Here is a 230,686-nt window from a genome sequence, read left to right as displayed (position 1 = left end):
GTCGGATAAAGCGCCAGCTGCGAGCGGGGTTGAGGTGGGCAAGCTGAATGATGCGGCGCTGCGCCGTTGGCTGCGTGGTGGAGTGACGCGGGACTTTAGGGACCCGCAGTATCCTGAATTGCGTTTACGGGCGACGGCTGATCGTAAAAAGGCCTCGGTGTTTTTGGTGCTGAATGAGGGCGGCAAGACGGTTTGGCAAAAGCAAGGCGTGTGGCCAAGCATGTGCATTAGGACGTTTGTGGCCGATTTGCCAGTGATGTTGGCTAAACGCAGTGCGGGGGCGGAGGTGTTGCGCGGTGAGTTTGCGACTGTGGTTGATCTGCTTAAGTGGTTTTTGGGCCATATCGAGGGTAATCGCTCGTTTAGCCCGAGTTGGCGGGCGAACTGTAAGTCGATTGTGAGTAAGCATTTGCTGGGGATGTTTGTTGATTTGCCGCTTGCAGAGCTTACTTTTGTGGCGGTTGATTCGCGCTTGGTTAAGCCGATGTTGGCCGAGGGCTATTCGACTAACTATATCAAGTGCGCGGTGAAGGTGTTTAAGCGGGCGATGAGTGCGGCGGCTGATTTGCGGTTGGTTGAGGGTAATGCGTTGGCGGGGTATCGGGTGGAAATGAGTTTGAAGATGGCGCCAACGGTTGGTACGCAGTTGATGGAGTCGGACTTAGGGCCGTTGTTTACTGCGCTGCGTGATGCGATTTGGCCTGTGGCGATGTTGTTTATGTTGATGCTGATGTTTGGTACCCGCATTAACGAGACTCGCTTGGCACGTTGGGAACACTTTGCGGGGGATTGGTGGTTAATTCCTGCATCGAATGCGAAGAACCGTCAAGAGCATAGGTTGCCATTAACGCCGACGGCTAAGGCGTTGTTGACGCATTACTTGCAGTGGCAGGTTAAGCATGTGGGTAAGCGGGCGTTTTTGTTCCCGGGTGATGAGGGGGCGATTAGCATTCGTACTGCGCAGTATTGGAGTGAACAAATTCGCTTTAAGGCGTTTACTTCTCACGCGCTTAGAAAGCTTTGCCGCACCATTATTGCGGATATGGGTGTTGATACGATGGTCGGCGAGCGGCTGCTTAATCATGCCTTGCCTGTGCTTTTGCGTACCTATGTTCACTCGACCTTGGATAAGGGCATGTTGAGTGCACTTGATGCTTATCATGCTCATTTAATTTTGCGCGGTTTTAACGAGGTTGCGCCCGAGATAATCCCTAGATCGTCGGTAAAGAGTCAGAACACGCAAACCCAGATGGCTAGCGGGTGGCTGTGATGATCGTTGCATCAACCCCTAAGGAGTATGCAATGGCACAAATTGAGGTGATTTTATGAGCAATCGCGCAGCAATAATTCTAAAAACGGGCAGGGCGATTAGGGGGATGAGTCAGGACGAGGTGGCCGAGATTTACGGAATTAGCCGGCGCACTTATCAACGTTGGGAGTGTGGCAGTAGCAATGTGCCGAGCAATCACTTGCTGAGTATTTTGGATGATGTTTTTCATTTATCGATTGAGCAGATCACGGAGGTAGCGAATGAAGCAGTCTAATGTAAGGGTGACTTTGCCAGGTGATATCCGTGATGACTTAATCAACTTAAAGGCTTTGCGGGCAGGCCTGAGTACCTGGGGGCGCTATTGGGCATTCCAAGAACTCGGCCGCAACTTTGGTGGCCGCAGTGCTTGCGATAAGTTGGGCGAGCCGTTAACTCGAGGTGGCTCGGTGGTGCAGGAGTTGAATGTGCCTAAGCATGTGGCCCAGTTCGACCGGATGATTGAGCGCCTCTCTCCAAACTGCAGACGCGCTATTCGTACCCATTACGTGTGCAAAGGCCAATGGGCCTTGATGGGGTTCGATAGTAAGAAGTCGTATGTGTACTGGCTTAGAAGGGCAGAGATGGGGTTGGTAGGTAAAGTATAATTTGCTCGTGAGTTTCCCTAATTAATTTCTACATTTTTACTAAGGTATTGCTATATTTACAATTGGTTATACATATTTTTAACTTTTGTGAGATTTTGGGTAGCAATCTTTAGGGGAATAAATTTATGAAATGGATTTTGATACTAACAACAGGATTTTTTCTGTCACTTACTCATGAAGTCTCTGCTGGAGACGTCTTTCATTGGGTAGATGAAAAGGGGGTCAAACACTTTACAGAAACACCCCCTCCTGACTCTTGTAAGACTACGTCATGTATTGAAATTCGACAGTTGTATTTTAGTGAAAATCAGATTGTTATTGATGAGCACCATGACCGCCTAAGAAAAGAAAGAGAGGAAGAAGAAAAGGTAAAAACTGAAAGAGAGAAGCTGAAGAAAATTGATGAAGAAATTATGGCAAAATATAATTCACCAGAAAATGTCGCTAGGAGAGAACTTAATTGGACTCATCTACTTGAAGGAACGTATGCCTGTTTTAGACTTCAAGATAGAGAAACGCTTGGACCTAGCGTGCTTTTGGGCTTGGGATATGATGCTTTTCAGCAAAATTTAATGTTAACAGAAAAATGTGTAAAGCTTGGGCATAATATTCGATATAAAGTTTTAAATCTAATTGATGTATATGTAAAAGTTCAGGTGATTGAAAAAGGAGAAATTATTGAACTATGGGTAACCACGAGTGATGTCCCTTCTGGGCAACTAGATTTTTTAAGGTGATTTTTGATACGGAATGTTAATTGTTGTCAGGGTCCTTCCGGCCGCCTTCACTGCGGGGGCGGTGACTCGCAGTGCTTCACTACATACGAAAATTTTCGGGGGTTGAGTTGTTGTTTTATCGACTCCTTAGAACACCATTCCAATATCCGCTATCAGATATAAACTAACTTGTTGATATTTTGGCTTAAATTGATTTTAATACGGAGTCTGTTATTAACAGATTTACAGGGATCTTATAGATCAACTTTGATCTTATGAGTGTAGTAGCACTAACAATTTGAGCTTTGGGTATGGACAAAAACTTATTAAGCGGAGCATTTACGTATCAAACAATAGGTGCCATCATTGCTTTAATGACTGTTTTAATTACTTTTTTTAGGTATTTGTCAGATTTTCATTTTGAAAAAAATAAATTTCGGCATAAGAACCTTGAGATAGTTCAAGCTACGTTGAGCTCTAATTCAAATAAAGCAAGTTTAAAACAGCGGTACTTAACTGAGCAGGTTTTTAGCTTAATCTATCGATTTAATTTTTCGTATGATGAGATCAGCGTCCTACTTCGATATACGAATCCCAGCAAAGCTTTTGATTTATTTGTCAAAGGGGCTCCGTATCTCAAGTTGTCTAATAATATGAAATCTATTGTATTTAATGGAAGTTATTGGCAGTTTAAATTGTGGAGATTTAAGTTTTACCCAAGAGACCTCTTGCATATTAGCAGTTACTTTATTTTTGGATTTATTGGTACCTATACCTTTGCTCCTGCAATGTTAGTTTTTGATAGTGGTAAGTGGTTTGTTGTACCTGAAATTTTTGCTTTTTTAGGGATACATGGAATTTTTATTTTTACCATCAGTGTGGTGTTTGGGGGAGCCCTTTGGGCTTTGGCGTTTAAAGCTATCCGATCTGTTGGAAAAATAAGCGATGCATTCGAACTTATAGAAATTGGTAAGTAGTTGATAAACATGCAGCAAATCATTTTTAACATTTATGACTCATGTCAAAAAATGAAACCTAAAGTTCGGTCAGACTAATCCATTGAAATATTTATTTTTTAGAGCTTTAACATAAAAGTGAGGAACCATGCTGAAAATTACAAAGTTGATTCTTAGCTCTATCTGGGTGCTTGTAATGGTATTTTCTTTGAGCAACTGTGCTACGCCAGAAGTACATACTGATGTTGCTCTCGTTAGTTACGATAGTGATACCAAATATGGTGTTGAAGACCGTTCAGACGGATTCCAGATTACTGTGTACTATTCCCGTTATCAGTTTATCCCTGAAAGTGATGCCGTTGCTACCGCTTGTAAAAGCCAACTAACCGCAATTGCTTGGGAGTATTCAGATAAGCAAGGCAAAGAAATAGAACCGATTAACGAACAAAGAATTCGTATATCGATGGGACGTAATGGCTTTAGTGGCATTACATCCTGTAGAGCAGATGTCATTACAAAGTGGAAATCACTTAAGTGATAAGTAAATCGAAAAAATCCCTGTGATTAATTTTTCACATATCACACCTTTACAAAATTGTCAGCGCCACTTATGACGCTTTTTGCGTCAACTTTGACGCTTTCAAGCCCCTTAAAATCGAGTAGATTTATATACGCTTGCTAAAGCTTCGTTTACTAAGTCGCACTCTCTCTAGCTCAAAGGCTCCCTTGTGGAGCCTTTTTTTATGGTTCCCGTAGGAGTATTGCCCATGTCATTAAAGCAAAAGCTCATGGCACTTGGGCTGTCCTCCGCTGTTGCATTGGCAGGGGCGAATTTAATTGCCCCAGCCGAATCGCCAAACGGTGAGCCGATTCTGCACACCTACCTTGATCCGGTGAAAATCCTCACCGCTTGCTTTGGGCACACAGGCCCCGAGCTTGAACTCAACCAGTTTTTTAGCGAACAACAATGCATTGAAATGTTCGCCGAGGACTTAGGCAAAGCCGATCACCAGCTGCGCCGCCTCACGTATCCGGTGCAGTTAACCGAAGGTGAGCACGCGGCTTATCTCAGCCTCATTTACAACTTCGGTGCGGGTAACTTTCAATCATCCACCTTGCTAAAGCTGTTAAAGCGTGGCGAACGGGTGGCGGCTTGTCGCCAACTCACCGAGGCCTGCGGCAAGCATGGCTGCAATGGTTTCGTTTATGCCAATAACGTCAAATTGCCTGGTTTAGAAGTACGGCGCCGAAAAGAACAGGCGATATGCCTTAAGGATCTCTATGTTCCAAAAACTCATTAACGCCACCGGCACCTTGCACTTGTACATTATCGGCGCGTTGATAATGGTGATTGCATTACTCGGTATCAGTCTCACCGCCACCAAAACCGACCTAGCCCTAAAAAATGCACAGCTAGAGTCTGCCGCTATCAACCAGCGAATGCTGCAGGATGACCTAACGACCGTCACCGATGAGCTGCAAGCGCAGGCCAAAGAACGTGACCGACTCGCTAAGGATTACGCCTTTGCCTTAGCACTCAACCAACAAGCCGCCAAAGCCAAGGCCGAGATTGAAAGCCAGCTTGCAGATCAGCGCGACGCCATTAAAAAACTAAGGACCTCAGCCAATGAACAAACTCGTAGTTGGGCTAATACTCCTGTGCCTGATGATGTTCAGCGGCTGCTCAAACACGCCGCCTATTGTGCGCACCGTAATCACCAAACAGACCCTGTATGTACTGCCCCCGAAATCGTTAATCAGCCAGTGCTTACCCGCCGAATGTGACCTTTTACACAACAATGTCGCAAACGCCGACCTAGCAGATTGCCTAACGCAACAGCTAGCAGTGATCAAAAAATGCGATACCGATTGGCAAATCTTCGAAAAATGGCGAACGGAAAAAGAGCATGAGCAATCCCTACATCAATGATGTGACCACGCAAAAATCGCTGACATTTAGCGCTTATGTGTCGTCGCTCATGAGCACACTTGGAGGTGCGTTGACGTTGAATGATATCGCCATTTTGCTCGGGATCTTCTTCGCGCTCATCACCTTGCTCGCCAACATGTTTTATCAGGAGTTGCGCCGCCGCCGTGAACAACGTCAAGCCGACAAAGACGAGCAACGCGCCCAAGAATTACACAGTGCTGAAATGCAACTTAAAGCAGCACAGTTAAAACAGGTAGAACAACGCAATGACCCGCATTCAACCCCAAGAGACAACGCCTGTACTACTGAATAAAACCGACCTGTGCAAAAGCCTCGGTATCAGTACCCAAGCGTTTGATAAATGGGATGTGCCAGTTCACAGCAAAAAGGGCCGTGAGTGTTTGTACACCATGGCCGATGTCGTCGCCAATCGCGTTGCCAACGAGCGTAAAAAACACCTCAGTAAACCTGATGAGGACGATCCAGAAAAGCCAGATCTCGACTATGAGCGCTGGCGCTTAACCAAGGCGCAAGCCGACGGCCAAGAAATAAAAAACGAAAAAGAGCGCAAAGAGGTGGTCGAGGTCGGCTTTTGTGTCTTTGTGCTTAATCGTATCGCCGCGCAAATCGCCCCAGTGCTGGATCAAACCCACATTCGGATGAAGCGCAAATATCCCGACATTCCAGAACGCTATATCGATGCATTTAGAGCGGAGATGATTAAAAGCCAAAACACCGTTGCCGAGCTCGCAGCGGGTATCGAGGACCTACTAGATGAGTATATCGGCAGCCCAGATTAAAAATCTGAAAGCTGCCGTTGCCGCTGGGCTACGCGGATTTTATCGCCCGCCCATGCTCACTTGCTCAGAGTACGCCGACGAGCATTTTTATATGTCGTCGGAGTCCTCTTATACCGAGGGCAAGTGGGAGAGCTTACCGTTTCAAATCGGCATTCTTAATGCCATGGGTAACGACCAAATCAGCGTGCTCAACTTAATGAAGTCGGCGCGGGTCGGTTACACCAAAATGCTGATGGCCAATGCCGCCTATAAGGTCGAGCATAAAAAGCGCAACGTGCTCATCTACCAGCCGCGTGATGCGCAAGCCAAAACCTTTATGAAAAAGCACGTTGAAACAGCGATCCGTGATATCCCCGTTTGGCGAGCGCTTGCCCCGTGGATGGGCCGCAAACATAAAGACAGCACGCTTGAAGATAAAATCTTCACCAACGGTAAAACGCTGATGGTGCGCGGTGGTACCGCCGCGGCGAACTACCGCGAAATCTCCACCGACGATGTGATCTACGACGAGCTAGCGGGCTTTGATGAATCCATCGAGCACGAAGGTAACGCCACCTCATTAGGTGATACCCGTATCGAGCTGTCGATGTTCCCCAAATCAATCAGGGGATCAACGCCTAAGGTGCTCGGCACATGCCAAATGGAAAAGGCCTGCAGCGAATCACCTCACTTTTTTAAATTCAATTTGCCTTGCCCGCACTGCGGCGAGCTGCAATCGCTTAAATGGGGCGGGCCAGAAGAAGCATTCGGCATTAAGTGGCGCAAGAATGAGAAGGGCGAGCACGACCCAAGCACCGCTTACTATCTGTGTGAGCACTGCGGTTGCTGCATTGAAAACAACCAGCTCGATGATATGGAGTTGCACTCTCGCGCAATCTGGATTTGCGAAAACACCGGCATTCGCACCCCAGACTTTATTGATTTTTACGATGCCGAAGGCAACGACATCACCACGCCGCCCAATATCTCAATCCATATCTGGTCGGCGTATAACTCGCTTAACAGCTGGGCCAAACTGGTCACTGAGTTTTTAAAGGCCAAAGGCGATAAAGAAAAGCTGCAAACCTTCGTCAACACCAAGCTGGGCTTACCGTGGGATAACGACACAGGCGAGCGCGTTGAATGGGAAGATTTAAAACGCCGCCGCGAAATGTACCCCAAAGGCTGTGTGCCTGATTGGGTGGTGTATCTCACCTGCGGTATCGACACCCAAGACAACCGTTATGAGGGCCGTGTGTGGGGCTGGGGTGCAGGTAAAGAGGCTGCGCTTATCGACCGCTTTATTCTGCACGGCGATCCCGCTGACCAAGTGCTAAAAGACAAAGTCGCCGAGCGTATCGCCAAAAGCTACAGCCGCGCCGATGGGGTGATCCTCAATATCGGCGTCACCTGTTGGGACTCAGGCGGTCACTACACCGACGATGTTTACAGCATGAGTAAAAAGCTTGGCGTCATGCGGGTAATCCCCGTTAAAGGCGCCAACGTTTACGGTAAGCCGATCGCTAACTTCCCGCGTAAGCGCACGGCCAAGGGCGTGTACTTAACCGAAGTCGGTACCGACAACGCCAAAGAGTTAATCATGGCCATGCTGCGCATCGACCCCGATGTGGATGTGCGTAAGCCTGGTGCAATTCACTTCCCGTTGAATGAATCCGTGTGTGACGACATTGAGCTGCAACAGCTCACTGCCGAACGCAAACTGCCTAAGCGGGTGGATGGTCGCATTGTATACCGCTGGGATGCGGGTAATCGCCGTAACGAGGCGCTGGACTGTTTTGTCTACGCCTTGGCCGCGTTGTATATCGCGCTCGAAAAATTCGGCATCAATCTCGACAAGTTGTCGCACGTTAAACCCATCACAACCACAAATAGCGAGCAAACCGCCGCAGAACCTAAACCCGTAGCCAAGCCAAAGGCAAGCGCCAATAGCTGGCTAAACGGTGGCGGCGGAGGTGCAAGTGGCGGCTGGCTTTAACCAACAGGAACACACAGGTAACGCCATGAGCAAACAACAATGCCAACAGATGATCGATGCGTATCTCGCAGCCGAGCTTGATGTACTTGAGGGTAAATCAACAACCATCAACGGCAAATTAATGACCACCGAAGATCTTGGCGAAATCCGCAAAGGCCGCATGGAGTGGGAACGCCGCTTAGCTTCCTACAGCCGCCCACAAGGCGGGGTTAAATTCGCAAGCTTTAACTAACGTCAGCCATAAGGATTTTCCATGAGCATTATCAACGATGCGCTGGCGATATTTTCCCCTGCGTGGGCGCTAAAGCGTGAAGCGGCGGCCATGAGCTATCGTGGCCTTAAAGGTTATGACGCTGCAAACCCAAGCCGCACTCACCGCGCCAAAAAAGAAAGCCGTGGCGCCAACCAAGCGGTATTTGCTGCGGGTAAAAGCCTGCGCGAGCAAGCACGCTGGCTGGATGAAAACCACGACTTAAGCATTGGTATCTTAGACCGCTTTGAAGAACGGGTGATCGGTGCTCAAGGGATTGTGGTTGAGCCGCAGCCGCGCAGCATGAGCGGCGAGATCTTGGACGAACTCGCCAATGATATTCAGCGCCGTTTTGCCACTTGGTCGCTTAAGTGTGATGTAACAGGCCGCTTTAGCCGCCCAGAGCTTGAGCGCTTAGTGCTCCGTAGCGCGCTGCGGGATGGTGATGTATTTGGGCAACATGTCATGGGGCGCGTTAGTAAGTTTGGTCACCCAAACGAGCAGGGCACCCAATACAGCATCGAAGCGCTTGAGGCCGACTTTATCCCCTACGAGTTAAACGAACCCGCAAAGCGAGTACGCCAAGGGTTTGAGGTCAATGCGTGGGGGCAGGTGATTAATTATCACGTATTGCTTGATCACCCAGCCGATCAAATTGGCTTTCGACACAAAACCAAAGCGGTACCTGCATCGAGCATGATGCACCTCGGTTTATTTAAACGCCTGCACCAGCTGCGCGGCGTATCGATATTCCACGGCATTTTAACCCGCTTAGCCGACATTAAAGACTATGAAGAATCCGAGCGTGTAGCCGCACGGATTGCCGCTGCGCTGGCGTTTTATATCAAGCGTGGTGATGGTCAGAGTTATGTTCCTGATCAAAGTAATGAATCAAGTAATCGCGAAATCCCCATCGCACCAGGCATGACCTTCGATGATCTCAAGCCCGGTGAAGATGTCGGGATGATTGAGAGCAATCGCCCCAACGTTCACATGGTGGAGTTTCGCAACGGCCAAATGAAAGCCGTTGCATCGGGGAGCCGCAGTAGTTACTCGAGTATTGCCCGCGATTACAACGGCAGTTACTCAAGCCAGCGCCAAGAGTTAGTTGAGCAAGACGAACCAAACCGCATTATGCAGCAATGGTTTTGTGCCGGTTGGTCGCGGCCAGTGTTTCGCAACTTCTTAAAAATGGAAATGCTCAACAAGCAAGACCCATTAGTGCTACCGCCCGATCTCGACCCGCGCACCTTGTTCGATGCAGTGTACTACGGCCCCACCATGCCGTGGATTGACCCCCGCAAAGAGGCCGAAGGTTGGGAAATGATGATAGCCGCCAACGTGGCCACCGAGGCCGATTGGACCCGTGCCCGAGGCCGCAACCCAACCGAAGTGAAGCGCCAGCGTAAACGTGAGGTGGAATACAACCGTGAAAACCACATGGTGACCGCCAACGACCCCGACCCATCGCTAGGAGATCCAAATAGTGAAAAAGACCCCAATAGCAGTAGTGGTAGCAACGCTAAGCGCAATGCTGCCAAACGGAACGCTGATCGCGCCCGCCGCAACGCTGAGCCAGATCAGTAACAGTTCACAACCAAGCCAAAGCTGGTACAGCCTCAAGGCACAAAACGGCAACGCCGAGCTAATGATTTATGACGAGATTGGCGGCTGGGGCATTAGTGCTCAACAGTTCGCCCGTGATCTAAAAGCCCTTGGCAAAGTCGGTACCATCACCGCCCGTATTCATTCGCCTGGTGGTGATGTGTTCGAAGGCATGGCGATTTATAACATGATCAAAGGCCACCCAGCGCACAAGGTCTGTTACATCGACGGCCTAGCCGCGTCAATGGCCAGTGTGATCGCCATGGCGTTTGATGAAATCATCATGCCTGAAAACGCCATGATGATGGTGCATAAGCCTTGGGGGGGCACCTTGGGCGATGCCGATGATATGCGCAAATACGCCGATTTACTCGACAAAGTCGAAGGTAACTTAGTCGGTGCTTATCAACAAAAAACAGGCTTACCCGAAGATGAGCTTCACGCCCTATTAGCTGCTGAAACATGGCTAACAGGGCGTGAAGCCGTTGAAAAAGGTTTTGCCAACACCCTAACCGATGCGCTGCAAATGGCGGCATCACTTAGTTCTAAACGACTTAAGGATTTCACGAAAATGCCTGAGAACTTAAAAAAGCTGTTTGCACCTCGTGGCAACACCACTGTGCCAGCACCACAACCTGCACCTGCGCCAAATGCTCAGGTTCCCGCACCAGTAAACCAACCCGCGCCCACGCCATTGAATCAATTCGTGCAGCCTGATCCTGCAGCGATTCAAGCGGCTGCGATTGCGTTTAATACCGCGCGTATTAATGGCATTAACACTGCGTTTGCGGCATTCCCGCAACTGGCCGAGTTAAAAAATCAGTGTATTGCTGACGCGTCCATTGATGCCGATAAAGCCAAAGATATGATCTTGGCTAAGCTGGGTGAAAACACCACGCCAGCGGCGACCCAGCCAAATAGGGTGATTATTCACTCAGGCAACGGCAATATCGTCGGTGACTCGATTCGCGCCCAGTTAATGGCGCGTTCAGGCCATGCTAAAGCCGAAGCAGACAACGGCTATGCAAGCTATAACTTGCGCGAATTGGCGCGAGCCTCACTTGCTGATCGCGGCATTGGCACTGCTGGTATGAACGTGATGCAAATGGTTGGTCTAGCATTTACACATTCAAGCTCTGACTTTGGCAACATCCTTTTAGATGTAGCTAACAAATCGGTATTAAAAGGCTGGATGGGGCAGGTTGAATCCTTTGAGCGCATTGCCAAGAAGGGCCAGTTAAGCGACTTCAAAATTTCCCATCGCGTTGGCCTGAATGATTTCAGCGCGTTAGAAAAGGTTGAAGAAGGTGCTGAATACAAATACGGCACCATTGGCGACCGTGGTGAAAAAATCATGCTGGCAACTTACGGTAAGATTTTCACCTTAACCCGTCAGGCGATCATCAACGACGACATGAGTATGTTGATGGGTATCCCTGAGGCAATGGGTAAAGCGGCAAAACGCACCGTTGGCAACCTGTTCTGGGCGGTCATCACTGGCAACGTCAAGATGAGTGATAACAAAGCGTTATTCCATGCTGACCACAACAACTTAGGTGCGGGTGCGCCATCGGTAGCCGCCATTAGCGCTCTATCCGAGTTAATGGAATCACAAACGTTAGGCGAAGAAGCGCTGAATATTCAGTCTGCATTTTTATTATGCCCGCCTAACCTGCGCCGTGAGTTTATCCAAATCATCAAATCTAGCTCAGTAAAAGGTTCTGATGTTAATGCCGGTGTTGCTAACCCAATTCAAGATATGGTGGAAGTGATCTCCGAACCACGCTTGAAGGCCAATAGCGATAAGGCTTGGTACTTATCAGCTGCTCAGGGTGAGGACACTATCGAGGTGGCTTACCTCGATGGTATAGACACGCCTTACATCGAGCAAATGGACGGTTTCACCTCTGACGGCGTAGCTACTAAAGTCCGTATCGATGCGGGTGTTGCACCGTTAGATTACCGTGGTTTGGCGAAATCAACCGGCGTGTAATTGCGCGAGTTAACTCACACTCGCCGCCAGCTAACCACTGGCGGCTTTTTGTTATCTGCATGATTTCTTTAATCAGCTTAGGAACTCCATATGAAAAATCGTATGCAAGATGGCACGACCATCAGCTTTACACCTGCCGCGGCCGTTGCCAGTGGTGAAGCCGTGTTACTCGGTACTTTGCTAGTTGTCGCACTTGTTGCGATCGCCGCAAATACCTCTGGTACTGGCCTGACTGAAGGCGTTTTTGAACTACCTAAAAAGTCCACCGATGTGGTCGCGTTGGGCGTTGATCTGTATTGGGATGATACAGCTAAAGAACTGACCACCACGGCCACCGACAATACCAAAGTCGGTAAGGCTTGGGCTGCGGCGGCAAGCAATACTGAAACGGTTTGGGTAAAGATCAATGCCTAACGTGGGCAAAAACTTTGCCGACCGTGTGAACGGTAAAATGGCACGGGTGTTTAAGCGTTTGGCTGACCCGTGCCAATTTACCCCAGTGGATGGAACTGAGCCATTTACTCGTTTGGTGAGCTTAGATGATAACGGCGCCGAAATTGCTGCCTCAGCCAATGAGTATGTCCCCGAGCTCATCAGCCGCGCCGAGTTCTTACTAAGCGAAGGTGCGGTAAATGCCGGTGATATATTTACCTTAGGCACTGTTGACGAAAATGGGGGATTTATCCCTAACGGCCAACAAGGCCGACTCACTCAGCGGGTAAGCATGGATAGCGTTTGCGTGGCGTTTATCTATATCAGCTTGGATAGCGATTAGGTGGCCTATGTCCAAGGCAAATTTCCAGCGCATCCGTATTGAAGGCATGGAGGCGGTAACAAAGGAACTGAACCGCATCCGTGCCACCCAAGCACCAGCCATTAACCGTGCCATTGATGACACGGTTAAGTTTGGACAAAAGGCGGCGGTAGATGCCATCTTTAACCGCTATGGCTTTAAATCCCGCAGTTACATTGAGCAACACCTCTCAGTAAGTGTGGATCCGCGCAACTTAAAAGGGGTGATCACCGCCCGTTATCGCGCCAGCACCTTAACCCGCTTTGCCAGACCATTAACCCGCACAGGCAAGAACGGCCGTTCAAGAACCGACGGCCATATGATTAGTGCGCTGCGTAATCAGCCAACCTGGTTTAAAGGCACTTTTACCGTGATTGGTAAAAACGGCAATCAAATCATGTTTGAGCGCCAAAAAGGCGATAACAGTTGGCGCAAGCTTAAGGGGCAAAAATCCATGTACGGCCCATCAGTGGCAGGCAGTTTCCGCAAAATCCGCGACGATATTGAGCCGCCGATTATTGCGTATCTGCGAAATAAATACGGCCAGTATAGCGGCACTTAGCCTCGAAATCGTAAGGACTCCCCATGATCCAAACAATTATCGACCGTTTAAAAACGGTTGAAGGCGCGACCGTGCGCGAAGGCTTTTACGCCCAAGGTGTGGCTAAGGATAAACAATTTATCTTTTTGCAGCCGTTTTCCGACGATTTTAAAGCAATAAACGGGATCAATTCATATCGTGATGATCTGATGCTGCAAGTAGTCGCTGGTATTACTGTTGATAAAGCCACCACGCCAACAGCTGATCTGGTTAACCTCGTTCGTGCCATTCGCACTGTGTTTTACAAAAATGAACGCACAGTTGAAAAGCTCAGCTGGTTGCCCTCGGTGATCAGCTTTAAAGAGTTTGAACCTTGCAAGTACATCATGCCAGAAGCCCATGAAAAACACGCCTTAGCGGTACTCACCTTATCCCTTGTTACTACTGTTAAATTTGGAGACTCACTATGAGTGAAATCGTAACCGAAAGTTATATCGGGTCAGCGATCGTTTATATCGATGGCCGTGATAGTGGAAACGTCAGCGGCGTAAAGCTTGCGATTGAGCAAGAAACCAAGTCCTTACCCAACTACCGTGGCGGTGGTGGTTATGCCGACGAAGTCACGCTGATTAAAGCGGTAAAATTAAGCGCCACTTTTTACGACTTTAACAACGAAAACTTAGCCTTAGCTCTGCGTGGTAAAATTGATGTGCTAACCTCAGCCGTGGTTGCCGATGAGGTGATTGTCGCAGTGCTCGACGGCCTCGCGCAAACCGCAAAAATGATCGATACCACCACACCGCCAATAGTAAAAAATCAGGCAGGTGATACTACCTATGTGCTTGATGAAGATTACGTAGTTAGCGCCGCAGGTATCCGCGCCTTATCGACAGGTGACATTACCGCAGGCCAACAACTCACCGTGAGTTATACCAGCCAAGCGGGCAATGCATTACAGGCATTAACCGAGTCAGGCAAAACAGTTAGCGTAGTGATTGACGGTATTAACGACTCTACAGGTAAACGTTGGATGTTGAAGTTTTATAAATGGAAGCCTACGCCAACATCAGGTTTAGATCTGGTCGGCACTGACTACGGCAGCTTCGATATTGAAGGTGCGGTATTGGCTGATAGCTCTATTGTTGCGACGGGTAAGTCTAAGTTCTTCGTCCGTAGCGCCGCTTAAGTTAGCTAATAAAAAGCCACCCTCGCTTAACAAGGGTGGCTCATTGTAAATTTATTAACCTTTTATCGACTTTAGAGCTTCTAAACTGCTGAAGATAGCTTTCAAATCACTACCTAGGAAGAATGTAGCCATCGCAGCCGCAACGAGGATGGCCGTGGTAGCAATTAAAATTTTGTTATTAATTTTTTTTACTTCATTCTTTATTTCAGTAACATCATTGTTACTGGTATTGATTTTTTCAGTCAATGCAGCATTAGATGCAATTAGCTTGGTTAGCTCCTGCAAAACCCATTGGTTATGAGTATGCGAGTTCGCACCACCTTGTATACTACTGTGGCCATCAGGTTGATGTGGTGGAAGTTGTGGACCTGAGGGTCTATTTTTCCCCATAAATTATAGGCCTCTTAACTTTAACCATTGCCACACATCACTTTCTTGGAACCCCCAATAGCCAGTAAATGCCGAAACGAGGTATCCATAGTAAGGTGCCACGTTATTAGGTTCGTTTAGATCTAAAACTGAACATGCCTGCTGTGGCGTGACAGAATCTTTGTCTTCAAATAGCCAAGCTGTATCTGACAGTTGGATGTAATTTCCTTGGCCATATTTAGACGCTAATAACCGGTTCATCTTCTCGGATGCTTCAGATTCAGCAGAATTTATCGTGAGCAGGAAAACAGACATTTATGACTCCGCATTACACAAGAAAGAACGAAAATAACGAAAAAATGTGAAGTAGTATTATAAATATAATAATGACTACATTCTGGCACGAAGTACCACTTACAAACAAGATAAACTTGTTTATCTCAAGTAGTTAGCCCACAGAATATGTGGGCTAATGGACACAAATACAACACTCAACTTTGCTAAATTTTAAGTTAACTTAGCGATTTGGCGACCAATCAGCGCGATTTGGGCGATTTGCCCACCTGCGGCTTGTTGGATTTCGATTAACTGCTCAAGTGATAAAAACCGCGGTTCGCGAATATAGTTAACCAACTTTTCGCGCTTGGTGACAAAGTGGTCATCATCCAGTTCCATTGCTGATATCACTTTTCCGCCTTCCCATGTGTAGAGAATACGACTGCGATGAAACGGATCTTTAGTGCGGCTTAATCTGGCTTGGGCTTCGTTAAAGGCATTAATAAAGTTGATCTTCAATTGTGCGGCTTTTGCACCTGTAAAACCCATCACCAAAAACATAAAACCGTCTTTGGTCATTTGGTAAGTGCGTAAATCGCGTGAACTTGTTCCAACCTGTTGATTTTGCACGTTAGCCGAAAAGTTGGCTGACGTGAAATCAGTAGGCGCATCTAGTTTTATAGATTCAATTTTTTCCAGTACATGAGAATGACGTTTGCCAAAGTAATCGGCAACGATTTGTGAATTAGTAATAGTTTGTTGGCCGTTGATAAAGACCAGTTGTGCAGGGTGGTGGGCAGTCGCTTGCATATTCATGGTGACACTCCTGTTATCGTGAGTAATCATCACCAGTCGGTTCCAATCTAGTGGTGATGAGCTGAGCAAGGTTGGAACTACCGCTAACAGGAAGCGGCCCGCCAAATGGCGGCCTCACCCAGCTCACCATAGAAGTGGTGCGCCGAGTCACGCAATAAAAAACCAGCACTAGGCTGGCGACATAATTGCGCCTGTTAAATAGCGGGGTTCCAATCCCGGCATTGGATTTTGCCAATGCCCGAATAGTATCGCCCCGCCTAGGCGCATTTGTCAATTTACTTATCAGTTAACTGATTAAGGACATGAGCGCAAAAATGCGCTCATGTCCTTAATCTGGCATATAAACAAGATAACTTATTGATTTTGCATGTTACACCAAAAATGGTTTGACGCAATCAATCCAATCCCCATGAGTTTACAACCTATTTTGCGGTGGTCGAGTGTTTTCGATCACAGCCGTTTTGCTGCACTTAAATGAGGCTAACTAATGAGCTTTAATGATCAAGAAGTCAATCTAACCATCCAAGGTAAAGATCTGTTTTCGGCTGAGGCCAAAAAATCTGAGCAAGCATTGCAAGAGTTGGGGCGTGAGAGCGAAAGGCTCAATGAGCAACTGGATGATTTAAAGCAACAACAAGAAGCCATCCGTGCCATTGACGAGCTAACCACTGCGATTAGCCGCAACGAACAGGCATTTAGTGACAACAGTGTTGCCCTTGATCAATTAAAGCGTGAGCAAAAACAAGCGGCGACTGAGGTGAAAAACCTTGAAACCGCCCAGCGTGAAGCGGCGGCTTCTACCGCTAAGGTCGAAGCAGAGTATCAACAAACGGCTGCTCAGTTAGCGCAATATGATAGCCAAGTGGCGGCTACCCGTGCGGAAGTTGAGCGCTTAAGTGCTACCCAAGGTAAAGGTGCGCAGGCCACCCAAGCCCAAGCGCAGGCACTGTCAAAGGCAAAGGCCGATTTACAACAGCTTGAAACCACTCAACGGAGTACTGCTGCCAGTGCTGAAAAGCTTAGCAACGAACTCGAACAGGAGCGCCGCGGCCTTAATCAATTAAATACCGCCGTCGATGAGGCTAGCCGTAAAAAGGCGGACTATGCGCTTAAAGTAAAAACTGCCAGTAGTGATCTGACACAACTTGGTACGTCCATCAGCCGCAATAAGCAAGAACTCGGTAAGCAGCAAGCCGTGTTGCAAAAAGCTGGCGTGGATATGAGTAAGCTGGCTTATGCCAGCAAAGAGCTCAAAGAGAAACAAACGCAGGCAGAAACCGCCCTGAAAGGCGTAAACGATAAACTTGTTTTACATAATTCATTATTAGGTAAAAACAAGGCTGCTGCGGCTGCCGCTAATTTGCAAACCGCGCTGACTACTCAAGCGGTACAAACCTTAGCTAAGGCCTATGCTGCGTTGCTATCCGCTCAACAAGCAGTTGCTGCGGTAAAAACGGGTGTTGAAAACTACGGTGAGTTAGAAGCAGCGATTACCAAGGTGGAAAAAACCACAGGTAACGCCCGAGAGGAAGTGGTCAAAATGGCCGCTGAGCTTAAGGAACTGGGCGAAAAGGTTACCCCAACTAGCACCAGTGAATTACTACGCATGGCAGAAGTGGCGGGGCAATTGGGGACTAAATCTACTGAGGATATCCTTAATTTAGTTGCGGCTGCCGATGCGTTGGGGTTATCGACTAACTTAGCTGGTGACGAAGCGGCCACCATGTTGGCGCGTATTTTGGGGATGACTCGCGAAGGCATTCCGCAAATTCAAAATCTATCATCTTCAGTCGTGGCGCTCGGAAACGATTTTGCTGTGACTGAGGCAGATATTGTACAAATGACCAAAGAGTTAGTCTCTGGCACCCGCGAGATTAACTTAGGTAGTGCGGCTGCGGCTGCCTTGGGGGCGACCTTAGCCGAATTAGGCCAGCCTGCCGAGCGTTCGCGCACGGCAATCCAACAACTTGGCGCGGAGATCAATAACGCCAGCAAGAAAGGCGGAGACTCGCTTGAGAGCTTAAGCAAGATCACGGGTTTAACTGCTAAGCAGATTGAACAAGATCTTGGTGAAGCTCCTGAAAAGGTATTAGTTAAATTCCTTGAAGGGTTGCAGCGCGTTAAAGCTGAGGGTGGCTTAGTCTCTGATGCACTCAAAGCGATGGGGATCACTGGCACCGAGGCAACAGGTGTATTAACCGTGTTAGCCGATGGTACTGACCGCTTAAAAGTGGCTTTGAATTTAGCAAATCAGGCCTATGAAGCTGGCGATTACCATATGAAAGAAGCGGCCAAAGCCTATGCTGACCAAGAGTCAGCTATTGGCCGTTTAGAAAACAAGTTCCACAATCTAAGTAGTGAGATCGGCCAAGCGTTCTCTGATGAAACCGATGCAGCGATTCGTGCCGCTGGCGCCGCGCTAGATGCGGTGGATCAAGATGCGGTTGCATTAATGGAGCATTTGCCTGAAATCGGCCAAGGCTTTATAGATTTACTGGGAGATGTCGATAATTTTGCAACGGGTACTAGCAATGCCTTTGAAACACTTGATTTAAGTCTTGGGTTATTTGCAAGTGGCTTAAACGCTGTTCAAGTGATCGTGAACTCCATGACGCTTAAGTTAAGCGAACTAGATGTTAAGCAAAAGACCTTGTTAGCCATCGCCAGTAAATTGGCTGGTATTGAATATGTCACTGCAAAACAGGTTAATGACGCTAAACAACGTAGTGAAGAAATTAGAAATTCAATCACTCGTGATTTAAATGATATTACCACTCAAACAAAAAGGATGAATGGTGAATCCTCTATTGCTTATGAGGGTTTAGTCAAAACCGCTGCCAAATATCGTGGTTCAATTGAGCAATTATCCATTGCCCAACGTAACCAGCTAAACGATATTTTGTTATCGGGTAAATATAATGCTGATTTAAATAAAACCTACCGAGAATTAACCGCTGCTTTAGTTCGTGCTAATCGTGAATCTGAAATAGAAGCCGAATTAAAAAACAAGGTGTCTGAGGCCAGCAAGAAAAAGGCTGAGGCTGATGCAAAAGCGGCAGAAGGCTCGGCAGCGCTTGTTGCACTTCAAAAATCCATTAATGCGGAAAATGCTGACTATGCCACGATTCTTGCTAGAGTAACGGATCAACAATCCACACTTAATGAGATGTATAGCCAAGGCAAGCTGAGTGCCGATGAGTTTAAAATTGCCACCGCCGCTATAGCAAATAGCATTAAGGCTTATGCTGATGAAGTTGATAGCAGCAATAAAGCGCAAAAGTCTCAAACTGAGTTAACCGCCGAGTTCCTTGCTAAGCGTAAAGAACTGCAAGCTCAGTATGAGAAAGGTTTGATCACCGAGAAAGAACTGAGCTATGCCCAACAAGATTTGGCACGGGCTTATGATAAGTCGGTGGCGAGCGCTAATGCCTCTGTTGGTACGGCTGAGGTATTGTCCGATGCTCAATTAGCCCTACAAGAAAAAATCCTCACCACTGAAAAAGCTATCCGTGAACTGCAAAAAGCGGTTGAAGATGAAAACAAATCCAGTAGTGAACTGGCGATCACCAAAGCCAAGCTTGCCAAAGAGGAAGCCAATCTTGCCGACTTAAAACGCCAAGCCGCTGAACTGGCAAAGATTGAAAACGCCAACTATAGCGAACTGCTAATTATGCAGGCGCAATACCAAGTGCAGCTAGAAGCCTTGGAACGCAGCTTTAAAGCGGGTTTAGTAACTAAGCAAGAGTACGATAGTCAGTCTGAGGTACTTAAAGGCACCTTAGATGAACTCAACAGAGTGCTTGGTGACAACAGCAAAAAGACCGATGAAAACACCGAAGCGACTAAAGAAAATACCAAGGCAACCAAGGATAACACCGCCGCAGGGATTGAAAACGCTAAGGCCATTGTTGAGCAGTTAAGTTCGATTGATGAATTTCGTGGAAGTGCGGTTGCCACCCGAGAGGTGATGATCTCGCTTAACAAAGAGTACGATTATTCAAGCGCCAGCGTTGAGCAAATGACCGAAAGGTTGGCGCAGCTCGATAATCAAATTCAGGGTGCAGATCAAAAGCGTGAGCGCCGCGAAATTAATAACGCTATTCGTATGCGTGATTGGATTTCGCAAGTTGAAAGCGGCTCGCTCAGCTTGCAGGAACTTGGCCGCATTGCTGATTTAGCTAATAACTCTGTTGTCAGGTTATCCGATAATCAACTTGTACCGCTTAACAAAGCCATTGACGAAGCTCGGGCAAAGTTTCAAGCGTTAACAGATGAGATCAATCAAACCACGCTAGATATCCAAGATCGGCTCGATGCTGCTTTAGGTAACGGAACAGCCATTGCTGAACGTAAGTTTGCCAGCGAGTTAAAAGAAGTTGAAAGCTTGATTGAAACTGCTAAATCTTACGGGGATAGTCAGTTAATTGCCAAGTTGCAAAAGAGTCTTAGCGACTTAAAGCAAGCGCAAGATCTTGAACGCAAAACCAAACAAACCCAGCAAGAAGCCGATAAAGCCGCCAAGGCCAAAAGCGAAGCCGAGGCCAAGCAGCAAACCGTTGCCGCCGCTGCCAGTACCAAAGCGGTTACTCAAACCACGACAACCACCACAACTTCTAGTGCTAATGCCCCAGTGGGCAATAGCGCGGATACCATTGTGCTTAAGTTGCAAGTGGGTGGCACTACCTTTGATGCCCAAATGAAACGCAGCCTGGTGACTGAGTTGGTAGCGGAGATCAAGCGTTTGCAATCTATCGGCGGTTAGCCTGTAAGGGCGCCGCCTTCGTTATTTACCCCATATGCCAAGGTGACACATGACAACCGTTGATAGCATCGTCATCAGCGCCGATCTGCTGTGGCTGAATCGCAACAATCAAGTGCGCGTAGCAGCCAATATCAAGCGCGCTTTAAACGGTGCGCCACAGGTGCAACAAACCATTATTCCCGCTGGTCATGCCATGGAGCTAGGTACCAAATCCGGTTGGATTGCCCGCAGCGAGTTTGAGCAATTGCAGGCCCATGCTGCCAGCACCTTAACCGCATTCACCCTCGCTTATGAGGGTACCGATTACAACGTAGTTTGGGATAACACCCAAGGTGCGCCGATCACCGGCGAAGATGTTTTCGACGAAGTTGCCGGCTATCCGCAGCTGACTAATGTCACCCTCAAGTTTTTAACAGTGTAGGTACTTATGGCAACTTCTCCGACTCCAATTTCCCGCAATAGCTTAAAAATCTTCAAGCCTGAACTGTTAGGTTCAAGCAATGAAGCAGGCGGCCAGCGCACCAATAACGCTGTGCAATCCGGGCAGATTAACGAACTGTTTGATGCTATTTCAGATATCGACCATGCCCAATCGAGTATCGAAATTGCTAAGGCGTATCCTACGCTCTACACCGACGACACAGGCAAACTTAAACAGGCCCATTTGTTTTTCAGTGAGCCACCAGTCGATCCACTGGTAAACGTGTTTATGATTGAATCCCCCGCGCTGGATGACGAATCGCGCATGAGCGATATGAAGGAAATTATTGAATCCTCGGTTAATGCTGGGGAGTTAATCCGCGAAGGTGGCCCCGGTTTCCTCGTTAACCAAAACTCGTTTTCCTCAGATTATTTGCAGTCAATGTATCGCTTTAATGACCGTGACTATTGGAAAACCACTTATCTGCAGGTTGGCCAAGTGATCTGTATTACCGTGGAATACACCGGGGTAGAAAACGCCGATTGGCCACGCAAAACCCATTTTGCCAAAGTCACTAAAACCAGCATCGTTAATGGTTATGTGGGTACCGTGTCATTTGAGCCGCCGATCCCGTTCGCCACGCCATGGCCATCATTAAACATTAACGGCCAAACTAACTGCACTAAGCTACGTTTATCGAACACCGCCTCACCGCTTAAGTTTCACGGTGTCACTAAGTTAACGGCCGTGGCCAATGGCGTTAACTTAGCCGTGGGTACCACTCAGCTTTCATTGCTGCCAGCCATTACCACTATCCTGCCAAAACCCGGCAATACCATTGTGGGTGGTAGCGAAAACGGCGATGCCACGGTAAGCCAAGTTATCCGCAAAGTGATCAACCAGCCTGCGAGCGAAGGTACTTATAGTTATACCTTTACCACCCCTGACTTACTGACCGATGATAATGGCTTAGTGGCTGTTTCAACGGTACCAACAGCGAATATGGGCGGTTATACCAGCTATATTCAATCGGTGACGATTGGCACGGGCAATATCACGGTAACGCTATCCTCATCCGCAAGATTTGCCTATTCACCCCAAGTTAGCCTGTTTTATGTTTCTTCCTATAAGTACAGCATCTATTCAAATGCTGATCCTTTTCCGGCCAATAAGCAGCTTACCGTGGGTAGCCTTAAGGGCCGAGTGGTGTTTGATGATGCCAACTATGCGCCGCAAGATGTTTATGAGCACGTGAGCGCTGATGGTAATAGCGGCAAGTTGTATGACGGCACAGAACACCTGGCGACAATCGATTACTTAACGGGTGTGGTCACTCCACAAGTCGTCAGCCGTGGTACCTTCACCTTAACCTATTCGGGCTTGGTCGAATCCAGCGCGGCCGCAGCGGCGGGTGATACGGTTGCCAAGTTCACCTTGGCGGTACCCAATCCATTACTCGAGAGCTTTTATGTGCAGGTTGAGCGTGTATCAGACCGAGCGCTGATTAGCGCCTCAGCCGATGCTCAAGGTGTGGTAACAGGGGCAGGGGTGGAAGGCACTATCACCAATGGCATTGTCGAACTGACCTTTAGTGCGGCGGTGGATTTAATCACTCTGCGCTATGACATTAGCGACCAAGTACGGCAACTGCCACCGGCTGAGATTTACGGCCTTAATCCGCTGCGCATCCCTAACGATGGCATTGTTGATATGTTCCGCCAGTGGGGCACGATAGCGCTATCACACTCACAAGTGCAGCAAGTCACAGGCAATATTGGTACCGTCTATAATATTCGTGAAAACGCCACCTTTAGCGATATCACCGATGCCAATGGCGCCAGCCTATGGACAAGCGAAAACACCCATTACACAGTCAATAAGGCTGCTGGCACAGTCACCATTAACAGTGACTTTGCTGGGTTCGCTGCGCCATTTGTGCTAACCGATGTGATTAGCGAACTGGCGTTAGTCTCAAGCTTTACCTCAAGCAGCATAGTGCTGGCTAAGCAGTTATCCCGTGAATATCCCATTGGGGCCACCGTAGCGAGCGTGCAGATATTAGGGGATTTGCAGGCCCGTGTTGGCCAAGTGCGCGATATGACCGCATGGGCCAATAATTGGGACGTAGACGGCGCCACCGCCACGGGTAATTACAACTCTGTTGATTATCCAATCGAGGTAAAAAATAACACCGCCGTTAACGAAGATTGGGCGTTTATTATGACCAGCCCAACCGCGTTCCGCTGTGTTGGTCGCCGCCTAGGCCAAATTGGTTCAGGCGATATCCTTAACGACTTTGCCCCAATCAACCCCGTGACTAACACCCCGTACTTTATCCTCAGAAAAGGCGGTTGGGGTGGTGGCTGGCAAACGGGTGAGGTGCTGCGCTTTCCAACTTTTGCCGCCTCAAAACCTGTCATGCTGCTGCGTAATGTGCAGGTTGGCCATAGCCAAATCACCACAGATAAAGCCGTGTTGTCCTTCTTTGGTAACGAATCGTAATTAAGCTGATTTTAGGAGAGAGAAATGGGATTACCAGTAACCGATTATCGCTACACCGACCCCGGTGCGCCACAGCTAGTTAATGGCACCCCGTCAGAGTGGATTGCCATATTAAAAGCTTGCTTAATGAATGGTTATGGAACCAAGGCCCCACTTGGTTGGACGCTTGAGTTTGAAGATGCTGGCTCGCAAAAAGTTGCATTTAGAAATTCACTCGCTAATGGTGGTTCAGGTGGCTACTTTCAGTTTTGGTCTAGTACAGGCGCTAATGCGGCTAATACAACGTGCTTAATTCAGTGCGCTAAGGATATGAGTGCGCTAGACACATTTATAAAGCCAGTCAATTACCGAGGTTTATACCAAAATAGTACTTATCGCGGGTGGGAAATTATAGGAACAAGTAGGGGGTTTTATCTCATTCTACATAGAACTAATAATATGTTAATGAGCGATGGTACAAACACCTCAAGCTATCAATACTTTCAAGTCTATTTTATCGGAGATATTGAGTCATTTTATGCAAATGACCAGAGCATGTTTACGTTAGTCAGTGGTACTACAGGCGGAAATACTGCAAATAGCCTCGGTGTTTCACATAATGCTAAATATGCCTATTTTTATGACACTGATGCGGGAAGTGGTACTGTTAGAGAATATTCTACTATAGACCCTTTCACGGGTAATAATAACTCTACCATTTATACTGATAACGCCGAGTTGTCTGGTATACAACATATATTATCACCATTTTTACTTACGATTACTTACTCCACAACAGATAGAGATGGGGTTGTCTCTGCGTCGAGTTTAATATCCCCAATGGTGCGCGGAAAGATTCCGGGTATGTATTCTTCACAATTTATGGGGTATAGAAACGACTCTTGGCCTATTGATGTGTCAATGAATGGTGTTATGCATACACTGCTTAGAAGTAACTATGCCCCCCATATTTGGATAAATATGGAGCAATGGTATGACTAGGATCATTCAAATCATTGCCGCGAAAGATAGACCACTTAACCAAGCGTGTGTTGACGTTGTGGCTGCTAATGACGCAGAGCGAATTATCATCATGGATAGAGTCAGCGCAGAAGTTTTTCATAACTTTAGATTTCAAAGTAACAAAACAATGAAGTTTATTGTGCCATTACGCTTTGCTACTTCAAGTGACCTGCTGGTCGGCATACTCGATGATGACCGTTCTTTTAATGCTAAGTTTTTAGATGGTCGGCAAGCCGATTTGATTAACGGTAATCAGGTGAATATCCGCTCATGACCGCCATAGTTATCAACTTTGATACCCCGTGGATTGCCGCTGCTTCACCTATTGTTCTTAGCTTTACCGATGATCCCACGCCTGAAGTGCCAGAGGTACCCATTAGCGCGGGTACCATTGGCATAATGTGCGGCATTGGTATAGCTATTGGGCAGAGTGTCGCCCAGCAGTTAACCATAGCGAGTGCTACTGAAAGCCACGGCATAAGGTTGGTGCCACAATGGCAAGTTGATTATGTGAAACAACAGCTAACAGCCAAGTGGCAAGCAAAAGCATTACTCGGGGTGATAGTCTCTATAGGCTGGCGCTGGAATAACTTGGTGCTATGTAAAGCAGATCTGCTTTGGTTGGTACCAGATTCACATTCCGTGCAAGCTGCTAGCCTCTGGTTATCACCAGAGGCTGCGCAAACTATGGTTGAAATGCCATGGCGCCAACCTAAGGCCACTACGCAGTTTATTGCATTGGGAGATATGCAAGCTGGGTTAGCCGCAACAGAGATTAGGCTTCATCATTCAGATATTCGTGCCTCAGGCGATATGCGGGGCATTGCATGGGGGCCACACGCTGCGCGCTGGGTATGTTCGAGCAAGTACAACCCGCCAAAAGGCAAGATCACCTTTAACTTTAGTGAGCCTTGGGTAAATGCTTCAAGCCCTATTGTGCTCAACTTTACCCCTTCACCGAATGTTTGTTACTGGGACGATGGCGGCGGCCTGATAGGTACCAATCCAAGCTTGCCAAACATCGACTTTAAAATCCCTATTGAACCTCAGATCCGCAGGTATTACTTAATGCAGCCAACCCTTACATGCGTGCGCGTGTCAGACAATTTACCCATTGTGGTAAGTAACGTGAGCATTAGCCAAAGCCGTGGCCAGTGGGCTCGCGCGGTGAGCTTGGAGTTTTCAAGCCGTATCGATGCCGAGCGTGCTCACAATGAGCTATTGCTGATCACCATCAATGGCTATGAGTTTTACGCGATTGCAGAACAACCAAGTGCAAACAAAGTGTTTGGTACGGCGACCTATAACAGCACTGGCCGCTCTCGCGTGGCCGAGCTGGCCGCGCCTTATAAGTTGCCACTCAGTCACACCAACGCCACCGCCCGCAGCTTTGCGGGTTTACTGGGTGACTTGCTGCAAAATACGGGCTGGACTATCGAGCTTAACGGCATCCCAGATTTTACCATTCCAGCGGGTGCCTTTAGCGTGGGCAATAAATCGCCGATCGAAGCAGTAGCCGAGGCGGTGGGGCAATTGGGCTGCATGATCTTAACCGATGATGCGACCAACAAGCTGACAATCGTGCCGCGCTGGCCAACGGCGCCGTGGGCAATGGCCGCTGCAGTGCCTGATCTAGCATTGCACGATGCGGTGATCACTAGCTATAGCGATTCAGTTAGCCGCAATCCATTGTGTAACGTGGTGTGGCTGCGTGGCGAACAGCAGGGCATTGATGCAAAAGTGAAGCGCGCAGGCAGCGCGGGTAATATCCCCACCGCAGATATCATTGCCCAGCTGATTGTCGATAACCAAGCTGCTCGTGTAGCCGGCACTAATGCATTGGCAGAAACTGGCGATAAGTTGAGTGTGAATCTCTCGATGCCCGTGATGGCCGATTTACCACCTGCAACACCTGGTATGTTGTTGGGGGTCACCATTAACGGCGAGGTGTTTAAAGGCGTGTGCGATAGCTGGTCAATCCGCGCGACCGTAAGCGAACGCGGCGATATCGATATCGAGCAAAGCGTTACATTGGTTTGCCCACTCGAGTAAGGATTGCTCTTAAGGAGAGTTATGCTTAAACAACTTCAATCAGCATTCGTGTTGCCACGGCAGATCATGCTGGTGTCTGCCGTCAATGCCGATGGTACCGTTACCGCCAGCAGCTCGAGCGGCCACACTATCCGCGCCATTGGTAGCGCCAGTGTTGGCGAGCATATCTATGTGCAAGATGGCAGGGTGCTAGGGACTGCACCCGATTTGCCATTTGTGGAGATAGAGATTTAAGGCACTCTACCTATCTGATCCTTAAAATGACAATACAGAAGTATAAATACCTCTGTATTGTCATTGTGTTGCTTACGTCACTACAGTTTTTTAGTAGTCAGGCTGATGACCACTTCCCCAATTCCATGTACATTTTTGGGTAGTATCACGTTTGATTCTCAAGAAATGTTTTCCTGAAAGATGAACTTCAGCAATGTTGTTAGACCAAGTAACGTTGCCGGGTTCAAAGCAGCGATATGGCATTGGATCAGGTGTTAATGATTGTTGATATAGGGTCACTTCAATATACTGTTTATCCAGCAATCCTGAGAGTGATTCTTTGATAAATTGTCCTACGTCAATGTTGTTAACGATATATTTATTAGGCTGGACAATCTGATCCAGTCCTAAAATTTTAGTATCACTATTTTGAACAGATAATAATGTCTGCGTGATGAATTGAGTTATACTAACTGAGATCATATATTCTGCAATTTCATCAATAGTCAACATTTCTAATGGGCCAAGGAATGGACCAAAGTTGCTATCAACATCAACAGATTTAGCGGCAGAGAACTGTGGGTTATCAATTACGCCAGTAATTAAGTTATAATCACCAGACACAACGATATTACTCATGTTAAGTTTTGCTTTTACATCTAGATACCAACTCTTTTCTGCTTTGGCGACGATATTAAGATTTGGGATGGTTACTTTGACTTCTATACCACCATTACTTTTACCTGTCAGCTTGAATTTGATTGGGGCAGAATAAGTAGCCTGAACACTTCTTAAATGAATACCCAACCTTTCAACTAACTTGCTTATTTCTGGTATTAACTTAGCTGTGGTTTCTTGCTGAAGTTTGAGATAAATATTGTTTATGTCGGAGTGCGTAATGTTTAATTTGTTACTCACGACACTGCCATTGATAACGATGGGAGATGTATAGTTTGCATTTCCTGCAATACTCAGATCATAATTTTTTGAAATTATCTCAGCATCCCATTTGTACTCTTCAGAGTTAGCAGAAAAAGTACTTAGACATAGTGACGCTATTAAAACAGAAAAACTTTTTTTCATATTTACACCTTCTAATATCCATATTATTGACGTAAGCGTGATGAGGCTACTATATTGAATGTTGTTATACAATGGTGTTGATTATGTTTTGTAGTTGTAACTCGGCCTATTACTTTTCATTTGAAGTTTTATGGTGCGCAATATGGTTTGTATGTTATTGATGAGTAAGGTGGTTAATTAAATTTTTGGTGAGGAGTTATCCTTGATTTTGAATAACGTAAAGAATGTAATAATTTATATGGTGAGCTGTCCTGTTTATTATTTTTGAATTTTATCATTCAAAAGTTGTAATGAATTTAACACTCATATTTACAGATAGATACTTTATGTATATGCCTTATTTGCTTTTCTTGGCAGTTTTCAATTATTGATTATCGTCAATTCCTATTCAAAATTCGCTTTTACATGTATTGGTTAAACTGTTCTACACTTCAACTGTACCCATTAGACACGGAGGTCCTATGTTGATAGTGCAGAGATACGAATACCAATCAATCATGTTGCAAAACATCTATGATGAGAACGGCAATCACCTACCAGATATCAAAATCACCACACTTCCTGGCTCTCGGTTAGGAGTGCTCGCAGCCAGTAGCGTCAAGATCTTACGTGAAGAGCTATATGATGAAGAGCTAATGCGAGCACGTTTTTCTGAATGAGTCGCTTGCCAGCCGTATGATTGCTGCTAAAATCACTGTATGTTTAAACAGTGGTTTTAGTTATGCGTATTATACCAATCTATGCAAGTGCGGGACTTACGGGGTTCGAGAGTCCCGCCGAAGAATATCGCCAGCTGGGTTTGAGTCTAGACCAGCTCCTGATTTTGCATCCCAATGCGACCTTTATGGGGTTTGCTCGAGGGGATTCAATGCAAGGGGTTGGCATTCATTTTGGTGATTTGTTGATAGTCGATCGCCATGAAACGGCCCGTGATGGTGATGTTATTGTTGCCAATTATAACGGTGAGTTTGTGTGTAAAATTATCGATAAAACTCGCCGCTTACTGCTATCAGCAAACGAGCAGTTTCAACCTAAACCCATTCATGATTATGACTCATTCAACATTGAGGGTGTTGTTGTAAGTTCGATTCGTTTTCACCGCCAAAATCCAACACTCACGAATTTAAAATGTATGCTCTAGTTGATGCCAATAGTTTTTATTGCAGCGCTGAGCAGGTGTTTCGACCTGACTGGCGCGGCAAGCCGATCATAGTCCTGAGCAATAATGACGGCTGTATTGTGGCGGCTAATCGTCAGGCCAAGGAGTTGGGGATCCCCAAGTTTGCACCTTACTTTGAATTTAAGGACCAGTGCCAAAAGTTGGGGGTGATTGCTTGCTCAAGTAATTATGAGCTCTATGCCGATCTCTCCACTAAGATGATGGGGATTATCGGCCGCTATGCGCCTGAGCAGCATGTGTATTCCATTGATGAGAGCTTTTTATCTTTTAAAAATTGCCCTGCAATTAAGTCGCTACATGACCAAGGGCAGTTAATCCGCCGTGCGGTATGGAAAGAAGCCCGCTTACCCGTCTGTGTGGGCATTGGTGCTACCTTAACGCTGGCAAAACTGGCTAACCACGCGGCCAAAAAATTACCCGGTTATAAAGGCGTTTGCGTGATAGACAATGAGCCAGACCGACTTGCTATTTTAAAGTCGGTAGAAGTGGGCGAGGTGTGGGGGATTGGCCGCCGCATCAGCAAAAAACTCGCGCTAATGGACATTAATACCGCTTATGATCTGGCAAGTATGCCGGCAGGACTCGCCCGCAAACAATTTAGTATCGAGATTGAGCGCACCGTAAGAGAACTGAATGGCCAAGCCTGTAAGCAATGGGACGAGGCAAGGGCAGATAAAAAGCAGATATTCTCGACTCGCAGTGTTGGTGAGCGCATCACCGATTATGAACAGCTTCATCAGGCCTTAAGCAAGCATATTGGCATTGCTGCCGCTAAAGCCAGAAAGCAAGGCTCGTTATGTAAAACCATGCTGCTGTTCGCCAATAATTCCCCTTATGATGAGGAACCTACAGGGGCCAAGACATTAGTAAATTTCCCCTGTGCTACTAATTGCAGCGCTGAGCTCACTCGCGCGATGAGCACCGCTGCCCCTAAATTGTTTCGGCAAGGGGTACGCTATTATAAAATCGGTGTGGGCTTGTTAGATTTAGTCAGCGAAAAACACCATCAGTTTGATTTATTCAATGCACCGACCGCCAACCCTCAGTTGATGCAGGCCCTCGATAGCATCAACCATCGCTTTGGCACCGATACATTATTTCTCGCTGCCCAAGGTATCAACCAAAAGTGGGCCATGCGCCGCGAACTGCTCACTCCGCAATACACCACCAATTGGGCATGTTTACCGCATTTTAAGTGCTAAATCTTTCGAGAATGGGCATGTACAAAATTGGTATTTCAAAAGCAGGATCAAATTAGAATTACTAAGAATATGTAGATGTAGAAAACAGGGGACAAACCATTTGTAAGCCTTTGAAAACAAAGAGTGCAGAAAACGCAAACTAGGTTGACATCAGGTATTTTTCTAGGTTGATTTTTACAAGATATTTTGATTTAAATACTTTAATATCAGATATATAGGTAGTTTTTAAAATCAATCATGGGGTGTCAGGGGTCGGAGGTTCGAATCCTCTCATACCGACCAAATTCATAAACAATAAAGCCTGCAATCTTAATTAGTTGCGGGCTTTTTTGTGTCTGTGATTTAGCATTAAAGTGATGTCTTTACGTTTTGTAATGGGGAATACAACCGAGTTATTAATAACTTAGGGAGTTTTCATTGGTATGGCTTATGGCAATCAATGGTATGTCAAATAGCGAACGGTTGCCTCGCTAATCACCACGGCTCACCTTTTTAGAACGGCGTAATCTGTAGATTTTAAAGAGGATATGTCTCTTGCTTTGGTTTATAGGTGTGCCATGGCATTTGTTCGACGACACGCTGCAAGTCCTTCTTTGGATGCAGGGTCGCCCCGTCTGATGTAAATGGATTCACAAATGCCGCGATGACATGGATGCCAAAGAGCGGCCATGGGGCAGACGGTCGTCTTACTAATCACCACAGCTTACCTGTTTAGCATCGGTATAGCCTGTAGGTCTAAAGAAATGCTAAGCAGTTTTTGGACAAAAGCGTGTTAGAACTTCAACTGAATCAGGTGAATTTCGGATAAAAATTTCTATGGGTTAACACTTTGCTAATGGACTGCCACAGTGAAGCGTAGGCAGTCCCGTGGAAGTCGCGCTTTTGGTGGTGGAGCGAAATTAAGCAACTTGTTATATTAGCCCTTTACTGTTTAACACAACGACTTGCTCAAATGTGGCAAACATTTTTAGCAAGACTTGTTCATCAGGGAAATCTGAGCATCCCAAATTATGGGCTACTGTTAACTCCATCTCTTGAAGTTGAACACCGATAGATACTGTCGGATGGTCTGTTTCATATGAACCACACTTGAATGTTGCACTCTCAGAGTTGGATTTTCCGAAATATCCAATTCGAGACAATTTGAGAAAGTTATTGTTATCAACCAAGTTGATTAAACTTTGGAATGTTCCGGCCTCAAGAGCGCCCCTATATGCCCCCATTTTGTTTACGTGTGCCCGGCCAATAAACACAAAGTTATCATCAGGAAAAATATAAAAATCATAGACTGGACAAGTGCCGTAACAAGCTCCACGGCTAAAGGATACAACTTGTGCTTTGGTCGGAGAGTCTGCCACCATCCTCTCTATTTGGGGCTGCCATTGTTCTGCATCAAAACACCCAAACAATAGAGTCAAAACTACTAAATAGATTACTTTTTTGATGATAGGTCTCCGATGGTGATTGGTTAATATAACTCCCTGCTCACGCGCGGCTTTGTAGAGAATGCGAAGCCGCAACTGAAAAGTCGTTGCAATGCCTGCGATTATTAAGAGCTGAAGTACGCACGAGCCTTCTTATTAATAAAGAGGTAGCTGATGATTGCACATGATAGTACAACCTCAAACAGCGCTAGTACTAGCTGCTGCCATACAAGGTAGGGCGCAACCAGCACAGAGACTAGAATTAGAGTATAAAGTTGCCGTGAATATTGCCAGCGCTTAAGAATTAGCAAACCGACAGCTGGCATAGCTAGGCCTACAGCTGCTGTAGGCAAACCTAACCCTCTTGACCAGAGTTCGGCTGATTCCATTACCTCACCATTAACAATTATCGGCATATCAGGGATTACAACAGCCAAAAAGAAAATGAAGCAGACCAAGGCATGCGCAGTTATGAATTTTAGCAACGTCGGCATTTCTAGGAATGTTTGGAACATGATTGGCCTCTTAATGCTTTAAACAGCGGAAAACACGAGTTCAGCGAATGGTTTTCCGCTGATGTAACTTATTAGTCTTAAAGTCAATACCCGTTAACAACAACCTTCAATACCATAGCCCCCAAAGTCTTATCTTCTGAGAGATCAACTACCACTTCACTGCCACGCTCATCTGTACCATGTGAAAAATAAAGTGAGACGTTCTCTAACTGGATTCCCGAAGCAAATTGCGTTTCCGGTGATAGGCATGAAACAACTCGCATCGCGTTTTTCCCCGCAAACTCAACAGAAGCAGAATCCATCAACACCTTGCAAGCAAATGAGGCTGGTTCGTAGCCTTGGTATTCACAGCGCTTTGCTGATAAGACAGGTTCAGAATAACCTTTAAAGTTGCTTCCCCAAGCAGTGAGGAACTTAATTTCATGTATTTCACCAGGTTTGATTGATTCAACAAAAGTATTGATAGGCTTGCAAAATGGATCATTGTTGCCCGATGCCTTTGCTGGACACATGAAAGCAGCTAATAAAATAATGAATGATGTACGAGATATATCCATACGGTGCCTAACGCTCGCCTAAACGGCGAGAAACCTGTTGCGAATCCAGCGGCAGCAGGCCTCGATGTTTAAGGCGCTTGTTATGCGTAACTTAATCACACTTATCAAGGTTGTTCCCACTTATCCAATCCTGAACCAAACCAGTTGTTTTAGACCAGTTACTGGACATACCATAAGCTTCAACAAAAGCTGGACATTTATCCTGAGAACTTACATCAACTATAATTTGGTAAAATCTATTCCAATTTACATGGGCAACTGAAGCTAATGTAATTGAATTACTATCAGCTTCAATTTTTTCGATAAACGTATCGCTTGTACCACCATAAATATCTTGCTTACCATGCGCGAAGCATTTTTTTACTTGCCTCTCAATTAACTCAACAGTTTCATTAAATGGCTTATTTGAGCAAAAACTGCTTTTAGCTTTACCTGCGGCCCTCAGTTCATCCACTGACTTAGGGACAGATGCACAACCTGAAAGAAACATTAATGATATTAAGACAAAACTAGATTTCATTTCCAATCCTTGAATTACGGATAACGCCCAAATATAGGGCTGTTAAAGCTTGGCTAAAATTGTGTAGCGAAGCGGACCCGAGCCAAGCTTTAACAGTCCTGCATTATTTGTTTGTTAGGTACTCATTTCACCCAGCATATATTCAAACGTTTTTTCCGCTTCGCAACTGTATATTGCAATGAATTCTTGAGCAGCTTTTTTATAGTTGTAAGTCGGGAAAAAGCTCCCCTTAACAAACCTGAACCAATAATCTTGATTTTGTTTGTTCTTTAAGTGCCTAGATAAAGAACCCAAACGACGAGAAGCTAGTATTTTCTGTTTAGACATGGGAAGTTTTAAAAACTGGTTATTAGGTTCCAACAAACTTAAGTTTACGGCGAAAGAGCCACCGTATTTATTAAACTGAAAGTCAAGTGTTTGATACAAGCCTTTTGTTTCTCTACTAAAAATTGGAATGCTTCCTTTAAAACCTTGCCCCCTTAGATAATCAGTGACAGCAAGTTTTAGTTCTTCTTTCATTACTTGATTCGTTTCTGCTATTTTGAGGGAATAAAACAAACTCATCCTGAGTACCTAACGTCTTAGTATTGCTGCCTTGTGCTGTTTGTTGGGCACACTCAATGTTGGACTTGGCCGCTGCTAAATCCGTCTAATTTGAAATCAAGAATGATTTTTCATCCATTAGTGCTAGGTACTCTGTATCATTACTAAAATTTAGTCAACTGGACTTCTTAAATTGGACAGGTTCTGACGTCCGTAACTCCGAATGGGGCAGTCAATAGGTATTTAGCTGCACGAATAGTTATACAGTAAGTTAGGATTGGCATTGTTGCTATCTCATCACAAGTCTTACACCAATCATAAATGGACTAACTTTCTTTGTATTGTTAGGTCGCATCACAGACTTGATTTCTACCTGCGCGCTTGGCTTGCATCATGGCCTGATCGGCATTATTGAACAGGGTTTCCAAGAGGGATTGTGCCTCATCGGGATGATTGATTTGGGGCAAGATTAAGGATGATATACCAAAGCTTGCGGTGCAGTGGATGATGTGGCCGTTAAGCTGTAGTGGCTGCGTATCAAACCCGTGGCGAATCGACTCTGCGACTTGCCATGCTTGTTCATGGTGAGTGTTGGGTAAAATCAGCCCAAATTCTTCACCGCCGAGACGGGCGAGGATATCGTGCGGTCTAAGCTTTGCTTGCGTTAATCTTGCGATATGGATAAGCGCCGCATCTCCCATAGCATGGCCCCAGCGGTCGTTAATCCGCTTAAAGTGATCAATATCGAACATGATAAAGGCCAGTGGTTGTGCTGTTTGCTGCGCACTTTGGCGACCGAGATTGAAAAAAGCACGACGATTATAGAGTTGGGTCAGTTCATCAGTGTCGGCAAGACGTTCGGCCGTGGATTTTGCCTCTATTAGCGCTTGCTCCATTTGTTTGCGTTCGGTGATATCGGTGGCGATTTCGATTCTAACTAATCGGCCATCGGTCCAATGAATGGCTTGATCGCGACATTGGTACCAACGGCCATTTTGGGTATTTTGAAACTCCCATACATGGACGCCTGCAGGATTTCCCTTTTCATCCAATAGTTTAGGGTTAGTACAAAATTGACAAGGCGAGTGTTGTGCCGATTGCAGCACTTGATAGCACTTTTTACCTTTTGCCTCACCCCAAACCGATACACCGTAGTCATTGAGATAGAGTAAATCATAGGTATCTAAATCAGAGACATATACCAGCGCATCGAGACTATTTAAAATAGTATCAATGGCTTGACTATGGTTGGTATCGGAACCCGTTTCGGCGTGTTGTGGGGCAATTTTTGTCATTGTTCGCAGCCGTGCAATTAAAGGGAGTACTAACAACATGGAGTACTATTTATAGATGCTAATATAACCTATAAATATAAATCTGTCCGATATTCAATTAATTATGTTGTTCTAAAATCGCTAGATTTCTATTACTAGGCATTCACTTTGCCGTTTAACGCCTTTCGCCGCAGCATTTTTACCTGTCGGTTTAGGTTAAATTTGACTTTTTAAGTAATCGATGGCCGTTTGTGCTCGGCGGGACAAAGGCCACTCGGCTCTGTGGATCAGCCAAATGGTATCCACGACTTGGCTGCCACACTCAACCACATAGATTTCCTCTTGTCGTTCAAAGGCTTTGCGGGCGTAGCGTGGGATCACGGTAAAGCCGAGTCCCTTGGCGACGGGTTCGAGGATTAAGCTGATCTGATTGATAAAACCTTTACAGGGGATCTCTTGAATGCCAGGACTCCCCGGATATTTGCGACTCAATAAACGGGTGGCCATGGCTTCGCCATCGGGGTGGGAGATAAATCCGAGGCGCTGCAAATCTTGCCAACTGGTAATTTTCTGCCCCGCAGGCACAACCAACTCGAGGGGTTCTTCGGTAAAATGGCTGCTGCAAATACTGGGATCCGACGGCTTAAACGTCACCATCCCCAGCTCATGTTGATTGGCGAGAATGGCGGAGAGGATTTCATTATCGGGGGCAAAACGATGATGAATTTTTAGCTGCGAAAACGCCGTTTGTAGCTGCAAAAGCAACGGGTAGAGCGTTAAGCCAATACTGCCAGGCGTGATAAGACTAATTTCGCCAATATGGGCATCGTCTTGAATGAGTTTTTGCTGTAATCGTTTCTCGGCGCAGTCTATATCGTTGACGTAACTCAATAAATGCACACCAATGGGAGTGATTTCGAGTTGGCGGCTACGGCGCAAAAAGAGAGTGCCGTATTGTTCTTCTAAGCGACTGATATGCTGGCTGACTGCGGCTTGGGTGATACCTATGGCTTCGGCCGTGCGGGTAAAGTTTCCCTTTTCCACTAACACTGCAAAGGTATTGAGCCATTGTGGATTTATCATAACGAAATCTTATAGAACCTATAATATGGTGATACTTTTAATTATGGCACGTTCGTTTTAGTCTGTCCTCATCTAGTTAACCCATGGTTAGGACTGTCAGATGACCCAGCTATTTTCTCCTTTCAGATTAAAAGATATCACGCTTAAAAACCGCATTGCCGTGGCACCTATGTGTCAGTATCAGGCTCACGACGGGCTGAGTAACGATTGGCATCAAGTGCATTATACTAGCCTAGCTCGCGGCGGCGCAGGCTTAGTGGTGGTTGAGGCGACCGCCGTATCGCCAGAGGGGCGGATCACTCCGCGCTGCTTAGGATTGTGGAACGAAGAACAAGCGGCAGGCTTAGCCAACATCGCCTCGGCGATTAAAGGGGCTGGCGCGGTGGCGGGGATCCAAATCGCCCATGCTGGCCGCAAAGCCAGTGCCAACATTCCTTGGGAAGGGGATGACCATATTGAAGGGGAGCAAGGCTGGCAAACGCTGTCGCCATCGGCCGTGGCATTTGGCGCTAACCTTGGCAAAGTACCGACAGCCATGACAATTGATGATATTCAACGTGTGAAAGCCGATTTCGTGGCGGCGGCCAAGCGGGCGCTTGAGGCTGGGTTTGAATGGTTAGAGCTGCACTTTGCCCACGGCTATTTAGCGCAAAGCTTCTTCTCTACCTATGCCAACCAACGTACCGATGAATACGGTGGTGATGCACAAGGGCGAGGCCGTTTTCTTATCGAGACGGTTGAGGCGGTGAGGGCGGTTTGGCCTGAACATTTGCCGTTAACGGCGCGCTTTGGTGTGATTGAATTTGATGATAAAGACGAGCAAACCCTGAGTGAATCCATCGCCTTGGTGAAGCAATTTAAGCGCGCAGGCCTCGATATGCTTAACGTCAGTATTTGTTTTTCAACACCCACGGCCAACATTCCTTGGCGCCCGGCCTTTTTGGCGCCTATTGCCGAGCGAGTGCGTCGTGAAGTGGGTTTCCCGGTGGCAACGTCATGGGGCATGGATAATCCTCACCACGCAGAGCAAGCGATTCAAGATCAGCAAATGGATTTAGTCATGATAGGTAAAGCATTTTTGGCTAACCCTCACTGGCCTTATCAAGCGGCACAAACCTTAAAGGTCTCGCGTCCATCTTGGGTGTTACCTTCCTCTTACGCCCATTGGTTAGAGCGTTATTCCACCGTGAAAGCGGAATCATCCATAGATTGAGCTAGTTCTTAGCCAAATAAAAAGCCCCACGATAAAGTGGGGCTTTTTGTTTATTGTTTATTTTTTCTCGTTTTAATCCAAGCTTTACTGGGAGCAAAAACGACCTGTAACAATTGGCTAGCTTATTGACTCTCTGCTTAGTGATTGTAGAGGCGACGGCCTTCTCGCATCACTTGGATAAGCTCGGGCGCACTCATCTTCTTATGCAGTCTATGCTCAAAGTTTTCATCGTAAATGCGGTATTTACCATGGCGGTCGATGACGGTGATTTCCGACTGTTGGTAAATGGCAAATATGCGACTGTCACCGATGTAAATCCAGGTCTCTTGGCTCGGTTGCAGTAGGCTACGGCCCGCGCTGTAGTCTGTGGTGTTATTGGTGCAACCTAAGATATGGGTCATCAAGGTAGGCACTACGCCATAGTGACTCGTGCGATATTTAACCTTACTGGCACCGACATTCGGCCAATGAATGACCATAGGCACTCTGACACTCTCGGGTGACAAATTGCGCTGGGCTTCATCGCTGTTGCTGGTAAATATCTTGCCGTTGACACCAGTGATCACCACTAAGGTGTCGCTCGGCAACTCACTCACTATCGCTTGGATTTGTTTATCAATAAAATTCAACGATTGGCGATATTGGTTAAACAGCACCTTTTGGGCCGGTTTCAAATTCGCATCGGCCTTGACGGTTTCGATACCGAGGAAGCCGACTGGGGTATCAAAATTCTCTGGCGCCTTCAGGTTAACGAGGGCGAACCATGGGCTCTGTTGCTCGCTTTGCCATTGCTTAAAGTGGCCTACGCTGCGTAAATCCGCATCGGCACTGCCATTGGTTTCTTTGGCGATGACGGGGGTAAAGTCATTAAACATGGCCTGCGCCGAGCGTAAATTCAGATTAGTTTCGGGGATAAATAAGCCAAGTTGATAACCCGCCTGTCTAAAGCTTTGGGTCATGATGGGGCTAGTGCTATTGAAGATGCGCGCATCGCCATAGCTGCCTTGCAAGCCATAGAGCAGGGAGAACATGCCGGTTCTAAATTGATTGCCGCCACTGTAATGCTGGGTAAAGCTCTGATTCTGCTCAGTGTATTGATGCAAAAACGGCATGGTCTTAGCGTCCACCATGTCGGCACGTAAGCTGTCGATGGTCAGCATTAACACATTGGGTTTGCTGTCGGCCTGGCATTGTAGTGGCTGTGTGGGGTAGCTGAGCGTGCTGGTCGCATGATTGGCTTCATCATCCGATTGTGAAGAACCATCAATCCCATGGCTTTCCATAAAGGAGCGCGCAGTGGCAGGGTACGACAGTGGATAAGTATCATCGAAACGGGTAATTTCGGTGATATCGGCCGCGTCGGCCCAAATGTGGATCAAATGGCTGCTGACAAAACACACCCCAATTAGGGTAATAACCTTATTGCCAAGATTCAGCTTTTGGATTTTCTCAATCCGTTTCCACAGGAAGTTGGCCGCCGTTAGCTCAATCACCAAAATGGCGATTGGCGTGACAATATAAGAGGTACCGTGGAGCAGGGCATTTAAATCGGCCCAGGCTAAGTCGAAGGCGAAGGGGCTCAAGTGCATGCCATAATCGGCATACACTATGGTGTCATACAATAAGATACACAGGCTTAAGGTGGCGATAACTGCCGCTAAGCCCCTTAAAATCTTGGAATAAGGCAAGATTAAGGTCAGCGGGAATAGGCAGATCAAGTAGGCGATAAAAGCAAGAAAACTGAACTGGCCAATGGTGCTGACGGCGAGGTAGCCCCAGCCAAACCAAGTTTCGGGATAACCCACACTGCTCAGATAGCGTGTGCCGACAATCATGGCCAACAGGCCATTAAAGAAGGCAAACCAATGTCCCCAGTTGATGAGTCGTGATACGCGATCGCGGCTCATTTGCTTTTTTCGCTCGACCATAGTGATCCGCTTATTCCTAAAAGACGTTGTATCTTATGTTGTTTTAACGATTGTTACTCGACTAACTTAATTGGATTTCACCGATTGTGCGAGTGCTTTCGCAAATTGTTCAGCGACCGCTTGGCGAGATTCGCTTGGCACTTTGCGCTCGAGCAGGTGAGTGACACAGTTACCCAGCGCCATCAGGCTTAAGTCAGTAGGGGCTTTGTGCTTTTCGAGTACCGCTAAAATCTCGGCGATTAATGATTCAACTTGTGCGTTTGAGTATTTCGATTGGATTGCCATAATCAAAAAATGTTTCACTTTGGAATGGATTAGCGGCATATAATAGCGGATTTATTCCAGCATCACTATCAGGGCTTATGAGTATTAACATCGAACAAGCAATTATTCACGAGATTTCCCAGGACAGTCAGGGGCAATTACGCTGCCGTTTACGTCCTCAACCTCTGCTGAACAGTCAGGCTGTCGAGATGATGCTGGAAGAATTGCATCAGACTTATACCAGCAAATCCGGCAAAGGATTTGGCTATTTTGGTATCCATGGTGATGACGGTGAGGCTAATCCGGCCTTTTCCAATGCGTTACAGGAATACCGTGCAGGGGATTTAGGCTTTGTCGAATTTACCGGTCAAGCCAGTAAGTTGTTGCAGGAAGAGTTGGCAAAATATGATTTTAGCCAAGGTGGATTCCTGTTGATGTCCTGCTATACCAGTATGGCGAGTGACTTTTTGTTTGTGGCGCTGTTGAGTGCCAAATCATCGATGACGGTACTCGATGATATGGAACTTTCGCAAAACAACCACTTAGATTTAAGCAATATTCAATTAGCGGCGCGTATCGATCTTACCGAATGGCAAGCCGATAAGGACTCCCGCAAGTACATCTCCTTCATCCGTGGACGTGCTGGCCGTAAGGTGGCGGACTTTTTCCTCGACTTTATGGGTTGTGTCGAAGGCGTAAATACCAAGGCGCAAAACAAGACCCTAATGAATGCGGTGGAAGATTTTGTTGCCAGCAGCGATCTGACCAAAGAAGAACGTCAGCAATGCCGTAACAAAGTGTTTGAGTATTGCTCAGAGCGTTTCGACGAAGGTGCCGACATTGAGATCAAAGATTTAGCCGATGAACTCGCCGACCAAGGTATGGAGTCTTTCTATGACTTTGCCCGTGGCGGCAGTTATGAGTTGGATGAAGAATTTCCCGCCGATAAATCGACCTTAAGACAATTGAAGAAGTTTTCGGGTACTGGTGGCGGCGTCACCATTAGCTTCGATGGTGGCCATTTAGGGCAGCGAGTGATTTACGATCCGATTTCCGACACGCTCTTGATTAAAGGCGTGCCCGCTAACCTAAAAGACCAGTTAGATAGACGTCTTAAGGGCGAATAAGCCGCTAGGGATATTGTCACTTAAGCTTTAAGCGTCCGCTTTTTAAGCTGCCAGCATTAAACAAAAAGGCCGAGGATGAATCCTCGGCCTTTCTCTTTTGCGCGAAAGCGACTTATCTGAAGTGCCGTTTAGCTCGGATTACTTGGTCGCTGCCGCAAATGGCACAGGGCGCGGTGTTGCTTTATTCGATGGCGGCAGAATTGGCAGAGTGATCTGCGGCTGTTCACCTGTGAGTGAATTTAAAAACGACACCATTTCCTTAGTTTCTTTGTCGGTAAGCTTTTGCCCTAACTGAATATCTGCCATGGTATTAACCGCTTCTTCGAGCGTCCATACGCTGCCATCGTGGAAGTAGGGATAGGTGAGCTCGATATTGCGCAGTGTCGGTACTTTAAACACATATTTATCGGCTTCTTTGCCCGTCACGCCTTTACGCCCTTCGGCAGGATTATTGGTGTGGAACGGTTTGATGAGGCCCATCTTCATAAACATAGTGCCACCGACCGCTGGGCCGTTGTGGCAGCTGACGCAGCCTTTGTCCTTAAACAGTTGGTAACCGGCTTTGGCTTCGCTGCTAATCGCATCCTGTTTACCCAATAAATATTGATCGAAGGGGCTATTCGGCGTGACTAAGGTTTTTTCGAAGGCGGCAATGGCATCGGTTAAACGATCGATATCGACTTTTTCATCACCGTAGACCTTAGTGAAGCGAGCGCGGTATGCGGGCATCGAGGCAATGGTTTCGGTGGCGAGTTCATGGGTAAAGCCCATTTCCTTCGGATTGGCAATCGGACCTGCGGCTTGTTCTTTTAAGTCGCTGGCGCGACCATCCCAGAATTGCGCCAGCATAAAGTCGGCGTTCAGCACGGTTGGGGAGTTAATTGGACCCTCTTGCCAATGGTGGCCAATCGATGTGGGCAGGGCATCCACGCCACCGGTGGAAAGATTGTGGCAAGAATTACAGGAGATAAAGCCTGATTTCGACAGTCTAGGTTCGAAAAACAGCATCTTACCCAGCTCGACTTTTTCTGGCTCAGTGATTTTAGCAGGCGTAATCACTTCAATCGGTTCGGCAGCAACGGCGTAGTGTCCGCCTAACATGGCCATAATACTGATCGCAATAGCGGTGAGTTTTATCATCTGGTCTCTCCCTTATTAACCTTGTTTTGTGTGTGGTTTATAGGGCGATACTAACGGCTTAATCGCCTTAGAGATAACGCCTTGTTTCGATTGGGTCTATCGCAGTTGTGGATTAGATTTTTGTGAGCTAATTCGCTGTTTTTGTTTGATTATCTCGATAGGGTGGGTGGCGTTTCGTTTAGCAATTCACCTGCTAATCGCGAGTATCTATTAACCAGCCAATATTTACCCTCGTCTATTCATCGCTATTGATCAGATGTAACCCTTGGCGGGCTTATCGAGATGTTTCCGCGCGCAAGGGATGGGCGAGTGGCGTAAGAGCATTTTGCTTTTTGCTTACTCAGCCATTCAATTAGCCATTGAATTGGTTAACTCATGCGCGCAGCTTGTGCATTTGTTGTGTCATACAGATAAAAAGCGCCTAACAGCGGATTCATTTGTCGCGGGGCGAGGCAGAATTGATTAGAATCCTTATTTACTGTTTGGGTAAGCTTGGTTATGGCCAAGTGAGCGTGCTCGGCCATCGCTAAGTGGCGCAATCCCTATTTAGGCGGACTGTTTTTCTGCCGAGGAGAGTCAATGCAACTGTTTGTTAAAGATTTAACCGTGATCGATTTTTCCTATCTTTGCCCAAAGCGTGGCATGGTGGGGGAAAGCTGGATTGTCGATGTGGTATTAGAAGGCTGTCTAGACGAGCAAAATATGGTGCTCGATTTCGCTAAAGTGAAACGAACCATTAAACAGACAATTGATGCGGTGGCTGACCATCGTTTATTGGTGCCGACTGCGTACAGTGGCGTGCGTTGGCAGCAGCAAGGCGATCGGGTATGGATGGATTTCGATAGCGCACTCGGTGAGATCCACTTAGCTTGTCCTTCCCAAGCCTTTGCACTCGTTCCATCGGAACAGATTGATATTCCAAGCGTTAATGCCTTTTTGCAAAAAGCACTGCGGGAAACTCTGCCCGATAATGTCGAAGGTATTAGCCTCACCTTAAGACATGAGATCCTGAACTCGCCTTACTATCATTACAGCCATGGTTTACGTAAACACGATGGCAATTGCCAGCGGATTGCCCATGGTCATCGCAGCCCGGTTCAAGTGTTTGAGAACGGCATTCCGGCACCGAAATGGGATGAATATTGGGCCAAGCGTTGGCACGATATCTACCTCGGTAGCGAGGAGGATTTAGTGTCAGTGAAGACCTTAAACCTATCGCCACAAACGCGGATCAGTGATGACAGCCATTATGGCTTTCACTATCAAGCGCCGCAGGGGGATTTCCAACTGGCCATGCCCAAGGAATGTTGTGATTTGATCCCGCACGATACTACGGTTGAATTGCTGGCCGACTATATGGCGACCACCTTAGTGGCAAAAGTGCCTTCAAGCCAATTTACAGTGATTGCCTACGAAGGCGTGGGGAAAGGCGCCATCGTAAGCAAAGGCAATTAACCCAGTCGATTTTTTATAACGCCCTAATCTTTAGGGCGTTATTGTTTGAATAAGGATTTTTGAGAAGATGCTAAACGCTTTACCTAATGCCCGACCTAAGTTGTTAAACACCTTGCCGAATACATCATCGCGCAACTGTAAGGCGGTAGTTTTGTCGCTCTTAACCCTGTTTAGCTTATCGACTCAGGCGCAGGTCAGCTTTGAAGGGCAATTTGAGCAGGGCGCGTTAATTCGTGGTAAAGCGCCGGCGGGCACGCAGATAAGTCTTAATGGTGAGGCATTAAAAGTGACGCCAGACGGCCATTTTGCCTTTGGTTTTGATAGGGATGCGCAGCTGAGTCAAGAACTACGCTTGGTCTATCCTGATGGCTTAACCGAAGTCAAACCGCTTAGTGTCACTAAGCGTGAATACAATATTCAGAGCGTTAAGGGCATCAGTAATAAGATCATGAAACCCGATCCCGTGGCCCAGGAGCGAGCGGCCAAAGATACGGCGCAGGTGAAAGCGGCCCGTGGCACTTTTAGCGAGCAAACAGCATTTTTACAGTCGTTTATTTGGCCATTAACCGGCAGGATCTCGGGCGTCTATGGTAGTCAGCGTATTTATAACGATGTGCCTGGCAACCCACATTTTGGTGTGGATGTCGCTGCGAAAACCGGCACTGTAGTAGTGGCGCCCGCCGATGGCGTGATTAGCCTGTCGGTTCCCGATATGTTTTATTCGGGCGGCACTATGATCATCGACCATGGTTATGGCGTGAGTTCAAGCTTTTTGCACTTAAGCAAACTCTATGTGAATGAGGGTGAAACCGTTAAGCAAGGGCAAGCCGTGGCGGAAGTCGGCGCGACAGGCCGAGCGAATGGCCCACATTTAGATTGGCGATTGAACTGGTATCAAATGCGCCTCGATCCGACAACCATAGTGCCCTCTATGGCGACCGTGCTGGCGGCGGAAAAAGCACAGAAAGCGCAAAAAGTCGCGAAGTAAATCTTGCGACTATCTCTTAGCCTATCTCTTATTTCCTAACAGGGCGCCTAATCATTGGCGCCCTGTTTTATGCTTGAGCGCTTATTGCAATAACGGGTGATCGGTCGGCAGATGGCGGATGATCCACAGTACCAGCTTGTGCTTCATATTCGGGCCATCTTCCTTATCTTTGGCTAAGGGTTGGATCAAATTATCGGTTACTAAAAGCCGATAAATACATTCCACTTTATCCTTGGGCGACACACCCTTATCAAAGTCGTCAAAACCACGTTTTTTGGCGTAGCCGATCCCAATATCCAAGGCGAGTTTGAGTAGCTGTGCTTCATGCTTGTGGGGTTTCATGCGCTGCGTCCTTATGGATATCACGGGAAGCTTGCTGGCATTCCCGTGGTCGATAACACAAAAATCGATAAAACCTAATGGCGAATCAAAGCGTTAATAGTCACAGACTAGACTATTTCTACCTTTATTGTTGCTGACTTTTTCTCAAACTGCCTGTTTTATACAAGCAATTGTCAGTAATTGGTATGGGGCTCACACTCTTCTCGAGAAGGGGGGCAAATGGATTGCAGTTTCCTCTACGCCTGTTCACTGGCGATAACCGCTTTTATGCTGTGCGGATGAATTTTGATACAGACATCGGCTTGTTTAAAGGCGATGGTGGGGTTGGCTAAGCGCTCTTTATCGCCCTTGGGCGAGCTGAATTTCACTTTTATCGGCGCTTCGGTTAAGGATGCCGCTTGCCCTTGGAGTAAGGGCACAAGTGATGGGCTCAACTGAGCCAGTTCTTGGCTTAGGCCATCACAGTCATGGGCATTTGAAGGCAAAACCAGTTCGATATGTTCCCAGCCTTCTTGGGGATAGAGGGTATCACCGGGATAGGGTAATTCGACACAGTCGATGTTAAAGCTACCTAATGTTAAGGGCTTATCCAGTTCGATGATAAGGATAGTGCGGCCATTGATTTGATTATCCGAGATGATCCGCCCGCGTGTGCTAAAGGCCTGCTTGAGCGCATCGGCAGCAGCTATGCTGTTCACTCTCAAGGCGACATGATCGCAATGCAGCGCTTTATCAGCTAAGCCTAATTGGTCGAGAAACGTGAGGATCTTCGCCTCAAAATGAGGCCATGTCTGTTCTAGTGCGGCGTAGCTGAATACTTCAGCCTCTGTAGTGATTGTTGACATAAAACATCCTTAAAGCGGGTACAAATAAAAACGCCCATTTGACTGGGCGTTGAGTCGCATAGGGCTGATCAAAGTTAGCGCTTAGGGCCAAATCTCGATGGGCGTGCCTTCATCAACGGCTTTCCACACTTCATCCATCTCGGCATTGGTAATGGCGATACAACCGTCGGTCCAGTTGTATTGCTGCGCCTGCTCAGGAGAGAGAGGTGAACGTGGGTTCTGGCCGTGGATCATGATCATGCCGCCCGGGCGGATCCCCAGCGCCTTGGCTCTTAATTTATCTTCTTCATTGGGATAAGAAATGTGGATCGACTTGTAATAAGCGCTATCGGATTTTTTGTAGTCCAGAATATATCGGCCCTGCGGTGTACGTTGGTCGCCTTCAGTCAACTTGTGACCCGTCGGCAAGTCACCCATGGCAATACGGTATTGCTTGAGGATTTTGCCGTCCCTTAATAGCGCCATATTGGACTCAGACTTAGTGATCACCACTAAATCGACTTTACCTATACCCGATGAGGCGAGCACTTGGGGTGAAATCAGTGCGGCGAGAGTCATGGCCACAGTAATTGTTTTAGTGAGTAGGGGTACGCGCATGTCTTCCTCTAAAAATGACGCAGATATAGGTTTTTCGCGCATCATACCGCAATTTTATCTCTATGTGAGTAGATAATTTTGAGCTAGTGGCAATTGCATGGCAGACTTTGGGGATTTGGAAAAGATAACGCTTTTTATCGCAAGGAAGTTTTCCCCTATGTCAGATCTGTCGCCTGAAAAACCAGACACCGAAAGCCCATTAAAACATCAGCTACGCACCATTATTTTTGGCACTGATACGCCCGCAGGACGCTACTTCGATATCGGCTTAATGGTCTGTATTGTGCTCAGTGTGGCGTTGGTGTTCCTCGATACGGTCGAAGCGGTTCACCAAGATTATGGGCACATCATTCGCGTTTTAGAGTGGGTGTTTACGCTGATTTTTACCATCGAATACGGCTTAAGGCTGTATTGTGCGACCCATCCTGTGTTGTATGCCCGCAGCTTTTACGGTTTAGTGGATTTATTGTCGGTATTGCCGAGTTATCTGGCGCTGTTTATTCCAGGGGCGAATTTCACCTTAGTGATCAGGGTGCTGCGCCTCTTTAGGATCTTTAGGGTACTGAAACTACTGCGCTATTTAAGCGAAGGTAATCTGCTGCTCAAGGCCATGCTGCAGTCGAGCCGCAAGGTGTTTTTGTTTTTCTTCTCGGTGAGTTTAATCATCATGGTGTTAAGCGCCGTGATGTATGTGGTCGAAGGCCCTGAGAATGGTTTTAGCTCTATCCCCAAATCCGTTTACTGGACAATTGTGACAATCACGACTGTGGGTTACGGCGATATCACGCCAAAAACCGAATTAGGTCAAGCGATTGCGGCTTTTACTATGCTGCTGGGTTATTCGATTATTGCGATCCCAACGGGAATTTTAACCGCGGAAATCTCCCAAGAAGTTGGCCGGCACAGGGATCTGCGCTCCTGCAACCAATGCCATAAGATGGGGCACGATCTCGATGCTACCTATTGTAATCGTTGCGGTTGTGAGCTGGATAAGCTCGAAGCGCCCCAAGGGAAAGGAGATAAGTAGCATCAAATGTAGGTTTCTTCATCCCTTAGTGCGTTAACGGCACTAAGGGAGGAAGGATTAGAAGGGATAAGAAAGGAGGAACAGATTAGCTGGCGACGGCGTTCAGTGTGTCGTCTTTTACCTTGAGATTTTTATCCTGATCCAGCCCAAGGCTAGAGACTAAACGCAGCTGCATTCCTAAAGCCGCCATCTGTTTCTGTTCACGCTGCAAATCTTTCATAAACAAACTGATTTTACGTTTATGGCTGGGCAGCACTAACATGAGTCCATCTGGAACCACTTGGATTTTCTCAAGCACTAGTGCCTTGGCGATACGGCCTAAATGTACTAACACCGCCAAGCGTAGCAGACAGGCGAGACGAATGAGGGTGAGTTTGTGGCTTGGCTCTAATTCGGCGAGTAGCAATTCATTGGGTTTCTTACGGTGGTTGGCGATAAGCCTGGCTAAATCCTGTTGCAGCGCCTCACTAAAACCCGGTAAGTCACTGTTACTGATGATATAAGCGCCGTGTTTATGCAATGCCTTTGAGTTGATGTGCAGCCCAATCTCATGCAAGGTGGCAGCGTAGGACAGCAAACGCGCATGGGGTCTTAATCCCCATTCATCGGCGACTTGCTCAAACAGCGCCATGGCGGTGTCCCGCACTTTGGCCGCATGGGGCATATCCACATGGTAAAGCTGGGCAATACTGTCGACCGTACGGTGGCGAATATCTTGATATTGGCCGATTTTCGCTAATTCGTAGAGTACGCCTTCGCGCAGGGCGCCCGGACTAAATTCCAATTTCTCAATGGGTAAGCGCCTAAAAAAGCTGATTAAAATTGCAAGGCCAGCGGGCACCAGTGGCGTGCGTTTATCATCGACATTGGCAAAGTGCACTTGGCTGATGTGCCCGCACTTAATCAGTTCCAGCTTTAACTGTTTGAGGCGGGCGAGGGTGACGATTTCATCGCCATGATCTTCCTGAATCGCTTCGCAAATGGCCTTCACTGTACCTGAACTGCCAAGCACTAAGTCCCAATCGCCGCTGAAATATTCTTTTGAGAGCGAGGCAAATTGTTTATCGGCGGCGCTTTGGGCTCCGCGGAATGAGGCCGGCGTGATTTGCCCATCGATAAAAAAGCGCTCGTTAAAACTCACGCAGCCACAACGCAGGCTCGATAAATGGGTGGGGGTATTTTTTTGTCCGAGTACCACTTCGGTCGAGCCGCCACCAATGTCGATAACGATATTGCGTTTACCCAGCACTTGGCTTTGGGCAATGCCGTTATAGATGAGGCGCGCTTCCTCGTGGCCAGAAATCACCTCCACCGGGTAGGGCATAATGCTGAGCGCCGCTTCAATAAACTGCTCACGGTTTTTGGCGACCCTTAGGGTGTGGGTGGCGACTAAACGCACCTGGGCTTGGTCTAAGTTCGAAAAACGCTGATTAAAGTCCCGTAAGCAATTGAGGCCGCGCTCGATAGCATCCACGCTGAGGATGTTTTGCGCATTGAGACCCGTCGCTAACTGAACTTGTTGTTTTTCTTTGTGCAATATTTGCAAGCTGCCGTCTTGCTCACGGGCGATAACCAGATGAAAACTGTTTGAGCCCATGTCGATAGCGACAAAGTGTCGCGGTTGTGAATGTGTGGCAACCAATCGGATTATCCTTAGGCAATCAAGACGATGATAAAGCCAGCGTTAGCTGGCTTTGGCCTGTAATTCGGGATTGTGGGCAAGTTCCGCCGCGTGCTCCGCTTCAAGCTTTGCGGCTTCGCGCTGGGCGCTAAATTCTTGCTGCAATCGCTTCTCATAATTAATCAGATATTGATAAATGGCAATTTGAGAACGCACTTTACGTTTATTACCGCGGTTACGATAAGGATTGCTCTGTTCCTTATTGATGATGCGCGCCTTAGTGTTGTCATTGAACTGTAACGATAAAATATCCATCACCATTTGTTTTAGACGCGGATCATAAATAGGCACACTCACTTCAACGCGGTTATCTATGTTGCGGCTCATCCAATCGGCGGAGCTGATAAATAATTTATTCTCACCACCAGCGTGGAACAGCATCACCCGCGAATGTTCTAAAAATCGGTCGACAATACTGTAGATCTCAATGTTGTCGCTGATCCCCGGAATTTGTGGAATAAGCGAGCACATACCGCGGATCAACAGTTTGATTTTGACCCCCGCAGCTGAGGCTTCGTAGAGTTTTTGGACTAAGGATTCATCTAGCAGGTTATTTAATTTTAAGGTAATCGCCGCCTTAATATGGCTCTGGGCATTGACGATTTCGTTATCAATCAAATGGGTCAGTTTTTGTCTCGCATCATAGGGCGACACAATCAAATGCTGGAAGTTATCACGGCGGTATGGATGTTCAATCAAGTCAAATACTTGCTCTACTTCGCGGGCGATTTCTTGATTGGCGGTAAACAGCGATAAATCGGTATAGACCCGCGCCGTGCCTTCGTTAAAGTTGCCTGAACCTACGTGGCAATAGAGTTTCATCTCCCCTTGCTCTTCGCGGCCAATCAAACACAACTTAGAGTGCACTTTTAAGCTGGTGATCCCATGGTGGACCTTCACGCCCGCCTCGGCGAGCACCCGAGTCCATTCGATATTGGATTGCTCGTCAAAGCGTGCCCGCAGTTCAATCACGGCGGTGACTTGTTTACCATTTTTCACCGCATCGATTAGCGATTGCATCACGTGGGATTTTTTCGCAACACGGTAAAGGTTGATGCGAATAAAACGCACCGCAGGATCGTAGGCGGCCTGACGCACCATTTCGGTAAAGTGGGAAAACTTATGGTACGGATAGTTGACCATAATATCGCCCATTTTGATCGCATCGAAACTGTTGGCGCTGCGGCCAAAGCCCGAGCTGTTGAGCGCGGGCAATTTTTCGTTTTCGAGGTAATCACGGCTAGGGTTGGGGAAGCCGATAAAGTCTTTAAAGCTGTGGTAACGCCCACCGGGGATCAAACATTCAGTCGAGCTGATGTTTAAATTTTCCTTTAGCATTTCAAGCATATGTTCGGGCATTTCTTTGTCGTATACCAAGCGCACGGGTTCGGCGGTCAGGCGTTTTTTCAAACCCTTGGTCATTTTTTCAAGCTGGGTCTGCTCAAGTTCGTCGGTAATATCGAACTCGGCGTCGCGAGTCAGCTTCATCGAATAGACTTCAATCGCATCGTACTCGAAGAAGGGACCAAAGAGATCGTCCACACAGTGGCGAATAATATTATCCAGCAGGATTAAGTATTTTTTCGCCTTCGATTTTTCGGCGGGTAACTCAATGAAACGCGGCACATTTTTGGTGGGCACTTCCACAAGGGCATATTGTCTGCGGGATTTAGTGAACAAACACACACACAGATAGGTGGCGTCGTCGTTGATATGCTTCACTAGGTCGCGATTGTTGTTGACGATAAGTGGCGCGATATGGCGTTTAAAATGATCGCGAAAATGTTTTTTAAGCCAGTTACTGTGGAACTCGCTTAATTGTTTTTCGTTGATTAACAAAATATTGCGGCGGACTAACTCACGCATCAGCTCGACGTAAATGCTGTCGAAACGTTCCTGCAATGCCATCACTTTGGTCTGAATTTTGGCCATTAGATGGCGGCTATTGCTGCGACCTTCCTGCAGCGCAGAGAGCAGAATTGAGCGTCTGACCGCGGCCACCCGCACCCGGAAGAACTCATCCATATTATTGGAGAATATGCCTAAAAAGCGCACCCGCTCCACGATCGGCACATTGGGATCACAGGCCTCCTGCAGCACCCGCTCGTTGAATGACAACCAAGAGATTTCTTTATCGATCGACAGTTTATCGGTATTCGGGGACACTGCACAGCTCCTTTAAGCAAGCGTCATGGCGCAATATACAATAGCATTCATCCATCGGAGTGCAATCAGATTTGCTACTGAAAAATGAAGGGATTTACAGACCATTTCCCCTTCAGGCGAAAGTGATATGCGCTCAAAGATACGAGCTGAATATGTCAGATTGATGACAAGTGTGACAGAAATGTGACTTTAAAATGAACTTGTATTTAGCCGCAAATTTACAAGGTAAAGCAGGGGAACTGTGCGGGGCTTCCTTTGGGATTGGGGCAAACTGTGTTACCTTGCTCGGCTTTTTGATTGTGGTTTGACTGTAGGGGTAAGCGGATGTTTGTCGGATTTGATTATGGCAGTGCCAACTGTGCCGTTGGGATCATGCAGGGAGATGACGTTTCACTGTTACCCTTATCGAGCGATTCAGCCTATTTACCTTCCACTGTGTATGCAATGGATAGAGAGCTCATTGCCGAGGCCGTTTACCGTGGCTTGCCGCAGGCGTTAAAAGCGGATTATGCCAAGAAGCGCGCCGCGCAATTGAGCCGCGCCCGTATGGTGCGCCATGAATTAGATCTCGATGCCGAAACCCAAGCGGTGTTTGTGGGTGAGCAGGCCGTGGCCGCTTATCTTGAAATGCCGGAAGAAGGTTTTTATGTCCGTTCGCCAAAATCCTTTTTAGGGGCGACGGGTCTTAGGCCTGAGCAAGTCGCCCTGTTTGAAGACATAGTCACCTTAATGATGCAGCACATTAAAGTGCGCGCCGAAGCCGTACTCGCTGAAAAGGGCGTCGCATCTGAGGGACAGACTAGCATTACCCATGCGGTGATTGGCCGCCCAGTGAACTTTCAAGGCATTGGTGGTGAAGAGAGCAACCGTCAAGCCGAGGCCATTTTAACCTTAGCCGCGAAACGGGCGGGGTTTGTCGATGTGGCATTCCTATTCGAACCACTGGCAGCTGGGATGGATTATGAGGCGAGTCTCAGTGCCGACCAAACTGTGCTGGTGGTCGACGTGGGTGGCGGTACGACCGACTGCTCCGTGGTCAAAATGGGGCCTAAGCACCAGGCGAGTTTCGATCGCAGTGCCGATTGCCTTGGCCACAGCGGCCAGCGGATTGGCGGGAACGATTTGGATATCGCGCTGGCGATGAATGCCTTTATGCCGCACTTTGGTTTAGGCTCGCTGATGAGTAATGGCAAACCTATGCCAAGCAATCCCTTTTGGAATGCGGTCGCCGTCAACGATATTAGCGCCCAGCGCGAGTTTGCCACCCTAAGCACTCGCAAACTGATTGATGAACTCATTAAAGAGGCCGAGCAGCCGCAGCTGTTAAAAAGATTGCTCAAAGTGCAGCAACAACAGTTAAGCTACCAAATTGTACGACTAGCCGAACGCGCCAAAATTGCCCTGTCTGAGGCGCAAACGACGCAGAGTGCGCTGGACTTTATTGAAGCATCACTTCGAGCCGAAGTGAGCCGCACGGGCTTTGAAACGGCGATCGAGCCTTCGCTCACCAAGGTAGAGGCGCTGATGCACCAAGCGTTGACTCAAGCGGCAAAGAGTCTTGCGGGCAATGGCTTAGCGCCAGAGGAGCTGTCCGTGGATGCCGATAGTCTTGAGTGCAAACCCGATGTGATTTATGTGACGGGTGGCACCGCGCGTAGCCCAGCGATTTACGCTAAAATCACTAGCCTTTATCCCGATACCCCAGTGGTCGTCGGTGACCACTTTGGCTCGGTGACGGCGGGATTAACGCGCTGGGCACAAAAGTGTTTTGCTCAATAGGGAAGGATGATGAATAAGGATAAACAGATGAAAAGAGTCAATAAGGCTTTGATGTCTTTGCTGGCCGTGACGCTGGCGGGGACGGTACTCTCGGGCTGTGGCGATGATGTCGGTAAAGTGAGCCTTGGGTTATTTACCACTAAGGATGTGATTATCGATGCCAAGCAGGATCCTAAAATCCCTGGGGTGACCTGCCATATTAGCCGTATCGAAGCGAACCTCGATTTTGCCGATCCTTCGGATATGGGCATAAGTTGCCGGCAAACGGGGCCGATTTCCGCCGCCGATATCGCCAACATCGATAAGAGCAAACACGGCGAAGTGGTCTTTACCGAATCTTTAAGCATTTTATTTAAGAGCTTAAAAGTGCGCCGAATTTACGATGCACCCAATCAAACCTTGCTGTATTTGTCCTATTCGACCAAAGAGACCAATGGTAGCCACAAACATGCCTTATCGACCGTGCCTTTATATGGTTCACAGGCGTGGATTGACCCCGCCATAAGCGCGGCGCAGCCAAAATAGTAAAGGTGGATTGAAGCCGAAGTAATACGATGGCGGGGCAAAATGAAGGCGGATAAGTTCCCGCCTTCGTTGTTTAACATATAAGTTGTTTAAGCTTTATTTGGCCTTGGCGGCGAGTACGGCATTAAAGCGCTCAAAGCCCGCGCTGAGATCGGCAATTAAATCATCGGGATCTTCTAGGCCAATATGCAAACGGATCAACGGCTTGCTTGCATCCCACTGAGTAGCGCTGCGGATTTTTTCAATCCCGAAAATTCCTAGGATCAGACTCTCATAACCGCCCCAAGAAAAGCCCATTTTAAAATGCTGCATATTTTCAACGAGCGCGGTGACTGCTTCTTGATCCCCTTGCTTTAACACGAAGGAGAACAGACCATTGGCGGCGCTAAAGTCTCGTTTAAAGAACTCATGTCCTGGGCAGGTATCAAAGGCTGGGTGACGTAAATGGTCAACCTCGGGGCGCGTTTTCAACCAGTTAGCCACTTTAAGGGCATTTTTCTCATGCTGCGCCATGCGCACGCCTAGGGTGCGTAATCCGCGCGTGGCGAGATACACATCGTCGGGGGAGGTCGTTTGCCCCAATAAATAACTGCGCTCACGCAGCTGTGGCCAGTGCTTTTCGTTGGCGGTCGCGGTGCCTATCATCACATCAGAGTGACCGACGATATATTTGGTCGCGGCTTGAATCGACACATCGACCCCCATCTCGAAGGGCTTGCTATTGATTGGTGAGGCCCAAGTGTTGTCTAGAATAGTCACCAATCCGTGTTCATGGGCGATACGGCAGAGGGTCGGGACGTCCTGCACTTCCATGGTGATGGAGCCGGGAGACTCTAAAAACAGCACCTTAGTATTGGGGCGAATAAGCGCGCGGATGCCTTCACCAATCAGGGGATCGTAATAGGTGGTCTCAATATTAAAGCCCGCCAGAATATGGCTGCAAAGATCGCGGGTTGGCTCGTAAACACTGTCGACCATCAGCAGGTGATCGCCCGCCTGTAAAAACGATAACAAAGCCGCGCTAATCGCCGCCGCACCCGAGGGATACAGCGCCGTGCCTGCGCCACCTTCGAGCTCACTGATCGCCGCCTGAAACGCAAAATGGGTTGGGGTGCCGCGGCGGCCATAAAACATTTCGCCATTGGTCTTGTTTTTGGCTGCGTGACGCATGTCTTCCATGGTGTCGAAGACGATAGTGGATGCGCGAAATACGGGCGGATTAATCACGCCCTTGGTCCATTTTTTATCTCGACCGACGCTGACGATTTGGGTGGCTAGCTGATGTTTATCTGTCATAGGGCTTACCTTGGCGAGTCAGTTTTTATGTTGTTATCCATTGTGATGGCCGTCATCTTAGCATCTGCCCGTGAAAATGGTAGGAGGCACACAGATGAGTTTGCCTCAAGTTGCAGAGGGTGGATTAGCTCAGCGGCAGGGTGACCAGTATATCGACCCCATCGTTTTCGCTGCGGTTGCGGGCCAAAATTTTCCCCTGGTGGAACTCGGTTACGAGCCGCGCAATATACAAACCTAGGCCGAGGTGAGGTTTGTCTTGGGCTTGATTGATCCGCACCGAGACCATGGAATCGAAGATCTGCTCCGACATATCCACTGGCAACTGCGGCCCTAAGTTACTGATAAGCAAAGTAGCTTGTTTGCCAACTTGAGTGAGAGTCACTTCAATCGCACTGCCTTGATGACAAAACTCGATGGCGTTGGCGATAAGTTTGTCCATCAATTGGGCGATGTATTCGGGCACGCCCTGCATCATTAAAGGTTGCTCGGGCACTTTGACGCTAAACTGCTGCTCAGGGTAGGTCATTTGATAGCCTTGCATACAGCCGCTCACCACTTGGGAAAGCGGAAACTTAGCCACATCGGCCTGAGTAAGGCTCTGCTCAAGGCGCGTCGCTTCACTCATATTGTTCAAAATCATGCTTAATCGGCTCACCCCTTCTTGGGCGCGATCGACGTACTTTTGCGTGTCTTTATCTAATGTTTGCAGATTTAAGTGCTCTAACGAGGAGCGCACCACTGCCACCGGCGTGCGTAACTCATGGGACAGGCGCGACGACATATTCTCTAGATAATGGGTGTATTGGCCTAAACGGCCGACAATGCTGGCAAAACTGCGGGATAAGTCGCCAATCTCGTCCCGTGCTTTGGAGGGTTTTAAATGGTTACGCACACGACCTTGGCTGTCGATAGCATTTTCGGCTTCATCACGCAGTTTGCGGATACGATTGGAAATACTCGAGGCGAAGAAAAACAGCGCTAAGGTGCCCATGCTCATAATGGTCAGGATCACGTTAAACAGTTTTTCCAGCGCGCGGTTACGCAGGGTGCGAATACCGTGGGTGGTTTCTTCGGCCACCACGGCGCCCATCACATTGTTATCAATCCAAATGGGGCTGGCTGCCGCAAGCACCACAGCCTTATTGTCTGGCGTCAGTCGCCAGGTCGAACTTTGTTGTCCTGCGAGCGCCTTTTGAATATGGCTGCCGTCGAGTTCGGTCGAGTCCTGCAGAGAATCTATAAAATCCTTAGGTGGTTTAGTGAGGATTTTATAGTAGAGCGGGTGCAGGTAGTCGCGCTGAAAACGTTGCCACATAGAGTTGCTGTTTTCATCATCGAGGGTGCGCGTCCAGACACTGTTGCTATAACGGATATCGCCGGACTTCGCGAGCACACGGCCGTGTTTGTCGACCACCCAAATTCGTGAGCTGTAGTGGCTCATCCCTTTGATAATGTTTTCAATTTCGGGTGATGGCACTAAGACTGTACCCAGTTTATCGACGGTATCTAAGGCGGAGGTGCCGACAACGGCAGTGATATCGCGGTACTTGCTGTCGTTGACATCGGAAATCGCAAATCCGAGTTTACTGCCCACCATATCTAAAGGGATACGCAGTTCGATATTGTAGCCCACATCCGTGGTGGCCCATTGTCCTTGAATCCGGACTTCGGGCGTCACGGGCACGGTTTGCTTAGGGTTGGCGGGCAGCTCGAAGGCACTGATCCAGCCAGGCTGAGTCGTGGCCACGATATAGCGTTTAAATTTATTGTCGGGGGCAAGGGTCGCAATCGACAGGTGATCGTTTCTATCAACGCTTAAGGCATTTTTGCCACGAAACACCACATTGGGATCGACCACCTGAAAAAAGGCATACAGATAACCATCGTACTGACCCACCATATGGGTAAAACTCAAGGTGAGCGGCGTACTGGGATCGGCGCGCATGATGAGATTCGCCTCGCCGTACTGGATAAATCTGTGCTGATATTCCTGCCATTCATTGAGTTTGCCATCGAGCAGGATCGCGCCCGCGAGGGGGTAAGCATAGAGATCGCGACTCTTTTCAACCTGCTTTAAAAAGCTGGCCTGACCGTCGAACAGCTTGGGCCGCTCATGTAAGGCGGTCGCTAAGGCTTGAGTTGTGCCCTCCAAGGTGCGTTCCTGACCGTGGCGCAGGTATTTTTCCATCTCCCACACATATTGGTACCCCAGCCAAGGTAGGCAGAGTAAAAACAGGCTAAGGCCAATAACTTTAGTGCGAAGACCGAAGGGAAAACGTGTCATAGAATGCTGGCTAATCTGCTACTTGGCATGGTTTAGACTAGGCTGTCCCAGCGATAGCCCATGCCGTAAACGGTATCAATACAATCAAATTCGGGCGCGGCGGCCATAAACTTCTTACGGATGCGCTTCACATGGGAGGTGATAGTGCTGTCATCGACAAAAATCTTCGCCTCTTGCATCAGCTCATGACGGCTACGGACATGCCCCGGGTGTTTGGCCAAGGCGTGCACCATCCAAAATTCGGTAACTGTGAGTTCAATCGGGATCTGGTTCCAAGAAACCTGCATCCGATTGGCGTCGATGGTGAGCGGCCCGCGCTCCAGTAAATTTTCCTGCGGCGTTTGACTGGTGGCTAACTCAGAGCGGCGAAACAGCGCGGCTAAGCGAGCGGTCAAATGGGGGAAACTCACTTCTTTGCTCAGGTAATCATCGGCGCCTAAACGCAGGCCGCACACTGTATCAAAATCGCTATCCCGCGCGGTTAAGAAGATGATCGGCAGCGTGTTTGACATGGCGCGCAGGGACTGACACAGCATAAAACCGCCGTCAATTTCATTGCCAAGGCCGATATCGATAATGGCTAAATCCGGCAGACGGGTATTAAACGCCAGCATGGCCGATGGCCTGTCGGCATAGGTTTGCACACTGTAACCGTGTTGCTGCAACACATCCTTGTAATTTTCGCGAATGGCCGCTTCATCTTCAACAATGGCGATACGTTTCATTAGCCATCTTCCTATTGACTGCTAGGGATAAGTTTTCGTGACTATACAGGAATTTATTTCTGAAAAAAGCTCCCAAATGCAATTGCCATTTTGTTGCCACAATTGATAGTCGCATTGCCATTTTCCATCCCCGCTTATGCCATGGCGCTTGTGTTTAATAAGCTCATTCCGTTTTACCCGCCGCGCTAATGACTTAGGCGGGTAAGCGCTGCACAAATCAAAAGGAATGAGATGATGAAAAAGACGCTGATTAATATCTTGGTACTGAGTGTACTCGCCGCGCCCCTCGCCAGCGTATCGGCAAGAGTATCTCTGCAAAATCAGCCCGTGCTCTCAGAGCCACAGACTGAGATGCTTGAGCAAGATGAGGATGATGGCGAAGCGCTGATAGGTCTTGGCGGTGGAGCGTTACTTGGTGCCCTAGTGGGCGGCCCCGTTGGCGCCATTATCGGCGGATTTACCGGCACCTTAATCGGTCAATCTGTATCCGATACTGACACAGTTAAAACCCAGCAACAGCATATTGCCTTGCAGCGCCAACAACTGGCGAGCTTATCGGCCAAACAACAGGCCAGCGAGCAACGCGCCGCCGAATACGCCTTAACCCAAAAGCAACTCGATGAGCTGCTCGCCGAGCAACAACAATTGTTAAGTGAGTTGGCGCTGGGCATGAATGTGCAGTTCCGTACGGGTTCGTCGGAGCTTGAAAGCCATTTTTTGCCCCAATTAGACAATGTCGCCAAGGTGATGAAGCGCTCGAGCGAGTCCAATCTCGAGCTGAAAGGTTATGCCGACCGTCGCGGTGATCTGGCCTACAACCAAGCGCTCTCGGAGCAACGTTTGTTAGAAGTGCGGGGATACTTAATTAAGCAAGGCGTAGCCCCTGAGCGGATCACCACCCAAGCCTTCGGCGCCAGAATGCCACTCAATGATCAGCAAGATAGTGAATCCGATGTGTTCGATCGCCGAGTCACTCTGACCATGCAGCCTAACCAAGGGCTGATGGCGAGCCGCGTGACCGAATAGTTCAACAATATCAATCGTATTCAATCAAGAGCAGGAGCCTTTGTGATGATCACAGGGAAAAGGGTAAAAGAAGTTTGTCAAACACTGGTGATGCTAGTGATAGGCGCCTCCATTTGTTGGGGGCTACCATTTGCGGTGTTAGCCTCACCGAACAGTGTGGGTACCTTATCGGCGCCGCAAAATATTGCCGCGACCTTCGATGAACACACGGCGAGCACATTGCCACCCTTCAGTTTCGACGATATCACCCAAGGGATGTTGGTGTATCAAACCGCCAGCGGCCGTTTAATGCCGTCCTTACCCGTGGACACGCAGGTGTCGATGCAGGTCTCGGGGTTAACCAATAGGGTGAGCGTAAAGCAGGTTTTCAGTAATCGAACCGGATTTGTCCTCAATGGCCGCTATCTGTTTCCTTTACCCAATGAGGCGGCGGTGGACTCACTGCGTTTACGCATTGGTGAGCGGATCATCGAAGGTCAAATTCACCCAAAACAGCAGGCAAAACAGATTTTTGAGCAGGCTAAAGCCGAAGGTAAACGCGCCAGTCTAGTCAGCCAAGAACGGCCCAATATGTTCACGACCGAAGTCGCTAATCTGGCTCCCGACGAGCAGTTGGTGGTCGAAATCAGCTACCAAGAAACTGTTCATTATGAAGATGGTCTCTTTAGCCTACGTTTTCCGCTGGTGGTGGCACCGCGCTATATTCCAGGCCTAACACTCGGTGGGAACAATAGTGAGCGCGTGACCAGCAGCCAAGTCTTCGATGCCGACCGGATTATTGCCCCGATCCGCGATGCCAATAGTGAGGCAGACCCTGTGCTCAAGGCTGATATTAAAGTCAAACTCGGTGAAGGTGTGGACAAATCAGCCGTCGTGAGTCCATATCATCCCATTACAATAGCGGAAAAACAGGGCCAACTGACGGCGGCCTTGGCTAATCGTGTACCCGCCAATCGTGACTTTGTGCTGCAATGGCGTCTTAAGCAGGGCACGAGTCCCGTGGCTTGGGTATTCAACCAAGCGGGCAAAACCCATGCGACGCAGGACGACAATGCAAGTGCGGATACAGGTTCAGCTGGCAATAGTAGCAATACAGATAGCTACAGCTTAGTGATGGTCCTGCCGCCCAAAGTCGAGGCGAGTGAACAACTTAACTTGCCCCGTGAGCTTATTTTAGTGATTGATACTTCGGGGTCGATGGCGGGGGATTCCATCATTCAGGCAAAAAATGCCCTGCGTTATGCGCTGCGCGGTTTAAGGCAACAGGACCGTTTTAACATTATCGAATTTAACTCCGATGTGTCTTTACTATCGCCAACACCACTGCCCGCGACCGCGAGTAATTTGGACAAGGCACGTCAGTTTGTGAATCGTTTACAGGCCGATGGCGGCACCGAAATGGCGCAGGCCTTAAATGCCGCGCTGCCAAGACAGGCGTTTAATACAGCTTCGGGTGAGGATAAGTCGCTAAGACAAGTGATCTTTATGACCGATGGTTCCGTCGGCAATGAGGCGGCGCTATTTGAGTTAATCCGCAATCAAATCGGCGACAACCGTCTTTTCACCGTAGGCATTGGCTCGGCGCCGAACTCGCATTTTATGCAGCGTGCGGCTGAACTTGGGCGCGGCACTTTTACTTACATTGGTGATGTGGATGAGGTGGAACAAAAGATCAGTCAATTGCTGGGCAAAATCCAGTATCCGGTACTCACCGATTTGCAGGTGCGCTTTGACGATGGCTCAGTGCCTGACTACTGGCCAGCACCTATTCCCGATCTTTACCGCGGTGAACCGGTGCTGATTAGCCTAAAGCGTCAACCACGTGAGCCTCAGGAACTCGTGATCTCCGGTCGTCAGGGCCATAAAAACTGGCAACAGTCGTTATCTTTACAAGCCAATGACGCAAGCCATTCCGCAACTGATGTAGCGCAGCCAGCAGCCGGGCTCGATTTACTCTGGGCGCGCAAACAGATTGCGGCGTTAGAGCTGAGTAAAAACGGTGCTAACGATGACAAGGTCAAGCAACAGGTCACGGCGCTGTCGCTGAACTACCACTTAGTCAGCCCCTATACCAGCTTGGTCGCGGTCGATTTAACCCCCATCACCAGTAATGTCATGAGCCGCGATGCGGTGGTGCGTCAGCATTTACCCTTGGGTTGGCAGCCTATGGGGGTTCTACCACAAACATCGACCTCGAGCCGTTTCGACATGCTCTTAGGTGGCGCAGTGTTACTGCTTGCCTTGATGTTAGCGCTGTCGATTCGTCGCCAGCAGCGGCAGCAACGCGCGCTGTCATTAGCGCTGAATACTTGAGTCATGTCTATGAGTATGCGCATGACTCAACAGATACAAATAGGGTTGCTGGTGGGATTGGTATTAATCGGCATCACATTGTTTGGAAAAGGATTCTATATGCAAGCGAAAGCACACTTTGCCCAATATTTGATTGAACAAGCCTGGGCTAAAACTTTAATCGATGGTCAGTCCCATAAACCTTGGTCCTGGGCCGATACTTATCCCGTGGCTAAGCTCTCCATCGAGCAGGCTAAAAGACCGAATCACTTCGATGGTCCGGCATCCAACGACAGCTTATATGTACTGGCGGGCGCATCTGGCCGTAATTTGGCCTTCGGGCCAGCCTTAGTGCTGTCGAGTTCGCCCGCTGGCACGCAAGGCAACACTGTGATTGCAGGGCATAGGGATACGCATTTTGCGATGTTAAATGGCATCAGTGTTGGACGCCGCTTGGTGCTGCAAACCGCGGCGGGCAAGGAGATTGTTTACCAAGTGGTGGCGACCGAAGTGGTGTACGAATCGCAAACTGAGTGGATGGCGCCAAGTGAGGATAATCGTTTAACCTTGATCACTTGCTATCCCTTCGATGCGTTGCAAGGGGGCGCTGAACTGCGTTTTGTGGTGCAGGCTATCCCGGTCGAGCCCGAGCCTACTGCGGTGCAATCCGCTGAAACGATAGTTACTCAGGCGAGGGTTCAAAAGGTGGCCTAGCGAGCAAGGATTTATTAAAGCGTGGTAAATAAAAAGGCAGAACCTGAGTTCTGCCTTTTTGTTCGGGTTAGTTGCTCATCGGCATCACCCGATTTCGACCTAAGCGTTTGGCTTCGTAAAGTAACATATCCGCTCTTTCAATCAGTTGGATCGCCACTTGTTTTTCCTGCCACTGGGCGACGCCGAAGGAGGCGGTGATATTTTCAATGCGTTGGTCTCTGCGTCTATCCTTAAGACTAAGTTTTTCAAGCCCACGGCGCATGGCCTCAGCCAGTTGCCTTGTTATGCGTAGTTGGCTTTTGGGCACCAAAATAGCAAACTCTTCACCACCAAAACGGTACAGTTTACTGCCATCTCGGCAGGCTTCTTGTAGACGCTTCGCAACGGCTTTTAATACTTGGTCACCCAGTTGGTGGCCATAGTTGTCATTAAAGGCTTTAAAGTGATCGATATCGACCAAGATAAGGCAGGTGCCCTCGGGGGCCTGCGCCAACATGCCGGCAATATCGGCATCGAATGCCCGGCGATTTAAACAGCCCGTGAGCGCATCGTAAAGTACATCTTTCTCTGTTTTTTCAAGCTTTTGTTTTAACGCATCAATCTCAGTCTGCGCTTTTTGTAGCTGAGTAGTGAAATACTCAGTGCTCGAGCGAATATTTTCGGATTCCTTCACCAAATTACGCACTAAATCCAGCACTTGCTCAACGCTGAGTGCACCTTCTTCGATGCCATTGAGTTTGGCAAAATTGTCGTTGATACAGGTTTGGAACTCAGTCGCATCGAGATTGGTATCCCGAATCGATTGCGACAGCTCGGTGGACATGGCCTCAAGGTTAAGTCGCATATCGCGCACATCCAACTCAATCGGATCGGCGACATACTGGCGGAATAACAACTCGCTGCTGACCGGCGGGCAAGTGTTGTAGTGGGCGATAACCGTATCGAGCTGGGCGTTTAACGCTGGGTTTTGTTCGCCCACGTAGGTATACCACAGGGCATAATTGATTGGCGTGGTGGGAATTTGATGCTTGAGCATTAAAGGCACCGCTTTTTTAAGATTCAAGGCTGCGGTTTGTAATAAATCTCGTGACATGGATACATCCCAATAAAAATAACTCGATAAACTTGGTATACCACATATGGGTAAACAGTTTTGCTCGTTAAATCCCGTTACAACTAATGCCCAAATGCAGGCTGAATTACCTGCCAAAAGCGTTGGGGGATATGATAGAGTTTATCGCTAAAATTAAATAATGATAATAACTTGGGAGAAAGTCTTGAAAAATTTCATCCTTGCCGGTGCCCTAGGTTCCTTACTGTCACTTCCTGCTATGGCCGCATCTTCCCTCAGTGACAGCATGGATCTCGGCCAGTATCGCACCGACGTCAAAACCTTAGCCAGTGATGCCTTCGGCGGCCGTGCGCCCTTATCTGAAGGCGAGCAACTGACGATTGATTACCTTGAGAAAGCCTTTAAAGAGATGGGGCTTAAGCCGGGGTTTGGCGACAGCTATTTGCAGGCGGTACCGCTGGCGAAAATTACCGCCGATCAAAATATGCAACTCGATATCGGCGGACTTAAGTTTGCTAATGGCAGCGAATTTACCGCCAGAACTCAGAGAATTAGCGATAAAGTCAATTTAAATAATAGCGATGTTGTGTTTGTCGGTTATGGCATTAATGCACCTGAATATGGTTGGAATGACTATCAGGGCCTCGATGTCAAAGGCAAAACCGTGATTGTGTTAGTCAATGACCCAGGTTTTGCAACTCAAGACCCCAAGGTCTTTAAAGGCAATGCCATGACCTACTATGGCCGCTGGACCTACAAATACGAAGAGGCCGCGCGTCAAGGCGCCGAAGCCGTATTTATTGTCCATGAGACGGCACCTGCCGCCTATGGCTGGGGAGTAGTGCAAAACTCCAATACAGGCACTAAATTCACCTTGGTCGATGCCAATAATAATCAAGGGCAGGTGGGCGTGATGGGCTGGGTGCAACATGATGTTGCCAATAAGATTTTTGCCAAGGCGGGCATGGACTTCGATACCTTAAAGCAACAAGCCGCTAAGCCAAACTTTAAGGCCATTCCCTTAAAGCTCAAGGCCAATGTCAGTTTAAACAATACGATTGAACGCGCCGAATCCCACAATGTGGCGGCACTGTTGCCGGGCAAGAGCCGCCCCGATGAAGTGGTGATGATGCACGCCCATTGGGATCATCTAGGTACAGTGATTGAAGATGGCAAGCCAGAGATCATCAATGGCGCCGTGGATAACGCCAGTGGTGTGGCGGGCGTGTTGGCGCTGGCGCGTTACTTTGCCAAACAAGCGCAAACTGCGCCGCTTGAGCGTTCAATTCTGTTTAGTGCCTTTACTGCCGAAGAAACTGGCTTGATTGGGGCACAGCACTTTGCTCAGCATCCAAGTGTACCGACTAAAAACATCGTCGCCTTTTTGAATATCGACGGCATGAATATGAACCAAGGTGTGGATTATATTCTGCGCTATGGTGAGGGCGTGTCTGAGTTAGAAACCTATTTGGATAAGGCCGCGAAGGCGCAGGGGCGTGTCGTGAAGGGCGATCCAAGACCACAAAATGGTTTGATGTTTAGATCGGACCACTTCGCGCTGGCCCAGCAAGGTGTGCCTGGCTTGTTATTTATGAGCCTTGGGGATACGGATCCTGACTATATTGCCCACAAATACCACAAAGGCGCCGACGATTATGATCCTAACTGGACCCTCGAAGGGGTGAAACAGGATTTAGATCTGATGGCCAGCATGCTAACGACCTTAGCGAATGGAAAAGATTGGCCACATTGGCTAGAGGCCTCGGACTTTAAGACCAAGCGTGAGCAAGACGGTCGTAAAAAGTAATCATATAAAACGCAAAAAGGACGCTAAGGCGTCCTTTTTTATGCTTATCAATCAGTTAGAAGGTATAACTGACTGAAAGCATCGGGCCGATAAAACTGTAGTAAATGTTGTAGTCGGCGATTTGGGTATCTTTATTCGGTGATTTTTGGGCGATATCCACATCGACTTTGTAGTAGTTGTAGGCCACGCTCATGCGCCAGTTATCGGTGATATTGGCATCGATGCCGAGTTTGACATCTACCAGCTCACCCTTTACATCATTGAGTTTAATGTAGAAATATTGGGCGTGAGTCGTCAGCTTCCAGCCAGGGATAAATTCATAGTTGGCATAGACGCCAAAATCCGGCAAAGGTGCGGTGACATTTTCATCGACGATGCGGGGAATGGCTTGGCTACCACAGACATTGTTCAGTAGCTCAGAGGCATGACAGACGCCGATAACGCCTTCAAAACCCGTTTTGATAAACATAGTGTGCAAACCGAGGGAGAAGCCCACATCGTAATCGCTACCTTGGATGGCATCGTAACCGTAACCCACGCGCAGAATATCAATATTTAAGGTGGAGTTGAGTCGGCCACCGGCCTTGATATCGTAAATGGTGTCGTTGATTTCAATTTGAAAGGGTTTGGATAAGGCTTGCGTTTCGGCGTCGCGGTGCAGCTGTTTCCAGTCGAGGTAAATATTATGCCGCTCGTTAAAGTGATAATTGACTTCAACAAAGGGTAAAAACTCATTCTCGGCCAGTTGTAGATCGGATTCATAGTCTAAGGTGAAGTTGTTCCCCGTGTTCGGGTTTGTCACCTCCATATTGGTATCAGACTGTGAATAAAATCCCCCTAGCTCAAGGCTCAGTTCGCCCGCCAGCACAGGGCTGCTGCCGAGTAGGGCGATCACTAGGGGTGTTAGACGAGTGGAAATCAACGTTACTCCAGTATTTTTCTTATTATATCCAGCGATAACATCAGACTTTAGTGCCATAAGCTATGGACATTTGGAGTGTAACAGCAAATTTCAAAATGTGAATAAAATGTTTTAAAAATTGCGTTATTTCGTGATTTAAAACAAAAGTAGTACGGCTATTTGGCTTGGTATGGCGAGCTTGTGGCAGGGATCACGGTAATTTGCATCTTGGTGATTTGTGAAGAAAATGTATGGTTCAGCCAAAAAAAGCGGCCCAGTAGAGACTGAGCCGCAGATAAGAGCTTAAGGATATGCAGTGCTAGTTAGTTGCAGATTTGGGCTCAGACGTACTGACGTCTGCCGCGCTGACCTCGGATCCCAGCGCCTGAGCTGGCTGTGGCTCGCTAGCTTTATCGTCCTTGTTAAACATGCCTAAACGGATGCGGATAAAGTGCAGAATTTGCGCCGCAATATCCACGTTTAAGCAGGATTCCAAGCCTTCGAAACCGGGGGATGAGTTGGCTTCACAGATTTTGTAGTGGCCGTTATCGAATAACAAATCGATACCCGCCACATCTAAATCCAGAATATTGGCTGTTTGTGTCGCCAACCATTCGATTTCAGGTGTGATCTCGAAGGGGCGCGCCGAACCTCCCGCGCTAACATTGGCTTTAAAGCTGTCTTCTTGACCACGGCGCTCATAGCAGCCGGCTACGCGTCCACCAATGGTAAATACCCTGAGATCGCGGCCGTGACTGTTAGCGATAAACTCCTGCAGAATGATGTTGGCGTTTTTATTGGTCGCCTCGATTAATTGCATTAAGTCATCAAACTCACGGGCCTTATGGGACAAAAACACGCCGCTACCCTGTGAACCCGAGAGGGTTTTAATCACTACGGGAAAACCTAAATGGCGTTCAACCAGTTCGATATCGACGGGGAACTTCACCAACATGGTTTTGGGTGTGGGCAAGTTCTTCTCGGCCAGTAATTGCTGGGAAAAGAGCTTATCTTTAACTATTTCAATGGCTTTAGAAGGATTTAAGCAGTACACCCCTAAACGTTCTAAATGGCGAATGATCGCCAACGCAAAGTAAGTGGTGCCGGAGCCCATTCTAGGGATGATAAAATCAGGTAATTCAACGGGTTGACCGTTTAACAAAATACTCTTGTTGTCTTCTCTCGTCACGGTGAGATCGAACTCATCCGGAGCATACACTTCTAACTCAATATTGTCGGCCTTGGCAGCCGCCAATAGACGTTCAATTTCATACAATTCAGGTTTTAGCTGAGTCGCGGTTTCTTTATATAAAATCCACCCACGCATTTAATCGCAAACCTTCATTTTCATTCTTTATCCTCGGGTTCAGCTTCATCCTGAACATCATCGTCAATTTCGACATCCACATCGAATGCCGCTTCGGGCTCGGCCTCAGGTTTAGTGGGGGGCAAATGTACTGTGCCAACCACGGCATAAAAGGGTTTACCTAGGGCGAGTTTGCGGTACTTTAACCAGATCTGCTCTAACAAGCTACTGGGAGCGATGTTTCCTTTGATGACTTCGACAAATTGCGCTTCATCGGCAGTGACAGGGAGTGTCTTACCTTCGTCGAGATTTTTCATGGCATGGCCATGTATTTCAAGCAGTTCGGCTTCTTTACTGGTGAAGTCGCCACTGCGCTTAAAACCTTTCGGGAAATTGGCATCGTCATAAAAACGTTTATGGGATACAAAGCTGGCAGCTGAGCCGTTCACCGTCTCAGAACCCTTGTTAGCGTTTGAAAAAGACTGTTCAGACATGGCTGTTACCTTCTAGTTTTTGATATACAAAGATTTGCAACTGGAGTATTGGCTAGTATTATTGATTTATAAATCAAAAAAATTTGCCAATGTTGGTCAAGAATTTTTATGGATACCGATTTACTTAAGACCTTTTTGGAAGTCTCCCGTACCCGTCATTTTGGCAAGGCCGCGGAAAATCTTTACCTTACCCGCAGCGCGGTAAGCTTTCGGGTAAAACAGCTTGAAAGCATTCTTGGCGTCGCCTTATTTGAGCGCCAACGCAACAATATTCAGCCCACTCCGGCGGGGGAACGTATGCTTGGGCATGCTGAAGCGGTATTAACCGCTTGGGAGCGCGCCAAGCAGGATGTTTCCCTCAGTCAGTTACAATCGACTCAACTCGCCATTGGCGCAGGCCCCAATATCTGGGATGCCTATTTGCAAGGGCATTTACAGCATTTGCATGTGGGATTACCTGGTGTAGCTCTGCGGACCGAAGTGTTGCCATTAACTGTGATGACACGGCAATTGATGGATCGCACCCTTGATTTGGCGATTTCCTTCGACCCACCCAAACTGGACCAATTCGAACTGGTGCAATTAGGCCAAATTAATCTTCTGTTGGTGTCCAAGACCATGGATGTGGCGGTGAACGCGGTGCAGGCCGGCCAATATGTCAAAGTGGATTGGGGCACGGCCTTTAATATCCTGCATGCACAGGAATATGCCGCCTTACCCGTGCCGACCTTACATACCAGTTCGGCCCGTATCGCCTTGGATTTTATCTTGAATAACGGTGGCTGCGCGTTTTTACCCGAGCATTTGGTTCAGCCACTGCTGAATCGCGGCGAGCTGCATTTAGTTGCGGGAGCGAGCGCCATTTCGCGCAGTGTGTATGTTGCCTATTGGGCCGAGAATGACCGTTTAGAGCAAATCAAACAGGCAATTGGCTTTTTAGCCGATAAGTCAGCTGATATACGTTAATCTGTAACAGCCGCATATAAAAAACGCCTTTGGGAGATATCTCAAAGGCGTTTTTTAAAGCAGAACAATCAGTTAAGCAGTAACACTTCACTTTGTTAGGTAAATGCGCTCGTTATAGATTGCTAAATCAAGGCATTTAATCAATAGCGTATTAAATAAATAGCGTATTAAATAAATAGCGGTAGCAGCACGACTAACCACGTGATACCGCAGAGCGCTAGACTCATAAATACCGCGGCAGAGGCGATATCCTTTGCTTGACCACTGAGGTGATGGATTTCACTGCCAACACGGTCAACCACGGCTTCAATCGCCGAGTTCAATAACTCAACAATCAACACGATAAACAAGGTTAAGATCAACATCAGTCGTTCCATGGTGCTGATATCGACCAACAGTGCGACGGGCAGCATGACTACGGCCAGCATCAATTCCTGTCTAAAAGCGGCTTCGTGGATCCAAGCGGCTTTTAAGCCCTTCATCGAAAATCCCGTCGCTCTAAAGATGCGTTTAATACCGTGGTTGTTTGCTGGTTTCATAATAATTCCATCGACTTGGGCGATTGTTCGCGAAGCATTTACCCGTTCAAACCGCCTACGACTCGCGTGTTAACATTTGAACGAGCTTAAAAAAGAGGCCGCAGTATAGCCGGATAACTTAAGCGTATAAATAGCTAAACCGACAAATTCGCAGTCCTGCTAGGGTGTTACCGGACTGTGGTCGTATTCGCGGCGAATAAATCTAAAGACTAAGCTTGAAGCTCAATACCGCTTTAATAAAGAGGCAAAGGAATGACTCTTACAACTCGCTTACCTTTTTTAACATTTGCATTTGTGTTGCGTGTCGCTGTTTTCTTCGGTCTTTACTGCGGAATTTGTGGCTTATTCATGGCTGTGAGTGATGCCAATCCCCAAGCACCGAATATTCAATTAGCGACAGAGTTTTCAAAGGAGAAGAGTGCCCACATCCGTGATTTTCTTGTCAGCGAAAAACTCGATGGTGTGCGCGGTTATTGGGATGGCAAACGCTTAATGACTCGTCAGGGCAATCCCATCTTAGCGCCTCGTTGGTTTACTGCGGATTTTCCGCCCACCCCGATGGACGGTGAATTATGGCTCGGGCGAGGGCGGTTTGAGGCCATATCAGGGCTGATTCGCCAAGCGTCAGCGAATGAGAGCGAGTGGCAGAATGTGCGTTTTATGGTGTTTGATTTACCCAAGGCGCAAGGGAGTTTTGCAGCGCGGTATCAGCAGATGCATACTTTGATTGCAGGTAAATCGGTTTACCTGCAAGTGATTGAGCAAGTGAGCGTAGAGAGTGTCGAGGCGCTGTATCAGAAATTAGACACCTTAGTGGCTCAAGGTGGTGAAGGCTTAATCCTGCATCGACGCACGGCGTTATATACGCCGGGTCGTAATCCTAACGTGATGAAGTTAAAGCCCTATTTAGATGCTGAGGCCAGAGTGATTGGCCATATAGCGGGTAAAGGACAGTTTGCCGGGCAACTGGGCGCATTGAGAGTGCAAACAGCTGATGGCCGTGTTTTTAGTATTGGCACGGGTTTTAGCTTGGCCGAGCGTCAGCATCCGCCCGCGATTGGCACACTTATCACTTACAAATATCTTGGATTAACCGTCAATGGCTTACCGCGCTTTGCGAGCTTCTTGCGGATAAGAAGTGACATGCCGCCAGAGAATAAAGAATAGGTTGCGAAATTGTTGAATTTTGATAAAGATCGAATGCTTAACAACAGTTTTGCCGAGTATCGTATTGATTATTAATGGGCAATCATATCAAGGAGTGAGATTTGGTCGACGGTCAACATGGATTAACCCTTTGGAAGCTGCGTGTGCGGCAAGCCTTGACTGTGCCTCAATGGCTTAAACATCCATTCGTGACGCTTAAGCAATTTTGGCAGAGCTTAAATGTCGCCCAGCGTTGTTACCTGTTCGCGTTACTGACGTTAATGGTATTCCAACCCGAAATTTGGATTGCCGCCATCATCACCGCTATCGCCTTGATTATTGAGTTTTGGCCCAAATTTGCCATGGCTTGGCATACGCTGGCGGGCAAAGCCATTTTCCTGCTGTTTTATGCGGTTATTGCTAACTTTGCCTTAGCTGCGAGCGGCAGTGTGGTGAACGAAATAACCGGTGTATCGGCCTCGCATTTGTCCTACACCCATAACTTTGCCATTTTGCTGTATCTGCCGATTTGGTTTGTGTGTATCTCCATCCTTGCCTTACTCCTGCTGCAATTGGTGATCCCTTGTTATTTGTTTTTCCATATCGGATTGCGGATTTTAGGACTTGAGGCACATCCACTGGGCAGTAAAAAACGATTTGTGGTGACAACCGCGCTAGTGCGTATGATTCTGTCTGTGGTGTTGTTATTAAACTTGGTTGCGATTACCGATGGTGAAAACTGGGTAGGGGATTTAGCCAAGAAAACCCAAGCGTTGAAACATGATTCGATAGATAAAAGAGTGGTTAATGAAGGCGAAACCATTCTCAAAGCCGAAGATAGTATTGAACAAGCGGGAACTGAACTCACGCAGCAGCCTAATCAAACCGACACCACAGAAACACTTAAGGCCTTTGGTCATAGCTATTACAAAGGGATCCGCGATTTAATTGCCTTGTTTGCCTATAAATTTGAAGCCGATGGTCGCAGTCGTTGTGATAAATTGGCCGACTCAGTGGTGATTGAGCTAAATGACTATGAAATATTGGAAATTACCGAGTCTGCCCATGAGCAGTATGGTTACCATTTTGAAGTCAAAAAATGTATTTCCCCCGCCTTTGGTCAGATGGCATCAACACCTAAGTAGCAACACGAGAGGATGTTAAGTTGTTAGAAGATAAAGCGTTAGCAAAAGATCAGCATGTACGACGTATCTTAATGGTCTGCATGGGTAATATTTGTCGTTCGCCCACCGCCGAGGCCGTTTGCCGCGCTAAAATTCGCGAGCGCCGCCTTAATATCGAAGTCGATTCGGCGGGCACTATTGATTACCACCAAGGGGATCTCCCCGACAGTCGCGCTATGGCTGCGGGTAGAAAACGCGGCTTGAGTTTTGAGGGTATACGAGCGAGACAAGTAATTGAGGCCGATTTTGAGCATTTCGATCTTATTTTAGCGGCAGATAATAGCAATCTTGCAGATCTACGCCGCCGTTGCCCACCCGAATACCAATACAAATTAAAGCTGATGCTGTCCTTTGGTGATTGCGACACGGATGAAGTGCCCGATCCCTATTACGGTGGTACGCAAGGATTCGAATTAGTCCTCGACCTACTCGAACAGAGTATGGACGCTTTATTAGACCAGTTAGCCGGACAAACAAATGGGAAGAATAACGATTAAGTGCAATTGGAATAAAGTGTTATTGCCCCATTATGTGTTTCGAGCGAAGTAACACATACTTCTTCTAAGCCTCATCTGATTTACTTTTCGTAATACCAGTAATGTGTCTTTACGAACGGGGCTAAAATTTGAGTGCTCATTTTTTGTTTAAGCGGATAATAATCTATAGTGGATGGGGTTGATGAAACTATCAGTGGATGGACAGAAAGCATTTTCAAAACTGTTAATGGAGCTAGCTCGCTCACATAAAGTTTGGATAGATGACCCTAACGTTTACTACCAAGAGATGCAAAAGGACAATTTAATATTTACATGCATTGATGCTCCTAATGACTTAAAGGATGAAATGAGGGCGAAATGGAAAAGTCAGGAACCTTGCATTTACCAGTTGCATCATACAGCGAGTTCCCTATCTCTCGTTAGAGAATTAGCAACGCTTATACATAAGGGGCACCTAAACTGTTTACCATATGAACTAAACCCTATTATAGAAGCGATAGCGTATGAGTATGTTAATTCTGTTCTGGATGGCTTTGCTCGAAGTATTATGCATAACGAAGAGCAATTCGATGTTCGGTTTCAAACATTAAACGAAATTGTATGTCGTCGAGTGTCTGCCTTCAAAAAGGAATTTACTCCTTCTGTTTTTCAGTTCCCAGTAACGATATTTAACTTGAACAACAAGTTACGACTAAGCAAAAGCATCCAATTGCTACCTGTAGACGAAAGTGACTTGACAGAAAGGCAGCTAACACAATTTAAAGATACAAGGACATTTGCCTATAACTATTATCTTGAAGTCTCGGTACAAACACAATGCAGTAATAGTTTTGCACTACAACTGGCAGAAAAAGCGAGAAATACTACTTATAACGCATTGAAACTTTTAGCCACCCGATTATCACCCAACGCAATTCCACTACTGGCGTCCAATGATAGAAATAGTCACCTATTTGACTTTTACAGATCTGGAAAAGACAGAGAAAATATGAGCAATACGACTACTCGTAAGTTTCACTCTTTCCAGTTCAATTCTGCACTATTTTGGGGAGCCTTTCATGAGGGTAGAGCTACAGAAGCAAACCTTATAGACACCGTATTGCAGATCCCTGAATTGCTTTTGACCCCTCACTTTTCTAGTCAGAGGGTCGTAGAGCGTTTAGAACGATCTTTGCTATGGTATGGAGATGCCACTACAGAGCCTAACTTATATCAGCAAATACAAAAGCTAGTCAGTTCAATGGAAGCCTTGGTCAACTTTCATGATGGTGATCTTACAAAGTTATTCAAACAAAGAGTTACTCATTTAAATATTACTCACAGTGGGCTTAGTGATTTAATTGAAAGTAAAGCAACACAACTCTACAAAGCACGTTCAAAAATCGTTCATGGCTCATCAGTCGATGAGAGATTGGATTTTTGTGCTATTGATTTTTGTTCGGAAACATTACTAAGAGCTATCTACTATTTTTCTCTCTTTGGCTTTGAAGAAACAGGCTTTAGCAAAAAATTACCTGCTTTCTTGGATGAGTTGCCAACCCGTGTAGAACTACGGTGTGATTAATTAATACAATTACAAGCGGCAGAGGGCATGTCAGCACGACCCCTTCGTAACACGCTTTTGTCCCAAAGCTTGCAGAGTGAGATTATTAAGTCTAAAGATTACGACAATGTTAAATAGTTGAGCCATGGTGATTAGCGAGACGACCACCCCAACGCCGCTTTTTGGCATCCATGCCATCGCGGCATTCGTGAATCCATTCACATCTGATGGGGCGGCCCTGCATCCAAGGAAGGACTTGAACAACATCCCTGTTTAACGGCAAGTTCGCCATCTGATAGGCTGGACGCCTGAATGTCGTGCAATGCAGCGACGCATGAGAACGACCATGGCTCTCGTTCATAAACTTAGAAATCCTATATTTCTATTCACCGTGTCGTTGAGCAAATACCATGGTTCGCCCTTAAATATGGTCTGCATTGAATAACCAAGTAATGATATTAGTTTTTCAATATTTAACGCTCTTCTGTCCCATTTCATGCTGATGGATTTATCTACAATGGATGATCTACTTTAGTGTTTTCATCCCTAGGTGGTATTGGCGCCAATGGGATTTATCCGTATCTTGCTTTGGATATTTGGCTCATTCTAAGGGAGGTATTATGGCCGAAATTAATGCGATATCTGAGGACATTCAGAAAGAACTCGAACAGTTAGCTCAAAAAGGGCTCGCATTACTCAGCTTGTCGGAGCAAACATCGCCGCAGGAGATAGTGGCGGCGATTACGGAACTGACGCGTGACTATCGGGCAAATCAACGAGTGATGGATGATGATGTGATTTACGCACTCGGGGCCTTGCTTGGCTGGCAATATGTAAAAGGGCTCAACTGGCACTGGGGCTCAGTCGTTTGGGACTTTGATGAAGCCAACGGCGCCATTGGGGTATTAAATCACGATAACTCCTTGTTCAATAATCCGATTGGCTGGATGGACAATATTATGACTTCGGAGGGGGGAGTGCCCTTTATGTTAAGTTACAACATGATAGCCGCAGGCCAAGCCCCTGTGTTCGTGCCCAATAGTGCCTCTGGTTTGTACTGATGGAATAGCCCGTAAGCATAAATGGCTTAATGCTTATATTATCGCTAATAGACGCTTGCCAACCTCGCAGTAAATTTTGCCGTAGATTAAGTGAGATTGCCTAGCGAACCATGAATACGTGGGGCAAATAAAAAGCCAGCGCTAAGGTGGCGCTGACTTATCAGTCAAACTGAAGGCTGTTGATGCATACTGTAAAGCGATTTTTTAATCTAAATAATCAATTTAATTAATCACTTAAATTAGTTGCTTTAGCGCCTGTAGCTCGGTGAGACTTGCACGCAACAATTAAAAACAGCGCTTAAACGTTATGTCGTTTACCTGAGCGTTTCAGTTTTTCCGCTTCTAACTTAGCGGCCTTTTCGGCGGCTTTTTCAGCCAGAATGCGTTCCACTTCGGCTTTTTCGATTTCAGCCATCGCTGGGGTTTCGAGGGATAACAGGCCAATTCGACCTGAGCGGTAATCGTGTAACACCACTTCCGAGGCTTTATGCAAATCAATTCGGCCACCGGGGCGGAGTGCGCCGCGTTTACGGCCAATTTCCTCGAGTAACGCCATATCATCCTGAGGTAACTCGCTGATGTTATAACGCTCGCAAATTTCCTTCGGGTACGCCTTTAAGAAATAACCTGCGGCAAACAGTGCCACATCTTCGTATTCCATGGCGGTATCTTTAATGGCACCTGTGATGGCAAGGCGATAGCTACTGGCTTCGTTATCGACTTTAGGCCATAAAATTCCTGGCGTGTCCGAGAGCACAATGCCGTTACGTAGGTTAATACGCTGCTGGCTTTTGGTGACGGCGGGCTCGTTACCGGTTTTAGCGATAACACGACCTGCTAACGTATTGATAATGGTGGACTTACCCACGTTAGGGATCCCCATGATCATAGTGCGAATGTCCTTTTCGGTCTTATTGCGACTCGGCACTAACTTACGGCAAAGATCCGGCAGCATTTTCAACATACCCGGTTGCAGCGTGGTAATCGCAGTCGCTTTTACCCCTTGTTCACGCTCAAGGTATTCAATCCATTGGGCGGTGATGTCAGGATCGGCTAAGTCTGATTTATTCAGTAGCTTGATACAAGGTTTGTCGCCGCGAAGCTTTGACACCATGGGGTTTTCACTACTGTAGGGAATACGGGCGTCCAGCACCTCAATCACCAGATCGACCTGAGGCATAGCCTCTTCGATCTCTTTGCGTGCCTTGTGCATGTGCCCCGGATACCATTGAATTGCCATGATAGCGCCTTGTTCTTAATGACCTAAAGACGGCTATTCTACCTTGAAGGCGACGAATGTCATAAAAAAAGCGCCCGAAGGCGCTTTAATTGCTTAATCTTGATGCGAATTTGAGCTTATCACTCATTTCGCTGACGCGTAGTTGAAATTACAGGACGCCCAGCTCGCGCAATCTTTCCATTAAGTAGCTGTCGGCGGTATAACGCTCAGACAGCACTACCGAAGGCTTAGGGTGTAAGAATAAGGGCAGTGAAATACGCGACTTAGTCTTATCCGTGCCTTCTGGGTTAATCACGCGGTGTGAGGTCGATGGGAAATAACCGCCCGAGGCTTCCTGCAACATATCACCAATGTTGATGATAATATTGCCAAAATCACTTGGCACATCTAACCAAGAGCCGTCTTTAGCTTTGACTTGCAGCCCTGGTTCGTTGGCCGCGGGTAGCACAGTGATCAGGTTAATATCTTCGTGGGCCGCAGCGCGGATAGCGCCCATTTCTTCATCGCCCGTCATCGGAGGGTAATGCAGAATGCGCAGCAAAGTTTTGTGGCTGTCGGCAATCATTGCTGGCAGCGGGATAGAGAATTTGGCTTTCACCTTGTCTGGCGAGTAGGTTTCAATCCACTCTAACAGTTCAGAGGCCAGTGCATTGGCTTTTTCATAGTAGGCCAGAATATTGGTACGCAAAGAATCTGGAATACGACCCCAAGGGTACACGTGGTAATACTCTTTGATGTCTTTAACCGTGTGACCTTTTGCGGTTTCAGAAATCGATGCGGGGAAGAAGCCATCGTGGGTTTCACGATTGAACATAAACTCGTTCTTAGCGTCAGAATTGAAAAAGGCTTGCCACTCAGCGTAAATGCTTTCGACCAGCTCTTTATCGATAGGGTGGTTAGAGAGCACACCAAAGCCCGTTTCACGTAGGGATTCGACAAAGCGTTTGGCGCTATCGGCTGCGCGATAATCAATGGTTTCTAATTTCATATTGTTTCTACTTGTTATATATAGTTGTTAACCAAACACTTTCTAAGGATAAAGGTAAGGAGTCATTGCCACTTATCTCATTATCGGTATGGTGAGCTAAGCCCTAGTGCAAAGCGGCCAAAAAAGAAAGCATTTGGGTAGAGAATTGACCCGCAGCAAGTGTAGCTTTGCACTCTGCTTGGTGCAAACACTCAAGACGATGGACTGAGGTTACTGCTGAATTTTCCTCCAGTTATTTAAGCATTGGCTCAATCAACAGGATTTTATCGACTAAAGCGGCTACTATGCCAAAAAGCCAATTCAGGCCGAGGCGCAATAAACCTAAGGAATAAACGGTCTTATGCAGGCGAATACCTTAGGAGCTAAAGGAGACTTTTATGAACAAACTGACTGATTTTGAACGCTATGTCATAGAAGAAAAGGGCACTGAACGTCCCTTTAGCGGTGAGTACTATAAACATGACGCCAAAGGCGTGTATTTGTGCAAAAAATGCCATGCGCCTTTGTATCGCTCAGAAGATAAGTTTAATGCCCACTGTGGTTGGCCAGCCTTCGATGATGAAATTCCGGGCGCAGTGAGTCGTCATGTTGACGCCGATGGTCGCCGTACCGAAATCGTCTGTAGTCAGTGTGGCGGCCATTTAGGCCATGTGTTCGAAGGGGAATATTTAACGCCGAAGAATATTCGTCACTGCGTTAACTCTGTCTCCATGCTGTTTCAAGCGGCCGATGAGGTGACAACATCGACGCATAAAACGGCCTTTGCGACCTTTGGTGCGGGCTGTTTTTGGTGTGTTGAAGCGATTTTTAAGAGCCTTAAGGGCGTGCTGAATGTCAGTTCAGGTTACTCGGGTGGCGAGGCGAGCGATGCCGATTATAAGTCGGTGTGTTCGGGATTAACCGGGCATGCTGAAGTGGTGCACATCGAATTTGACCCCGCGCAAATCAGCTTTACAACGCTGCTGCAGGTGTTATTTGAGAGTCACGATCCCACCACGCTTAATCGACAAGGCAACGATAAAGGGCCGCAGTATCGCTCGGTCGTCTTTGCCCATGATGCGGCGCAGATTGAAGAGACTAACGCCATGATTGCCAAATTAACCGAGGCAAAGGTATTTGATGCGCCGATAGTGACCCAAGTGGTGGCCTTTGAGTCATTTTATCCCGCTGAGGATTACCACAATGATTATTTCGCCCTGCATGGCGAGCAGCCCTATTGCCAAATTGTGGTAAGGCCAAAGGTTGAGAAGATCAGAGCCCTTTTTGCCGAGCTACAAGCATAAGCTTAATGTGCGAGCAAAATGACGGATAAAAAACGCCACCGATAGGGTGGCGTTTTCGTTAATTGCTTGGCTGATAAGCTTAAGACTTAGCGAATTAGCGGGATTGCGCTAACCACTCGGCATATTGTTTCGCGTAATAACTGACAATTAAATCGGCGCCGGCCCGCTTTAACCCGATAAAGGTTTCGGTGACGACGGCGCGCTCATCGAGGGCGCCCGCCAGTGCGGCAAACTTAATGCCGGCATATTCGCCGCCGACTTGATAAGCCGCTAAGGGAAGGTGGGTTTCCTGTCTTAGGCGACTTAACACATCCAAATAGGGCGTGCCGGGTTTCACCATCAAAATATCCGCGCCTTCCTCTTCATCGAGCAGCGCTTCGAGCAAGGCTTGGCGACCATTGGCGTAATCGAGTTGGTAGCCTTTACGGTTTCCGCTAAGTTCACAATCCACCGCGGCCCTAAAAGGCCCATAGAAGGATGAGGCGAATTTGGCTGCATGGGCCAAAATGGCAATGTGCTCAAAGCCTGCCTCATCCAGCCCTTGGCGAATGGCTTTAATCTGGCCGTCCATCATCGCCGATGGCGCCAGCATATCGGCTCCCGCTTTGGCGGCGGTAATGGATTGTTTAACTAAGTTAGCCACGGTTTGATCGTTACAGACTTCGTCATGGTGCAATACGCCGCAGTGTCCGTGGTCGGTATATTCACAAAAACAAATATCGGGGATCACCATCATCTCTGGCGCGGCGGTTTTGATGGTGCGGACCATTCGCGCAAGTAAGCCATTGTCATCCCAAGTGTCGCTGCCCTGTGCATCTTTGGTGTGGGAAATGCCAAAGGGCATCACATAGCGGATCCCTAATGCATAAAGCCTTTGGATCTCATCGGCAAGCGCACTCTCGGGCAGACGGCTGATCCCCGGCAAGGTTGAAATAGGCACGGCTTGGCTGATGTGCTCTTCAATAAAGAGTGGGTGAACTAAGTCGCTTAGGGAAACCTGAGTTTCACGCACTAGGTCACGCATGGCTTCGGTGCGGCGTAGGCGTCTTAAACGGCGAAGGGGTTTAAGGGGATTTTCTCTGGTACTGCTCATTGAATTTCCTTATTAACAGTGTAAAAGCATCACGCGAAGCTTCGCGTCAAAGGGAGAGAATTAAAACGATGCTTAGGTTGTACTTGTTGGTGCTTTAGTGAACTTGATTAAGTGAGACAAAAGCTTCAGCACTGTTTGCTCTGACCTAAAATAGGGTAAAAGTTTCCCAATATTTGGCCAAAGGCCGAAGAGGTTGTTGAGTTAGTGATGGCGATCACAAACCAAGCGCTAAGCCAATCGAGTCATTAGCCGCCGTTTTTAAGCCTTTGCTTTCTATTATTTGATGTTATCATTTGCGCCAATTTACACTTGGTATAGTGCAGGACGTCAATAAGTCAATTTTTCAGTCCAACTATGCCCACAGCGCGGTTTTTATATGACAACACCCCAAGACTCAGTTTGTATTCTCGCCCTCGACACTTGTACCGAAGCTTGTTCGGCTGCCCTGTATTATCAAGGACAGGTTTTTGCTGAGCTAGCCGATGCGCCTCGGGAACATAGTCAGCGTTTATTGCCTATGGTGGAAGCCGTATTAAAACAAGCCAATGTCGGCTTAGATAAATTGGATGCGATTGCCTATGGCCGTGGGCCAGGTAGTTTTACGGGTATCCGTATTTGTACCAGCATGACCCAAGGTTTAGCCCTAGGGTTAGACCTACCCGTGATTGGCATTTCAACCTTAGCGGCCATGGCACAAATGGCGATTGCGGAACACGCAGCCGAACAAGTGCTCTGTTGTATCGATGCGCGCATGGGAGAAGTGTACTGGGGTCAATTTGTTGCCGTTGATGGCATTGCCACCTTAGTCGGTAAAGAGGTGGTGAGCGCGCCAGAGCAGGTGGAGCTGGTATTCGATCTCAATAAACCCATAGTGGGCTGTGGCACTGGCTTTGATGCTTATCCTGAGTTATTAGCGTTAGGCTGCGGTATTACCACTTTAGCGGCGGTGAAGTATCCCGATGCCCGTGCCATGTTAGCGCTGGCCGAAGCGGGTATCAAAGCAGGACTAACCACCAGTGTCGATGAACTCGAACCTGTGTACCTACGCGATACTGTGACATGGAAAAAGTTACCGGGACGTGAATAAACTGTTCATTCTCACCTATGATACGTTAGAATCTAGATTGTCTGCATGGGTTCTCAATGCAGACATCAATTCTTAGTTAGGCATTCGTCACAACCGCCTAGCAGGGTTAACCAGGGCAAATAGGATATAAACTGGGCATTTCGATGCAGGTAAATTCACTTCAAACGAGTTTGACACAAGCGGTTGCGAGTAATCGCCCCGCAGTCATACAGGGAATGTCGCCCACGGAAGCGCCACGCCCTGTGATTGAACTCGATGCGGTTTCTGCCTTAGCCTTTGATGATACTGCGGAAGGAACATCACAAAACCTACAATCCAGACTCGGTGCCCAGCTCGAATACGAGCAAAGTACCCGAGGTCATCAAGGGGCTATTGCCCAATACCTACAAACGCAACATGCCGCCAAACGTGAAGAAATTCAGCAGATGGTCGGTGTGGATATTTATGCCTGATAGTGCGCCCGTGTCTTCTCAATCCCGTTTTACTCCACGTTTAACTGGCGGTTTGCCTAGCCGTGGTTTGTTTATCATCGAACTAATGCTGGCACTGATATTGACGCGCATTCCTTATCTGAGCGTGCCTTTTAAGTGGCTAGAGAGCTATTTTCACGAGTTATCCCATGGGATAGCAACAGTGCTCAGTGGCGGCATAGTGAGTCATATACAACTCTTTCCCAATGGTGCGGGTTTTTGCTTTAGCCAAGGTGGTTCGCCACTGGTGATTGGATTTGCGGGCTATTTTGGCGCAGCCTGTTGGGGATACCTTATTTATCTGCTAGCAACTTGGCCTAAGGGCATTCGCCTAAGCTTTGCCTTTCTGGGCGGATTAGTGGTGTTAAGTGGCCTGCTGTGGGGGCGAGATTTACTGACCTTAGCCATTTTAGCTGTGCTGACGATTGTGTTATTACTGCCGCTAAAACTCAGCAAAAATAAAATCCTTACGCAATTTTTACGCATTATTGGCCTGATGATCATGCTCAATGCGCTGGCAAGCCCGACGGTATTGCTCGGACTCGAAGGGCAGGGCGATGCGGTGCTGCTGGCCGAACGTTCATGGATCCCGGCATGGATTTGGGTCGCCATTTGGCTGTTTTGCAGTATCTGCGCCTTGTTTATGGCTTGGCGCCGGATAGATTCTGCCACGTCTCGCTAATCTATGGCGGCATTAATGCCGCTATAACATCACAAATATTTACAGCCTAAATAGTCAACTTGTGCGGCTAATTCTTGGATTTTTTTATATAGACTGCTAGCTTAAGTCTTCGGTATCCAAGGAGAATTATTATGAAAAAAGTCACACTCGTCGCCAGTATGCTGATTGCTGGTTTATGTTCAGGTATGGCCTACGCCGATGAAGGCTTGGATAAGGCCATTAAGAGCGAATTTCGCCAAGCGAAAAACGCCAGCCGCGATATTTATCGTCACCCCGCTGAAACCCTCACATTTTTTGGTATCACCCCCACGCAAACCGTGATTGAACTCTGGCCTGGCAATGGCTGGTACACAGAAATCCTTGCCCCTTATCTTGCGCCTAAGGGGCAGTATATTGCCGCCAGTTTCGAAACTACCCCTAGCACGGACACCCCAGGTAATCGCTATCGCGCCAATGCGGGCGTGAAATTCGATACTTGGATGACGGCCAATAAAGCCTTATTTGGCAATGCGAAAATGGTGGTTCTCGACCCGCCTGCAAAAATGAATTTAGGTGCCGATGGCAGTGCTGACTTGGTATTAACCTTCCGTAACTTACATAACTGGGCCTCAAGCGATCAACTCGAAAACGTGTTTGCCGCCTCCTATAAAGTGCTGAAAGATGGCGGTGTGTTTGGCGTGGTCGAACATAGAGCCAATAAAGGCATGAATATGAGCACGGGTTACATGGACCAAGACGAGATGATCGCGCTGGCCAAAAAGGTGGGTTTTACCTTAGCCGAAAGCTCAGAAATCAACGCCAATCCGAAAGACACTAAGGACTACGCCAAGGGGGTATGGACGCTGCCACCTTCGTTTGCCTTGGGCGATACCGATAAGGAGAAATACCAAGCAATTGGTGAGAGCGATCGCATGACGCTCAAATTTATCAAAAAATCGCGCTAATCACCTGACATTAGAGGCAATATGTGGCAATCTTTCGCCCCCAAAAATCAAGTCGAGTTTGTGTTACCCCATATCAAGCTGAGTGGTCGATTGTGGGGAGCGAAAGATAAGCCGTTATTGCTCGCGTTGCATGGCTGGTTAGACAATGCGAACAGTTTTGAGCCTCTCGTTGAGTATTTGCCTCATTATCAAATACTTGCCATAGATTGGCCCGGTCATGGTTTTTCAGCGCATCGGCCGGGACATTATCCATTGCATTGGATTGACTATTTATACGATCTCGATGCGTTACTGGCGATGTTGCCACAAAAGCCGTTGGCTATTATAGGGCATTCGTTAGGGGGCATTATTGCCTCGGCGTATACCGCGACCTTTCCAGAAAAGGTCAACAAACTGATTTTGATTGAGGCGTTAAGCCCACTGTTTGAGTCGGCGACTCAAGCGAAAACGCGGCTGCGAAAGAGTTTTTATCAGCACGAGAAGTTTTTAGCGCAAAAGCATAAACAGCTAAAAGTCTACGACAACATGGACACCGCAGTAAAAGCCAGAGTGCACTTAACGGGGCTGGCGGAGCCTTGGTGCCGTTTGTTACTCGAGCGCAATATGCAACCAACCACCGATGGTGTTGCGTGGCGTAGCGATCCAAGATTAAGGCTCGACTCACCCATGCGGCTGACCTTTGAGCAGGTCGATGCATTGATGCAGCATGTTTCGGTCTCGACCTTATTAATCTGCGGCAAACAGGGCTTTAGCCAGTTACAGGCGGCGCTGCCTAAGGCGAGGAAATGGTTCACACACTTGTCTGAACATATGCTTGAGGGTGACCACCATGTGCACATGGATAACGCCAAAGGGGTTGCGCACTTGATCCAGCAGTTTGTCGAATAATCGCTTTTGCTTACATAAAAAAGACGCTAGGTTTTTTGTTTTTTTTATGTGATGATGATCAAAATTAAAACGCCCGTATGATTTATGCGGGTCAATCAATAACAATAAAATGTAAGTCGGTATTTTAACTCGGTATTTGTCGAGTATTGACGGTAGTAGGGATACCGTGTCCGCAGTTGTGGGGATTTAGGAGAAAGTAGTGGATCAGCCTTGGATTAATCATTTGCCAAAAGATGTACCTGCCGAGATTAATGCGGATCAGTATTCATCGCTCGTCGATATGTTCGAGACGGCGGTGGCCAAATATGCGGATCAACCGGCATTTATCAACATGGGTGCCACGCTAACTTACCGTAAACTTGAAGAACGCAGCCGTGCGTTTGCCGCTTATCTGCAAAATGAATTGAAACTCCAAAAGGGTGACCGTGTCGCCCTGATGATGCCGAACCTGCTGCAATATCCCATTGCGCTGTTTGGTATTTTACGTGCGGGCATGGTGGTGGTTAACGTTAACCCGCTTTACACTCCCCGCGAATTAAAGCACCAGTTAGTCGACTCTGGCGCGAAGGCCATTGTGGTCGTATCAAACTTTGCCCGTACCTTGGAAGAAGTTGTCGACCAGACACCCGTTAAAAGCGTGATTATCACCGGGCTTGGGGATCTGCTAAGCGCGCCAAAACGCACCTTAGTGAACTTTGTGGTCAAGTACATCAAAAAGCTGGTGCCTAAATACGACTTACCCCATGCACTTTCAATGCGTGAAACTCTCTCTAGAGGGCGCAGAATGCAGTATGTCAAACCCGTTATCACGGGTGATGACCTAGCCTTTTTGCAATACACTGGTGGAACGACTGGGGTGTCAAAGGGCGCCATGTTGACCCACAAAAACGTGGTCGCAAACGTATTACAGGCCAATGGTGCCTATTCACCCGCACTGCGTGATGGCAACGAATTTGTGGTAACAGCCTTGCCGCTTTACCATATTTTTGCTTTAACAGTGAACTGCTTACTGTTCTTACATAAGGGCAGCCAAAACCTGTTAATCACTAATCCTCGGGATATTCCAGGGTTTGTGGCCGAACTGAAAAAATATCCTTTTACCGCGCTGACAGGCGTCAACACCCTGTTTAATGCGTTAGTGAACAGTAGCGATTTTGCGGAACTGGATTTTTCTCGCCTAAAATTATCCATTGGTGGCGGGATGGCGGTGCAAAAAGCCGTGGCCGATAAATGGCAAAGCATCACGAAAACCCGTTTACTTGAAGGTTACGGTTTAACCGAAGCCTCGCCGCTACTCACTTGCTGCCCCTATAACTTAGACGGTTACAATGGTTCTATCGGTTTCCCTGCGCCATCGACCTTAATTCAAGTGCGTGATGATGCAGGTAATGTGTTGCCGCAAGGCGAGACGGGTGAACTGTTTGGTAAAGGTCCACAGATCATGAAAGGCTACTGGCAGCGCCCAGAGGAAACGGCCAAAGTGATCGATAAAGATGGTTGGCTTGCCACCGGCGATATCGGTTATATGGATGAACAAGGCTTCTTCTATATCGTCGACCGTAAGAAAGACATGATTTTAGTGTCGGGCTTCAACGTCTTCCCCAATGAAGTCGAAGAGGTGATCGCGTTACACCCTAAAGTGATTGAAGTGGCTGCGGTTGGCGTGCCAAATGACGCCAGTGGCGAATTAGTGAAGGTGTTTGTGGTGGCAAAAGATAAATCTTTAACCGCTGACGACATCATTAAGCATTGCCGTGCGCATTTAACGGGATATAAAGTACCGAAGCTGGTAGAATTTAGGGACGAGTTACCTAAAACCAACGTGGGTAAGATCTTGCGACGAGAACTTCGAGACGAAGTGAAGCGCGCGTAAGATTGAAGCCGGCAATGAGCCGGCTTTTGTTTTTATGGACGGTGCTTAACCCACAGGAACTGGAGAAGAATTTGTCAGTGTTTCAGTATGTGAGCGACGAAGCGAGCCTTAATGCCCTCGTCGCTCAATATCAACAGAGTCCACTGCTCGTGTTAGATACCGAGTTTGTGCGCACACGTACCTACTACGCTAAGCTTGGGCTCATTCAAGCCTATGATGGTAAAACCTTGGCCTTAATTGACCCGGTTGCGCTGCCAGATCTCAGTGCATTCTGGTCTTTGCTGGATAATCCCAACATCATCAAGCTAGTGCATTCCTGCAGCGAGGACTTAGAAGTCTTTGCCCACTATGGTCAGCGTCAACCTACGCCTTTGTTCGATAGCCAAATCGCAGCCTCTTTATGTGGCATGGGCCATGGTCTAGGTTATGCCAAGTTAGTGGAAACCTGCTTAGGTGAAGTGATTGATAAGGGTGAGTCGCGCACCGACTGGATGCGCCGCCCTTTGACTGAGGCGCAGCTGAGCTACGCCGCCAACGATGTGTTGTATCTGTATCAACTCTATCCGCAACTTGCCGACAAGCTTAAAGCGCAAGATCGCTTAGGCTGGCTGTATGAAGAAGGTGAGCGGATGACAGAAGGGCGCTTAGCAACGCCGGATATGGATACTGCGTACCTAAGAGTCAAAAACGCTTTTCAGCTCACCGAGCATCAATTGGCCTACCTTAAAGTGTTGGCTAAGTGGCGTTTAGAAAAAGCCTTAGCGCGGGATTTAGCCTTGGGCTTTGTAATTAAAGATCACGGCCTGATCGCGCTAGCGAAGAAGCAGCCTAAGAGCATGGGCGATTTGCTCAAACTGAACGATTTGACCGAGCAGGAGAAACGCATTCACGGTAAAGATATTTTACGGGTGATGCAGACTGCCGATTTAAGCAACCCTCCCGAATTAGTGGATGTCTTAGCGCTTAAACCAGGTTACAAATCGGCCTTTAAGAATATTAAAACCTGCTTAACTGAACTGTGCGAGCAGCATGCTATCCCGATGGAGATGCTGGGCTCTAAACGTCATATTCATGAGTATTTACAATGGCGTTGGGATAAACAGCAGGGTGAGTTACCGACGGTCTTAAGTGGCTGGCGTGGACAAATCGCCGCCGAATCGTTGGCAAAGCTTGACGTCTAGTTTGAGGAATAATTAATACAGAGGGCAAAGTTAAGAGCTCAGTTTACGACTTAAGCTAACAGCCTGTATTGATAGCCGCAGTAAAGAGTATTAGCAGTAATATCGAGGTCTTGGCGTGTTGTTAAGACCTTTATGAACGCGAACATAAAGCTTTGCTAAACAAGTGTAACCAAGTCTTAGTTCAATCTTATGTCGCCGAAGGCTGGGGAAAGCGCAGCAGAAAGCGTCATCCCCGTGATGGGGATGACGCCAACGCTCGACTTATCTGTCAGGCAATGTGACGTTAAGTTCGAGTACCGACAGGTTATCGTCGTTCTGATCTAACTGCACAGAAACTTGATCATCAGAAATATGCACATATTTGCGGATAACGGCGATAATTTCTTGTTTCATCTGTGGAAAATAATCGGGAGTATCCCGCTGTCCACGTTGATGGGCCACAATAATTTGCAGTCGCTCTTTTGCCATTACCGCAGTGCTAGGCTTTTTCTTGCTTTTGAAATAGTCGAGTAAAGACATAATTAGCTACCAAATATCCGTTGTAAGAAACCTTTTTTCTCTTCCGTAATGAAGCGTACTGGCACATCTTCACCCAGTAAACGCGCGACCGTATCACTGTAAGCCGCACCTGCATCACTTTCTTGATCGATAATCACAGGCACACCCGAGTTAGAGGCCTTGAGTACAGATTGCGATTCAGGGATAACACCAAGTAGTTCAATGGCAAGGATTTCTTTTACATCGTCAACACTTAACATTTCGCCCGATTTTACCCGACTCGGCGAATAACGAGTCAGCAGTAAGTACTCTTTTATCGGCTCTAAATTCAGTTCGGCGCGGCGTGACTTGCTTTGCAACATGCCCAGAATACGGTCAGAGTCGCGAACCGAGCTCACTTCAGGGTTGGTGGTCACAATGGCGATATCGGCAAAGTACAATGCCATCATCGCGCCTTGCTCAATCCCAGCAGGTGAGTCACAAATAATAAAATCAAATTCTTTGGCTAAATCATCAAGCACACGACCCACGCCTTCTTTGGTCAGCGCATCTTTATCGCGAGTTTGCGATGCAGGCAGTACAAACAGTTTCTCACAGCGTTTGTCTTTAATCAGTGCCTGATTTAAATTTGCTTCACCGTTGATCACATTGACAAAGTCATAGACGACGCGGCGCTCGCAGCCCATGATCAAATCTAAGTTACGTAAGCCTATATCGAAATCGATAACAACAGTTTTATGCCCTTGTATTGCAAGTCCAGTTGCAATCGCCGCACTGGATGTGGTCTTACCAACACCACCTTTACCTGAAGTGACAACAATAATTTGTGCCATGTTTCTCTCTATCCTTTTTTATGCCATTTAGAGGGGCAATGATTCAACGATAAGCGACTCGCCATTTAAGCGAATGCAGCCGCTTTTATCTGAGCTATGTTGTTGTAGATTTTCAGCGAGCCAATATTGCCCTGCTATTGAAACTAATTCGGCCTCGAGGGAATGGGCGATGATTACCGCGCTGCTGTCGCCGGCCGCGCCCGCCATGGCTTTTCCTCGTAATGCGCCATAAATATGAATGCTACCATCGGCAATGACTTCAGCGCCATTACCTACGGCACCAAATATGATTAAATCACCATTTTTTGCATAGACCTGCTGGCCTGAGCGGATATTTTGCTTCAAAACCTTCGTTTGACGCGGGGCAGGCGGGGGCGTCACGCTTTGTTTACCCGCTTTGACGATGGCAAGTCCCAGAGTCTTAGCTTGATTGCTGAGGGCGGTCGTTGCTCCGGTGATCCCCACGATAACGAGTTGGCGGGAAAGTAATAACTCTTTTAAGCCATGTAAATTGAAATCGTTATCTTGGATGGCGCTGAGATTGACGACTAAAGGGGCACCCAGAAAAAATTGAGGGGCTTGTGCCAATTTGCTATCTAATTCAGCCATGACAGCATTTAAGTCGCTGCTATTGATATGAAGCACTGAAAGAGTAAAAGAAGCGCCTTTTAACTCTAAGCTAGGTTTTGACATCCCGGCACTATTCTCCAGAAATCATCAGTCGGTTCGCTGATTTTACAATTAAATTACTAGGCGACCATGTTATAGTGTGCCCCATTGACTGGCAAGTTTGAACTATTGGATATTTATACTCTTATGCTATGTGCGGTTTATAAAAGTAGTCGAAAGGCTGACACTTACTTATTTGTGAACAAAAGGGACTGTTTTGATGATGTTCCCCAAGCGTTGTTGGAGATGTTTGGTGTGCCTCAGTTAGTGATGGTGTTCCCCATCGCTAAGCGTGAATCCCTCGGTATCGCCGATATTCAAAAGGTCAGAGCAGCACTCGAGGAAAAGGGTTTTTATTTACAAATTCCGCCACCGCAGGTTAATTTATTGGCCGAACACAGAGAAAGTCTTGGGATTAAAGACTAGCCCATAAACTGCGGACAAAGGTATATGCCAAAGACCCTCCTTCAACGCGTTGCAGCATGTACATTGATTTTCTTGCCCTTGGTAAGCCATAGCGCGCTAGGGCAAGACGCTTCCTTCAACGATTACCTCCTAAAGCTTAAGCAAGAGGCAAGTGCCCAAGGCATTAGCCAAGCGACGATCAACAACGCTTTCCCGCAGATAAAACGCTTTAAAAAAGCCAATGTGGCCGCAGCGCCAAGCCAATCCCAAACCCTTGAAACCTATCTGCCTGAGGTAGTGCCAGAATGGAAGGTGGATACGGCGCGCGTGCTCTTTAACGAGCATGAGGTGCTATTGAACAATATTGCCGACAAATATCAGGTGCAGCCGCGGTTTTTAGTGGCGCTCTGGGGCTTAGTGTCTAACTTTGGGGATGCGTCGGGGGATTATCCTGTGCTGTCTGTCATGGCGTCGTTAGCCTTTACTGGCGAAGATACGGCGCGTTACCAGCGGGAGTTTATGGCTGCGCTTTCCATCATGGATAAAGAGCATCTTAAGTTTGATGATCTTAAAAGCAATGACAAAGGCTTTATGGGGCAAACCCAATTGCTACCGAGTGAATATTTAGCCTACGGCCAAGATGGCGACGGTGATGGTAAAAAAGACATTTGGCATAATGTGGCCGATGCGTTTGCCTCTGCCGCAAATCTGCTAAAGCAGCAGGGCTGGAATGGTGAAGATACTTGGGGACGTCAGGTTCAAGCACCGGCGGATCTTAAGGCCGAGTTTATCGGACTCAATCAATCCCAAACCTTAGCAAAGTGGCAACAGCTCGGTGTCAGGCGGTTCGATAATACGGATTTACCAAATCGTGAGGATATTCGCGCTTCGCTTATCATGCCCGACGGTGTTAAGGGCCGAAAATATCTGGTCTATGGCAATTACCGCGCCTTAATGCACTGGCAAGCGGTGAATTATTTAGGCGAGGGTGATTATTTTGGCATCTCTTTGGTGCATTTATCGGAGAGAATTAAGACTCCCCAGTAAATTGGTGTAAAATGGCCCGCATTAAGCGAGTTTTTTATATGAAGATAAGCGTAAACATGGCATTTTGGCAGAATAAAGCGTTAACCGAGTTGACGTCGCAGGAGTGGGAGTCCCTCTGCGATGGTTGTGGTAAGTGTTGTTTAAACAAGTTGATCGATGATGAAACCGAAGAGCTGTATTACACCAATGCGGCTTGCCTACTGCTCGATCATCAAAGTGCCAGCTGCAAGCATTATAGTGACCGTTTCAGCCATGTTCCCCAATGTACTGTGATCACACCGCAAAACGTCCATGAACTGACGTGGTTACCCGATAGCTGCGCCTATCGTCGTTTAGCCGCTGGTCGAGACTTGCCAAGCTGGCATCCATTACTCACGGGTTTCAAAGAGGCCATGCACCTTGCGGGCATGTCGATTCAAGGCAAAGTAGTGGATGAGCGCAGGGTGAAAGATATCGAAGATCATATCGTGCTGTGGCCACTAAAGGATCTAGATTAACGCTATTACAGTAGCTTTTGTCTCTAATAACTGACGTTAATAAACAGCCAGACGTTAATAAACAATCAGGTGTTAATGAACAAAAAGGAGCAACTAACCATTGGGTTGAGTGCTCCTTTTTTGTATCTAGGGTTTAAAACCAAAGCCTTATCTATCAAGGAATGGAGGCGTGATAGCTGTACTACTGCTAAGTAACACCACACTATTCATCGATTAGATAAAGTACTTATTCAACGATAATTACTATTTTTCAACGATAATGACTATTATTCAACAATAGTCACTTTTTCGATAATAATCGGCTCACGGGGCACGTCCTCATGGCCTGCAACACGGGTGGTTTTTACGCCTTCAATTTGCAGCACTACCTCGAGTCCAGCGGTGACTTTACCAAATACCGCATAACCCCAACCGTTGTTCGTGGTTGCCGTGTGGTCGAGGAACTCATTGTTGGCCGTATTGATAAAAAACTGCGCGGTTGCCGAGTGCGGTGCGTCGGTGCGGGCCATGGCAATTGTGCCAAACACATTCGATAGGCCTTTATTGGCTTCGTTGACAATCGGCTCATGGGTGGGCTTTTCCTTCATTTTTGCGGTAAAGCCACCGCCTTGGATCATAAAGCCTTTGATCACTCGATGGAAAATCGTGTGCTCATAAAAACCTTCCTGGCAGTAGCGGATAAAGTTTTTGGCGGTAACGGGTGCGCGCTCCATATCGAGTTCGATACTGATATCACCGAGGTTGGTTGTAAAAATAATCGTCATATTTGCTTCTGCTATTTTGAGTTAATTCGTTAATAAGCCGCTAATTCACTTAGTGCTTTTGTGCCAAGGATTTGCATGGGGTTCGCTATCGCCCTGTGGCTTGATGCTGTTTTGCCATGGATTACCTTGCGGTGGATTCGCAGGGCGGCTATTTGAGCGAGCACCTGAGTGAGTATCTGAGCGACTATCAGTCCCTGCCTTTTGGGCTTTAGGCGCTGGAGCCGCCTTGGCACTGCGATGCTTCTTGGCTTGTGTTGCCTCAAAGGTGCCTGGCTTGCCACTTGAATAGGGGCGGGGTTGAGCACTTGTATCGGCGAGTTTATGGGGCTTACGCTCTGTTGAAGATGCTGATTTAGGCACAAAATCGAGTATGGAAATCGGCACGACTTTTTTCGGCTCAAAGCCAGCAATCTCCCTGCGCACGATAACATGACCCAAGCGGCGCTCAATGGCGCATAGGTTTCTGAAATCATCCTTAGAGACAAAGGAAATCGCTTCCCCTTGGTTACCGGCACGCCCTGTACGGCCAATGCGGTGGATATAGTCGTCGGCTTCATCGGGTAAGTCGTAGTTAATCACCCGCGCTAAGGCATCGATATCAATACCGCGTGAGGCCACACCCGTGGCGACCAAGAAGGAGACTTTACCCGCTTTAAAATCGATAAGCAGTTGTTCGCGCACCGCTTGGCTTCGTCCACTGTGAAAAGCCTCAGCAATAATGCCACGCTTTTCTAACTGGCTAACTAATTTAGCGGCGCCGTGTTTGGTTTGGATAAAAATTAATGCCTGTGACCAGTTATGTTCTTGGATCAAATGACTCAATAGCGCCGACTTTTTATCTTTATCGACCGTGGTCAACCATTGGTCAATATGAGTTGACGCCGCGCTCTTACGGCTGATTTCAATCTCGATGGCGTCCGGAATAGCGGATTTCGCCAGCGCTTTCACCTGTTCTGATAAGGTGGCTGAAAATAAGAGGTTTTGTCGCTGCTCGGGCAGCTTTTCGATGATGCTATTAATATCTTCGATAAAGCCCATATCGAGCATGCGGTCGGCTTCGTCGAGCACCAATACTGAGACTTCATCGAAACGAATGGCCCTTTGGGTATACATGTCGAGCAAACGCCCAGGTGTGGCCACCAATAAATCCACGCCTTCAATCAGCCGTTTCTTTTGCGGCGCGGCGTCGACACCACCGTACATTGCCATGGCCGTTAAGGGTAAATACTTGGCGTATTGGTTGATATTTTCTTCGACCTGAAGCGCTAACTCACGCGTGGGGGTGAGTATGATGGCTCGCACTCGCTTAGGGCGGATCTTGGGCGCGTCAGCGAATCTGTGCAGTAGCGGCAGCACAAAACTGGCGGTTTTACCCGTGCCCGTTTGCGCCGCAGCAAGCACATTTTTGCCCGCTAAAATGCAGGGAATGGCCTTTGTCTGTATCGGCGTGGGGTTCGAGTAACCCAGTTCAGTCACCGCTTTGACAAGCGCGCTGTGTAATCCAAGTTGGGAGAATGGCATTGAGAGTCTCAACTAAATGATTTATTGGCAAACTGTAGGCCTGAGGCGAACAGCGAAGCAGGTCGCTATTATAGCAGTAGCGATAGTGAAATAGGGGATTATCTCACACGGGTTGATAGTTGAGCGCTATCGGCACTCGGGCATACAAATTTGTAACTGGGCATGTATTCACTCGTAACACAGCTGCAATTAGGCGGCTGATATGATTAACTTAAGTCCTTTTATTGGCGTCTGATGAGTTAAGTTTTAGACGCTTACGGTCGCCTCGAGGCACTGGAATTAACGCATAAATATAAAAAGGACGAAAAAGAATGAAGAAAACCGCCATCTCTCTTGCGATCTTGTTATCGCTCACAGGCCTTGCGGGTTGCCAATCGCAATCAACTCAAGCGTCAGCCGATACCGCCAAATCAAGCATGGTCAGTGCTGATGTCAAGACCAGCGCCTTTGCACAATTTAGCCAGACCTTTATCGATGATCTGTGGCAATTAGCGCCAACCTGGGCACTCTACAGCGGCAAACACGTTAATGATGGCTATTTAGAAATCCCCAATGAGGCCAGCCGTGTTAAGACGCTCGCCTTTGTGAAAGCCCAGCAGGCAAAGCTGAAACAGTTTGAGCTTAAGTCCCTGACTTCTAATGAAACCATAGATTATCACTTAATTGATAATCTGCTAAACAGCATGGCGTGGGAAATCACCGACTTTAAATCATGGCAATGGGATCCCTCGAGCTATAACGTGGCGGGTGGCTTTGCACAAATAATCAATGAAAACTTTGCGCCACTGGATGACAGATTACGTTCCGTATTGACCAGAATGGAAAATATCCCCGCTTATTACGCCGCGGCGCGCAGCAATATTCAGCAGCCAACCCTAGAACACACCGAATTGGCTGTGATGCAAAACCAAGGTGCGTTTTCGGTCTTCTCAGATGATTTATTGAAGCAAGTGGCGGATTCTGGTCTGTCAGATGCGGAAAAATCGCTATTTAAATCCCGCTTCGATACGGCAACGACAGCGATTAATGAACATATTACGTGGCTAAATGCGCAGGTTAGTCAACTTAAAAAAGACGGCGCCCGCAGCTTCAGAATTGGCGAAGAATTATACGAGCAAAAGTTTGCCTTTGATATCCAAGCGGGCATGACAGCAAAACAGCTTTATCAAAAAGCCATGGCGGATAAAGAAAGAGTGCAAGGTGAAATGGCAAAGATCACCGACAAGCTGTGGCCAAAATATTTCACTACGCCAAAACCTGCCGACAATAAAATCGCGATTCGCCAATTGATTGATAAATTATCGACACAGCACGTTAAGCGTGATGACTTTGTGAGCGAAGTGCGTAAACAAATTCCTGAGTTGATTGAATTTGTAAATCAAAAAGACTTAGTGACCTTAGATCCTAAAAAACCATTAGTTGTGCGTGAAACCCCTGAGTATATGCGGGGTTATGCGGGAGCGTCGATTAGTGCGCCTGGTCCTTATGATAAATTAGGCAATACCTATTATAACGTCACACCACTTGATGGTATGAGTGATGAATCCGCTGAAAGCTATTTACGCGAATATAACCACTGGATATTACAGATTTTAAATATCCATGAGGCGATTCCTGGGCACTACACCCAATTAGTTTATTCCAATGAGTCACCAAGCTTAGTGAAAAGCTTATTTGGTAATGGCGCTATGGTCGAAGGTTGGGCCGTTTATACCGAACGCATGATGCTTGAAGAAGGTTATGGTAATTTCGAGCCTGAAATGTGGTTGATGTATTACAAGTGGAATTTACGTGTTATCTGTAACACCATCTTAGACTACAGCATTCATGTTAAAGGCATGACTGAAGAGCAAGCCATTAGTCTGATGATGGATGAAGCGTTCCAGCAACGTGCTGAGGCGGAAGGCAAATGGCGCCGTGCCACCCTAAGCCAAGTGCAGCTGACGAGTTACTACTCGGGTTACCGTGAAATTTACGATTTCCGCGAAGAATATAAGCAACTCAAAGGCAAGGATTTTGACCTAAAAGCATTCCATGAGAAGTTTTTAAGCTATGGTAGTGCGCCAGTGAAATATATTCGCCAATTAATGTTAGAGCAGTAATCCATCATCCAGATATAAGGCGCTAACTGAGCGCCTTATATCTATTCGCTAAACGCCATTCACTAAAATAATGCATTGGTCATGAATGATTTTTCATAACGTCCTTAAGACCGCCAAAATCACTCAAGCAACAATCCGGAGATGCCGTATTGAATCGAGATATTAGCGGAAAAGGTCAGATGTGCTGATTATCGAAGAGGGTTATTTCTTAGTGTTAGTCTCTGCCATGATGGCTAAAACTTCTTCGTAGGAAAGGTTTAATTCGCGAGAGAGGTTAATGATTTTGGTTTTATAGGTTTGAATGTTTTCTTGTTGTGCGAGCTGATGTTTCTTTTCTTCTACTAATTCGTTAACAGTTTCTTGCAATATCAATAATCGACGTAAACTGTAGTCTAGGGATTTGATATATTTCCCCATTTGTTGTTTATTACGGGCTTGCTCAAGATCCGTTGAGGCTTTTTTCTCATATCCATATTCATCGAGCGCGGCAATAGCGCTTTGCAAATCAAGATCTGTTGTCATTTGGTGTTCACTTTATTACAAGAAGTTGAGAAGCGAAATAATGAATTAACGTACCCAAGCGGGTGTCATAGGAGGTTAACTATCGCAGATTATCATGTTTATGCCAATGCTCATAAACTATTTAAAGTGTAAACCTCATTAAAAAGTCGAGTTTCGCATTGGGCTTGTAGGGGTCTACAATAATGGTTAGTCTAAACTTTTCACTTCGCGGAGATCCAAATGCTTGATCTATTGCCTGATTTGTTCGATCACTACCCTACAAAACTGTCATTGTTACCGCTCGATTTTCGCAGTTTTGGTGGTAAGCGTTTGTTTTGGGGTGAAGTTGTAACGGTCAAATGTTTTGAAGATAACTCCAAAGTGAAAGAAGTGCTGGCCCAGCCCGGTCATGGAAAAGTATTGGTCGTCGATGGTGGCGGTTCACCCCGGCGGGCGTTACTTGGGGATTTAATTGCGCAAAGTGCCCTCGATAACGGTTGGCAGGGTGTGGTGATTAATGGCTATGTCCGTGATGTGGCAAGGCTTTCTACTTTTAATCTCGGCGTCTATGCCTTAGGGGCTATGCCTATCAAGACCGAAAAATTAAACCAAGGTCAAATCGATGTGCCGATTGAGTTTGGCGCTGTGACAGTAAAACCCGGCATGATGCTTTATGCCGATGAGAATGGTATTGCCGTGAGCGAGGCATCATTAAACTTTGCCTTTCTAAGTTAAGTGTTACCAAAAATTCAAGATGTTATTGATAAGGATGTTTCTATGAAATTCATTAAGTGGCTTTTAGCTCTTCTGGTGACCTTAGTGGTTGCAGTCACCTTATATCTCACCGTATTTTTCGACCCTAATGATTTTAAACCAGAAATTGTCAACGCCGTTAAAAAGCAAACTGGGCGTGAGCTTGTCATCGGCGATGATTTGTCGTGGACATTTTTCCCGACGGTTGGGATTAATCTAGGGGGGATCTCACTCTCCAACCCCGAGGGATTTACACCTAAAGCTATGCTTGAAGTGAATAAAGCTGTGGCAGAAGTCGAGCTTATGCCACTGTTTAGCAAGCAAATTGAAATCGCGCAGCTAAGCCTTGATGGTGCCAAAATCAATTTGGTCACCCGAAAAAATGGCAGTTCGAGCCTCGATGGCTTAACGGGCAAGGGCGCAGATAAACCCGCAACGCCTGCCGAGCCTAGCGCCAAAGCACAATTAACCAGCATTGATGTGGGCGGCGTTTCGATTACCAATACCGAAATCAATTTGATTGATGAAGCTAAGGGACAAACCCAAACCTTAACCTTGAAGCAATTTACGCTGGGGGCATTTTCACTCGATAAATTTGCGCCTATGGCCTACGAATTTGCCGCGACCCTGCCTGATATGACAGTGAGCAGCAAAGGCGAAGGGCAAATCAAGTTAAGCCATGATTTTAATCAACTGGTGATTGAGAAGCTGGATATTGCGACTCAAGTTGAAGGCGAGGGGATCCCCAATAAAAAACTGACCGCAGAGGTTAGCCTAAACAGTCAAATCGCATTAGATAAAAAGCAGTTGTCGGCGGACATCAGTAAATTAACGGCGATGGATATCAATGCAGCGGGCAAGTTGGCGGTGAATTACGGCGGTAAAGTGCCGCAAATTAACGCGGATTTGCAAGTGGGTGACATTGACCTCGATGCCTTATTGCCAAAATCGGATACGGCGGAAAAACAAGCCGCTGCCACGCCTTCACAGACTCAGGCGGTTGAGCCAGATCTTACCGCGCTCAATGGCTTAGATGCCAAACTGACATTGGCGGTGAAATCCATCAAGGTGGCGAACCTGTCAACGCAGAACTGGTTGATGGATTTAGGCATTAAGAATGGTGTGGTTGATCTTAAGCAACTGACGGCGGATCTTTACCAAGGTAAATTGATGCTCAATGCGCAAGTTGATGCCCGCTCAAAAGTTGCCAGTTACCAATTTGATAAGCAAATCTCGGGTGTACAAATTCGTCCATTACTCAAGGATGCCGCTGAGCTGGAAATCCTAGCGGGGACGGCCAATTTCAACGTTAAGGGTAAAGGTAAGAGTTTAATTCCAGAGCAGTTGAAGAAAAACCTACTTGCTAATGGCCGTTTTGATATTACCGACGGTGCCCTTTACGGAGTGAATATTCCACAAATGATCCGTAGTGCTCAGGCCAAGTTAAAAGGTGACATGTCTGCCGACACCAAAGAAGAGCGTAAAACCGACTTCTCGAGCTTGACGGGTAACTTCAGCCTAGAAAACGGTGTAGCGACAAATCCTGATCTTGCCATGTCATCACCGCTATTACGGGTGGCGGGTAAAGGCAGTGCAAACCTGTTGACCGAAGGCTTGGATTACCGATTGACCACGACCTTAGTCAATTCCCTCAAAGGTCAGGGCGGTAGCGAGAAAGATGCATTGGCTGGCATTGATATTCCACTGGCGATCACCGGCACCTTCCAAAAACCTGAGTATGCCTTAGATACCCAAGCGCTGCTGAACAATCAGTTGAAGGAAGAAACGGATAAAGCCAAGGATAAATTAAAGGACTCCCTACTGAAAAAACTCGGTGGTTTTTAGGCATGGGAAAACACATCGCTAAGCATGTTTCTGCTAGCAAGCGTCGACCTAAGCAGACATTAACACGCATTGCGCGCCCACTTGGGATGGCATTGGTGGCGTGGCAGCTGTTTGGCTGCTTTGCCCCGCAGGCCCAGCCTAATCCGCCAAAAACGGATATTCGTACCGAGGCGGCGAAACAACCTGAAGTGGTACAGACCGCCGATTTAGCGGCCAAACTACAGGGAATTGAAGCAAAATCCAGCTTAAAAGTGGAACAGGTTTCGAACAATCAGTCTCAGGCTTTGCTCACAGGTACGCTTTCCCTCGATGCTTTTGTGGATTTTAAACAACCCCTTAAGGCGACATTAACGGTTCGCAATCCCTCGACTCAGGCGGTTGCACTGCGTTATCACTCGGGCATGACAGCCGATTTGCTACTGACCACAGTGCAAGGAAAGCGTCTTTGGGCTTGGTCTGACGATATGATGTTTACTCAAGCCCTGCGTGATACTCAGTTAGCGGCTGGTGAGGAGCTGGTGGTCAGGTTTGCGATCCCGGCAAAAGCCTTGGCTGGGATCCCAAATGAAGGGGCTCATCTTGAGGCGCAATTTGCCGCTAAGGCGCTGGAGAGTGAATTGCCAGCAATGGCGCCCGTGGTGTACTTGCTCACCCTCGAGTAGCGGTTGCTAAACATAGCGCCATTCTTGCAAACTACTGTGTATTTAACATTGCAGATTGAAAGACAGCAGGCTCGAAGGACAAGTCTCGAGGGGATTTTGGACGGATCTTGCGAATAAAAAAGGCAGTAACCAAGTGTTACTGCCTTTTTGTTTGCCCTATTAAAAGGCTTAAGTGTTTAATGCTTGCCGAACCTGCACTGCTTTTGTACAGATTAATGGGCTTAACTCAATATCTAAGCAGCTATGTCGCTAAGTACTAAACATCACGCATTTAAATTGCTTTCATCCACAACCAGCTTTAACACTTGGCCGGGTTGAATGTATTGCGATGAGGTTAAGCTATTCCACTCGAGCAGCTCGGCAACCGTCACTTTAAACTTGCTGGCAATACGCGCTAAGGAGTCGCCAGATTTCACCTTGTAGCTGACGGTGCGAATCTGCTCCGCTTCCGCTTCCGCTTGGGTTGGCGGCGCAACGATGGTCAGTTTTTGGCCCATCTTCAATTTACTGTCTTTGTTTAAATGGTTCCAAGCGGTGAGCTGTTTCACCGATACCTTATGATTCTGCGCGATTTGCCATAGGGTATCGCCGGATTTCACTTGGTAAGTCAACTTATTGCCAGAGGTTGAAGTTGCCGCTTTTTTAGGTAACTTCTGGCTGGTTGACATGGCATACAGCTGTTTATCGTCGGCAGAGACCGGAATAATTAGGTGTCTACCCGCAACGATATTGTTATTTTTCATACCATTAGCCGCACGGATCGCATTGACTGTGGTATGGTGTTTCTTAGCAATGGCGCCGATACTGTCACCGGATTTAATGGTGTATCTGAGCCAACTTACACGGGCTTCACTCTCGGTTTCGGCCAGTGCTTTTTTAAACTCTTCTGACTTATCAATCGGCAATACTAGCGTATGGGGTCCCGTCGGTGCAGTGGCCCAGCGGTTGTATCCAGGATTGAGTTTTAATAGCTCATGGGTCGTCATATTGGCGAGCCCAGCCGCCATGGCCAAGTCAATTTGGCTATCGATATCAACCACTTCAATAGAAGGGCTGTTGTCAATTGGCGCTAGCGTAATGCCGTATTCGTCGGCATGTTTAATCACTTCGGCGAGGGCCAACAATTGTGGCACATAACGCTCTGTCTCTTTTGGCAGATCCAGTGACCAAAAATCGGTTTTAAGGCCTTTATCTTCATTGCGTTTAATCGCATTGAGGACGCGAGACTCGCCCGAGTTGTAGGCTGCAATCGCATAAAGCCAATTGTTATTGGTTTTGTCGTACAGGTATTCGAGCATGTCCAACGCGGCCACCGTGGAGGCGGGCACATCACGACGACCGTCGTACCACCAGTTCATCTCTAACCCAAAATGGCTGGCCATTGGGGTTGTAAATTGCCAAAGCCCAGAGGCGGCACTGGCTGAGGATGCACTGGGATCGAAGGCGCTTTCGATAATCGGTAGCAACGCGATCTCAATGGGGAGATGGCGCTTTTCAAGCTCTTCGACGATCAAATACATGTAAGGCGCCGCACGCTCAGAAATCACTTCGAGGTGTTTGGGGTTCTTGATGTACCAATCGCGATAATAGTTAACTAATTTTTTGTCAGGAACGGGGAGTTGCATTCCTTGACGAATTCGCTCCCACACATCAGTAATTTGCGCCGACTCAGGTTCGGTTGCGAGATAATACTGTGGGACGGTATTTTCGGTTGTGACGGTTTCAGCTTCAGGTTTGGTCACCTGATGGTTGTCTAAAGTCTGACAACCTGTGAGTAGGGCAAATCCCCCTACTACAACATAAAGTGATACTCTCATGGAAAACGATAGTCCTCTGTTAGTGCATTGCCACTGCACAATTTCATCTAGCCTAAATAAGCTAACGAATTGATTATTATGTAAATAGCGGCAACACAGAGCGCAAAGTATTCACGCAAAAACGAGCCATTCTATGGGATCTTTTTGATCTTGTCCCTAAATTATCGTACATCTTGTAGGGTCACTTTTGATTTACATCATCAAAAGTGGAAAAAACTGTATAAATTTCAGCCATAAATAGATCGTTTTTTACTTAAAAATATCTTTCCACTGCCTGAGTAGGGTAAAACAGGTCAGTTCATCTGCTTTAGTCAGATCTTGATCACAAAACTGAATTTTTATGCTGTCGACTATGGTGGGCGACAAAGGGCGTAGGAAGGGATTAATGGCTCGCTCTAATCCGATCGTAGAGGGAATGGTAGCTTTGCCTTGGGCACGAAGGGTGCTTGCCTGCTCCACATAGGCGTTAAGCGCTTCATTATCAGTATCGACCGTTTGGGCAAACTTCAGATTTGATAAAGTGTATTCATGGGCGCAGTAGACTCGGGTTTCATCGGGCAGCGCTGCGAGCTGGCTTAAGGATTGCCACATTTGTCTTGGGGTGCCTTCAAATAAGCGGCCGCAACCTGCGCTAAAGAGGGTATCACCGCAAAATAATGCGTCATCAACCAGATAGGCGATATGCCCAGCCGTATGCCCGGGTACGGACAGGATACGCACTGGCGCGTCAATAAAAGGCAGGGTGAGTGTATCACTCAGCGTTGGCTCAATTGGTTGATTGATGCCTTGAATATCTTCACTTTGTGGACCATAAACGGCTAAGTCATTGCCTGTGGTCTGCTTAACATGGGCCGCGAGGGCGGCGATCCCACCCGTGTGATCCCTATGGTGATGGGTGATCAAAATACCCGCTAACGAGAGTTGCTGTGTGCGTAAATAGTCGAGCACGACATTGGCATCGCCCGGGTCAACCACATACACGGCTTGCTGGGAGTCTTGTCGCAACACCCAGATATAATTGTCATTAAAGGCATTAATCGCTGTTATAGTGAGCATAGCACCGCCGATCGCTGTATTTCGTTTTGAAGATAAGGTTATTATCCATAAGAGGGGCTCACTTGGCGACTGTTGCAATTGCCCATGACAATTGCTTATGGCATAAGCTAGGGACAAATGCCAAGGCGGTAATGGGCAAGATGGGTGATTTGCATTCAGCATTTAGCATATGGGTTACGGGAAGGGAGGAGACTTGTGTCGTATAACAGTTCTATGCGCAAACCCGAGCAATGGGACGATCTGCCCAATGGTCCTGCACTCCAACAAGCCGTTGCCGATAAGCTTGCCGATTGGTGGCCAAGGGTGTTTGGTTACCACTTACTCAAACTTGGCCCCTTAAGCGCCGATCTCTCGAGCATGGCATCCCCCGTAGCGCACCATTTCTCTCTGTGCTCAGAACCTAATGCCTCATTAATTGGCGATTTTTGCCATTTACCCCTACAGAATGGGGTGATCGATGCGGTGCTGATGAGCCTGCTGCTAGAATTTGAAGCCGATCCTTACCGTATCCTGCGGGAAACCGACAGGGTGTTGATCGCCGGCGGCTACTTATTTATCGTGGGCTTTAATCCCCTAAGCCCAGTGTTTCTGGGTAAGTTATGGCCAAAATATCAGGACAATCTGCCCTGGTGTGGGCGTTTTTTCATGCCGTCTCGAGTGCGAGATTGGTTAGGGTTATTAGGCTATCAAGTCGTCAGCGATGAGCGTTTAGTTTATCACCCGTTAATTGGTGAGTTTAATGACGGCCGTTTTATGCAGCAAACCTTGGCCTCATGGCTACCCAGTGCGGGCAGCTTATATTTGATCGTGGCGCGTAAATTAGAGTCGCCATTAACGCCCATCCGCGACAAACGTAAAGTATTACAGCCGAATTGGACTACAGCCCCGAGCGCGGGTCGAACCGGGCACTTATCTGAACATACCAAATAACTTTTATCCATCAATGAGTCTGTTATGCGAATAACCTTAAGGCAACTTGCGGTGTTTGAAGCCGTTGCACGCAGTGGACAAGTGGCAAAAGCGGCGGAGCAAGTTAATCTGTCGCCGCCTGCGACCTCCATGGCCTTGGCCGAATTAGAAAAGCAGCTCAACGCCCGTTTATTTGAGCGGATTGGCAATCGATTACAGCTCAACTCCCAAGGGAATTTGTTACTGCCACTGGCGACGGACTTGTTACATAGAGTCGAGCAAATCGAGCAGGCGTTTACGCGCCAAGACGGAGATTTAGTCGGGCATTTAAGCGTGAGCACCAGTTCCACTATTGGTAACTATTTGTTAGCAAAAGCGGCGGTGGCCTTTTGCCAGCAACATACGCAGACCCATGTAGATGTGGCCATTACCAATACCCAAGAAGTGATCCAATCGGTCGCACAATTTCGCGCCGAAATGGGGTTTATTGAAGGGCATTGCACCGATAATCGCTTGAATATTGAGCCTTGGCATAAAGACAGACTATTAGTCTTTTGTCATCCCGCGCATCCCCTCGCGGGGCAGACGGTTAAACCCGCGGCAGTCAAAGGTCAATCTTGGGTATTAAGGGAGGAAGGCTCGGGCACGCGTGAATATTTTGTCAATGCAGCCAATGAATTAGGCATGCAGCCTGAGGCGAAATTCTGCTTTACCACCCCCGATGCCATTAAGCTTGCAGTAAAACAAGGCGCTGGACTGGGCGTGCTCTCGGAGTTGGCGCTGGATAAAGACATCAGCCGAAAAGAGCTGGCACTGGTAACCATTGAAGGCCTAGTGCTAGAGCGACAGTTTTATCGGATTACCCACAAGAGCCGCCAAGCCACGTCATTAGGCCTAGCCTTTGTGCAGTTTTGCGATAATTTTTTCCATTTATCTCGGGAGTGATCGGCGCAACGTTTAGCGCCGAAATAAACGCCGAAGTGAGTGCAGGTATTAGGACTCAGGCTGATAACCTTCATCGACTTGGATAGGGCTGGCTTCAGCGGCGGCGCGGGCGAGTTGATCGCAGCGCTCGTTTTCAGCGTGTCCGGCGTGGCCTTTCACCCAACGCCAATCAATTTGATGGAGTTGGGCGGCTTTGTCTAAACGTTTCCAGAGATCAACATTTTTCACTGGCGTACGATTCGAGGTCATCCAGCCTTTTTTCTTCCAGCCATGGATCCAGGTGGTGATCCCTTGGCGCATATATTGGCTATCGCTGGTTAAAATGACCTTGCAAGGCTCTTTTAACGCCTCGAGGGCGACGATGGGGGCTAATAATTCCATGCGATTATTGGTCGTCAAGGCAAAACCATCGGACATCTCCTTTGTATGGCCCTTATAATTCATTACAATGCCATAGCCACCGGGGCCAGGGTTGCCTAAGCAAGAGCCATCGGTGAAGATGTGGATCAGTTTTAGTTCAGTCATCAAATGGTTACCCGCAGCGTAAATACCGGCCGAGTATAACCAAAAAATGTCATAAGAAGCGCATAAAAGTATGAATATTATCTCAAACGCAAGCCGTCAGGTTATTTTGGATACTGAAACCACGGGTATGAACCAAGGCAGTGGTGCAGTGTATTTAGGCCACAGAATTATTGAGATAGGGTGCGTTGAGGTGATAAACCGCCGTTTAACGGGCCGTTATTTCCATCAATATATCAATCCCGGCCAAGCGATTGACCCAGAAGCGATTGCGGTTCACGGCATCACCGATGAGCGTGTCGCCAATGAGCCTAGGTTCTATCAGATAGCGCAAGAATTTATCGATTTTATCAGTGGCGCCGAAATTGTGGCTCATAACGCAAACTTCGACGTGAGCTTTATGGACCATGAGTTTTCGTTGTTGCAGCCATTAGGGCCAAAGACCAGTGAAATCTGTGAGATCTTAGACTCCCTCGATATCGCAAAATTTTTGCATCCCGGGCAAAAGAACAACTTAGACGCCCTATGTAAGCGCTACGGTATCGATAACTCCCGCCGCCTGTACCACGGCGCATTACTCGACGCCGAGATCTTAGCCGATGTGTATTTGGCAATGACAGGCGGGCAGACCAAGTTCAATCTCTCTAACGATGAAGTCGGTCAAGAGGCGGGGGGCATCCAACGCTTTGATCCCGCATCACTTAATCTTAAAGTGATCAGCGCATCGGCCGATGAACTCGTTATGCATGAAAAGCGTCTTGATTTAGTCGCAAAATCAGGGAAATGCCTCTGGAGAGGATAATTTATTGCCTATGACGATGTCGCTGCGAAAATCCCTACGAAATACCACTTTAGTGCTCGGCGGCCTCTGCTTGAGCGCTTCTTTGCTTGCCGCCGATGCTGAACCTACTGCGGCTAAAACCACTGAGCAGCCTGCCAATATGGCGCCAAAGGCCCAAGAGGCTCAGCCCAGTGCTGCAAAACCCAGTAATGCTCAAGTCAGTGAGCCAACAGTCAGTGAGGCTAATGCGAGTGCAGATAAAGCTGCTGACGGGCAAGCGAGCGCCGAAAAGCCAGTTAATGCCAAGACGAGTGAGGCCGCGCAAGCTAAACCGCCCAAACCTGCGACTCGCAAAGTGGTGCCCATCGATACCGCCTCTGAGCTTAAAAATCGCTTTCGGGTGGACCATATGGTCAGCAGCATGACGCTGTTGATCCAGCGGGAGTACGGTTCGGCGCCAGTGGTGATCGTATTGCCCGACGGCAGCAAGTGGTACGCCAACCGTCACCCTGAAACGGTAAAATGGGTCGATGGCATTACTGGCGACATTATTTATATCGAGTCGCCTCAGCCTGGCCCTTGGCAGCTGGTGGGTAAGGTGGTGCCGGGTTCGCAACTTAAGCGAGTCTCTAAGCTTGAAATTGAAGTGCAGCAACTGCCACAGCCGCTATTCCAAGGTGAAGAAACCAAAGTGGTTGCTCAATTGATGGGGGATGCGGAGCGGGTGCGCATGCCGGGGCTCGATTATCTTGTCGAATGGACAGCCCATTTTGTGAGTAAACATCGTGCAGGGGATGAAAACTTTGCCGCCGGTGACATTATTGTCGGTTCTTACAAAGATAATGGCGAAAAGTTCGATGAAAGACCTGACGATGGCATGTTTACCAGTGATATCAATCTAAAACAGCCCTGGGGCGAGTACGACTTTGTGGTCCAAGCCCGTAATAACGTGTTTGAGCGGCAGGTTTCTTTTCCCTTTACCTTATCGCCGCGTCCCGTGAATGCCGAGGTGATCACCCCTGATGACCCGTTAACGGGGCGATGGAAAATCATGTTGCATGCCGATAGCAGTGTGCTGCAATTGGCTGAAACCCATTTTTCATTCGAGCTTGTTGGGCCAGCAGGTTTGCAGCTTCCCCTTGTAGTTCATGGGCTTAAGGAGAGCGATACTGAACTGCCGATACCGCCAGTGACCGAGTTTGGTAGTTACCGTATTAAAGGCACTGTGGCGACCACCACAGTCACAGGCCGTGAAATCCTGCTCGATTTGCCAGAACTCTTCTTTAACTTAGTGCAGCCTCCTGAACCGCCACCGAGTGAAGAGGAGCTAGCCGCCGTTGCTGCGCAAAAGGCCGCCGAAGAAGAGGCCCTAGCAAAACAGGATGCGCTGTTTTGGATCATTACCATCAATGCCGTGCTAGTACTGCTTGGGGTCGCGGGGCTGATTTTCTGGCGTAAGCGTCAAAGTCTCGCACAGGCACTGGCCGCCGCAGAGCAACGGATGTTAGATGAGGCCGGGCAGAATAAGCCAGAGGCGCCATCCCTCGATGAGATTGATTTGACCATGCCGGATGAGCCGGATAATCGCCGATAAAAGTACAGAATTGTTTGGCTATTTCGACGTCAGCTTGCAGATATTTTGTCCACTTATCATGGGGTTTTGTTAAGTTTGGCGAAATTTTAACTAAACGATGCAATTGAGTGAAAAAAACGGTTGACGCTTCGAACGCTCAACCGTATTATTCACCGCAACTTGAGTGGAGCGGTAGTTCAGTTGGTTAGAATACCGGCCTGTCACGCCGGGGGTCGCGGGTTCGAGTCCCGTCCGCTCCGCCAGTCAAGTTCTTGAAAGTTAAAATTATAGTGCTCTAGTAGCGGTATAATAAAAGTTTGGAGCGGTAGTTCAGTTGGTTAGAATACCGGCCTGTCACGCCGGGGGTCGCGGGTTCGAGTCCCGTCCGCTCCGCCAAATAGAATAAGCCCCATCGAAAGATGGGGCTTTTTTCTATGTATCTTTTCAGAGCATTTTGCCTCTGTATTTCTGCTTAATACCTTACCTAATGCCTAAGGTATTGTTTCTTGTTACCCCTTTATTTCTACTGAAAGCTGAATATTCGCTGTCAATCGGTCTATTCGAGTTACAGGACTGCTTTTTTTGCTGCTATTGTTATCACCAATAGTTCATTTTTCTGTATGAAAAAAGCGTGTTAGGTTGAGTTAATACTGACCACTCCATACCAACTAAAGGACGTTATATGGTTGAAAAAATCACTGGGATGTTAGCACTTATCGGGGTGCTTTCGTTATTTTGTCAATGGGTTGGTTGGAAGCTTAGGTTACCTGCAATTTTACCCTTACTACTCTGTGGTTTGATGTTAGGCCCGGCATTTGGGGTACTCAATCCCGATGAAATCTTTGGGGATTTACTGTTTCCTATCATTTCACTCGGTGTTGCCGTGATCCTGTTTGAGGGGGCATTGACCCTCAATTTTAAAGAGATTAAAGATCATGGTCGTATGGTGACGCACTTAGTGAGCATCGGCATGGTGATCACCTGGGGCTGTATCAGTGTTGCGACTTTTTACCTGCTCAATTTTAGCTGGGAAGTCGCACTGTTATTTGGCGCCCTCGTGGTGGTCACGGGCCCGACCGTGATAGTGCCTATGCTGCGCAGCGTACGGCCTAAGTCGCAACTGGCGAGTATTTTACGCTGGGAAGGGATTGTGATTGACCCCATTGGTGCGCTACTTGCTGTATTAGTGTTTGAATACATTACGGTATCTGGCGACCCCACGAGCCATGTGCTCTATGCACTAGGCTCCATGCTCACGCTTGGCTTAGGTTTAGGCGCAGCATCAGGTTACTTAATTGGCCAAGTGATCCGCCGTAATTTATTGCCGCATTATTTACGAAATACCGCAGTATTAACCCTAATGTTAGGGATTTTTGTCGGCTCCAACCTACTGCAGGAAGAGTCCGGATTACTCACTGTGACTGTGATGGGGATTTGGCTGGCGAATATGCGCGGTGTGGATATTGCTGAAATCCTCGAATTTAAAGAGACACTGACAGTGCTGTTGATTTCTGCCTTATTTATCCTGTTAGCCGCCAGACTCGACTCGAATGCCATGATGGATTTAGGTTGGGGCGGGGTAGGCGTACTCGCCGTGACTATGCTGGTTGCGCGGCCGCTCAGTATTTGGGTGTCAGGCATTGGGACGTCACTCTCAAAGGCTGATAAATGGTTCCTATGTTGGATTGCGCCGCGGGGGATTGTGGCGGCGGCGGTGTCTTCCTTATTCGCCATTAAGTTAGAGGCCACCAATGTGCAGGGCGCCGATGCCATTGTGCCCTTAGTGTTTTTAATCATTATCGGCACTGTCGTTATCCAAAGTTTAACCGCGGGCCGCTGGGCCAAATACCTTGGGGTGACGTCGGGTTCGGCGCAAGGATTATTAATTTTCGGAGCCTCCAAATTCTCCCGCGAGCTGGCAAAAATCTTAAAAAGCAAAGATATCAAAGTGCTGCTGGCCGACAGCAACTGGGATAACATTCGCCTCGCGCGGATGGACAATATTCCGGTCTATTTTGGTAATCCTGCCTCAGAACATGCTGAAACCTATATGGATTTAACCGGGATTGGTCGAGTGCTGATCATGTCGCCTTATAAGCAGTTAAACCCGCTGGTGACCTTTTATTTTCAAGATGTGTTAGGCTCTAAAAAGGTCTTTGGCCTGAACAATGCCGAGCAGGGCAGCGCGCGCCATCAATTATCAGAGACTTACAAACAGCGATTATGTTTGTTTGGTGATGCGGTGTCATACGCCAAAATTGCCAGTCAAATGGCGAAAGGGGCACAGCTTAAAGTCACTAACTTAACTGAAAACTTCACCTTCGAGCATTTCCGCAAACGTTATGGCGAAACGGCATTGCCGTTAGTGTATCTGACTAAAGAAGGTAAAGTCGTGATTGTGTCAGGTAATGACACCCAATTCCCCAATGGCATAGAGTTAATCAGCCTATTGCCCGTTGAGGCGCTTGAAGAAGCGAAAATCCAACAGGCGATTGCCGAGCAAGAGGCGATAGCCGCACAGGCCAAAGCGGCGGAAGAAGCGGCCCTAGCGAAAGCCAAGGCCGAGGAGGAAGCTGAAGCTGAGCGCCAACGACTTGAGCAGCAAGCGAAAACTAAGGCCGAAGAGCCATCACAACCTCAGGCTGACGTACAAGATAACATCAATACCTCGGATGAAACTTTGGCGAAGGGATAATGGCCTAGGTTAGCTAAGATGAGCTTGGCAATTGCGAAGAAATAAGCCTGTTATACCAATCGTATTAAATATCTGTTCATTCAGCGGGAATTCAACGCGCTTTAGACAAGGCGAAGGCTTGAAGGCATAGTGGTGCTCTGTCGAAAGCCTTAAACGCAGTATAAAGCGCGTTGCCATACAGTGAACATCAGCTGCCCTTTGGGAGCCACACAGGCATCCCACTCCCGTGTTGCATTGACTTAAAAGGGAATGACCATTTCTGCGTCAATGCGCCTTGGATTGAAATGCCTGTGAGGCTCTGAACTGATTAGATATTTAATGTGATTGGTATTAAATGAGGCGAAAATAAAAAAGGCACTACTATGTAGTGCCTTTTTGTTTATTTAGATGGGCTTAGTTAGTACAGCTCAGCTAGTACAGCTTTACTATTAAGCGGCGCGTTCCTGTGATGTCGTCGCGACGACTTCGGGGCGCAGCTCAGCTGGGTCAAAGTCATCCACATTGATAGACTTCATACGGCCGATTTCGGCACGTTCCAACAGTTGTACTTCGCTGTCGCTCAATACACCTAAGGCTTTACCTTCGGCGGCGACTTTATCTAACCACATAAAAGGTAAACGCTTACCACTGGCCTTACAGACTTTGTCGAATAAAGGTTCGGCGGCCAAAATATCCTTAAGTGTTTGCTCTTGGATACCGACAGCATTGTGCTCAGAGTTAGTCCAGAACTGACCTTTACCTAAACGATCACGGCTTTCACATGGGGTCTGCATGATCTTAGCCACTTTATGATCTAACACATCGCTTGGACGTTTCAGTGGACGGCCGAATGGGAACATGATGGCACGTAACACGCCGCCTAGACCCATAGGGAAGTTATCCAGTAAATCGTCTAATGAAGCCTGCAACTTGTACAGCGCATCTTCAACCGCCCATTGCACCAGTGGTAGATCGTCAGTTTGACGGCCTTCATCTTGGTAACGTTTTAAGGTTGCAGAAGCGAGGTATAACTGGCTTAACAGATCGCCTAAGCGGGCAGAAATACGCTCTTTACGTTTTAAGTTACCACCTAAGGTTGCCATGGCCAAATCTGATAGCAGGGCTAAGTTGGCACTGAAACGGTTCATATGTTGATAATAACGCTTGGTTTTATCTGAATATGGCGCGTTAGAGAAACGGCTTGATGTCAGACCTAACCAGAAGCTACGGACAAAGTTACTGGTCGCAAAACCAATGTGACCGAAAATCGCCGCATCGAAGTTGGCTAAACCTTGGCCAGACTCAGTATCAAACGCTGACTCCATTTCGGCCAATACATAAGGATGACAACGGATAGCACCTTGACCATAGATGATCATCGAACGTGTCAGGATGTTTGCGCCTTCAACGGTAATCGCAATTGGAGCCGCTTGATAGCCACGGCCTAAGTAGTTGTTAGGGCCTAAACACACACCTTTACCACCGTGGATATCCATGGCGTCGATAACGCATTTCTGCATACGATCGGTCAGGTGATATTTCACGATAGCCGAGATAACTGAAGGTTTTTCACCTAAGTCGATACCTGTGGTGGTTAATGAGGTTACTGCATCCATCAGGTAGGCGTTACCACCGATGCGTGCCATTGGCTCTTCAATCCCTTCTAACTTACCAATCGGCAGTTTGAATTGACGACGAATACGCGCATACGCACCTGTTGCAAGTGCTGCGGTTTTTACGCCACCGGCAGAGTTTGATGGCAGCGTGATACCACGGCCAACAGACAAACACTCAACCAACATACGCCAGCCTTGGCCAGCCATTTTCGGACCACCGATGATAAAGCTTAATGGTACGAATACGTCTTTACCGCGAGTTGGACCGTTTTGGAACATACAGTTCAGCGGGAAGTGACGACGACCTGTCTCAACGCCTTCAACGTCAGTTGGGATCAGCGCGCAGGTAATGCCCAGCTCTTCTTTATCGCCTAACAGGTGATCAGGGTCACGCAGTTTAAACGCCAGACCTAATACAGTGGCAACTGGGGCAAGGGTGATATAACGCTTGTTCCAGGTTAAGCGCATACCTAAGACTTCTTCGCCTTCCCATTGACCTTTACACACGATACCAAAGTCAGGGATAGAACCCGCGTCGCTACCAGCCTCTGGGCTAGTTAACGCGAAACAAGGGACTTCTAAACCTTTGGCTAAACGTGGCAGGTAATGGTTTTGCTGCTCAGGCGTACCATAGTGTTGTAACAATTCGCCAGGGCCTAAGGAGTTAGGTACACCTACAGTGGATGCCAGCTCGCTGCTTAAACCTGCAAGCTTTTGCAGCACGCGTGATTGGGCGTAAGCTGAATATTCTAAACCGCCGTATTTTTTCTTGATGATCATGGCGAAGAAGCCGTGATCTTTCAGGTATTGCCATACTTCAGCAGGCAAATCAGCCAGTTGATGTGATACTTGGTGTTGGTTCACCATGCGGCACACTTCTTCAACGGGGCCGTCTAAGAAGGCTTGCTCATCGGCACTTAAACGAGCGACAGGGTAGTTGTGGAGTTTTTTCCAGTTTGGGTTACCCGCAAACAGATCGGCTTCCCACCATGTGGTACCGGCTTCAATCGCTTCTTTTTCGGTAGAAGACATTTCGGGCATGATGCCTCGGTAGATCTTCATCAGTGGGCGACTGATAACATTTTGTCTAAATGCACTGATATTGAGGGGCAGCGCGATCACCAGGAAGATAATCCAAGAGATAGGGCCGACAACATCGAGTGTCCATCCGGCTGTCATCACAACAGCGGCTGCAATAGTGGCAGTGAGCAAAGATACCCGAAGGTAAGCTAGGGCTCCTAGCACTAAGATCATGGCGATGATCCAAAGTAGGGTAGTCACTGTATTTCTCCTTAAGTATGACCGAGTGCCAATCACAGGTCATAACGAATTTTGTTGATTGCGATCACAATTATAGTTTGTGGTCTGACCTGTGTCGCATAAAAGTTAAACCTAAGGCAGTTTTAATACAAGTATTTTTCAAACAATTGTTTAAATTTTTTGTCACCTTTGATCATTCCACAAATGTCATCAACTAGTTACAATGCAAAACCGTGGATATTTGGATTGATAAAGGCGAGAAATATGTGTGAGTTACTGGCGATGAGCGCCAATGTGCCGACCGATATTGTGTTTAGTTTTACAGGGTTAGCACAGCGTGGTGGCGTCACTGGGCCCCATGTCGACGGTTGGGGGATCACTTTCTATGAGGGCCGTGGCAGCCGTACTTTTAAGGATGCCTGCCCGAGTAGTGAGTCGCACATTGCAAAGTTGATCAAATCTTATCCAATTAAAAGCGAGGTGGTGATAAGCCATATTCGCCAAGCTAATCGCGGCTGTGTTTCCCTTGAAAATACCCACCCATTTACCCGTGAGTTGTGGGGCCGTTATTGGACCTATGCCCACAATGGTCAGTTAAGCGACTATCAGGCGAAGTTTCAGGTGTCCCGCTATCAGAGTGTCGGTGATACCGACAGCGAGTTGGCTTTTTGCTGGATATTAGAGCAAGTCGCGGCCAAGTTTGGCGACCGTCGCCCAGTGGATATGCAAGCGGTGTTTCGATTTGTAGCTACGCTTGCCGAACAAATCCGCGCCCTTGGGGTGTTTAATATGATCCTCAGCGATGGTGAATACTTGATGTGCTATTGCAGTAATAATCTGTGTTACATCACCCGCAGAGCGCCTTTCGGTAAGGCAAAATTAATTGATACCGATGTCGTGATTGATTTTGATAAAGAAACCACACCGCACGATGTCGTGACTGTGATTGCGACTCGGCCGCTGACCGAAAACGAAGACTGGCAGGTGATGCAGCCCGGCAATTGGAAGTTGTTCCGACTCGGTGAGCTGCTTATCGATTTGTAATCGGGCGCTGTCGCAGTCATTCCACTTTGATGGAATTAAATCAGAGAAAAAGGCCAAACGGAGTCACTCACGTTTGGCCTTTTGTGTTTTGTGCTGCGCTGTTACTGCGTCTTAGCAACAGCACTCAATCCGACTTAAATCAGCGATAAATGTGTATCAGGCTTAATTAGCGCCTGTGCCTAAAAGCTTAGGCACTTTCTGCTCTGTCGGAACTTCGGTTTCAACGGCTGCGGCTTCAACGGCAGCGGGCGCGACTGCAACTGGCACATCGTCGAAGTGATAATTCAGCAGTTTGATATCCAGCTGTTTGCTGCCTTTTTCAAAGTGTGTTAGACGAACGGGGAGATAGGCTAGATCCGGCGCCATCCAAAAGAAGGTTTGGCGTTTATGATTGTCCCGCACCACCTCAATTTTGACCGTGTCGTAGCTGCCGCTCTCAATTGTCATTCGCTCCTTACCAATCACATGGAACTTATACTCATCGAGCTCGTTGGATTTAATCATCTTATAATCAAGCACTTCTTTACCAGCGCTGATATCGAGACGAAACTGCAGCTGCACCATTAAAGGGTCGAAAATATCGCCTTCAAAGGGGAATTTGCCTTTTTCATCCTTATAACGGGTGTGGATCATCCCCTGAGCCTTGGCAAAGGCGGTTTGCTCGACAAAGTTCGGGCCAACACCTTTGCGCTCATGCAAATAGCGCATGGGTAATAATTGATTCCCCTCTTGGCCAAATTCACTCAGCACATGGCGCACATCGGTGAGTAATAACAAGCTAAGGTCGCTGTCGAAGCGATATTTATAAACGCCATCCTCGATGGCGGGCAGTTGATACTTGGCTTTACCCAACTCAATATCACCATAATTAACTTGATATTCAGCAGTTTGAGGCGTTAAAGGCGTTGGTGCCGCCATCGCAAATACGCTGTGGGTGAGCGCGAGACTCACGAATAACGTTGGAATTGTGCGCAAGTAATGCTCCTTTATATCGCAAACAGATTGCGGCTAACACTGTTTATCCTATTGGCTAAACTGCCAAGCTACATTGTTTATAGCTGAGGCTATATCGGGTGTAAACAGTTTATAGATCAATATATTAAACTAGAAGGGGATTGACATCACTAAGGTTGCCATATCCGGTTGCCACTCAAACTCAGACAAGTCTACTTTGCCACAGTTCACTGTAACGCCTTCAATACGCAATAATTCCATCTGTTCCTGAAAGGGGACTGAATGCTTTTCGAAGGATATTTTCCCTTGGCTGTTGAGTACTCTATGCCAAGGAAGTGACAAATGTTCGGGGGCCGATTTGAGCGCCTTCGACACATAGCGGGCGCGCCCAGGTAAACCAGCAAAATCGGCCACCTTGCCGTAACTGCTGACTTTGCCTGGCGGGATCATCGCGACAATATGCCAAATCTTCGCCATCGGCGAGAGCTTGTTTTGTGTCTCTTGTGTGTTGCTCGTTTCGTCTGGCGTGACGGCCTTATCTTGCTCTAAGTAGCGATAAAGTGGGGATTTATCTTTTGCAAACCGCATGATGATGCCAAATAAAACCATGAAAGAGGTGAGCCAGTGTAGTGTTAATTACCGCCTAAGTGAAACAGCGGACGGCTGATACTGCTGTAATTTAAATCTAAAAAATCGATTGTAATGATTTTTATTAAACTATTTAGTTTTGAATATTGAGAAAACACAGGAATAGTTCATAATAGCGCCAAATTTTTTGACTCACTAAGAGATGAAACAGGCATGGCTGTACTCGATATTCTGACAATTCCCGATGAGCGTCTAAAGCGCAAAGCACAACCCGTAAAAGACATTGAAGCGATTCAGGGATTTATCGATGATTTAATCGAAACCATGTACCACACCGACGACGGTATCGGTCTGGCCTCGACCCAAGTGGGCAGTACAGATGCGGTGATTGTGATCGATTTATCCGAAACCCGCGATCAACCCTTAGTGCTGATTAATCCAGAGATTGTTGAAAAATCAGGCGAATACGTAGGTGAAGAAGGCTGCCTTTCTATCCCCGGCTATCGTGCGAAAGTGAGCCGTTTCGAAAAGGTCAAAGTCACTGCCTTAGACAGACAAGGCAAAGCGATTGAAATCGAAACCGATGACTTTTTAGCTATTGTTTTACAACACGAAATCGACCATTTACACGGTAAAGTGTTTATCGAACACTTATCGGCATTAAAGCAGCAAATCGCGTTGAAAAAAGTGCGTAAATACGCCTAGGCAGATGAATTTGCGCAACTGATTGTCGTAATTATCTAAATCAAAGCCGCATTCCGATGCGGCTTTGTTGTTTCTAAGCATTTAAAAAGCCAAACAAAAGCGCGATATGTGAAGTTAACGGCTTGTTTTTACAGCAGTGACTCGCTAAGGTAGCGGCAATATGCACGGGTTGCATGGCCTGTGCGCAGTAAGGATACGGTAGAGAAACAGATGAAGACAAAATTCATAGCGCTTGTGGGCGCGCTGGCATCGATTAGCATCTTGCTTGGTGGTTGCAGTGCTTTTTTTAACGGTAACACCACCGAAAAAAACGTGGTTTCCAGCAGTCTGGTTGAATATCTCTATCCCGACGATAAACAACGTGAGCCGCAGCAGCCCAGTATTCCTGTACTGCGTCTTCCCATAACGGTCGGCATCGCCTTTTTACCTTCCTCCCATTGGCAATCCGAAGCCCTCGATAGCAGCTCGCAAATCGCCTTGCTGGATAAAGTAAAACAATCCTTTGTTAAATATGACTTTATTGACCGTATCGAATTAATCCCCAGCACTTACCTTAAAAATGGCAAAGGTTTTAGTACCCTGCAGCAGGTCGCTCGCTTACACGATGTCGATGTGATGGCGCTGGTATCTTATGATCAACTGCTACAAAGCAGCGAGAATAAGGCTTCACTGCTGTATTGGACCATAGTCGGCATGTATATGGTGCCCGGTAATGAAAACGCGATCCAAACCTTTGTCGATACTGCGGTATTTGATATGCGCAGCCAAAAGATGCTGTTTAGGGCGCCCGGCATTAACCAACTTAGCGACACATCAACCGCGGTGAGCGTCACCAACGTGTTACGTGAAAAATCCGCCGAAGGCTTTGATCTAGCGGTAAACGATATGATCACTAACTTAGACGCCGAATTAGCCCGCTTTAAAACCCGCGTGAAAGAAGAACATATTGCGACCATCGAACATAAACAAGGTTATAGCGGCGGAGGCAGTTTATCCCTATTAATCCTTTCGCTACTGGGCATATTTGCAATTCGCCGTTTAACTATCAGCCGAGAATAGTTGAGTTGATTGGTTTGAGCCTATTTAGTCAGATAGGTAAGGTGGGATAGGGAAGGTTAGTTAGGATGATGTTTATGCCGTTGAGAACACTGCTTTATTGATGGCAATCTTAACGACTATTGAACTGTTCATCCGGGTAAAAGCTTTTTGCCCCATTACGAGTTTCGGCTCGTTAGTTCTATCGAAAACTCCCACTCCTGCTGACATACAAATTCTTATCTATTTGCCTAAGTTTGGCCCAACCAGAAATCGACTAACAATGTATGGGTATACAGTCATATATAAAATTAGCTATTTTGTATGATTTTAAGACGAAGTCAGTGCGCACCAATTCCATTTTCAACAAGTAAAACTCTATAAAATCAATTGACTATAATGTAATACTTTTAGTTAATAGGGTTGTAAAACGCGCAAGCGCGTTTTTCCAGATGGTGTATTTGCCAGAAAGCTGATAAGTTCTTTGCATACAGAAAGTTAACCGTGCGTGTTTTCACTGGTCCAACGAGGTAAACGCGCATGCACACGAATAAAATGTTAGGGCTTTGGTATGGTTTATCTGATACTTGAAACTAGAGCTCTCGATGAGGTCTTAAAATTGCCAGGTGTCGCAATTTGGGCTGGTAGCAATGTCCTGACGGAACTTAATCACCAAGATTTGGTTGCAAAAGGCTTTAATATCACCAGATTTGGTTACTCAGTCAGTGGGTTAGACAAGAACGAGCTGGAAGATGCACTCGAAACAATTAAAGAGCATCACCCAACAGAAAATATTTGGGTTCAGTATGCAAGTCCGCCCTAACAATACGCAGCACTTGCGGCCTTCGGCCGCTGGGACGCCAATCCGCTGCGCGGCTCGTCGCCCGTGTGCTTTGCGTTATGTTTTATTGGCGCTATCGGAGTCGTATGAAAGAAGATTTCAAAAAGCTTATTTATGAGGGTTTACGTAAAGCTAAATCCAGAAACTTGGATATATTCACTATAGCTCTTTACCATGATCATGAATCGCATGTTGCGACAGTTTGCATTGATACAATTGAATCATCTAAACGGTCGGTCATGTCAAGCAATGAGTTCACGAAAAAATATTTTTTTAAAGCAATCGAAAAAGGTGAACTGGAGTCAGCTGGGAACTGGAAAGCAAATGGAGGCAGAAGCTTCTCACTTGGAGATTTTGCCCTTGTAAATGCATCCGAAATTGATGTTCCACGAAAAGTTGTATTGCCTGACTTCTATTTGAATATGGTTCATGCGTTGGAAGAAATGAGGGAGCTAATTGCATTGCAGAGTAGTCATGGTCGCAGCTTATTGTTTTGTTGTTCTACTGAAAATTTTGAGGTTGGCTTAGTTTGGTCATAGAACATAACAAAGTGCTGCAACACGCGCACTGCGTGTGCTGGACAGTTTGTAAGTCGCGGCTTTGTGGTTTTGCTGCGCAAAAGTAATCCACAAAGCCACAACTTACAAACTGCCGTTGAGCTCGGCGTTATCTCAATAGAAGTTTTAATTCGAAAATTATAGTTAGGAATCTAACTCACTTTTGTCCCAAAACTAGACACATATTTTCTTTAAAACATACAGATTACGCCGCTGCTAAACAGGTGAGCCATGGTGATTAGCGAGACAACCGCCCCAAGACCACTTTTTGGCATCCATGCCATCGCTGCATTCGTGAATCCATTCACATCAGACGGGCGGTCGAGCATCCACGGATGGACTCGCTGCGAGTCGTCGAGCAAATACCATGGCTTACTAATTCGTAGGAACAGCATGTTTGCCCGGCACTCAAAAATCTTATCTCTTCTTATCTCAACGTATTCCTAGTTTTTAGAGCTTCATATATTAAAATCATATTCTTACAAAATAGGGGAGTGCGATAAGGGCGATGCCGATGGCGATAAGTAGCGCGAGATTGGTGACAAAATAAGGGTAAATCATCAGGGTGAGGCCGACGGCCAAAGGGATGGGGGCGGCTTGGCGCTTGCCGTAGGTGAAAAAGCCAAGACCAAAGAGGCCAAAGACTAAACTCCATAACAATATTGCTGGATTATCAAACACCTTGAGTTCCTCAATGATTAGCGCTTGGTAAGCGCAGCCCTTTTACTCAGCCATCTTGGTCAAATGATGGGTTAGTGCTGCGCTGCTGAATTGAGTCTACTGCTAAATATCCCTTGGCGTAATTAAGCTTTATTCATCTTATGCGCAGCATGAATACGCTATTTTAGTGCGCTGTTTTTAAGCAGTGAAGATTCAGGTTATAGCTCATATAACTCTAAGGGTAAGCCGTCGGGATCGCTAAAGAAGGTGAACTTTTTGCCTGTGTATTCGTCGATGCGGACGGGTTCGACGGCGATATCATGGGCCGTAAGATGCTCGATCGCCGTTTCAATCGATGCGACGCGAAAGGCGAGATGTCTAAGGCCGCAGGCTTCGGGATAGCTTGGGCGTTTGGGAGGATTGTCGAAGGAAAACAACTCAATTTGACTCATATCCGGCAGTTGTAAATCGAGTTTGTAGGACTGGCGCGCCTCACGATAATGCTCTGCAAGCACGCTAAGGCCAAGAATAGTCACATAAAAGTGTTTGGACTTTTGATAGTCACTGCAAATAATCGCTGCATGGTGAATGCCGAGTAACATGGCTTGCCTCTGTACTGTTTAACTGATGTTTAGGCTAATGTGTTTAAAAAAGCCAGAATCACAACTGTGTGTGACTCTGGTGCTCACCTATGATTTTTATCTTACTTCGCTAGCTGGCTAGTGGACGAGTTCAAATATCGCGGAGGAGAGAGGTGCAAGCTGCAGCTGAACTTGTCCTTTACCTTGTTCGATAATTAACTGCGCCGTATGGTCTTCCAGCAAATCCTTAAGCGGATAGGTTGCATCGGTTAACTGCCATTGCGCAATCAATGATTGGGGCAGTTTAAGTGAAAATGACTTGGCTTGGATTTGACTAAAGTTACTGACAATAATCAGCTTTTGACCTTTGTTATCGGCGGTATTGGCTTCAAAGCGGATAAAGGCGAAGGTTGAGTCATCATAACCCGTCGCGCTGCCATTGTTTGTCTTATTGTTAGCCTTATTGCTAGCCTTTGCAGCCGATTCCGTGCTGCGGTTGGCAGCATCCAGCGAGTCATATTGCCCCAAGAGTGCAGGCGCATTTTTCCCCGTGCTGAGGTTCAATAATTTTTGATAATAGGCGTGTAACGCGACTTCTGCGGCGGTTGATTGGCCGCCATCAAATTTACCTTGATTCATCCAGCGCTGATGGGCGGGAACACCCGCATAATCAAAAATACTGGTGCGCGAAGCATGGCCAAAGCCTAGGTTTTGTGTCGCCGCTTCTCCGACTTCTTGGCCAAAATAAATCAAGGTGGGTGAGGTACTTAAGGTTGCAGACACCACCATCGCGGGCAGGGCGTAGCGGGGATCGACCGCATCTGTCGAGGAGTTACCAGTTAAGGCGCCTAAAAAGGCGGCATTGGCGATGCGCTGCTCGTCGTGGTTTTCTAAAAAGTGCAGCATATGCGAGTCGATATCTTGCACTTTGGCCTGATCTACGGCGATCTGCGCGGTACTTTTTTGTCCTGCCATAATGGCTTTGAGGGTGTCGTAAAGATCGACCTTGTCGTAGAGGTAGTCCATTTTGCCGAGCTCAATATAATCGCGATACAGCGCGGGGTTATAGACCTCGGCTAAGATAAAAGCTTCTGGATGACTATGTTTTATATGACTATTTAAATAGCTCCAAAATTCGACGGGCACCATTTCGGCCATATCGTAACGAAATCCATCGACTCCCATCGCTAACCAATACTGGGCAATTTGATTGAATTTGATCCAAGAGTTAGGTAATTCATGACTATGTTGCTGCCAAAATTCGTAGTGCTGCTCGGCGCCGAGATTGGCATAACCTGGTGGCAGTGCGGGGAAATCATGGCTGCCATCGGGGCGGACACCGTAATTTATTTTAACGGTTTCATACCAGTCGTTCATATCCGGCTTAGCAAGGCGTGAGCCATTGCCCGTCCATTTGGCGGGGATTTCCTTAAATTGACCATCACTTAGAGGATGGGATTCACCGCCTAACGGTTTGAGGCTATCAGGCAAATCGGGCACTTGAAAGCCAGAGGATTGCTTTTTATCAGTCACATAGTAAAAGTTATTATGCTTTGCATATTCAAGGGTTTGATTATCGTCTTCACCAAAATCGCGCACGCCCTCGGGCTTATTGATGGAATGGTAATTACGCGCCACATGGTTGGGCACTATATCGATAATCACCTTTAAGCCTTGCTTGTGGGTGCGCTCGATAAGTGCCTGAAACTCCTGTAAACGCTTTGCGGGATCGACTGCTAAATCTGGGTTTACGTTGTAATAATCTTTAACCGCATAGGGCGAGCCAGCGCGGCCCTTAACCACATCGGGATCATCGTGACTTACGCCAATTGCACTGTAATCGCCAATTAGGGCGTGGTGGGGTACACCCGTATACCACACATGGGTAACACCTAAGTCTTTGATACTTTTGAGCGCTGTGTCATCAATATCATTAAATTTACCCACACCGTTTTCGCTAATCGTGCCCCAAGGTTTATTGGTGGTGTTTTTATTGCCATAGAGCCGGGTAAAAATTTGATAAACAACGGGTTTAAACTTATTTGCTTGCTCGTCATTGTGATGGGCTGGCAGCATTTCGCCTTCGCCTACATTTGGATTGGCAGCCATAGTTTTAGCCGCTACTGCCGGTAACGCCGTTGCTTGAGTAGTGATTGTTTGAGTGGTGATTACTTGAGCGGCCATGGCGTTAAAGGCGCTGATGCTGCTGAGGGCCAGTACGCTTAATCCCTGTTGCCAGCGATAAGCGCAACGTTTGCTGTTGTTAGATAATAGAAAATTCAACCTAGGTTCCTTTACTGACTTGGCGGCCAAACTGTAGTTTGGCCGCGCTGTTAGCTAAGTATGCTTAGCTGCTTCATTTATGGGTTATTGGGGTTTGAGTTCAAGCAGTATGACGCCAGCATGGGACAGGGCAAGTGATTGATTCAGTTTGAACTTATCCCCAGTGAAAACTGAATTAGCCGAAGTATTGCCCGCCAATACCTTACTAAAGCGGCTTAAGTCCAGCGTTTGTGCTTGGTCATTCTTGTTGTAAATCACCATCACTTTATCTGCATCGGCTTGGTAGCAGGCATTGCCCGCTGCGGCCTGTTTGGCAACGCATCGAAATTGCACATAAATGCCGTTTTGCGGCACAAAGTGCAGTAAATCACCCGTTTGCAGCGCGGCTGAATGCTTACGGTAATTGAGTAGAGTTCGCACAAACGCAAGCGCTTGCTGCTGTTGTGCGTTTAGCCCTTTACCGCTAAAACCGCTGACCTTGCTATTGGCAAACCCTCCCGGGAAATCGCTGCGCACTACACCGTCGTGGCGGCCTTCGGTCGGGCTGGTCATCAACACTTCGGTACCGTAAAACAGCTGTGGAATGCGTTTGGCCGTTAACACATAGGTGAGGGCCATTTGGTACACCGGCAGGTTTTCTTTCAGCAGACTATAAATCCGATTGGTGTCGTGGTTGCCTTCAAAGAGGACTAACTGGCTTGGGTTAGCATACACCACATCATTAGCTAACATCTCGTAAAGCTTGATAAAACCTGTATCCCAGCCTTCTGGCTCGTTCAGGCTTTCAAGCAGCTTTTCATAGAGTGGAAAGTCCATCAGGCTCGGTAAATCCGAGCTATAGCCATCGGCATTGATTTTGCCTTTTTGCCAATAGGAGACAGTAATGGGATTGGCGGTCCACTCTTCGCCGACAATATTAAAATGCGGGTATTCGGCCATTAAGGCCTTTGACCATTGGGCTAAAAAGGCTTTATCGGCGTAGGAATAGGTGTCTTCGCGAATACCCGAAAGCCCTGCGTATTCCACCCACCAAATGCTGTTTTGAATAAGATAAGTGGCAAGCTTTGGGTTGCGCTGATTAAGATCAGGCATCGAATCGACAAACCAACCGTCGACAAAGTCACTTCTATCCCGCGTGTCGGCGTAGGGATCTTGCACTGTGGTGCGTCTATGGCTGGTAAAGCTCGGGCTGGTAGAACTGAGGCTGGTAAAACTGGCCGTAGGAGCCGTTTGGGTGGCAGTGACATTGGATTTTTGCGGGACATTGAGCCAATCACTGCTCGGTAAATCTTTTAGCCACCAATGGTTTGAGCCGATATGGTTAAGCACCACGTCTTTAATTACTCCTAGGCCACGTTGTTTGGCCTCAGTGACTAACCTCTGGTAATCCTGATTGCTGCCAAAACGCGGATCGACCCGATAAAGATTGGTCATGGCGTAACCATGATAGGAATATTGGGCTTGGTTATTTTCAAGCAGTGGGTTGATCCACAGCTGAGTGACGCCCAGTTTGGCTAAGTAGTCTAAGTGCTGGCGAATACCTTCGATATCGCCGCCATGGCGACCATCGGAATTTTCAGGCGCCGCATGCTCGAGCATATCGGTTTGGTTGTCATTGCTTGGGTTGCCATTGGCGAATCGGTCTGGAGTGATAAGGTAAATCACATCTTTATTACTAAAACCTTGGCGTTCGCGGCTGTCTTCTGCCCGTGCCGCTAAAGTGTAGGGCAGTTGCAAGAGCTGCTTGTCGCCATCGAGAATGCGGATATCAAAGGTCTGCGGCTTGGCTTGGCGCAAGTCTAAATTGATAAACAAATAATGGGGATTATCCGTCTGTTCAATCCCTTCAAACACCACATCTTTGCCAGCAATCTCAACCTTAAGCTGCGCAGCATTCGCAGGCAGGGCACTGCTGTGCAGCATCAATTGCAACTTAGGATTATGCATGCCAGCCCACCAAGAGAGCGGCTCGAGATGCAAAGATGCTGTACTGCTGACGGGGCTATGACTGGCCTGTGCTAGAGCATATAAGGGAGAAGAGGCGGTTAACACAAGGGCGAAGAGTAGACTGTGACGTATCATACTATGGGCCTTTATCGGGTGAGGTGTTAAGTGTGACTTTAGAAATAAAGAGCGGCGTATCATCTCACTATTATTATGGGTAAAAAGAAAAGCCTGCTTCACAGTGAAGCAGGCTTTTACGATGACAGCTTACAGAGAGTAGGTTAAACCCAGGAAATATTGTCTACCGAAGTATTGAATTGTCCCGGTTTGATGCTCTTCACCAAAGTAAGTTTTATTAGGCTCATCGGTGAGGTTATTGATTTGGAACAGGAACTTAAGGCCGTTATCCAGCGCATAAGAAGCCTGATAATCCACAATCGTTTCCGCATCGAAGAACGCCAGTTGAGATTCAACCGCAACTTGCTCTGAAACATAACTACTACGGTATCTCATGCTCACACGGGTATCGAAACCATCCAAGGTGTAGAACAGGGTAGTATTCAGCACGTTTTCTGACAGACCTGGTAATGGAATGGTCAGGTTAGAACCGCTTAAGTCTGTGGTGAATTCGACTTCGCTGTCTGAATAGGAATAGCTACCGGTGAAACCTAAACCATCTAAAGGTGATGGTAGGAAATCAAACACTTGGGTATAGCCTAACTCGATACCACGGATATAACCGCCTTTATCGTTGTTGATGGCTGTTTGATATTGTCCTTCATCTTTAACAACTGGGAACTCAACACCATTGTCGATGATGGTATCGGGCACGATAAAACCATTCGCTTCAAAATCAAATGGTTGAATTGTGAAGTTGTTGATGAAAGATTTAATATCTTTATAGAACAAGGCTACAACGACCGCACCTTCAGACTCTTCAAAGTAGTGCTCGTAGGACAAGTCATATTGATCCGCATAGAAAGGATCTAATAACGGACTGGTGTTACCCCACGCATTGTACTTTTTGTATCCTGGCGTCGCAGAATCGTCATACCAAGAACCCATACCCGACTTTAATTTGTCGATTGGTGGGCGTGACATTACTGATGCTGCAGCAAAACGCAGTTGATCGTTTTCAGTCAGGTGGAAGGTTAAGTTCAGTGACGGTAAGTAGTCGGTATAGGTTTTGCCGACCTTGTTACGGATATAATCCGTGCTTACGACGCCTTGCTCATCGGTAATGGCTTCACCTAAACCATAACCTACCTGTTGCAGACCAGTACTGCTTTGATCTGTGTGTACTACACGTACACCTAGGTTACCTGTGACTTTAACGTCACCAATATCAAAGTCTAGGTTTGCCTGTACGTAGCCAGCTAATACATCTTCATTGACCGCGCCGCTTTGGATCATGGTCCAGTTATTTGACCAGTTCGCCGTTGGAGTAAAAGGTGATTGGCCTGTTGCCGCCAGTTGTGCGTTCACCAGTTCAATGGCTTTATTAAAGTCAATGGCAAGGAAGCTTGGGTAACCTGAGAGTTCTCCTCCAAAATCAACCACTTTGGCCATATCGCCGTTTAGAGCGAGGACTGGTTGATTATCAGGGTTTTTACCAAACTCGAAACCGTAACCTGCCTGTGAACGCTGTGCGTTGAATTCTCGTTCGGCATAACGCACACCAAAATCAACAGAAGAGACAAAGCTGGTGTCGAGGACGTAGTTAAAATCGAGTTTGTAGGCAATCAGATCGTTTTGCTGATTATAGGGCCACATACCCACTTCTTTCAGACCTAGGGTCGAGGTGTTGGTGTAGTCGTTAGCAAAGCTGACATCCGCAGGACTTAAGCCATTTAGTTGATAAGTAACAGATTCAGCCGAGCGAACTTCATTGCCTAGATCATCGTACAACACGGCGCGAGTACCGCCGTTAACGAATTCACCATCGGCTTTGGAATAGCTGACATCGGCCGCCACTGTCAGTGCGCCACCGTTATTCCACTCAAGGTTCAATGAGCCTGAAGTCAATTCTGAGTATTTTGAGTCGTTATCGTTGATCACGAAAACCGCAAAGTTATCCGTGCCATCAGTAGAGACTGTACCCCCAGTCATAGAACCGTTTTCGACAGTGGCATCACTGATGGTGCCATTTTTCAATGATTTCACGCGGAAACCACGGGCAAAGTTTTCAGAGGTAAATTTAGAGTGGAACAGATCGCCCTTCACACTCAGGCTATCACTCGGTTGCCAATGAATAGCCGCCATATAGCCATCACGGGTATCATCGCCGCCTTTTTGTTGCAGTTCAAAACCTTCACTAATCGCTTCGGTTACACCGTCACCGTTAACGTCTTTTTTATCATCATTAAAACGTAAACCAATGAATTGGCTCGCAACATAAGGTTGATACAGGTGAGCATAGCCCACTGCAACCCCTAAGGTGTCTTCGAGGAATTTACCTTGATAAGCAAGACTCAAACGGTTGCCGTATTGCTCGGCATCGGAGATTTCATCGGCGCGATCGTTAAAGCTGCCACGGGCATTGATATTGAATGATTGATCTTTGTCATTCTTCAGCGGATCGGCGGTTTTTAATTCAACCATACCGGCCACGCCGCCTTCGATCAGCGAGGCTTTCGGGGTTTTGTAAACCGCTGCCTGACTGATTAATTCGGATGGATATTGGTCAAACTCAATGGCGCGTTTACCGCCAGTGGTCACTTGTTCGTGGCCATTGAGGGTGGCAAACACGAAATCGCCATCCAGACCACGGATATTCAGCCCACTGGCTTGACCGCCAGTACGAACAGCGGTAACGCCCGGTAAACGGGTTAACGCATCGGCGATAGATTGGTCGGGCAGGGCGCCGAGATCGTCGGCAGAGATAGATTCAGATACGGTATCGCCAAAACGTTTTTCGTTAAGCGATTTGATCACACTGGTTCTGAAGCCTTTAACTTGGATTACTTCAATTTCGGCATCTTTGGCTTTTAGGTCTTTTTCTTTTACATCATCTGCTGCGTAGGAGTGCATACTGGCGCCAGCAGCAACGAGTGCTAAGGTCAGCAAGCTGGGTTTAAATCGCATCATTTCTATCTTCCCCTTGAAGTCGCTTTTTACCGCTTATGTAGAGCGTTTTATCGTTATTACCGCATTGTTTTTGCGGCCTTTTTTTGGTATTTCGGCGCTTAATTGACTGCATAAGTGCTGCGTTTATGACCAAATTGTTATGCAACGGTGAAGATACTACTCCCGAGGATCTTGGCCTCACAACATTGTGCATACGTATTCAATAGGTCAGAGGCCTGCCAAAACGGGGATTTCGGCCAAAAAAACTCCGATTTTATCTCCGAGTAATTCAACGCAACCTTATGTTAGTAAAGGGTTAATTTAATCTTAATCAGACAAGTCTAATGATAGCCTGTTTTGCATACGTATGCAGGCGTATTGAACCTTATTTCCCTGTTCACGTATGCTCGTTGCCACTAATACAAGCCGTAGCGCCTTTACTCCGCAGTAACATGATTGTAACTGCTCATGTGAGAGTTTTTGGGTTAGCGCGCTGAAGAATAAGGATAAAGGGGCAATATGAGTGAGTTAACTTGGTGGCGTGGAGCCGTGATCTATCAAATCTATCCACGTAGCCTTTTGGATACTAATGGTGATGGTGTTGGCGATCTGCGCGGTATTATCACCAAGTTGGACTATATTGCCAGCCTGAATGTGGATGCGATTTGGATTTCGCCATTCTTTAAATCCCCGATGGCCGACTTTGGTTACGATATCAGTGACTATCGCGAGGTTGATCCTCTGTTTGGCACTATGCAGGATTTCGATGAGCTGATTGAAAAAGCCCATCAACGTGGCATTAAAGTCATTATCGACCAAGTGCTAAGCCATACCTCAGATCAACATGCGTGGTTTTGTGAGAGCCGCGAGAGCCGCACCAATCCTAAGGCCGATTGGTATGTGTGGGCCGATCCTAAGGAAGATGGTACCGCGCCAAACAACTGGTTAGCGATTTTCGGCGGTTGCGCCTGGGAGTGGGAGCCGCGCAGACAACAATATTATCTGCACAACTTTTTACGCAGCCAGCCCGACATCAACTTCCACAATCCCGACGTGCGTCAAGCCGTGTTAGATAATGTGGAGTTTTGGTTGAAGAAGGGCGTCGATGGTTTCCGCTTAGATGCCATTACCTTCTGTTATCACGATGAGCAGCTTCGGGATAATCCGGCAAAACCTAAGGATAAACGCCAAGGGCGCGGATTCAGTGAAGATAATCCCTATGCCTATCAGTACCATTACTACAATAATGATAGACCGCAAACGATTCTATTTATTGAAGAATTACGCCAGTTAATCAATCGCTATCCAGGTGCGGTGACCTTAGGCGAAGTTTCCGCCGAGGATTCACTCGCCGTGATGGCCGCCTATACCAAGGGCGAAGATCGCTTACATATGGCCTACAGTTTCGAGCTGCTGACCGATGACTATAGCGCCGCTTATATTCGCCAAACGGTAGAAGCACTGGAAGCAAGTATTGGTGATGGTTGGCCCTGCTGGGCGATAGGTAATCACGATGCACAGCGCGTCGCCAGCCGTTGGGGACGTGGTAAGCAAACTTCCGATATGGTGAAAATGCTCAATGCCATGGTTAACTCATTGCGAGGCAGTGTCTGTAGCTATCAAGGGGAAGAGCTGGGTTTAACCGAAGCGCCGATAGAATACCACGAGTTGCAGGACCCCTTCGGCAAAACCTTCTGGCCAATGTTTAAGGGCCGTGATGGCTGCCGAACGCCAATGCCGTGGGAACAAAATGCTGATTTTGGTGGCTTTAGCCAAGTGACACCTTGGTTGCCTGTGGCGAATGCACACAGAGCACTGGCGGTTGATGTGCAGGAAGCCGATAGCCAATCGATGTTACATGGCTACCGTCAGTTCCTTGCATGGCGCAAAGGCTATCCCGCTTTGGTTGAAGGGGAAATTGAATTCCTCGATGCGCCAGAACCTTTATTGGTATTGGTGCGTACGCTCGGGGAGCAAAAGCTACTGGTGTGCTTTAACCTACAAGATACAGAGCAGGCATTATCACTGAATGCCCTCAGCATCCAGCAAGAAATTACCGGTCACGGTTTGAAAACTGCGCAAAGGGTCGCCGACACATTGACATTTTCGGCCTATGCCTGCTTTTATGCGTTGTTGAATTAGTTTCGACTCGGCATAGCACCACTTCGGATGGGCAGCACAATTTCATTGTGGCTGCCTGTCGTAGTACGAAAACGCCTAAGGGACATTCCCTTTAGATAATAAAAACATGATTAGAGAGCACAACTATGGCGTCATCTATAAACACCAGCAGCCACACGAGCAGCGTGAGCGAGGCGGGAAACGGTAATTATCGTTTCGCGTTAGTCTCATTGACCTCACTGTTTTTTATGTGGGGCTTTATTACTTGTCTGAACGATATTCTGATCCCCCATCTTAAGGCGGTGTTTTCACTCAATTACACCCAAGCGATGTTGATCCAGTTTTGCTTCTTTGGCGCTTATTTTCTGGTGTCGATCCCGGCGGGACAGCTGGTAAAACGACTCGGTTATCAAAAGGGCATAGTCACAGGTTTAGTGATTGCGAGTATCGGTTGTGGTTTGTTCTATCCAGCAGCCTCCTTTGCCACCTACGGATTGTTCCTCGGTGCCTTGTTTGTCTTGGCATCAGGGATCACTATTTTACAAGTGGCGGCTAACCCCTATGTTAACGCGCTTGGCAGCAGCGAGACCGCATCGAGCCGCTTGAATCTGACACAAGCCTTTAACGCGCTAGGGACCACAGTTGCGCCATTTTTTGGCTCGATTCTGATCTTATCCGTTGCCGCTTCAGTGTCTTCTGAATTAGCCCAAGCCAATGCCGAAGCAGAAGTCGTTAAGCTGCCTTACTTATTGCTGGCTGCGGCGCTTGCGGTACTGGCGGTGATTTTCGCTAAGCTCGATTTGCCCGTGATCCGTGAACACAGCGAAGCCGCAGCAGGCGAAGTACAAACCCATTTAGGCAAGACCAGTGCGCTGCAAAGCATGCATTTAGTGCTGGGAGCGGTGGGGATTTTTGTCTATGTGGGCGCAGAAGTCTCGATTGGTAGCTTCTTAGTTAACTTCCTCGGCGAAGCACACATCGTCGGTATGCCAGAAGAGCAAGCGGCCCATTACATCGCCTATTATTGGGGCGGCGCTATGGTCGGACGCTTTATCGGTTCGGCGGTAATGCAAAAAATCCCCGCAGGTACTGTGCTTGCCTTCAATGCCTTTATGGCGGCATTGTTGGTGCTGGTGGCCATGACCACAAGTGGCAGTGTCGCCATGTGGGCGATTTTGGGCGTGGGATTATTTAACTCAATTATGTTCCCCACTATTTTCAGCCTAGCGCTGCGTGACCTAGGTCCACACACGTCTCAGGGTAGCGGTATTCTGTGTTTAGCCATTGTCGGTGGTGCGATTGTGCCATTATTACAGGGCGTATTAGCCGATAACTTAGGCATTCAATTGGCCTTTATTCTGCCTGTGGTGTGTTACGGTTTTATCCTGTTCTACGGCGCGAAAGGTTCTAAAATGTAACGGCATTGGCCGATGCGAGAAAGCGATCCCCATGGGTCGCTTTTTTATTGGACTTTTTTGCCTCTAAAAGACAACTGGGCATCTGTTTACTTGCGTATTAGTGCCTGACCTCCTATGATCCCCCGGTTTTATTACTCACGGTGACCTGTAAATGTTGAATTCTCCGCTTTCTGCCAGCTCGAATGAATTAGTGATCAGTATCTTAGCTATGGTACTGAGCGAAGGAAAACCCTTAGACCGGGCCTATTCTCAGCATTTTTCGGGGTTAAAGTTAGTGCCCGCCGAACAGGCGCGTATTGCCACCGTGACGGGCGATATTCTTCGCCGGTTAAATCTGTATTGTTTCTTAGCCGAAATTAAGCCGGAAGAAATGGAGCGTTTAGGCTCTAAGCTGCTTAATGTGTGGCACTTATTCCACAAGTTAGAACTGCCAAAAATGCAGTATTCCTTGCCGGTCGATGCCGAGCGTTTAGCCGAGCGTATCGAACAGGCTAAGAACCAACCTGTACTTTGGGACGGTTGCCCAGAATGGTTAGATGCAATGGGTCAAGCCCAGCTTGCTGCATCCTGGGAGAAGGAGCGCGCCGCCTTAAGCACTCCGCCAAAACGTTTCCTACGGGTCAATGGCCTTAAAGTGACTCGTGATGAGTTAGCGCAAAAACTGGCGGCCGAGTTTGTTACCACCCAAGCGGTCGATGGCGTTGATTCAGCCCTTGAAGTAACCTCAGATTCCGCGCTATTTCGCACTAACTGTTTTAAAGACGGATTATTTGAGCAGCAAGATGCTGGCTCACAACGAGTGGCCGCGGCGCTCGATGCTAAACCGGGCATGCGCGTGATCGATGCCTGCGCGGGCGCAGGGGGCAAGACCTTGCATATCGCCGCGCAGATGCAGGGCAAAGGCCGTTTATTGGCGATGGATGTGGAGCAATGGAAACTCGACAACCTTAAAGAACGCGCCCGCCGTAATGGTGCCCATAATATCGAAACCCGATTAATTGTCGGCTCAAAAACCATCAAACGCTTAAAACTCAGCGCCGATCGCGTGCTGCTCGATGTGCCTTGCTCAGGCCTTGGGGTATTAAAGCGCAATCCCGATGCCAAATGGCGTGATACCGCCGAGCGTTTGCCGGTTTTGATGGAGTTGCAAAAGCATATCTTAAGCAGCTATAGCCGCATGGTGAAGGTGGGTGGCATTGTGGTGTATGCGACCTGCTCAATTTTCCCCTGTGAAAACCGCGGCCAAGTGGATGCTTTCTTAGCGGAAAACCCTAATTTCCGTTTACTCGAAGATGAAACCATCAGTCCCGCCGAGACGGGTTTCGATGGCTTTTATTTAGCGAAACTCGAGCGAATTCAAGAATAAACCCGCATCTTATCTCGCCACTAAAGCAAGTTTTCAACCCAAATTGAAAAGTTGCTTTAGTGCGACTAAATACCTAAAATTCACCCCTGATTTACAAAGATTGTTCATCTTAGTAAGGTCGTTAACTTAAGCGCTAAATGACTAAGGGATGTATGGACGAAGGAATTGCGGTTACGGGCAGTATCGGCGAGATTAATGCTCAGTTTAATCAAAGCGTTAGCTTAGAATGCTATAACGGCATCTTGTCTATGCTGCTCAATGGTGCGCCATTAGCAGAAATCCTCCATGCTTTAGTCTTAAAAATTGAAGATCAGCGTTTAGGCACGCATGCCTCCGTATTGCTACTCAGCGAAGACGGCAAAAAGCTGCTCACGGGCGCCGCGCCCCATTTACCCGTCAGTTATAACCAAGCCATCCATGGGGTCGAAATAGGTCCTGGGGTTGGCTCCTGCGGTACCGCGGCGTTCACGGGGCAACGGGTGATTGTCGATGACATTGAACATCATCCCTATTGGGCGCTGTATAAACAGTTTGCATTAGCCCACGGGCTAAGGGCTTGTTGGTCTGAACCTATCAAAGATACTCAAGGCAAGGTCCTCGGCACCTTTGCCATGTACTACGAAATCGTAAAAGTACCGACGGCTGCGGATTTAACCTTGATTTCTGAGGCGGCAAGGCTGGCGAGCTTAGCGGTAGAGCGCAGTCGGTCACTCGAATTTCAGCGCCTTGCGGTGAAAATATTTGATCGCCTACCTCTGTCGTTAGTCATCACCAATGCCAGCCATTCCGTGCTCTATGCAAACGCTGCGTTTACCCAGATGGTTTATCCTGAAACCACTGATATTCATGATTTTTGCCCCGAGCACTTTTTCTCTCCCTCTGAGCCCCACGAAATCGATTCCCTGTTTCAACATCTGTCCGAAGGGAAAATGTGGCAGGGTGAGTTGATTGGCCTGCGTAATAACGGTGAAACCTTTTACCTCGATTTAACCGTGACCGTGTTTCGCGAGCCCCATAGTAACGAGAATAGTTTTGCTTGGTTATTTTCCGATATCAGTGAGCGTAAAAAGGCGGCGCAGTTAATTAAGTATCAAGCCAACAATGATCCCCTCACTGGCTTGGCAAACCGTAATGCCTTGTTTAGACAAATCCAAGAGCTGATCTCCGCCGACAGCTTAACCCCAGGTTTTAGCTTTATGCTGATGGATTTAGATAACTTTAAACAAGTGAACGATACCTATGGCCACGACAAAGGGGATGCGCTGCTGGTGCAGGTCGTGGAGCAGATTAAGACCTGCTTGAACGAGCAAGCGGTATTTGCCCGCTTAGGGGGCGATGAGTTTGCGCTGCTGCTTCCAGGGCTTGTGACACAAAGAGAATTGTCGCAGCTTGCTGATAAGATTAATAAACGTGTGTATCAACGTTATGAATTGTCCCATGACAAAGGCGTATATAGCTCGGTCAGCATAGGGATCGCGCGCTTTCCCGAGGATGCGCTGGATCTGGAGCAACTGTTAAACTGCGCCGATCAGGCGATGTATATCTCCAAGGCGGATGGTCGTAACCGTTACCATTTTTTCACCGAGCAAATGCAGCAAAATGCCGAGCGCATTGCGAATTTGCATACACTGCTGAAACAAGCCTTAGAACAAGAAGCCTTCGAGCTGTATTTTCAGCCGATTGTGGATGCGACAACAGGGCTTGTTCAGCGCGCCGAAGTGCTGCTGCGTTGGCAGCACGAGGGACAGTTTATTTCCCCCGATGAGTTTATTCCCATCGCCGAGAACAGCGGTTTAATCGTTAACATTGGTCGCTATGTACGCAAAGCCGTGATGCAAGCCATCATCGACATGCAAGCTCTAGGCTGGCCAATCAATTTAGCGGTGAACGTGTCGACCTTTGAGTTTTGGTCCCATGAGTTGCAGGATGCGTTTTGTGACTCCTTTGCCGATATTATCGAAGAGCTGGGGTTAATTGAGTTTCCCTACGAGCTTATCACCCTAGAAATCACTGAATCGCTGCTGATGAAACAGCATGTGCATCTAATCCAAGTGCTGAACGAGTTACGCGGAAGAGGCATTAAAATCTCCCTCGATGACTTTGGCACCGGTTATTCTTCCTTATCCTATTTGGCGAATTTCCCTATCGATCAAATCAAAATCGATAAGAGTTTTATCGATAGGTTAGATGAAGGTGAGCGCCACCTCGCATTGATTGAGGCGATTGTGCGCTTAAGTCATGCGCTGAATTTGAGTGTGACGGCAGAAGGGGTGGAAACCCTGGCGCAGCTTAAGGTGATGATGGAAAACCATATTCAAGAAATTCAAGGCTATATCTTTTATAAGCCCATGCCCAAGGCGGCATTTTTTGAGTTACTTGCCGAGCAGGCTGCGACTCATCACCATTCATGATGAGTTCAAACAAACCTCAAAAAAGAAGCGCACCATATAGGCGCGCTTTTCATTTTACTTAGCTTATCACTCAGCCTCTCACTTAGTCGCTAACTGGCCGTTAATCACCAAACTTAAGTATTCGGTAAAATCATGCCCATGGTTTTGCAACATCTTAGGGAACATCGAAATCGGCGTCGAACCCGGGAAGGTATTGATTTCGTTGAGCAGAATTTCATTATCTTGGGTTAAGAAAAAGTCGATGCGTGACAGATGGCGCAGCTTCATGCCCTTAAAGGCTTTAATCGCATAGGCGCGGATCTGCTCGCTAATGTCAGTTGGCACATTTTGCGCGACCACATCAGTGCGTGCCTTACTGCTCTTGGCGTATTTCTCATCGAAGGTGTAGAAGGTATTGCTATCACAGATGATTTCGCCCGGCAGCGTCGCAACCACTTCGCCTTGATACTCATAGACGGCGACTTCTAGCTCACGGGCCTTAATGGTTTTTTCGACGATCACATAGGGCGCATAACCAAAGGCATCTTTTAACACGCCAGCCACTTTGCTGCTGTCATCGACCTTATAGCAACCGACCGATGAGCCTTGGGATGCGGCCTTGACGAAAATCGAACCCCAGTTTTCGAGCGCCGCTTGGGTTTGGGCAATCGCTTCATCATCGTATTGATTTAAGAAGATATAAGGTGTGTTAGGAATGCCTAAGGCACTGAACCACATTTTAGCGGTGATCTTGTTAAAGCAGTTGCTGCTGGCTTCGGACTCACAACCAAAGTAGGGCAGTTGGATAAGATTAAAGTAAGACTGAATATCGCCTGTCTCGCCCGGATAGCCGTGAATACAAGGAATGACATAATCCACAGGCCAAGGCGACTTAGTTTCATCACGGAAGCGAATTTCGCGGTTATTGGTCAGCTCACAGTCATCGCCTGTGGTGGTTTGGTATTGGCCGAACTTGTCCAGTACCACGCGCAGTACATTAAACTGCTCGGATTTTGCTAATGAGGTTTCAAAATAATTAGCCGACAGTAGGGAAATATCGTGTTCCGCACTTCCACCGCCGCACAGCAAAAGTAAATTGATTTTTGACATTATGATTCCTCGATTGAGCAAAATGCTGTTGAGTTGCCTTTTGCAACTCGCTTACTAACGACAACGTCGTCACTTCCTGCAACAAGGGCTGTTATCTGCGCTAAGCACATAAGTTAGCCGCAGCCATCTTAGATTTCTTGCCCCCTAAAGTGCAAGGACTCAGGCGAAGGAGTTTGACCGAGTGATGAATTTTAACGCATTTTTACTGACCAATAAAAAACGCGCCGAGGCGCGTTTTAAAGGATTTGTCTGTTAACGGACAAATTAGAAGTTCGCAGTGCGTGGCGCGCGTGGGAATGGGATCACGTCACGGATGTTCGATACGCCCGTCACGTAAGACACTAAACGCTCGAAGCCCAGACCGAAACCTGAGTGTGGCACTGTGCCGTAACGGCGCAGATCGCGGTACCACCAGTAATCTTCTTTGTTCAGATCCATTTCTTCTAAACGCATATCCAGCACGTCTAAACGCTCTTCACGTTGTGAACCACCGATGATTTCACCGATGCCTGGGGCTAACACGTCCATCGCGGCAACGGTTTTACCGTCTTCGTTAAGGCGCATGTAGAAGGCTTTGATATCTTTTGGATAGTTCTTCACAACCACAGGGGCTTTGAAGTGCTCTTCGGCCAGATAACGCTCGTGCTCAGAAGATAAGTCGATACCCCAAGACACTGGGAACTCGAACTCACGGCCACATTTTTGCAGAATGTCTACTGCATCGGTGTAATCCACCTGGGCGAAATCACTCGATACGAAAGATTGCAGACGCTCAATCACGGTTTTATCCACGTGCTGGGCGAAGAATTCTAGATCGTCCATACGCTCGGCTAATACGGCGTTGAAGGCGTATTTCAGCATGCCTTCAGCAAGGCTGGCGATATCGCTTAAGGTAGCGAAGGCGACTTCTGGCTCAACCATCCAGAATTCCGCTAAGTGGCGGCTGGTGTTTGAGTTTTCAGCACGGAACGTCGGGCCAAAGGTATAGATTTTTGACAGAGCACAGGCGTAGGTCTCGCCGTTCAGCTGGCCCGATACGGTTAAGAACGCCTCTTTACCGAAGAAGTCTTTGTCATAGTCCACTTTGCCATCGTCGGTGCGTGGCAGGTTTTCCATATCCAGTGTGGATACACGGAACATTTCACCCGCGCCTTCACAGTCTGATGCGGTGATCAGCGGTGTAGACACCCATACGAAACCGTTTTCGTGGTAGAAACGGTGAATCGCTTGAGACAAACAGTTACGTACGCGGGCAACGGCACCAATGATGTTGGTACGTGGACGTAAGTGCGCCAATTCGCGTAAATGCTCGATAGAGTGACGCTTAGCCGCCATTGGGTAAGTGTCTGGATCTTCAACCCAACCAGTGACTTCAACGTCAGTCACTTGCAGCTCATAGGCTTGGCCAGCGCCAGGAGATTCAACAATCTCACCGGTTACGATCACAGAGCAGCCAGCTGTCAGCTTTAACACTTCGTTGTCGTAATTTTCTAAGCTATTTGGCACAACACCTTGGATAGGATTAAAGCAGGAGCCGTCATAGACAGCTAAAAAAGAGATGCCAGCTTTAGAGTCACGACGGGTTCTGACCCAGCCACGGACTGTGACTGTCGAACCAACTGCGTGCTCACCTTTAAATACAGAAGCGACCGATGCAATGCTCATTGTTGCTTAGTTCTCCAACGAAACGTTTTATATGAAAATTTTTGGAGGTTTATATTACCTTGCTGGTGGCTTTTCTCAAGCTGAAAAAGGTATCCTGAGGTTAATATTACTAATATTGAGTGATAGGGTGCCTTAAAACTTGGGAGGCGGTATGCGGAAAGTCAAAATATTTCAGATGATCCTCGCCACATTATCCATTCTGGGCTGGACCTTGGCGGTGTACGCGTTGATGGTGTTTGGCGAGGCTCGCCCCGAACGAGAGGTCGGATCCTACTTGAGTCGCGGTGAAACCTTCAGACACTATTGGGACCCAAGCGAAACCGAATTACTGCAATACATCATCTGGGGCTGCGGTGCGATAAGCCTGATAAGTCTGGCGTTTAATTACTATGTCGCTCACCACAGCAAACTCGGTTATTGGTTTAATATTCCCTTGCTACTGCTCACCTCGCTGGCGGCGGGTCTATACGTGCATTTTGTGATTTGAATTATTCAAAAGGGGAATGCGGGTTTACAGCATCTCCTCGGGTAGACTCAAATGGCGGCAGAGGTGATCGATAATCGCCGCCGTCGCGCCCCAAATAAAACGCTGCTGATAGGGAATAAAATGCACGCTGTAGTAACGCCCTTGGCGTAAAAACTGTTTGCGGTGGCGATTTTGCGGCTCGATAAAAAAGCTTAAAGGCACGGTAAAGCAATCGGCGACTTCGCCGGGATCGAGCCTTAAGGCAAAATCCTGCTTAATCATGCCTACGACTGGAGTGATTTCAAAACCGGTAAAGGTGTTATGGGCGGGGAAGGTGCCTATCACTTCAACATTTTCCCGGCAAAGGCCAATTTCTTCTTCCGCTTCCCTAAGTGCGGCCGTAATGGCGCTGCTGTCACTGGGTTCAATCTTGCCGCCAGGAAAGCTAATTTGCCCTGGGTGCGCCCTAAGGTGCATGGGTCTTTGGGTTAAAATCAGATTGAGCTCGCCTTGGATTTCCTGCAAGGGGATCAGTACCGCGGCTTTACGCAACCCAAGGTGAGAAATAGCCGCCGGATCTTGCGTGGCTAAAGGATGCAGATTAAATCTGAGTCTAAATTCTGCTTGATCCATAGGCTTCCTATTCGTTTCCTGATGTTATTGCGGGCTATCGAGTAATGGTAAAATGCGGCTAACTTTATCGAAGCTTTCTTGGTACTCGGCATCGACATTTGAGTCCGCGACTATGCCGCCGCCCGCCCAGCAATAGAGCTTACCTTGTTCAGCCACCAGTGTGCGGATGGTGATACTGGTATCCATTTGCCCATCTTGGCTGATATAACCCATAGAGCCACAATACAGACTACGGCGTGAGGGTTCCAGTTCTTCAATAATTTCCATGGCGCGGATTTTAGGCGCACCGGTAATCGAACCGCCGGGAAAAGCCGCCCGCAGCAAATCACAGGCGTGGTATTGTGGGTCGAGTTTGGCGGTAACGGTACTGACTAAATGGTGCACCGCCGGAAAGCTTTCGATGACAAATAGATGTGGCACTTGCACAGTGCCGGGCGCGGCAACTTTACCTATGTCATTACGCAGCAAATCCACAATCATCACGTTTTCGGCGCGATCCTTAGGCGAATGGGCAAGTACTTGCGCCGCTTGTTTATCTAGCGCTGGGTCGGTATGACGCGGCAGAGTACCTTTAATCGGTTTGGTTTGAATGTCGTCACCGCGTAGCTGAATAAAACGCTCGGGCGAAATCGATAAAATCGCGTTGGCATCAAGTCGCATAAAGGCGGAGAAGGGCGCCTGATTGGCACTTCGTAGTTTGCAGTAGGCGTGCCATTCATCGCCTTGATACTCTGCTTCAAAGCGCTGGGTTAAATTAATTTGATAGCAATCCCCGCTATGCAGATACGCCTGTACTTGATTAAATCTTGTGGTGTACTGGGCTTTGGTGAGCTGCGCCGACCACGGGCTGGAGAGGTGAAACTCAGCCTGCTTGGTGGTGTCGGCTATTTTTGCTTCAATGATTTTCAATTGAACATCGAGGGCGGCATCCCCCAAATAGTGCACCATAAACCAGCTTTGCTGCTGATAATCGAAAATCAATGCCCAGTCGTAAAAGCCAATATTCATCTCGCCGAGGTGAATATCCTGCGCCGCAGTACAGGGGAGCTGCTCAATTCGGCGGCCTAAATCATAACTAAAGCTGCCCATGGCGCCGCCACTGAAGGGGAGGCTCAAGTTTGAGGAAGTGCAGAGCGCCTTATTTGGGTACCAATGTCTAAGCAGGGTATTTAACAGCGAAAAGGGATCATCATCTGGTGCAATAGCGTTAGGGAGTGCAAGGCCATTGAGCTTGACTTGAATATCGCTTGTTTCACCTTGGGTGATGAGGGTGGCGATGGGACCGGCGCAAATCATATCGAATTTAGCGTCCTGATGGGGCGCATTGGCCGAGTCGAGCAATATGGCCCAAGGTTCTGCCGCAAAGTGTTCGAAGATTGCTGCAGTGCTGAAAGTCCAGTCAAGTTGGCGTACTGCCAGCGGTAATGCCGCCCTATTTGCCATCAATTAACCCTATCTAAAAATGTGATGTAGCCCAAAAAGATGGGAAAGAGTATCATATTGGCCCAGAAAGAATTACACAAAAAAACAAGTAAGGCCCTAAAGGCTGCTGGAGCGCACCTACTATGTCATCTCACCATGAAACGTCTGAAAATGTAGTGATTAAACAAGCCGACTTTATTGAAAGTGTGGCCGATGCCCTGCAATACATCTCCTATTACCACCCAAAAGATTTTGTTGATGCCATGAGCGAAGCTTATGAGCGTGAGCAAAGTGCGGCGGCGAAGGATGCGATTGCGCAAATTTTGATTAACTCGCGTATGTCTGCCGAAGGTAAACGCCCACTGTGTCAAGACACGGGTATAGTGACCACCTTCGTTAAGATTGGTATGGGTGTTAAGTGGGACAAAACCGATATGACCGTGCAACAAATGGTCGATGAAGGTGTTCGCCGCGCTTATACCAACCCTGATAACCCACTGCGTGCATCGATTGTGGCCGACCCTGCGGGTAGCCGTAAAAACACCAAAGACAACACCCCATCCGTGGTGCATATCGATATGGTGCCAGGCAACCATGTGGAAGTGGCTATCGCAGCCAAGGGCGGCGGCAGTGAAAACAAAGCCAAGATGGTGATGTTAAACCCATCTGATGATATCGCTGCTTGGGTTGAAAAAACGCTGCCAACCATGGGCGCGGGCTGGTGTCCTCCTGGTATGCTCGGCATCGGTATTGGCGGCACCGCTGAAAAAGCCGCGGTGCTGGCGAAAGAAGCGCTGATGGAAAGCGTAGATATCCATGAGTTAATGGCGCGCGGCGCAGAAACCAGCGAAGAAAAACTGCGTTTAGACATTTTCGAACGTGCTAACAACCTCGGTATTGGTGCGCAGGGCCTTGGCGGTTTAACCACAGTGTTAGACGTGAAAATCAAATCAGCGCCGACTCATGCAGCATCAAAACCTGTAGTCATGATCCCGAACTGCGCCGCAACTCGTCACGTACACTTCCATTTAGATGGTACTGGCCCTGCGGATCTTGCGCCTCCTTCACTGAGCGACTGGCCAGAAATCACCCGCGAAGTGGGCAGCGATGTGCGCCGCGTTAACTTAGATACAGTCACACAAGCTGATATCGAGCAGTGGAAGAGCGGTGAAACCATTCTGTTAAGCGGTAAAATGCTGACCGGCCGTGATGCTGCCCATAAACGTATCCAAAGCCTGATTGAAAGCGGTGAAGGTTTACCAGAAGGCGTGGACTTTACTGGCAAGTTTATCTACTACGTGGGCCCTGTTGACCCAGTCGGTAACGAAGTTGTAGGTCCTGCTGGCCCGACAACTGCAACCCGTATGGACAAGTTCACTGACCTGATGCTGGATAAAACTGGCCTGATGGGCATGATTGGTAAGGCTGAGCGTGGTCCAGCAACCGTTGAATCTATCAAGAAACACAAAGCTGTGTACCTGATGGCAGTGGGCGGCGCGGCTTACTTAGTGTCTAAAGCCATTAAGAAATCACGCGTAGTAGCCTTTGCCGACTTAGGTATGGAAGCGATTTACGAGTTTGACGTTGAAGATATGCCAGTGACTGTGGCGGTTGACTCAAACGGCGTGAATGCCCATGAAACCGGTCCCGCGATTTGGAAAGTAAATATCGCTAACGCCAAAGCCTAAGCAAATGGCCTAAGCGAATGTCCTTCTTGCAAAAATGTCGCTTTTTTAAGCGGGATTTGAGCGGGAAAGGACGGCGAGTGGTACTCAATGACGCCATTCGATGCTGACTGACAATTTGTCACAAAAAAATACGCTCAAGTACGCCTTTTGGCTTGCTTGAGCGTTTTTGTTTCGTTAGTGTGGCAAACTTATCTTCACAAAGACGATTGATGATCGTTTTGACCGTTCATTCGGTACAACTACCGAATGTGTTTAACAAAAGATGGATATAACAATGAAAATAGCTCCTCTCCTATTGGCGCTTGGCGCGGCAGGTTTGGCCTGTTCTGCCCACGCGGCCGATCCTAAGCCTTTTACTGTGCAACAGCTGGTTAAACTCAACAAATTGCATTCAGCCGCGGTGTCCCATGATGGCACAAAATTGGTCTACGGCCTGAAAACCGTTAATGACAAGGGAGAGGCGAGCTCAGATTTATATATTCTCGATCTGACGCAAGCGGACGCTAAACCGATGCAGATCACCTCGGCTGCGGGTACTGAGCACGATGTCAGCTTCGCAAACGATGACAAATCAATTTATTTCCTCGCCAGCCGCAGTGGTTCAAGCCAGCTGTTCCAACTGCCATTAACGGGCGGTGAAGCGCAGCAAGTTTCTGATCTGCCATTGGATATCGATGGTTACAAACTCTCTAACGATGGCAAGCAAATCGTGCTCAGCATGCGCGTCTTCCCAGAGTGTAAAGACTTAGCTTGTTCAAAAGACAAATTTAAGGCCGAAGAAGAGCGTAAATCGACGGGTCGTGAATACAAGCAGTTGATGGTGCGTCACTGGGATACCTGGGAAGATCATGCCCGTAACCACTTATTTGTGGGTGCTCTTAACGGTGAGAAGCTGACCAAAGTGGTGGACATCACCCAAGGTTTAGATACAGAAACCCCACCTAAGCCATTCTCAGGCATGGAAGAAGTGACTTTCACTCCTGACGGTAAATATGTGGTGTACAGCGCGAAAGCGCCAAGTAAAGATCAAGCTTGGACCACAAACTACGATCTGTGGCAGGTGAGTGTAAACGGTGGCAAAGCCACTAACTTAACCGCCGATAACATTGCTTGGGACGCCCAGCCAACATTCTCAAGTGATGGTCGCTACATGGCGTATCTTGCGATGACTAAACCGGGCTTTGAGGCCGATCGTTACCGCATTATGCTGCGTGATACTAGCACTGGACAGTCGAAGGAAGTGGCACCGCTGTGGGACAGAAGCCCAAGCTCGCTGATGTTTGCACCGGACAACCGCACTCTGTATGTGACGGCGCAGGACATTGGCCAAGTGTCTATTTTCAAAGTGAATACTCAGTTTGGTGATGTGCAGTCTGTTTATAGCGACGGCAGCAATAGCCTGATTGCGATCGCCGACGATCAATTGATCTTCGACAGCAAAACCTTAGTTGAGCCGGGAGATCTGTATCGCATCAACACCGATGGCCAAGGCCTGAAACGTCTAACTGAAGTCAACAAAGACAAGCTGGCCGAAATCAAATTCGGTGAATTCCAACAATTTAGCTTTAAGGGTTGGAATAACGAAGATGTTTACGGTTACTGGATCAAACCTGCCAACTACCAAGAAGGTAAAAAGTATCCGATTGCATACTTAGTCCACGGTGGTCCACAAGGGTCATTTGGTAATGCCTTCAGTGGTCGTTGGAACGCCCAATTATGGGCTGGCGCGGGTTATGGCGTAGTGATGGTGGACTTCCACGGTTCAACCGGTTACGGCCAAGCCTTTACCGATTCTATCAGCCAAGATTGGGGCGGTAAGCCATTAGAAGATTTACAAAAAGGTCTGGCTGCGGTGAGCCAGCAACAAAAATGGCTCGATCCACAAAATGCCTGTGCCTTGGGTGGCTCTTACGGCGGCTACATGATGAACTGGATCCAAGGCAACTGGAACGATGGCTTTAAGTGCCTCGTTAACCACGCTGGTCTGTTCGATATGCGCTCCATGTACTATGTAACCGAAGAAGTATGGTTTCCAGAGCATGAGTTTGGCGGCACTTACTCAGATAACAAAGCCTTATATGAGAAGTTTAACCCAGTAAACTATGTGGAAAACTGGAAGACGCCAATGCTGGTAATCCATGGTGAGAAGGACTTCCGAGTGCCTTATGGCCAAGGTTTAGCCTCATTCAGCTATATGCAGCGTAAGGGTATTCCATCAGAGCTGTTAATTTTCCCTGACGAAAACCACTGGATCTTAAAGCCAGAAAACCTAGAACAATGGTACGCGAACGTGTTCCGTTGGATGGACAGCTGGACGAAAAAGTAATCGAGGATAATGGACTTAAATCCACTGGGTATTAAGTCCCGTTAACTTGTTGCCAAAGCCAGAACCCTGTTCTGGCTTTTTAATACTAGGATTGTTAATCGTAGTCAGTTAAACACTGGACTTATCAAGGAATGAAGATGCAGATCAGAGCGGCGACTACAACAGATATTGAGGCAATAAGCGCATTAATCACGGAGCTTACGCACGTTTATATCGCTCCCACGTGCACAGATGTGGGCGCTGAAACCTTAGTCAAAGCCATGTCGGTTGAGTCGGTGGCGCATTATTTTGCCTTAGGTTATCAATATCATGTTGCAGTGAATGAGGTTGGTGAACTCGTCGGTGTGGTGGGGATGAAGGATAACAGTCATCTTTATCATCTATTTGTGGCGGATATCGCCAAGGGGCAAGGCCTGTCGCGTCAGCTGTGGGAGCTTGCTAAAGCTGAGTGTTTAGCGAATGGGAATCCCGGCACGTTTACCGTCAATTCTGCGGTGAATGCGCTGCCTGTCTATCAGCGCTTTGGCTTTATTGCGCAAAGTGATATTCGCGAGCGCGGTGGGATCCGCGATATTCCAATGCAGCTCGTGCTTTGATCTATAACGATCTTTAACCATAAGACCAAAACATAAAATCAGAAGAAGAGAACCTATGGCGAATGTGAGTTTTTACCCAATCGGGACAGTTGGTGAAAAATGGGGCGATGCCGAAAAGGCGGCATGGTTTGCTAGCACGCAAATTAAGCGTTCTTATCAAGACAATGTTGTCACGCCACTAAAAGCGATGGAGTCACAACTGGCCGAATTAGGGCTGAGCGTGGTGCAATATGGCGCCTTATCAATTGATCCTGCGCGTTATCCCTTGTTTGCGGTCAAATCAGCAAGCTTCGATCCGAACAAGAAAACCGTCTTAGTCACAGGTGGCGTACACGGGTACGAAACCAGCGGCGTGCATGGCGCCTTGGCCTTTTTGGCTAACAACGCGGCTCACTATGCGAAGCGGGTAAACTTAGTGGTGGCAGTATGTGTGAGCCCTTGGGGTTATGAAACCATTAATCGCTGGAACCCGAAAGCTATCGATCCAAACCGCTCGTTTTATGTTAATAGTCCCGCTGAAGAGTCGGCAGCACTGATGGCACTGGTAGCAAGCGTTCCACAAGGTTTTGATGTGCATGTGGATTTACATGAAACCACCGACTCGGATGAGGACGAATTTCGCCCAGCCTTGGCCGCACGTGACGGCAAAGACTTTATCCCTGGCACCATTCCAGATGGTTTTTATGCCGTAGGCGATACCGAAAGTCCGCAGGATGCCTTCCAAAAGGCGATTATCGATGGGGTGAGCAAAGTGACTCACATCGCGCCCGCCGATGACAAGGGCGAGATTATCGGCTCGACAGTGGTGCAACATGGAGTGATTAATTACCCATTAAAAGCGCTAGGTTTATGCAGCAGTGTGACGGGCTGTATTTATAACACCACCACAGAAGTGTATCCCGACAGCCCATCGGCCACGCCCGAGGAGTGCGATCTAGCCCAAGTCTCGGCAATCACCAGTGCCATCGACTATGTGTTAGCGTTGAACTAGTTGAGTTTGTTTGATACTAAACCTGAACAGTTGTAACGCTTTTCAGGACGTTATCAATTGATTTTGCTTAAGTTCAATCAATAAAAAAAACCTCACATGAGGGCTTTTTTATTGTCACCCCAAACCGCTGTCTCACAGTGATAATGCTTACTTTAGCGCATGCACTTTCATCGTGGACGTGCCGCCATATCCATTTTCTAAATCAGGCACATTCTTTATTCGAGCGTGACTTAGCCGATAACGTGTACGTTGAGCGGGCTATGTACATAACTTTGCATTGACCGTGCTTAGCTGAAAATACAAGGTGAGGATTGTAAAAAACATTCATCAACAGTAAGTTAGTGATGTTTGACGAAGATACTTAAACGATAAATGGGCGTTAGTGTGGCTATAGCCAAACAGCAGTTCACATAAAGGAGTTGTGATGAGAAAGATAAAACAAGCGGCTTTATTGAGTCTCCTCTTGCTTGGGGGCTGCGCTTCCTATACTACGCCTGGCGGCAGTGTGGCTATTGGTGGTTTGGCGGAGTCGGATATTAATGCGCTGAAGTCAGTACAAGCGGCGGCAACATTTCCCGCGCATATTGCTGTAGCACGTATTCAAGCGCCTGGATATGCATCCTATCGTTTAAGCAGTTTTGGCACGGGCCGTTACAGTGTAGTCACTACACGTGAGGTCGAAACCGAAGCCGATTTTGCTCAGCTAGCCAAAATGCCGCAGGTGGCAGGGATTGCACCGTTAAACCGTATTTTATTGCCGGAGCAGTTAGACTCCATCAAATCACTGCGGGAAGCGGCGGCAAGGCTCAAGGCGGATATCTTACTAATTTATACCTTTGATACCTCTTTCCATGCGGGAGAACAGCAATTTGCGCCATTAAACGTGATTTCTCTTGGACTGTTAAAAAATAAAGAAGTCAGTGTGACGACAACCGTATCGGCAGCTCTGTTTGATGTTCGCACCGAATATTTGTATGGATTAGCGGAGTCGACGGCTAAGGAGAGTCGAAATGCGTCGGTATGGAGCACCTCAGATGCAGTCGATGATTTACGCCGAGAGACTGAAAAACAGGCGTTTTCGCAGCTTATTCCTGAAATTGAAAAAACATGGGCGGGAGTGATTGCCCAATATGCGAGTACGTCAATGAAGGCGACGAACTAAACGTTGTACTTGTTTACCGATAAAAAATGCCGCGCTTAATCATTTTATTTAAACGGTTAAGCGCGGCATGACAGTGTTAAACACTTTAAGTGGATTACAAGCTTGAGTGGATTAACACTCTACAATGTTCACTGCGAGGCCGCCTTTGGCGGTTTCTTTGTATTTACTGCGCATATCTTTACCTGTATCCATCATGGTTTTAATCACTTTATCCAGTGATACCTTGTGGTTACCGTCGCCGCGTAGCGCCATGCGTGATGCGTTAATCGCCTTGATTGCACCCATAGCATTACGTTCAATACAAGGGACTTGTACTAGGCCGCCTACGGGGTCGCAGGTCAGGCCGAGGTTATGTTCCATGCCAATTTCGGCCGCGTTTTCAACATGTTCGACAGTGCCGCCCATGATCTCGGTTAACGCACCGGCCGCCATTGAGCAGGCTACGCCAACTTCGCCCTGACAGCCAACTTCTGCGCCCGAAATCGAGGCATTTTTCTTGTACAAAATACCAATCGCAGCGGCGGTCAACAGGTAACGGGCGCAAACATCGATATCGACTTCTTGCACGAAGGTATCGTAGTAACAAAGCACGGCAGGAATAATGCCCGCGGCGCCGTTTGTCGGCGCGGTGACGACGCGATCGCCGGCTGCGTTTTGCTCGTTCACCGAGAGGGCGAATAAATCGACCCAATCCATTGCGGTTAACGGATCGACGTTGTTACGGCCTTCGGCTTTGAGACGACGGTAGAGTGCTGGTGCGCGGCGACGCAGTTTTAAGCCGCCAGGCAGAATACCTTCCTTCTGATAACCTCGTTCGATACAGGTTTTCATGGTTTGCCAGATATTCCACAGCTTGGCTTTGACTTCTTCTTCGCTAGCGAGGCTAAGCTCGTTGGCCATCATCAGGGAAGAAATACTCAGGCCATGCTCAGTACATAAATCCAGTAATTGGGCGCTGCTATTAAAATCGTAAGGTGCTGATTCAATTTGTGATGCTGGAGAGGCATTGCGTTGATGGATTTCATCTTCGTCTAGGATGAATCCGCCACCGACAGAGTAGTAAGTGCGCTCAAAAATACATTCGCCTTTGCTGTAGGCATACAGTGTCATGGCGTTGGCATGGGCGGGAAGGGTTTTACGTCTGTGGTAGGTAATGCCGTCTTCACGGGTAAACTTGACTACTTTGCCGCAGCTGAGGGTGAGGGTCTCATTTTTAGACACTTGCTCAAGAATGCCGTCGATGCTGTCGGTGTCGACGGTTTCTGGATCTTCACCCATTAAGCCTAGAATAACGGCTTTACCCGTGCCGTGGCCTTTACCTGTTTGACCGAGTGATCCAAAGAGTTCGGCTCTTAATTCATCTACTTGGGCAATCTGGCCCGCATCAGCAAGGTGCTGCATAAAAATTTTGCCCGCTTTCATTGGGCCAACAGTGTGTGAACTCGAAGGGCCAATGCCGATCTTGAACATATCGAATACGCTAATCATGATTGAAGTCCTGTTGTGTCTCGATTTTTATTTTAGTCTGTGCGTGGAAGATCTTTGCAGTTACCGCGCCAATACGCTGGTTTTTATGTCGTAAACTCTGGCAAACTGCAGGCATCAACCACACAAAATGTGCTTGTGTGATACGTTTAAGGTCAGTATCCCACAGTTTAGTATCAAGATTCACATTAGTTTTTTTGATTAGAAAGACTTCGGATAAGCTGAGCTTAATTAGCTTGTGGTGAATGTCGAATTTATCGGCAAGATAATTGCTTTGTTGCAAAGTCTGACGGCGAATGGCTCGCTTTTCGGGGATTTTTGTGAACCCAGTGGCCAGTATCGCTATGGTTATTTTTTGAGTATGAATAAGAATTTTTAGGGAGAAATATGAGTTATCTAATGTTGGATCTGCTGTCTTTAGACGTCAGCGATGCAGAAGCCGAGATGCTGCGCCATCCGCAAGTGGGTGGTTTGATCCTGTTTTCCCGCAATTTTACCAGCCGTGAGCAGTTAATTAGCTTAGTGCAGCAGATCCGCCGAATTCGTCCCGAGATTTTGATTGCAGTAGACCATGAGGGCGGGCGAGTACAGCGTTTCCGTGATGGATTTACTCTGATCCCGGCTATGGGGGATATTTTACCGGCAGCTAAAGGGGATATGCTTCTCGCTAAACGTTGGGCCTGTGAATTAGGCTTTTTAATGGCCATAGAATTACTTGCCTGTGACATCGACTTAAGCTTTGCGCCTGTGCTCGATCTTAACGGTATCAGCCAAGTCATTGGCAAACGTAGTTTTAGCGCAAAGCCCGATGAAGTGATTGCGTTAGCGCAGAGTTTTATTGAGGGCATGGCCGAGGCGGGCATGGGCGCTGTGGGTAAACATTTCCCAGGTCATGGCAGTGTTGCAGCGGACTCCCATATCGCGCAACCTATCGATGAACGTGAGGCTGAGGCGATTTTTAATCAAGATATTTTGCCGTTTAAAGAGTTGATTGCTAAAGGTAAATTATTGGGCATTATGCCAGCCCATGTCATTTACCCTAAAGTTGACCCAAATCCTGCGGGCTTTTCAAGCTACTGGTTAAAGCAGATCCTACGCCAAGAGCTGGGCTTTAACGGGGTGATTTTCTCTGACGACCTAGGCATGAAGGGCGCTTCCTTTGCGGGGGATTATTTAGGCCGCGCCCAAGCTGCGTTGGATGCGGGCTGCGATATGATTTTGGTCTGTAACGATAATCCGGGCGTCATGTCACTGTTAAATGGCTTTGTGTGGCCCGCCGAGGCGCCACAACATCCGGCGAGTTTACTCAAACCCAATGCGGCGCAAACGGCTATCGCATTAGAAAACGCTAGCCGTTGGGAAAATGCTAAGCAGCTGGCTGAGCAAATCCAGCTCGCACAACAGGCAAAAGTTTGATGTAGCGCAAGGTTCTGCAATGAATATTTGCTAGGGTTAGTGGCATGCGCCGTGTTTGGCAGATTGTTAAAAGGTCTCAATATGATTTTTTATCTTCATGGATTCGATGCAACTAGCCCTGGTAATCACGAAAAAATGCGTCAGTTGCAGTTTATTGACCCAGATGTGCGGCTTATCAGCTACAGCACTTTGCATCCCAAGCATGATATGCAGCATTTATTGAAAGAAGTCGCCAAGCAAATGCAGTATAGCGACGATCCCGCGCCATTAATGGTGGGTGTTGGCTTAGGGGCGTATTGGGCTGAGCGAATTGGCTTTTTAAACGGGTTAAAGTCGGTGTTAATCAATCCCAATCTTCATCCTGAAGAGACGATGCAAGGGAAAATTGACCGCCCCGAAGAGTATGCCGATATTGCCAATAAGTGTGTCTCTGAATTCAGGTTGAAGAATACCCATAAAGCCATGTGTATTTTGTCGCGTGTGGATGAAGTGCTCGACAGTGAGGCTAGCGCCGCGGCACTCAAGCCTTATTATCCCATCGAATGGGACGAGACGCAGCCCCATAAATTTCCGCAGTTAGCTGCACATCTTCCTAAGATAAAAGCCTTTAAGCTGGGTTAACGTTTAATTTGTTTGTCTTGTGATTGTGTCCTGTGATTGTGTCTTGTGATTAAAAAGGCTTATCGTCGCTCATTTAGGCGATAAGCACTTTCATATCAACTCTGTATTTTCCCCTTTGGATCTGTTACGCATCAATCTATTAGATTTGTCGGCCTTGGGAATACAAGGCGATAATTTATGTCATTATTTGGAATGTGTGACGGTATATATTGTTGGTTTAGCTGGTTATTTCAGCAAAAAGCATTAAATAATCCCTGTTTATGTGGCTTTATCTATCATTTTGTTGAAATTAATAATGAATTGTGTAAAGTAGCCCCTCTTAATAGTTTGTTACAAAATGCTACAAACTTTTATGCCAATTAGTCCATTTATGGACAACCTTTTGCGTATGTCGCCCGACACAGCTAACAGCGGTCTCGTTAGCTGTTTTTTTATGCCTACTTTGTTGTGTTTCACTTAAAAATCCATCATTTACTCATGCTTAAGCCCAACCAAGTTGAAAACTCGGCTATGCTTAATCTCGCATAACAATAACAAACTCACCTTGTTCAGGAGACGAAAATGAAACGGGTGCTGATCCGATTGATGGGAAAAGTGCAGGGCGTAGGTTGCAGACATGCGACCCTTAACAAAGCTCGTACGCTTGGCGTCACAGGCTATGTGACAAATTGCGCCGATGGCAGCGTTGAAATCCTTGCCCAAGGCAGTAATCCGGCGGTGGATAGTCTTATCGCCTGGTGCGAGGTGGGCGTGCCTTGTACCGACGGATTAACGGTAACAGTGGAAGAAGACCAAGGTGATGATATTTACTTGGACTTTTCGATAGTGCGCTGATGCTCTTTGCTTTGATGAGCATGAGCACTTATTCACGCCATTGAGACAATAAAAAAGCGGTATGCATGGCATAACCGCTTTTTTGTTTACTCGCTCTAAGCCTATTGATGAGTTTAGGCGTTAGGTTGCGCCATTTTACGGATTTGGATCACCATGCCCATTTCGGGATGATCGAGATAGTGGATCTCATCACTTTTCACTCGGCGATTTTGCTCCAACGGAATAGACATTAAATAAGGCGTCATCACTTTTGCTGGGGCCGCAGCAGTATTTGTTGCGTTCATGCTCGCCTCATCGGCTGCCACAGGCATTAATTTGCGACCTTCTTTACGCAAATTGAGCGCGGTTTCGATATACAGATAATGGCTAAGATAAATATTGAGCGTGCCATCGAGCTGCCACACGGGAGAGGGCAGTAATGGCGCAGATGTTTCTGTCATCATGCCTGTTGTGCCGTTAGCGCCTTGCATTGAGCTGGCCATAGCTTGCTGCACAATTTGACGACCATCGAAGTGATAACTGGCGGAATAATCTTTACCCGCAAACAGGCGAATGGGCACTGAGCCACTCTTGCCCATCATAGGTTGTTGCCATGTCATATGCAGTAAGCTGCGGTTACCACGTTCTCTCGATAGGCTACTGATGATACTCGCAAATTGGCCTTGGCTGCTGGCGAGTAATACAGGGCCACTGCCTTGAGACGCATAGGCTTGGCTACCACTGCCGATTTCCGATGGAATGACACTCGGATAGCGATAGCTGGTCACCGCATTTGAGCTTGTAGTGCTTGGGCCTGAAATGGTTAAGGCGCCGCCGTTACTCATCTCGGGAGTGGTATTCGTATCAGTGCTCGTGCTTTCGGCGCAATGGCTATTGGCATCGGCATCATACACTAAGGTGCAGGGCGCGGATTCATTGCTCATGGAGACCACAGCCTGACCTACAACCGGTGAAATTAGATCGATAGCGCGGTTGGTTTTGGTCTCAATTGGCGCCATCGGCCATTGTTCAGTCGACTGGCTTTGGCGTTCAAAAATATAGACTTCAACCTCGAACCAAGCTTCAGCACGGGCAAGTGAACTGTGTGAAAGTGCAATAAGTGTAGCGATAGAGACCGCGAGTTGACGTAACACTATTTATCTCCAAGACGATGTTGCGATAGTTGTTCGAGCAAGAGTTTGACCAAAGCGAGCCTATCTTTTGCCGTTTCGGCATTGAGGATGAACTTTAACTTATTCGGCCCATCCATTCGATAGATTTGTGGCTGACTTTGCAGTAATCCAATGATAAAGCCGGGATCAATCACATGATCATCACTAAATTCGATGCTGCCGCCCTTGGCATGTACCTCAATTTTAGTCGCCCCCAGCCGAGTTGCCTGATGTTTATACAGGGTCATTTCCATCAGGTTTTTGGTGGCGTCGGGCAGTAGACCGAAGCGGTCGATAAGCTCAACTTTGAGTTCATCTAAGGCTTCTTCACTGTCACAACTGGCGATGCGCTTATAGAGTGACAGACGAATATTGACATCACCGACATAGTCTTCCGGCAACAGCGCTGGGATCCTCAGCTCCATCTCGCATTGCTGATTGAGCATTTGCGCCAGCGATGGCTCTTTACCCTGTTTGAGCGCCTTGACCGCCGACTCCAGCATTTCCATGTAGAGGCTAAAGCCGATTTTAGAAATATGGCCGCTCTGCTCATCGCCCAATAGCTCACCCGCGCCGCGGATCTCTAAGTCTTGGGTAGCGAGCATAAAGCCTGCGCCTAAATCTTCGAGGGCATCGATGGCTTCGAGACGTTTGCGGGCATCGCTGGTCATGCGTTTAGGATGTGGCGTCATCAAATACGCATAGGCTTGATGGTGAGAGCGGCCGACGCGACCACGCAGCTGATGTAACTGGGCTAAACCGAAGGTGTCGGCACGTTCGATAATAATGGTATTCGCACTGGGGACGTCGATACCGGTTTCGATAATAGTGGTACAGACTAACACGTTGAATCTTTGATGATAAAAGTCCGACATCACCCGCTCAAGATCCCGCTCACGCATTTGGCCATGGGCTACAACAACCCGCGCTTCGGGGAGCAGGGTGCTAATGTCTTGGGCACATTTCTCTATGGTTTCGACATTGTTGTGCAAATAATACACTTGGCCACCACGGAGAATTTCACGCAGTATGGCCTCACGCACGGTGGCGGGATCGGATTCGCGCACAAAGGTCTTCACCGCCAAGCGCTTAGCGGGAGGAGTCGCAATAATTGATAGGTCGCGCATCCCCGACATCGCCATGTTTAAGGTGCGGGGGATGGGCGTGGCGGTGAGGGTCAAAATATCCACGTTGGCACGTAGCGCCTTGATTTTCTCTTTTTGTCTTACGCCGAATCTGTGTTCTTCATCGATGATAAGCAGGCCTAAGTTTTCAAACTTTGCCTCGGATTGCAGCAGCTTATGGGTGCCGATTACGATATCGACTTTGCCTTCTTCGAGCAGCTTCAGCACTTGGGTCTGCTCTTTGGCGGTTCTAAAGCGTGACATCACCTCAATCACTATCGGCCAGTCGGCAAACCTGTCCTTAAAGTTTTCGTAGTGCTGCTGGGCGAGTAGCGTGGTGGGCACTAGCACAACTACTTGTTTACCCGCATTCACTGCCACAAAGGCGGCGCGCATCGCGACTTCAGTCTTACCAAAGCCCACGTCACCGCAAACGAGGCGGTCCATGGCGACGGGGGATTGCATATCGGCAAGCACGGCATGAATCGCGCTTTCCTGATCAACGGTTTCTTCAAAGGGGAAACCTTGGGCAAATTGCGCATACTCTTCATCGTTGATGTCGCAGCTTTCACCGGGGCGTGCTTGGCGACGGGCGTAGACATCGAGCAGCTCGGCGGCCACATCGCGGATTTTCTCGATCGCTTTGTTCTTTGCCTTGGCCCAAGTGTCGTTACCGAGTTTATTGAGGTGAGCCTCGCCATCGGCACCGACACTGTAGCGGCTGATCATGTGCAGGTTAGACACTGGCACATAGAGTTTATCGCCGCCCGAGTATTCCAGCTGTAGGTATTCGGCCACTAATCCGCCAGTATCTAAGGTGACTAAGCCTTGATACAGCGCCACACCGTGCTCTAAGTGCACAATTGGCTGGCCGACTTTGAGCTCGGCTAAGTTTTTGATCAGGGTATCGTTGCTGATCTGGCGTTGTTTTTCACGGCGGCGCTGCTGGGAGATGCGATGACCAAAGAGTTCGGTTTCGCAGATGATGCTGACGGCGGTTTGCTTTCCTAGCCCGAGTAAACAACCACGGGAGAGGGGAGAAACGATTAAACCCAATTTGGCATCACTTTGAATAAACTCATCAAAATGGCCGAATAATGCCGGTTTTAACTGGATTTTAGCTAAGAGTTCGAGCAAGGCTTCGCGGCGGCCTTCCGATTCGGCACTAAACAACATCCGCGGCGCACGCTCGGCGTAATCTTGCAGCGCAATCAGTGGCTGCTTTAACTTGTGATTAGCGCTTACCTCGGGCAACAGACTGGCATCAATCTGCACTGCGCCAGCGACGGCATCGGGTTGCGGCGCAATAAACTGATAGCGAGGCAGCGGCTTAAAGGCGGCAAATAATTCTTCTATCAGTAAATACAGTTCTTTGGGTGCCAACAGCGGCCGCAATGGGTCGACCCGTCTGTCCTCATAACGGGTTTCCACCTCCTGCAAATGCGCACGGGCGGACTTTTCGATATCGCCTAGGGTGACTAACTGAGTGTCCTTCGGTAGGTAATCGAACAGCGTCGCGACCTCATCGAAAAACAGTGGCAGATAGTTCTCAATGCCCGCGGGCATCAAATTGCGGCTCACCAGTTGATAAACTGATTCAGACTCTTTGACTATGACCTCAAAGCGTCGGCGATAACGTTGCCTAAAACCTTCAATGGCGCTGCTGTCGGTGGGGAATTCCTTGGCGGGTAACAGACGCACCGCATCCACTGGAGTGGACGAGCGCTGGGTTTCAGGATCGAAATGGCGAATGGTCTCGACTTCATCATCGAACAATTCGATACGCAGCGGCATATTCACGCCGGTGGGGAAGATATCGAGAATCGAGCCACGAATGGCAAACTCGCCATGTTCGTACACCTGTTCGACCAAATGATAACCCGTGTCGGTTAACTGTTGTCGCACATCATGGAGCTGATATTTATCGCCTTTTTTAAGCACAAACACATTGGAGCTTAAATAGGATTTCGGCGGTAGGCGCATCATCAGCGTCGTCACTGGCACTATCACTACGCTGTGCTCGGCTTGGGTGATTTGCGACAGGGTTTCTAAACGCTGGGAAATCAAATCCTGATGGGGCGAAAAACTGTCGTAGGGCAGGGTTTCACGGTCAGGGAACAGTCGCACCTTAATCGCACTTTTAGCCAACAAATAGTTGAGCTCTAACTCGATACTCAATGCCGTCGGCGTATCACTGGTCACAATCAGTGTTGTGTCCTTGTGTTGGCGAACTAGGCTGGCGAGGGTAACGGCTTGACCAACCCCGGCGAGACACGACAGGGTTTGCATTTGAGTTCCATTTTTGACAACGGGCGGTGTTAGGGCTGAAATTTGTGTCATTGGCGTGGGATAAACTGATTCATTCACAATAAGTTGCGTTCATTGTAGTGACTTGGGCGCTAGGGTGCCAGCAAAAACGCTAGCCTTTATTGGCGCTCGTCACGGGCCTGTTTACGCAGTTTAAGTTGTTTTTGTTGCACATTGAGGCTCGCTTTGACCAGTTGCTCGACATCCGCATCCAGTATTTGACTAAATTCGAGGTCGACGAGATAGGGCGATGCGGCATTGTGCAGTTGTGCTTGCGGCCCATCGGATTGGCCTTCCTGCGAAACTAAGCAGGCCGTAACCTTGGCAAAACATAAAATGGCGACCAATTCTTCGTGGATAAATAAGGTCACTTTATATTGGCGTCCAAGGGGGAGGGCCTCTTTGCTCATCAGGCGAATACCACTGCCACCAAACTGACAACCGCTAAATTTATCGCCCTCTTGCACTTCTTTTTCGAGTACATGCTGCAGGACTAAATCCACCTTGCGGGATTGGAGCTTGAGAAAGTCCACCACCACCTTGGCTTCGTTGTCTAAATGCCGCAGTTGCAACAGGCAACTGGCCTCAAGGGCTTTGACTTCGCTCAGGAGCTGGATCCCTAGGGATTGCATTGATCTTAAAGCCATTTCACTGGGTAGTGGCTGGTTTTCGTCCCAAAGGCTTAAGTAAGCGGTAAAGGGATGAGGCACACTAAAATACGGATTGGTGTCAGTGAACAAGGCTTGCCTCTTTATTTATAGGACCTAAACCCCTATTATCGTGCCCATCTTTATGATTTAGCAAGTTCAGCACACAGGACGCAGCCCTCTTTCAATGGATCTTCGATTTCCTCTCTACGTTGGTTACCGTTATTGGCGGGCCAGAAAAGCAAACGCCTTTGCTTCTTTTATTACCTTATTTGCCGTTTCGGGCATTTTTTTAGGGGTGGCGGCCTTAATCGTGGTCAGCTCGGTGATGAATGGCCTCGAAGGACAATTAAAGCAGCGCATTCTGGGGGCTGTACCGCAATTGACTGTGGTGACTGAGGCGCCCTTAAGTGATTGGACTATACCTGCGGACAAACTCAAAGCCTTGCCGGGCGTGCAGGGCGTGACGCCGAGCGTGTCGACCCAAGCCATGGTGCAATCGGCGGCGAATATCCGCGCCGTGCAAGTGTTTGGGGTGTTTCCTGAGCTTGCCGAAAAACTCTCTATGGTGGCACAGCATACTTATTCGGGCGCATTTAACGAGCTAACTAGTGGCCAATATAAGGTCATTTTAGGCAGCGAGCTTGCGCGCCAATTAAAGGTCAGCCCGGGTGATACTGTGCGCCTATTAAGCGGCGATGGCGTGGTGTATTCGCCCCTCGGCCCAGTCCCTAGCCAACGCAAGTTTTTAGTGTCCGCCGTGTTTGAGATGGGCTCACAGGTGGATGCAGGCGTCGCATACATTCATTACCAAGATGCCAAGCGCTTAATGCGTCAACCCAGTGATGAAATCAATCAGCTTAGGCTGTATTTGAGCGACCCATTTATGGCCCCCGCACTGGCTAAGGACGTAAAGCAAGTTCTTACTGAGCAGGGCATAGAGGCGACGACTAGTGATTGGCGCGACACCTATGGTCATCTGTTTAGTGCCGTGAAGATGGAAAAAAACATGATGTCGCTGATGCTGAGCCTGATTGTGGCCGTGGCGGCGTTTAACATAGTGTCGGCGCTGGTGATGATGGTGGTGGATAAAACCACCGACGTGGCGGTACTCAAAACCCAAGGCTTACGTACCTCGGCGGTGATGGGCATTTTCGTGGTGCAAGGTTTGTTGAATGCGGTCTTAGGTTTAGTACTGGGGCTGGTGGTCGGCATTCTGCTCACCCTTAATTTAAATGGCATTATGGCGACCTTGGGGATTTCTATTTTAGGCACTGGGCAAGTGCTGCCCGTTAAATTAGAACTGGGGCAATTGTCGATGATTATTGTCGGCACCTTAGTCGTCACCTTAGTGGCGACACTTTACCCCGCATTGCGAGCGGCGCGGGTGCAACCCGCCACGGCGCTGCGTTACGAATAGCAGCGATGTAACAAATTAAAGCGTCGCTCCCATGATGAGAGACGTGTTTAGACATGGGGTTATCCATGTCATTTAGAATCAATAGCGAGAATCTCAATGCAAGACGTGTTACTGCAAGTGCAGGCGGTGAGTAAGAGTTATCACGATGGCGATGTGACCACTCAGGTGTTGTCTGAGGTGGATTTACAGGTATTTAAGGGCGAGCAACTGGCGATTGTCGGTACCTCTGGCTCAGGCAAGAGTACGCTGCTGCATATTATGGGCACCTTGGATAAACCCTCTGCTGGCAAAGTCTTGTTAGCGGGTGAGGATTTATATCAGGTGAGCAGTGCCCGTCAGGCGCAGATCCGCAACCAAGACTTAGGCTTTATCTATCAGTTCCATCATTTATTGCCCGAATTTAGTGCGCTGGAAAACGTGGCTATGCCAGCGTTTATTCAAGGCAGAGACCGCGCTCAGGCGCAGGCCGATGCCAAAATGTTGCTCGAAAGAGTAGGGCTTGGGCACAGAATGAGCCATATTCCCGCCGAGCTTTCGGGCGGCGAGCGTCAACGGGTGGCAATTGCCCGGGCGCTGATCAACAAACCCAAACTCGTACTGGCCGATGAACCGACGGGAAACCTCGATGCCAAGAGCGGCGAGGCGGTCTATGAGCTGATCCGCGAATTAGCCAATCAACTCGGAACGGCGTTTGTGGTGGTGACTCACGATCCTAAATTAGCGGCGCGGATGGACAGACAACTCACCATGAAGAATGGTTATCTGCAAGCTGTTGCGGAACATGCCCAATGAAAGGACCATTAGCCCTCTCCATTGGCTGGCGTTTTTATCGTGCGCGCCAATCCAATAGTTTTATTAGCTTTATCTCCTTTGCATCGACCGCGGGCATTGCGCTAGGGGTTGCAGTACTGATTGTGGTGCTCTCAGCCATGAATGGCTTTGAGCGTGAGTTAGAGCAGCGTCTGTTAGGTGTGATCTCCCAAGCCGATGTGGTTGGTGTGAATGAGCCGATTGCCGACTGGCGCGCGGTTGAGCAAACTGCCATGCAGATTGAAGGCATTACGGCGGCTGCACCTTTTATTCGGATGCAAGGATTAGTGCAAAAGCCCGGTGGTTTTCAGGGGCTTGCCGTTGTAGGAATCGACCCTGAGCAAGAGGCAAAAGTCTCGACCCTCTCGCAATTTATGTCGAAAGAGACTTGGCAAGGCTTGAGCGAGGATGACAATCACATCGTCCTCGGAGAGAGTCTGCTGAAAAAGTTAGGCCTTGAGGTCGGCGATACCCTCGCTTTGTATGTGCAAGATCTTGATCCTGAACATGCTGGCAGTTTACGGGCAGCCAAGAGCCATCGCTTTGTGGTGTCGGGTGTGTACCGTTTAGGCGGCGAGCTTGAGTTAACCACGGCGTATATTCCGATGCGCTATGCGGCGAATATCTTAAATTTACATCAAGGTGTGACCGGTGTTCGCATCAGTGTGGCGCAAGTATTCGATGCGCCAGCGAAAATTCGCGAGCTAGGTTATGCCTTAAACCAGTCTGTCTATATCAGTGATTGGACGCGTACCCAAGGGCATTTATATCAAGATATTCAATTGGTTCGCACCATCATGTATCTCGTGTTGGTATTAGTGATAGGTGTGGCCTGTTTCAATATTGTCTCAACGCTAGTGATGGCGGTGCGGGATAAAGCCAGTGAAATCGCTATTCTGATGACCATGGGCTTAAGCCGTCTTTCAGTGATGGGGATTTTTATGGTGCAAGGCGCGTTAAATGGCCTTGTGGGTTGTGCCCTTGGCGGTGTGATAGGAATTGCGACCGCGATTAATCTCAGTGCTATCGCCCGTGGCATTGAGCAGCTGCTCGGAATTCAACTCCTGTCGGCCGATGTGTATTTTGTGGACTTTCTGCCATCAGAGCTACATATGACGGATGCTGGTTTAGTGATTGCCACGGCGTTTGTGATGAGTCTTATCGCAACCCTGTATCCCGCGTGGAAGGCGAGCCAGATTGGCCCTGCGCAGGCATTGGCGGGTCGATAGAAAGTCTTTAAGCCGACAAGTGCGATTAGCTAAAGCAGAATTGCTAACGCTAAATAACTAAAGCAAAATAACGAAAGCAGAAAACAAAAAGGCCAGTGAATTCACTGGCCTTTTTAATATCCTTTACTGCCTACAGGGCGTGATTAACGCTTTAAACCTTCGTTCAGCAAAGGACGCATGGTTTTCACTAACTCTGTGGTCACTTTCGGTGAACCTGCAACGATGTTGCCAGAGATCAGGTAGTTATGACCACCAGTGAAATCGGTGACTGTGCCACCCGCTTCGCGGCAGATTAAGTCGCCAGCAGCGATATCCCATGGCTTTAAACCGATTTCGAAGAAACCGTCTAAACGGCCTGCAGCCACATAGGCTAAGTCTAATGCGGCAGAACCTGCGCGGCGTAAGTCAGAACACTGACCGAACACTTCGCCAAAGATTGCCATGTAGCTTTCGGTGTGTTGACGGGCTTTGAATGGGAAACCAGTACCGATAATGGTTGGAGCCAGTTCAGTCACATTGGTTACGCGGATACGGAAATCGTTTAATTTGGCGCCTTTACCACGGATAGCGGTAAATAATTCTTCACGAACAGGATCATACACAACGGCAACTTCAGTTTTGCCTTTGTGTTGCAGTGCGATAGAAACCGCGAAGTGGGGAATGCCTCTAACGAAGTTGTTAGTGCCATCCAGAGGATCGACTATCCAAACATAGTCTTTGTTTTCGCCACGGTTTTCGCCTTTCTCTTCACCCACGATAGTGTGATCAGGGTAAGATTTGCGAATTTGATAGGTAATGGCGGCTTCTGCTTCCTTATCTACACTGGTAACAAAATCGTTGACACCTTTAGCACTGACTTCGACTCGGTCAAGTTCAGTGTAAGCGCGCATAATAGTTTGGCCGGCCGCGCGGGCAGCGCGAACAGCAATCGTCAGCATCGGATGCATTGCAATCCCCTGGATGTTAAAGAACGTTAAAAATAGCGGGCGGCATTATACTCGATTTGAATGTTATATCAAATACCGATTTTCATATAAGCATTCACGCACGCCTGTGATAGTATTCGCTCCCTGTGTTTTGTGAATTAAATTAAGTCGTTTCATGCTAAGTAATATTCGTGTGATTTTAGTGGGGACATCGCACCCCGGCAATATTGGCTCGACCGCCAGAGCGATGAAGACCATGGGGTTATCGACCCTGTATCTTGCCGAACCAAGATGTGAAGTGGATGGTCAATCCATTGCCTTGGCCGCCGGTGCATCAGACATTTTAAAGCATCTGGTGAAAGTGGATTCCTTAGAGGAAGCCATCGCCGATTGCAGTTTAGTGATTGCCACCAGTGCCCGCAGTCGTACCTTAGATTGGCCAATGCTCGACCCCCGTGAAGCGGGGCAAAAGTTGGTCAATGAGGGATTAACAGGACCCGTCGCCATTGTCTTTGGCCGTGAAAATCATGGTTTGACCAATGAAGAATTACAGCAATGTACTTATCATGTGGCGATTCCTGCTAACCCTGAATACAGCTCATTGAATTTAGCACAAGCAGTGCAGATCATTTGTTATGAGACGCGTGTGGCACACTTAGCGCAAACAGCGGCGCCGCAAGTGGAGGAAGAATATCCGCTTTCTGCCGATCTTGAGCGTTTCTTTGTGCACTTAGAAAGCACCTTATCATCGACAGGGTTTATTATTAAAAACCACCCCGGCCAAGTGATGACTAAGCTACGTCGTCTGTTTAGCCGTGCTCGTATCGAAAGCCAAGAGATGAACATTCTTCGAGGCATTTTAACCTCGATAGATAAAGTGGTGGGTAACAAACAAAAATAGCCAAAGCACATTTGGCATATAACGCTAATCGCGAAGGATTGAAGCATGGGTGTGATAGCTAGGCTAAAAGAAGACATTGAATCTATATATCACCGTGATCCCGCGGCGCGCAGCGCCTTTGAGATCTTGGTCAACTATCCTGGCATGCACGCCATTTGGCTGCACCGGATAAGCCATAAATTATGGAAGCGTGATTGGCGCTTAATGGCCCGTTGTTTATCGACTTTTTCGCGCTGGTTGACGGGAGTGGAGATCCATCCCGGTGCCACTATTGGCGATCGATTCTTTATCGACCATGGTATGGGCGTAGTGATCGGTGAAACCGCCGAGATTGGCGATGACTGTACTTTGTATCACGGCGTGACGCTCGGCGGCACCACCTGGCAGGCGGGTAAACGCCATCCCACACTGGGCAATAATGTGGTCGTGGGCGCAGGGGCTAAGATTTTAGGTCCTATCACTATGCATGATGGGGCCCGTGTCGGCTCTAACTCTGTGGTGGTGAAAGATGTGCCTAAGGATACGACAGTGGTCGGGATCCCGGGGCGCGTGGTCGCCACACCTTCGCCACAATCGAAAGAGAAGTCTGAGCGTCGCAGCGCCATGGCCAAGAAATATGGCTTCGATGCATATGCAGTGTCTCCCGATAATCCGGACCCCGTCGCGAACGCTATCGGTCAAATGCTAGACCATATGCATTTAATGGATTCAAAAGTGCAGGAATTGTGTCAAGCCATTCAGCGCCTAGGTGGCGATGTCTGCACCGAAAGATTGCCTGAGCTGAATGTGGGTGAGTTTAACGACGCGGAAAAAGCCGCTGCCGATAAGCGCCAGAGTGCGCTCGACGAGTTTGACCCCAGCATTTAATTAAGGTGTTTTGCGCAGGGCGTGTTGATATTAATCCACATGCTTCTGCCACCTATGATTGCCGTTCAATTTCCACTGTGGTTGCGCGGTTTTTGAACAGAGTGTACCTAGGTGGTTAGCTTTCATTCTAAGAGAGTGCGTTAGATCCCGATATGGGGGCGATTAGGATGATTAATTGCCCCTTTAGCATTGAATCTTAGGGCAGAAAAAGGTTAAATACCCCACCAAGATGAAAGGGTATTGGTTCACTGCACGCTTATATACTTGAGTATTTTACTAGGTTTTATACTTGACTGAAATACTCGGGTATGTTGAAATAACCCCATACCTGTTTGGGAGCTATGGTAGTTATGAAACTTACATCTAAAGGTCGTTATGCAGTAACCGCAATGCTCGATGTGGCCATCCACTCGGCTTCGGGACCGGTTCCCTTAGCGGATATCTCTGAAAGACAAGGGATTTCGCTTTCCTATCTGGAACAACTCTTCGCAAAGTTACGTAAGCATGGCCTAGTGGCCAGTGTCCGTGGTCCAGGTGGTGGTTATCGCTTAGGCCTCGAAGCTAATGATATTTCTGTTGGCATGGTGGTCCATGCTGTGGACGAGTCTGTCGATGCGACTCGTTGTCAAGGATTAGGCAATTGCCAGAGTGGAACTCGCTGCTTAACGCACTCGCTCTGGGGCGATTTAAGCAAACAAATTTCAGATTTTTTAGATGGTATCAGTCTTGCTGGCTTAATGCAGAAACGGGATGTGCAGTTTATCTCGCTTAAGCAAGACACTATGCAAAAGGAGCAAAGAGTCAGCTTATAGGCTTTTTGTTATACGATAAAAATTATTTTTGTACGTTGTATGTAGCCTCGGCAGAGACTGCTAAGTACGGAGTGTGTTATGAAGCTTCCTATCTATTTAGATTATGCCGCCACCACGCCTGTTGATCCGCGAGTCGCGGAAAAAATGTTCCAATACATGACGATGGATGGCATCTTCGGTAACCCAGCATCACGTTCTCACCGTTATGGCTGGCAAGCGGAAGAAGCGGTGGATGTGGCACGCAGCCAAGTGGCTGATCTGATCAATGCCGATCACCGTGAAATCGTGTTTACCTCAGGTGCAACCGAATCAAACAACCTGGCGATCAAAGGCGTAGCGCATTTCTACAATAAGAAAGGCAAGCACATCATCACCAGCAAGACTGAACATAAAGCGGTACTCGATACCTGCCGTCAGCTTGAGCGTGAAGGTTTTGAAGTCACTTACTTAGAGCCAGATGCCAACGGTATCATTCCGATGGAACGTTTAGAAGCGGCGATGCGCGACGACACCATTCTTGTCAGCATCATGCATGTGAATAACGAAATCGGTGTGATCCATGATGTGGATGCCATCGGCGAATTATGCCGCTCAAAAGGCATTATCTTCCATATGGATGCTGCACAAAGCGCGGGCAAATTACCTATCGATGTACAAACGACTAAGGTCGACCTGATCTCTATCTCTGGCCACAAAATGTATGGTCCAAAAGGGATTGGTGCGCTGTACGTGCGCCGTAAGCCACGCATTCGCTTAGAAGCCCAAATGCACGGCGGTGGCCATGAGCGTGGTATGCGCAGTGGTACACTGGCGACTCACCAAATCGTCGGTTTAGGTGAAGCGGCTGCTATCGCAAAAGCTGAAATGGCAACGGACAACGCCCGTATCGCTCAGCTGCGTGACAAGTTATGGAATGGCATCAAGCACATCGAAGAGACGTATGTAAACGGCGACATGACTCACCGTGTGAGCGGTAGCCTGAACGTCAGCTTCAACTATGTTGAAGGTGAGTCGCTGATGATGGCATTAAAAGATTTAGCGGTTTCATCGGGTTCTGCCTGTACGTCAGCCAGTCTCGAGCCAAGCTACGTGTTACGTGCGCTCGGTTTAAATGATGAAATGGCGCATAGCTCAATTCGTTTCTCAATCGGTCGTTTTACTACCGAAGAAGAAATCGACCACGCTATCGAAACTATTACACAATCTATTGATAAATTAAGAGAAATGTCTCCATTGTGGGAGATGTTCAAAGATGGCATCGACCTGAATCAGGTTCAATGGGCCCATCATTAATTCGACCGTTTACAATAGATAATTTTGGAGCAGTACCATGGCTTACAGTGAAAAAGTGATAGATCATTATGAGAACCCACGTAACGTAGGTTCTTTCGACAAGAACGATCCTTCGGTCGTGACCGGTATGGTGGGAGCGCCTGCCTGTGGTGACGTGATGAAGTTACAGCTGAAAATCGGTGCAGACGGCATCATCGAAGACGCTAAGTTCAAAACTTACGGTTGTGGCAGCGCGATTGCGTCTAGCTCACTGGTAACCGAGTGGGTAAAAGGCAAGACTATCGAGCAAGCGGCGGCCATCAAAAACACCGATATCGCGGAAGAATTAGCCTTGCCACCAGTGAAAATCCACTGTTCCATTTTGGCAGAAGATGCCATTAAAGCGGCGATCGACGAGTACAAATCGAAACAAGCTAAGTAACATCTGGAGTTAAGATGGCGATTACAATGACCCCAGCGGCAACTGAGCGTGTCAGATCTTTCTTAGCGAATCGAGGCAAGGGCATCGGCCTGCGCCTCGGCTTAAAGACCTCTGGCTGTTCGGGTATGGCGTATGTGCTTGAGTTTGTTGATGCGCTGAATGATGACGATGAAGTGTATGATATTGATGGTGTTAAAATCATTATCGATGCGAAAAGCTTCATCTATCTACAGGGCATTGAGTTGGATTTTGTTAAAGAAGGCCTGAACGAAGGTTTCCAATTTAACAATCCTAACGCAAAAGGTGAGTGCGGTTGCGGTGAGAGTTTCACTGTTTAATTGCCGAATTGACGCATGAATTATTTCGAGCTGTTTAAGTTTTCCCCTGCCTTCGATATTGACACCGCTGTGCTTGCAGAACGCTACCGCGAACTGCAACGGGCGGTGCATCCCGATAAGTTTGCCAACGATACCGAGCAACAACGCTTATTGTCGGTGCAACGCACTGCGCAAGTGAATGACGGTTATCAAACCCTAAAAGATCCTATCCGCCGTGCCGAGCATATGCTGTCGCTACGTGGTATCGATTTAAGCCACGAAACCACCACAGTGAAAGACACTGCATTTTTAATGCAGCAGATGGAATGGCGTGAGGCGTTAGAAGACATTCGCGATAGCGCCGATCCCCAAGAAAGCATTGATGAGTTATACGACTCTTTCGCGGCATACCGGACAAAGTTGACGAAATTGCTCACCGCCCAGCTAAGCAGTGGCAGCGAAGAAGATGCCTTGTTAGCGGCAGATCAAGTACGCAAGCTTAAATTTATGGCAAAATTACACGATGAGCTGACGCGTATCGAAGACGCGCTGCTCGATTAATTTTCCCTATTGCAGTTATTTAGCCGATTCAGACGGGTCTGAGTCGGCGCTACTAAGTTGGATACATATGGCCCTTTTGCAGATTGCAGAGCCCGGACAAAGCGCCGCGCCGCACCAACATAGACTTGCCGTTGGCATCGATTTAGGTACCACTAATTCCCTCGTGGCCGCCGTCCGCAGCGGCGTAACGGCGACCTTACCCGATGAAAATGGCCAGCATTCTTTACCTTCTATCGTTCGTTATACCCAAGATGGCATTGAAGTGGGTCAAGTCGCGGCGTTAAGTTCTGCGCAGGATCCGAAAAACACTATTGTATCGGTCAAGCGCTTTATGGGTCGCAGCCTCACGGATATTCAATCCGGCGAGCAAGTTTTTCCATACCAGTTTGAAGCCAGTGAAAACGGTTTACCGCTGTTTGTCACGCCTCAAGGGCAAGTGAATCCGGTGCAAGTGTCGGCGGAAATTTTACGTCCGCTGGTTGAACGCGCCGAGAAAACCCTCGGTGGCGAACTGCAGGGTGTTGTGATCACAGTGCCTGCGTATTTCGATGATGCGCAGCGTCAAGGGACTAAAGATGCCGCGTCTTTGCTTGGTGTGAAAGTATTGCGCCTACTCAACGAGCCTACCGCGGCGGCAATCGCCTACGGGTTAGATTCAAAGCAAGAAGGCGTGATCGCGATTTACGATCTCGGCGGCGGAACCTTTGATATCTCTATTCTGCGTTTAAATCGTGGCGTCTTTGAAGTGCTGGCCACTGGCGGCGATTCGGCGCTGGGCGGCGATGACTTTGATCATCTGTTGCAGGCTCATATGCAGCAAGTGTGGCAATTAGCTAATATCGATTCACAGCTCAGCCGTCAGTTATTGATTGAAGCGCGCCGCGTGAAAGAAGCATTAACCGATGCGAGTGAAGTCGAAGCGAGCCTGACACTTGCCGATGGCACCGTGCTCAAACAACTGGTGACCAAAGCTGAATTTGATGGATTAATCAGCGCATTAGTGAAGAAAACCATCGCCAGCTGTCGTCGCACCCTACGTGATGCGGGCGTAACGGCTGATGAAGTATTAGAAACTGTGATGGTGGGCGGTTCCACCCGCGTGCCGTTAGTGCGTGAACAGGTTGAAGCCTTTTTTGGTAAGGCGCCATTAACCTCTATCGATCCTGATCGTGTTGTTGCCATTGGCGCGGCGATTCAGGCCGATATTCTGGTCGGTAACAAACCTGAGTCTGAATTATTACTGCTCGATGTGATCCCCTTGTCATTAGGGATTGAAACCATGGGTGGTTTAGTGGAGAAAGTGGTTTCTCGCAACACCACGATCCCAGTCGCCCGCGCCCAAGAGTTTACCACCTTTAAGGATGGTCAAACGGCGATGGCCTTCCATGTGGTGCAGGGCGAGCGTGAGTTAGTCGATGACTGTCGATCACTCGCACGCTTTACGCTTAAAGGTATTCCACCGTTAGCGGCGGGCGCTGCCCATATTCGTGTGACCTTCCAAGTCGATGCCGATGGTCTGCTCAGCGTCACTGCGATGGAGAAATCCACCAGTGTACAATCGAGTATTCAAGTAAAACCTTCGTTTGGTTTATCGGATACCGAGATCGCGACTATGCTCAAGGACTCGATGAAGCATGCTAAAGAAGACATTAGTCGTCGTATGCTGGCCGAGCAGCAAGTCGAGGCGGCGAGGGTACTTGAGTCGTTAAATGCGGCGCTTACAAAAGATGGCGACCTGCTGACAAGCGATGAACGTGAGCAGATTGATGCGGTCATGGCGCAGCTTGCCGAAATTGCCCGTGGTGATGATGCCGATGCGATTAAGCAAGCGATTGAAGTCCTTGATGAACATACTCAGGATTTCGCCGCGAAGCGTATGGACAATTCTATTCGAGTGGCCTTTAAGGGTCAGTCAATTGACAACATATAGGTGATGTGATGCCCCAGTTAGTCTTTCTTCCCCATGCTGAGTTATGTCCCGATGGCGCAGTGTTGGAAGCCAAAGTAGGTGAAACGATTCTCGATGTGGCGCTGCGTAACGGCATCAATATCGAGCATGCCTGTGAAAAATCCTGTGCCTGCACCACATGCCACTGCATCGTGCGTGAAGGCTTTGATGAACTAGAGCCAAGCGATGAGCTTGAAGATGATATGCTCGACAAGGCATGGGGACTCGAGCCTGAGAGCCGCTTGTCCTGCCAAGCAAAAGTTGTCGATAGCGATCTGGTGATTGAAATTCCTAAGTACACTGTGAATATGGTGAGCGAAGGTTAATCAAGCCGATGCGATAATATCGTCAAAAACCAGTCCATGTGACTGGTTTTTGGCTTCTGGCGCCCAGCATTTGCGCAAGCAATAATTGCCATGATTGATTTATCTTAATCCGAGCGTATGATGCGCTCAAAATGAAATGGTTGTCGGAGACCAAAATGAGAATCGCGATCCTATCGCAAGGGCCTGAGCTATATTCCACAAAGCGACTCGTTGAGGCTGCGACATTACGTGGTCACGATGTCCAAGTGATCAACCCGCTCGAATGCTATATGAACATCAATATGCGTCAGTCGAGCATTCATATTGGTGGTCAAGAGTTGCCGCCTTTTGATGCGGTTATCCCGCGTATTGGCGCTTCTATTACTTTTTATGGCTCAGCTGTGCTGCGCCAGTTTGAGATGATGGGCGTGTATGCGCTCAATGATTCTGTCGGCATTTCGCGCTCCCGCGATAAGTTACGTTCGATGCAGTTGATGTCACGCCGTGGTATCGGTCTGCCAATTACTGGTTTTGCCAATAAGCCGAGTGATATTCCTGATCTCATCGACATGGTGGGCGGCGCACCGTTAGTGATCAAATTGCTTGAGGGCACGCAGGGCATTGGGGTGGTGTTAGCCGAAACCCGCAAGGCGGCAGAGAGTGTGATTGAAGCTTTTATGGGATTAAAAGCCAACATCATGGTGCAGGAATACATTAAAGAAGCCAATGGCGCCGACATTCGCTGCTTTGTGCTGGGCGATAAAGTGATTGCGGCGATGAAGCGCCAAGCCATGCCTGGGGAGTTTCGCTCAAACTTACACCGTGGCGGCACCGCAAGTTTAGTTAAATTGACCCCAGAAGAGCGCTCAGTCGCAATTCGTGCGGCCAAAACCATGGGACTCAATGTCGCTGGGGTGGATTTACTGCGCTCAAATCATGGCCCTGTGGTGATGGAAGTGAATTCTTCGCCAGGCCTTGAAGGGATTGAAGGGGCCACCGCAAAAGATGTCGCCGGTGCCATTATTGAGTTTGTTGAAAAGAATGCCCTCAAGGCAAAAAAGCCCACACAAGCGTAGAGTTAAGCCGCTATTAGGCTACACTCAGAAGAGCAAGGTTTAGCTGCAGATGGTACAAGGGGGAGAGGATGTCGTTAAAATGGATTGATTCACTAGATATCGCCTTAGAATTGCTAGAAAAGCATTCCGAGGTTGACCCCCACAAGCTGCATTTTACTCAGTTATATGAGTGGGTGTTGGCTCTCGATGATTTTGACGATGATCCTAAGCATTGCAATGAGCGGATATTGGAAGCCATTCAGCAATGCTGGATTGAAGAGAAGTAATCTTGCCTACTTGGGCATCTTGTCCAAGTGAAAAAGATGTCACGTGAGATTGATCACGTTTCATCTCTCCTAAAATGGGATTTTTGTAGGAGTTTGATCAGTATCAAATTCATTTTAAGTGAATGACGTACCTTGTTATGTATCAGTTAAGTGATTAATCGCTTAATGTTATTTCCGCTACGCAAGGATGTTCACATGAAACTTTTGTTTGCTATGTTATTCACACTGTTACCCGCCTTGGCATGGGCTCATCCTTGTCATGGCGGCGTCGGTTTATTCCACCATCTACTCGATTTAGCCCCTGCAATCATTTTAGTTGCCTTGATTGCGTGGGCGGGTATTTGGGCAAAAAATAGAAAATAACCCCTGAGTCTTTGGCAAATATGCCAATTTAGTTGTGTTGTTATCCTTTCGCCAGTCCTGTGGAAAACATGGACTGGCGTTTTTGTGTGAACAATCCGGTTACAAATCCAGCCAATGTGCGCAATATCTCAGACTTATTTGCTTTAAAGATAGGATTTGGTTTTTAAATTTCGTATAATCCGCGCGAATTTTTTCAAACTTGCTGACAAAGGAAGCTTGTTATGGCGATCGAACGCACATTTTCTATCATTAAGCCTGATGCTGTTGCTAAAAACCACATCGGTGCAATCTACAACCGTTTTGAAACTGCTGGTCTGAAGATCGTTGCAGCTAAAATGTTACACCTGACTAAAGAACAAGCTGAAGGTTTCTATGCTGAGCATAGCGAGCGTGGCTTCTTCGGTGCTCTGGTTGCTTTCATGACTTCTGGCCCAATCATGGTTCAAGTTTTAGAAGGCGAAAACGCTGTTTTAGCTCACCGCGAAATTTTAGGTGCAACTAACCCTGCTCAAGCGGCTCCAGGTACTATCCGTGCCGATTTCGCTGAAAGCATCGACGAAAACGCTGCTCACGGTTCTGACGCTTTAGAATCTGCTGCGCGTGAAATTGCTTACTTCTTCAGTGCTGAAGAACTGTGTCCACGTACTCGTTAATCTGAGTGTGAGACCGAAGAAGGGAGCCTAAGGGCTCCTTTTTTATTGGCGATATTCGACTAAACACGCCTGATACAAGGTTTTTAATGCTAATAACCTGTTCTTTTTATTTAGTTTTTAAAAAATTTTAAAAAACTGCCTTGAAATACGCTTTCCTATCCTTATATCTATTGCAGGACCGCTCGATGAGGATCCCAATCGATTCTGTGCCGCTAGGACAGAAGTTAATTTAGGCGAGACAAATGCGTTTTCAATTGAAAAACGTTCGCCACTTTCCATATTGCTTAAGACAAGGATATGAATATGCGTACTTATGATTTAACTCCTCTTTACCGTAGTGCTATTGGTTTTGATCGTTTAGCCCAGATGGCAGAACACGCTGCCGCGAATAATGGCAACTCAGGTTATCCTCCATATAACATTGAACTCCTTGGCGAAAATCGTTATCGCATTACTATGGCCGTGGCCGGGTTCTCGATGGAAGAGCTTGAGATCAGTAGCGAAGGTGAGAAATTACTGGTGAAAGGCAATAAGGCCGAGAGCCAAACCGAGCGTAAATATCTATACCAAGGTATTGCCGAGCGCGGGTTTGAGCGTACCTTCCAACTGGCGGATTATGTGACCGTATTGGGTGCCAGTTTAGAGAATGGTTTATTGAACATTGATTTAGTGCGTGAAATCCCTGAAGCGTTAAAACCACGCAAGATTGAAATCACTACCTCACGCCTATTAGATGGTCAATCCTAATCCTGCATCGCGCGGATAAAGAAGGGGAGCTTAATGCTCCCCTTATTGTTATCCCACCAATTAAAATCCCATGCTGGCTATTTCAAAACATTGCGATGGCAAGTTCGAATGCGTTGATGGGCATTTCAGCGCCATTAGGCTCTCATCGCTTTTTCGCCGCGGGCAAGACCTACAACACCCGAGCGCGACACTTCTACCACCTTGGTCACTTCACCCATGGAGTGAATAAAGGCATCGAGTTTTTCGGTCGTGCCCACCAATTGAATGGTGTAGAGATTGGCGGTGACATCGACAATCTGCCCACGGAAGATATCGGCGGTGCGCTTAATTTCTTCCCGTAATTCCCCTTGAGCGCGGACTTTAACCAGTGCCAACTCCCGCTCAATATAAGCCGATTCGGTGACATTCGACACCTTGAGCACATCGACTAACTTGTGCAGTTGTTTCTCGATTTGCTCTAGCACCTTTTCGTCGGCCACCACGGTAATATTGAGGCGCGATAAGGTGTTATCATCGGTTGGTGCCACAGTTAAACTTTCGATGTTGTAACCGCGTTGGGAAAAAAGGCCGACAACACGAGATAAAGCGCCGGATTGGTTTTCGAGTAATACAGATATAATTCGACGCATTAGCATTTCTCCGTTTTGCTTAACCACATTTCATTCATCGCGCCGCCGCGGATAAGCATGGGATACACGTGCTCAGTCTCATCCACCATTATGTCGATAAATACCAATCTGTCTTTCATGGCAAGGGCTTCGGCCATCTTAGACTCAAGTTCAGCGGGATCGCTAATCGTCATGCCAACATGGCCATAGGCTTCGGCAATTTTGGCAAAGTTGGGTACCGAATCCATATAGGAATGGGAATGGCGACCCGAGTAGATCATATCCTGCCACTGTTTCACCATGCCGAGGAAACGGTTGTTTAAGTTGATAATTTTAACCGGCGTATCGTATTGCAGAGCGGTTGAAAGCTCTTGAATATTCATCTGAATCGAGCCATCGCCCGTGACGCACACAACGGTTTCGTCAGGCATTGCCATTTTGACTCCCATGGCTGCGGGTAAACCAAAGCCCATGGTGCCAAGGCCGCCGGAGTTAATCCAATGGCGAGGTTTATCGAAGGGATAATAGAGCGCGGCAAACATTTGATGCTGGCCCACATCCGAGGCAACATAGGCCTCACCATTAGTGAGTTTGTAAAGGGTTTCAATCACTTGCTGTGGTTTGATACGATTGCTTTCTTTATCGTATGCCAAGCAGTTACGGTTACGCCACACTGTGATTTCTTGCCACCATTGATTAATTGCCTCGCTATCGTTGCTCTCCTTCGACTCCTCCAGCAGGGCTAACATGCTGTCCAGTACGATATCGGCCGAGCCAACGATGGGGATATCCACTCGTACGGTTTTTGAAATCGATGAAGGGTCAATATCGATATGCAAAATAGTGGCATTTGGGCAGTATTTCTCGATGTTGTTGGTGGTTCTGTCATCGAAACGCACGCCAATCCCGAAGATAAGATCGCAGTTATGCATGGTCATATTGGCTTCATAGCGACCGTGCATCCCCAGCATGCCTAAACTGTTTTTATGGGTGCCGGGGAAGGCGCCAAGGCCCATTAAGGTGCTGACAACGGGGATATTCAACTTTTCCGCTAGGGCTAAGATCTGCTTTTCACTGCTGGAGATAATGGCGCCGCCGCCCACATAGAGAACGGGTTTTTTCGCCGCCAGTAATGCCTGTAATCCACGTCGGATTTGCCCCTTGTGGCCCGATGTCGTTGGATTATAGGAGCGCATTTTAATGCTCTCGGGGTAAATATAGTCGTGCAGTAATGCAGGATTGAGGCAATCCTTTGGCAAGTCTACAACGACGGGGCCGGGGCGACCCGTGGAGGCTATATAAAAGGCTTTTTTAATGATCTCAGGGATTTGAGTCGGATCTTGTACTAAAAAGCTGTGTTTGACGACTGGGCGTGAAATCCCAATCATGTCGCATTCTTGGAACGCATCGTTACCGATTAAATTGCTGGGTACTTGGCCAGATAACACCACTAATGGAATTGAATCCATATAGGCGGTGGCGATGCCAGTAATGGCATTGGTGGCACCTGGGCCTGAGGTCACGAGTACCACGCCTACTTTACCCGTGGCGCGGGCATAACCATCGGCCATATGCACGGCGGCTTGTTCGTGACGAACCAGAATATGTTCAATACCGGGGATAAGGTGCAGGGCGTCGTAGATATCTAACACTGAGCCGCCAGGATAACCAAATATGTGCTTTACACCTTCATCGATAAGGGATCGCACAATCATGCTGGCGCCGGATAACTTCTCCATGTGAAACTCCTATTGCATAGTACCGTTACGGTAAACAGTATCTTGTTACAGCGACGGTAATCGCTCTAAAAATAAGCCTGAAGGGTAATTCAGACTCCGATTGCTGAGCTTGAAACCATCGATTTCAAGCGCTCATCCCTTTGGATGCAGCAGCTGTTGCAATGAACAGAATTTCATCATATTCAAAAAAGAACACATTTCAAGGCTTTTATATAAAAAATAACCAACTTGAAACAATTTCATGTTTAGACGCGATAAACGCTTATGAAACGGGAGTTTTCGTGTGTGAAGATTCTATTTAACCTCTTTCATTAGAATGGGTTAGCTAATTTTCAATGAAAAACGGCACTCAAGGTTCTATATATAACCTGAGTGCCGTTTATTTAGAAAACACTTAATTTGTTACAAATCAACCACAAAAGCGATGAATACCATAATTACATCATTTACGTGGCATAAAGATGCAGATTACTCCTTCGGCTTGGCTTGATGAGTCGGTCGGTTAAATTGACAGAATCCCACCAACAACACTGCCGTCAGCATTAATGCCGAGAAGGGCACTGCGGTGCCATTGTAAAACAGCGCGAGTAATGGCCCTGCAAGGGCGCCAAAGCCGAATCTTAAGGTGCCAATCACCGCCGTTGCTGTGCCTGTTTCCTGCTTGAATTTCATCAGCACAATGGCATCGGCGTTGACCGACATGATGCCAAGGCTCCCCATAAGCGGGATCAACATCAATACGGTGAAATGATAACTGAGCCCCAGTAAGTTCACTCCCAGTAAACCTACCGCCGCCAGCGCACCGAAGAAGGTCGACACGTGCAGCATCCTCAACGAGCCATAACGGCCCACAATTCGGGTGTTGATAATATTTGCCAGCATCAGCGCGCCCACATTGGTACTAAAGAGCAGGGCAAATAAGGATTTATCTAAGGAAAAAACCTCCATATAGACAAAGGGCGACGCGGTTAAATAACAAAAAAACGCAAAAGAGGTAAGCACGCCACTGGCAATGTTCATTTTGACGCCGGGACGTGAAAACACAGTAGCATACGCGCCTAAAAAGGATTTTTGACTGCGGCTACTCTGATCTTTATCGCTCGGCATTCTGAGCAACGTAATGACCAACAACAGCAACAACATGGCATAGGCCGATTGGATAAAGAAGATCAAATGCCATTCGCCAAGCTCGAGGATAAGGCTACCGATGCTGGGTGCTAATAATGGTGCTAACATCATGATTAAACTGACATAAGACATACCCTTAGCCGTGTTTTCACCATAGACTTCTTTGATATACCCAGGGACGACCACAGTGGCAGCCGCGCCGATAAAGGCTTGTAAAAAGCGCAGTCCTAAAAACACTTCAATCTGCTCGGCTAAGCCCAATAACAGGCTGACTACCATAAAGCCCGAGAGACCCATTATTACCATGGGGCGACGACCAATACGGTCTGCAAGTGGGCCAAAGCACAGCATACCCAAGGCGTAGCCGCCCAAGTAAACACTCAAGGATTGTTGCACTAGAGTGATATCGGTATGGAAACTATGGGCGAGGGTTGCCATGGCGGGCAAATACATGTCGATCGCGAGCGGCGTGATCGCAACAATAGCGGCGAGCATAGGGATCAGCAGGGCCAAATGGGGAATGTTGCTCGGTTTAGTCGGATAGCTTGACGGTTGTGGGTCCACAGTTACCTCGGGTGGCGAAAGAAGGCGATATAAAGTGTTATGCACTCGAAAAACCAAAATTGTAGGGTAACAATTTTGTCTGTTAGCGGCTCATTTCGCCTCAATTGACATAGCGTATCTCGCCATGAGCATTGGAGGAGTATAGGGGAGAAATGAGTGACCAGCGAAGACACAGCCAACAGTTGAACTGAATGATAGGTCTTGTCATCGAGTATAAGGATATTAAGCCATAACATAGTAAAACGCTCGGGCAAATAAGCCAATCTCGATGACGATATCTTTACACTTAAATTGTAACCAAAATCGCTTTACTGTCCTTGTATTGCATTAATTTACCAATGTACGCCTGAGCGTCATTCATTCGACTGAGATTGTCACTCCAGTGTCATCTGTATGTCATCTAACCGTCTTGAATGCGGATTAGTTTAATGGGCTTTAGCTTAACCCTACGACTAATAACAACACATTCAGGAATGATGCAATGAACACAAAACGACTGCCGCTGGCCAGTGCGATACTGGCAAGTTTACTCCTTGGTGCCTGTAATGGTGATGATGGTACCAATGGTGAGCAGGGGGATAACGGCTTAAATTCATTAGTTAAAGTGACCGCACTCGCCGTAGGTGATGCGAACTGTCCCGCTGGTGGTCAACGCATCGATACCGGGCTTGATGCGAATCGTAATGGCCAGTTGGAAGAAACTGAAATCGATGCGGCGCAAACACAATTTATTTGCCAACCCCAAGCTGCGGGAGTCACAGCTGAGCTGATTGGCCGCCATCAAACGGGCGTTTATGGCCTGAGTGCCGCTGAGATTGTCGAATATCACAGTGCTTCTCAGCGTATTTTTGTGGTTAATGCGAGAAGCGGTAAAGTCGACACTATCGATGCGCACTTACTTGGTAATGCGACCACGGCAACTGCGCCATTAGCCTTGAATAATCTTGATAAGCTCGGCGAGCTGGATGTTGCTAAAGATGTGGGCTTAAGTTTTATGGGCAGCGTTAACAGCGTCAGTATTTCTGGTAACTTGTTAGCGGCGGCCATTGAGCGCGGCGATGCGGCGGGTAATAAGACTCAAGCCAATGGTTATGTGGCTTTCTATCAACTTAATGGCAATGATACGCCGCAGTATCTCAGCGCGGTTGAAGTTGGTGCTTTACCGGATAACGTGGTCTTTAGCCATGATGGCAAAACGGTACTCGTTGCCAACGAAGGCGAACCAAATCAAGACTATAGTCTCGATCCTGAGGGTAGTGTAGCCATTATTGCCATTGCGGATGGCAAACCCGCTGCGATGGCAACGCTAGTGACATTCACCGAGTTTAATCAGGGCAATGCACGCTATAATGAAATCACCAAGGACATTAAAATCAATGGCCCTATGGCCACTGTCGCGCAGGACTTAGAGCCTGAGTATATCAGTGTCAGTCCCGATAACAGCCGTGCCTTTGTGAGCCTGCAGGAGAATAATGCCATCGCCGTGATTGATATCGTCAATGCCAAAGTTGCGAAGATTTTACCTTTGGGACTGAAGGATTACGGTCTTGATGTGAATAAAATTGATGCAAGTGACAAGGACGATATGATCAACCTTCAGGCCTATGCGGGCGTGTATGGCATGTATCAACCCGATACCGTAGCGAGTTACCGTTGGAATAATGCTGATTTTATTGTTACCGCAAACGAAGGGGATTCCCGCGACTATGCTGGGTTTTCGGAGGAAGCCCGCGCAGGTGACTTAACCTTAGATCCTAATCATCCACAATTTGCCGCCGCGAAAGATAAGACCCAATTAGCCCGTTTGAAAGTGACTAAGAGTATGGGGGATGACGATAACGACGGCGATTATGACAAAATCGTGAGCTTCGGCGCGCGCTCCTTCTCAATCTGGACGGCCGATGGTCAACAGGTGTTTGACAGTGGTAGCGATTTTGAGCGGATCACCGCAGCCTTGTTAGGCAATAACTTCAACAATAACAATGAAGAAAACAAAGGTGATAGTCGCAGCGACGATAAAGGACCCGAGCCTGAAGCCTTAGCCCTAGGCAAAATTGGCCAAAAACTCTATGCCTTTATCGGGCTTGAACGTACCTCTGGTTTTATGATTTACGACGTGACCAATCCCTTTGACGTGCATTTTGTGGATTATGTGGTAAACCGTGATTTTGAGGCGGATTTCAGCATAGATACAGATACAGGCGAAGTGAAAGGTGATGCCAGTTTGGCGGGAGATTTAGGGCCAGAAGGCATGAAGTTTGTGAGTGCCGAGAAGAGTCCAAATGGTCAGCCTCTGCTGATTATCGGCAATGAAGTCAGTGGCACAACCAGCGTGTATCAGATTAAGGTGCAATAGCCATAGCTTGAGTTCAAGGTGCCATAACGTTACATCTCGACACCTAAAATGCTTGTGATTAAGCAAGCTTAAAACGCCAGAGCATCACTCTGGCGTTTCTTTTTGCTTATTTCTAGCGATAAAAATGCAAGGTTAAACCACCGAATAGGCGTTTTGCTTGAGGGCATTGAAGGTGGACTCGATACATTCGAGTGCAAGCTGGAATTGGGTATCGTTTTCGGCGCCACCTAAACTTAAACGGATAAAGTTATCATGGCAGTTAAAGTCATCCCCATTACGGATCAGCACACCTTTCGCGGCTAAGGCGGTCACTAGATGATGGGCTTTAATGTCTTCGGGTAACTGAACCCAGCCATTTAAACCACGCCAGCGTTGAGTTAACCCTAGCCTGTCGCCCAATGCCATGCACTGCTGCTGACGCTCGCGAATAATGGCATCGCGATTGGCGGTGATTTGCCCGCGCTTGATTAGCTGACAGGCTAGCTCCACATTGAGTGGCGAAACCATCCAACACTGGCTGTGGATGGCGAGGCGCAATGGGGCGATGAGCGGCTCGGGTACTAGGATAAAACCTTGCCTTAAGCCCCCTGAAAACAGCTTAGACAGGCTTGAAATGTAAATGACTCTCGGATTATTCAGCGTCTGTGCTAACTGCCACAGCGGAGAGTGCCATTCTTCTGGGAGGCAATAATTCACATCATCTTCAATGATATAAAACTGGTACTGCTCCGCGAGTGCCAACAGTTTTTCTCTCTGTTGCTCACTGTATTGGATGCAGGTTGGGTTTTGATTGTTAAGGGTTAAATACACCAGCTTAGGTTGATGGATTTGCACTAAGGCTTCGAATCTAGCGAGATCGACCCCGTCAGAGGTTAACGGCACGCCAATACTATTGATCCCTAATTGTTTTGCGCAAATACGCACTCCAGGATAGCTGTACTGCTCGTGCAGTAGCACCTCGCCCTTGGTGAGGAAGGCATTAAGGCAGGCAAAAATGGCCTGTTGGCCACCATGGGTAAAGACCAATTGCTCGGGTTGCTGTTCAATCCCGCGTTGTAAAAGCCAGTGGTGAAATATCTGTTGATGTTGATCTAACGGGCTGGCGCGATAGCCAAGGAGTTGACTCAGTTTAGCCGGATCCTTAGCCAGTTGGCTTAGGCAATCACTCAGGGTACTAATTTGATCCGTCAGTGGTTGTTGACACGTCGCCATATTGAGCTGCAAGTTACCGAGCTCTGGCACGGGAGAGGCGTTAACATAAGTCCCATCACCGATACGAGCTTCCACATAGCCGCGCTGCTCTACAAGGGCATAGGCCCGGGTGACAGTGCCTATAGTCACCCCAAGTGCATCGGCTAAACGTCGCTGTGGTGGGAGTTTTGTGCCATGGGGCAGGACTTTACGCAAAATGCCTTGCTCAATGGCACTGACGAGACGTTGATATTTAGGGCCAGTAAATGCCTCTAGATCCGGTGTCCAAATTGTACCCATGACAATAAATCCATTGATCTCCGTTAATCTACCTATATTATTTATTGTATCGTTTATTGTCAAATACTGTATGCGTACAATTTAAGGTGTTTATGGATATTCAACTTGTCAATGACCCACAACTCTGGACTTTAATGGCCTCAGCTGCACTCTTTTGTGCAACCATGACTATGACTCCTGGGCCGAATAATATTTTACTCGCCAGCTCCGGCGCCCATTTCGGGGTGATGCGTACCATTCCGCATATTGCGGGGATCCGCTTAGGCTCGACTTCTTTGCATCTGTCGGTATTACTCGGTCTTGGTGCTCTGTTCGAGGCGTTTCCGGTGTTGCATCAAGTGCTAAAGTACGCGGCATTAGTGTATTTACTGCACCTTGCCTATCGATTGGTGACCTCTCCCGTTAAGGCGGCACATTTGGATGAAGGGCGTAAGCCTATGAGTATGATGGAGGCGGCGCTGTTTCAGTGGATTAATCCCAAATCTTGGATGTCGACCATTACCCTTTGCAGCGCGTTTACTTTAGGGGGCGATGGCTTTTGGCTCAGCGCGGTATTGGGCGTGCTGGTGTTTAATCTGGTGGGATTTCCCGCGTCCTTCACTTGGGTATTTGTGGGCGCTGCAATCAGTAAAAAGCTGAATACGGATAAACGTCGACGTCATTTTAACTGGTTTATGGGCAGTTTATTGTTGGTGTCCTTACCTATAATCCTGCGTTAAAGAGTGCTAATTGCGCTAAAAGCTTAAATATTCTGGGATACTGACTCGCGTAAGGATTGGCTTTATGCCATAACCAACATACTATTGGTGGCTTTTTTAGGTAACGGCCTTTTGGGATCCCATTGAGGCTTAGTTATACTTAGCCACCGCAAGTTAGTGATTAACTTGGGAGTGAGTATATGGAGGTTACTGCGTGAAGTTTCCCAGTTTAGTATCGTTAATGCCTGGTTTGGCGCAGATGCTGCAGTATGAGAAGCAATGGCTCAGGGATGATGTGAGGGCGGGATTATCCGTGGCGGCGGTTGCTTTACCCGTTGCTATCGCCTACGCCCAATTGACCGGGGTCAATGCCGCCGTGGGTTTATACTCCTGCGTGCTGCCCATGTTGGTATATGCACTGTTTGGCACATCTAGACAATTGATTGTTGGTCCCGATGCCGCCACCTGCGCCGTGATTGCCGCCGTGGTGACGCCGCTTGCCGCTGGCGACAGCATGAAGCACTGGCAACTGGTGATGACCATGACGGCCATGACGGGCTTTTGGTGCTTAATCGCCAGCCGCTTTCGCCTTGGGGTATTAGCAGACTTTCTCTCCAAACCTATTCTGATGGGGCTACTCAATGGTGTGGCGATCACCATTATCGTTGGCCAATTCTCAAAGATTTTTGGTTTTACCTTCGATGAGCGTTATTTGATTGAGCGCTTATCCGGCGCGCCTTCCTATTTAACTCGAACCCACTGGCCTACCTTGCTGATGGGAGTGGTGACCTTAGTGACCTATGCCTTAGTGAAACGATATCGTCCTCAGTGGCCAGCCTCTATGTGTGCGATGGCGATGGCGGCGTTTTTAGTCTGGGCCTTTAATTTAACCAGCTTGGATATCAATGTAGTCGGTGAGGTGAGCGCGGGTTTACCCTCGTTCCAAGCGCCTGTGTTTGATATCGGTATAGCCCGTGAACTGGTGGTGCCCGCACTCAACTTAGCCATGGTGAGCTTTGTGAGCATGATGCTGACGGCGCGCAGTTTTGCGGCGAAAAATGGCTACGATATTGATGCGGATAAAGAGTTTCGCGCCCTTGGGATTGCGAATATCGCCTCCGCGTTATCCCAAGGTTTTGCGGTCAGTGGCGCCGATTCACGCACCGCGGTGAACGATGCAAACGGCGGCAAGAGTCAATTGGTGTCCATCATCGCAGCGGTCTTAATTGCATTAGTCGCGCTATTTTTTACCGCGCCACTGAAATATATCCCCAGTTCTGCGCTCGGCGTGGTATTGGTGATTGCTTCGATTTCCTTGATTGATTTAAAGGCGTTGTGGAACCTGCGCGTGCGGGACCGCTCCGCCTTTTTACTCGCCTGTACAACCTTATTCTCGGTGCTGTTTATTGGGGTTATTCCAGGCATTACCTTAGCGGTATTGCTGGGCTTATTCCAATTTTTAGCGACCGTGATGCGCCCAACCGATCAAGTGCTCGGGCTTGACCAAAAAGGGGTCATTCGTAGCGTGGATGATTCGGGTAAGGCCAAATCTGTGCCCGGCGTGTTTATCTACCGTTTCAACTCGCCGTTAACCTACTTCAACGCCACTTACTTTAAGCGCCGCTTACTGGAGAAGTTTATCCGCGAGCCAGAGCCCGTTGATTGCATTATCATCGATGCCGTCCCGTGTTTTACTCACTTAGATTTGAGTGTGATGGCCATGCTTGCGGATTTACATCAATTATTGAAGAAACGCGGCATACGCTTAGTGTTAGCCGGACGTAAACGACAGATGCTCGGTTGGTTTGAACAAGCGGGAATGCAGTCCGGTGAAGGCGGTATCTTGATCCGACCCGATTTATATCTGGCGCTGAAAATGAACCAAAGTTACAAACAAGCGTTAGCCGAGGGGCAGGCGCCGGTGATCAAAAAAGATCCCGAGGATGATGTGTTATTGCACAGTCATTTATAGAAGCAAACCTAATAAAAAAGCGCGATATTGTTCGCGCTTTTTTATGGCTCATTCAACACCCTTAGAAAACATCGGTGAGCTTAAATTAACTCAGTCATTTGGCAGTTTATCTAAGGGTATTAAACCGTGGTAGGCATAGTAGCCTATGGGTCCTAAAAATAAACTCAGTAGGCACCAGAGGCATTTTTTATTGGTGCTAAGGTTAGCTTGACTCTTAAATACCCTACGAGCAAAGACGCAATGTAGTAGGGTTAGCCCTATGAGCATCGCAATGATCTTAATATCCGTATTTTCCAAGTACCTGATCCCTGTCATTCATCGTGATGATTTAGCATAAAATGTTAAAAACGATTGAGTTACTTTACCTAAGTGCTACGTACTTTACTCGAACATTTTACCGATTGCTATTATGTATATCAAAAATAAACGTTAATTCTTATTCACTTATAGACGTTCCTAACAAGTAAGTCGGCGGATTGCCAGCTTGCCAGATCACATATTTTTCCATTGCTTGTAGAAATATCTCACTGCTGGTTAGCGTCGTTAACCAGTTCATTAGGCGTGGAAACGCCACTGTCAGATCACGTTTGCTATCCACCGCCGTAAATTGGCGGATAAAAGGCACAATAGCAAAATCAGCTAGGCTTAACGTGGGGCCGATTAGGTAAGGATGTTGCTGAAGCTGTGCTTCGAGTCGTTCAAGAAAAGTGCTGGCCTTGGCAAAATAATCCGCTTGGGTGTATTCAGGATAACGGTCGGCATATTTGTACTTATCCTGCCAAGGTTTAAATTCAACATCATTCTGCGCGATAAGCTCAGCAATCAAGTTTTGCGCTGATGCGGTTTCTCCGAGTAATTGCTGTGCGGCTTGTGAATGTGTATTTGTCAGTGCCCAGCGCATAATCTCTAAGCTCTCGGCAATTACCTCACCCGTAGGGAGCTGTAATACCGGCACTGTGCCCTTGGGGGAGATGGCTAACATTTCTGTGGGTTTTGCTTTAAGGGTGATTTCCCGTACCTCTACCTGGCACTGGCCGAGCAATAGACCAAGGCGAGCGCGCATGGCATAAGGACAACGGCGAAAACTGTAGAGTATGGGTAAGGGCATAGTTGTGTTCCTTAAAGCAATCATAAAAGCGATGTCGCCACTGCTGCGGCTCAAAAGTCGGCAATAGTAGTGACTTTAAAACAGAAATACTGCGTTTATTACTGATTTTTCCACCGTTTGGCTTGTAAATAAACAATGACCTTGGTTTTTGTCTGTGTTTATCTGACTGTGACTCAGGTAGAATTTCGGCCGATTTTTGCGACCCAGCTTAGGCTGGTTATTAGTTAATGCACTGGAAATTAAGTTCCAGCCAGCAGTTGAGGGTGTTATGTCTAACGTTGTTGTTTGTGCTTTATATAAGTTTGTTTCATTACCGCATTTTGAGTCGCTGCGTGAGCCACTCCTGTCCATGATGGAGCAGGCCGAGATTAAAGGCACATTATTGCTGGCAAATGAAGGGATTAATGGCACTGTGGCTGGCTCTCAAGCCGCCATCGATGCACTGCTGGCTTGGCTGAATAACCAAAATGGCCTCGAAAACATCGTTTACAAGTTATCCTTTGACGATGAAATGCCTTTCTACCGCACTAAGGTGAAGCTGAAAAAAGAAATCGTCACCATGGGCGTTGAAGGTATCGATCCGCTTAAAGTGGTGGGCACCTATGTAAAACCACAGGACTGGAACGCACTGATTTCCGATCCAGAAGTCATCCTAGTGGATACCCGTAACGACTATGAAGTGCAAATTGGCACCTTTAAAAATGCCATTAACCCAGTGACCGAAACCTTCAGAGAATTCCCTGAGTATGTGAAGCAGAACCTCGATCCTGCCAAGCATAAGAAAGTCGCGATGTTCTGTACCGGCGGTATCCGCTGCGAAAAATCGACCGCTTATTTAAAAGAGCAAGGCTTCGAAGAAGTCTATCACCTCGAAGGTGGCATCCTTAAGTACCTCGAAGAGGTGAAACAGGAGGAAAGCCTGTGGGAAGGTGAATGTTTCGTCTTCGATAACCGCGTCGCCGTTGACCATGATTTAAAGAAAGGCCAATACGATCAATGTAATGCTTGTCGTATGCCGATCACTGAAGCCGAAAAATTAAGCCCTGCCTATGTGCAAGGCGTTAGCTGCCCACATTGTATCGATAAGATTTCAGACGAGCAGCGTAAGCGCTTTGTTGAACGTGAGCGCCAAGTGAACTTAGCGAAATCACGTAACGAAGCACACATTGGTAGCGATGTGAATCAAGTGATTGAAGCCCGCCGTCAAAAGAAAGAAGCGCTGCGCCAGCAATCGGCCGAAAAGAACAAGGCTAAGCAATAAGGTAAGTAATAAGGTTTTTACCTCTCTCTTGAGCGCGTGCGTTCTCGACTATGACCATTATGGCCCGACATGTTCGGGCCATTTTTTTACTAAATGTCTTAGGGCGTGTTGACGTTTCGAGATTAGATTTTGTTCGTTCTGGCAAGCACGTGCTTGCGAAACGAGGAATGAAGTGTAGTTATTCTACTCAAATGACGAGCGGCTCTTATGACAGAAAGTAAGAGCAAGGGCTTGCCAGATGAACCCTTCGGGCAGCATTTGGCTGACGTTTCTGCTGCGTTATCGTCCGTTTATGTAGAATAACTACACTGCACGGACGTTACATTGCATAAAAGTTAGCCAAATTGCTGCAAAAATAACCCGGAAACGTCAACACGCCCTAGTAACAGTGTTAGCATTTTTAACCCTATGATAAATTTGCCTAAATAAAATCGTGTCTTGGCAAAGTCAGCAGCGCCAGACATCTTGCAGCAGGGACAGGGCATGAGTATTTGGAAAGAGTTATACGACATTTTTGATAAAGAGCGCAGCCGCTGGCAACAATCGACGGCGGGTAAACAGGCCATCAGCTTCGAGTTAAAGGCTAATTTAGGTTTTCTCGCCGATGCCTTGAGCAGTGGTTTGCCTCAACAGGCGATAATTCAAGGGCTTGAGTGCACTCTATTTGAGGCAAAAATCAAAGAAGGTTTAGCGCTGACCAGCCTGAATCGACGTAAAGTGACATTGAAATTTATCGGTGAATTTGCCGAGTTTGCTAAGTATGTGGGCAAAGAGAATGCCGAGCTGGTGGAGAATGCCTACTCAAAAATCAAATCCTTACAGAAGCTCGCATCAGCAAAACCCGATAACAATTACGATCTTAGAATTAAATCACTGTTTCGGTTTCTGGTGTTTATCGTGGCACATCTTGAGGAGCGTCCGCTCACGCGTCAATCTGCCAAAGGCTAATGCTTTTTACACGGGATTGAGCTTGAGTGTCGGGCACTACAAAGACGATTACCAATCCAAAGTGCTGCCAGCAGGAGAGTTTTTCAAGGATGAAGATGAATAATACTAAGTGGCGAGAATGTTTGAGTATATTGGCCGCGCATCGGGTTTATCTGCAACTGCGCTTAGTGGGAGATGCTGATTTTTCGCTGGATTATGAAGCCGCTTATCGAGTGATTAGCCAGATTGATTCTCGAGATTTTGTGTTTGTCCGCAAGACCATCCCCTATAAAGACATTGCGGCGCTGCGGATTGTGAAGGATACATTTCCCGCAGCCGAAACGCATAACTTAAACCAAGCAAGTGCGACGCTTTTTACTGCAGAACTTGCTGAGTTAAGAGGTAAGCTGATGCAACTGGGGCAATTACCGCTGACAGAAGATGACGAGTCTATCCTGATCACGGCTTATTGATGCCGCGAATCGGCGCTGGCGAAAACAGTTGAGCAAACCCTGATGTCAGTGGTGGAGAGCTGTGCGTTGTTTGGGAGAGCGACTGGCAGGCAAGGGGCTCTGCCAGTGATCGTTCGTAAGCGGGCGGTAAAGCGGATAACCGTTAAAGCTGAACAGTAAAAATCGCGTCTTTACCTGCGGTGACGCTACCTTGGGCTTTATCTAAGTATTTCACATCTTCCATATTGGCCAGCACAACGGGAGTGAGTAGGCTATCTACTTGATCTTTTAGGAAATCAATATCGAAAGACAGAATGGGATCGCCCACTTTGACCTCTTGGCCTTCCTCTGCCAAACGGCTAAAACCTCGGCCCCTTAACTCAACGGTACCAACGCCAAAGTGCACGAAAAGCTCTAATCCCTGTGGCGATTCGATACTAAAAGCATGATTAGTCTCAAAAATTTTACCTATGGTGCCGTCGATTGGGGCGACAATCGTGTCTCCCTTTGGCGCAATGGCGATACCATCACCCACAATTTTCTCTGCAAATACCACATCGGGGACCTTTTCAATGGCCACAATTTCCCCGTTCACTGGGGCGTAAACCATAATGCCGCCAGCCAGTTGTGGTTGTCCTGATACCAATCGCCTTATTCGGCTTAGAAATCCCATTATTCTGTGCCCCTTCGCTTGTTTTTGTTGTTATCTTTTTAGTCTGTAAAGCAGCATAACCAATAAAATGTATTATTTATAGCTTGTTATACACTGCTGTAGTTCTGTAATTCTATTCTGTTGCATGGCGGTGTGCGCTAACGCAGAAAATTTCGTCAATTGCCCTTGGCAAACGGCGGCCTTCACCTCCAGCAATGCACTTAAGTTCACGCTGAGTTCATCGAGTCCCATACCGATAAGGAGCGGGACCATCAGCGGCGAGCTGGCAAGTTCGCCACAGAGTGACACTTTGACTCCAGCAGCTTTGGCTTGGTCGACGGTCATCTTGATGAGCCCTAAAATCGCCGGTGACAGGGAAGGGTAATCCCGCGTCAGTTGCGGATTCGTGCGATCCGCCGCCATGGCATATTGGGTTAAGTCATTGGTGCCTATGCTCACAAAATCTAAGCGTGGCAGCATGGAGGCAAGATTCATCACGGCGGCGGGCGTTTCGACCACTATCCCGTAACTGAGTTCACCGAAGCCTTTTTCTTCCTCTTCGAGGGCATCTTGGCATTCGGCAATGAGGGTAAAAATCTGATCGAGTTCTTCAACCTGATTCACCATGGGAAACATGAGTCGAATGGGGCCATGATTGGCCGCTCGCAAAATCGCCCTGAGTTGGGTCTTAAACAGCTCTGGATGCGCCAAGGTATATCTAACTCCGCGTAGCCCAAGGGCGGGATTGTCCTCGACCTCCTGGCAGAGGCAGGGCAGCTCTTTATCGGCACCAATATCTAAGGTTCTGATCGTAAAGGTCTTACCGCCTAGCGCATGCAAGGCTTCGCAGTACAGATTGTATTGCGCTTTTTCATCCGGCAGTGTACTGGTGTGCATCAACATAAACTCGGTGCGAAACAGACCAATACCATCGGCACCCACATCACCAACATGGGTGATATCGTTCAAGTTGCCCACGTTGGCCATCAGGCCTACGAGGTGGCCATCTTGGGTCTTGGCGGACACGTCTCGATACGCTTGCAGGGCGGCACGTCGGGCTTGCTCATGGTGCAATGTGACGGTTAAGCGTGCCTGCTGCTCGGGCGCTGGATTAACAAAAAGCTCGCCACTGAGGGCATCGAGCACCAGTGGCGTGCCATTGGGAATAAACTCGGCATCGAACTGGCAGCTAAGAATAGCGGGGATCCCCGCCGCGCGGGCTAAAATCGCCGTATGGCTGGTTAAGCCGCCAGTTTTAAGCACTATGCCGCTGATCTGCTCCTTGGGTAATAGCGCAAATTCGGCGGGAGTGAGATCTTGCGCCAAGAGGATTGTCGGCTCAGTTAACTGAGCTAAGCCTTGATCTAAGCGTCCGTTAATAGCCGTGACTAATCGTTGGCCTAGGCAACGTACATCTTGGGCGCGATTGGCAAGATAGGGATCGTCTAAGGATTCAAGCTCATTCGCCTGATGGGCGAAGATCCGCTCGACCGCCACACTGGCAGATAACTGCAGGGTACGGATCGCTTCCTTCACTTGGTCGATAAGCTCTTCGTCTTCAAGCAGTAACAAATCGGCTTCAATTAACTGATAGTTTTCGCTTTGTGGGTCGAGCTTAGTTTGGCTGTGGCTGAGTTGTTGTTGCAGCGCCTGTAGGGCTTTGACAAATTTACTCTGTTGCTGCGGGATCCGTGATAGGGGAATAGGGCGATAATCGAGATGGTGTTCGGCCTGGGTAAGGTGGAGCGCCTGTCCAAAGGCAATCCCCGATGACACTATGATCCCCGTAATCGACATATTCGTTCCTATCAAGCTGGCTAAGATGCCGTTTAACTTAAAGTGATGAGCAGTTCCGAGACTTTCTCGACCGCTTCCTGTGCCTGCTCACCTTCGGCAAACACTTTGACGGTGACGCCATGATACAGGCCTAATGTTTGCAATTTAAATAAGCTTTTGGCACTGGCCTGTTTGCCATTGCATTCAACTAGTACATCGCAGTTGAAGGTTTTCGCTTCTTTCACTAACAGGGCGGCTGGGCGGGTATGAATACCATGTTTTGCGGTGATAGTGACAGATTTTTCGTACATAGTGGTTTAACTCTTTAGCAATATTATGGCGCTTCGTTCGACTCAATAATCTTGTAACCCGCCTTTTTTAAGGCGGCAACGGCGCTTTGGAGACAATTTTTCTTGACCAAAATATAGTCGGTATCGAAGGTGGAAAGGGCAAAAATACTGATCTGCGCATCGGCTAAGATACCGGATATTTTCGATAAAATGCCTGTCATCGAAAATCCCAGCGGGCCTAAGACTTCAAAACAGCACCAATGGGGTTCTTGCTCTAAACTGTCGAGCTCAAGTTCACTCGATACCACGACTGTCAGCCCTTCCTCGGTTCGGCCGATAAAGTACACTTCTTCGGCAAAGACTTCGCTAGGTAATTGAGCATTAGGGCTAAAACTGTGGATGGTATACTGCCGCGGGTGAACGGCTAAGGTCATGCGCATGGGCGTTCCTCAATCGGCAATAGGGTAAAGTCATATCCTAGTTTATAGCATGGATACCCGTCTAGATTGCATCTAACCTAGTTGAGTGAAGTATTTTAAACTAAAAGAGGACGTTCTAATACGTCCTCTTTGATGGTGGTTGCTCTGATTATCTTATCCGGCGAACTAGATTTTGAATTGGCCTAAGGTATGTGACATATCTTGGCTAATATCCTGCAATGACTGCGCCGCGCGGCTGTTACCTTCATTAGCTTTGACTGAGACTTCGGTTAATTCCGAAATATTACAAATATTGCGGTTGATTTCCTCCGTCACCAGCGACTGCTCCTCAGTCGCACTGGCGAGCTGGGTGTTCATATCGCTGATATGGGCGATAAGCTGCAAAATTGCCGCCATGGCATTACCCGCTTCACGGGCTTTGGCTTGTAATTCATCGGATTGAGTCTGTGTTTGGCTATTGCTCTTCATCACTGAGTTCACGCCCATTTGAATATCCGAGATGATTTTTTGGATTTCGTTGGTGGAGTCTTGGGTGCGATTGGCCAGTGCGCGCACTTCATCGGCGACCACGGCAAACCCGCGGCCATGGCTCCCCGCACGGGCGGCTTCGATGGCGGCATTGAGGGCTAACAGGTTCGTTTGCTCGGCAATAGAGCGAATGACATCGAGGATGCTGCCAATTTGTGCCGAGGATTGCCCGAGTTTTTGGGTGATCACTTCTGATGCCCTTAGCTCTTGCACCAGTTTTTCGGTATCACGCACTGTATCATCGATTACCGCTTGGCTTTGCTGCGCCTGATTTTTCACACTGTTGGCCGCATCGGCAGCCTGCTGGGTGTTGCTCGCCATCTCATGGGTGGTCGAAAGCATTTGATTCACAGCGGTGGCTACGCTGCCGGTTTCACGGTGGATATGTTCGGCGCTTTGGTTCGATTCTTCAACGGCCAGCATTAACTGCTTGGCATCATTGTCGAGGGACTGGCCCAATGGCTGTAAATGACCCACCATGTCGCCAATTTTCTGGGCAAACAGGTTGAAGGCGTGGGCTAGGTGCGCCACTTCATCCTTGCCTTGGGTGCTTAAACGTTGGCTTAAATCACCTTCACCCTGGGCGATATCTTCCAGCGCATCGATAGCGTCGTTTAACGGTGAGGTAATGGAGTGATTCAGTACCAGGAAAAACGCGAAAATCGGTACAGAAATTAAAAACATGATAATCAGATAATCGATGATCACGGCTTTAAGATTTTGTTTCACGTCGCTTAAGTAAGCACCAGTGATGAGCGTCCAGCCCCATTCGGGATAATAACGGGCTTCGACCAACTTATCCTCAATGTTCTTCGACACGGGATTCGCAATCGGATATTCGAGCATAGTTTTGCCGTTTTTACGGGCTAGCGGCAACATAGTGGCAAGGGGATTCGTGCCATTTTGTAGTTTAAAATTGAGCGCCGATGTGCCAATAAGATCGCTGCGTTCGCCATGGGCGAGGATCTGATTATTATCATCGATCACAATAAAGTAGCCGACACCGGCGTAACGGGTTTGGTCAATCAGGTTTGCCGCCGCTTGTTGCGCTTCAGCTTCTGACAGCTTGCCGCTGAGGGCATCTTGGCGATAAATATCGATTACACTGAGGAGGCTGCCGAGCTGGCCATCAATCTGTTGCCACTTTTGCTCAATAAGATTGCTGTATTGCTCTTTAATGGAAAAACTCGCAAAACACACAGTACCTATAGCCGCCATCACTAACATCATCATCAGTCGTTGGAGAATAGTGAATCGGCGCAAGAATGTGATCATGAGGGGTCCTTAAGGCGCAAAAAGAGTGGCCATCAATATACCTGCGAATCCCTTCTAAATGAATCATCGTGCGTTAAATTTCGGGTAAACACGTTAAGAATATTGGGATTCTTTGATCTTAAGCAGAATATTGTTTAGCACTGTGACTGATTGATGCTTTTATCGCTAAACCGTGTATCACCAAGGCGAATAAGACGTTAGACTGAATCGCGTATTTTATGAAATTCAAGCAGTTAGCCTTTAGATATACTTAATATTTCAGAGCCAGACTGCTAATTAATTGTTTTGGTTTTGATTTTTTATGCTTTTACGCGCAAGATTAATCATCAGTTTAGTTTGAGAATGGATTATGACAACAAACACTATTGTGACTTCGGATGATATTTTACTGAAGTTATGCCACTCGGTCGCCCATGTGTTATCGAGCACTAGTGCCAGCCATGTGAGCCACGCGGGCATGGTGCAAAGCATTACTCGCACCCGCTTAAAACCCGATTTAGGCTGTTTTTCGATTTTTGATGGCGGCTTTTCAGGGTTAGTGGTGATCAACTTTTCTGCCCCTGCGGCCATCGAAATCTATCGCCGCTATATGCTCAATATGGGCATGCCAGAGGAAGAGCTCGCCTTTTCCCACACGTCCGATGAAGTCGGGAACGTGATGGGCGAGTTGATGAACCAAATCTTGGGCGACTTTATTAATAAGGTTTCCAAGGAACTGCAAACCTCTATCAGCCAAAGTCAGCCTAAAATGTTAACCATAAACAAAGAGCTGACGATTTCTATCGATGCAAACTTAGACGATGCTGTCGCAAGACGTGTGTCCTTTAAAACTGAAAATAATCATATTTTCTACCTCGAATTTGCCATGGATAAGACCGAGTTTATAAAACTCGATGAGTTTGAATACGACGAAGAGTTCGACCCTGACAGCTTGCTCGAACAGCATGGTCTTGGCGCTAATGCGTCTACGCAACCAGATACCGCATCACCCTGGAGCCGTATGACGGATAAACCCGCCATCGCCAGTACGAATGCCGATGATTTGCTCGATGAGTTAGGGATTTAACTTTATTTAGCGTTGTAGGGTGTCGGTATAAGCCTTAGTTGTATCGACACTGCTTTGTTAGCATGGGTGAGGGCGTTTGTTGTACAAGCTTTGCAGCCATTTTCATCAAGGTTTTCATCTCTGCTAACTTGTTAGTCAGTTGTAAACCCTTCGGCTATACAAGTTATTCGAACTGTTTTAGTATCGCCTCAAAATAATAATTATGGTGACCTTGCTATGGCATCGAAAGCGACCTCGATTGATATTGCTTATCGTGCTGGTGTATCCCAGTCTACGGTTTCCCGAGCCCTGAGAAATAGTCCGTTAGTCAATTTAGAAACCCGTCAACGGATCCAAGCGATTGCGAAAGAACTCAACTACAAAGTCGATAAAAACGCCAGTAATCTACGCACCCAAAATAGCCACACCTTAGCCCTGTTGTTGTGTGAAGATCCCACCAATGATGATTCACTGATCAACCCCTTTTTTCTGTCGATGTTAGGCTCAATCACGCGGGCAACGGCGCAGCAAGGTTATGATTTACTCGTGTCATTTCAACAGCTTTCCAGTGATTGGCATGCTGACTATGAAGATAGCAATAAAGCCGATGGCATTATCTTGCTGGGGTACGGCGACTACATGGATTACGAGCAAAAGCTCGAAAAGTTGCTGGCACAGAACACCCATTTTGTGATTTGGGGCGCCGAGCATAACAATAAATCCGTGTTATCCATCGGCTGCGATAATCACCAAGGCGGCCTAATTGCCACTGAGCATTTAATTTCCCTCGGTCGTAAGGATTTTGCATTTCTGGGCGGGGCATCGAGTCATTGCCCTGAGTTCAGGGACAGATATTTAGGCCATGTCAAAGCACTGCAAACCGCTGGGCTGACAGTCGATCCTCGTCGGCAGATTTCGGCTATCAGCACTGAGGGGGCGGGTTACTATGCTACTTTGGAGTTGCTCGATAAAGGATTGAATTTCGACGCGATTTTTGCAGCCAGTGATTTAATCGCCATAGGTGCGATCCGCGCCTTAAAAGAGAAGGGGATTTTAGTGCCAGAGCAAGTCGCAGTCGTCGGGTACGATGATATTCCCGTGGCAAGCTTTGCCAATCCGCCGCTAACCACCATTAAGCAAAATACCCAGTTAGCGGGGGAGATTTTAGTGGAAAGTCTACTCAAGCTTATTCGTGGTCAAGCGGTGAGCCCGCAGTTAATCCCAACGACGTTAGTGGTACGTAGCTCCTGCGGGATTGACTGTACGCCGCTCGCTTAAGTCGCATCCACTTTGATTGAATCATTAAGCCGAGTGATTGATAACACTCGGCTTTTTTATTAATGCATTATACTCATTTTGCCTGATGGGGGACCTAAAATAGGGCTAACCTCTGGCGTACTGGCGCAAAAACTTAGGCACCTCGGCCTTTGTCTTGGCCATAATTTTCTGCATCAGGCTAAAGGGCGGCTCAGTAATCGCATACCCTTGTTTAAGATCGGCCAGCATGCGCAGCCATAAATGTCCGGTCATTTCTGCATCTGCCAAGGCGCGGTGATAAGTACCGTTAGTCGGTAACTGTTTGTGGCGAACTAAGGTTGCGAGTTGATGATTAATGGCCTCAGGATATAAGCGCCTTGCCAGCAGTAACGAGCAACCAAATTGGCCGGGATATTGATGGCCTATCTGGGAAAATTCGGCATCGAGAAAGCGTTGATCGAAGGTGGCATTGTGGGCAACTAAATGATGTTTACCGATAAACTCAGCAAAGCGGGCCATGACTTCTGCACAGGGCGCCGCATGGGCGAGCATTTGATTACTGATCCCTGTGTAATCTTCAATAAAACTGTTTATCCGAAACCCCGGATTCATTAACTCAGAAAAGCGCGCGGTAATTTGGCCTTGCTCAATTAATACTGCGCCAATTTCAATGGCACGTGCTCCTTGATTGGGCGAAAGCCCAGAAGTTTCAAAATCGAGAACGACCACAGTATTGGCAGGCGAATAGGTTGGCGTTTTAGACATAGGCTCCACACATATCAACGTAAGTCGCAGAGGACATTCAAACGTTGGCATTGTAACAGAGTCATGGCGCGAGTTCGCACGGTTTTATCCATCAACAGCAAAAGAATACTGCTATTCACTGGTGCTAACCTATTGTTAATTAAGTGTACTCTAAGGTTCATTACCGTTGATTAGGGCCTTAGCTGTTCAACCATAGCGACAAATTGGCTGACACCATTACCGACATCGGCAAGACCGGCGGCGACATGATTGATACTGTCTTCCCCATGCAATGCCACATTGGTGATGTTGCTGAGTTGATGATCGATATTTTTGATAAGGTCGGTATTTTGCTGAACCACATTCGCGATTTCGCTGGTCGCCGTGGAGGTGCGTGAGGCTAACTTCCTGACCTCATCGGCTACGACGGCAAAACCTCGACCCAAATCGCCCGCTCTTGCCGCCTCAATCGCCGCATTGAGGGCGAGTAAATTGGTTTGTTCTGCAATGCCACGGATGGTGATCACTATATCGTTGATATTTTTTGATTGTACGAGTAGCTCACCACCAATATTCGAGGCATTTTTAACTTGCTCGGCAATTTGATGCGAAGTACAGACGGCTTCGTTCAGCACTTGCACCGCATTTGTGGTGATTTGTGAGGTTTGCTCTGACGTCGCCGCCGCCATGTCCACCGCTTGAAGGGCGGTATTGACCCTATGGGAGATATCCGAAGCAAACTTTACGATCTTATACACCTTATTTGATGCATCACGGATCGGATTGTAGGTGGCTTCAAGCCAAATCACATTGTTATGTGCATCGATGCGTTTAAAGCGTCCGGTGAAGTGTTCGCCTGCGGCAAGTCGTTTCCAAAAGTCGGGTCTAATACGGTAAAACTCGTTGTCGCAGAACATCTTATGGTGCTTACCTTGGATTTCATCTAGGCGGTAATGCATGATATCCAAGAAGTTTTGATTCGCGGTGATCACTGTGCCATCGGGTAAAAACTCAATAACGGCTTGGGAGCGATCGAGGGCATCGAGAATGGCATTTTTAGCAATGAGGTTAAGTTGTGACGCTGTAACATCATTGGCGATTTTGATGATTTTCACGACTTCACCCGCACTGTTTTTTACGGGGAAATAACTGGCCTCGACATAAACTGGGATGTGGTTTTTCTTTAAACGTTGGAATGTCCCCGTAAACGCATTGCCTGTCGCAAGTTCCTGCCAAAACTTTTGATATTCCTGCGAGCCCGAGTATTGCGTCGTACAAAACATTCTATGGTGTTTACCAAGGATTTCGTTGGCACTGTAACCCATTACATCCAAGAAAATATCATTGGCTTCAATGATTTCCCCCTTAGGTGTGAAACAAATATAGGCGGTGTAGGCACGAATCGCCGCCAGTTCATTCTCAAGCGTTTCGGCTGCTGTAAAACCTGATGAATGGCTGTTCGCATCCCTGTTATTTGATTTAACTTTCCACCAAAACATAATGTCATTCCTTTATTAATCATTTGGTTATTAACAAGAAAGCATCACAACGGCACTGTGCTATCTGCTTATACACCACAGGTTCATCAAACCTATATGTAGGAGTGAGGTTTAGACGCGTCGTCGAATTAACCTATTATTAACATATAGTATGATGTTCTTTATATCCATCTGATATTCATTATATTTTTAGCTGATTGTTTAGTGTGCTATTTAGTCGCTCCGAATTGGCTTTCAACAAAAGCCTAGTCTGTCATGCTCCTATTTGCCGAGTTTATAAGCAAAAAATCTACCCATAACCGACAAAGAGAAACAAACTGTGCCTTGATTGGATAGCTTCTTACGCTTTGTGGCTAACTAAGTGATGTTATTTTGTGCAGTAAAGGGCTGCGGTTCAACACAAAGGTGAAGCATTTTTACCTATAGATGATTAACGCAATATTGATAGGCCTTATCGGCTAATAGGGCGGTTGTGAGTGAATCATTAATGATTGCAATGGGTTAAGTGTTTGCTCGGTTTAGGGCTAATTAAGCTTAATCACCCGCTTGCGCCAGAATAAAGAGATCGGTTGTAGTCGTTGTTCCCTCAGGTGTTGGAAAGAGCTGGCGCTTGACATCTCGTATCTGAAAACCATTGGCTTCAAGTTGTTGTTCAATAAAATCATATTGATGGTAATGCACATAGACACTGTCGCCAGTGCTACCAGTTTGTAAACCAGAACGGCTATCTTCACCTTCCATGGTGCTGAGATACACTATTCCCTGCGGCGCAATCAGGGCGCGAAGATGCGCAAAAAACGCGACCAGATCCGTTTGGGATAAGTAAGGTAGCGCAAAGCCGCAGGCGATAAGATCAAACGGCGGCATGTTTCGGTCAATAAGCTTATGAAGATGACGGCAGTCCATGATCTCAAAGTGACCCGAGGGGACATTTTGTTTCGCGAGCGCAATCATTTGCGGGGCGAGGTCGATACCAAAAACCGTTAATTTAGGTTCCTTCGCGATCAGATAGCGGCTGATACTGCCTGGCCCACAACTGATATCGAGTAGGCGACTGTCTGCGGTGAGATAGCTCAGGAGGCAATCATAGGTTTGGGTGTATTGGGCAAATTCCAGATATTTGTCCTGATACTGTTTGGCATATTTATCAAAGGTCGCCACTGTGATTTGATAGTTATCTTTTACTTGCGCCTTCAAAGCTTGCTTCCTTTATCAGTGACCAAAGACTTTGATGATAACCAGTCTAGTACAATGCATTTCAGCCCAACAAAGTGAGACTAGACGGGATAATCCAAATCGAGCTTGATATTGAGCCCTAACTGATAGGCGTGGTTTTGCATCAGTCTCGTCATTAACGCGGTATCCGTCAGTTGCGACAAGGTGATGGGGCGAGCCTCCCATCGCGGCGCGTGACCAGCATAATTGCAATGGGCAAGGTATAAGCGGTGCTGACTCTGATACAGGGTAAAAAAGCGCATATCACAGTTTGCAGCAACGGTTAAATAAGGTTCAAAATCAAGCTCGTATACTTGCATTGCCTCAAATTCAGACCAACGAATATAACGTGAGCATTCGTAGCATTGTGCGGGTAATTGCGCCTCAGCTTTAATGCCATCAAATAAATTGATGACATCTTGCATCTGGTGCAGTTTGATCATGGCTTGTTCCGTCAATCTTAAGATCCTTTTACTTGTTGATTCTTAATGTTACTCAATAAGTTAACTATTCATTAGTCATCGCTTTATCGCGCCAGAGCCTATCGGCTAAACCTGAGGCCCGCTGGGTAGCTTGTTGGCTTGCTCGCTCGAAAACTTGCTGTGTGCCTAAACAGCTAAAATGTTGTTTTGCACGGGTAATCGCAGTGTAGACTAGCTCCTTGGTGAGCAATTGCCACTGTACTAGGCTCGGATTGGGCGGAAGTACGAGGGCGACTCTATTAAATTCACTGCCCTGACTTTTATGCACCGTCATGGCGTAGCAGGTTTCATGGCTAGGTAGCCTTGCGGGGAGCACTTTAAGCAGTTTGCCGTCGGCTTTAATAAAGTGGGCCATCAGTCGCTCTGGCCTGTCTTCATCCTGCAAAATCAAGCCAATATCACCGTTAAACAAGCCCAAGTTATAGTCATTGCTTTGGATAATAATCGGCCTGCCAAGGTAAAACTCTTGCTGGGGATGGATCAGCTTGGCCTGAGACAGCGCCTTAGTCACAGCTTGATTGATACCTTCGACACCATAATCGCCACTGCGCATGGCGCATAGGATACGATACTGGTTAAAGCGGGCAATGGCTTCGATGGCGCTTGGCACACTGCTTGGATCTGAAATTTGCAGCGGACGTAAATACTCAGCGTATTGCTCACAGGCCTGTGTTAGCAGGGCATGAAGGCCGCTGTTGTTTGCAGGCTCGCTGATTTTGGCTTGGGTCTGGCTCAGATCCATACTGTGTTCTAGCCAAGTAAGCTCGGCCAGTCCCCGTTGCCATACGGTCAAAATCCCCGCCAGATCGGAGCGATTCACCGCACTGGCTAATAGGCCAATGCCCGCATCGCCCTTAAATCTGTGGCTGTGGGTCAACATACACAAACTGTCGCCAATCTTTGGCTCGCGGTGAATATAGGCGCGCAGATCAAAGCTGGTGAGCTTGCTCAATTGTTCGGCCTGAGCTTGGCTATAACGCATTCGCCATTCAGAGTGTTGGTCTGACTCGTATTTTAGTCCTGCGCAAATATCGGCTAGCACTGCGCCTGCTTCAACCGAGGCGAGTTGGTCCTGATCCCCAAGCAGTATCAAACCCGCCTGTTCGGGGAGGGCCGTGAGCAGCTTATACATCATTGGCAAATCGACCATTGAGGCTTCATCGACAATCAAGAGATCTAGCCGCAGGGGATTGCCCTGATGGTGACGAAACTGCGCCGAATTGGGGATAACCCCCAGCAGACGATGTAAGGTTGATGCCTCTTCCGGCACTTGCTTGAGCGCGGCTAACAGCGCTTGGGTTTCGTGACTTTGTACTTGTTCGTTTGTCGCTTGAGCCTGTTTGAGTTCCTGCTCGAGTCTTGCTTTCGAGGCCTTTATCGATTCACTTAAACGGGCGGCGGCCTTACCTGTCGGGGCGACGAGTCTTATCTGTTTTGGTGAACCTAATTGCTGTAGCAACAGTAACTTCGTCACTGTGGTGGTTTTGCCTGTACCAGGGCCGCCGGTGATCACCGCAAGCTTCTTGCCGAGCGCCGTTGCCGTCGCCACCTTTTGCCAGTCGATATGAGGCTCAAGGGTTGTGGTTGCATGGGAAGATGCGGCGATTGGAAATAAGTAATCGAGCTGCCTGCGTAGCGGCGCGTCTGAATCTTTATCCGTGGTGTTGACGGGCTGACTCGAAGATAGCCTCGTCAGGGCGCTGGCAACTTCGGTTTCGAAATGATGATAACGCTCAAGATAGAGTCGACCGCCATCAAAAATCAGTGGCTTATTGCTGTGAGGTTCGCCAACGGCCTCAAAATTTTGCAGCCTTGCAATCAGCTCTGGCAGGCTCAAACGGATTTGGCAGTGGTTAACCGGCTCTGCCATCGGATTGGCTGGCACTATATGTTCGAGCACTAGACAGGTATGTTGGGCCGAGAGCTGTTGACTTAACAGGGCGCACAGCAGCATAAACAGTGGCTCGTGGGCATCATTAGGATGAAGCCTTGCCATCTCGAGGGCAAAATGGCGATCGAGCGGGGTGATCAGCCGCTCCTTTTCCCAATATTTGAGTAGCTCTGCGAGCGGCGCCTTGAGTCTGAGAGCGCCAGCGTCAACCCATTGGGTTGATACTTTTGGGGGAGTCAGTTCGGTGCTGTGGTTCATGCCATTGCTCCCGTATCCTGTTGATTCACTGTGCTTGTCTCTAGGCTGCGCTGAAACAACGCATCTAAGGCCAAAATAAGCGCCTTGGGCGGTTTATCGTAATAAATACCAAAGCCAGGATATTGCACCGACATTCCCCGTAAAAACAAATAATAACAGCCGCCGATATGGGTATCGTAATCATAATTGGTCAAGCGCATCGCTAAATAGCGGTGCAGCGCAAGGGAGTAGAGAATATATTGCAAATCATACCTATGATCGCCAATCGCCTGTTTCAGCGCGCGATGATGATAGGCTTGAATATTATCCCCCAGATGGTTCGACTTATAGTCGGCAATATAAAACTTGCCTTGATATTCAAAGGTTAAGTCGATAAAGCCCTTAAGCATGCCCTGTAATTCGTCAAACTGCAGCTCGGTATCGTAGCCATATTGCCCAAGGAGTTGATTAAGCTCAGTATCCTTTAAGCGATTCAGAGGCAGGTAAAACTCCATCTCAACTAAGGTGTGCTGCGGCGCGAGTGTGGCTAAACACAGCTCGGGATTGAGAAGCTGATTATCCTGCGCCATTAATGCCAGTGGTGCTTGCAATACCTCAAGATACCAATCCTCTAATACGGGCTGCCATTCGGGGGCAATGCCGTATTGCAACATGGCCTTAGGTAGCTCTCGGGGTAAGTCGATTTGAGCTTGGGTAAAATCAATTAACTCAAGCACTAAGTGCATAAAACTACCCGCGTTGGCGCCGCGCTCAAAACTAAAGCGATTGAGCAGAGGTTGTGCTTGCAGATCGGCAGCTTCTTGCCACCAGTGGTCTGGCCATATGGGATCAATTGCGCTATTTGTGGTATCAGTGCCCAATACGGCATTGACCTCATCATCGGCGCCAGGAGTGGCTTTAGCGTGGGGCGTATTTTTAACTAAGCCAGAATAACTGCCAACGCGCCATGGAGTACGATACTGACGGCTGACCTTACGGGCACTCAAGGTATGAGAATCACTTCCCCCCGTATGCAGTTTATTAGCCTCAATGTCGTCGGCCACCACTTCAATGCTGATCGCAGGCTGACTCGCCTCGAGACCCGCGACCAGCGCCTTGGCGGCATTTTGCAGACGGGAAAAATCACAATCAGTGTCAGTGATCCCAAGCAGATAACCTATGGCGGTTTCATGCAGCTGGCTCTTAAGTCCTGCCTTTAACATGCGGCTATGGTTGGCGATGTACAAATAGCACAGATACACGGGGCGGGTGAGCGCCACATAGAGCAGACGCAGATCTTCGGCCAAGGTTTCCTGCTTTGCCTGTTCCCAACCTTCATCCGTGCCTTCTAAATCCCATACCAGCTCCTGCGCGCCATCGGCATTGGTTCTGTGGTAGAGCATGGGCGTCGGGCGGCGGCGATTGTCCCGCGCGAGGCTGACAAAGGGCACAAAGCACACTGGGTATTCCAGCCCCTTGCTCTTATGGATGGTGACGATTTGCACTAAGTTTTGCTCGCTTTCAAGGCGTAGCTGCTGCTCATCTGTCCCTGTGTTATCAATCAGTTGTTGCTCATACCAGTTAAGCAGGGCACTGATCCCATCGATTTCGGTCGCCTTTTGCTGTAACAGCTCGGCTAAGTGGCGAAAATCCGTGAGTCGACGTTCGCCATTGCTCGCCTCAAGATGAGCGGTTGCATCTTGCTCCGCTTGGTCAATGCTTGTCGGAACGGGAGAATGCAGTAGACGCGCAACCATCTGGGTCGCATTGGCTAGGCTGAGCAGCGCTGGCATAATGCCGCGTTTTTGCCAGATCTGGTGCAGCTCAAAAAACTGCTCCAGCAATCTTTGGCGCTGCTCTTCATCTTGGTTAAAGGCATGGATTTGCTCGGCGCGATAACCAAGCAGGGCGGTCGCAAGGGCGCTACGCAGGGCGCGCTCGTCCTTGGGGCTGGCCAAGGCGCGCAGAATGAGCGCCATTTCCCGCGCTTCGACGGTTTCAAATACGCTGTCGCGACTTAAAAAGACGGCGCCAATCTGGCGCTTGCTCAGCGCGGTTTTCATCACGGCCGCTTCGTTTCTATCGCGCACTAAGATGGCGATATCTTTAGCAATTAATGGCCCTTTGGGCGTACGGCATTGACCATTGGCGGCCTGCGTCAGCAAACGGGTGATTTCGGCGGCGGTGTCTTCGGCCAAGGTTTGCCGAGCACTGGCCTTATTGAGCCCAGTTTCGCCTTCACTCAAGAGTTTTAACCGCAGTGCGGCACTATTGGGCGCATGCTCAACGAGTTGTTTGGCCGCCGCACTGGCTGGCGTCTTTACTGGATCGAAGGGAATCGATTGGCTGATAAAAGGATCCGAATGCTGGGCAAATAAATGATTTACTCCGGCCACCAGATTGCGACTCGAGCGATAGTTAGTATCGAGGAAATAGTGCGCCTGGGTCTGTCTGCGCGCCTCGATATAAGTGTAAATATCGGCGCCGCGGAAGGCATAAATCGCCTGTTTAGGGTCACCAATCATCAGCAGGCTTAATTTGCTATCCGTGCGAGGCTTAGGTTCAGCCGCCGAATTTTGAGTATCAAGCCCCAAACGGGTTTGATAAATCCCTGAGAAAATAGCAAATTGCAGTGGATCCGTATCTTGGAACTCATCGATTAAGGCCACGGGGAAGCGACTCGCCACTGCCTTAGGCAAAGTGTCGGGATTGGCCTGCATTGCCGCTGCCAAGGTGGTGAGCAGATCATCTGGTGTCAGCACATTTTTCTGTTGTTTTTGCTTGGCAAAACGCTCGCTGATCCCTTGTTCGGCGCTGTAAAGAAATGCGGGTTTAATCGCATTAATCAGCGCGGCTAACTGCTCCATATGGTCAAGTAGTGGCGCCTCGCTCACACTTGGGAGCACGCCGCCTTTATTCAGCTTAAGCTCGGATAACGACAGCGCTTCGAGCACTTTGAGCGGCGGTAAGCCGTGACCAAAGGCTAAGAAGTTATCCAGCTGGTCGAACATTTCCGCGAGTTTAGGGTAATTGTCGCTCGCTTTACCAAAACGTTGGCCGTTAAGTGGCAGGCTATGAAGTAACTCTAACAGTGCGTCGCGGCCACGCGGCCAGGCGAGTTTAAAGCGCTGCACACTCTGGCTTAAGGACTCTGCCAAACGAGCAAAGGGCTGCACAGGTTGAAGCGGTTTGACCTCACTGGCACCGAGCAAGGCCCTTAGCTGCTTGACTAATCCGTCGGGATCGCCAAATTCGCTGGCAATGATTTGGGCTAAATACTCAGGTAGCGGATAGCAGGCCTCACGCCAAAAGTCCCGCACCGCATGGTGTAAAAACTCGCTGTCGTCTAAGGTGAAATCAGACTCGAACAACAATGATGATTCGAAGGCGAGATCGGCCAAAATCCGTTGGCAAAATCCGTGAATGGTAAAAATCGCCGCTTCGTCGAGGGATTTGAGCGCCAAGTCGAAGCGTCTCAGGGCGATAGCGCGCTCGGCTTCAGGGGTCTTATCGTACAGCGCCTGCACAAAAGGATCGTTAATCTCAAGCCCTAAGAAACACTTAAAGGCTACCTGAATGCGGCGGCGAATCCTATCCCTCAGCTCCTCAGTGGCGGCATTGGTAAAGGTCACGACCAGAATTTGTTCACAATTGAGCGGTTCGCCTAAGCCATCCCCAAGCAGTAATCTCAGATACAGACCTGAAATGGTGTAGGTTTTACCCGTGCCCGCACTGGCCTCGATTAAGCGACTGCCGCCAAATGGCAGGGTGAGCGGATCTAACGGTAAAGCGGGTGATACCTTAGTCATCAGTCTGCTCCCTCTGTCGTGGCGGTTGGGGCTTCATTCAGGGCAAATTCCTCGAGTTGGGCGAGGGTATCCTTGTGATACAGGCTAAGCATTGGCCGATAGATGTCATCGGCGAGCTTGCCAAAATGTGCCTCGGTAAAGTCGTCGGGAAAATGAAACAGCCGCTGATAATGGGGATCTGTGCCTTCGCCAAGTTCACCTTGTTCGTCCAGCCATTCGCTTTGCGCCGCTTCGAGCCGGGCTTTGTGCGGGTCTGTGCTTGTGTGTGGGTCTTCCTCTTCATCCGCCTCAGCGCTGGCATAGGCGAGGGAGGTTCTTGGCATAAAACACAGGGGATGAATTTGGCCCTGATAAAAAAGCAGTAATAAGTTGGCGAGCTGCGCATGGGCAAGCGCTGGCGTAATGGGCGCGAGGGCATGAAAATGCCCCATATCCAGCAGATAGCTAGGTTGCAGGTCGCTAGGTTGAGTCACTCCCGCGGCCATCAAACATAAATGGCGCAAATACAGGGCTAAAATGTCCCGCCCATGGGCACTGCCTGGACGGCAAGTCACCAATCCCTTAGGGCTGATATCATCGATTCGGCCTTCGAGGATCACCCGCTTGGCCTTTAACTGAGTCCCTACACTCTGAGTGTGGGGTAACTCAAAGCTGAGCCGAATATCGGCATGGCGGGGAGCAACATCGCCGCGCATAAACAGGGTTCTGCCAATCAGCGGCGCAATATCATGGCTGTATTGACGCAGCAGCAGATCATCAAAGGGCTGCATTGGCAAATTACCACTGGCCTTAAGGCGTTGTAACAGTTCAGTGCTGGGTTCGTTTTGCCCTTGCTCGAGCGCATCACCAAGGAGCTGAGCCTGTAATAAATAGCGCTCTAACGCATTAAGGCTAAAGGGCTCATCGTTATCATCCGCTTGAATATTCAGGTTTAAATCGACTTTCAGGGTACGATTAAAGAAATACTGCGCGGGATTGCGAAAGAAGCGAATAAAGGCTGAGATATCGACATGCTCTGCTTCGCCAAGGGGCTCAATATCCTGTTGGGTCTCACTGTCACCAATTGCGCCATCTTCGAGCACTATCTGGGTATGGGCTTCAATAAATCGACCATGCTGCAACTGACTATTGCTATCGGGCGGACACCACTGCTGACTATAACTCTGTTTTATCCCGTTAGAGGCGGGCGTTTGCGCCAGTGCTGCTTGATACAGTTTAGGATCAAAAGGTTGCAGCGGCTGATGGCTCACAATAGCCTCAAGCAATGCCTGCTGAGCATCTTCGTTACTGACATTAGCAGCTTCTGCCGCAAGGGATTCAGGCAAATAACATAACTGGCAATATTCAATCAGCTCAGAGACCAGCATAGATGGAATACGCTCCGAGTTATCCCGTTCACTACGGCCAATATAGCTGATATACAGCTGCTCCCGAGCCGAGAGTAACGCTTCTAAAAACAAGTATCTATCATCTAATCTGCGGGAGCGATCGCCTTTGCGCGCACCAAAATGGGCCATCAGATCAAAGCCCACTGGATGTTGCACCCTAGGATAGGCACCATCATTCATACCCAGCAGACACACCACCTTGAAGGGAATCGAGCGCATCGGCATTAAGGTACAAAAATTCACGCTGCCCGCGAGGTATCGCTGGCCGACACGTGACTCGGTTAAGCGTTGATTAAACCAGAGCGCCAGCACTTCGATGCTTAAATCTAAGTCGTTGGCCTGTGCCCCCATATCGGCAGGGCTTGCGGCAAGCAGCTCTTGCTCTAAAGCGGCAATCGCATCGCGAATCTCCTGCAACTGCTCACGTTCATCCTCATCGGGGGCGTAAAAGGCATTTAACAGTTCGGTGAGTTCGAGTAATCGCAATGAGGGCGCTTGCGCCTTGGCTAATACTTGGGTGGTTTCATCGAGGACTTCAATAAAGTTCAACAGCTTGCCAAGAGCCTGTGCCGATTGGCCCTCCACCCCTGCAACGGTTAAATAGTGCATTCCCTGCGGGGATGATTGATATAGCGGTGCATCGTCCCGTAAGGCATAACCTAAGATTAAGCGTTTTATGCCAAAGGCCCAGGAGTTTTGCTCGAAGGCGGGCACGCCCTGCTTAAGGCGGCTCTGTTCATCGCGGCCCCAACGCACACCGGCTTCATCTAACCAACGGCGAATGAGTGGCAGCTCGTCTTCCTCGAGCTGAAAACGTCGCAAAATGGCTGGGACTTCGAGAATGCTTAAAATATCGGTCAGTCCGAAGCGGCTCTGATTAATATTGAGTAAATTCAAAAAGCTATTAATGAGTGGCGATTCCTGCGCCGCGCCGCGGTCGGCAATGGCGTAGGGGATATATTCCAGTCCCTGTTTGGCCGCAAACACCGCATCGATATAGGGCGCGTAGGCCGCGACATCCGGCATCATTACTACTATGTCTTTGGGCGTGAGTTGGTTGTCGCTATCCAGCAGATCGAGTAAATGATCGTGCAGGGTTTCGACTTCCCTAAGCGGGCTGTGGCAACTCTTGATTTGAATTGAATCATCGTCGGCTGTTAATACTCGACGATTCGCGACCTCTTTATATAGCTCAGCATCCGGCCCGAGTACCCTATCGAGCGTCTGCATTTCTAAGATATCGTATTGCACCCCGGCCAGCATACTGGCGTTGGCGTGGGGATCGTTAGGATCGCCGCAGGGCTCGCAGTACACATCGTCCCCGAAGTCACAGTGTTCTGGTGGCAGTTCGAGCAGCATATCGAGTAATTCACGGCCCATCTTGCCATTGTTGGCTAGCAGGGGATTGCCGACTTCGAGTTTATCTTCCCATTGCTCGGCTAATTGGCGTTTTCCGGCATATTGCAATGCCATTCGCGCCCGATGGCGTGGGTCGATAATGTCGCCCCAATAATGCTGACAGGGGCTAAGGCTTAAGATAATCACATCGATGCGGCTCGCGAGCTGGTGGAGCACATCGATAGTTTGGGGCGCCATGGAGGAGATCCCAAACACAAATAAACGTTGCGGCAATTTTGCGAGTGAATTGGCGCTATCCCCCAATGCAGCAATCAAATCCTGATGCAGATTGGCCCTGTGGTAGTGGCTTTGACGCAGCTCATCACGGTTGTAGGCAATCAGCGCACGCCAGAGGATGGGTTGCCAGCTTTGCTCCTCGTTCAATTTGAGCGATTCGAGCGGTTCATTGGCTTTCCACGCGGCAATCCAGTCTGGGCGATAAACCAAATATTGGTCGAAGATATCGGCGATGCGACCGCAAAGTTGGTAAAGCTTAATATCATCGGCGCTTACGGCGCCAAGCTGATGGTTGCTATTGAGGTCAGCCGCGCTCGATTCCACCTTGTCTAAGCTATGGCCCAAATAATGGCGCAGTGGCCCAAAGGAAGGTTCATCCAGTAGCCGTGGCAGTAGCTGCATCAGCTTCCAGGTCATTGCCGCCTTAGTGAAGGCGTTTTCCTTGGGGACATTGGGGAGTAAATCGTGGCACAGTTGCCAAATAAAGCTTGAAGGTAGCGGGAATTCCAGCGCAGCGGCAATACCATTTTGTTTTGCAATTTCAAGGCGTAACCAAGTCGACATCCCGGGGCTTTGCACCAAAATATGCTCACTTTGCAATAACGCCGCGCCGGGTAGCGGCTGGCGCAAATACGCGGCAAGATGGGCACAGAGCACTTCCATTTGATTGGATTGGATTAACTTCAGCATATTCGACTCACGATTGGGGATTGCTGTTATGCATAGCAAAGTGGCTTGGCAATTCTATGTGACTGATTTATAAGATTCAACAATCTTGTCCGCCTACGGTTTATCCCGCCTATTTTAACTGTTTACCCGGGCCAAATAGTCGCCAGTTAAGGGCTTTAGCGGCAGCATTAAAGCGCTTTAACGCCGCTTGATAGTCACCGTCCGCAAGCTGTTGGTATTTCAGCGCGACATAGCTTTGGGTCAGGGTGTCAAACTCACGGCAAAACTCTGGGGATTGCTGCTGGTGCGTGTCAATAAGCTGCTCGGCAAAGGCATTCGGGCCAAGGTGAGCGGGGCGAGTGATGCCAAATTTACTGAGGCGCTGACAAATGCCTTGGTACTTGGCGCTGATGGGATCCTGCTCCCGTTTAAAGCGAAACAGCCCCACACTGTAGGCGATATAGAGGCCGATAAGGCTAATACACACACTCATAAACACCGCCACCTTGGTTTTAGTGACATCCCCTAGAATGCCGCTTAGCACTTTGTTTTGCCGCTCCTGATTGAAACCGAGCACCCAGAGACTCCAGTAATAATCTAGGCTGGCAAAGCGCTGCCTTAACTCATTGAGCCAAGGCATGGTTTTAAAGCGCAAACTGCTAAAGGGGCTTTCTTGCAGGTAGCTTTGTTCGGGGGAAAACTCGGCATCGAAGCCTTGTTCGATACGGTTAGGGGCGACCATGGCCGTTGGATCGAATCGTACCCAACCTTCATTCTCGAGCCAGACTTCGGCCCAAGCGTGGGCCATATATTGATACACACTCAGGTAATCGGCCTGCGGGTTGTATTCGCCCCCTTGATAGCCCGTGACCATACGCGCGGGTAAGCCAGTGGCGCGCGCCATAAAGATAAAGGCGGAGGCGTAATGGGCGCAAAATCCGGCTTTATTTTCAAACAGAAAATCATCAACTTGCTGCGGGCCAATGGGCGGCGGGGTGAGGGTGTAGAAAAACGGTTCGCGATTAAAATAACCCATCATGGCGAGTAGACGCAGCTTTGGCTCGGGATAGTTGGCCTTAAACTCGGTGGCGAGCGCCAGAGTTTTGGGGTTAGTGTCTTCGGGCAGTTTCAGGTTTATTTGCCGCTGCTTGGCAGTTAACTTGAGATCCATTTGGGACTTAGGAAATGAACGGGCACTGTAGCCCATGCGCTGATCGACATTACGTAGGGAATAGAGCCGATAATCGGGTAGATTGATGACCTTTTCATCTTGGCTATAGGCCACATCGAGCCCGAATAACCAAGGCTGGTGGCTGGGTTCAACAATCACTTGATAGTCGTATCGCTGCGGCGCATGGTTGCCGGTATCATCCATCATCGCTAAGGGGAGTTGCCGTGCGGGATCTGGCCTTGAGGGCGGAAAAAACAGCGCATCCTTTTGAATTTGTTTGATGCCGACATCTTGGCGCCAGGTTTGACCGTCGTAATCTTCCAGCACCAGCGCGCGCCAATAGAGTTCGGCTTGGATGGGTCTTGCCTCGGTAAAGCTCACCCTAAAAGCCAATGCGGAGGAGCGGGTGAGTTTGCTAATGTCGCTCACGGAAAGGGTATCCGAGAGTCCGGTTTGGGCTTCCTTCATATTGGGGACTAGCCAGAGCGGGGCAAAGCGCGGCAACACCAAAAACAGCAGCAGCGCCAGAGGTACACTCTGCAGCAATAATTTAGCGCCAATCCAAGCGGTGTGCTGCCAGTTGTGTTTGCTTTGATACAGGGTCACCAGTACGCAGGTATTAATGATAGTGACACCAATTAAATGCACGGTATTGAGCATGGATTGGTGGTCGATAAAGGTCAGTGCAATTAAAAAGTAGCCCACAATCACCACGGCACGCACATCTCGAACACTTCGCATCTCAATGTATTTTAAGGCATATCCTAAAATCAGCAGGTTGACTAAGGCGTTTAATAGCCCAATCTCTCCCGATACCAACGCGAGCGTAATTGCCGCGCCAATGGCAAGGCTAGTGACTAAGTAGCGTGGTGGTTTTGCCACTTTGCCGACATAGATGCCGACTCGCCATACGAGACAAATGGCGCAGATCCCAAGGGTCCAAGGCGTCGTTTTATCGAATAGGGGGCTGAGTACCGCAATATTGGTGAGCAGCAGCCAAAAAAGCGTTTGGCGGCTGATATTGTCCCCCGTCTGCGGCCCATTGGCATGATAGGTTGTCAGCTTAGATGGATTCACTTTTTGATGCGTCGAAGTTTGCGTTGTCATCGCCGCGACTCCATTTTTGCGGCATGAACGCCTTGCCCATGGGGAGGAAGCGGGTGCTTATGGCTAACGCCTTGGTTATTCATCAGTTTATCGGTTTTATCCAGCGTGCTGATATCTTGTCCGTAAAGTGCCAGTGCCCTTTGGCAGGCGATACGATGGGCATTGCCTGTATCGGGTGTGAGGATCAGATCTTCCGCCCCGACACGCTGTAGCCACAGACCAAAATATTGCTCCTGCTGACTTAAATGGTTGACTTGCCAACTGAGCTGACCTAATTGCTGTTCAAGCTGCGCGGGATCGGGGACTAAGGTTAGCCACACGGGATCGCCCTGAGGCTGCTCGAACTCCTTGGTTAACATGCCGCGCCCTTGAGCCCATTGTTTCCATGCCACTTGTTTGAGAGATTCGCCGAGCACATGGGGCTTAAGCCCTTTGTATTCATCGATGCCGGCAATGTATTTTCCGGCTCGTTCTAACCGTTCGTCCTCACCGGATTCGGTGGCCGCTTTTAGCTGCAAAGGGCTTTCAATCGGATGGGCGTAGACAATGTGCGCATTATCGAGATCAATATGGGACCAAGCGCGGCAAAGCCCTAAGGGATAAAAGGATTCAATCTTAAGTCGCCCAGGCGATACTAGGCCGCGGCGATCATGGGCAAACGAGACCAAGGCTTGCACCTCATCGGCGCCGACTTGTTTGAGTAAGTAAGCTAAATTATTGGGGTAATTTAGGCTGATATTGTGGCTGCTGTGACTTGAGGTGAGCAGGACCGGAAAGGTAATGGTTTCGCCCGCATACACCTCAGGTGCTGTGAGCGCGCGAAGGCGCAAACCCGCAAGATTTTTATAGCTGTAGAGGATGCAGGTATTAAATAGACTGAGTAGCAAAATACTCAGCCCAATCACTAGGTTATTTTGATAGTTAGTGCCAAACAGATACAGCAGCAGTACCAGAGCAAGCCAGACTAAACCAAAGCCACTGGGCAGAATAAAGATGCTGCGATGGCTGAGGACAAACTCAGAACTGGGCGGCATGCGCCTTGCCAACCAGCGTTGCCAGAAAGCCGTCAATACTCGTTTCATCCTGTCCTCATCATAGTCTGAGCATCCTTATCGATATGATTAGCAAGGCATTACATGATGGGATTGACGCTGGCGAGGATCCGCTCCGAGAGCGCTTCCCCCTGCAATTGGCTGCTGGTGCGCAGTCGATGTTCGGCCACGCTGCAAAACACCGCTTGCACATCTTCGGGGACTAAATAGTGTCTTCCCTCTAAAAATGCCCATGCTTTAGCCGCCTGCAACAGGGCTTTGGTTGCGCGGGGCGATAAGCCGACGGCATCGGTTTGGTTGCGCGAGTCATGCACTAAGGCTAAGACATAATTGAGCAGCGCATCGGACGCCGCGACTTTGTCGCATTGTTCCTGCAACTGGGTTAACGCCAGCGGGGTTAAACATTGGGGTAAATTATCGAGGGTTTGCGGCGTTTGCTCGCTTTTCAGCATCGCTAGCTCCGCATCATGGCTAGGATAACCGATGGAAATCCGCATCATAAAGCGGTCGAGTTGGGATTCGGGCAGCGGAAAGGTGCCCGATTGCTCCGTGGGGTTTTGTGTGGCAATCACAAAAAAGGGATTAGGTAATCTGTGGGTGACGCCATCGACAGAAATTTGTTGCTCGGCCATCGCCTCGAGCAAGGCGCTCTGAGTCTTAGGGCTGGCGCGGTTAATCTCATCGGCTAGCACCATCTGTTTAAAAATCGGCCCCGGATGAAACACAAATTGCGCTTGGTGTTTATCAAAAATCGATACCCCGAGAATATCGGCGGGCAGCATATCACTGGTAAATTGAATACGTTGATAGCTAAGGCCGAGGCTTTGGGCGAGGGCATGGGACAGGCTGGTTTTGCCCATGCCGGGTAAATCTTCAATTAATAGGTGCCCACGGGCGAGAATACAGGCGAGGGCTAAGCGAATTTGCCGTGGCTTGCCTAATAATACTTGTTCAAGTTGTTGTAATAGTTGGCTTAAACCAGAATGTGCCACGGGAAACTCCTTGTGCATGGATAAGGTCATTCGCTCTACCACTATGGCGGAATATGTCGCGCTTAGCTAGTCGCTTTTACTGTGAAATCAATTGGCTTAGTGAGTCGTTGCTAAGTAATCTCATGCAGGATCTTACTGCTTTGAGCTTGAAGCTTAGGTATATAGGTGAGCCATGGCATTCGCTCAACGACGCGCAGCAAGTCCATCCGTGGATGCTCGACCACCCCGTCCGTGAGGCGGACGGTCGTCTCGCTAATCGCCACAGCTCACCTATTTAGCATCGGTGTCGCCTGTAAATTTTAAAGAAATAAACAACACGTTTTGGGACAAAAGCATGTTAGATTCCCAACTCTAATTATTGAGTTTCGGATAAAAAATTCTATGGGTAACGCCGCCACAAACGCGAGCAACGTGTTGTGAGTCGAGCCGCGCAACGGCATTTTGATGGCGCTTGTTAGGTGTTTTTAGCATGGAAAATAACTGAATAATAGAGTGAAATCACACCAGAAATAACTAGCCATGCAAGCGAAACTAACCTCCAACCACTTGCTTCAGTAAAATGCGGTAAATGTAAGTAGATGGCAATACAACCAAATACTACAATGCCGAAAGATGCAACTCTCGAGTTGTACACATAAATAAGTACGCCAAGAAAAGTCATTATCGCTACGTCTATTAGTATTGATGCGTTAAAGGAAGCGAATCCGAGATTAAGCGCAACGACAACCGCAATATTACCAACTTGGTTCCTGACTTTATTTTTGTAATTTTCTGCGACGCTAACCATAGTTGGTTCAATTCCTTAGTAACACCTAACGCCCTGTTAAGGGGTGAGCAACGCAATACCCATGCCGCCGTATACCACCTTAAACACTAAAACCAACGCATAGTGAAAATGCCATGCGTTGAGAATCCCTCTTGAACAGTTTGTTAGGCATTTCCCATGTAGTTACACGAACCAATTTCACGCGATAACAGACCATAGCCCTTAGCTTCATAAACTTCAAAAACCGCGCGTATTACATAAAGAGGAATAACCAGTTCTTCTTTTAGAACTTTGCCATTAAGCCATTGACCAACCGGGCATTCGTCTACAGTTTTGACCAAGCGTTCCATAGTTTTGTTATCGCCGGCGATGGCACACATATAGAGAATAAATGACGGATCAATTAGATTTATACCCAAAGGAATCCTCGACCCTAGTACGTTATTTTGAGATATGTAACCTGATTTAGTTAATGCGGCAAGTGGGCGCGAATACTTTACATAAAAATCATCGTCAAAATCGAGATTTACAGAGTCACACGTAACTAATTGAGCATAAATTAACTTTGATACCTCTTGGATATCTTCATGAAGATAGCTAATTGGATCTTCGAGTTTTTCAATTCGCTTAGACATCGCCATACTATCAAGTTCAGCTTGGAACTGAACAAGCGATGCTGCGCCTGGGAAGTTAACACCGGCAACCCTTACTATCTTGCAGAACCAATCTATCGATTTACTCATTTTTCCTCCTGATGCCTAACATTTTATTCGTGCGCATGCGCGTTTATCTCGTTGGACCAGTAAAAACGCGCACAGTTAACTATCTGTATGCAAAGAACTTATCAGCTTTCTGCCAAATACACCATCTGGAAAAACGCGCGTACGCGTTTTCCAAACCTATTATCTAATCGATGCTGTTTATATATACATGATTTTAAAAATATTTATTTGTATTCAAATGCGAAAACGCGCGCAAAGTTAGGATAAAAATCATCATTTTTCAAATATGACTGTGTGCCTATCCAGCCTTTAGTCATCGGTATGAATTGCAATAGTTGAGTTATTAAGGATGAAAATTTTTAGGCTAGAAAGCCTGCTTTCGACCGCACCACAGACAACTTGTTAGCTCACTTTGGGGCATAAAGCTTTTAGCCAGATGAACAGTTCAATGGTCGTCAAAATTGTCACTGTTGCAACAGTGACCGTTGGCGACATGGATGTCGCCGTCGAGCCTATAGGGACATATTCACGGCGTGTCACTGGGGAAACAATGACAATTCATCCTGCACACCTGACGACAAACTTATCTCGTTTTGGGGCAACAAGCTTTTAGCCAGATGAACAGTTCAATGGTCGTTAAGGTTGGCATTGTTGCAACTGTGACTGTTGGCGGTATGGATACCGCCGTCGAGCCTGTAGGGATGCTTCTTGAGAAATAAATAGGCGGCGAGTCACAGGGGAAACGATGACAATCAATATCTGCACTATGTGATTATTCGATTCTAATAACCCTTAACTTATCAATGGCAGCGAATCTACATTCACTCTGCCATTTTGAATAAAACCTTATTATCCCTAACAAATTAACCTTTCGCTTTGCTCGGGGCGGATAAACCAAGGTTTGAATAGGAATCCCTGTACTAGATCGATATTAAGTTCACGGGCCTGCTGGAGCTGGGCTTGGGTTTCTATGCCTTCAAGGATGCATTGTTTGCCAGTACGTTTGCCAAATTCAATCAGGGCGCCGAGCAGGGCGATGCCATGGGGCGCGTCGATTAATTTAAGCCAGTAGCGGTCAAATTTGAGGTAATCCACATTCATCATTAAATCGATGGAGAGCATGGAGTGGGGGGCGCCGATATCATCGAGCGCCACTTGAATATTGGCCGCTTTAAATTGATGGAACAAGCGATTCGCGAGCTCGGCATCACTCACGCAGGTGTTTTCAATGATTTCCACCGTCAATTGCGGATGCTGCGATAGTAGGTCGAGTAACTTTTGGGTATGCGCGCCATCCACCGCGTGGGGGTCCACATTCACAAATAAACGCTGGTTCTGTGGGGCGTGTTTGAGCTGAAAGGCTTTTGCCTGAAACTCGACCGCCGCCAGTTGTTCGCTGGCTTCGTGTAATTGCTCAAAGATTAGATTCGGCGCGATGGCTTGACCCTGCTCGAGGTAAAAACGGGCGAGTGCTTCATAGCCATGAATGCGTTGAGTATGGGGACAGACGAAGGGCTGATATTCGCAACTTAAGGATAAACCGCTGAGATTGAGCATCGAGACTGGCGTGTTAAATGACTAATCGCTAATTATTCGCATTTAGTGGCCAAGAGTGCAAACAAGTTTACCTGGCTTGAGCGCGTTTGCCGATTAAACACTCATACGGTTAAACCTTGGGATAAAACGGCATCTTGATGTTGCCAAAAATGATCAAGGTGGCCAATGGCACCTTGATTACTGTTGATTACTATCCCATTTCCGCAACGCGGCTTAGTAATGGAACTTGAGCTCAGCCTCGTTAAACAAAGGCTGTGGCTTTTGTTTTTGCGCCTCGTAAATTAACCGATAACTTAACACGGCTTGCACATATTCACGGGTTTCGGTGAAGGGAATGGACTCGATAAAACTCATGGCATCGAGCTTTCCATTCGACTCCGCTAACCAGCGGCGAACCCTCGAGGGGCCAGCGTTATAGGCGGCGGTTGCTAACACGCGGTTTTGATTGAAATCCTTCAACAATTGTGCGTAATAGGCACTGCCTAAGTTTAAGTTCAGCTCGGCGCTGTACAGATCCTTTGGATCGTTGTACTTAGCCCCGTGTTTCTTGGCTGTTGCCTTGGCGGTCGCGGGCATAATCTGCATTAAACCACGGGCACCGACACCCGAGGTCGCATAGAGGAAAAACGCACTTTCGCGGCGGCTAATGGCGCGGATTTCATCAATATTGACCTTGTGTTTTTTACTGGCGTGTTCGAAGTCTGACTGATGCGCCATCGGGAAGCGCAGGGGAATATCATCCCAGAGTTTGCCTTGAATACTGGCCTCTACGCCAAAGTCATACCAGCCTTGATCGTGGGCATAACGGCCATAGCGGGCGCGCATCTCATTATTGCTGCGTTTTAGCAGGGCGACCCATTCATAGCGGGCATCGAAGTAACGATCCAGCGCCATCAACTCCAATACGCGCACAAAGCCTAAATCGTCTTCGAGTTTTTGACTGGTTCCATCCACCACAGGCTCAGGACTTTGATTTAAGGAGACGGGCTTATTCAATAACTGCGATGCGGCAAAACCGTAAAAATTGCGCTCATTACTGACCGCCGCTAACGCCTTAGTGGCGCTTTCGGGAGCGTGTTTCGCGTTAGTGCGATACAACCAATACTGCCAGCGCTCTTTGGCTGCGCTTTCTGGCGATAATAAATCTAAGTAGCGCGCGATATGGGTGCTGTCTTGTTCACGGATCGCCCAGCGTAAGCGGCGCTCGAACATATCATCGCTTTTCATCTCGGGCAGCAGGTTATCGGCCCAGTCTCTGAAGTTATCATCCTGCTCAATCAACACGCGGCGTACTAGATACTTTTGCAGCTGTTGGTCCTGTGCTGGAGTAAAGCGTTTCACTTTTTGATACCGAGTATACAAATTTATGGCTTGGTCGAGATCCTTACGGGCAAGGCGTTTTAAGCCTGCGGCGACGATATCGCCAACGATAGGATTTTTATCCTTAAATTTTTCGGTATGGCGCAGGCTATTGGGATCTTTAAACACCGCCACTAAGCGTTTTGCCTCGGCGCTGTGCACGGTGATTTTTTGCGATAGGTAACTTAGCAGGCTGGTTTGGCCCTCATCGAAACTCAGTAACATCCGCGCCCAAATCACATCCTGAGTGCGTTTACCGGCCTTGGTCCAAGCATTGAAGAGGGGATCGCATTCCTTGGGACGGGAATCGCCATAGACCCAAAGTGACTGCGCCGCCGTGTAGGCGGTTTGGGTTTCGCCCTTGGCGAGTTTGGCCTCATAGAAATAACACTGCAGCCTGACATCGGTCGGCGCGTCTTGAGCGAGGTTCAAAAAGTCGTTCCAACGCTTTTGGCCGCCGGCATTTAATAAATATTTTGAACGCAGGCGTTGATACATAGGCGTGGTTTGATACTTATCTATCATGGCCTTAGCGTCGTTGCCGCGTAAATCATTAAGCTTGCCAATGTCGATATCATGGTCGAGATAAATCGCCAGCGGATAATCGCCTAACTTAGCACGCAGGGGCTTGTAGGTGGCATAGTCTTGTTTCTTTAAGGCTTTTTCAGCCTCGAGAAAGGTCTTCTGGGTAGAAGTTAACGCGAAAGCCGCAGAGGCATTAAATGCCCCTGCGATGATAATTGCGCTGGATAACACCATCTTTGTCAATGGGTTGCACATGCAGAACTTGCCTCCGGGCATCAAGGTTACAATCGACTTTTCCCTATCGATTCAGGATTATGAGTTATTGGCTTTTAAACTGCGTGTTGATCGTTATTGTTCGAGTGCGGTGGCATCCTCAGTATGGGTCAAAAGCGTATCGCGATGAGTTTGATTATCACCGCTGTCCTGCGCATCACTCTCGTCTAAGGCTTCGTTAAGCGCCTTCTCAAGTAACATCTTATCGAGTTGCTTGCTGGTATCAACACCTAGTTGCTGCATTAAATGTGCTTGACGCACTAAATTGCCTTTGCCCGATGACAATTTGTTCATGGCACTGTGATAGGTTTTTTCGGCGTTATCGAGAGCGCGACCGAGTTTTTCCATATCGTCGAGGTAGCCACAGAGTTTGTCGTAGATCCGACCCGCCTGTTTGGCAATGGTTTGGGCGTGCTGGTTTTGATACTCGTAACGCCAGATATTATTGATTGTTCGCAGGGCAACCAAGAGGTTGGTTGGACTGACCAGCATAATATTTTGCTCGAGGGCAAAGTTAACAAGACTTGGATCATGCTCTAGGGCTAGTAAGAACGCGGGTTCAATCGGAATAAACATCAGCACATAATCTAAGCTTTTGAGCCCGTGTAAACGCTGATAATCCTTTTGACTTAATCCCTTAATATGATTGCGGATCGATAAAACATGCTCATTGATGGCCTGTTCACGCACCAGCGGATCTTCGCTATTAAAATAACGCTCGTAGCTGATGAGCGACATCTTGGCATCGATAACCACGTCTTTATTTTCAGGCAAATGCACGATCACATCTGGCTTAAAGCGTTTGCCGCTGTCGTCTTTCAGATCTTGCTGGGTGTGGTATTCGTGACCTTCACGCAGGCCACTTTCTTGCAGCACGCGGTCTAAAATCACTTCGCCCCAGTTACCTTGCTGCTTGTTATCGCCCTTTAGAGCTTTGGTCAGGTTAATGGCATCCTGACTCATCTTTAAGTTGAGTTCGCGCAGGTGTTCTAATTGATGCTTAAGGGCGCTGCGTTCCGAGTGTTCATGGTTGTAAGATTCGCGAATTTGCTGTCTAAAGCCTTCTAACTGTTGCTTCAACGGCCCGAGCACACCTTCTAACTGATTGGCGTTTTGATGCTTAAAGCTTTCGCTGCGCTCTTCGAAAATACGATTGGCAAGGTTCTCAAACTGAGTTTGTAGGCGCACTTCGGCACTTTCTAGGGTGGCGATTTTCTCCTGCATGGCGGATTGCTGGGCATCGGCCTTGGCCTGAATGGTCTGTTGCATCGCATTGGATTTGGATAAGGCCAGTTGGAGCTCAAGTTGGCGGCGATGGCTGTCGGCAAGTTGCTGCTCAACACTCGGCAGGCGCTCGGCCATGGCTTCGGCTTTACCCAGTTGTTCTATCTTTTGCTCTAAGCGCTGTTGGCATTGGCGCAGTTGGTTATCTTTGTCGTCGACTAAAACTTGCTGCTGGGCGAGGGAGAGCTCGGCGTCTTCGTTTACTTGCCGCATTTCTTGCTCTAATTCGTCTTTAAACTGTTGCCAGCGTGAGCGGGTGAGACGTTGATTGAGTAGGGCACCGATTAACAGTCCTAAAAAGGCCACGGCGAGAAGACCGATGATCTGGGCGAGGGAAAAAGATTGAGAAAATGGCATCTTATTAGCACTCCTTTAGCTGTGGCGCCTAGGGTCGCATGCCCCCAAAAAGGCTTCAAGTGCTTTAATTAACAATCTGTTTAGACGATGACTCAAATGAGCAAGACTTAGTCGCTTAAGTTGAGATACTGTGAGGGATGAAATTTTTTTGCTGTTATCTGTGTCTATATCCCTACAGCTTATCAACACAGGTAAATGTACCTGAGGCTTTTTGGGCGAGCGCAGAGGGTGAGTCAGCGCCGGTACATAACATTTATTTTTGCAGAGGTGTCAATTGGCTAATCAATCACGTTTTACACCGGGTATTTTGAAAAAAGCGCGCTGGCATATCCAAGATAATCAAGTGACACCCGAGTCGGTGTTTAAGGCGCGCCGTCACATAGTCAAAGCCATGGGTCTTGGCGCGATTGGGGCTAGCGTTCCGGGTTATGTGCAGGCGGGATTATTCGATCTGTTTGGCGAACAACCCAAAACCAGCTTTATCACTACTCCATTGACCTTCGAGGCCAATGGCCGCTTTGGTAAGGACGAAGTGCTGACTCCCGTCGATAAGGTCACCACCCACAATAACTTTTACGAGTTTGGCACCAGCAAACAGGATCCGTCTGATAACGCCCAGCAGTTTAAGGTCGACCCTTGGCAATTACGTATCGAAGGCGAAGTGGAGCGCCCCATGACCCTCGATTATCAAGATCTGACTAAGCTGTTTCCGCTGGAAGAACGCATTTACCGCCTGCGCTGCGTCGAAGCTTGGTCCATGGTGATACCTTGGGTAGGCTTTCCGCTAGCCGCTTTATTGAAAAAAGTCGGCGTGACCAGTAAAGGCAAGTATGTTGCCTTTGAAACCGCCTTCGAACCTGAGCAAATGCCGGGGCAAAAGAGCCGTCTAATGGGCGGTGGCATTCATTATCCCTATGTGGAAGGCTTAACCATTGCCGAGGCGATGAATGAGCTGACGCTGATGTCGGTCGGACTCTATGGTAAAACCTTGCCGCCGCAAAACGGCGCGCCTATCCGCTTAGTGGTACCTTGGAAATACGGTTTTAAGAGCATTAAATCCATCGTCCGCATTCGGGTGATGGACAAGCAGCCGCCCACCAGTTGGAACCAGCTTGCGCCCCATGAATATGGCTTTTATGCCAATGTGAACCCAGCGGTGGATCATCCCCGTTGGTCACAGGCGAGCGAGCGGCGCATCGGCGAGGGCGGTTTGTTTTCGGCAAAACGCATCGATACTCAGCCCTTTAATGGTTATGGCGAATTTGTCGCCTCGTTATATGAAGGTATGGATTTGAGGCAGTTTTATTAACTCACTTGACGGCTGTTGTTTAGGCGCCATTGATTGCGCTTATTGAACGAGCTGCAATATCTAGCAGCATACTGGCTAGTACCTTGAAAGAGTTAAAAGAGTAGGAGTCCTATGTTCAATATCACGGCGTTAAGAGTCACGCCAAAACAGCTGCTCTGGGTAAAGTTAGTCTTTCATTTGATTGGGCTTATCCCGATTGCTTGGTTGGTTTTTACAGTGCTGTCGGGCCGTGCGGGCGGCGATCCCGTGCAGCATATTATCCACTTTACTGGCATTGGCGCTTTAAATGCGTTGGCGGCCACACTGCTGATTTCCCCCCTTGCTAAGGGATTAAAATTAGGCTGGTTGATGCAGACACGCCGCTTAGTTGGTTTGTACGTGTTTGCCTATGCGACCTTGCATATTGTGGCGTTTTTTAGTTTAGATCTGCTGTTTGCCTGGGAGCTATTCTTCAGTGAAGTGGCGAAGCGGCCTTATATTTTAGTCGGTGCACTGGCCTATGTGATTGTTACCGCGCTAGCCCTGACATCCTTTAAAGCCCTGATGCGTAAAATGGGCCGCCGCTGGCAAACGCTGCACAATGGGGTATATATCGTGGCGATACTGGCGCCGATTCATTTTTATTGGTCGGTAAAATCCGAAATTATTGAACCGAGTCTGTATATCCTTGGCTTTAGTTTGTTGCTCGCGTGGCGTTTGCCCATTTGGCAGAAGAAGCGCAGCAGCCGTATCGCCATGGCCGCCGAGGGCAAGCGGTAATCCCTAGTATTGGCATTTATTCATGAGTAAAGAAAACGGCGTTTGCAGGGTATGCAAACGCCGTTTTATATCAGGCGGGAAGGTAATAGGCTTAACCTAAACCTTGGGTCGCCGATTTCATTTGAATAAATTCAATCTTATAACCGTCGGGGTCTTCCACAAAGGCGATTTCAGTGGTGCCACCAGCAACAGGGCCGGGTGTGCGAGTCACTTTACCACCCGCAGCGGCAATGGCTTCGCAGCGGGCATAAATGTCTTCATCACCGATGGCAATATGACCAAAGGCCGTGCCGAGATCGTATTTTTCCGTTCCCCAGTTGTAAGTCAACTCGATGACGGCCTGGCCCGTTGATTCTTCACCGAAACCCACGAAGGCGAGGGAATATTTGTACTCTGGGTTTTCTGAGGTGCGGAGCAGCTTCATGCCCAGCACTTGAGTGTAAAAAGCGATACTGCGTTCTAAGTTACCGACGCGAAGCATGGTGTGTAACAGTTGTGACATAGGATTATCTCGGTCAATGAATTACGGCGGCAGTATATCAAAATTTGCCGTAAATCATGCCGGAATGTTAATCGAATAAATGGATTGCCCGGTCTTGATTTCGATAATTGCGTGCGCTAGGGAAGTTATTGCTTTGTGAGCTGCGTCACTGTGTTTGGCGGTGCGGTGTGAAAAGTGCACGATTATTTAGCTCTTGCTCACAAAATAACTATCTCAATATAGGCATTTATCTCAGCCTTGATAATAATGGGGTTATACCAACTAGGAGAGTGAATATGAACACCGAACTAAAAATGGCGCTAGGTACAACAGTTGTAATTGCTTTATTTTTCAGTGCATTCTTTGTATCCATGTTCTGATATTGCCTTCAAATCCCTTCCCATGCAGAGGCGCTTAAGTCGATTGATTTAAGCGCCTTTGTGTTATTTGCCTTATCGTTTTTATCGCTGCCACGTTTCGAGTTTATGCCTTGTCTATCCGAGCCTTGTGAATGTGGTTGGTACTTTGCTGCGTTTAAAATTTTGTGATTTGTTGCAACACTTATGCAAATAGTTTGAAAAATGATTATTTTGATATTTATATATTTTGATTTTCAAACTAAACTGGCGGCAGAAGTCATCAATCACCACAGCGTGTTTGCTCTTGCTGCATGAATTTACGCTTACACATTTATGCAAGCTAGGGCAAAGCGCTTAGGAAAAAATAATGAAAACAACATCTTCAACCGAGAAGCCGATGCAGAGTACTGGGCTTGGGCATTCTGTCGCGCAGTGGCAACATTCCCATGGATTTTCTAACCAAAATACCGCAGGCGAAAAAAATACCCGTTATGTGTTGTATCTCACCGTGATTACCATGGTGGCCGAGATTGTGGCGGGAACCATTTATGGCTCTATGGCCTTGCTGGCCGATGGTTGGCATATGGGCACCCACGCCGCCGCCTTTATGATCACCTTATTTGCCTATTCCTATGCCCGTAAGCATGCCAATGATCCGGCCTTTGCCTTTGGCACTGGAAAGGTGAGTGTGCTTGGCGGTTACACCAGCGCCATCGCCTTGGGCTTAGTGGCCTTAGTGATGTTAATTGAATCGGGTATGCGCTTGATTAACCCTGAGGATATTCACTTTAATGAAGCGATTTTTGTCGCCCTGATTGGCTTAAGCGTGAACGTATTAAGTGTGTTCCTGTTGAAGGATCATCATTCCCATGACCATGGACATTCACATGGGCATTCACACGGCCACTCGCATGGACATTCGCACAGTCACTCACACGACCATGATCACGACGATGAAGATGATGACCATAAGGATCATCAAGATAATCATTGCTGCCATGGGCACGATCATCATGCTGCTGACCATGACCATGACCATGACCATGACCATGACCATGACCATGACCATGACCATGACCATGACGACCATTCACACAGCCAGGCACAGGGTCATTCCCACGGGCATTCACACGGTCATTCGGGCCATGATCACAATCTAAGGGCGGCTTATTTCCACGTATTAGCCGATGCGTTAACCTCAGTGCTGGCGATTGCAGCGCTGTTATTCGGTAAATATATGGGCTTAACCTGGCTCGATCCGATTATGGGGATTGTTGGCGCGATTATTATCAGCCGCTGGTCATGGGGGCTTATCCAACAGACCAGTCCAATTCTGTTGGACGGTGGGGTAAAGGCCTCGCTACAGCGCAAAGTGCGTGAGGCCATTGAGGCGGTACCGGATCATCAAGTCGCCGATTTACATATTTGGCGCGTGAGTGCCGATCACCATGCTATGATGGTGTCCATTGTGTCTCACTCACCGAAAGAAGCCAGTTATTTTAATCAGTTACTGACTAAGTTCCCTGAGTTATCCCATATTACCATTGAGCTGCATACTTGCCGTCAACGTGAGTGTGTGGCTAAGGAAGCCTAATGACAGTTGCACACCCGCATGATGCTTTATCAGCCGCGTCCGCCCATTCTACGGATCAGGCCCTGAACCATGTGATTATTGAGTTTTATGAAAAATTATCATCGTGGGAGCATGCTATTGTGCGCGATAAGGGGTTTAGCTTATCGCAGGTCCACACAATAGAGTTGTTGGGTGTGCACGGCGCGATGCGAATGAAGGAACTGGCCGACAAAATCGGCGTGACCACAGGCACGCTCACAGTACAAATCGATAAAATGGTCGAATCCCAATGGGTGATGCGCCGTCCCCATGAGAGTGACAGACGCTCGATTCTGGTCGAGCTCACCGAGAAAGGTCAGGCGCTGTTCCTCGAGCATGATGCGCTGCATTTGCAATTAACGACCGATCTCACCGCTAAGATGAGTGCAGAGGAGCGCAGCTTACTGCTGAGTCTGCTGACGCGGATGAACCAAGAGTTTTAATGGCAGAGTTAGCTCGCCATTCAATATCGATTAAAGCGCCCCGATGGGCGCTTTTTTATGGCATAACATCTCGAATATTTTCGATTCACTCTCGATTAATCATCCGTGATTACAATATCTTACCTTTTGTTACATTCTTGTTGTATTAAAGGTTGAACTGGAGGTCAATTAAGGTAATGTAGGGCAGAAATCAAGATGGACTCAATTTAAGGGCTCTGTTCAAGGACTCTGTCTAAAAAGGAATAACATGAATCGTAAATTACTGCCTTGGTGCATTGCAGGGGTACTCACTATGAGTGGTCAACTCCACGCCGAAGAAGACAAATATATTTGGCTCGAAGAGGTTGAAGGCGCAAAGCCGATGGAGTGGGTTAAGGCCCAAAATGCTACTTCTGCCGCCGAAATAAAAGCCTTCAAAGGGTTCGATACTTTAGTTGCCAACAGCCTCGCTATCCTCAATGACAAAGAGCGTATTCCTTACGCCACCCATATTGGCGATAAGCTGTATAACTTTTGGAAGGACGATACCCATGTGCGCGGGATTTACCGTCGCACTACGATGGAAGAATACGCCAAGGCGGATCCAAAGTGGGAAACCGTGCTCGATGTCGATGCCTTAGGTAAAACCGAAGCGGTCAACTGGGTGTTCAAGGGGATTGATTGCCAGTATCCACAGAATCAGCGCTGTTTTGTGTCCTTATCCCGTGGCGGCGCCGATGCGGTCGAAGTGCGTGAATTTGATTTAAGCACCAAAGACTTTGTGCCCGCGAAAGATAAACCTTTCTTCTTAAAAGAAGCGAAATCTAGCCTTAGTTGGATTGATACCGATCAGGCCTTTGTCGGTACCGATTTTGGCGATGACCAAAGCATGACGGACTCGGGTTATCCTCGCGTGGTGAAGTTATGGCAACGTGGTACGCCGCTCGAGCAAGCGAAAACTATTTTCAGTGGCGACAAAACCTCGGTTGCGGTGTCGGGTTGGGTGATGTTTGACGACAAAACTCCGCTGAGCCTAGTTACTGAGGCGCATACCTTTTACACCGCCACTCAATATGTTTACCAAGACGGCAAACTGACTAAGCTGCCGCTCCCACAAGATGCCGAGATCAAAGGCTATTTCCAAGGCAAATTGTTTATTGAGCTTAAGGGTGACTTAGCAACACCAGTAGCGACATTCAGCCAAGGCGCCGTGGTGTACGCCAATGTGGCGGATTTGATTGCCCAAAAAGCATCCTTTACTGAATTTGTCAGCCCAACGCCGACCGCATCAATCGCCCAGCTAAGTTTCAGTAAGAGCGCTATTTTTGTTAATTGGCTCGATAACGTGAAGAGCAAACTGGTTCGCTACGAGCAAGACGCGAAGGGCGCATGGCAAAGTACGCCCGTCCCCTTTGAGGCCAATGGCGCGCTAACCGTGATGGATATGGAGCGCGACAGCGATGATTTCTTTGTTAATTACACAAGCTTCCTTGAGCCATCGAGCCTGTATACCGTCAATGCTAAGGCGCTAAAACCGCAAAAGATGAAAGGTATGCCTCAGCAATTTGCGGCGGATAAATTTACCACCGAGCAGTATTTTGCGACCTCAAAGGATGGCACCAAAGTGCCGTATTTTGTGGTGATGGCAAAAGATCTTAAGCTCGATGGCAGCAATCCAACACTGCTTTATGGTTATGGTGGTTTTGAAGTGTCACTGCGCCCAGCCTATTCTGCAACCATTGGTAAAAACTGGTTAGAGCAGGGCGGTGTGTATGTGCTGGCGAATATTCGTGGTGGCGGTGAGTATGGGCCTGCGTGGCATCAAGCGGCACTTAAGCAGAATCGTCATAAGGCTTACGAGGACTTTGAAGCCATCGCCGAGGATCTCATCGCCCGTAAGATTACCTCGAGCAAGCATTTAGGTATTCAAGGTGGCAGTAATGGTGGTTTGTTGATGGGCGCCGCTTTTACCCGTCGTCCCGATCTCTACAATGCCGTGGTCTGCCAAGTGCCGTTACTCGACATGTACCGCTTCAATAAGTTACTCGCCGGCGCAAGTTGGATGGGGGAATACGGTAATCCCGATGTTCCTGAAGAATGGGCCTACATTAAAACCTATTCGCCATACCATAATCTGCACAAGGACACCCAGTATCCTAAGGTGTTCTTCACTACCTCAACCCGTGATGACAGGGTACACCCAGGACACGCGCGTAAGATGGTAGCCAAGATGAAGAACATGGGCATCGATGTGCTTTACTATGAAAATATCGAAGGTGGACACGCAGGCGCTGCAGATAATAATCAAGCTGCGGAACTAAATTCGATGGCGTTTGCCTACTTATTACAGCAGTTAAAATAATCGTGATGCGTGACAGCAAAATTTTAACAATTCGCGATTAATACCGAGCAAGTCCCTATAGGTTGGGGAGCAAAAAACGGTCGAATGCCTTGAGGTTCGGCCGTTTTTTTAATCCGTATTTTAACTTGTTAATAATATTAATCATTTTATTGAGTAGGCCAAGTTCAGTTGCTAAGATGACATTCATTTTTAGGCATAAGATTCCCTTAAGAAAACTAAGCTAGTTTCGGCCCACTATTTATTTAAGAGAGCATTACCAGTGCTGACGAGATTTAAAACTCTAACCGTGAACCGCTTCACCTTTATCACCGCATTATTTTACGTTTGCGTTTTTAATATCCCACTCTTTGAAGTCATCAAGAAAGGCATTGAAAAACAGCCCGATGTGGAGCCGATTTTTATCGCATCCATGCCACTGTTTTTAACCTTTGCACTGAGTTTTGTGTTTTCGCTGTTTACGGTGAAATACCTGGTAAAACCCTTTTTCATCATTCTCACGCTGCTGTCATCTAGCGTGTTTTTTGCGGCGCTCAAATACAATGTCGTGTTCGACTACGGCATGATTGAAAACACCTTTCAAACCAACAGCGCCGAAGCCTTGATGTATGTGAACTTTGCTTCTATCCTCAACATGCTGCTCACGGGGATTTTACCCGCCTATTTGATTTACAAAGCCGATATCCAATACAAGCCATTTTTCAAAGAGTTGCTGCATAAAGTCTTGTTTATGCTGGCGATGCTAGCGGGGCTTGGGATTATCGCCTTCTTCTATTTCCAAGATTACGCCGCCTTTGGCCGCAATAACGATGAGATCAAGCGTTATATTGTGCCGACCTATTTTATTGGTGCGGCCGCTAAGTACATTAATGTGCACTATTTGCAAACGCCGATTGAATACCAACAACTGGGCTTGGATGCCAAAAATGTTACAACCAATGCCAATGGTAAACCTAACCTGTTAGTGCTGGTGGTGGGCGAGACAGCCCGTTCAATGAACTATCAATACTATGGTTATGATAAACCGACCAATGCTTACACAGAGGGACAAGGCTTGATTGCCTTTAAAGATACCCATTCCTGCGGTACGGCCACTGCGGTCTCGCTGCCTTGCATGTTCTCGCGTATGGGACGTGAGGATTACGATTCTCGCCGCGCCTATGCCCAAGACACGGCCATCGATGTGTTAAATCACGGCGGGATTAAAGTGCAGTGGTTTGATAATGACTCTGGCTGTAAAGGGGTATGCGATCAGGTTGAAAACATCACTATTGACTTGAATAGCGATCCAGAACTCTGCTCGGGCCAATATTGTTTCGACCAAGTGCTGCTCAATAAACTCGACGAAGCCTTAGCCAATGCGGAGCAGAAAGACACTGTGATTGCCCTGCATGTGATTGGCAGCCACGGGCCGACGTACTTCCTGCGTTATCCACCAGAGCACCGTAAATTTACGCCGGATTGCCCGCGTAGCGACATTCAAAACTGCAGCGCCGAAGAGCTGATGAACACCTATGACAACACGATTTTGTATACCGATTACATTATCAGTGAAGTGGTGAATAAGCTTAAACAGCAACAGGCTAAGTTTGATACCGCCATGTTCTATGTGTCGGATCACGGCGAATCTCTGGGTGAGAAAGGCATGTATTTGCATGGCGCGCCGTACGGTATTGCGCCGATTGAACAGACCAGTATTCCTATGCTGGCCTGGGTGTCGGAGGATTTCAGCCAAGACAACCATTTGAATATGGCGTGTTTAGCCAAAGAGGCCGAGAAGGGCGGCTTCTCCCACGACAATCTGTTCGACAGTCTGCTGGGATTAATGAATGTTCAGACCCAAGTGTATCAGCCTAAGTTAGATATTTTTGCTCGCTGCCGCGGCTAAGTTCAGCGGGTATGTGAATACATAAAGGAGGATGGCAACATCCTCCTTTATTTTTTGCGCCTTATCATAATAATTATTGTGTCCCGTATCCAAATCGAAGCAGTTGAGTTAACTTAAGTTATACAAAAAAATAACAACACTAGGTGCGCGACTCATGTCATCTCCTGCTGCCACTAAAGAGCTCGATTCAGCGGCGCAAATTTTGCGTTTAGCCGTGCCACAAATGTCGGCGCTCGATATTCCGGTTACCCCAGAGAATTACACGGTTTGGTATGAGTATTTTGCCCAGACGAATCTCGACTTAAATCGCGCTATCGATGGCTTTCTGGCGAATAAAGTGGTGTTCACTAAGGAGGTAAATACCAGTCTGTATAAGAATTTTATTCAAGAGAAATCCCCCGAAGTTATCGAGAACGTTCAAATTGAAACTCAGATATTGATCAACTCGCTGATCAGTAAAATCACTCAGTTAAATCAGGGAACGGAGGCATTTTCAAGCACTCTGGCGGACTTTGGCCTACAGCTTCAGACTAAGCCGGATGTGTGCACGCTCAATCAGTTAGTGGATGGGGTGATTGATGAAATGCAAAGTTTACTCGTCAATAACCAAACCATGGAGCAGAGCCTGAGCGCCATGGGGCAGGAGGTACAAAACTTAAAGACCGAAATGGAAAATTTAAGTTTGGCGGCGATGACGGACCAATTAACCTCATTGCATAACCGCCGCGCCTACGAGATTGCCATTCAAGATCATATCCACCGCGCCGAGCAGCAACATACCCGTTGCAGCTTATTACTCATTGATATTGACCGCTTTAAAGTGTTTAACGACAACTATGGCCATCAAGTGGGGGATAAGGTGTTAGCCTATGTGGCGCTCGCCCTCAAACAATGTGTGCGGGGGGATGACTTTGTCGCCCGCTATGGCGGCGAAGAATTTGTGGTGCTGTTGCCCAATACCCATTTCCACGATGCGTTGCAAGTGGCCGAAACCCTAAGGGAGCGGATTTCTGAGCGGCGCTTAGCCATAGGTAAAGATAAAAAACTCTCCTTGGGCGCCATCACTGTGTCTATCGGTTTAGCGTCTTTGCAGGAAGGCGATGATGCCGATACCTTGTTTAGCCGAGCGGATAAAGCCTTGTATGAAGCCAAATCCGATGGGCGCAATTGTGTCCGTGGTTAGGTTTTACCGCAAAGCGTTAGGTCATTCACGCCCTTAACTTGTTCCTGTGCCTTTAAGTGCTTTGAGTCAGATAGTCGTTGGAATCACTCGATGAACAAAGATTAATGCCCTATTTGATCAATAGCTTAACCCTTAACTCCGTCTGACTTTGCATTTTGTTACCTTTGTTGATTGTGCTGGCAATTGCTTTACATACGATGTCATCCATATAATAAGCAATGCTTACTATGTGGATGGCTTATGAAAACCTCATCAAATACCCTAGGCGCGCTCTTAAGTGATATTACCCGCATGATGCGCCGCGTGTTCCAAGAAACCTATAGACCCACGGCGGATTGCTCGCTGACGTTATCGCAGGCAAGAGCCTTATTACATATCGCCCGTAATGAAGGACTTAAGCAGATTGAGTTGGCGGATCGCCTCGAAATTAAACCTATCACGGCCGCGAGATTAATCGATGTGCTGTGTGACGCTGGGCTGGTTGAACGTAGGCCTGATGCCAAGGACAGGCGCGCTTTTCAGCTATTTTTGAAAGAAGCGGCAGCGCCCCATTTAGCCGAAATTGAACGTGCCGTGACGATTGTCTACGCCCAAGCCTTTAAAGGATTCGATGAAGCAGAGTCGGACACTGTTATCAGGTTGTTGTCGCAAATCCATAAAAATTTTTCAGCTTAATCAAAGCTGATAACCCATCCCTGTGATAGACATTTAGTGAAGAAGTTGGAGTTGTAATGAGTGACGCAAATCCTCAAGCACCTAAAGCGAATATGCGTAAAAAGCGCGGCGTATTACTGATTGTGGTGCCGCTGTTATCCGTGCTGGCCATAGGTGCGGTTTACCTGCATGGCGGCCGCTACATGGAAACCGATAACGCCTATGTGAAGGCGGATAAAGTGCCCGTAAGCGCGCAAGTGGCCGGGAATGTCGACAGCTTGTATGTGGTCGAAAACCAACGGGTTGAGAAGGGGCAAGTGTTGTTTCGCCTCGACGATGCCATGTTTAAGGTGATGGTCGATAAGGCGAGTGCCAAATTGGCACAGGTCAAGACGGATTTAGCGGTACTCAAGGCGAGTTACCATGAGAAGCAAGCCGAAATCACTCTGGCAGAGACCAAGTTAACCTTTGCCGAGAAAGAGCAAAAGCGGCAGGAGAATTTGATCGGTAAACACTTTGTGTCTGAATCTCAGCTTGAAGATGCAAGGCAAAATACCGATATTGCGCGGCAGAATATTCAGACACTGCAAAAAGACTTACACCGCATTGCTGAAAGCTTAGGCGGCAGCCCCGATTTTCCGATTGAACAACATCCTAGCTATTTAGAAGCCTTAGCCCAATTAAACGAAGCCAAGCTTGATTTAAGCCGTGTGGAGATTAAAGCCCCAGTATCAGGCGTCGTCAGCCAACTGCCAAAGCTTGGACAATATGTGAATGTTGGCGCCATCGCTTTAGCGCTAGTGGCCGATCATGCCCTCTGGATTGAGGCTAATTTCACCGAAACCGATTTAACCCACGTCAAACCCGGGCAAAAGGTCAATATCCATATCGATACCTTTCCTGATAATAGCTGGCAAGGTACGGTCGAGAGTTTAAGTCCGGCTACGGGCGCTGAGTTCTCGCTGATCCCCGCGCAAAATGCAACCGGCAACTGGGTGAAAATCGCCCAGCGCGTTCCGGTGCGAATTGCCATTGATACCGCGCTGCCCGAGGCGCCGCTGCGTGCCGGATTAAGCGCCGTGGTGGATATCGATACTGAATATCAACGTCAGTTGTTGGGTTTTAGTCTGTGAGTCAGCAAGTGATAGCAGGCCAAGGTAATGCCCAAGCTGAGCCCGTTAACGCGAGCGGTGCTTTGCAAACCAATACCCAAAAGCCCGAGCAACATCTAGGGTTTATCACGCTTTCGGTGATGCTGGCGACCATTATGCAGGCGCTGGATACTACGATTGCCAACGTGGCCTTGCCCCATATGCAGGGCAGCATGGGGGCGACTCAGGATCAGATCTCTTGGGTGTTAACCTCCTATATTGTGGCCGCGGCGATTTTTATGCCGCTGACGGGTTTTTTAACCGCTAGGCTTGGGCGTAAACGGGTATTTATGTGGGCCGTGGTGGGCTTTACGATTGCCTCTATGCTGTGCGGTGCAGCGCAAAACCTTGAGCAAATTGTGTTATTTCGCTTATTGCAAGGGGTGTTTGGTGCCAGCTTAGTGCCTTTATCCCAATCGGTATTACTCGACAGTTACCCGCCAGAGCGCCATGGTTCCGCCATGGCCCTTTGGGGCGTTGGGGTCATGGTCGGGCCGATTTTGGGACCATCCCTTGGTGGTTGGTTAACTGAGTATTACAACTGGCGCTGGGTGTTCTATATCAACCTGCCTTTTGGGCTATTGGCCTGGTTTGGTCTTGCCGCCTATGTGAAAGAAACGCCGCTGGACCAAAGCCGCAAGTTCGATTTACTCGGCTTTGCCATGCTGAGTCTGGCCATTGGCGCCCTGCAAATGTTGCTCGATAGGGGAGAATCCCTCGATTGGTTTTCCAGTCGTGAAATTGTTATCGAAGCCATTATTGCTGGCATGGCGTTTTATCTGTTTATTGCCCATATCTTTACCCATAAACATCCCTTTATTGAGCCGGGGCTGTTTAAGGACAGAAACTTCAGTGTCGGGCTTATCTTCATCTTTATCATCGGGATTATTCTGCTGGCGACCATGGCCTTATTGCCGCCGTTTATGCAGAACCTGTTAGGTTATCCTGTGATTGATGTGGGGTACTTGCTGGCGCCAAGGGGCGTCGGCACTATGATCGCCATGATGACTGTGGGTAAGCTTGCCGGCAAAGTGGATGTGCGCTACCAAATCTTTTTAGGTTTGATGCTCACCATTTTGTCCCTGTGGGAGATGACGGGCTTTAACACCAATATTACCGGCTGGGATATAGTGCGAACTGGGGTTATCCAAGGTCTTGGCTTGGGCTTTATCTTTGTGCCGCTCTCGACCATTACCTTTGCAACCTTAGCGGCAAAATACCGTAATGAGGGGACTGCGCTCTTTAGTCTGATGCGTAATATCGGCAGCAGTATAGGGATCTCCGTGGTGATCACCTATCTTGCCCAGCACACACAGATGAATCATGCGGCGTTTGCCGATTACATTCATCCCTTTAGTTTTGCGCTTAAGCACGCCGTTGATCTTCATGCTGTTGATTTATCGACGACGCAGGGCATGGCCTTACTCAATGCCGAAGTGAATCGTCAGGCGGCTACCTTGGCCTATTTGCAGGACTTTAGGTTAATGATGTGGGTGACGTTATCCGCCGTGCCCTTAGTGTTTCTGCTTAAAGGCGTGCATAAAAAACCAAAGCATTAAGGCGACCAGTAAATCGGGGTTTAGTGGCATCACCTAAGCGCTCACTGCATGAAAAATAAAAAACGCCGCATCTTTTGAGAGCGGCGTTTTTTATTGTGTTCAGCGAACCGCAGATTGCTTCGCGCTATTGACTCTTATTGGCGTTGGGCGCTTTAAGATCCATATGCATTTTGATCAAATGCTCCTCCATATCGAAGGTGACCTTAAAGCCTAAGCTCTTGGCAAGGCTTGCCATATTACGGTTTTCAAACATGGTAAAGCCCGTCAGCACAGGGGTGTCATTGGCTTGATAGTATTTAATCAATTTTTCGAGCAGTAATTTACCCAGCCCAATACCCTGATGATCGCCCCGTACCGCCATGGCAAATTCGGCTTCAGTATTGTCGGGATCGATGGAGGCCCTTACCGCGCCTAAGGTGATGTCATCACCGTCCGGCCCCTTGGCGGTGGCGATAAAGGCCATTTCGCGGGCGTAGTCGATTTGGGTTAGTACCGCCATTTCCTCGTGGGTCATCTTAGATCGCACGCCAAAGTAGCGTTTGTACCTATCTTCATCGGAGAGGGAATTATCAAAGGCCAAATGCTTGGGCTCATCCTCGGGCAGGATGGGGCGCAGCATGACCTTAAGGCCATTTTTAAGCTCGGCAAACTCCTCTAATTCCTTGGGATAAGGCATGATGGCAAGGCGCGAGGTGTTATCGGTATTGGCATCGTGCAGACGGATATTCACATCGAGCAAGGTGATGTTTTCCCCCGCCGCCAGCACAGGGTTAAGATCTAACGATGCTATCTCTGGGCAGTCGATGATGATGTGGGAAATTTGCGTCAGCATCACGCATAGGGCGTTCATATCCAGCCCCAGCGGTAAATGCCTGTCCTTTAACTTATGGGTCTTTAAGGCTTGGATCACCATGTAGCGGGCCAGCGCCATATTGAGTGGCGGCAAGGCGACCGCCGCATCTTGAGTCGGATCCCACTCCGAGCCGCCTTCACCTAAACAGATGGCAGGACCGAAGACGGGATCGCTTATCACGGCGACCCGAATTTCCTGAGCGCCCGCGGTCAAGGCCATCTTCTGCACTATCATGCCCTCGATAATCGCGTCGGGATTGGCCTGATGCACCCGCTGGGTAATTGCATTGGCGGCATGGCGAATATCTTCCGCCGAAGTGAGA

Annotated in this window: 203 protein-coding genes and 2 tRNA genes (2 of these 205 cut by a window edge); 121 read left to right on the top strand and 84 right to left on the bottom strand. The window is 48.0% G+C overall.

All coding sequences use genetic code 11. From position 1 onward, the window contains the following. The 20 genes from K0H60_RS12125 to K0H60_RS12035 form a co-directional block, all read left to right on the top strand. Window positions 1-1,270, top strand: partial view of a tyrosine-type recombinase/integrase gene (locus K0H60_RS12125; protein WP_220055888.1) — the 3' portion only. The gene continues 14 nt to the left of window position 1, outside the view; 1,270 of the gene's 1,284 nt are visible here — the last part of the coding sequence; its start codon lies beyond the left edge, outside the window; its stop codon occupies window positions 1,268-1,270. Window positions 1,271-1,325: 55 nt separating this feature from the next. After that, window positions 1,326-1,544, top strand: a complete 219-nt coding sequence (locus K0H60_RS12120) for a helix-turn-helix transcriptional regulator (RefSeq protein WP_025007761.1) — start codon at window positions 1,326-1,328, stop codon at window positions 1,542-1,544. Further along, entirely contained in the window at window positions 1,531-1,914 is a 384-nt protein-coding gene (locus K0H60_RS12115) for a hypothetical protein (RefSeq protein WP_220055887.1), read from the top strand. The genes K0H60_RS12120 and K0H60_RS12115 overlap by 14 nt, the downstream gene beginning before the upstream one ends. Window positions 1,915-2,039: 125 nt before the next feature. Further along, window positions 2,040-2,651, top strand: a complete 612-nt coding sequence (locus K0H60_RS12110) for a DUF4124 domain-containing protein (protein WP_220055886.1) — start codon at window positions 2,040-2,042, stop codon at window positions 2,649-2,651. Between the two features lie 290 nt (window positions 2,652-2,941). Further along, window positions 2,942-3,607 (top strand): hypothetical protein, encoded by a 666-nt coding sequence (locus tag K0H60_RS12105; RefSeq protein WP_220055885.1) that lies wholly within the window; start codon window positions 2,942-2,944, stop codon window positions 3,605-3,607. Window positions 3,608-3,734: 127 nt separating this feature from the next. After that, window positions 3,735-4,124, top strand: a complete 390-nt coding sequence (locus tag K0H60_RS12100; RefSeq protein ID WP_220055884.1) for a hypothetical protein — start codon at window positions 3,735-3,737, stop codon at window positions 4,122-4,124. 229 nt (window positions 4,125-4,353) lie between these two features. Continuing rightward, window positions 4,354-4,887, top strand: coding sequence for a lysozyme (locus tag K0H60_RS12095; RefSeq protein ID WP_220055883.1), 534 nt, complete (start codon window positions 4,354-4,356; stop codon window positions 4,885-4,887). Then, entirely contained in the window at window positions 4,868-5,371 is a 504-nt protein-coding gene (locus tag K0H60_RS20575) for a hypothetical protein (RefSeq protein WP_258405737.1), read from the top strand. Before K0H60_RS12095 ends, K0H60_RS20575 begins: the two co-directional genes overlap by 20 nt. Next, window positions 5,253-5,516, top strand: a complete 264-nt coding sequence (locus tag K0H60_RS20640) for an Rz1-like lysis system protein LysC (protein ID WP_350354844.1) — start codon at window positions 5,253-5,255, stop codon at window positions 5,514-5,516. The genes K0H60_RS20575 and K0H60_RS20640 overlap by 119 nt, the downstream gene beginning before the upstream one ends. After that, a complete protein-coding gene (locus K0H60_RS12085; RefSeq protein WP_220055881.1) occupies window positions 5,494-5,829 on the top strand; it encodes an HP1 family phage holin in 336 nt (111 codons plus the stop codon). Before K0H60_RS20640 ends, K0H60_RS12085 begins: the two co-directional genes overlap by 23 nt. After that, window positions 5,783-6,316 carry a terminase small subunit gene (locus K0H60_RS12080; protein ID WP_220055880.1) on the top strand — a complete coding sequence of 178 codons (534 nt, stop codon included), beginning with the start codon at window positions 5,783-5,785 and terminating at the stop codon, window positions 6,314-6,316. Before K0H60_RS12085 ends, K0H60_RS12080 begins: the two co-directional genes overlap by 47 nt. Further along, window positions 6,291-8,291: a phage terminase large subunit family protein gene (locus K0H60_RS12075; RefSeq protein WP_220055879.1), complete on the top strand. Its 2,001-nt coding sequence runs from the start codon at window positions 6,291-6,293 to the stop codon at window positions 8,289-8,291. Before K0H60_RS12080 ends, K0H60_RS12075 begins: the two co-directional genes overlap by 26 nt. A gap of 25 nt (window positions 8,292-8,316) precedes the next feature. Continuing rightward, the gene (locus K0H60_RS12070; RefSeq protein WP_220058156.1) at window positions 8,317-8,523 is read left to right on the top strand and encodes a DUF6148 family protein; all 207 of its coding nucleotides are present in this window, start codon (window positions 8,317-8,319) and stop codon (window positions 8,521-8,523) included. Window positions 8,524-8,544: 21 nt separating this feature from the next. Next, window positions 8,545-10,128 (top strand): phage portal protein, encoded by a 1,584-nt coding sequence (locus tag K0H60_RS12065; RefSeq protein ID WP_220055878.1) that lies wholly within the window; start codon window positions 8,545-8,547, stop codon window positions 10,126-10,128. After that, entirely contained in the window at window positions 10,028-12,139 is a 2,112-nt protein-coding gene (locus K0H60_RS12060) for a ClpP-like prohead protease/major capsid protein fusion protein (RefSeq protein WP_258405735.1), read from the top strand. Before K0H60_RS12065 ends, K0H60_RS12060 begins: the two co-directional genes overlap by 101 nt. A gap of 90 nt (window positions 12,140-12,229) precedes the next feature. Continuing rightward, the gene (locus K0H60_RS12055) at window positions 12,230-12,553 is read left to right on the top strand and encodes a DUF2190 family protein (RefSeq protein WP_220055877.1); all 324 of its coding nucleotides are present in this window, start codon (window positions 12,230-12,232) and stop codon (window positions 12,551-12,553) included. Then, window positions 12,546-12,914 carry a hypothetical protein gene (locus tag K0H60_RS12050; RefSeq protein ID WP_220055876.1) on the top strand — a complete coding sequence of 123 codons (369 nt, stop codon included), beginning with the start codon at window positions 12,546-12,548 and terminating at the stop codon, window positions 12,912-12,914. The genes K0H60_RS12055 and K0H60_RS12050 overlap by 8 nt, the downstream gene beginning before the upstream one ends. Window positions 12,915-12,921: 7 nt before the next feature. After that, entirely contained in the window at window positions 12,922-13,494 is a 573-nt protein-coding gene (locus tag K0H60_RS12045; RefSeq protein ID WP_220055875.1) for a phage tail protein, read from the top strand. Window positions 13,495-13,517: 23 nt separating this feature from the next. Beyond that, window positions 13,518-13,943 (top strand): hypothetical protein, encoded by a 426-nt coding sequence (locus K0H60_RS12040; protein WP_220055874.1) that lies wholly within the window; start codon window positions 13,518-13,520, stop codon window positions 13,941-13,943. Beyond that, window positions 13,940-14,659 (top strand): phage tail tube protein, encoded by a 720-nt coding sequence (locus K0H60_RS12035; protein WP_220055873.1) that lies wholly within the window; start codon window positions 13,940-13,942, stop codon window positions 14,657-14,659. Before K0H60_RS12040 ends, K0H60_RS12035 begins: the two co-directional genes overlap by 4 nt. 54 nt (window positions 14,660-14,713) lie before the next feature. On the opposite strand, the gene K0H60_RS12030 is transcribed toward K0H60_RS12035, so the two are convergent. From K0H60_RS12030 to K0H60_RS12020, 3 genes are all read right to left on the bottom strand, one after another. After that, window positions 14,714-15,049 carry a hypothetical protein gene (locus K0H60_RS12030; RefSeq protein WP_220055872.1) on the bottom strand — a complete coding sequence of 112 codons (336 nt, stop codon included), beginning with the start codon at window positions 15,047-15,049 and terminating at the stop codon, window positions 14,714-14,716. A 3-nt stretch (window positions 15,050-15,052) separates the two neighbouring features. Then, a complete protein-coding gene (locus K0H60_RS12025) occupies window positions 15,053-15,343 on the bottom strand; it encodes a hypothetical protein (RefSeq protein ID WP_220055871.1) in 291 nt (96 codons plus the stop codon). A 192-nt stretch (window positions 15,344-15,535) separates the two neighbouring features. After that, window positions 15,536-16,120, bottom strand: coding sequence for a Rha family transcriptional regulator (locus K0H60_RS12020; protein ID WP_220055870.1), 585 nt, complete (start codon window positions 16,118-16,120; stop codon window positions 15,536-15,538). Window positions 16,121-16,607: 487 nt separating this feature from the next. Here K0H60_RS12020 and K0H60_RS12015 point away from each other — a divergent pair, with 487 nt between their 5' ends. From K0H60_RS12015 to K0H60_RS11985, 7 genes are read left to right on the top strand one after another with little or no spacing between them, the layout of a single operon-like run. Further along, window positions 16,608-20,882 carry a phage tail tape measure protein gene (locus K0H60_RS12015; protein WP_220055869.1) on the top strand — a complete coding sequence of 1,425 codons (4,275 nt, stop codon included), beginning with the start codon at window positions 16,608-16,610 and terminating at the stop codon, window positions 20,880-20,882. Between the two features lie 49 nt (window positions 20,883-20,931). Beyond that, window positions 20,932-21,303, top strand: coding sequence for a hypothetical protein (locus K0H60_RS12010; RefSeq protein ID WP_220055868.1), 372 nt, complete (start codon window positions 20,932-20,934; stop codon window positions 21,301-21,303). Between the two features lie 6 nt (window positions 21,304-21,309). Next, entirely contained in the window at window positions 21,310-23,805 is a 2,496-nt protein-coding gene (locus K0H60_RS12005) for a hypothetical protein (protein ID WP_220055867.1), read from the top strand. Between the two features lie 24 nt (window positions 23,806-23,829). Continuing rightward, a complete protein-coding gene (locus K0H60_RS12000; protein WP_220055866.1) occupies window positions 23,830-24,786 on the top strand; it encodes a hypothetical protein in 957 nt (318 codons plus the stop codon). Then, entirely contained in the window at window positions 24,779-25,081 is a 303-nt protein-coding gene (locus tag K0H60_RS11995; RefSeq protein WP_220055865.1) for a hypothetical protein, read from the top strand. Before K0H60_RS12000 ends, K0H60_RS11995 begins: the two co-directional genes overlap by 8 nt. Then, window positions 25,078-26,859: a hypothetical protein gene (locus K0H60_RS11990; RefSeq protein WP_220055864.1), complete on the top strand. Its 1,782-nt coding sequence runs from the start codon at window positions 25,078-25,080 to the stop codon at window positions 26,857-26,859. The genes K0H60_RS11995 and K0H60_RS11990 overlap by 4 nt, the downstream gene beginning before the upstream one ends. A gap of 21 nt (window positions 26,860-26,880) precedes the next feature. Further along, on the top strand, window positions 26,881-27,093 hold the full coding sequence (locus K0H60_RS11985; RefSeq protein WP_220055863.1) for a hypothetical protein: 213 nt from the start codon (window positions 26,881-26,883) through the stop codon (window positions 27,091-27,093). Window positions 27,094-27,183: 90 nt separating this feature from the next. Here the strand turns inward: K0H60_RS11985 and K0H60_RS11980 are convergent, their stop codons facing one another. Further along, on the bottom strand, window positions 27,184-28,155 hold the full coding sequence (locus K0H60_RS11980; RefSeq protein WP_220055862.1) for a hypothetical protein: 972 nt from the start codon (window positions 28,153-28,155) through the stop codon (window positions 27,184-27,186). A 721-nt stretch (window positions 28,156-28,876) separates the two neighbouring features. On the opposite strand from K0H60_RS11980, the gene K0H60_RS11970 reads away from it, so the two are divergent. After that, the gene (locus K0H60_RS11970; protein ID WP_220055860.1) at window positions 28,877-29,296 is read left to right on the top strand and encodes a LexA family protein; all 420 of its coding nucleotides are present in this window, start codon (window positions 28,877-28,879) and stop codon (window positions 29,294-29,296) included. Beyond that, window positions 29,284-30,537, top strand: coding sequence for a Y-family DNA polymerase (locus K0H60_RS11965; RefSeq protein WP_220055859.1), 1,254 nt, complete (start codon window positions 29,284-29,286; stop codon window positions 30,535-30,537). Before K0H60_RS11970 ends, K0H60_RS11965 begins: the two co-directional genes overlap by 13 nt. Window positions 30,538-31,448: 911 nt before the next feature. Here K0H60_RS11965 and K0H60_RS11960 read toward each other — a convergent pair. From K0H60_RS11960 to K0H60_RS11930, 7 genes are all read right to left on the bottom strand, one after another. After that, the gene (locus tag K0H60_RS11960) at window positions 31,449-32,057 is read right to left on the bottom strand and encodes a DUF6438 domain-containing protein (protein WP_220055858.1); all 609 of its coding nucleotides are present in this window, start codon (window positions 32,055-32,057) and stop codon (window positions 31,449-31,451) included. 29 nt (window positions 32,058-32,086) lie between these two features. Further along, window positions 32,087-32,476 carry a hypothetical protein gene (locus K0H60_RS11955; protein WP_220055857.1) on the bottom strand — a complete coding sequence of 130 codons (390 nt, stop codon included), beginning with the start codon at window positions 32,474-32,476 and terminating at the stop codon, window positions 32,087-32,089. An 83-nt stretch (window positions 32,477-32,559) separates the two neighbouring features. Next, window positions 32,560-33,033, bottom strand: coding sequence for a hypothetical protein (locus K0H60_RS11950; RefSeq protein WP_220055856.1), 474 nt, complete (start codon window positions 33,031-33,033; stop codon window positions 32,560-32,562). Window positions 33,034-33,124: 91 nt separating this feature from the next. Beyond that, on the bottom strand, window positions 33,125-33,553 hold the full coding sequence (locus K0H60_RS11945) for a hypothetical protein (RefSeq protein WP_220055855.1): 429 nt from the start codon (window positions 33,551-33,553) through the stop codon (window positions 33,125-33,127). A 114-nt stretch (window positions 33,554-33,667) separates the two neighbouring features. Next, window positions 33,668-34,072: a DUF4304 domain-containing protein gene (locus K0H60_RS11940; protein ID WP_220055854.1), complete on the bottom strand. Its 405-nt coding sequence runs from the start codon at window positions 34,070-34,072 to the stop codon at window positions 33,668-33,670. A gap of 368 nt (window positions 34,073-34,440) precedes the next feature. Then, the gene (locus tag K0H60_RS11935; RefSeq protein ID WP_220055853.1) at window positions 34,441-35,391 is read right to left on the bottom strand and encodes a GGDEF domain-containing protein; all 951 of its coding nucleotides are present in this window, start codon (window positions 35,389-35,391) and stop codon (window positions 34,441-34,443) included. A gap of 195 nt (window positions 35,392-35,586) precedes the next feature. Continuing rightward, the gene (locus tag K0H60_RS11930) at window positions 35,587-36,453 is read right to left on the bottom strand and encodes a LysR family transcriptional regulator (protein WP_220055852.1); all 867 of its coding nucleotides are present in this window, start codon (window positions 36,451-36,453) and stop codon (window positions 35,587-35,589) included. A gap of 100 nt (window positions 36,454-36,553) precedes the next feature. Between K0H60_RS11930 and K0H60_RS11925 the strand changes: the two genes are divergently transcribed. After that, window positions 36,554-37,666 carry an NADH:flavin oxidoreductase/NADH oxidase gene (locus K0H60_RS11925; protein ID WP_220055851.1) on the top strand — a complete coding sequence of 371 codons (1,113 nt, stop codon included), beginning with the start codon at window positions 36,554-36,556 and terminating at the stop codon, window positions 37,664-37,666. A 137-nt stretch (window positions 37,667-37,803) separates the two neighbouring features. Here the strand turns inward: K0H60_RS11925 and K0H60_RS11920 are convergent, their stop codons facing one another. Beyond that, window positions 37,804-39,594, bottom strand: coding sequence for a DUF3413 domain-containing protein (locus K0H60_RS11920; protein WP_011717356.1), 1,791 nt, complete (start codon window positions 39,592-39,594; stop codon window positions 37,804-37,806). 66 nt (window positions 39,595-39,660) lie between these two features. Continuing rightward, a complete protein-coding gene (locus K0H60_RS11915; RefSeq protein WP_011622981.1) occupies window positions 39,661-39,879 on the bottom strand; it encodes a YejL family protein in 219 nt (72 codons plus the stop codon). Between the two features lie 77 nt (window positions 39,880-39,956). Here K0H60_RS11915 and yejK point away from each other — a divergent pair, with 77 nt between their 5' ends. Beyond that, window positions 39,957-40,985: a nucleoid-associated protein YejK gene (gene yejK / locus K0H60_RS11910; RefSeq protein WP_011622980.1), complete on the top strand. Its 1,029-nt coding sequence runs from the start codon at window positions 39,957-39,959 to the stop codon at window positions 40,983-40,985. A 138-nt stretch (window positions 40,986-41,123) separates the two neighbouring features. Here yejK and K0H60_RS11905 read toward each other — a convergent pair whose 3' ends face one another. Further along, the gene (locus K0H60_RS11905) at window positions 41,124-42,125 is read right to left on the bottom strand and encodes a cytochrome-c peroxidase (RefSeq protein WP_220055850.1); all 1,002 of its coding nucleotides are present in this window, start codon (window positions 42,123-42,125) and stop codon (window positions 41,124-41,126) included. A 579-nt stretch (window positions 42,126-42,704) separates the two neighbouring features. Between K0H60_RS11905 and K0H60_RS11900 the strand changes: the two genes are divergently transcribed. After that, entirely contained in the window at window positions 42,705-43,580 is an 876-nt protein-coding gene (locus K0H60_RS11900; RefSeq protein WP_220055849.1) for a 6-pyruvoyl trahydropterin synthase family protein, read from the top strand. Window positions 43,581-43,647: 67 nt separating this feature from the next. Further along, window positions 43,648-44,568 (top strand): M23 family metallopeptidase, encoded by a 921-nt coding sequence (locus K0H60_RS11895; RefSeq protein ID WP_220055848.1) that lies wholly within the window; start codon window positions 43,648-43,650, stop codon window positions 44,566-44,568. A gap of 81 nt (window positions 44,569-44,649) precedes the next feature. Here the strand turns inward: K0H60_RS11895 and K0H60_RS11890 are convergent, their stop codons facing one another. The 3 genes from K0H60_RS11890 to K0H60_RS11880 all read right to left on the bottom strand — a co-directional run bounded on the left by K0H60_RS11890 (window position 44,650) and on the right by K0H60_RS11880 (window position 46,352). Then, the gene (locus K0H60_RS11890; RefSeq protein ID WP_011717351.1) at window positions 44,650-44,910 is read right to left on the bottom strand and encodes a DUF5062 family protein; all 261 of its coding nucleotides are present in this window, start codon (window positions 44,908-44,910) and stop codon (window positions 44,650-44,652) included. 236 nt (window positions 44,911-45,146) lie between these two features. Further along, window positions 45,147-45,755 (bottom strand): VOC family protein, encoded by a 609-nt coding sequence (locus K0H60_RS11885; RefSeq protein WP_220055847.1) that lies wholly within the window; start codon window positions 45,753-45,755, stop codon window positions 45,147-45,149. Between the two features lie 81 nt (window positions 45,756-45,836). Then, the gene (locus K0H60_RS11880) at window positions 45,837-46,352 is read right to left on the bottom strand and encodes a L,D-transpeptidase family protein (protein WP_086904218.1); all 516 of its coding nucleotides are present in this window, start codon (window positions 46,350-46,352) and stop codon (window positions 45,837-45,839) included. 157 nt (window positions 46,353-46,509) lie between these two features. Between K0H60_RS11880 and K0H60_RS11875 the strand changes: the two genes are divergently transcribed. After that, the gene (locus K0H60_RS11875; protein WP_220055315.1) at window positions 46,510-47,379 is read left to right on the top strand and encodes an ion transporter; all 870 of its coding nucleotides are present in this window, start codon (window positions 46,510-46,512) and stop codon (window positions 47,377-47,379) included. An 85-nt stretch (window positions 47,380-47,464) separates the two neighbouring features. Here the strand turns inward: K0H60_RS11875 and ppx are convergent, their stop codons facing one another. Beyond that, the gene (gene ppx / locus K0H60_RS11870; protein WP_220055846.1) at window positions 47,465-49,021 is read right to left on the bottom strand and encodes an exopolyphosphatase; all 1,557 of its coding nucleotides are present in this window, start codon (window positions 49,019-49,021) and stop codon (window positions 47,465-47,467) included. Window positions 49,022-49,063: 42 nt separating this feature from the next. After that, window positions 49,064-51,226, bottom strand: a complete 2,163-nt coding sequence (gene ppk1, locus K0H60_RS11865; RefSeq protein ID WP_220055317.1) for a polyphosphate kinase 1 — start codon at window positions 51,224-51,226, stop codon at window positions 49,064-49,066. A gap of 324 nt (window positions 51,227-51,550) precedes the next feature. Here ppk1 and yegD point away from each other — a divergent pair, with 324 nt between their 5' ends. Beyond that, window positions 51,551-53,005, top strand: coding sequence for a molecular chaperone (gene yegD, locus K0H60_RS11860; RefSeq protein WP_220055845.1), 1,455 nt, complete (start codon window positions 51,551-51,553; stop codon window positions 53,003-53,005). 51 nt (window positions 53,006-53,056) lie between these two features. Next, a complete protein-coding gene (locus tag K0H60_RS11855) occupies window positions 53,057-53,530 on the top strand; it encodes a CreA family protein (protein WP_374922148.1) in 474 nt (157 codons plus the stop codon). Between the two features lie 96 nt (window positions 53,531-53,626). On the opposite strand, the gene K0H60_RS11850 is transcribed toward K0H60_RS11855, so the two are convergent. From K0H60_RS11850 to pdsR, 3 genes are all read right to left on the bottom strand, one after another. Beyond that, window positions 53,627-54,826 carry a cystathionine beta-lyase gene (locus tag K0H60_RS11850; RefSeq protein ID WP_220055843.1) on the bottom strand — a complete coding sequence of 400 codons (1,200 nt, stop codon included), beginning with the start codon at window positions 54,824-54,826 and terminating at the stop codon, window positions 53,627-53,629. A gap of 124 nt (window positions 54,827-54,950) precedes the next feature. Continuing rightward, window positions 54,951-57,110: a proteobacterial dedicated sortase system histidine kinase gene (gene pdsS / locus K0H60_RS11845; RefSeq protein WP_220055842.1), complete on the bottom strand. Its 2,160-nt coding sequence runs from the start codon at window positions 57,108-57,110 to the stop codon at window positions 54,951-54,953. A gap of 32 nt (window positions 57,111-57,142) precedes the next feature. Continuing rightward, entirely contained in the window at window positions 57,143-57,835 is a 693-nt protein-coding gene (gene pdsR, locus K0H60_RS11840) for a proteobacterial dedicated sortase system response regulator (RefSeq protein ID WP_220055841.1), read from the bottom strand. A gap of 231 nt (window positions 57,836-58,066) precedes the next feature. Between pdsR and pdsO the strand changes: the two genes are divergently transcribed. From pdsO to K0H60_RS11825, 3 genes are read left to right on the top strand one after another with little or no spacing between them, the layout of a single operon-like run. Next, window positions 58,067-58,861, top strand: coding sequence for a sortase-associated OmpA-like protein PdsO (gene pdsO / locus K0H60_RS11835; RefSeq protein ID WP_220055840.1), 795 nt, complete (start codon window positions 58,067-58,069; stop codon window positions 58,859-58,861). 45 nt (window positions 58,862-58,906) lie between these two features. Next, the gene (locus K0H60_RS11830) at window positions 58,907-61,174 is read left to right on the top strand and encodes a marine proteobacterial sortase target protein (protein WP_220055839.1); all 2,268 of its coding nucleotides are present in this window, start codon (window positions 58,907-58,909) and stop codon (window positions 61,172-61,174) included. 3 nt (window positions 61,175-61,177) lie between these two features. Further along, window positions 61,178-61,867 carry a class GN sortase gene (locus K0H60_RS11825; RefSeq protein WP_434086659.1) on the top strand — a complete coding sequence of 230 codons (690 nt, stop codon included), beginning with the start codon at window positions 61,178-61,180 and terminating at the stop codon, window positions 61,865-61,867. A 67-nt stretch (window positions 61,868-61,934) separates the two neighbouring features. Here K0H60_RS11825 and K0H60_RS11820 read toward each other — a convergent pair whose 3' ends face one another. After that, window positions 61,935-62,960: a diguanylate cyclase domain-containing protein gene (locus K0H60_RS11820; RefSeq protein ID WP_220055837.1), complete on the bottom strand. Its 1,026-nt coding sequence runs from the start codon at window positions 62,958-62,960 to the stop codon at window positions 61,935-61,937. Window positions 62,961-63,120: 160 nt separating this feature from the next. Between K0H60_RS11820 and K0H60_RS11815 the strand changes: the two genes are divergently transcribed. Further along, entirely contained in the window at window positions 63,121-64,746 is a 1,626-nt protein-coding gene (locus tag K0H60_RS11815; RefSeq protein ID WP_220055836.1) for a M28 family metallopeptidase, read from the top strand. A gap of 55 nt (window positions 64,747-64,801) precedes the next feature. On the opposite strand, the gene K0H60_RS11810 is transcribed toward K0H60_RS11815, so the two are convergent. The 3 genes from K0H60_RS11810 to K0H60_RS11800 form a co-directional block, all read right to left on the bottom strand. Next, on the bottom strand, window positions 64,802-65,665 hold the full coding sequence (locus tag K0H60_RS11810) for a DUF481 domain-containing protein (RefSeq protein ID WP_088211452.1): 864 nt from the start codon (window positions 65,663-65,665) through the stop codon (window positions 64,802-64,804). Between the two features lie 301 nt (window positions 65,666-65,966). Then, window positions 65,967-66,974, bottom strand: a complete 1,008-nt coding sequence (locus K0H60_RS11805) for an ATP-grasp domain-containing protein (RefSeq protein ID WP_220055835.1) — start codon at window positions 66,972-66,974, stop codon at window positions 65,967-65,969. Window positions 66,975-66,994: 20 nt separating this feature from the next. After that, the gene (locus K0H60_RS11800; RefSeq protein WP_011717333.1) at window positions 66,995-67,447 is read right to left on the bottom strand and encodes a MaoP family protein; all 453 of its coding nucleotides are present in this window, start codon (window positions 67,445-67,447) and stop codon (window positions 66,995-66,997) included. Between the two features lie 108 nt (window positions 67,448-67,555). On the opposite strand from K0H60_RS11800, the gene hdfR reads away from it, so the two are divergent. Continuing rightward, window positions 67,556-68,413, top strand: coding sequence for an HTH-type transcriptional regulator HdfR (hdfR, locus tag K0H60_RS11795; protein ID WP_220055834.1), 858 nt, complete (start codon window positions 67,556-67,558; stop codon window positions 68,411-68,413). Between the two features lie 167 nt (window positions 68,414-68,580). Here hdfR and K0H60_RS11790 read toward each other — a convergent pair whose 3' ends face one another. Continuing rightward, window positions 68,581-68,952, bottom strand: coding sequence for a diacylglycerol kinase (locus K0H60_RS11790; protein WP_011717331.1), 372 nt, complete (start codon window positions 68,950-68,952; stop codon window positions 68,581-68,583). A gap of 252 nt (window positions 68,953-69,204) precedes the next feature. Between K0H60_RS11790 and K0H60_RS11785 the strand changes: the two genes are divergently transcribed. The 5 genes from K0H60_RS11785 (at window position 69,205) to K0H60_RS11765 (ending at window position 74,383) form a co-directional block, all read left to right on the top strand. Further along, on the top strand, window positions 69,205-70,119 hold the full coding sequence (locus tag K0H60_RS11785; protein ID WP_220055833.1) for a DNA ligase: 915 nt from the start codon (window positions 69,205-69,207) through the stop codon (window positions 70,117-70,119). 101 nt (window positions 70,120-70,220) lie between these two features. Then, the gene (locus tag K0H60_RS11780) at window positions 70,221-71,243 is read left to right on the top strand and encodes a hypothetical protein (RefSeq protein ID WP_220055832.1); all 1,023 of its coding nucleotides are present in this window, start codon (window positions 70,221-70,223) and stop codon (window positions 71,241-71,243) included. Between the two features lie 71 nt (window positions 71,244-71,314). Beyond that, window positions 71,315-71,779, top strand: coding sequence for a low molecular weight protein-tyrosine-phosphatase (locus K0H60_RS11775; RefSeq protein ID WP_258405824.1), 465 nt, complete (start codon window positions 71,315-71,317; stop codon window positions 71,777-71,779). A 181-nt stretch (window positions 71,780-71,960) separates the two neighbouring features. Then, window positions 71,961-73,343 (top strand): HEPN domain-containing protein, encoded by a 1,383-nt coding sequence (locus K0H60_RS11770; RefSeq protein WP_220055831.1) that lies wholly within the window; start codon window positions 71,961-71,963, stop codon window positions 73,341-73,343. Between the two features lie 599 nt (window positions 73,344-73,942). Next, window positions 73,943-74,383 (top strand): hypothetical protein, encoded by a 441-nt coding sequence (locus K0H60_RS11765; RefSeq protein ID WP_220055830.1) that lies wholly within the window; start codon window positions 73,943-73,945, stop codon window positions 74,381-74,383. A 298-nt stretch (window positions 74,384-74,681) separates the two neighbouring features. Here the strand turns inward: K0H60_RS11765 and ylqF are convergent, their stop codons facing one another. Together ylqF and K0H60_RS11755 are read right to left on the bottom strand one after the other, a co-directional pair. Continuing rightward, window positions 74,682-75,623, bottom strand: a complete 942-nt coding sequence (ylqF, locus tag K0H60_RS11760; RefSeq protein ID WP_220055829.1) for a ribosome biogenesis GTPase YlqF — start codon at window positions 75,621-75,623, stop codon at window positions 74,682-74,684. 148 nt (window positions 75,624-75,771) lie between these two features. Next, window positions 75,772-76,611, bottom strand: a complete 840-nt coding sequence (locus K0H60_RS11755; protein WP_220055828.1) for an isopenicillin N synthase family dioxygenase — start codon at window positions 76,609-76,611, stop codon at window positions 75,772-75,774. 377 nt (window positions 76,612-76,988) lie between these two features. Between K0H60_RS11755 and K0H60_RS11750 the strand changes: the two genes are divergently transcribed. Beyond that, window positions 76,989-77,894 carry a bifunctional methionine sulfoxide reductase B/A protein gene (locus K0H60_RS11750; RefSeq protein ID WP_220055827.1) on the top strand — a complete coding sequence of 302 codons (906 nt, stop codon included), beginning with the start codon at window positions 76,989-76,991 and terminating at the stop codon, window positions 77,892-77,894. A 94-nt stretch (window positions 77,895-77,988) separates the two neighbouring features. Here the strand turns inward: K0H60_RS11750 and hemB are convergent, their stop codons facing one another. Beyond that, on the bottom strand, window positions 77,989-78,987 hold the full coding sequence (hemB, locus tag K0H60_RS11745; protein ID WP_220055826.1) for a porphobilinogen synthase: 999 nt from the start codon (window positions 78,985-78,987) through the stop codon (window positions 77,989-77,991). A 376-nt stretch (window positions 78,988-79,363) separates the two neighbouring features. Between hemB and tsaB the strand changes: the two genes are divergently transcribed. The 7 genes from tsaB to rnd all read left to right on the top strand — a co-directional run bounded on the left by tsaB (window position 79,364) and on the right by rnd (window position 86,112). After that, entirely contained in the window at window positions 79,364-80,074 is a 711-nt protein-coding gene (gene tsaB / locus K0H60_RS11740; protein WP_220055825.1) for a tRNA (adenosine(37)-N6)-threonylcarbamoyltransferase complex dimerization subunit type 1 TsaB, read from the top strand. A 143-nt stretch (window positions 80,075-80,217) separates the two neighbouring features. Further along, a complete protein-coding gene (locus K0H60_RS11735; RefSeq protein ID WP_220055824.1) occupies window positions 80,218-80,526 on the top strand; it encodes a hypothetical protein in 309 nt (102 codons plus the stop codon). Further along, window positions 80,519-81,226, top strand: coding sequence for a M50 family metallopeptidase (locus K0H60_RS11730; protein ID WP_220055823.1), 708 nt, complete (start codon window positions 80,519-80,521; stop codon window positions 81,224-81,226). The genes K0H60_RS11735 and K0H60_RS11730 overlap by 8 nt, the downstream gene beginning before the upstream one ends. Window positions 81,227-81,357: 131 nt before the next feature. Continuing rightward, entirely contained in the window at window positions 81,358-82,170 is an 813-nt protein-coding gene (locus K0H60_RS11725) for a class I SAM-dependent methyltransferase (RefSeq protein ID WP_011717317.1), read from the top strand. A 21-nt stretch (window positions 82,171-82,191) separates the two neighbouring features. Then, window positions 82,192-83,058 carry an alpha/beta hydrolase gene (locus tag K0H60_RS11720; RefSeq protein ID WP_220055822.1) on the top strand — a complete coding sequence of 289 codons (867 nt, stop codon included), beginning with the start codon at window positions 82,192-82,194 and terminating at the stop codon, window positions 83,056-83,058. Window positions 83,059-83,257: 199 nt separating this feature from the next. After that, window positions 83,258-84,931 (top strand): long-chain-fatty-acid--CoA ligase FadD, encoded by a 1,674-nt coding sequence (gene fadD, locus K0H60_RS11715; protein WP_220055821.1) that lies wholly within the window; start codon window positions 83,258-83,260, stop codon window positions 84,929-84,931. Window positions 84,932-85,002: 71 nt separating this feature from the next. Then, complete coding sequence (gene rnd, locus K0H60_RS11710; RefSeq protein ID WP_220058153.1) at window positions 85,003-86,112, top strand: ribonuclease D; 1,110 nt, start codon at window positions 85,003-85,005, stop codon at window positions 86,110-86,112. 261 nt (window positions 86,113-86,373) lie between these two features. On the opposite strand, the gene minE is transcribed toward rnd, so the two are convergent. The 3 genes from minE to minC are packed head-to-tail and all read right to left on the bottom strand — an operon-like array spanning window position 86,374 to window position 88,136. Further along, a complete protein-coding gene (minE, locus tag K0H60_RS11705) occupies window positions 86,374-86,631 on the bottom strand; it encodes a cell division topological specificity factor MinE (protein WP_011622938.1) in 258 nt (85 codons plus the stop codon). A 2-nt stretch (window positions 86,632-86,633) separates the two neighbouring features. Then, the gene (gene minD / locus K0H60_RS11700; RefSeq protein ID WP_011717313.1) at window positions 86,634-87,443 is read right to left on the bottom strand and encodes a septum site-determining protein MinD; all 810 of its coding nucleotides are present in this window, start codon (window positions 87,441-87,443) and stop codon (window positions 86,634-86,636) included. Between the two features lie 27 nt (window positions 87,444-87,470). Further along, window positions 87,471-88,136 (bottom strand): septum site-determining protein MinC, encoded by a 666-nt coding sequence (gene minC / locus K0H60_RS11695; RefSeq protein ID WP_011717312.1) that lies wholly within the window; start codon window positions 88,134-88,136, stop codon window positions 87,471-87,473. A 123-nt stretch (window positions 88,137-88,259) separates the two neighbouring features. On the opposite strand from minC, the gene K0H60_RS11690 reads away from it, so the two are divergent. The 3 genes from K0H60_RS11690 to K0H60_RS11680 are packed head-to-tail and all read left to right on the top strand — an operon-like array spanning window position 88,260 to window position 90,061. Then, window positions 88,260-88,538: a YcgL domain-containing protein gene (locus tag K0H60_RS11690; RefSeq protein ID WP_011717311.1), complete on the top strand. Its 279-nt coding sequence runs from the start codon at window positions 88,260-88,262 to the stop codon at window positions 88,536-88,538. Window positions 88,539-88,562: 24 nt separating this feature from the next. Then, a complete protein-coding gene (locus K0H60_RS11685) occupies window positions 88,563-89,564 on the top strand; it encodes a lytic murein transglycosylase (RefSeq protein WP_220055820.1) in 1,002 nt (333 codons plus the stop codon). Between the two features lie 56 nt (window positions 89,565-89,620). After that, window positions 89,621-90,061: a YcgN family cysteine cluster protein gene (locus tag K0H60_RS11680; protein ID WP_220058152.1), complete on the top strand. Its 441-nt coding sequence runs from the start codon at window positions 89,621-89,623 to the stop codon at window positions 90,059-90,061. Window positions 90,062-90,327: 266 nt separating this feature from the next. On the opposite strand, the gene K0H60_RS11675 is transcribed toward K0H60_RS11680, so the two are convergent. Further along, a complete protein-coding gene (locus tag K0H60_RS11675; RefSeq protein ID WP_133181321.1) occupies window positions 90,328-90,825 on the bottom strand; it encodes a peptidylprolyl isomerase in 498 nt (165 codons plus the stop codon). Between the two features lie 45 nt (window positions 90,826-90,870). Further along, window positions 90,871-92,346 carry a DEAD/DEAH box helicase gene (locus tag K0H60_RS11670; RefSeq protein WP_220055819.1) on the bottom strand — a complete coding sequence of 492 codons (1,476 nt, stop codon included), beginning with the start codon at window positions 92,344-92,346 and terminating at the stop codon, window positions 90,871-90,873. 311 nt (window positions 92,347-92,657) lie between these two features. On the opposite strand from K0H60_RS11670, the gene K0H60_RS11665 reads away from it, so the two are divergent. Next, a complete protein-coding gene (locus K0H60_RS11665; RefSeq protein WP_220055818.1) occupies window positions 92,658-94,448 on the top strand; it encodes a DUF885 domain-containing protein in 1,791 nt (596 codons plus the stop codon). A 201-nt stretch (window positions 94,449-94,649) separates the two neighbouring features. Here K0H60_RS11665 and K0H60_RS11660 read toward each other — a convergent pair whose 3' ends face one another. Further along, a complete protein-coding gene (locus tag K0H60_RS11660; protein ID WP_220055817.1) occupies window positions 94,650-94,970 on the bottom strand; it encodes a hypothetical protein in 321 nt (106 codons plus the stop codon). A 219-nt stretch (window positions 94,971-95,189) separates the two neighbouring features. Between K0H60_RS11660 and K0H60_RS11655 the strand changes: the two genes are divergently transcribed. From K0H60_RS11655 to K0H60_RS11645, 3 genes are read left to right on the top strand one after another with little or no spacing between them, the layout of a single operon-like run. Further along, the gene (locus K0H60_RS11655; RefSeq protein ID WP_086904121.1) at window positions 95,190-95,684 is read left to right on the top strand and encodes a putative 4-hydroxy-4-methyl-2-oxoglutarate aldolase; all 495 of its coding nucleotides are present in this window, start codon (window positions 95,190-95,192) and stop codon (window positions 95,682-95,684) included. A gap of 42 nt (window positions 95,685-95,726) precedes the next feature. Next, window positions 95,727-97,547, top strand: coding sequence for an AsmA family protein (locus tag K0H60_RS11650; protein WP_220055345.1), 1,821 nt, complete (start codon window positions 95,727-95,729; stop codon window positions 97,545-97,547). A gap of 2 nt (window positions 97,548-97,549) precedes the next feature. Further along, window positions 97,550-98,209, top strand: coding sequence for a BsuPI-related putative proteinase inhibitor (locus K0H60_RS11645; RefSeq protein WP_220055816.1), 660 nt, complete (start codon window positions 97,550-97,552; stop codon window positions 98,207-98,209). 263 nt (window positions 98,210-98,472) lie between these two features. Here the strand turns inward: K0H60_RS11645 and K0H60_RS11640 are convergent, their stop codons facing one another. Both K0H60_RS11640 and gloB read right to left on the bottom strand, forming a co-directional pair. Further along, window positions 98,473-100,026 carry a lytic transglycosylase gene (locus tag K0H60_RS11640; protein WP_220055815.1) on the bottom strand — a complete coding sequence of 518 codons (1,554 nt, stop codon included), beginning with the start codon at window positions 100,024-100,026 and terminating at the stop codon, window positions 98,473-98,475. A gap of 249 nt (window positions 100,027-100,275) precedes the next feature. Continuing rightward, window positions 100,276-101,082, bottom strand: a complete 807-nt coding sequence (gene gloB, locus K0H60_RS11635) for a hydroxyacylglutathione hydrolase (protein ID WP_220055814.1) — start codon at window positions 101,080-101,082, stop codon at window positions 100,276-100,278. Between the two features lie 195 nt (window positions 101,083-101,277). Here gloB and K0H60_RS11630 point away from each other — a divergent pair, with 195 nt between their 5' ends. Next, window positions 101,278-102,012: a class I SAM-dependent methyltransferase gene (locus K0H60_RS11630; RefSeq protein WP_220055349.1), complete on the top strand. Its 735-nt coding sequence runs from the start codon at window positions 101,278-101,280 to the stop codon at window positions 102,010-102,012. A gap of 24 nt (window positions 102,013-102,036) precedes the next feature. Continuing rightward, complete coding sequence (locus K0H60_RS11625; protein WP_220055813.1) at window positions 102,037-102,936, top strand: LysR substrate-binding domain-containing protein; 900 nt, start codon at window positions 102,037-102,039, stop codon at window positions 102,934-102,936. Window positions 102,937-102,984: 48 nt separating this feature from the next. On the opposite strand, the gene rnhA is transcribed toward K0H60_RS11625, so the two are convergent. Then, the gene (gene rnhA / locus K0H60_RS11620; protein ID WP_220055812.1) at window positions 102,985-103,461 is read right to left on the bottom strand and encodes a ribonuclease HI; all 477 of its coding nucleotides are present in this window, start codon (window positions 103,459-103,461) and stop codon (window positions 102,985-102,987) included. 70 nt (window positions 103,462-103,531) lie between these two features. Between rnhA and dnaQ the strand changes: the two genes are divergently transcribed. The 5 genes from dnaQ (at window position 103,532) to K0H60_RS11595 (ending at window position 108,507) form a co-directional block, all read left to right on the top strand. Then, a complete protein-coding gene (dnaQ, locus tag K0H60_RS11615; protein ID WP_220055811.1) occupies window positions 103,532-104,260 on the top strand; it encodes a DNA polymerase III subunit epsilon in 729 nt (242 codons plus the stop codon). 10 nt (window positions 104,261-104,270) lie between these two features. Further along, window positions 104,271-105,833: a TIGR03503 family protein gene (locus tag K0H60_RS11610; RefSeq protein WP_220058151.1), complete on the top strand. Its 1,563-nt coding sequence runs from the start codon at window positions 104,271-104,273 to the stop codon at window positions 105,831-105,833. Between the two features lie 165 nt (window positions 105,834-105,998). Continuing rightward, window positions 105,999-106,075, top strand: a tRNA-Asp gene (locus tag K0H60_RS11605). Window positions 106,076-106,131: 56 nt separating this feature from the next. Next, window positions 106,132-106,208: transfer RNA gene (locus K0H60_RS11600), tRNA-Asp, on the top strand. Window positions 106,209-106,494: 286 nt separating this feature from the next. Next, window positions 106,495-108,507, top strand: a complete 2,013-nt coding sequence (locus K0H60_RS11595) for a cation:proton antiporter (RefSeq protein WP_220055810.1) — start codon at window positions 106,495-106,497, stop codon at window positions 108,505-108,507. A gap of 428 nt (window positions 108,508-108,935) precedes the next feature. On the opposite strand, the gene fadE is transcribed toward K0H60_RS11595, so the two are convergent. Then, the gene (gene fadE, locus K0H60_RS11590) at window positions 108,936-111,383 is read right to left on the bottom strand and encodes an acyl-CoA dehydrogenase FadE (RefSeq protein WP_088211318.1); all 2,448 of its coding nucleotides are present in this window, start codon (window positions 111,381-111,383) and stop codon (window positions 108,936-108,938) included. 243 nt (window positions 111,384-111,626) lie between these two features. On the opposite strand from fadE, the gene K0H60_RS11585 reads away from it, so the two are divergent. After that, the gene (locus K0H60_RS11585) at window positions 111,627-112,406 is read left to right on the top strand and encodes a class II glutamine amidotransferase (protein ID WP_220055809.1); all 780 of its coding nucleotides are present in this window, start codon (window positions 111,627-111,629) and stop codon (window positions 112,404-112,406) included. 162 nt (window positions 112,407-112,568) lie between these two features. Here K0H60_RS11585 and K0H60_RS11580 read toward each other — a convergent pair whose 3' ends face one another. Beyond that, the gene (locus K0H60_RS11580; protein ID WP_220055808.1) at window positions 112,569-113,381 is read right to left on the bottom strand and encodes a DUF3108 domain-containing protein; all 813 of its coding nucleotides are present in this window, start codon (window positions 113,379-113,381) and stop codon (window positions 112,569-112,571) included. A gap of 129 nt (window positions 113,382-113,510) precedes the next feature. Continuing rightward, complete coding sequence (locus K0H60_RS11575) at window positions 113,511-113,951, bottom strand: MGMT family protein (RefSeq protein WP_220058150.1); 441 nt, start codon at window positions 113,949-113,951, stop codon at window positions 113,511-113,513. Between the two features lie 210 nt (window positions 113,952-114,161). Between K0H60_RS11575 and def the strand changes: the two genes are divergently transcribed. The 4 genes from def to K0H60_RS11555 all read left to right on the top strand — a co-directional run bounded on the left by def (window position 114,162) and on the right by K0H60_RS11555 (window position 117,068). After that, window positions 114,162-114,653, top strand: coding sequence for a peptide deformylase (gene def, locus K0H60_RS11570; RefSeq protein WP_220055807.1), 492 nt, complete (start codon window positions 114,162-114,164; stop codon window positions 114,651-114,653). Window positions 114,654-114,863: 210 nt separating this feature from the next. Beyond that, the gene (rhlP, locus tag K0H60_RS11565) at window positions 114,864-115,712 is read left to right on the top strand and encodes a rhombotarget lipoprotein (RefSeq protein ID WP_220055806.1); all 849 of its coding nucleotides are present in this window, start codon (window positions 114,864-114,866) and stop codon (window positions 115,710-115,712) included. 547 nt (window positions 115,713-116,259) lie between these two features. Then, window positions 116,260-116,511 (top strand): hypothetical protein, encoded by a 252-nt coding sequence (locus tag K0H60_RS11560; protein ID WP_220055805.1) that lies wholly within the window; start codon window positions 116,260-116,262, stop codon window positions 116,509-116,511. 104 nt (window positions 116,512-116,615) lie between these two features. Then, window positions 116,616-117,068, top strand: coding sequence for a hypothetical protein (locus K0H60_RS11555; protein WP_041412658.1), 453 nt, complete (start codon window positions 116,616-116,618; stop codon window positions 117,066-117,068). Between the two features lie 489 nt (window positions 117,069-117,557). Here K0H60_RS11555 and K0H60_RS11550 read toward each other — a convergent pair whose 3' ends face one another. From K0H60_RS11550 to K0H60_RS11530, 5 genes are all read right to left on the bottom strand, one after another. Further along, window positions 117,558-117,767 carry a hypothetical protein gene (locus K0H60_RS11550; protein ID WP_011622901.1) on the bottom strand — a complete coding sequence of 70 codons (210 nt, stop codon included), beginning with the start codon at window positions 117,765-117,767 and terminating at the stop codon, window positions 117,558-117,560. Window positions 117,768-117,964: 197 nt separating this feature from the next. Next, entirely contained in the window at window positions 117,965-118,348 is a 384-nt protein-coding gene (gene gloA2 / locus K0H60_RS11545) for an SMU1112c/YaeR family gloxylase I-like metalloprotein (RefSeq protein WP_220055804.1), read from the bottom strand. Between the two features lie 117 nt (window positions 118,349-118,465). After that, window positions 118,466-120,610 carry an alpha-amylase family protein gene (locus K0H60_RS11540; RefSeq protein WP_220055803.1) on the bottom strand — a complete coding sequence of 715 codons (2,145 nt, stop codon included), beginning with the start codon at window positions 120,608-120,610 and terminating at the stop codon, window positions 118,466-118,468. Window positions 120,611-120,694: 84 nt separating this feature from the next. Beyond that, window positions 120,695-122,692, bottom strand: coding sequence for a glycoside hydrolase family 13 protein (locus K0H60_RS11535; protein WP_220055802.1), 1,998 nt, complete (start codon window positions 122,690-122,692; stop codon window positions 120,695-120,697). A gap of 129 nt (window positions 122,693-122,821) precedes the next feature. Then, window positions 122,822-125,641 carry a TonB-dependent receptor gene (locus K0H60_RS11530; RefSeq protein ID WP_220055801.1) on the bottom strand — a complete coding sequence of 940 codons (2,820 nt, stop codon included), beginning with the start codon at window positions 125,639-125,641 and terminating at the stop codon, window positions 122,822-122,824. Window positions 125,642-126,139: 498 nt separating this feature from the next. Between K0H60_RS11530 and K0H60_RS11525 the strand changes: the two genes are divergently transcribed. From K0H60_RS11525 to K0H60_RS11510, 4 genes are all read left to right on the top strand, one after another. Beyond that, the gene (locus K0H60_RS11525) at window positions 126,140-127,762 is read left to right on the top strand and encodes an alpha-glucosidase (RefSeq protein ID WP_220055800.1); all 1,623 of its coding nucleotides are present in this window, start codon (window positions 126,140-126,142) and stop codon (window positions 127,760-127,762) included. Window positions 127,763-127,887: 125 nt separating this feature from the next. Then, the gene (locus tag K0H60_RS11520) at window positions 127,888-129,159 is read left to right on the top strand and encodes a sugar MFS transporter (RefSeq protein ID WP_220055799.1); all 1,272 of its coding nucleotides are present in this window, start codon (window positions 127,888-127,890) and stop codon (window positions 129,157-129,159) included. Between the two features lie 151 nt (window positions 129,160-129,310). Further along, window positions 129,311-130,525 carry an RsmB/NOP family class I SAM-dependent RNA methyltransferase gene (locus K0H60_RS11515; RefSeq protein ID WP_220055798.1) on the top strand — a complete coding sequence of 405 codons (1,215 nt, stop codon included), beginning with the start codon at window positions 129,311-129,313 and terminating at the stop codon, window positions 130,523-130,525. 152 nt (window positions 130,526-130,677) lie between these two features. Beyond that, entirely contained in the window at window positions 130,678-132,936 is a 2,259-nt protein-coding gene (locus tag K0H60_RS11510) for a bifunctional diguanylate cyclase/phosphodiesterase (protein ID WP_220055797.1), read from the top strand. Window positions 132,937-133,014: 78 nt separating this feature from the next. Here the strand turns inward: K0H60_RS11510 and K0H60_RS11505 are convergent, their stop codons facing one another. Together K0H60_RS11505 and asnS are read right to left on the bottom strand one after the other, a co-directional pair. Beyond that, window positions 133,015-134,025, bottom strand: a complete 1,011-nt coding sequence (locus tag K0H60_RS11505; protein ID WP_220055796.1) for a D-alanine--D-alanine ligase — start codon at window positions 134,023-134,025, stop codon at window positions 133,015-133,017. A gap of 264 nt (window positions 134,026-134,289) precedes the next feature. Continuing rightward, on the bottom strand, window positions 134,290-135,690 hold the full coding sequence (gene asnS, locus K0H60_RS11500; RefSeq protein WP_220055795.1) for an asparagine--tRNA ligase: 1,401 nt from the start codon (window positions 135,688-135,690) through the stop codon (window positions 134,290-134,292). A 151-nt stretch (window positions 135,691-135,841) separates the two neighbouring features. Here asnS and K0H60_RS11495 point away from each other — a divergent pair, with 151 nt between their 5' ends. Then, window positions 135,842-136,177: a hypothetical protein gene (locus K0H60_RS11495; RefSeq protein ID WP_088211276.1), complete on the top strand. Its 336-nt coding sequence runs from the start codon at window positions 135,842-135,844 to the stop codon at window positions 136,175-136,177. A 24-nt stretch (window positions 136,178-136,201) separates the two neighbouring features. Here the strand turns inward: K0H60_RS11495 and K0H60_RS11490 are convergent, their stop codons facing one another. Further along, window positions 136,202-136,789 (bottom strand): CoA pyrophosphatase, encoded by a 588-nt coding sequence (locus tag K0H60_RS11490; RefSeq protein ID WP_220055794.1) that lies wholly within the window; start codon window positions 136,787-136,789, stop codon window positions 136,202-136,204. Between the two features lie 24 nt (window positions 136,790-136,813). After that, window positions 136,814-138,232, bottom strand: coding sequence for an aminodeoxychorismate synthase component I (gene pabB, locus K0H60_RS11485; protein ID WP_220055793.1), 1,419 nt, complete (start codon window positions 138,230-138,232; stop codon window positions 136,814-136,816). A gap of 122 nt (window positions 138,233-138,354) precedes the next feature. Between pabB and K0H60_RS11480 the strand changes: the two genes are divergently transcribed. The 5 genes from K0H60_RS11480 to K0H60_RS11460 all read left to right on the top strand — a co-directional run bounded on the left by K0H60_RS11480 (window position 138,355) and on the right by K0H60_RS11460 (window position 144,974). Then, window positions 138,355-139,899 (top strand): fumarate hydratase, encoded by a 1,545-nt coding sequence (locus tag K0H60_RS11480; RefSeq protein WP_220055792.1) that lies wholly within the window; start codon window positions 138,355-138,357, stop codon window positions 139,897-139,899. Window positions 139,900-140,173: 274 nt separating this feature from the next. Continuing rightward, on the top strand, window positions 140,174-142,225 hold the full coding sequence (locus K0H60_RS11475) for a dipeptidyl-peptidase 5 (protein ID WP_164717957.1): 2,052 nt from the start codon (window positions 140,174-140,176) through the stop codon (window positions 142,223-142,225). Window positions 142,226-142,362: 137 nt separating this feature from the next. Further along, window positions 142,363-142,821, top strand: a complete 459-nt coding sequence (locus tag K0H60_RS11470) for a GNAT family N-acetyltransferase (RefSeq protein ID WP_220055791.1) — start codon at window positions 142,363-142,365, stop codon at window positions 142,819-142,821. Between the two features lie 55 nt (window positions 142,822-142,876). Further along, window positions 142,877-143,812 (top strand): M14 family metallopeptidase, encoded by a 936-nt coding sequence (locus K0H60_RS11465; protein ID WP_220055790.1) that lies wholly within the window; start codon window positions 142,877-142,879, stop codon window positions 143,810-143,812. Window positions 143,813-144,236: 424 nt separating this feature from the next. Beyond that, a complete protein-coding gene (locus K0H60_RS11460; protein WP_220055789.1) occupies window positions 144,237-144,974 on the top strand; it encodes a hypothetical protein in 738 nt (245 codons plus the stop codon). 111 nt (window positions 144,975-145,085) lie between these two features. Here the strand turns inward: K0H60_RS11460 and K0H60_RS11455 are convergent, their stop codons facing one another. Then, window positions 145,086-146,462: an L-serine ammonia-lyase gene (locus K0H60_RS11455; protein ID WP_220053264.1), complete on the bottom strand. Its 1,377-nt coding sequence runs from the start codon at window positions 146,460-146,462 to the stop codon at window positions 145,086-145,088. Between the two features lie 384 nt (window positions 146,463-146,846). Between K0H60_RS11455 and nagZ the strand changes: the two genes are divergently transcribed. From nagZ to K0H60_RS11440, 3 genes are all read left to right on the top strand, one after another. Then, a complete protein-coding gene (gene nagZ / locus K0H60_RS11450) occupies window positions 146,847-147,875 on the top strand; it encodes a beta-N-acetylhexosaminidase (protein ID WP_220055788.1) in 1,029 nt (342 codons plus the stop codon). Between the two features lie 81 nt (window positions 147,876-147,956). Beyond that, window positions 147,957-148,496, top strand: coding sequence for an alpha/beta hydrolase YcfP (ycfP, locus tag K0H60_RS11445; RefSeq protein WP_088211706.1), 540 nt, complete (start codon window positions 147,957-147,959; stop codon window positions 148,494-148,496). A 561-nt stretch (window positions 148,497-149,057) separates the two neighbouring features. Then, window positions 149,058-149,330 (top strand): acylphosphatase, encoded by a 273-nt coding sequence (locus tag K0H60_RS11440; protein ID WP_220055787.1) that lies wholly within the window; start codon window positions 149,058-149,060, stop codon window positions 149,328-149,330. Between the two features lie 113 nt (window positions 149,331-149,443). Here K0H60_RS11440 and K0H60_RS11435 read toward each other — a convergent pair whose 3' ends face one another. From K0H60_RS11435 to K0H60_RS11425, 3 genes are all read right to left on the bottom strand, one after another. Next, on the bottom strand, window positions 149,444-150,463 hold the full coding sequence (locus tag K0H60_RS11435; protein ID WP_220055786.1) for a peptidoglycan binding protein CsiV: 1,020 nt from the start codon (window positions 150,461-150,463) through the stop codon (window positions 149,444-149,446). Next, the gene (gene mfd, locus K0H60_RS11430) at window positions 150,463-153,945 is read right to left on the bottom strand and encodes a transcription-repair coupling factor (RefSeq protein WP_220058149.1); all 3,483 of its coding nucleotides are present in this window, start codon (window positions 153,943-153,945) and stop codon (window positions 150,463-150,465) included. Before mfd ends, K0H60_RS11435 begins: the two co-directional genes overlap by 1 nt. 86 nt (window positions 153,946-154,031) lie before the next feature. Further along, window positions 154,032-154,652, bottom strand: a complete 621-nt coding sequence (locus K0H60_RS11425) for a hypothetical protein (protein ID WP_220055785.1) — start codon at window positions 154,650-154,652, stop codon at window positions 154,032-154,034. Window positions 154,653-154,746: 94 nt separating this feature from the next. Between K0H60_RS11425 and K0H60_RS11420 the strand changes: the two genes are divergently transcribed. The 3 genes from K0H60_RS11420 to lolE all read left to right on the top strand — a co-directional run bounded on the left by K0H60_RS11420 (window position 154,747) and on the right by lolE (window position 158,018). Next, complete coding sequence (locus K0H60_RS11420) at window positions 154,747-155,979, top strand: lipoprotein-releasing ABC transporter permease subunit (protein ID WP_220055784.1); 1,233 nt, start codon at window positions 154,747-154,749, stop codon at window positions 155,977-155,979. 96 nt (window positions 155,980-156,075) lie between these two features. After that, window positions 156,076-156,771 carry a lipoprotein-releasing ABC transporter ATP-binding protein LolD gene (gene lolD / locus K0H60_RS11415; RefSeq protein WP_220055783.1) on the top strand — a complete coding sequence of 232 codons (696 nt, stop codon included), beginning with the start codon at window positions 156,076-156,078 and terminating at the stop codon, window positions 156,769-156,771. Further along, window positions 156,768-158,018 carry a lipoprotein-releasing ABC transporter permease subunit LolE gene (gene lolE, locus K0H60_RS11410; RefSeq protein ID WP_023265513.1) on the top strand — a complete coding sequence of 417 codons (1,251 nt, stop codon included), beginning with the start codon at window positions 156,768-156,770 and terminating at the stop codon, window positions 158,016-158,018. Before lolD ends, lolE begins: the two co-directional genes overlap by 4 nt. Window positions 158,019-158,161: 143 nt before the next feature. Here the strand turns inward: lolE and suhB are convergent, their stop codons facing one another. After that, window positions 158,162-158,965: an inositol-1-monophosphatase gene (gene suhB / locus K0H60_RS11405; protein ID WP_011622509.1), complete on the bottom strand. Its 804-nt coding sequence runs from the start codon at window positions 158,963-158,965 to the stop codon at window positions 158,162-158,164. Between the two features lie 154 nt (window positions 158,966-159,119). On the opposite strand from suhB, the gene trmJ reads away from it, so the two are divergent. The 14 genes from trmJ to K0H60_RS11335 all read left to right on the top strand — a co-directional run bounded on the left by trmJ (window position 159,120) and on the right by K0H60_RS11335 (window position 169,474). Further along, entirely contained in the window at window positions 159,120-159,845 is a 726-nt protein-coding gene (trmJ, locus tag K0H60_RS11400) for a tRNA (cytosine(32)/uridine(32)-2'-O)-methyltransferase TrmJ (RefSeq protein WP_220055782.1), read from the top strand. Window positions 159,846-159,890: 45 nt separating this feature from the next. Continuing rightward, complete coding sequence (gene cysE, locus K0H60_RS11395) at window positions 159,891-160,712, top strand: serine O-acetyltransferase (RefSeq protein ID WP_011626050.1); 822 nt, start codon at window positions 159,891-159,893, stop codon at window positions 160,710-160,712. A gap of 350 nt (window positions 160,713-161,062) precedes the next feature. Next, the gene (gene iscR / locus K0H60_RS11390) at window positions 161,063-161,524 is read left to right on the top strand and encodes a Fe-S cluster assembly transcriptional regulator IscR (protein WP_006081858.1); all 462 of its coding nucleotides are present in this window, start codon (window positions 161,063-161,065) and stop codon (window positions 161,522-161,524) included. Between the two features lie 78 nt (window positions 161,525-161,602). Further along, a complete protein-coding gene (locus K0H60_RS11385) occupies window positions 161,603-162,817 on the top strand; it encodes an IscS subfamily cysteine desulfurase (RefSeq protein WP_220053257.1) in 1,215 nt (404 codons plus the stop codon). 37 nt (window positions 162,818-162,854) lie between these two features. Then, window positions 162,855-163,238, top strand: a complete 384-nt coding sequence (iscU, locus tag K0H60_RS11380) for a Fe-S cluster assembly scaffold IscU (RefSeq protein WP_011072277.1) — start codon at window positions 162,855-162,857, stop codon at window positions 163,236-163,238. A 14-nt stretch (window positions 163,239-163,252) separates the two neighbouring features. Further along, window positions 163,253-163,576: an iron-sulfur cluster assembly protein IscA gene (iscA, locus tag K0H60_RS11375; protein WP_011072278.1), complete on the top strand. Its 324-nt coding sequence runs from the start codon at window positions 163,253-163,255 to the stop codon at window positions 163,574-163,576. 15 nt (window positions 163,577-163,591) lie between these two features. Beyond that, the gene (hscB, locus tag K0H60_RS11370; protein WP_023265642.1) at window positions 163,592-164,116 is read left to right on the top strand and encodes a co-chaperone HscB; all 525 of its coding nucleotides are present in this window, start codon (window positions 163,592-163,594) and stop codon (window positions 164,114-164,116) included. A gap of 67 nt (window positions 164,117-164,183) precedes the next feature. Next, a complete protein-coding gene (gene hscA, locus K0H60_RS11365; RefSeq protein ID WP_220055781.1) occupies window positions 164,184-166,046 on the top strand; it encodes a Fe-S protein assembly chaperone HscA in 1,863 nt (620 codons plus the stop codon). 8 nt (window positions 166,047-166,054) lie between these two features. After that, window positions 166,055-166,390, top strand: a complete 336-nt coding sequence (fdx, locus tag K0H60_RS11360) for an ISC system 2Fe-2S type ferredoxin (protein WP_011622515.1) — start codon at window positions 166,055-166,057, stop codon at window positions 166,388-166,390. Window positions 166,391-166,545: 155 nt separating this feature from the next. Next, a complete protein-coding gene (gene rimK, locus K0H60_RS11355) occupies window positions 166,546-167,445 on the top strand; it encodes a 30S ribosomal protein S6--L-glutamate ligase (protein WP_220055780.1) in 900 nt (299 codons plus the stop codon). A gap of 68 nt (window positions 167,446-167,513) precedes the next feature. Beyond that, window positions 167,514-167,711: a Fe-S cluster assembly protein IscX gene (iscX, locus tag K0H60_RS11350; protein WP_011622517.1), complete on the top strand. Its 198-nt coding sequence runs from the start codon at window positions 167,514-167,516 to the stop codon at window positions 167,709-167,711. A gap of 195 nt (window positions 167,712-167,906) precedes the next feature. Then, window positions 167,907-168,074 (top strand): hypothetical protein, encoded by a 168-nt coding sequence (locus K0H60_RS11345; RefSeq protein ID WP_220055779.1) that lies wholly within the window; start codon window positions 167,907-167,909, stop codon window positions 168,072-168,074. 221 nt (window positions 168,075-168,295) lie between these two features. Continuing rightward, window positions 168,296-168,727, top strand: a complete 432-nt coding sequence (ndk, locus tag K0H60_RS11340) for a nucleoside-diphosphate kinase (RefSeq protein WP_011717218.1) — start codon at window positions 168,296-168,298, stop codon at window positions 168,725-168,727. A gap of 303 nt (window positions 168,728-169,030) precedes the next feature. Next, window positions 169,031-169,474 carry an Hsp20 family protein gene (locus K0H60_RS11335; RefSeq protein ID WP_011622519.1) on the top strand — a complete coding sequence of 148 codons (444 nt, stop codon included), beginning with the start codon at window positions 169,031-169,033 and terminating at the stop codon, window positions 169,472-169,474. A 134-nt stretch (window positions 169,475-169,608) separates the two neighbouring features. Here K0H60_RS11335 and ilvN read toward each other — a convergent pair whose 3' ends face one another. The 3 genes from ilvN to K0H60_RS11320 form a co-directional block, all read right to left on the bottom strand. Continuing rightward, window positions 169,609-170,103: an acetolactate synthase small subunit gene (ilvN, locus tag K0H60_RS11330; RefSeq protein ID WP_011622520.1), complete on the bottom strand. Its 495-nt coding sequence runs from the start codon at window positions 170,101-170,103 to the stop codon at window positions 169,609-169,611. Then, complete coding sequence (locus K0H60_RS11325) at window positions 170,103-171,821, bottom strand: acetolactate synthase 3 large subunit (protein ID WP_088211645.1); 1,719 nt, start codon at window positions 171,819-171,821, stop codon at window positions 170,103-170,105. Before K0H60_RS11325 ends, ilvN begins: the two co-directional genes overlap by 1 nt. Before the next feature lie 468 nt (window positions 171,822-172,289). After that, entirely contained in the window at window positions 172,290-173,513 is a 1,224-nt protein-coding gene (locus tag K0H60_RS11320; protein WP_220055778.1) for a multidrug effflux MFS transporter, read from the bottom strand. Window positions 173,514-173,994: 481 nt separating this feature from the next. On the opposite strand from K0H60_RS11320, the gene K0H60_RS11315 reads away from it, so the two are divergent. After that, window positions 173,995-175,869 (top strand): choice-of-anchor I family protein, encoded by a 1,875-nt coding sequence (locus K0H60_RS11315; RefSeq protein ID WP_220055777.1) that lies wholly within the window; start codon window positions 173,995-173,997, stop codon window positions 175,867-175,869. Window positions 175,870-176,001: 132 nt separating this feature from the next. Here the strand turns inward: K0H60_RS11315 and K0H60_RS11310 are convergent, their stop codons facing one another. Continuing rightward, window positions 176,002-177,360, bottom strand: a complete 1,359-nt coding sequence (locus tag K0H60_RS11310; RefSeq protein WP_220055776.1) for an aminotransferase-like domain-containing protein — start codon at window positions 177,358-177,360, stop codon at window positions 176,002-176,004. A gap of 92 nt (window positions 177,361-177,452) precedes the next feature. Between K0H60_RS11310 and K0H60_RS11305 the strand changes: the two genes are divergently transcribed. Together K0H60_RS11305 and K0H60_RS11300 are read left to right on the top strand one after the other, a co-directional pair. Then, a complete protein-coding gene (locus K0H60_RS11305; protein WP_220055775.1) occupies window positions 177,453-178,079 on the top strand; it encodes a LysE family translocator in 627 nt (208 codons plus the stop codon). Between the two features lie 193 nt (window positions 178,080-178,272). Then, the gene (locus K0H60_RS11300) at window positions 178,273-180,030 is read left to right on the top strand and encodes a SulP family inorganic anion transporter (RefSeq protein ID WP_220055774.1); all 1,758 of its coding nucleotides are present in this window, start codon (window positions 178,273-178,275) and stop codon (window positions 180,028-180,030) included. A 90-nt stretch (window positions 180,031-180,120) separates the two neighbouring features. Here K0H60_RS11300 and K0H60_RS20570 read toward each other — a convergent pair whose 3' ends face one another. Both K0H60_RS20570 and K0H60_RS11295 read right to left on the bottom strand, forming a co-directional pair. Then, window positions 180,121-180,345 carry a hypothetical protein gene (locus K0H60_RS20570; RefSeq protein ID WP_011717211.1) on the bottom strand — a complete coding sequence of 75 codons (225 nt, stop codon included), beginning with the start codon at window positions 180,343-180,345 and terminating at the stop codon, window positions 180,121-180,123. 121 nt (window positions 180,346-180,466) lie between these two features. Continuing rightward, window positions 180,467-181,138, bottom strand: coding sequence for a glutathione S-transferase (locus tag K0H60_RS11295; RefSeq protein ID WP_220055773.1), 672 nt, complete (start codon window positions 181,136-181,138; stop codon window positions 180,467-180,469). 268 nt (window positions 181,139-181,406) lie between these two features. Between K0H60_RS11295 and trhO the strand changes: the two genes are divergently transcribed. From trhO to K0H60_RS11280, 3 genes are all read left to right on the top strand, one after another. Continuing rightward, a complete protein-coding gene (gene trhO, locus K0H60_RS11290) occupies window positions 181,407-182,399 on the top strand; it encodes an oxygen-dependent tRNA uridine(34) hydroxylase TrhO (RefSeq protein WP_088211707.1) in 993 nt (330 codons plus the stop codon). 483 nt (window positions 182,400-182,882) lie between these two features. Continuing rightward, window positions 182,883-183,347, top strand: coding sequence for a hypothetical protein (locus tag K0H60_RS11285; RefSeq protein WP_220055772.1), 465 nt, complete (start codon window positions 182,883-182,885; stop codon window positions 183,345-183,347). Window positions 183,348-183,442: 95 nt separating this feature from the next. Beyond that, window positions 183,443-183,799, top strand: coding sequence for a hypothetical protein (locus K0H60_RS11280; RefSeq protein ID WP_258405734.1), 357 nt, complete (start codon window positions 183,443-183,445; stop codon window positions 183,797-183,799). 142 nt (window positions 183,800-183,941) lie between these two features. On the opposite strand, the gene crr is transcribed toward K0H60_RS11280, so the two are convergent. The 5 genes from crr to K0H60_RS11255 form a co-directional block, all read right to left on the bottom strand. After that, window positions 183,942-184,451, bottom strand: coding sequence for a PTS glucose transporter subunit IIA (crr, locus tag K0H60_RS11275; protein WP_220055770.1), 510 nt, complete (start codon window positions 184,449-184,451; stop codon window positions 183,942-183,944). Between the two features lie 72 nt (window positions 184,452-184,523). Continuing rightward, the gene (gene ptsP / locus K0H60_RS11270) at window positions 184,524-186,227 is read right to left on the bottom strand and encodes a phosphoenolpyruvate--protein phosphotransferase (protein ID WP_220055769.1); all 1,704 of its coding nucleotides are present in this window, start codon (window positions 186,225-186,227) and stop codon (window positions 184,524-184,526) included. Between the two features lie 32 nt (window positions 186,228-186,259). Beyond that, window positions 186,260-186,517 (bottom strand): HPr family phosphocarrier protein, encoded by a 258-nt coding sequence (locus tag K0H60_RS11265; protein WP_011717205.1) that lies wholly within the window; start codon window positions 186,515-186,517, stop codon window positions 186,260-186,262. 23 nt (window positions 186,518-186,540) lie between these two features. Beyond that, on the bottom strand, window positions 186,541-186,936 hold the full coding sequence (locus K0H60_RS11260; protein ID WP_220055768.1) for an ACT domain-containing protein: 396 nt from the start codon (window positions 186,934-186,936) through the stop codon (window positions 186,541-186,543). A 165-nt stretch (window positions 186,937-187,101) separates the two neighbouring features. After that, a complete protein-coding gene (locus K0H60_RS11255) occupies window positions 187,102-188,739 on the bottom strand; it encodes a methyl-accepting chemotaxis protein (protein ID WP_220055767.1) in 1,638 nt (545 codons plus the stop codon). 349 nt (window positions 188,740-189,088) lie between these two features. On the opposite strand from K0H60_RS11255, the gene K0H60_RS11250 reads away from it, so the two are divergent. Both K0H60_RS11250 and K0H60_RS11245 read left to right on the top strand, forming a co-directional pair. Then, window positions 189,089-189,805: a DUF3334 family protein gene (locus K0H60_RS11250; protein WP_220055766.1), complete on the top strand. Its 717-nt coding sequence runs from the start codon at window positions 189,089-189,091 to the stop codon at window positions 189,803-189,805. A gap of 216 nt (window positions 189,806-190,021) precedes the next feature. Further along, window positions 190,022-191,062: a LacI family DNA-binding transcriptional regulator gene (locus K0H60_RS11245; protein WP_011717201.1), complete on the top strand. Its 1,041-nt coding sequence runs from the start codon at window positions 190,022-190,024 to the stop codon at window positions 191,060-191,062. A gap of 105 nt (window positions 191,063-191,167) precedes the next feature. Here K0H60_RS11245 and K0H60_RS11240 read toward each other — a convergent pair whose 3' ends face one another. From K0H60_RS11240 to rmuC, 15 genes are all read right to left on the bottom strand, one after another. After that, window positions 191,168-191,806, bottom strand: coding sequence for a 3'-5' exonuclease (locus tag K0H60_RS11240; protein WP_041412652.1), 639 nt, complete (start codon window positions 191,804-191,806; stop codon window positions 191,168-191,170). Between the two features lie 170 nt (window positions 191,807-191,976). Further along, a complete protein-coding gene (locus tag K0H60_RS20625) occupies window positions 191,977-193,284 on the bottom strand; it encodes a methyl-accepting chemotaxis protein (RefSeq protein WP_220055765.1) in 1,308 nt (435 codons plus the stop codon). A 534-nt stretch (window positions 193,285-193,818) separates the two neighbouring features. After that, a complete protein-coding gene (locus K0H60_RS11230) occupies window positions 193,819-194,481 on the bottom strand; it encodes a class I SAM-dependent methyltransferase (RefSeq protein ID WP_220055764.1) in 663 nt (220 codons plus the stop codon). An 80-nt stretch (window positions 194,482-194,561) separates the two neighbouring features. Continuing rightward, window positions 194,562-194,942 carry a hypothetical protein gene (locus tag K0H60_RS11225; protein ID WP_220058148.1) on the bottom strand — a complete coding sequence of 127 codons (381 nt, stop codon included), beginning with the start codon at window positions 194,940-194,942 and terminating at the stop codon, window positions 194,562-194,564. A 64-nt stretch (window positions 194,943-195,006) separates the two neighbouring features. After that, complete coding sequence (gene recD, locus K0H60_RS11220; RefSeq protein WP_220055763.1) at window positions 195,007-197,130, bottom strand: exodeoxyribonuclease V subunit alpha; 2,124 nt, start codon at window positions 197,128-197,130, stop codon at window positions 195,007-195,009. After that, window positions 197,127-200,918, bottom strand: coding sequence for an exodeoxyribonuclease V subunit beta (gene recB / locus K0H60_RS11215; RefSeq protein WP_220055762.1), 3,792 nt, complete (start codon window positions 200,916-200,918; stop codon window positions 197,127-197,129). Before recB ends, recD begins: the two co-directional genes overlap by 4 nt. Further along, entirely contained in the window at window positions 200,918-204,631 is a 3,714-nt protein-coding gene (gene recC / locus K0H60_RS11210; RefSeq protein ID WP_220055761.1) for an exodeoxyribonuclease V subunit gamma, read from the bottom strand. The genes recB and recC overlap by 1 nt, the downstream gene beginning before the upstream one ends. Window positions 204,632-204,740: 109 nt before the next feature. Continuing rightward, window positions 204,741-206,888: a transglutaminase TgpA family protein gene (locus K0H60_RS11205; protein WP_220055760.1), complete on the bottom strand. Its 2,148-nt coding sequence runs from the start codon at window positions 206,886-206,888 to the stop codon at window positions 204,741-204,743. After that, window positions 206,885-207,970: a DUF58 domain-containing protein gene (locus K0H60_RS11200; RefSeq protein ID WP_220055759.1), complete on the bottom strand. Its 1,086-nt coding sequence runs from the start codon at window positions 207,968-207,970 to the stop codon at window positions 206,885-206,887. The genes K0H60_RS11205 and K0H60_RS11200 overlap by 4 nt, the downstream gene beginning before the upstream one ends. A 50-nt stretch (window positions 207,971-208,020) precedes the next feature. After that, entirely contained in the window at window positions 208,021-208,932 is a 912-nt protein-coding gene (locus K0H60_RS11195) for an AAA family ATPase (protein WP_220055758.1), read from the bottom strand. Window positions 208,933-209,386: 454 nt separating this feature from the next. Continuing rightward, window positions 209,387-209,719 carry a hypothetical protein gene (locus K0H60_RS11190; RefSeq protein WP_172591499.1) on the bottom strand — a complete coding sequence of 111 codons (333 nt, stop codon included), beginning with the start codon at window positions 209,717-209,719 and terminating at the stop codon, window positions 209,387-209,389. Between the two features lie 143 nt (window positions 209,720-209,862). Then, window positions 209,863-210,441, bottom strand: a complete 579-nt coding sequence (locus tag K0H60_RS11180) for a hypothetical protein (protein WP_220055757.1) — start codon at window positions 210,439-210,441, stop codon at window positions 209,863-209,865. 834 nt (window positions 210,442-211,275) lie between these two features. Beyond that, complete coding sequence (locus tag K0H60_RS11175; protein WP_220055756.1) at window positions 211,276-211,977, bottom strand: EAL domain-containing protein; 702 nt, start codon at window positions 211,975-211,977, stop codon at window positions 211,276-211,278. Window positions 211,978-212,190: 213 nt separating this feature from the next. Then, window positions 212,191-214,116: a transglycosylase SLT domain-containing protein gene (locus K0H60_RS11170; RefSeq protein ID WP_220055755.1), complete on the bottom strand. Its 1,926-nt coding sequence runs from the start codon at window positions 214,114-214,116 to the stop codon at window positions 212,191-212,193. A gap of 93 nt (window positions 214,117-214,209) precedes the next feature. Beyond that, complete coding sequence (gene rmuC / locus K0H60_RS11165; protein ID WP_220055754.1) at window positions 214,210-215,775, bottom strand: DNA recombination protein RmuC; 1,566 nt, start codon at window positions 215,773-215,775, stop codon at window positions 214,210-214,212. A gap of 274 nt (window positions 215,776-216,049) precedes the next feature. Here rmuC and msrP point away from each other — a divergent pair, with 274 nt between their 5' ends. Further along, window positions 216,050-217,084, top strand: a complete 1,035-nt coding sequence (gene msrP / locus K0H60_RS11160; RefSeq protein WP_220055753.1) for a protein-methionine-sulfoxide reductase catalytic subunit MsrP — start codon at window positions 216,050-216,052, stop codon at window positions 217,082-217,084. A 111-nt stretch (window positions 217,085-217,195) separates the two neighbouring features. Further along, window positions 217,196-217,843: a protein-methionine-sulfoxide reductase heme-binding subunit MsrQ gene (gene msrQ / locus K0H60_RS11155; RefSeq protein WP_220055752.1), complete on the top strand. Its 648-nt coding sequence runs from the start codon at window positions 217,196-217,198 to the stop codon at window positions 217,841-217,843. A 91-nt stretch (window positions 217,844-217,934) separates the two neighbouring features. Here the strand turns inward: msrQ and gloA are convergent, their stop codons facing one another. Next, window positions 217,935-218,345 (bottom strand): lactoylglutathione lyase, encoded by a 411-nt coding sequence (gene gloA, locus K0H60_RS11150; RefSeq protein WP_220055751.1) that lies wholly within the window; start codon window positions 218,343-218,345, stop codon window positions 217,935-217,937. A gap of 705 nt (window positions 218,346-219,050) precedes the next feature. Here gloA and dmeF point away from each other — a divergent pair. From dmeF to K0H60_RS11110, 8 genes are all read left to right on the top strand, one after another. Beyond that, window positions 219,051-220,277 (top strand): CDF family Co(II)/Ni(II) efflux transporter DmeF, encoded by a 1,227-nt coding sequence (gene dmeF / locus K0H60_RS11145; RefSeq protein WP_220055750.1) that lies wholly within the window; start codon window positions 219,051-219,053, stop codon window positions 220,275-220,277. Next, on the top strand, window positions 220,277-220,738 hold the full coding sequence (locus K0H60_RS11140) for a MarR family winged helix-turn-helix transcriptional regulator (protein ID WP_011622868.1): 462 nt from the start codon (window positions 220,277-220,279) through the stop codon (window positions 220,736-220,738). Before dmeF ends, K0H60_RS11140 begins: the two co-directional genes overlap by 1 nt. Before the next feature lie 247 nt (window positions 220,739-220,985). Further along, on the top strand, window positions 220,986-223,079 hold the full coding sequence (locus K0H60_RS11135; RefSeq protein WP_220055749.1) for a prolyl oligopeptidase family serine peptidase: 2,094 nt from the start codon (window positions 220,986-220,988) through the stop codon (window positions 223,077-223,079). Window positions 223,080-223,338: 259 nt separating this feature from the next. Next, window positions 223,339-224,964: a phosphoethanolamine transferase gene (locus K0H60_RS11130; protein ID WP_220055748.1), complete on the top strand. Its 1,626-nt coding sequence runs from the start codon at window positions 223,339-223,341 to the stop codon at window positions 224,962-224,964. A 154-nt stretch (window positions 224,965-225,118) separates the two neighbouring features. Then, a complete protein-coding gene (locus tag K0H60_RS11125) occupies window positions 225,119-226,147 on the top strand; it encodes a GGDEF domain-containing protein (protein WP_011717177.1) in 1,029 nt (342 codons plus the stop codon). 240 nt (window positions 226,148-226,387) lie between these two features. After that, the gene (locus K0H60_RS11120) at window positions 226,388-226,822 is read left to right on the top strand and encodes a MarR family winged helix-turn-helix transcriptional regulator (protein WP_220053228.1); all 435 of its coding nucleotides are present in this window, start codon (window positions 226,388-226,390) and stop codon (window positions 226,820-226,822) included. 56 nt (window positions 226,823-226,878) lie between these two features. Then, the gene (locus tag K0H60_RS11115) at window positions 226,879-227,934 is read left to right on the top strand and encodes an HlyD family secretion protein (protein WP_220055747.1); all 1,056 of its coding nucleotides are present in this window, start codon (window positions 226,879-226,881) and stop codon (window positions 227,932-227,934) included. After that, window positions 227,931-229,511 carry a DHA2 family efflux MFS transporter permease subunit gene (locus K0H60_RS11110; RefSeq protein WP_220055746.1) on the top strand — a complete coding sequence of 527 codons (1,581 nt, stop codon included), beginning with the start codon at window positions 227,931-227,933 and terminating at the stop codon, window positions 229,509-229,511. Before K0H60_RS11115 ends, K0H60_RS11110 begins: the two co-directional genes overlap by 4 nt. Before the next feature lie 124 nt (window positions 229,512-229,635). Here the strand turns inward: K0H60_RS11110 and K0H60_RS11105 are convergent, their stop codons facing one another. Next, on the bottom strand, window positions 229,636-230,686 hold the 3' end of the coding sequence (locus K0H60_RS11105; RefSeq protein WP_220055745.1) for an acetate--CoA ligase family protein. The gene runs 1,664 nt beyond the window's last position; only the last 1,051 of its 2,715 coding nucleotides appear in the window; its start codon lies beyond the right edge, outside the window; its stop codon occupies window positions 229,636-229,638.

This window comes from Shewanella mangrovisoli (assembly GCF_019457635.1).
Taxonomy (GTDB): domain Bacteria; phylum Pseudomonadota; class Gammaproteobacteria; order Enterobacterales; family Shewanellaceae; genus Shewanella; species Shewanella mangrovisoli.
Note: the sequence above shows the minus strand (reverse complement) of the source record. Positions and strands in the feature narration are given on the sequence as shown.

Bases quoted from the DNA above. Each gene is read 5' to 3' on its own strand.
- K0H60_RS12120 (WP_025007761.1), top strand. From the start codon at position 1,326: ATGAGCAATCGCGCAGCAATAATTCTAAAAACGGGCAGGGCGATTAGG.
- K0H60_RS12115 (WP_220055887.1), top strand. From the start codon at position 1,531: ATGAAGCAGTCTAATGTAAGGGTGACTTTGCCAGGTGATATCCGTGAT.
- K0H60_RS12110 (WP_220055886.1), top strand. From the start codon at position 2,040: ATGAAATGGATTTTGATACTAACAACAGGATTTTTTCTGTCACTTACT.
- K0H60_RS12105 (WP_220055885.1), top strand. From the start codon at position 2,942: ATGGACAAAAACTTATTAAGCGGAGCATTTACGTATCAAACAATAGGT.
- K0H60_RS12100 (WP_220055884.1), top strand. From the start codon at position 3,735: ATGCTGAAAATTACAAAGTTGATTCTTAGCTCTATCTGGGTGCTTGTA.
- K0H60_RS12095 (WP_220055883.1), top strand. From the start codon at position 4,354: ATGTCATTAAAGCAAAAGCTCATGGCACTTGGGCTGTCCTCCGCTGTT.
- K0H60_RS20575 (WP_258405737.1), top strand. From the start codon at position 4,868: ATGTTCCAAAAACTCATTAACGCCACCGGCACCTTGCACTTGTACATT.
- K0H60_RS20640 (WP_350354844.1), top strand. From the start codon at position 5,253: ATGATGTTCAGCGGCTGCTCAAACACGCCGCCTATTGTGCGCACCGTA.
- K0H60_RS12085 (WP_220055881.1), top strand. From the start codon at position 5,494: ATGAGCAATCCCTACATCAATGATGTGACCACGCAAAAATCGCTGACA.
- K0H60_RS12080 (WP_220055880.1), top strand. From the start codon at position 5,783: ATGACCCGCATTCAACCCCAAGAGACAACGCCTGTACTACTGAATAAA.
- K0H60_RS12075 (WP_220055879.1), top strand. From the start codon at position 6,291: ATGAGTATATCGGCAGCCCAGATTAAAAATCTGAAAGCTGCCGTTGCC.
- K0H60_RS12070 (WP_220058156.1), top strand. From the start codon at position 8,317: ATGAGCAAACAACAATGCCAACAGATGATCGATGCGTATCTCGCAGCC.
- K0H60_RS12065 (WP_220055878.1), top strand. From the start codon at position 8,545: ATGAGCATTATCAACGATGCGCTGGCGATATTTTCCCCTGCGTGGGCG.
- K0H60_RS12055 (WP_220055877.1), top strand. From the start codon at position 12,230: ATGAAAAATCGTATGCAAGATGGCACGACCATCAGCTTTACACCTGCC.
- K0H60_RS12050 (WP_220055876.1), top strand. From the start codon at position 12,546: ATGCCTAACGTGGGCAAAAACTTTGCCGACCGTGTGAACGGTAAAATG.
- K0H60_RS12045 (WP_220055875.1), top strand. From the start codon at position 12,922: ATGTCCAAGGCAAATTTCCAGCGCATCCGTATTGAAGGCATGGAGGCG.
- K0H60_RS12040 (WP_220055874.1), top strand. From the start codon at position 13,518: ATGATCCAAACAATTATCGACCGTTTAAAAACGGTTGAAGGCGCGACC.
- K0H60_RS12035 (WP_220055873.1), top strand. From the start codon at position 13,940: ATGAGTGAAATCGTAACCGAAAGTTATATCGGGTCAGCGATCGTTTAT.
- K0H60_RS12030 (WP_220055872.1), bottom strand. From the start codon at position 15,049: ATGGGGAAAAATAGACCCTCAGGTCCACAACTTCCACCACATCAACCT.
- K0H60_RS12025 (WP_220055871.1), bottom strand. From the start codon at position 15,343: ATGTCTGTTTTCCTGCTCACGATAAATTCTGCTGAATCTGAAGCATCC.
- K0H60_RS12020 (WP_220055870.1), bottom strand. From the start codon at position 16,120: ATGAATATGCAAGCGACTGCCCACCACCCTGCACAACTGGTCTTTATC.
- K0H60_RS12015 (WP_220055869.1), top strand. From the start codon at position 16,608: ATGAGCTTTAATGATCAAGAAGTCAATCTAACCATCCAAGGTAAAGAT.
- K0H60_RS12010 (WP_220055868.1), top strand. From the start codon at position 20,932: ATGACAACCGTTGATAGCATCGTCATCAGCGCCGATCTGCTGTGGCTG.
- K0H60_RS12005 (WP_220055867.1), top strand. From the start codon at position 21,310: ATGGCAACTTCTCCGACTCCAATTTCCCGCAATAGCTTAAAAATCTTC.
- K0H60_RS12000 (WP_220055866.1), top strand. From the start codon at position 23,830: ATGGGATTACCAGTAACCGATTATCGCTACACCGACCCCGGTGCGCCA.
- K0H60_RS11995 (WP_220055865.1), top strand. From the start codon at position 24,779: ATGACTAGGATCATTCAAATCATTGCCGCGAAAGATAGACCACTTAAC.
- K0H60_RS11990 (WP_220055864.1), top strand. From the start codon at position 25,078: ATGACCGCCATAGTTATCAACTTTGATACCCCGTGGATTGCCGCTGCT.
- K0H60_RS11985 (WP_220055863.1), top strand. From the start codon at position 26,881: ATGCTTAAACAACTTCAATCAGCATTCGTGTTGCCACGGCAGATCATG.
- K0H60_RS11980 (WP_220055862.1), bottom strand. From the start codon at position 28,155: ATGAAAAAAAGTTTTTCTGTTTTAATAGCGTCACTATGTCTAAGTACT.
- K0H60_RS11970 (WP_220055860.1), top strand. From the start codon at position 28,877: ATGCGTATTATACCAATCTATGCAAGTGCGGGACTTACGGGGTTCGAG.
- K0H60_RS11965 (WP_220055859.1), top strand. From the start codon at position 29,284: ATGTATGCTCTAGTTGATGCCAATAGTTTTTATTGCAGCGCTGAGCAG.
- K0H60_RS11955 (WP_220055857.1), bottom strand. From the start codon at position 32,476: ATGTTCCAAACATTCCTAGAAATGCCGACGTTGCTAAAATTCATAACT.
- K0H60_RS11950 (WP_220055856.1), bottom strand. From the start codon at position 33,033: ATGGATATATCTCGTACATCATTCATTATTTTATTAGCTGCTTTCATG.
- K0H60_RS11945 (WP_220055855.1), bottom strand. From the start codon at position 33,553: ATGAAATCTAGTTTTGTCTTAATATCATTAATGTTTCTTTCAGGTTGT.
- K0H60_RS11940 (WP_220055854.1), bottom strand. From the start codon at position 34,072: ATGAAAGAAGAACTAAAACTTGCTGTCACTGATTATCTAAGGGGGCAA.
- K0H60_RS11935 (WP_220055853.1), bottom strand. From the start codon at position 35,391: ATGACAAAAATTGCCCCACAACACGCCGAAACGGGTTCCGATACCAAC.
- K0H60_RS11930 (WP_220055852.1), bottom strand. From the start codon at position 36,453: ATGATAAATCCACAATGGCTCAATACCTTTGCAGTGTTAGTGGAAAAG.
- K0H60_RS11925 (WP_220055851.1), top strand. From the start codon at position 36,554: ATGACCCAGCTATTTTCTCCTTTCAGATTAAAAGATATCACGCTTAAA.
- K0H60_RS11920 (WP_011717356.1), bottom strand. From the start codon at position 39,594: ATGGTCGAGCGAAAAAAGCAAATGAGCCGCGATCGCGTATCACGACTC.
- K0H60_RS11915 (WP_011622981.1), bottom strand. From the start codon at position 39,879: ATGGCAATCCAATCGAAATACTCAAACGCACAAGTTGAATCATTAATC.
- yejK (WP_011622980.1), top strand. From the start codon at position 39,957: ATGAGTATTAACATCGAACAAGCAATTATTCACGAGATTTCCCAGGAC.
- K0H60_RS11905 (WP_220055850.1), bottom strand. From the start codon at position 42,125: ATGATAAAACTCACCGCTATTGCGATCAGTATTATGGCCATGTTAGGC.
- K0H60_RS11900 (WP_220055849.1), top strand. From the start codon at position 42,705: ATGCAACTGTTTGTTAAAGATTTAACCGTGATCGATTTTTCCTATCTT.
- K0H60_RS11895 (WP_220055848.1), top strand. From the start codon at position 43,648: ATGCTAAACGCTTTACCTAATGCCCGACCTAAGTTGTTAAACACCTTG.
- K0H60_RS11890 (WP_011717351.1), bottom strand. From the start codon at position 44,910: ATGAAACCCCACAAGCATGAAGCACAGCTACTCAAACTCGCCTTGGAT.
- K0H60_RS11885 (WP_220055847.1), bottom strand. From the start codon at position 45,755: ATGTCAACAATCACTACAGAGGCTGAAGTATTCAGCTACGCCGCACTA.
- K0H60_RS11880 (WP_086904218.1), bottom strand. From the start codon at position 46,352: ATGCGCGTACCCCTACTCACTAAAACAATTACTGTGGCCATGACTCTC.
- K0H60_RS11875 (WP_220055315.1), top strand. From the start codon at position 46,510: ATGTCAGATCTGTCGCCTGAAAAACCAGACACCGAAAGCCCATTAAAA.
- yegD (WP_220055845.1), top strand. From the start codon at position 51,551: ATGTTTGTCGGATTTGATTATGGCAGTGCCAACTGTGCCGTTGGGATC.
- K0H60_RS11855 (WP_374922148.1), top strand. From the start codon at position 53,057: ATGTCTTTGCTGGCCGTGACGCTGGCGGGGACGGTACTCTCGGGCTGT.
- K0H60_RS11850 (WP_220055843.1), bottom strand. From the start codon at position 54,826: ATGACAGATAAACATCAGCTAGCCACCCAAATCGTCAGCGTCGGTCGA.
- pdsS (WP_220055842.1), bottom strand. From the start codon at position 57,110: ATGACACGTTTTCCCTTCGGTCTTCGCACTAAAGTTATTGGCCTTAGC.
- pdsR (WP_220055841.1), bottom strand. From the start codon at position 57,835: ATGAAACGTATCGCCATTGTTGAAGATGAAGCGGCCATTCGCGAAAAT.
- pdsO (WP_220055840.1), top strand. From the start codon at position 58,067: ATGATGAAAAAGACGCTGATTAATATCTTGGTACTGAGTGTACTCGCC.
- K0H60_RS11830 (WP_220055839.1), top strand. From the start codon at position 58,907: ATGATCACAGGGAAAAGGGTAAAAGAAGTTTGTCAAACACTGGTGATG.
- K0H60_RS11825 (WP_434086659.1), top strand. From the start codon at position 61,178: ATGTCTATGAGTATGCGCATGACTCAACAGATACAAATAGGGTTGCTG.
- K0H60_RS11820 (WP_220055837.1), bottom strand. From the start codon at position 62,960: ATGTCACGAGATTTATTACAAACCGCAGCCTTGAATCTTAAAAAAGCG.
- K0H60_RS11815 (WP_220055836.1), top strand. From the start codon at position 63,121: ATGATAATAACTTGGGAGAAAGTCTTGAAAAATTTCATCCTTGCCGGT.
- K0H60_RS11805 (WP_220055835.1), bottom strand. From the start codon at position 66,974: ATGCGTGGGTGGATTTTATATAAAGAAACCGCGACTCAGCTAAAACCT.
- K0H60_RS11800 (WP_011717333.1), bottom strand. From the start codon at position 67,447: ATGTCTGAACAGTCTTTTTCAAACGCTAACAAGGGTTCTGAGACGGTG.
- hdfR (WP_220055834.1), top strand. From the start codon at position 67,556: ATGGATACCGATTTACTTAAGACCTTTTTGGAAGTCTCCCGTACCCGT.
- K0H60_RS11790 (WP_011717331.1), bottom strand. From the start codon at position 68,952: ATGAAACCAGCAAACAACCACGGTATTAAACGCATCTTTAGAGCGACG.
- K0H60_RS11785 (WP_220055833.1), top strand. From the start codon at position 69,205: ATGACTCTTACAACTCGCTTACCTTTTTTAACATTTGCATTTGTGTTG.
- K0H60_RS11775 (WP_258405824.1), top strand. From the start codon at position 71,315: ATGGTCTGCATGGGTAATATTTGTCGTTCGCCCACCGCCGAGGCCGTT.
- K0H60_RS11770 (WP_220055831.1), top strand. From the start codon at position 71,961: ATGAAACTATCAGTGGATGGACAGAAAGCATTTTCAAAACTGTTAATG.
- K0H60_RS11765 (WP_220055830.1), top strand. From the start codon at position 73,943: ATGGCCGAAATTAATGCGATATCTGAGGACATTCAGAAAGAACTCGAA.
- ylqF (WP_220055829.1), bottom strand. From the start codon at position 75,623: ATGGCAATTCAATGGTATCCGGGGCACATGCACAAGGCACGCAAAGAG.
- K0H60_RS11755 (WP_220055828.1), bottom strand. From the start codon at position 76,611: ATGAAATTAGAAACCATTGATTATCGCGCAGCCGATAGCGCCAAACGC.
- K0H60_RS11750 (WP_220055827.1), top strand. From the start codon at position 76,989: ATGAACAAACTGACTGATTTTGAACGCTATGTCATAGAAGAAAAGGGC.
- hemB (WP_220055826.1), bottom strand. From the start codon at position 78,987: ATGAGCAGTACCAGAGAAAATCCCCTTAAACCCCTTCGCCGTTTAAGA.
- tsaB (WP_220055825.1), top strand. From the start codon at position 79,364: ATGACAACACCCCAAGACTCAGTTTGTATTCTCGCCCTCGACACTTGT.
- K0H60_RS11735 (WP_220055824.1), top strand. From the start codon at position 80,218: ATGCAGGTAAATTCACTTCAAACGAGTTTGACACAAGCGGTTGCGAGT.
- K0H60_RS11730 (WP_220055823.1), top strand. From the start codon at position 80,519: ATGCCTGATAGTGCGCCCGTGTCTTCTCAATCCCGTTTTACTCCACGT.
- K0H60_RS11725 (WP_011717317.1), top strand. From the start codon at position 81,358: ATGAAAAAAGTCACACTCGTCGCCAGTATGCTGATTGCTGGTTTATGT.
- K0H60_RS11720 (WP_220055822.1), top strand. From the start codon at position 82,192: ATGTGGCAATCTTTCGCCCCCAAAAATCAAGTCGAGTTTGTGTTACCC.
- minE (WP_011622938.1), bottom strand. From the start codon at position 86,631: ATGTCTTTACTCGACTATTTCAAAAGCAAGAAAAAGCCTAGCACTGCG.
- minD (WP_011717313.1), bottom strand. From the start codon at position 87,443: ATGGCACAAATTATTGTTGTCACTTCAGGTAAAGGTGGTGTTGGTAAG.
- minC (WP_011717312.1), bottom strand. From the start codon at position 88,136: ATGTCAAAACCTAGCTTAGAGTTAAAAGGCGCTTCTTTTACTCTTTCA.
- K0H60_RS11690 (WP_011717311.1), top strand. From the start codon at position 88,260: ATGCTATGTGCGGTTTATAAAAGTAGTCGAAAGGCTGACACTTACTTA.
- K0H60_RS11685 (WP_220055820.1), top strand. From the start codon at position 88,563: ATGCCAAAGACCCTCCTTCAACGCGTTGCAGCATGTACATTGATTTTC.
- K0H60_RS11680 (WP_220058152.1), top strand. From the start codon at position 89,621: ATGGCATTTTGGCAGAATAAAGCGTTAACCGAGTTGACGTCGCAGGAG.
- K0H60_RS11675 (WP_133181321.1), bottom strand. From the start codon at position 90,825: ATGACGATTATTTTTACAACCAACCTCGGTGATATCAGTATCGAACTC.
- K0H60_RS11670 (WP_220055819.1), bottom strand. From the start codon at position 92,346: ATGCCATTCTCCCAACTTGGATTACACAGCGCGCTTGTCAAAGCGGTG.
- K0H60_RS11665 (WP_220055818.1), top strand. From the start codon at position 92,658: ATGAAGAAAACCGCCATCTCTCTTGCGATCTTGTTATCGCTCACAGGC.
- K0H60_RS11660 (WP_220055817.1), bottom strand. From the start codon at position 94,970: ATGACAACAGATCTTGATTTGCAAAGCGCTATTGCCGCGCTCGATGAA.
- K0H60_RS11655 (WP_086904121.1), top strand. From the start codon at position 95,190: ATGCTTGATCTATTGCCTGATTTGTTCGATCACTACCCTACAAAACTG.
- K0H60_RS11650 (WP_220055345.1), top strand. From the start codon at position 95,727: ATGAAATTCATTAAGTGGCTTTTAGCTCTTCTGGTGACCTTAGTGGTT.
- K0H60_RS11645 (WP_220055816.1), top strand. From the start codon at position 97,550: ATGGGAAAACACATCGCTAAGCATGTTTCTGCTAGCAAGCGTCGACCT.
- K0H60_RS11640 (WP_220055815.1), bottom strand. From the start codon at position 100,026: ATGAGAGTATCACTTTATGTTGTAGTAGGGGGATTTGCCCTACTCACA.
- gloB (WP_220055814.1), bottom strand. From the start codon at position 101,082: ATGCTCACTATAACAGCGATTAATGCCTTTAATGACAATTATATCTGG.
- K0H60_RS11625 (WP_220055813.1), top strand. From the start codon at position 102,037: ATGCGAATAACCTTAAGGCAACTTGCGGTGTTTGAAGCCGTTGCACGC.
- rnhA (WP_220055812.1), bottom strand. From the start codon at position 103,461: ATGACTGAACTAAAACTGATCCACATCTTCACCGATGGCTCTTGCTTA.
- dnaQ (WP_220055811.1), top strand. From the start codon at position 103,532: ATGAATATTATCTCAAACGCAAGCCGTCAGGTTATTTTGGATACTGAA.
- K0H60_RS11610 (WP_220058151.1), top strand. From the start codon at position 104,271: ATGACGATGTCGCTGCGAAAATCCCTACGAAATACCACTTTAGTGCTC.
- K0H60_RS11595 (WP_220055810.1), top strand. From the start codon at position 106,495: ATGGTTGAAAAAATCACTGGGATGTTAGCACTTATCGGGGTGCTTTCG.
- K0H60_RS11585 (WP_220055809.1), top strand. From the start codon at position 111,627: ATGTGTGAGTTACTGGCGATGAGCGCCAATGTGCCGACCGATATTGTG.
- def (WP_220055807.1), top strand. From the start codon at position 114,162: ATGGCTGTACTCGATATTCTGACAATTCCCGATGAGCGTCTAAAGCGC.
- rhlP (WP_220055806.1), top strand. From the start codon at position 114,864: ATGAAGACAAAATTCATAGCGCTTGTGGGCGCGCTGGCATCGATTAGC.
- K0H60_RS11560 (WP_220055805.1), top strand. From the start codon at position 116,260: ATGGTTTATCTGATACTTGAAACTAGAGCTCTCGATGAGGTCTTAAAA.
- K0H60_RS11555 (WP_041412658.1), top strand. From the start codon at position 116,616: ATGAAAGAAGATTTCAAAAAGCTTATTTATGAGGGTTTACGTAAAGCT.
- gloA2 (WP_220055804.1), bottom strand. From the start codon at position 118,348: ATGTTACTCGGCATTCACCATGCAGCGATTATTTGCAGTGACTATCAA.
- K0H60_RS11535 (WP_220055802.1), bottom strand. From the start codon at position 122,692: ATGATACGTCACAGTCTACTCTTCGCCCTTGTGTTAACCGCCTCTTCT.
- K0H60_RS11530 (WP_220055801.1), bottom strand. From the start codon at position 125,641: ATGATGCGATTTAAACCCAGCTTGCTGACCTTAGCACTCGTTGCTGCT.
- K0H60_RS11525 (WP_220055800.1), top strand. From the start codon at position 126,140: ATGAGTGAGTTAACTTGGTGGCGTGGAGCCGTGATCTATCAAATCTAT.
- K0H60_RS11520 (WP_220055799.1), top strand. From the start codon at position 127,888: ATGGCGTCATCTATAAACACCAGCAGCCACACGAGCAGCGTGAGCGAG.
- K0H60_RS11515 (WP_220055798.1), top strand. From the start codon at position 129,311: ATGTTGAATTCTCCGCTTTCTGCCAGCTCGAATGAATTAGTGATCAGT.
- K0H60_RS11510 (WP_220055797.1), top strand. From the start codon at position 130,678: ATGGACGAAGGAATTGCGGTTACGGGCAGTATCGGCGAGATTAATGCT.
- K0H60_RS11505 (WP_220055796.1), bottom strand. From the start codon at position 134,025: ATGTCAAAAATCAATTTACTTTTGCTGTGCGGCGGTGGAAGTGCGGAA.
- asnS (WP_220055795.1), bottom strand. From the start codon at position 135,690: ATGAGCATTGCATCGGTCGCTTCTGTATTTAAAGGTGAGCACGCAGTT.
- K0H60_RS11495 (WP_088211276.1), top strand. From the start codon at position 135,842: ATGCGGAAAGTCAAAATATTTCAGATGATCCTCGCCACATTATCCATT.
- K0H60_RS11490 (WP_220055794.1), bottom strand. From the start codon at position 136,789: ATGGATCAAGCAGAATTTAGACTCAGATTTAATCTGCATCCTTTAGCC.
- pabB (WP_220055793.1), bottom strand. From the start codon at position 138,232: ATGGCAAATAGGGCGGCATTACCGCTGGCAGTACGCCAACTTGACTGG.
- K0H60_RS11480 (WP_220055792.1), top strand. From the start codon at position 138,355: ATGTCATCTCACCATGAAACGTCTGAAAATGTAGTGATTAAACAAGCC.
- K0H60_RS11475 (WP_164717957.1), top strand. From the start codon at position 140,174: ATGAAAATAGCTCCTCTCCTATTGGCGCTTGGCGCGGCAGGTTTGGCC.
- K0H60_RS11470 (WP_220055791.1), top strand. From the start codon at position 142,363: ATGCAGATCAGAGCGGCGACTACAACAGATATTGAGGCAATAAGCGCA.
- K0H60_RS11465 (WP_220055790.1), top strand. From the start codon at position 142,877: ATGGCGAATGTGAGTTTTTACCCAATCGGGACAGTTGGTGAAAAATGG.
- K0H60_RS11460 (WP_220055789.1), top strand. From the start codon at position 144,237: ATGAGAAAGATAAAACAAGCGGCTTTATTGAGTCTCCTCTTGCTTGGG.
- K0H60_RS11455 (WP_220053264.1), bottom strand. From the start codon at position 146,462: ATGATTAGCGTATTCGATATGTTCAAGATCGGCATTGGCCCTTCGAGT.
- nagZ (WP_220055788.1), top strand. From the start codon at position 146,847: ATGAGTTATCTAATGTTGGATCTGCTGTCTTTAGACGTCAGCGATGCA.
- ycfP (WP_088211706.1), top strand. From the start codon at position 147,957: ATGATTTTTTATCTTCATGGATTCGATGCAACTAGCCCTGGTAATCAC.
- K0H60_RS11440 (WP_220055787.1), top strand. From the start codon at position 149,058: ATGAAACGGGTGCTGATCCGATTGATGGGAAAAGTGCAGGGCGTAGGT.
- mfd (WP_220058149.1), bottom strand. From the start codon at position 153,945: ATGACACAAATTTCAGCCCTAACACCGCCCGTTGTCAAAAATGGAACT.
- K0H60_RS11420 (WP_220055784.1), top strand. From the start codon at position 154,747: ATGGATCTTCGATTTCCTCTCTACGTTGGTTACCGTTATTGGCGGGCC.
- lolD (WP_220055783.1), top strand. From the start codon at position 156,076: ATGCAAGACGTGTTACTGCAAGTGCAGGCGGTGAGTAAGAGTTATCAC.
- lolE (WP_023265513.1), top strand. From the start codon at position 156,768: ATGAAAGGACCATTAGCCCTCTCCATTGGCTGGCGTTTTTATCGTGCG.
- suhB (WP_011622509.1), bottom strand. From the start codon at position 158,965: ATGCATCCGATGCTGACGATTGCTGTTCGCGCTGCCCGCGCGGCCGGC.
- trmJ (WP_220055782.1), top strand. From the start codon at position 159,120: ATGCTAAGTAATATTCGTGTGATTTTAGTGGGGACATCGCACCCCGGC.
- cysE (WP_011626050.1), top strand. From the start codon at position 159,891: ATGGGTGTGATAGCTAGGCTAAAAGAAGACATTGAATCTATATATCAC.
- iscR (WP_006081858.1), top strand. From the start codon at position 161,063: ATGAAACTTACATCTAAAGGTCGTTATGCAGTAACCGCAATGCTCGAT.
- K0H60_RS11385 (WP_220053257.1), top strand. From the start codon at position 161,603: ATGAAGCTTCCTATCTATTTAGATTATGCCGCCACCACGCCTGTTGAT.
- iscU (WP_011072277.1), top strand. From the start codon at position 162,855: ATGGCTTACAGTGAAAAAGTGATAGATCATTATGAGAACCCACGTAAC.
- iscA (WP_011072278.1), top strand. From the start codon at position 163,253: ATGGCGATTACAATGACCCCAGCGGCAACTGAGCGTGTCAGATCTTTC.
- hscB (WP_023265642.1), top strand. From the start codon at position 163,592: ATGAATTATTTCGAGCTGTTTAAGTTTTCCCCTGCCTTCGATATTGAC.
- hscA (WP_220055781.1), top strand. From the start codon at position 164,184: ATGGCCCTTTTGCAGATTGCAGAGCCCGGACAAAGCGCCGCGCCGCAC.
- fdx (WP_011622515.1), top strand. From the start codon at position 166,055: ATGCCCCAGTTAGTCTTTCTTCCCCATGCTGAGTTATGTCCCGATGGC.
- rimK (WP_220055780.1), top strand. From the start codon at position 166,546: ATGAGAATCGCGATCCTATCGCAAGGGCCTGAGCTATATTCCACAAAG.
- iscX (WP_011622517.1), top strand. From the start codon at position 167,514: ATGTCGTTAAAATGGATTGATTCACTAGATATCGCCTTAGAATTGCTA.
- K0H60_RS11345 (WP_220055779.1), top strand. From the start codon at position 167,907: ATGAAACTTTTGTTTGCTATGTTATTCACACTGTTACCCGCCTTGGCA.
- ndk (WP_011717218.1), top strand. From the start codon at position 168,296: ATGGCGATCGAACGCACATTTTCTATCATTAAGCCTGATGCTGTTGCT.
- K0H60_RS11335 (WP_011622519.1), top strand. From the start codon at position 169,031: ATGCGTACTTATGATTTAACTCCTCTTTACCGTAGTGCTATTGGTTTT.
- ilvN (WP_011622520.1), bottom strand. From the start codon at position 170,103: ATGCGTCGAATTATATCTGTATTACTCGAAAACCAATCCGGCGCTTTA.
- K0H60_RS11325 (WP_088211645.1), bottom strand. From the start codon at position 171,821: ATGGAGAAGTTATCCGGCGCCAGCATGATTGTGCGATCCCTTATCGAT.
- K0H60_RS11315 (WP_220055777.1), top strand. From the start codon at position 173,995: ATGAACACAAAACGACTGCCGCTGGCCAGTGCGATACTGGCAAGTTTA.
- K0H60_RS11310 (WP_220055776.1), bottom strand. From the start codon at position 177,360: ATGGGTACAATTTGGACACCGGATCTAGAGGCATTTACTGGCCCTAAA.
- K0H60_RS11305 (WP_220055775.1), top strand. From the start codon at position 177,453: ATGGATATTCAACTTGTCAATGACCCACAACTCTGGACTTTAATGGCC.
- K0H60_RS20570 (WP_011717211.1), bottom strand. From the start codon at position 180,345: ATGACAGGGATCAGGTACTTGGAAAATACGGATATTAAGATCATTGCG.
- K0H60_RS11295 (WP_220055773.1), bottom strand. From the start codon at position 181,138: ATGCCCTTACCCATACTCTACAGTTTTCGCCGTTGTCCTTATGCCATG.
- trhO (WP_088211707.1), top strand. From the start codon at position 181,407: ATGTCTAACGTTGTTGTTTGTGCTTTATATAAGTTTGTTTCATTACCG.
- K0H60_RS11285 (WP_220055772.1), top strand. From the start codon at position 182,883: ATGAGTATTTGGAAAGAGTTATACGACATTTTTGATAAAGAGCGCAGC.
- K0H60_RS11280 (WP_258405734.1), top strand. From the start codon at position 183,443: ATGAATAATACTAAGTGGCGAGAATGTTTGAGTATATTGGCCGCGCAT.
- crr (WP_220055770.1), bottom strand. From the start codon at position 184,451: ATGGGATTTCTAAGCCGAATAAGGCGATTGGTATCAGGACAACCACAA.
- ptsP (WP_220055769.1), bottom strand. From the start codon at position 186,227: ATGTCGATTACGGGGATCATAGTGTCATCGGGGATTGCCTTTGGACAG.
- K0H60_RS11265 (WP_011717205.1), bottom strand. From the start codon at position 186,517: ATGTACGAAAAATCTGTCACTATCACCGCAAAACATGGTATTCATACC.
- K0H60_RS11260 (WP_220055768.1), bottom strand. From the start codon at position 186,936: ATGCGCATGACCTTAGCCGTTCACCCGCGGCAGTATACCATCCACAGT.
- K0H60_RS11255 (WP_220055767.1), bottom strand. From the start codon at position 188,739: ATGATCACATTCTTGCGCCGATTCACTATTCTCCAACGACTGATGATG.
- K0H60_RS11250 (WP_220055766.1), top strand. From the start codon at position 189,089: ATGACAACAAACACTATTGTGACTTCGGATGATATTTTACTGAAGTTA.
- K0H60_RS11245 (WP_011717201.1), top strand. From the start codon at position 190,022: ATGGCATCGAAAGCGACCTCGATTGATATTGCTTATCGTGCTGGTGTA.
- K0H60_RS11240 (WP_041412652.1), bottom strand. From the start codon at position 191,806: ATGTCTAAAACGCCAACCTATTCGCCTGCCAATACTGTGGTCGTTCTC.
- K0H60_RS20625 (WP_220055765.1), bottom strand. From the start codon at position 193,284: ATGTTTTGGTGGAAAGTTAAATCAAATAACAGGGATGCGAACAGCCAT.
- K0H60_RS11225 (WP_220058148.1), bottom strand. From the start codon at position 194,942: ATGATCAAACTGCACCAGATGCAAGATGTCATCAATTTATTTGATGGC.
- recD (WP_220055763.1), bottom strand. From the start codon at position 197,130: ATGAACCACAGCACCGAACTGACTCCCCCAAAAGTATCAACCCAATGG.
- recB (WP_220055762.1), bottom strand. From the start codon at position 200,918: ATGACTAAGGTATCACCCGCTTTACCGTTAGATCCGCTCACCCTGCCA.
- recC (WP_220055761.1), bottom strand. From the start codon at position 204,631: ATGCTGAAGTTAATCCAATCCAATCAAATGGAAGTGCTCTGTGCCCAT.
- K0H60_RS11205 (WP_220055760.1), bottom strand. From the start codon at position 206,888: ATGACAACGCAAACTTCGACGCATCAAAAAGTGAATCCATCTAAGCTG.
- K0H60_RS11200 (WP_220055759.1), bottom strand. From the start codon at position 207,970: ATGAAACGAGTATTGACGGCTTTCTGGCAACGCTGGTTGGCAAGGCGC.
- K0H60_RS11190 (WP_172591499.1), bottom strand. From the start codon at position 209,719: ATGGTTAGCGTCGCAGAAAATTACAAAAATAAAGTCAGGAACCAAGTT.
- K0H60_RS11180 (WP_220055757.1), bottom strand. From the start codon at position 210,441: ATGAGTAAATCGATAGATTGGTTCTGCAAGATAGTAAGGGTTGCCGGT.
- K0H60_RS11175 (WP_220055756.1), bottom strand. From the start codon at position 211,977: ATGCTCAATCTCAGCGGTTTATCCTTAAGTTGCGAATATCAGCCCTTC.
- K0H60_RS11170 (WP_220055755.1), bottom strand. From the start codon at position 214,116: ATGTGCAACCCATTGACAAAGATGGTGTTATCCAGCGCAATTATCATC.
- rmuC (WP_220055754.1), bottom strand. From the start codon at position 215,775: ATGCCATTTTCTCAATCTTTTTCCCTCGCCCAGATCATCGGTCTTCTC.
- msrQ (WP_220055752.1), top strand. From the start codon at position 217,196: ATGTTCAATATCACGGCGTTAAGAGTCACGCCAAAACAGCTGCTCTGG.
- gloA (WP_220055751.1), bottom strand. From the start codon at position 218,345: ATGTCACAACTGTTACACACCATGCTTCGCGTCGGTAACTTAGAACGC.
- dmeF (WP_220055750.1), top strand. From the start codon at position 219,051: ATGAAAACAACATCTTCAACCGAGAAGCCGATGCAGAGTACTGGGCTT.
- K0H60_RS11140 (WP_011622868.1), top strand. From the start codon at position 220,277: ATGACAGTTGCACACCCGCATGATGCTTTATCAGCCGCGTCCGCCCAT.
- K0H60_RS11135 (WP_220055749.1), top strand. From the start codon at position 220,986: ATGAATCGTAAATTACTGCCTTGGTGCATTGCAGGGGTACTCACTATG.
- K0H60_RS11125 (WP_011717177.1), top strand. From the start codon at position 225,119: ATGTCATCTCCTGCTGCCACTAAAGAGCTCGATTCAGCGGCGCAAATT.
- K0H60_RS11120 (WP_220053228.1), top strand. From the start codon at position 226,388: ATGAAAACCTCATCAAATACCCTAGGCGCGCTCTTAAGTGATATTACC.
- K0H60_RS11115 (WP_220055747.1), top strand. From the start codon at position 226,879: ATGAGTGACGCAAATCCTCAAGCACCTAAAGCGAATATGCGTAAAAAG.